Origin of the sequence: Deinococcus soli (ex Cha et al. 2016), from assembly GCF_001007995.1 — a bacterium.
GTDB lineage: Bacteria > Deinococcota > Deinococci > Deinococcales > Deinococcaceae > Deinococcus > Deinococcus soli.
In genome coordinates, this window is sequence record NZ_CP011389.1 from 2050197 (window position 1) to 2232500 (window position 182304).

The window sequence follows — 182304 nt, forward strand, 5'->3', positions numbered from 1 at the left end:
CCGCCGCCGCCGGGGCGCTGACCGTGTGGTTGCTGTACCCGCACGTCACGCCGTTCCAGGCTCAGTTCAGCGGCGCGGTGGTCGTCTGGGCGCTGCGCTGGCTCTCACGGCGCGGTTGGGTGCGCCTCCCGGTCCGCCGCCTCCCCGAGGACACCCCGCAGGGTTGAGCCGGGGAACGGTCAGCGATCCCACCCCCGCGCGGGCCGCGCGACTGGTACAACGGCAGGCATGATCCATGACGCCCGCGTGCAGCTCCTGCGGCCCGGCACGCCCCGCCGGGAGGGATTCGTGCTGCTGTGGGTGCAGGCCAGCGTCCGCACCCGCGACAACCACGCCCTGGAATACGCCGTGCGCGAGGCCAACCGCCTGAACCTGCCCCTTGTGGCCACATTCGGCCTGACGCCCGGTTACCCCGAGGCAAACGCCCGCCACTACGCCTACCTGCTGGAGGGCCTGCGGGACCTGCGCGCCAACCTCGCCGCGCGGGACGTGCCGCTGCGCGTGACCCTGGGCAGCCCGCCCGAGGTGGCCCTGAATGCGGCGGGGGAGGGCGCGGCCCTGGTCGTGACGGACGTCGGGTACACCCGCCTGCAACGCGAGTGGCGCGAGTGGCTGGCCGACCGGCTCGACGTGCCGCTCGTGCAGGTGGAATCCGAGGCGGTCATTCCCGTGGGTGTGGTCAGCGGCAAGCAGGAGTACGCGGCGCGCACCATCCGCCCCAAGATCCACCGGCTGTGGCACGACTACCTCGTCCCGCTGGACACCCACGACCTGAAAAAGCGTGAGCGCGACTGGGACGACGGCGTGGACGTCACCGACCCCACCCGCCTCCTGAAGACCCTCCCCATCGACCACAGCGTCCCCCCCGGCGACGAGGAAGGCGGCGAGACCGCCGCCCACGACCTCCTGGAAGACTTCATCACCCGCAAACTCGACGGGTACGCCACCCGGCGCAACGACCCCACCGTGGACGGCAGCAGCCGCCTCAGCGCGCACCTGCACTACGGGCACCTCTCCCCGCTGACCGCCGCGCTCGCCGCGCGCGAACACCCCGGCCCCGACACCGACGCCTTCCTGGAAGAACTCATCGTGCGGCGCGAACTCAGCTTCAACTACACCACGTACAACCCCCACTACGACCGCTACGCGGGCCTCCCCACCTGGGCGCGCGCCACGCTGGAAGAACACGCCGGGGACCGCCGCGAACACACCTACACCCGCGCCCAACTGGACGCCGCGCAGACGCACGACCCGTACTGGAACGCCGCACAGCGCCAGATGACCCGCACCGGCCGCATGCACAACTACATGCGCATGTACTGGGGCAAGAAAGTCCTCGAATGGACCCCCACCCCCCAGCAGGCCTTCGACACGCTGCTGTGGCTGAACAACCGCCACGAACAGGACGGCCGCGACCCGAACTCCTGGGTGGGCGTCGGCTGGGTGTTCGGCCTGCACGACCGCCCCTGGACCCGCCGCCCCATCTTCGGCACGGTGCGTTACATGAACGCCGGCGGCCTGAAACGCAAATTCGACATCGAAAAATACGCCCGGCAGTGGGCGGAATAACCCCCGCTCGGCCTCTCAGGCGAGAGGGTCAACCTCCCCCGTTCCGCAGAGGCACAGGTGACAGAGAGGACAGTGGGGGCAGGAAGTCCAGCCGATTCCCCTGGGCGTCCGGAAGATAGAGCGCACCATCGTTCCATGGCTCTGCCCTCCGGACCACGCGTAGCCCATCCAGGCGGCAGCCCCGGCGCTGATCGGGAAGATCACAGGTCACCTGCCGCAGCTGCCCATCAAGGGACCTCATCTGGCCTGTCTGGAGCGCTGCCGCCTCAAAGAGATTGGCTCGCACCAGGGCCTCCAGTTCCCCGGCGGTGGGAACCCGCCCCGTCCAGCGGGTGAGCGCCGCCAGCAGGTTATGGTCTCCGGTCACCCCGGGGTAGATCAGGACGACCGGCCCTTTGACGTCACGCACCACGCGCTGCGCGGCCTTACAGAAGACATCCTCGCGGCCACGTGCACACAGGTCAATCCACCCGCGCGTAGACGAAGGCGCGTGGAGATCCAGCCCTGCCTGCCAGACGTAACCACCGATCAACAGCAGCGGCAGGCTGACGATGGTGCCCAGCGTGAGAACAGCAGGGGGCAGGTGCATGGTCTGACCCTACCGCGCCCCACAGACCGTTCCGTGAGGGTTTAGAGGCCAGCGTGAGGAGTCTCCTGCTGCGTGCACCACACTGAGGTGGAGTTCTGAGCATGTGCAGCCGCTAGAGTCCGCTCATGACCGACGCTGCCTCTCTTCCCGCGCTGCACGTGACGAGTGGTGGCACGCGCGTGTACACGTTGCCGGTGCGGGCCTTTCCGAACTTCCGCGCGAACGTGTACCTGCTCGTGCGTGGTGACGCGCATGCCCCGGCGTACGCGGCGCTGGTGGATACGGGCGGGGCTGGCCCGGACAGCCTGGGTGACCTGCGGGCGGGTCTCGCGGCGGTGCGGGTCGGGTACGGCGAGGCGGTGACTGTGGAGAACCTGAGCCGGATCGTGATCACGCATCCGCACCCGGACCACCTGGGCGGCCTGAGTGCCCTGCGGGAGCACACGGACGCGCCCGTGGCGGCGTTCCACTCGGCGGTGCCGTTCATCGAGCAGCCCGGTTGGGTCCGCACGGCGTGGCTGACCCTGCCCGATGCGCAGGCCGTGTGGCTGGGCCTGCCGCCCGGGGGTGAACTGGACGGCCGGATCCGCCGACGGGGTGCGAACCTCAGCGTGCCGCGTGCCCTCCCGGTCGCCACGCTCCTGCGCGACGGGGACGTGCTGGACGACCTGCTGCTCGTGATCCACACGCCGGGGCACGAGGGGAACCAGATCTGCCTGCGCGTGGACGACGTGCTCCTGAGTGCCGATCACCTGTTGCCGCTGAACTCCCCGCCGCTGATGCCCGCGCGGTTCCTGCCCGGCAGCGGCGTCGCGGCGTTCCTGCACTCACTGGACCGCGTGGAGGCGCTGGACGGCGTGACCCTCGCGCTGGGCGGGCACGACGGCCCCATGCATGACCCCCGCGCCCGCATCCACGCCCTGCGGACCCGCACGCACGAGAAACTGGACGGACTGCTGGCCGCCTGCACGCACCCCATGACCGTCCACGACCTGCTGCTGGCGCTGCACCCGCGCCTGCGGCCCATTCAGGCGGTGCTGCTGCTCGACCAGACCGCCGCCCTCGCGGAGCATCTGGTTGGAACAGGCGCGCTGCACGAAAGCACGCGCGAGGACGGCGCGGCGCTGTTCACCCGCGCGTGACCCCGCCCCCCGACCTGCTGCTGGACTGAGGCCTGCGCGACCCGCAGCCGCTGGGGGGCCGCCTGAACCGCCACTGGCAGGTGCGCGCTGGAACGGAGGTCGCCGCGCTGCGCCGCTGGCACGACCCACACGCGGTTCCGTACGAACTGGACCTGCTGACCCGCCTGACCGGCGGCGGACTGGACCTCCCCTGGCGGCTGCGCGGTCCCGCTGAACGGGAGGGGGCAGTGTGGACGCTGCACGACTGGGTGCCCGGTGACTCCGCCCCCCGCGAGGACGCCCGTGCGCGGGGCCGCTGGCTGGCAGACCTGCACGGGCGATGGGCGGCAGTGCTCCTGCCGGAGGATCGCCCCGGTTTCCCCGACGGGCTGGCGGTGCTGCACGACCCGTCCAGTGACGCGCTGCTGGACGCTCACGAGGCCGCGCGGCCGGGCTGGGTGGGTCTGCTGCGGGCGCACCTGCATGCCGCCCGCGCCGCCACCGCGCACGTCCGAGCACGGCCCCGGAGGCTGATCCACGGGGATTTCACGCCCTGGAACCTGCGCGTGCAGAACGGGCAGTGGACGGGCCTGCTCGACCTGGAATTCACGCGACCCGCCGATCCGCTGGCGGACTTCGCGCTGGTATGGCGCGGCGCGCACGACGACGTCATCCACGGGTACGCCGACGTGCGCCCCCTGAGTGTTGAGGACCGGGCGCTGATCCCGGCACTGTGGTGGGCGCACCTGCTGACTGGCGCGCTGCACGATCTGCGCGCCGGGACGCGGGATGACGGCTGGACGGCGCGGATGCTCGCGCGGCGCTCCCCGCTGATGGGGGCGCTCGGGGCGGCGCTGCCGGGCGTGCGGTACTCTGGAGCGTTATGACCCCGGAGCGTTACGCCAAGATCCTGCGCGTGCTGAGTAAGCGGCAGCCCACCCTGACCGTCCTGATGGACGAGGTGAACAAACCCCACAACCTCTCCGCGATCGTGCGGACCTGCGACGCCGTGGGCGTGCTGCAGGCGCACGCGGTGCCGCCGCGCGGTGGGCGACTCGTGGATTTCGACGGGCACACCTTCGAGGCCACCAGTGGCAGCGCGCACAAGTGGGTGCCGGTGCAGAAACACGCGGATGCCGTGGGGGCCGTGCGGGACCTGCAGGCGCAGGGCTTCCAGGTGCTCGCCACGCACCTCTCGCAGCGCAGCGTGGACTACCGCGAGATGGACTACACCCGCCCCACCTGCGTGCTGCTGGGCGCCGAGAAGTGGGGCGTGGGCGACGAGGCTGCCGAGGCCGCCGACCACAACATCATCATCCCGATGTTCGGCATGGTGCAGAGCCTGAACGTGTCCGTCGCTGCCGCGACCATCCTGTTCGAGGCGCAGCGCCAGCGGCTCGCCGCCGGAATGTACGACGCCCCGCAGCTGGGTGACGAGGACCTGCGCCGCTGGGCGTTCGAGTGGGCGTACCCCGACCTCGCCCCTGGCTACCGCGAGCGGGGCGAAAGCTACCCCGCGCTGGACGAGCACGGGCAGATCCTCGCCTGACCGGCCCCCGCTGCACCCGTCCGGGTGTCCCCCGGCGCGTGCTCACCTTGCGTGCAAAACGTTCACCGCTCAGCAGGGACAGAGGCGGGCCGCACCCGCTAGACTGACCTGCACACCGCGCCTCTTGAGCCGCCCCCGAGGCGGCTGTGGGGCCAGAGGAACGCCACACATGACCAACACCATTCCACAGGCGGCCCGCGCCGCCACCGGAGCCCGCTGATGTTCGGCCTGGAAATGCCGCCCCTGACGCCCGAATTCTGGGCGATTCTGGGTACCCTGATCCTCCTCGAAGGCCTGCTCTCGGCCGACAACGCCCTGGTGCTGGCCGTGATGGTCCGCCACCTCAAGGGTGACCTGCAACGCAAGGCGCTCGCCTACGGCATCGGCGGGGCGGTCGTCCTGCGCATCCTGGGCGTGCTGCTCGCCAGCTACATCCTCGAATACTGGTGGCTGCGTGCCTTCGGCGCGGCGTACCTCGCGTACCTGGCCATCTCGCACTTCCTGAAACACCGCAGCACCGAGGACGAGGCCGACGAGAAGAGCAAGGGCCGGGGCTTCTGGGCGACCGTCGTGCTGCTGAACCTCACCGACCTCGCGTTCAGCGTCGACTCGATCCTCGCGGGCGTCGCGCTGATCCCCCGCGGGATGCCGCGCGAGCAGGGCCTGACCATCGTCGTGATCGGCGGCATCATCGGCCTGATCCTCATGCGGATCGCGGCAACCGTGTTCCTGAAACTGCTGAACAAGTACCCCGCGTTCGACCACGTCGCCTACGCCCTGGTCGGCTGGATCGCCGTGAAACTCGGCCTGGAGACCCTGGAAGCCGCGCACGAGATCTTCCCCGCCGTGCCCTACTGGCACATGCCCACCCCGATCTTCTGGGGTGTCATGGCCGCCATCGGCATCATCGGCTCGTTCCTCGCCACCCGCACACCCGCCATGAGCGACGAGGCCGCCGAGGCGAAAGCCGAAGCCGTCGTCCACGAGATCGACGAGACGGTCGCCGACGCCAGCGACGGCCGCATCGACGGCCGCTGAACCCGAACGCCCTGCGCGGGCCGCTCCCCTCATCGGGACGCGGCCCGCGCCTTTCTGATCCCACCGGGGCGAGGTTGCACCCGGTTCAAGCCCGGCGGTGCCCGCCGCACTGCGCGCTGCCCAGCACGCCCAATCCAGCCTCAATCACAGGCCGTCACTGCCCGCACCTGCCCATATGCCCTGACGTGCCGCAGTTCGTGTCCAGCGTACACTGAACCCCATGAGCGACCTTCTGGACACCATCCGCGACCTGGCCAAACCGACCGACAGCAAGATCCTGATGGTCGTCCTCGACGGCGTGGGCGGCCTGCCCCTCGACACCAACGGCGACACCGAACTCGCCGCTGCGAAGACCCCCAACCTCGACGCGCTGGCCGCGCAGAGCCAGCTCGGGCAGATCGAACTCGTCGGGGCGGGCATCACCCCCGGCAGCGGCCCCGGCCACCTCAGCCTCTTCGGGTACGACCCCCTGAAGTACGTCGTGGGTCGCGGCGCCCTCAGTGCTGTGGGGATTGGCGTGAAACTCGGCGCCGGTGACGTCGCCGTGCGCGGCAACTTCGCCACCCTCGGCGAAGGCCGCGTCGTGCAGGACCGCCGCGCGGGCCGCCCCAGCGACGAGAAGAACGCCGAGATCGTGGGCAAACTCAAGGCCGCCATCCCCGACGTCGACGGCACCCCCGTCGAGATCTACACCGAGTCGGAGCACCGCTTCGTGGTCGTCTTCCGCGCGAACGGCGGCAGCCCCCTCGGCGCGAACCTCAGCGACGTGGACCCCCAGGCGACCGGCGTGCCCCCCATGACCGCCCAGGCCCACGACGACGCCAGCCAGAAAACCGCCGACCTCGTCAACGCCTTCGTGCAACGCGCCGAAACCGCCCTGAAGGACGAAACGCAGGTCAACGGCGTCCTCTTCCGCGGGTACAGCGACGTCCCCCACTTCCCCAGCTTCGACGATGCCTATCAGCTCAGGGCCGCCTGCATCGCCAGCTACCCCATGTACAAGGGCCTCGCCAGCCTCGTCGGCATGGACGTCCTCACCGTTCAGGGGGAAGAAGACGCCCTCGACGGCAAGGTCCAGGCCCTCAAGGACAACTGGAGCAAGTACGACTTCTTCTACTTCCACGTCAAGAAAACCGACAGCACCGGCGAGGACGGCGACTTCAAAGCCAAAGTCAAGAAGATCGAACTCTTCGACGCCCTGCTGCCCCAGCTCCTGGCGCTGAACCCCGACGTCATCGCCATCGTCGGCGACCACAGCACCCCCAGCAAACTCGCCACGCACTCCTGGCACCCCGTGCCGCTCCTCATCCGCAGCGACTACGGCCGCCGCGACCTCGCCCAGCGCTACACCGAGGATGAAGCCCTGAAAGGCAGCCTCGGCCTGCGCAAAGGCACCGACCTCATGCCGCTCCTCATGGCCAACGCCCTGAAACTCAACAAGTACGGCGCGTAACCAGAACCTTCCCCACGCGGCCCCCTCGCCCACCCGGCGCGGGGCCGTTTCCACAATCCCGGCTCAACCCCCCGTTCAGCCCAGGGTCAGATTCACACGGCAAGGTGAACACATTACGTTCCCACGCGGAACACGGAGGACCACCATGCACAAAACCATCCTGACCACCGCCCTCGCGGTCACCCTCGGCGCCGCCACCCTCTCCAGCAGCGCCGGCGCCCAGACGCTCAGCGTCAACATCAGCGCCAGCCTCCAGTACCCCAGCGTCATCCAGACCACCGCCAACCTCCTGAACCTCCTCAGCCAAGGCGTCAAGGTCACCCTCCTCACCCCCACCAACCAACCCGCCGCCACCGTCAGCAGCGGCGGCGGCATCGTCGTCAACCCCGCCTACCCCACCACCCGCCTCACCCAGGTGCAAGTCATGACCCAGGTCCCCGGCACCACCACCTACGCCAAAGAGATCTACCCCCTCGCGCAACCCATCACCACCGCCCAACCCCTCAGCGCACAGAGCATCGTCGTCAAAGCCAAAGACGGCACCCGCCAACCCCTCATGAACGTCATGGCCCGCCAGGCCGCCTGGGCCAAAGCGCCCGGCCTGCAGAAAAAACCTGGCGGCATGCCCCCCGGCCAGTACAAGAAAACACAGGGCAACAAGTAACCCCACCAACCCAGACCCCTCCCACGCGGAGGGGTTTCTCCTATCCTGACCCATGCCGCCCCGGCCCCTCCTGATCCTCGACCTGGACGAAACCCTCTGGCACGGCACCCCCGACCCCACCCACACCACCGCTTTCCTCTGGCACCGCGACCGCTGCTCCTGGCACCGCGACGAACACGGCGACCTCCAACCCCGCAAACCCGCCCGGAAACTCCGCGCCACCTGGATACGATCCCGCTACCCCCGCGAACGCATCCTCGCCATCGACGACCGACCACAAAACTGGGCATCCGGCTACGGCCACCTCGTCCGCGTCACCCCCTGGACCGGCGACCCCACCGACGACGAACTCCCCCGCCTCGCCCGGTACCTGCTGAGCATCGCGGACACGCCGGATCTTCGGCGGGTGGAGAAGCGGGGATGGCGGGGGCGGGTTCTGGACTGATTGTTTGATTGGTTGCGCCTGCGGCGGGCCTCCCCACCCCCCAGCCCCCTACCCCAGAGGGGCAGGGGGAGCTTACGTTGCACTGGGCAAGAGTTTTGACTCGTGCGGCGTGTTTGTGTTGGGCGGTGGGGTGTCCGGCTTCGACGCCATCCTGCCGCCCCCCGCAAGGCCCGCGCGCTGCGCGCACGACGGCCGGCGGCAGTCTGCGGTCAGGTGATCGGTGGGACGCTTCGCGCCGCTGATCGACTTTCAAAAGACCGCTTTGGCAGAAGCCCAAAAAGTAGAACCTTCCGGCACGCACCACGTCGACTTGCCCCGCAACCGTCGTGGCAGACGAGCCCGTCGTGCGCGCAGCGCGCGGGGCGCCCGCAGCGAATTCGGAGGTCTGCAGCCCCATACGTGGCCGAACCCGCCAGTCACCCACCGACCACCTCAGAGAAAGACCTGCCGAGCGCAGCGACCGCTCCCCCTGCCCCCCTGGGGTAGGGGGCTGGGGGGTGGGGAGGCCCGCCGCAGGCGCCCACCTTCGACTCCGCAGGAAACCCGCCTTCCAACTCAGGTCAAACCAGCCGCTCACTCCCCCGGCTCGTGAACTCCGCCCACGCCCGCGCGAGCCGGTTGACTGCTTCGGGGATGTGGTCGGGGTGCAGGGTGAAGGGGATGCGCAGGTACTGGTCGGGGAGAGGGGTGACGCCCATGCTGGCGCCGGGGTAGAGGCGCAGGCCGTGGCGGGCGGCGTGGTGGGTGTAGGCGCTGGCGGTGGGGCCAGGGAGGGTGATCCAGAGGAATTGTCCGCCGGGTGGGGTGGTGAACGTCCAGTCGGGGAGGTGGGTGCGCAGGAGGTGGGCGAGGTGGTCGCGGGCGGGGGTGATGGCGGCGCGGCGTTCGCTGATGAGGGTGGGGAGGTCGGTGAGGAGGTGGAGGGCGAGGTGCTGGGCGGGTTGGCTGCTGCCGAAGTCGGTGAGGGTCTTGGCCTGTTTGAGGGTGGGGGCGAGGGTGGGGGGGAGGCGGAGCCAGCCGATGCGCAGGCCCGCCCAGTAGAGCTTGCTGAGGGAGCCGACGTTGAGGATGGGGGCGCGTGGGGCGAGGGTGCTGAGGCGGGGGGGTGGGGGGGTGTCGGTGAAGGGGAGGTCGAGGAGGGTGTCGTCTTCGAGGGTGGGGAGGTGGGTGTCGTGGAGGTGCGCGGCGAGGTGCTGGCGGGCGGGGTGGGTGATGGTGGTGCCGGTGGGGTTGTGGTGGGTGGGGGTGAGGAACGCGAGGCGGGGGTGGTGGGTGCGGGTCTGGTGCGCGAAGTGGTGGGGGTCGAGGTGCTGGGCGGTGACGGGGGTGCCGGTGAGGTGGGCGCCGGCGGCGCGCATGACGTCGATCGCGCCGAAGTAGGTGGGGGTCTCGAGGAGGGCGGTGTCGCCGCGCCTGAGGAGGGTGTGGGCGGTGAGGGCGATGGCCTGCTGGGCGCCGCTGGTGATGAGGATCTGTTCGGGGGTGGTGGGGAGTCCGGCGTGGGTGTAGTGCTGGGCGATGAGGTCGCGCAGGTCGGGGAGGCCGTGGGGGTGGTAGGGGCTGTCGTAGTGGGCGTGCTGCGCGGCGTCGCGCAGGCGGGCGCGCTGGGCGTCGGTGAGGAGGGGCACGGCGATGGTGAGGTCGATCTCGCTGGGGTGGGCCGCGCCGACGGGGGTGCGCAGGGTGAGGAGGGGCTGGGCGCGGGGGGCGGTGGGGGCGACGTGCGTGCCGCGTCCGACGTGCCGGGTGAGGTAGCCGCTGGCGGTGAGGTCGTCGAGGGCGGTGACGGCGGTGGCGCGGCTGACGCCGAGCAGCGCGGCGAGGGTGCGTTCGGCGGGGAGGCGCTGTCCGGGACTGAGTTCCCCGCGGTCGATGGCGTGCTGGAGGTGGGTGTGCAGGCGGGCGTGGAGGGGGCCGGGGTGGTCGCGCCAGCCGCGCAGCAGGGCGGCCCAGTGGGGCGCGTCGGTGGGGCTGTGCGGCGTGGGCATGCGCTTCAGCGTACAGGCCAATCTGTCTGGATGAGCAGGCCAATGCACGGGCCATTGCCCCTGCCCGGAGGGGGCCATTCGGGTGCACACTCGGGAGCATGACCACGCTCCCTGCCGCCAGTCCTGCGCCCTCGTTCTGGCGGGATTCGCACCCCAGCGCGGTGCTGGCCGGGCTGATCACCATGCTGATCGGCTGGGCGGGCCCGAACGTCCTGATCTACTCGGTGGCGCAGGCCGCGCACCTCAGCGACGGTCAGGCGATGTCGTGGCTGTGGGCGCACGCGCTGCTGGCGGGCCTGACCGGCATCATCCTGAGCCTGCGCACCCGCATCCCCATCCTGGTCACCTGGAGTACGCCGGGCATCGCGCTGCTCGTGACGGCCCTGCCGGGCATCCCCTTCCCGGAGGCAGTGGGGGCGTTCCTCACGTCGGGCCTGCTGGTGCTGGGCCTGGGGCTGTTCCCGCCGCTCACGCGGGCGCTCCAGAGCATCCCCGCGCCGCTGGCGGCCGCGCTGAACGCCGCGATTCTCCTGCCGTTCGGCTTCCGGGCACTTCAGGCATTCGGGACCGCCCCCACGCTGGTGGGCGTGATGATCGCCGCGTACTTCGCGCTGCGGCTCGTCGCGCCGCGCTGGGCGGTGGCGGGCGTGCTGCTGACCGGCGTGGTCGCCAGTGGCGTCCTGAACCTGTGGCATCCGCAGCCCATCGCGCTGGCCCTCACCCGCCCGGAGTTCGTGCTCCCGCAGTTCAGCCTGCATGCCACCCTGAACCTCGCGCTGCCGCTGACGCTCCTGGCGTTCACCGGGCAGTTCGTGCCCGGCTTCGGCGTCCTCAAGACCAGCGGCTACGAACCCGCGCCCGGCCCGATCCTGCGCGCCTGCGGCATCGCCAGCAGCGCCGCCGCGTTCGCCGGGTGCCACAACCTCACCCTGGGGGCGCTGCTGGCGAACATCGTCACCGGCCCCGAAGCGCACCCCGACGCGCGCAAACGCTACACCGCCGCCGTCTGGGCGGGCGTGTTCAACATGATCGTGGCGCTGTTCGCGGGCACCGTCCTGCACCTCCTCGGCATCCTCCCCACCCAGGCCATCGCCGCACTCGCCGGACTGGCCCTGCTGGCCGCCATGGGCAGCAGCCTCCAGGCCGCCTTCCAGGGCGCAGCGGCAGGCAGCCTCGCCGCGCCCGTCGTCCTGCTCGTCGCCCTCAGCGGCATCACCCCGCTCGGAATCGGCGCGCCCTTCTGGGGCATCCTCGCCGGGTTGATCGTGTACGCCATCGAGCGGCGGCCGCTCAGACCGGCGGCCCGCTGACGGCCCTGGCCTTGACCTGCGCGGCGATGAGGCGTGCGCAGGCCAGCGCGCCTGCGAGGCCGCGCCACCCAGGAACACCTCGTCCACGATCACGGGTGCGCCCGCCCGGGCGACCTGCGCCACCCCAGACTTCACGCGGTGGCCACGCGCCGGAACACCTCCCCAGTGGCGACGGTGCCGTCCGCCGCGAACGTGATCCTGTCCCCGGATTCCCGCAGGGACGCGGGCAGCGCCGCGACCAGCGTGTCGGTGCCCAGCGTGAGCCACACGCCGGGCAGCAGCGCCTGAAGGTGGCGGGCTATGCTGGACTTCCCGGCGCTGGACCCGCCACTCAGGACGATCACCTGAACGCTCATGACCCCACCCTACCCGTCCCCTGACAGCCGACTACAGCGGCGGCGCGCCGCGTGGCAGGCCCTCTCGGCGCTGTTCCTGGACACCGAGGTCGACCCGGCGGACGTGGCGGTGCAGCTGCGCGCCACGGGCTTCAGCCTGCCGGAACTGCGGCAGATCCTCCGCGCCGAGGTGGCGCCAGTGCTGGGCGGCAATCTGCTGAGTGTGGCGGGCGTGTGGGACGCCTTCGACCTGTCCGGCCTGGAGGACCGCTTCCGGGCGGGCCGGGCGCGGCCCACGCTGACCGGCGCGCTGGCCCTGCGGGTGATCCGCGCCGACTGGCAGGCGGTGGAGGCTCGGTTCAGGGCAGAACAACCACAGGGGAGTTGACAGATGGCGAAACGCCTGTCATACTTGCATTTCTGACCTGACGAGGTCGTGCCGTGCCTATCCCGCTGGTTCTCACGAGCGAACGTCCACTTCGGACTCTGCGCGAGTTTTCGCGCCCCGGCACTGGAAAGGCATCACTGCACTTGAGGGAGGCGTCCACCTCTGGGATTGACAAAAAACGGACGCGCGAGCAGGACACGCTGGTCAACCCAGTCCGTCTGCACCATCAGAGCAGCCCCTCAGCGGGCTGCTTTCTCTTTGGGCGTGCAGCCACGTCAGGATGCCGGGCAGCACGTCCTCCCGGGTGGTGTCCACCGTCAGGCAGGGGGCGTCGCCCAGGTCGAGTGGCGTCCAGCAGCAGTGGGCGGGCAGGGTCGCGTACTCCATCGCAAGGTCGATCCCGGGTCGGCGCCCCGACGCCACCCGCGCGTCGTGCCGTGCCTGGAGGACGTCCAGGGGCGCGTGGCAGAACACCTGCGCGACCCTCGCCCCGTGCGCCTGGGCCAGCTTCAGGATGTGCGCCTCGCTGACCCCATGGTAGAAGTGCGATTCCAGCAGGGTGTCCACGCCAGCGGCAAGGGTGACGCCCGCGACGTGCCACATCACGTCGAAGCTCAGGGGGCCGGAGACGTCCCGCGTCAGTTCCGGGATGCGGGCCAGGAGGAGGGCCTTGTACTCGTCCTTCGTCACGAACGGCAGGTTCAGGGTGCGGGCCAGCCGCGCACCCAGCGTGGATTTTCCGGAGGCGGGCAGGCCCGACACGATCAGCAGAAGAGGCATGCGGGCCACGCTACCGCCCGCGCTGGGCCGCCGCGTCACACCTTGTGGGGATTTACAGCGGTGTCCAGTTCCATTGAAGGGCCAGCACCACGCCCTTCAATTCCACTTCCAACCGCTGGTGTGACGGCATCTCGCTCCGCTCGGTTCAGATGTGCTGAGACGACCCATCAGCACACCTGAACACCGCTGTCAGCGCCAGCCCAGGCCCGGTGCGACGTGCGTGAGGATACTCTCGATCAGGTGCGCGTTGTAGTCCACGCCCAGCTGATTCGGGACGGTCAGCAGGAGGGTGTCGGCTTCCGCGATGGCCTCGTCCTGCCGCAGCTGCTCGATCAGGCGGTCCGGTTCGTCGGCGTAACTGCGGCCGAACACCGCGCGGTACTGGTCGATCACCCCGAACTGATCCTGCCCACCCTGCCGTCCGAAGTACACGCGGTCCTGGTCATTCACCAGCGCGAAGATGCTGCGGCTGACCGACACGCGCCCCTCACGAGCGTGCCCGGCGTCCTTCCACGCAGCGCGGTACGCGCGGATCTGCTCGGCCTGCTGCACGTGGAAGGGTTTGCCGTTCTCGTCCACCTTCAAGGTAGAACTCTGGAGATTCATGCCCATCTTCGCAGCCCATTCGGCCGTGGCGTTCGATGCGGCGCCCCACCAGATGCGGTCGCGCAGGCCCGCCGAGTACGGCTCCAGCCGCAGCAGACCCGGCGGGTTCGGGAACATCGGGCGGGGGTTGGGTTGCGCGAAGCCTTTGCCCTCGATCACGTCGAGGAACACCTCGGCGTGCCGCCGCGCCATGTCCGCTTCCGTCTCGCCGGGGGCGGGCGCGTACCCGAAGTGCCGCCACCCGTCGATCACCTGCTCCGGCGAGCCCCGGCTGATGCCCAGCTGCAAGCGCCCACCGGAGATCAGGTCGGCGGAACCGGCGTCCTCGGCCATGTACAGCGGGTTCTCGTAGCGCATGTCGATCACGCCCGTGCCCAGCTCGATGCGGTTGGTCTTCGCGCCCATCGCGGCCAACAGTGGGAACGGCGAGCCCAGCTGCTGCGCGAAGTGATGCACGCGCACGTACGCGCCGTCCGCGCCCAGTTCCTCGGCGGCGACGGCCAGTTCGATGGTCTGGTGCAGCACGTCCGCCGCCGAGCGCGTGCCGGACTGCGGGGACGGATTCCAGTGCCCGAACGAGAGAAACCCGATCTTCTTCATACCTACAGGCTAGCGCGATTAGTTGAAAAAGTAAATCGGTTTGATTAGTAAATCTGAATATGCGTCACGATGTGGATACCAGCATCCAGCCCGGCAGCTACCCTGAGCACGTGGCCCGCAAACCCCGTTCCAGACTCGTTGACCGCAGCGAGTACTACGAGATCACCGGGCGCCTGCAACACTACGCCTGTTTCCACTGCCGCAAGGCCTTCACACACGGTTTCCCCCGCTCTGGGGAAGCGACCCTCTGCCCGCAGTGCCGTCAGCCCATGACCAACATGGGCACCGACTTCAAGGCCCCCGCCCAGCGCGAGCACCGGCAGTGGCAGAAAGTCCAGCAGCTCGCCCAGGCAGGCGTCCGGTTCTTCCCCGTCGGCAGCACGGGCATGCCCGGTGACCGTCCCGCCACCCTGGCGGAAGTCCCTGCCTTCCTTAGGCGCATTCACCCGCCCAGCGCCGGGCAGAGGGACCTGGAACGTCCATCCAGCACGACCTCCCCGGCACCCCGAGAGGGGAGAGTGATCACGCAGGGGCAGGCGCCACATCAGCAGTTCTGGTTCCTGGGACGCCTTCTCACGCCCGGTATGATGCTGGAAGTCTGGCATCAGGGCGCCTGGTGCAGGGGCACACTGGCACGGAGGCAGGGCAACATCATCAGGACAGCGCTGGGGCCAGTGCCACTGACACCCACCACGCGTCTGCGCTGGCCGACAATGTAGAAGAAAGCCGGAGCATCACGCCCCGGCTTCCCCCGTTCAGCTTCCGGCCATCAGCCGTCAGCCGTCTGCGTTTCTGGTGGCCTCAGACTCGGGGGCGGCCCCTCGTCTTTCTTGACCAGTCAGCGCAGGGGTTACTGCGCTTAGAAGTCCATGCCGCCCATGTCAGGGCCGCCGGCGGGCGCGGCGGGCGCGGCCTTCTCGGGCTTGTCGCTGACGATGGCTTCGGTGGTGAGGATCAGCGCGCCGATGCTGGCGGCGTTCTGCAGCGCGGTGCGGGTGACCTTGGCGGGGTCGACGATGCCGGCGGCGACCATGTCTTCGACGTACTCGCCGGTGGCGGCGTTGAAGCCGAAGCGGGGCTTGTCGCTGTTGATGACGGCGTTCACGATGACGCTGCCTTCTTCACCGGCGTTCGCGGCGATCTGACGGGCGGGCTCTTCGAGCGCGCGGATCAGGATGCGGGCACCGGTGGCTTCGTCGCCGACGAGGCTCTCGGCGGCCTTACGCACGGCGGGGATGACGCGCAGCAGGGTGGTGCCGCCGCCCGCGACGATGCCTTCTTCCACGGCGCTGCGCGCGGTGCTCAGGGCGTCCTCGTAGCGGTGCTTCTTCTCTTTCAGTTCGGTTTCGGTGGCGGCACCGACGCGGATGACGGCGACGCCGCCGGCCAGCTTGGCGAGGCGCTCCTGGAGTTTCTCGCGGGCGTAGTCGCTGTCGGTGGTGTCGAGTTCGCCCTTGATGGCGTTGACGCGGGCGTCGATGGCGCTCTGCTCACCGCGGCCGTCCACGATGGTGGTTTCGTCCTTGGTGATGCGGATGCGGGCGGCGCGGCCGAGCATCTCCATGGTGACGTTCTCGAGCTTGTGGCCGAGGTCTTCGCTGACGACTTCCCCGCCGGTGACGGCGGCGATGTCGCGCAGCATTTCCTTGCGGCGATCACCGAAGCCGGGGGCCTTGACGGCGGCGATGTTCAGGGTGCCGCGCAGCTTGTTGACGACCAGGGTGGCCAGCGCTTCGCCTTCGACGTCCTCGGCGATGATCAGCAAGGGACGGCCGGTCTGGGCGACTTTTTCGAGGATGGGCAGCATGTCCTTGAGGTTGCTGACCTTCTTCTCGTTGATGAGGATGTAGGCGTCTTCGAGGACGGCTTCCATCTTCTCGGGGTTGGTGATGAAGTAGGGGTTGATGAAGCCCTTGTCGAACTGCATGCCTTCGACGACGTCCACTTCGGTGTCGAAGCCCTTGCTCTCTTCGATGGTGATGACGCCTTCCTTGCCGACCTTGTCCATCGCGCTGGCGATTTCCTGACCGACCTGCTCGTCGTTGGCGCTGATGCCCGCGACTTTCTTGATGGCTTCGCTGTCCTCGACGGGCACGGCGAGCTTCTTGATTTCCTCGATGGCGACGGCGACGGCCTTGTCGATGCCGCGCTTCAGGGCGAGGGGGTTGGCGCCGGCGGCGACGTTGCGCAGGCCTTCTTTCACGACGGCCTGGCCGAGGACGGTGGCGGTGGTGGTGCCGTCACCGGTGATGTCGTTGGTCTTGCTGGCGACTTCTTTCAGCAGCTGGGCGCCGATGTTCTCGAGTTTGTCCTCGAGTTCGACTTCCTTGGCGACGGTGACGCCGTCCTTGGTGATGGTGGGGCTGCCGAACTTCTTCTCGATGACGACGTTGCGGCCGCGGGGCCCGAGGGTGACTTTGACGGCGTTGGCGACGGCGTTGACGCCACGCTCGAGGGCGCGGCGGGCCTGTTCATCGAACACGAGCTGTTTAGCCATGGTGGTGCTCCTTTGGGGCTATGAGTGCAGAGCGGTGGGCTCTGCGGTCACGCCTGTTGAGTGGGGTGAGGTTGGGGTTGGCTCCCCTTAGAGGGGAGCTGTCCGCGCAGCTGGCTGAGGGGTTGTTTACTCGACGATCGCGAGGATGTCGCGTTCGCTGAGGAGGCTGTAGTTCTTGCCTTCGAGGCTGACTTCGGTGCCGCCGTACTTGGCGAAGTACACGGTGTCGCCTTCCTTGACGTCAAGGGCGACGCGGGTGCCGTTGTCGAGCATCTTGCCGTTGCCGACGGCGATGACCTTGCCGCGCTGGCTCTTCTCTTTGGCGCTGTCGGGGACGTACAGGCCGCCGGCGGTCTTCTGCTCGGCTTCCTCGATGATTTCAACCAGAACGCGGTCACCTAGTGGTTTCAGCATGTTGTGTCCTCCTTGAATGGGGTGGGCCTCGGCGCTTACCGGGGTTCCCGGCTTTTTGCCGTTCCGCACGCAAGAATAGGGCTGTACTGGAAGAAATGTCAAACTTCAGAATCCGACAATCTGAGCGTGATGCGCTCAAGGTGCGCCAGCACGCGGATTCCACATATCCGCTTGCCACGTATATCCCTGAACGTATATATGTGTGGTGAACATACGCCCTGCTTTTCGCCTCTCTGCCATGCCCGAGGATCCCTGCCCATGCCGCGCCCCACCATCCTGACCCGCGCTGACTTCGAGACCGCTTTCGACGCCCTCCAGGGGGCTCCACTGACCCTGGCCGTGCTGGACCTCGACCACTTCAAGACCCTCAACGACACCGTCGGTCACGCCGAGGGGGACCGCGTGCTGCGCGGCGTGGAACGCCTGCTGTCCGGCAGCCTCCCCACCGGTAGCGTCATCGGGCGCATCGGCGGGGACGAGTACGCCGCCATCCTCCCCGAGACGGCCGCCGAGACCGCCCTGATCCTCCTGGACGAGGTCATCAAGCACTTCCACATTCACCGCGACCCGCAGTGGCCGCGCGGCCTGGGCCTCAGCGTCGGGCTGGCCGCGCGGCCCGCGCACGCCAGCACCTACGATGACCTCAAGCGCGCCGCCGACGAGGCCATGATCCGCGCCAAACGCGAGGGCCGCGGCCGCGCGTGCATCTACGTGGAAAGCAAGATGGTCCTGAAAAGCAACTACTACCCCAAGAGCCAGCTCGAACGCCTCGCCAAACTGTCCGGCGCGCTGGGCCGCACCGAGGCGTCCCTGCTGCGCGAGGCGCTGGACGACCTGATCGAGAAGAACCGGGAGGCGCTGTGAAGAGCCGCTGGGACCACCTGTTTTACGGGGAGTTCGCGGACCGGCGCGCCCTGCTGTCAGGCCTGACGCTGGAACAGGTCACCGCGCGGCCCTCCGGGCAGACGCACTCCATCTTCGACGAGCTGTGGCACGCGGCGCTGTGGCAGACCATCATGGTGGACCGCGACGAGGCCCTTTACGACCGGCTGTGGCAGAGCGGCCCGCGCTACCCGCAGCAGCCGCCCGCCAACCTGAGCGAGTGGACGGCGCTGGTCGAGGACTTCCTGGGCGGACTGGAGCGGGCGCTGACCTGCACCCGCTCGCCGGAGACGCTCGGCCGTGAGGTCAATCCCGGCGAGACCATGGCCGACATCCTGAGCGGGCTGGCCGTCCATAACGCGTACCACCTGGGCAAGATCGTGGCGCTGCGGCAGGTGCTGGGCGCGTGGCCGCAATGACCGGGGTCACAGCGACCGGCGGATCCTCGCCGGGCTGGCGCGCGGCGCTGTCGGAGGCGTGGGACGCGTACGTGGCGGGGTCGCTGCCCATCGGCGCGTGCGTGATCGACGAGGGTGGGGTGGTGATCGCGCGGGGCCGCAACCGCCTGGGTGATCCGCGCGGCGTGGCGGGCGTGATCAGCGGCTCAGACCTGGCGCACGCGGAGATCAACGCGCTGCTGGCCCTGCAAGGCACGCCCCGCCCGGACTGCTACGGGTGGACGGTCCTGACGACGGTGCAGCCCTGCCCGCAGTGCGCCGGGGCGATCGCCATGAGTGGCCTGCGGGGCGTGGCGTACGCGGCGGCGGACCCGTGGGCGGGCTGCACGCACCTGCTGACGGACGACCCGTACGTGTCCCGTAAGCGCATCCGTGTGGAGCGCGCCCCGGCGGACGTGCAGCGCGCGGCGTTGCGGTTGATGCTGCACGCCCTGCTGGACGAACTGCAGGCGGGCGGCAACCGGGCGGTGCTGGACAGTTTCGACGCGGTGCACCGGCAGGACGTGGCCTTCGCGGAGGCGCTGCACGCGGCGGGCACCCTGTCGGCCCTGCGCGACCAGCGCGCCCCACTGGCCGGGGCGCTGGCGGTGCTGGCATGACCCGCCCGGCCTTCGTGGACCTGTCCCCTGGCCTGGACCGGGTGGGCCGCGCCTGCGCGTGGATCGAGCGGGAGGACGGCCTCGTCCTCATGACTGGCCTGGAGTGGGGTGGCTGGACGCTGCCGGGCGGCGGCATCCACCCCGGCGAGACCCCCGAGGTGGCCGCCGCCCGCGAGGCGTGGGAGGAGGCGGGCGCGCACGCCGAGGTGGCGGGCGACCCGTTCCCGATCGTGGGCGTCAGTGGCGTCGAGAGCGTCTGCGTGCCCCTGCACCTGACCCGCCTGGAGCCCAGCCCGGAGGGCCGCCCCGTGACCTGGGTGAATCCCCGCTCGCTGCCGTGGGCGCAGGATCACCAGCTGCGGCAGGGCCTCGCGGCGCGCGGGCAGACGCCAGCGCACCTCGAAGTTCCGCCACTCGTGCGCTCGGCGCTCGACGCGGCGCACGCGACAAGGTTCCCGCACAGCTGCTCGCCGGAGGTCGGAGCGCTGCTGCGCACCCTGGCGGCGGCGCGGCCCGGCGGGCGCGTCCTGGAACTCGGCACGGGACTGGGCGTGAGTGCGGCGTGGCTGCTCTCGGGCCTGCCGGACTCGGGGCGACTGCTGAGCATCGAGCAGGACGGCGAGCGCGCGGGCCGTGCCTGGAGCGTGCTGCGCGCCGACCCGCGCGCCCGCGTGCAACTGGGCGACTGGCCGGACGCGCTGCTGGAGGCCCCCTTCGACCTGATCTTCGCGGATTGCGCGCCCGCGAAGACCCCGGACGCGCTGCCCACCCTGGCGCGCGCCCTGCGACCCGGCGGGACGCTGATGCTGGACAAGCTCACGCCCCGCGCCCGGCTGGACGGAGCGTGGCACGCGGGCGACCCGCTGCGCGACGCGGCGTTCGCCCACCCGCACCTGCACACCTGCGAGGTGCAGGTCACCCGCCACGAGTGCGTGCTGCTCGCCACGAGGACCGCGTGACCGGCGAGCTGCACCTGACGATCCTGCGGCACGGCCGCAGCCGCGCCGACGACGAGAACGTCCACGAGGGCACCTACGACAGCCCCCTGACCCCGGCCGGAGAGGCGCAGGCGGCGGCGCTGGCCGCGTACTGGCAGGCGCACCCGCCGGGCTTCGACCGGGCCTACACCTCCACGTTGCAGCGGGCGCACGGCACCGCCCGCATCGTCACCGACGCACTGGGCGTCCCGCTGACCCCCAGCGACCTCCTGCGGGAATGGGACAACGGCCCCCTGGCGGGGATGGACCGCGAGGAGGCGCTGGCACGCTACCCGATTCCCGCGTTCCGGCACGACCTCGCCCCGTTCACCCCTGACGGTGGCGAGTCGCAGGCGGCCATCCGCGCCCGCGCCCTGCACGCGCTGGAACTCGTGTGGAACGGGGGCGGGCAGCGCGTGCTGCTCGTCACGCACGGCGGCTTCGGGAACAGCCTGCTGCGGGAACTGCTCGGCGCCTCGCGCGGATGGTTCGCGTTCGGCGACACCGCCTTCGCCACCGTACGCCTGAACCGGGGCAGCCACACGGCGGTGCTGACCGGCGTGAATCTCACCCCGCACCGGCCCTGACCCACCCCGTACAGTGACGCCATGCGCCACGACCTCACCCTTGCGGACGGCCCGTACACCCTGCGCCCCCTGATCGACGCGGACACCGGGCCGCTGCTGGCGCTGGCCGCCGCGCACGAGGCCGAATACGCCCGCATGGGGACGTTTCCCACCCAGGAGCGCTACTACACCGGCGCGCTGGACGCGGACGACCAGATGCCCTTCGTAAAACTCGTGCGCGGCGAGCTGGCGGGCGCGACCCGCTTCATGGAGATGCGCCCGAAGCAGCGCCGTCTGGAGATCGGCAGCACCTGGCTGGCCCCGGCGTTCATGCGCACGCCCGCGAACCGCACCTTCAAACGCCTGCTCCTCGACCACGCCTTCGGCGAGATGGGCGTGCTGCGCGTGGAGATCAAGACCGACATCCTGAACACCCGCAGCCAGCGCGCCATCGAGGGGCTGGGCGCCACCCGCGAGGGCGTGCTGCGCCAGCACATGCCGCGCCCGGACGGCACCCAGCGCGACACGGTCATGTACTCCATCATCGCCCCCGAGTGGCCGCAGGTGCGCGCCGCGCTGCTGAACTGGTAGGCGGCGGCGACCCCCAGGTGATCCGGGGACCGCCTCCGTCGCCGCTCACGGCAGGCTGAGGGTGGCCTTTCCGTCCCCGGCGCTCAGGGTGTACTGCCCGGGCAGGAGCTGCCACGTGCCGGGGCCGTAGGCGTCGCCGACCCAGCTGCTCAGGCGGTCGCGGGGAACGGTGATCTGCACGGCGCGGCTCTCGCCGGGCTTCAGGACCGCGCGCAGCACGCCGACCAGGCGTGAGGTGGCCTGCAGGGCGCCGCTGGCGGGCAGGCTGGCGCGCAGCAGCACCGTCACGGTGCCCGCCTTCTCACCCGTATTCGTCAGGGTGGCCTGCGCGGTCACGCCGTCCGGGGCGGGGGTGACGGTCAGGTCGCGGGCGACGCTGGTCGTGTAGTCCAGGCCGTAGCCCAGCGGGTACAGCGGCAGGGGCGTCTCGCCGGCGCCCTCGGCGGGGCGGTCGCTCCAGAGGCCCACCTGGGTCAGGCTGTCCGGCCAGGTGAACGGCAGGCGGCCGGGGAAGCCCGCGCGGCCGTACAGCGCGTCGGCCAGGGCGGCGCCGCCCTGCGTGCCGGGCAGGTACGCCATGACCAGTCCCGACAGGCGCGACTGGATGTCCGTGGGGAGGATCAGGGGTCGCCCGGCCATCAGGACCGCCACGACGGGTGTCCCGGTGGCGAGCAGGTCGCGCAGCAGCGTGATCTGCCCGTCCGGCAGGCTCAGCGCGGGGTTGTTCGCCTGCCACTCCGCGCCGGGCGCCTCGCCGACCGCGACGACGATCACGTCCGCGCCCTTCGCGGCGGTCAGGAGTTGCGGGCGTTTGGTCTCGGGCAGGGCGCTGACGGTCACACCCGCCGGGGCGGTGGCCTTCAGCGCGGGCGCCAGGGTGGCGACCTTCGGCACGTCCGGCACGTTCCCCTTGCCGACGCCCTGCCAGTTCACGCTCCAGCCGCCGAGCTGAATGGCGGCGCTGTCCATCGCGGGCCCGGTGACCAGCACGCGGCCCCTGCGGATTGGCAGCGTGTCCGCCGGGTTCTCCAGCAGCGTCAGCGTGGCGGCTGCCGCTCGCCGGGCCAGGTCGCGGTGGTCGTTCAGCACGCCGCTGCCCGCCAGCGGGGCGTCGAGCAGGCCCAGCCGCGCCTTGAAGGTCAGGACGCGCAGGGTCGCCTCGTCCAGGCGGGCCTCGCTGACCAGTCCAGTCTGCACGGCCTCCCGCAGGGCGTTCTGGTACGCCTCAACGCTGTTCGGGACCATGTACACGTCGATGCCCGCGTTCACGCTGGCCGCCGCCGCCCGCACCAGATCAGTGTGGGTGCGGTAGGTCGTGATCAGCCGCTCGATATCGTTCCAGTCGCTGACGAGCAGCCCCTGGAATCCCAGCTCGCCGCGCAGCAGGTCCGTCAGCAGCGTGCGTGAGGCGTGCACGGGCACGCCGTTCACGCTGCCGCTGTTCGCCATGACGCTCAGCGCCCCGGCGCGGATGCCTGCCCGGAAGGGCGGCAGGAACACCTCGTGCAGGGCGCGCGCGCTGATCTCCGCGTTCGCGCGGTCCAGGCCCAGGCTGGGCAGGCCGTACCCCGTGAAGTGCTTCAGGGTGGCCGCCACCCCGCCCGACTGCAGGCCGTCCACGGCGGCCGCCACCTGATCCGCCACCAGCCACGGGGACTCCCCGAAGGTCTCGTAGTAGCGGCCCCAGCGGGGGTCACGGCCCACGTCCGCGACGGGCGCGAACGTCCAGCCCATGTTCATGGCGCGCATGTCCGCGGCGGTCGCCACGGCCACCTCGCGCGTCAGGGCCGGGTCGAACGCGGCCCCCAGGCCCAGGTTGTGCGGGTAGAGGGTCGCGGCGGGGACGTTGTTCACGCCGTGCACCGCGTCCGTGCCGAACACCGCCGGAAGATTCGCGGGGTTATTCGCGCGGCCCAGCGCGTCCAGGCGGGCCAGGAAGTCCGCCCAGCCGCGCGGCGTGTTCGGCTGCGGCGCGTCCCCCCCGCCGTTCAGCAGCGTGCCGGGCCGCAGGGTGCGGAAGGTGGCGTCCGCGTCCGCGCGGATGGGTGCGCTGCGGCCCCCCTCGGTGAAGCGGAACACGTGCGCCATGCTGACCTGCCCGATCTTGTCGTCCAGGGTCAGGCGGGGTAGGATCGCGCGGGCCTGCGCCTCGGCCGCCGCCTGATCCGTCAGGGCACCGGCGTGCGCGGCCAGCGTGGCGGTCAGCAGGGCCGGCAGGGTGCGCTTCACGCGTCTCCCTCGGTGTACTCGGCCCAGTGGAAGGTCGCCTCGCGCCGCTCGCCGCTCAGGTCCTGGCAGGTCAGCGCCAGGAACGTCCCGGTGAAGCTCAGGCCGCCGCAGTGCTCGTCGCTCAGCAGGCCCGCGCTGAATTCCGGGCCGACCGGCGTCCACCCGCCCCCCGCCACCTGATACGCGAAGCCGAAGGTGTCGCCGCTGTAGCGGACCTCCAGCCCCACGCGACCTGATTCCCCCACGGGGACGTCATGGCTCAGGTGCTCGCGGTACACGCCGTTCTCGCAGCTCGTGACGTTCAGCGCGCGGCCCGCCGCCTCGTCCCGGCTGACCCGCGCGTACACCCAGTTGCGGCTGTCGTAGTACGCGCACACGCCCGCCATCTGCTGGAAGTCACGCGGATCGAAACTCAGCTCGGTCCGCAGCCGCCCGTGCAGGGATTGCAGGCGGCGGCCCACCAGCGCCACGTGATGACGGCTCATCAGCGCCTCGCGGCCCGGCAGGACCAGCCCGTCCTCCAGGCGCACGCCCAGTTCGGCGGCGGGCGCCCGCAGCGTCAGCCACTCGGGGCGCAGCGCCTCGCCCCGGAAGTCGTCGCGGGCGGGCACCTCCGGCCAGGGGTGCGGCGGCAACGCGGGCAGCGTGGCGTGCAGCGCCGGGTGGTGCCCGCCCCCCGTCAGGCGCGGCCACTCGCCCTCGGGCCAGTCCAGGCCCTGCACTGCCGTCTCGCGGCCCAGCGGGCACTCGCCGCGCGGCGTCAGGGGGCGGCCGCACAGGTGCGCCATCACCCATCGCCCGTCCGGGGTGTCGGTCAGGCTGGCATGCCCGGATTTCTGGATGGGCAGGCCCGGGTCGTCCACCGCCGTGAGCAGCGGGTTGTGCGGGTGCACCTCGTACGGCCCGAGCAGGTCGCGCGAGCGGGCCAGGGTCACGGCGTGCTCCCAGCTCGTGCCGCCCTCGGCGGTCAGCAGGTAGTACCAGCCGTCCTTCCGGTACACGTGCGGGCCTTCCGTGACCTTCAGGTGGGTGCCGGTGAAGATGGTCGTGCGCGGCCCCACCAGCCGCCCCTCGGCCGGGCTGTACTCCTGCGCCACGATCCCCGCGAAGGGGTTGCGGCCCGCGCGGTGGTCCCACAGCATGTTCAGCAGCCACTTGCGCCCGTCCCCACCCTCCGCGACGTCGTGGAAGAGGCTGGGGTCGAAGCCGCTGGAGTTCAGGTACACCGGCTCGCTCCAGGGCCCCTCGATCTCAGGCGCCGTGACCAGGTAGTTGTGGCTGTCCTTGAACGGCTCGTTGATGCCCCAGCTCTTCACGTCGGTGTAGATCAGGTGGAACTGCTCCCCGTCGTGCGACAGGCACGGCGCCCAGATGCCGCCCGAATCGGCGTTCCCGCGCATGTCCAGCTGCGACAGCCGGCTCAATGGCCGCGCCGCCAGTCGCCAGTGCACCAGATCCCGCGAGTGGTAGATCGCCACGCCCGGATACCACTGGAAGGTGCTCGTCGCCAGGTAGTAGTCCTGCCCGACCCGCAGGAGGCTGGGGTCCGGGTGGAACCCCGGCAGGACCGGGTTCGTGACCGTCACCGTGGCAGGCACCGTGGCAGGCACCGTGGCGGGCGCCGGGGGGGTTCCCGCAGTGGACTGGGTCGCCGCGAGGGTGTCCGTCACGCGCCGACCGCCTGCCCCGCGCGCGCCAGGAAGTCCCGGTACGTGCGCCCCGACAGTTTCGGCGTGCGCACCTGCGTGCCGAAGTCCACGTGCACGATCCCGAAGCGCTTGTCGTACCCCTCGGCCCACTCGAAGTTGTCCATCAGCGACCACGCGAAGTACCCGGCGACCTTCGCGCCGCGCGCCAGGGCCTCCTGCGTCGCCGCGAGGTGCTCGGTGAGGTACTGGGTGCGTTCCAGGTCGTTCACGTTCCCGTCCTCGTCCGCCACGTCCGGGTAGGTGCTGCCGTTCTCGGTGATGTAGATCGCGTCCGGCGCGTAGTCCTCCTGCAGGCGCACGAGCAGGTCGGTCAGGCTGTCCGGCGCGACCTCCCAGTCGAAGCCGGTGTATGCGCTGCCCTCGGGGCGGATCTGCCGGGCGTGCAGGAACCCCTCGCCGGGCGCGTCCTGCCCCACCGCGCGCGAGTACATGTTCACGCCCAGGAAGTCGGTGGGCTGCCCCATCAGTTCCGTGTCGCCGGGCAGCACGAGGCCCTGCGCCTGCGGGCTCAGGTCGCCCAGCAGGTCCACCATGTCCTGCGGGTAGCCGCGCCCGTACACCGGGTCCAGGTACCAGCGGTTCTGGAAGCCGTCCATGCGGTACGCGGCGGCGCGGTCCGCGGGCGTGTCCGTCGCGGGGTACGTGTGGTGGAGGTTCAGCGTGATGCCCGCCTGCGCGCCCGGCGCCTGACCGCGGATGGCCTGCATGGCCCGCCCATGCCCGACGAGCAGGTGGTGCGTGGCGGCGAAACTGGCCCGCAGGTCGTGCCGGCCCGGCGCGTGAATGCCGATGCCGTAGCCCAGGTACGCCGAGCACCACGGCTCGTTCAGCGTGATGAAGTGCTTCACGCGGTCCCCGAGCGCCGCCGCGACGACCGCCGAGTACGTCCCGAAAGCCTCGGCGGTGCCGCGCACCGTCCAGCCGCCCTCGTCCTCCAGGGTTTGCGGGAGGTCCCAGTGGTACAGCGTCGCCCAGGGCGTGATGCCGCGCGTGAGCAGTCCGTCCACGAGCCGCTGGTAGAAGTCCAGGCCCGCCTGGTTCACCGCGCCGCGCCCGTGCGGCAGGATGCGCGGCCAGGAAATGCTGAAGCGGTACGCGTTCACGCCCAGGTCGCGGATCATGTCCAGGTCGCTGTCCAGGCGGTGGTAGTGGTCGCAGGCGACGTCGCCGGTGTCCCCGCCGCGCACCTTGCCGGGCGTGCGGCAGAAGGTGTCCCAGATGCTGGGGCCCTTGCCGTCCTCGCGGGGGGCACCCTCGATCTGGTAGGAACTCGTGGCGACCCCCCAGGTGAAACGGGCGGGGAAACGGGCGGGATCAGGAATGCGGTTGGTCATGGCAGAACTCCAGTGCAGGTGGGGGAGGGGAGATGTGGGGTCAGGGCGCGCGCCGGAACACGACGCGCGTGACGCTCTGGGGCGCCAGCTTCAGCGGCAGGGTGAGGTTCAGCGCGGTGGGGAAGCGGTCTGCGTCCACGCCCGCCGGGGTGACGGTCTTCGCGCCGATGAGCTGCCAGCCGTCCAGCTGCGGGGTCAGGGGCAGGGTCGCGGCGCTGGTGTTCAGGGCCAGCAGGGTCAGGCGGTCGCCGTCGGTGGCGGCGTGCAGCCACACGCGCGGGTCGTCGCCGGTCACGGGGAAGCTCTGGCCGCGCAGCTGGGCGGCCTCGCGCAGCGCGCCGTACCCGAAGCGCGGGAAGGCCGCGTCGTCCAGCAGCCCGTGATTCCCGACGCCCATCAGCGCGAAGTACGCGGGGCGGACCCCGGCCTCCAGGAAACGCAGCGTGGCCTCGGTCGCCCACAGGCCGCCCAGCGCGTCGCTGAGGTGCCGGGCGCGGTCGGTGCGCCACGACAGCGCGAACTCGGTCACGGCCAGCTTCAGCTCGCGGCCCTGCGCGGTCGGGTTGGTGGCCGGGTCGGCCCACAGGTCCCGCAGGTGCGCCACACTGCCGGTCACGCGCTCGATGCTCGCCAGCGCGGCCTCGTCGGTCGCGCCGCCGTCCGTGGGGTACAGGTGGTACGTGACCAGATCGAAGGTGTCCGCGCACCCGCGCAGCACCTCGTCCAGGAACGCGCCGGGGTTGCTCGTGGCGGGCCCGGCAATGCGCGCCTGCGGGTCTGCGGCCAGGATCGCCGCGCGCTGGGCGCGGGCGGTGGCGCAGTATTTCGCGGGCGTCCAGCTGGGGTCGCTGCGGTTCGTGGCGTACAGGTCGGGTTCGTTCCCGATCTCCCAGTACGCCACGTGCAGGCCCAGCTCGCTGGCGTCCCGCACGGCCTGCGCGGCGTCCCCGGGCGCGGCGCGGCCCACGCCGCCGCGCGTGAACACGCGGGTCTGCACGATCAGGTCCGGCTGGCCCAGCAGCGTCCAGTTGGTCTTCAGGGTCTGCAGCGCGGCGCGGGTCAGGTCGTTCTCGTCCCCGATGTTGCCGCCGGGCCAGCGCAGCAGCGCGGGTCGCAGGGCACGCAGCTCGGGGAGCGCTTCCACGACCGGCATCCAGTTCCCCAGGTTGAAGCCCGGCCCACCCAGGGGGCGGGACTCGCCGGGGGCGGGCGTGACGGTCACGGTGACCGCCCCGCCCGTGAGGGCCAGCGTGAGCAGCGGGAGGGTCCAGCGCACCTGAACCCTCAGTCCTTGACCGCGCCGCTCGTCAGGCCGCTGATCACCTGACGGCTGGCCAGCAGGAACACGATCAGCAGCGGAATGACCGTGATGACGACCAGCATCATGATCGCGCCCCAGTCGACGTTCACGTTCGTGGCCCCGCCGCCCAGGCGGCGCAGGCTCAGCGGCAGCGTCATGGTGTCGGGCTCGCTGAGTTTCATGATCAGCGCGCCCTTGAAGTTGTTCCACGCGCCCACGAACGTCACGACGCCCAGCGTCGCCAGGATCGGGCGGATCAGCGGCAGGACCACCTGACGGTAGATGCCGAACTCGGTCGCGCCGTCCATGCGCGCCGCCTCGATCAGTTCGCGCGGCAGGGCCGACATGATGTACTGCCGCATCAGGAAGATCCCGAAGGCGTTCGCCATGCCCGGCACCCACAGCGCGCGCGGCTCACCCACCCAGCCCAGGACGTTGTTCATGACCAGGAAGCTGGGAATGTCCATCACCAGCGGCGGGATGAGCATGGTGCCCAGGATGAACGCGAACAGCGCCGCCTTGCCCCGGAAGTCGTACATGGCAAAGGCGTACCCGGCCAGCGAGCAGAAGAACAGCGTGGTCAGCGTGGACACCAGCGCGATGTACAGCGAGTTCCAGAACTGCCGGGGCGCCTGCCCGTCGGTGACCTGCATCAGGCCCTGCCAGTTGCTGGCGAAGGCGTCCCCGAACCACAGGTGCGGCGGGAAGGTGAACACCTCCGCGCTGGGGTGCGAGGCCCACACGAACATCAGGTAGAACGGCACGACCGACAGGACGCACGCCAGGAGCATCAGCGCCCAGATCGGCACGCGCTGCCAGGGCAGCCGGGCGCGGCGGGTGCGGGTGCCGGGCGCGGCGCGCTGCGCGGGGGTGGTGGTCATCGTCTGCCTCCGTCGCGGGAGAAGAGGTAGTTGTTCAGCATGCTCAGCGCGAAGATCGCCAGGAACAGCAGCCAGCTCATGGCGCTGGCATAGCCCATGTCCAGGTCGCGGAAGGCGGTGTTGAAGATGTGCATGGCGCTCGTCAGGCCCGCGCCGCCGCTGCCGCCGCCGTCGTTCAGCAGCATGAACGGTTCCTCGAACAGCTGCATGCTGCCCACGATGGTCAGGGTGAAGGCGTAGAACATCATGGGCCGCAGCAGCGGCAGCGTGATGTACCAGAATTTCTGCCAGCCGTTCGCGCCGTCCACGGTGGCGGCCTCGTACACGTCCTCGCTGATGGCCTGCAGGCCCGAGAGGTACAGCACGGTGTTCCAGCCCACGTAGCGCCAGAACACCACGGCCGCGACCGAGTACGGCACGAGGTTCGGGTCGCCCAGCCAGCGCACGGGGTCCAGGCCCAGCTGCCCGCCCAGGTAGTTCAGGATGCCCAGCCGTTCGGAGTACAGCGTGGCGAACACGATGGCGATCGCCACGGCGTTCGTGATGTACGGCAGGAACAGGATGGTGCTGAACGTGCCCTGGAAGCGGCGCAGGCTGTGGTGGATGATGAAGGCCAGCGGCAGCGCCACGAGGTGCTGCGGAATGCCGGACAGCAGGCCGATCCAGACGGTGTTCTTCAGGGATTTCCAGAACATGTCCGTGGGCCCCAGGGCCAGCTGGAAGTTCTCGAAGCCCACGAATTTCCAGTTGCCGACGCCGTCGAGGGGACTCCACAGGTGGAAGGCCAGGAACAGGCTGAAGATCAGCGGGAACAGGCCGAAGATGGCGAACAGGATGAAAAAGGGGCTGACGAACAGGTACGGCGCGAAGCGCTGCTGAAAACGCGTGTAGCTCCAGGTGCGGGGAGCGGTTCGCTGTGACATGGCGGGTCCTTGCGTGAATGTGGGGGGCGCGCCGACCGGCGGTGGCCGGCGCGCGTCCCCCCGGGGCGTGGGGTCTCAGCGGGCGCGGCGCGCGATCTGGGCGCGGGCGTCGGCGAGCGCCTGCTTGACGTCCTTGCCCTGTTCGAGCACGTTGGTCAGTTCGGTCTGGAGGATCTGGTCGGCGATCGAGTCGTACTTGTTCACGTCGATGGGTCGGGTCTTGGCGGCGGCGTCACGCCACAGCACGCGGGCCTTCTGGCCGCCCAGGAACTCGACGGGTTCGCTGAAAGCCTTGTCCTTCTGCGCGGCGATCAGCGCGGGGAAGGCGCCGTTGTCCTTGAAGGCGGTGATCTGTGAGCCCTGGTTCAGGGTCATGAACTTGATGAATTCCCAGGCCCACTGCTTGTTCTTGGCCTTGCTGGGCACGGCGTAGAAGCTGCCGCCCCAGGAGGCGAAGCCCTTCTCGGGGAGGTTCTGCACGCGCCACAGGCCCTTGGTGTCGGGCGCCATCCAGTTCTGCAGGGCGCCCTGCAGCCACGCGCCGCTGAACTGCGTGGCGACGGTGCCTTTCTTGAAGGCGTCGTACCACTCGTTGCTCCACTCGCCGATCTTGGCGTCCAGGCCGGCGTCGCGGACCTGCTTGGCGAGGGTCATGGCGCGCACGAAGCGGGCGTTGTCGGGTCCGACGAGGAGGTTGTTCTGCTTGTCGAAGTAGATGCCTTCGCCGGTCTTGAGGTTGGTGCGGATGATCAGGTTGTACACGGACGCGGCGGTGTTCACGAGGTACGCGCCGGTCTTCTGCTTGATCTTCTTGCCGCTGGCGATGTAGTTTTCCCAGCTGCTCTGCATGGTCAGGGGGTTCACGCCGGCCTTGTCGAGCACGTCCTTGCGGTAGAAGAAGGTGCCGGGGCCGATGTCGGTGGGCATGGCGATGAAGCGGCCGTCGGCGCTGGTGGCCTGCGCGATGGTGAAGGGCGTGAAGAGCTTCTTGTACTGCGCGGCGCTGTAGGGGGCGCTGTTCAGGTTCTCCAGGCCCTGGCCTTCGGCGAACTTGCCGACGTAACCGATCTCGATGGCCATGACGTCGGGGAGACCCTGGCCGGTGGCGAGCGCGGTGGTCATGGCGTTGTGGTGGTCGGCGAACTGCTGGGCCTGGAGGTTGATGGTGACGTTGGGGTGCAGTTTGGTCCAGGCGGGCAGGATGGCCTTGATGGCGCTGTCCAGGCTGGGGAAGGCCGCGACGGTCAGGGTGACTTTCTCCTGGGCGTGGGCAGTGCCGAGCAGCAGGGCGGTGGCGAGGGCGAACGCGGCGGATTTCTTCATGGTGACCTCCAGGTCGGATTGAAAGCGCTTTCAAAAGGGATATGGACAGATGGGGGGCGGCACTCAGCCATCCGGGGTGCTCATCGCCGTCACCCCCCGTCTGGCGCGGGCCGCCGGACGCGGGCGCGCCGGAGCAGCCGTGGACTCACGGATGATCAGATCAGGTTCGAACACCTGCCGGACGACCGGCTGACCGTCCAGCAGGTTCAGCGCCTCGCGGGCCGCCGTCAGGCCGATGTCGTAGATCGCCTGCCGCACGGTCGTCAGCGGCGGCGTCATCAGGGACGAGGTGAACACGTCGTCGAAGCCCGTCAGGGACACGTCCCCGGGGACGCTCACGCCCCGGCGGTACAGGGCCAGCCGCGCGCCCAGCGCCATCTGGTCGTTGGCGCACACCAGCGCCGTGAACGGCCGCCCGGCATTCAGGATCGCCTCGGCGGCCTCCAGGCCGCCTTCCTCGGTGTAGCGGCCCACCTGGATCAGTTCGGGCGGCACAGTCACGCCGTGGGCTTCCAGGTAACCCAGGAAGGCCGTCCGGCGCTCCATGGCGTCCTGCTGCCGCTCGGCGCCGCTGATGTACGCGAACTGCCGGTGCCCGAGGTCCAGCAGGTGCCGCGCGACCTGCTGCATGGCCTTGGTGTTGTCCAGCACGATGCAGCTGTGATCCAGCCCGCGCACGTCGCGGCCCACCGCGATCAGCGGGACCCGCCGCGCCACATGCGTCAGGATCTGGTCGTCGAGGATGCCGCCCATCATGATCACGGCGTCCACCCGGCGGGCCAGCAGCAGGTCCAGGGCCTCCTGCTCGCGTTCGGTGCGCCACTGGCCGCTGATCACGATCGGGTGGTACGGCGTGTCGTTCAGGGCCGCCTCGATCCCGGCCAGCGCCTCGCCGTAGAAGGTGGAGTTCAGGGTGGGGGTGATCACGCCGATGGTCAGGCTGCGCCCGCCGGCCAGGGCCTGCGCCTGCGGGTTGGGGCGGTAGTTCAGGCGGGTGATGACGGATTCGACACGGGCGCGTTTTTCTGGCGTCACGTTGGCCGTGCCGTTCAGAATGCGTGACACGGTGCTGGGCGACACGCCCGCCTCCCGCGCCACCTGCGCCAGGGTGACTGCTTCCATCATGGGTGCTCCTGCAAGTCAGGCCGGTTGCCTGCTCGGTGAAGAGAAGATTGAGATGCCTGGAGCGTACTCCTGTCTGAAAGCGCTGTCAACAGGTGGTCGGGACGACATTGCGGTGCTGCGCGGGCCAAATTGCGCCTGCCCAGCCTCCTTTCACCGCTGGGCGTGCCAGAGCGCCCCATGGAAATGCTTCCGCGACTGCTGATAATTGGTTAGAAGAACTAAATATGGCTGGGTGGCAAACAATCCGTGCCCCGGGGGCTGAATCGGTTCAGATCGCGGAAAACTGCGTTATGTAGCGTGGCAATGCCGAGAACTTGACACCCTGCGGGCAATCCGGCTACGCTGCACTTCGTTAAACCAACTAACTAAAGCGAGGACCCATGCCCCCCATCCCCGGCGGCGACCAGCCGTACCTGAAACACCTCAACCGCGCCCGCATGCTGCACCTGCTGCGCACCCACCCCGGCCTCAGCCGCGCCGAACTCGCCGCCCACAGCGGCCTGACCAAGGTCACTGTCGGCAGCCTGGTCACCGCCCTGCTGGACAGCGGCTGGCTCACCGAGGGCCACGTCCGCCCCGGCGCCACCGGACGCCCGGGCCGCGAACTGCACCTCGGCGAGGCCCGCCACGTCATCCTGGGCGCAGAGATCGGCGTGCTCGGCGCGCGCGCCGTCGCCACCACCCTGCGCGGCACCGTCCTCGCCCGCGCCGAGACCCGCACCCCCACCACCACCCCGCACGCCGCCACGCAGACCGTCACGCAGTTGTGCGGGCAGCTGCTGCAAGACCCCGCCACCCAGGGCCGCGAACTGCTGGGCCTGGGCGTGGCCCTGCCCGGCCCGGTCAGCCCGGACGGCACGCGCGTGCTGTACGCCCCGAACCTCGGCTGGGACGACGTGCCCTTCCTGGACCTGCTGCGCGCCGCGCCCGACCTGCCCGATACCCTGCCCGCAGGCGCCATCACGCTGGACAACGAGGCCAACGCCGCCGCGTTCGGCGAGAGCTTCCTGCGCCCCGGCGAGCCGCCGCAGCTGCTCGCGTACGTCAGCCTGGGCAGCGGCGTCGGCGCCGGATTCACGGCCCTGAGCGGCACCCCGCACGTCCTGCGCGGCGCGCGCGGCCTCGCCGGGGAGATCGGACACGCGATCATCCAGCCCGGCGGGCTGTACTGCCACTGCGGGAACCGCGGCTGCGTCGAGACCCTGCTGGGCGGCTGGGCGATCCGCGCCGCGCTGAACCTGAACGTCCTCGACCCGCTGGACGAGGCCCTCGCCCCGCGCCTGCGCGAGGCCGCCGTGCAGGTCATCCTCGGCCGCGCCGGAGAGGCGCTGGGGCAGCTGCTCGTGAACCTGCACCAGACCCTCGGCCCGGACGAGATCGTCATCGGCGGCGCCCTGACCCGCCTGGACGGCGCCGTGCTGGGCGCCGCGCTGGACGTGTACCACGCCCGTCAGTGGCGGCCGGCCGCGCCGCCCGCGCGCGTCACGGTCCGCCAGGACAGCCTGTACCTGCCCGCGCTGGGCGCCGCCGCGCAGCTGCTCGCGCGCGTGATCGACACCCCACAGGAGACCGCATGACCCCCACGCCCGTCACGCTGGGCCTGGACGTCGGCACCAGCGGCGTCAAGGCCGTCGTCGTCACCGCCAGCGGGCAGACCCTGGCCGAGAGCACCCACGCCTACCCCCTCCTGACCCCCCGCCCCGGCTGGACCGAGCAGCGCCCCGCCGACTGGCTAGACGGCGTGCGCGCCGCGCTGCGCGACCTGAGCGCCGCACTGGAGGGGAAGGCGCAGCCCCTGGCGCTGGGTCTCAGCGGACAGATGCACGGCCTCGTCCCGCTGGATGCCCACGGCGAGGTGCTGCGGCCCGCGCTGCTGTGGAACGACCAGCGGACCGGCGCGCAGGTCGGGCAGATCGAGGCCCGCGTCCCCCGCGCCGACCTGGTCGCGCGGACCGGGAACCGCGCCGTGACCGGCTTCCAGCTGCCCAAGATCCTCTGGCTACGCGACGAGGAACCCGACACCTTCGCCCGGCTGCGCCACGCACTGATCCCCAAGGATTACGTCGGGTACGCCCTGACCGGCGTGCTGGCCGCCGAACCCAGCGACGCCAGCGGGGTGGGTGCACTGAACCTCGCGCGCGGCGCGTGGGACGCGGACGTGCTGGGCGCGCTCGACCTGACCGCCGACCTGTTCCCGCCCCTTGTGAAGTCCACCGACGTCGTCGGCACCCTGACCCGCGAGTGGGCCGCCGCAACCGGCCTCCCCGAGGGCCTCCCGGTCGTCGCGGGCGGCGGGGACAACGCCGCCGCCGGAATCGCCCTGGGCCTGTCGAGCGCCCAGCCCGACGTGGGCAGCGTCAGCCTGGGCACCAGCGGCGTGATCTTCAGCCCCCTGCGCGACCCCACCCCCGACCCGGAGGGCCGCGTGCACCTGTTCGCGCACGCCGACGGCGGGTACCACCTGCTCGGCGTGACCCTCTCGGCCGCCGGGTCCCTGGAGTGGCTGCACGCGAAACTCGCGCCCGACACGCCCATCTCCGTGCTGCTGGAGGAGGCCGCGCAGGTCCCCCCAGGCGCGGGCGGCGTGACGTTCCTGCCGTACCTGTCGGGCGAACGCAGTCCCCTGATGAACCCCCACGCCCGCGCAGCCTTCACCGGCCTGAGCCTCGCGCACGGCCGCGCCCACCTGACCCGCGCCGTGCTGGAAGGCAGCGTCGCCGCGCTCGCCGACGCGTACGGCGTCATGCAGGCCATCGCCCCGCTGAACACCCTGATCTCCACCGGGGGCGGCGCCCGCAGCGACCTGTGGCTGGGCCTCGCCGGCAGCGCCCTGAACCTCCCGGTTCACCCCACCAGCGCCCGCCCCGGCGCGGCCCACGGCGCCGCCATCCTCGCCATGCCCGCCGCCGGACTCCACCCGAGCCTGACGGCCGCCATGGACGCCACCCGCCCCGACCTCCACCCGCCCGTCCCGCCCGTGGACATGGCCGACGCCCTGAACGCCTATGCCGCTGCCCGCACCGCCCTGTACGGAGGCTGAGCGTCCAGAACGCCGCTCCGCCCCTTCTTCTTGGCCCCTTTCCCCCTGGCCCCTCAGACCTTTCGACTCTCGACCCCCAGTAAGGAGCCCCGCATGGCTGACTTCACCCCCACCCCCGCAGACCGGTTCACGTTCGGCCTCTGGACCGTCGGCAACACCGGCCGCGACCCGTTCGGCGAGGCGACCCGCCCGGTCAGGAAGGCTCCGTACCTTGTCGAGAAACTGGCCGCGCTGGGCGCGTACGGCGTGAACCTGCACGACAACGACCTCGTGCCGATCGACGCGACCGCCGCGCAGCGGGACGCCCTCGTGCGCGAGTTCCAGCAGGCGCTCTCGGATCATGGGCTGGTCGTGCCGATGGCGACCACGAACCTGTTCAGCGACCCGGCGTTCAAGGACGGCGCGTTCACGAGCGCCGACGCCCGCGTGCGCGCCTACGCCCTGCAGAAAACCATGCACGCCATGGACCTGGGCGCGGAACTCGGCGCCGATACGTACGTGCTGTGGGGCGGCCGCGAGGGGACCGAGGTGGACGCCGGGGGCAAACTGCTCGACGCGCTGGGCTGGTTCCGGGACAGCCTGAATTACCTCGCGGCGTACAGCGAGTCGCAGGGGTACGGGTACCGCTTCGCGCTGGAACCCAAACCGAACGAGCCGCGCGCCGACATCTTCCTGCCCACCGTCGGCAGCGCCCTGGGCTTCATCGCGACGCTGGACCGCCCGGAGCTGTTCGGCCTGAACCCGGAGTTCGCGCACGAGACCATGGCGGGCCTGAGCTTCCCGCACGCCGTCGCGCAGGCCATCGACGCCGGGAAGCTGTTCCACATTGACCTGAACGACCAGAAGATGGGCCGCTTCGACCAGGACCTGCGCTTCGGCGCGGAGAACCCCAAGGGCGCGTTCTTCCTCGTCAAGCTGCTGGAAGAGTCCGGGTACGCCGGGCCGAAACACTTCGACGCGCACGCGCTGCGCACCGAGGACGAGGCGGGCGTGTGGGCGTTCGCGCGCGGCTGCATGCGCACCTACCTGATCCTGCGGGACAAGGTGCAGCGCTTCGGGCAGGACGCCGAGATCCAGGCCGCCCTCGCCGCGTACCGCGTGCAGGACGCGGAACTGGAGGCCCTGACCGGCACCTTCACCCCCGCGAACGCCGGGGCGCTGAAAGCCCACGCCTTCGACCGCGCCGCACTGGGCACGCGCGGCCCCGGCCTGGAGGCGCTGGACCAGTTGACCATGGAACTCCTGCTCGGCGTGCGCTGAGCGGCGCTACCCTCGGCCCATGACCACGCCCGACGTCCACACCCGCACCTGGGGCTCTGCGCCCGCCGGGCAGCCCATCACGCAATTCACCCTCACACTGCCCGGCGGCGTGCAGGCCCAGCTGACCGACCTGGGCGCCACCCTCACCAGCCTGCACGTCCCTGACCGCAGCGGCATGCCGGGCGAGGTCGTGCTGGGCTTCGACCGGCCGGGGCCGTACCTGAGCCGCGAGACCGCCCCGTTCCTGGGCAGCACCGTGGGCCGCTTCGCCAACCGGATCGCGCAGGCCCGCTACACGCTGGACGGACAGGCGGTCCACCTGACCCCCAGTGACGGCCCGCACGCCCTGCACGGCGGCCCGCGCGGCTTCGACCTGCACCTCTGGCACGGACACGCGGAGGTGGTGGGCGAGGGCGCGCAGGTGACGTTCACCCGTACCAGCCCCCACGGCGAGGAGGGCCACCCCGGCACCCTGCATGTGCAGGTCACGTACCACCTGACCGCCGACCCCGACCCCACCCTGAGCATCGAGTACCGCGCCACCACCGACGCGCCCACCCACGTGAACCTGACCAACCACACCTACTGGAACCTCAGCCCCGACCCGCACGAGGGCGTCCACGCGCACCACCTCACCCTGCACGCCGACACGTTCACGCCCACCCACGCGGGCATCCCCACCGGCGCCGTGCAGGACGTCACCGGCACCCCGCTGGACTTCCGCACGCCCCGCCCCCTGGGCGACGCGCTGACCGATCAGCCCGGCGGCTTCGACCATAACCTGATGTTGCGCGGCCAGCCCGGCACACTGCGCCCCGCCGCCACCCTGTACCACCCTGCCAGCGGCCGCAGCCTGGAGATCCGCACCACCGAACCTGCCGTGCAGCTGTACACCGCGAACTTCCTGGACGGCCAGTACACCGGGCACGCGGGCCGCGTCCACGCCCCACAGGCCGCCGTGTGCCTGGAGACGCAGCACGTCCCGGACTCGCCCAACCAGCCCCAGTTCCCCACCACCCGCCTCGACCCCGGGCGGACCTTCACGTCCCGCACGGTGCACACCTTCCGCACTCAGTGAGCGGCCCTCCCTGAGCAGTCGCACGCGGCCGGAGAGGTCCTTCCTCCGGCCGCATTCCAGGCATCCAGATTGTCAGGGGGCGCAGCGCACCGACTCGACGCCCGGCGTGAGCGTCACCCGGCAGGCCGGGGCCGCCGCGCCGTCGAGCGTCACCGGGGCCACCAGCGGCGCCCCGAAGGCGGGTAGGAGCGCCCAGCCCTCGTCGTCCGTGCGGCGGGTGCCCTGCACGTCCAGGGTCGCGTACGGGAGCGGCGCGCCGTCCGCACCCAGCAGGCGCACCCACACGAACGCCTCGAAATTTCCCGTCCAGTCGATCACCGCCGCGCCCTGACCCGCGAGCGTCACGTCCCGCCGCTCCTCGCGCACGCTCACCGTGACCGGCAGCGCGTCGAAATCCGGCGTGACACTCACCGCCTGCGTGCCCGGCGAGAGCAGCACCAGCGCCTCCCCGCGCGCGTCCGACACCACCCGCACGCCATTGACCCGCAGCGGCACGCCCGGCAGGCCCACCCGCACCAGCACGCCAGGGCCCGGATCGTCCGGCGTGAGGTACGCCCGCCCCGCCACCCAGGCCACCCCGGCCCGGCCCGAGGCGCTCCAGCCGCCATCCGTACTCAGCGAGGCAGTCAGGGCCACCGGACCCGCGTACGCGTACCCCAGGCGCGCCGAGCGCTGCGGCAGCGTGCTGAACTGCGCGGCGGCCGTCACGGTGTGGCCCGGCGCGGGTTGCCAGCGGGCCTCCGTGACCGCAGAGAACGTGCCTGCAGAGAGCGGCTCGTTCCGCTGCGCCAGCGCGGCGCCCGTGACCGACAGGGTGTCCCGGGGCGTCCAGGTGACGCTGAGCCCGGCCTGCCAGCCCAGCTGCCCCGCCTCAGCCGCCACCTGTGCGCGCGCGGCGGCCGTCAGCTGCGGCGTGACCTGACGGCTGACCGAGGCACCCGCCGCGTACTGGGCCTCACCGGGCGTGGCCTGCGCCGTCACGCTGACGGTCGTGCCGCTCCCGCTCCCGGCCCACCCGGCCGAGGCCGAGACGCTGCTGGCCCGCAGGTTCAGCGGCACCAGGCGCGCCGCGCCGCTCAGGCGCCACTCGTCGCGCAGCAGCGTCACGTCGCCGGTCAGGGCCGTGTCCTGCGGCCGGGCGGACCGGTACGCCAGATTCACGCCCGCGCTGTAGGACAGGTCCGCGTACCGCGCCCCCAACTGCCCCTGCCAGTCGCCGGGCTGCCACTGGGCCTCGCCCGAGAGACTCCAGTGGTCCGTCACCCCGTACACGCCGTTCAGGGTCGCGGCGCCCGCCCGGCCCTTCACGCCCGCCTCGGCCTGCACGGCCAGCGCGTGCGCGGTCACGAGCACGTCGCCCGGGCCATACACCCGCGACTCCGTCCGCTCGCCCGTGGCGTCCACGATGACCGCCTGAAGCGTGCCCGCCGGGGCGTTCACGCCCACGTTCCGCAGGACCAGCTGCCCGGCCCGCACGCGCACGGGCGGCAGGTCATCCCCGTTCACCCGCAGGCGCACCTCGGCGTCCAGCGGCAGGGCCAGCGACCACAGTGGAAGCCGGTAGGCCCGCGCGTCCCCCCAGGTGACCCGCACCCCGCTGATCCGCTGATCGTTCAGGCGGGTGTCGCCGTTCACGCGCTGCGCGTACGCCTGCGCCGTCACCGTCAGGTGCGGCGAGACCCGGTACGCCGCGCCGAGCTGCGCCTCGACCTGGGGGTCGGCCGCGCCCTGCGCGCGCACGCTGAGCCCCACCGCGCCGGTCAGCGGGCCGGACTGCGCGCCGGCCTGCACGCCCAGCTCGCGCGAGAGGCCCTCGGTGCCGGGCGTGCGCTCCAGGCGGCCCTGCACGCCCAGCGTGACCAGCGGCAGCGTGGCGTCCGGCCCGGGTGCACTGGCGTGCCAGTCCGCCAGGTCCAGGGTGTTGCCGGGCAGCAGCGCCAGCTGCGGGCGCACGGTCAGCGTGAGTTCCGACGGGTCGAAGCTGAGGTCCAGCGTGCCGCTCAGCTGCACGAACGCGCCCAGGTCGCAGGAAGCCTGCGCCACCGCATACGCGGACTCGGACGGCCGCAGCAGCCGGGATTCGACCCACACCGCGCCCGGCGGCAGGAGGGCCAGGCCGCCCCCGCGCGCCTCGCCGTTGATCGTGGTCTCCACGAACACCGGGTCCGCAGCGCACGGCGACGCGCTGGCCGCACTCTCCTGCGCCGCCGCGTGACCGGCCAGCAGGCCTGCCAGCAGCCACGCCGCGCGCAGATCAGGGCAGCGTGACCGTCTCACGTCCGACCTTGCCGCTCGCGTCCGTGAACGCCACCGTCACGGTGCGCGCCCCGCCCAGCTCGCCCAGCGGCAGACTCAGGGTGCTGCGGCCCAGCACGGCCGTGCTGCCCAGGTTCACGCTGCGGTCCCCCACCAGGGCACTCAGCACCCGGTAGGTCTGGTGGGCGTTGCCGCTGTTCACGAGGTCCAGCGTGCCCTGCGACCCCGACTGGCGCACCTGCAACGCCACGCGGGGCGCGCTGCCCGGCGGGGTGACGTACACCGGCAGGGACAGCTGCACCAGCTGACGCACGTTCATCTGGGCGTCCGGCGTGCCGCTGGACTCCGACGGCGTATCGCTGTTCGGCACCTGCTGCACGAACACCCGGTAGGTCAGTTCGTCCGCGCCGGCCTTCTTCAGCAGCCCCAGCCGGATCACCTGCCCCTCGCCACGCTTCAGCGTGAAGCTCGCGGGATTCACGATCACGTCCCGGGTCGGTTCGTAGACGTGCTCCCCGCCCTGTGTCCCCCAGCGGCGCACCTCCACCTGAAAGCTCATGGTGCCCCCAGAGGGATTCTCGAAACGCACCTGCGCCGTGTTCGTCCGTTCCGGGTTCAGGTTGAACGCGGTGGGACTCACGCTGAACCCCTGGGCGGCGGCCGCACCCAGCGCCAGCAGCAGACCCGCGAGGCGCCTCACGGGCGGCCCCCGTCCACGGCCTCGGTGGTCACGGCGAACAGCACCTGATACGTGCCGCCCGGCACGGTCCACTGCCCGGCGGGCACCACCAGCGGCAGGTCGAACGCCCGTGACCCCTGCACCCGCAGGTCGAGCGGGACGCCCTGAACCTCACCGCGTACCTCGCCGCGCTCGCCACGCAGCACCACCGGTCCGCCCGGCGCCAGCAGCGGGCCGGCCGGGGTGCTGAACTGCACGCGGTACCAGCCGGTGCCGGGGCAGGAGACGCGCACGCTGATCTGCCCCCGCGCGCTGTCCGGCGCGGCATAGGTCACGGGCGCACTGAGAAGCTGCGTCACCTGGCAGGGCGCAGGCGCGGCCTGGGCCGCACAGAGCAGGGACAGAAGGGCAAGTACACGCACGGGCTGACTCCTGAAAGGGGTTCCCGCCAGAGTGGCAGGCTGAAGGGGACGGGGGACGGACCGGTGAAGCAGGCAGGGCAGCCGGGTGTCCGCTGGGACGCCCGCACTGCCCCTGTCCGTGCCTTACTCGTTGTACTCGAACTTGACGACCATGTCGCCGGTGTACGTGCCGCCGGGGATCGTCCAGGCGACGTTCGGGTTCTGACCGGCGCCGCCCATCTTGAAGCTGGCCTTGACCTCGTAGTACTCGTACTTGCCGCCCAGCATGCCCGCCTCGTACGACCCGGCGGTGCTGAAGCTCATGCTCATGGGGTTCGTGGCGCTCCAGGGATTGGTGGTGATATTGAAGGTGTACTTCTTGTCCGCACGGGTCATGGTGACGCTGGTCGGCGTGATGATCTTCAGCGCGGTGTCGTAGTTGCAGTCCACGGCCATGACCAGCTTGTCGGCGGTGACCGTGTTGCTGATGGCGCTGATGGTGCCCAGATCAATCTTGTCCCAGGTGCGGCCCAGGCCGGCCGCGCCGTTCCAGCCGGGGGTGGTGTAGGCCGTGATGCACACGTTCTTGACGTTCACGGTCAGTGGGGTGGTCTGGCTGCCACTCACGGTGGCGGCGGCGGCGGTGCTCAGGGTGGTGGACAGGGCCAGCAGGGCGATGTTCCTCATCTTCTTCTCCGTAGGCCAGGGTGACGCTGGCCGGCGTGCGTGACCATGCGGTGGTCAGACCGTGAACGCCCCTCACCGGCAGGCAGGCGATCAGCAGAAGTGGAAAGCCGGTGCAGTGCGGCGGGCAGTGTCGGGGCCTCCCCGCCCTGTCACGCCCCCGCGGCTGTGACCACACCGTAAAAAAAGTCACGTTAACATGGCGTTAACGCGAAAAAAATCACGGCTGACAGCTCCCAGATGGACCCGGGCTGAATGTTCCGCGAAAACCGGATCAGTCGTTCTGCAGCAGCGGGTACGGATTGATCGCCCCGCCCCCCGCATAGATCCCGTAGTGCAGGTGCGGCGGCGTGCCCTTCGCGTTTCCGCTGTCCCCCACGAAGCCCACCACGTCGCCCGCCTGCACCCAGTCCCCGCGCTTCAGGTCCGGATACCGCTCCAGGTGAGCGTAGTAGTGCCGCTGTCCCGCCGGACCCAGGATCATCACCGTGCGGCCCCCCAGGTTGTTCGGCCCGACGTTCACGACCATGCCGCGCGTCGTGGCGCGGATGGGCGTGCCGCGCGGCGCGAAGATGTCCACGCCCTCGTGCCGCCGCCCCTGACTGCGCGCCCCACCCCAGGTGTCCACGAAGCGCTGTCCCGGCAGGGGATTGGGCAGACTGCCCGCCACCGGAGCGGGTTCGGCCATCAGCGCTGCCATCCGCTGAGCCCCCTGAATCAGCGGCCACAGCAGGTACGCCACGCCCGCCAGGACCAGCACCGTCACGATCACCCCGACCATCCTGCGCATATGCAGGGCAGCATGCCGCCTGCACCCGCGCCATGAACCGGGCAAAAGTTGCAGAGCCGACAACCATGAACGCGACCACAAGGCGCGTGCCCACGCGCGCTAGACTCACCGGATGCCTGTCCGCCCCCCGCCCAGTTCCCCCGCCCACCTGTGGACCCTGCCCGGCGGCCTGACCGTCGTGTTCGAACGCCGCCACACGCCCGGTTTCGCGTTCGACCTGCGGGTCCCGGTCGGCAGCGCCCACGACCCCGCCGGGGCGGAGGGGACGGGCGGCGTACTGGAAGAATGGCTGTTCAAGGGCGCCGCCGGAATGGACGCCCGCGCCCTGCAGGACGCCTTCGACGACCTCGGCGTGCGCCGGGGCGGCGGCGTGGGTCCCGAGGCGACCCGCATCGGCGTGAGTGGCCTGCGCGCCGACCTGCGCGCCGCGCTGGCCCTCACCGCCGACGTCCTCAGCCGCCCCGAACTGCCCGGGGACGAATTCGAGATCCTCACCGACCTCGCCCGGCAGGACCTCGAAGGTCTGGAGGACAGCCCCGCCGACCGGCTCGCCACCCGCGCCCGGCAGGTCGCCTTTCCCCGCCCGGCGGCCTCCCCGTACGCCGGGTACGCGCACCCCGCCAGCGGCACCCCCGAGGGCCTTGACGCCCTCACCCCGCAGGGCGTGCGCGAGCACCTCACCCGCTACGGGCAGGCGGGCAGCGTGCTGGGTCTCGTTGCCGACCTAGACCCCGAAGGCGCCCTCACGCTGATTCAGGAGACCCTCGGCGGCCTGCGGCCCGGGCTCGACGAACCCGTCCCCGCGCCCTTCCAGCCCCACGCGCAGGCGCACGAACCCCACCCGGACGGCGAGCAGACGCACCTCAGCCTCACCGCGCCCGGCGTCGGCCCCCGCGACACGCACTGGCTGGCGTGGCAGGTCGCCCTGACCGCCCTCAGCGGCGGCAGCGCCAGCCGTCTGTTCCACGCCGTCCGCGAGGAACGCGGCCTCGCGTACGCCGTCAGCGCCAGCCCCATCCTCCTCGGCGGGCACGGCTACCTCAGCGCGTACGCCGCCAGTACCCCGGAGCGCGCCCCCGAAACCCTCCAGGTCCTCCGCGCGGAACTCGCCCGCCTCCCGCAGGGCCTGACCCCCGCCGAGTTCGAACGGGCCCGCACCGGACTCGCCACCAGCGTCATCTTCGGCGCCGAGAGCCTGCGCGGCCGCGCCCACGCCCTCACCCGCGACGTCGCCCTGTTCGGCCACCCCCGCTCCGTCCAGACCCTGCGCGAGAGCATCCAGGCCCTCACCCTGACGCAGGTCAACGACTTCCTGAGCACCTACGACCCCACCCGGGACGCCACCATCGTCACCCTCGGCCCCAGCGACCCCACCCAGACCCCAATGGACCCAGCCCATGCCTGACCTGCACCAGCACACGCTCCCCAACGGCCTCACCCTCCTCCTCGAACCGGACCCGGACGCCCAGACCATCGCCGCCGGGTACTTCGTCAACACCGGCAGCCGCGAAGAAACCCCCCAGGACATGGGTGCGAGCCACTTCATCGAACACCTGCTGTTCAAAGGCAGCGACGAACTCAGCGCCCGCGAACTCAACGAACGCCTCGACGACCTCGGCGGTCACGCCAACGCCTTCACCAGCGAAGAAGCCACCGTCTACCACGCCGCCACCCTCCCCGAACACACCCCGGAACTCCTGCACACCCTCACCGAACTGATGCGCCCCGCCCTGCGCGACACCGACATCCACACCGAACGCGGCGTCATCCTCGAAGAAATCGCCATGTACGCCGACCAGCCCAGCGTCCGTGTCACCGACCAGCTCCGCGCTGACTACTGGGGCGACCACCCCCTCGGCCAGCCCATCCTCGGCACCACCGACACCGTCACCACCCTCAGCCCCGACACCCTGCGCGCCCACCATCAGGCCCGCTACGGCGCCCAGCGCGTCACCCTTGCCGTCACCGGCCAGTTCGACCCGCACCAGCTCACCACCTGGGCCCAGCAGCACCTCAAAGACTGGCCCGGCGGCACCCCCACCCCCCACCCCGACACCCGACCCCCCGCCTGGCCCGACCACACCCACACCCTCACCGACCCCGACCTCACCCGCGTCCACCTCGCCGCCACCAGCCCCGGCCTGAGCGCCCACCACCCCCTGCGCGAAGCCGCACACATCCTCGCCGACCTCATCGGCGGCGAAAACGGCGCCCTCTACTGGACCCTCATCGACACCGGCACCTGCGACAGCGCCGACCTCGCCCACCTCGAATACCACGCGTGCGGCACCTTCGAAGGCGGCTTCACCAGCGACCCCGACCGCGCCCCCCACGCACTCGCCACCTACCGCCAAGTCCTCCGGGACGCCCACACCCTCATCACCCCGCAGTCCGTGCGCCGCGCCGCCCGCAAACTCGCCGTCAGCACGCTCCTGCGCGCCGAAACACCCCAGGGCCGCCTCTTCACCCTCGGCATGGAATACCTCGCCACCGGCCGCACCCTCAGCACCGACGACCTCGTCAAACGCTACGAGAACGTCACCGTCGAGCAGGTGCAGGAAGTGCTGCGGCTGTGCCCCATGGACCGGCTGACAGTCGTGGCGCTCGGGCCTATCTCGGCACTCTGATTTCGTTTGGGAGTGCTTCCCCGTTGGAAGGGCTGCGCCTGGCGGCGGGCCTCCCCACCCCCCAGCCCCCTCCCCCAGAGGGGCAGGGGGGGCTTACGTTGGCACTGGGCAAGAGTTGTTCCTGATGCGGCGGTCTTGTATTGGGCGTTGACGTGTCCGGCCTTGACGCCATCCTCCTCGCCCCTCGTAGGCCCGCGCGCTGCGCGCACGACGGCCGGTGGGGGTCTGCGGTTGCTGGCAAGGTGCCTTGAAGCGATCTGCTGATCGACTTTCAAAACCACGCTTTTGCCCAAGCGAGAAAAAGTAGAACCTTCCGGCACGCACCAAGCCGACTGGCCCCGCAACCGTCGTGGCAGCCGAGCCCGTCGTGCGCGCAGCGCGCGGGGCGCACGCGGCGAGTTCGGAGGCATGCAGCCCCATAAGTGGCCGAACCCGCCAGTTGCCCATCAGAAACGCCAGAGGAATACCTGCCGAGCGCAGCGACCGCTCCCCCTGCCCCTCTGGGGGAGGGGGCTGGGGGGTGGGGAGGCCCGCCGCCAGGCGCACCCCCACGACGCAACCGGTCACTGGTCAGCGAGTCGTCGCCGCGTACAGCGCGAGCACCTCACGCGCCTCGTCCACGTGCATCTGCTCCACGAGTGCGCCCTGGTGTGCGGCGATGCTTTTCCCTTCAGCGCGTGCGGCGTCCCACGCGTCGATGAGGGCCTGTGCGTGTTCCGCTTCGGTTTCGGTGACGCCGAACGCCTGGTTGGCGGCGTCGATCTGCCCTGGGTGGATGAGGGTTTTGCCGCTGAAGCCGAGGGCGCGGCCCTGCTGGCATTGCCGCGTGAAGCCGTCGGAATTGCGGATGTCGTTGTACACGGCGTCGAGGGGTGTTTTGCCGTGGGCGCGGGCGGCGAGGACGACGCTGCTCAGCGCGTGGAGGAGCGGGGTGCGGTCGGGGTGGGGTTGGGTGCGCAGGGCGCGGGCGAGGTCGTTCGCACCGACGATGAGGGTGGTGACGCCGGGCACGGCGGCGATCTGGGGTGCGTTCAGGACGCCGTGTGGGGTTTCGATCATGGCCCAGAGGGGCAGGCCGAGGCTGAGGGCGTGGGCGTCTGCGGCGCGCTCGACTTTGGGCAGGACGATGCCGCTGGCGCCGGCGGTCAGCGCCAGTTCGCGGTCGTCGTGTTCCCAGGGGGTGTTCAGGCCGTTGACGCGGATGAGGACGGGGACGGGCCAGGGGGTGCGCAGGGCTTCGCGGACGTGTTCTCTGGCGGCGTGTTTGTATTCGGGGGCGACGGCGTCTTCGAGGTCGAGGATGATGGCGTCGGCGCCCAGGGTGCGGGCTTTCTCGATGGCGCGGGGTTTGTCGCCGGGGACGTACAGGACGGAGCGTGTGGGGGGCATGGGTTCAGTATCGGGGGTGGGGGTCAGGGGAGGCCCCAGATGCGGGGTGGGGCGAGTTCCAGCACGTTTCCGGCCGGGTCATGGAAATACAGGCTCTCGCCCCGGTCCCCCCAGGCGTACCGGGTGACGGTCAGTCCGGCGGCGCGCAGCCTCGCTTCCCACTCGTCGGTTTGGGCGGGGTCCAGGGTCAGGCAGGTGTGCCCGCCGGGCGTTCCGGCGTGTGGGGGAACGTCGCCGGGCTGGGCGCTGGCGCGCGGGTCGAAGATCAGCAGCATGCTGCCGTCCAGCCGGTAGAACAGGTGCCGCCCGGCGACCTTTCCGTGCAGGGTCAGGCCCAACGTTCCGCTGTAGAACGCCTCGGCGCGGTCCAGATCGTCGACGTACAGGCAGGTTTCCAGGACGCGCATGTCGCCAGGGTACGGCAGCGCGCCCCGGCCGGAGCGGGAGCGCGCGTCGAGTGGGGTTATTTCAGGCGGCAGAGTTCGCCGGGGTTGCAGGTCTGGATGACGGACGCTCCGGCTCCGCTGGCGGCAGCGAGGGTCAGGAGGGTGGCGGCGGTCACGAGCAGTCGTTTCATGGGAACTCCTTCCAGCGGGGTGCTGGGCCCGGTGCTCCGGGTGTTCCCCAGTTGTACGGCGGGGCCTGCGCGGGTGCCCCTCTTGCGTTCGCGGGGCGGTCATGTTTACGGCAGCAGCAGGCGGGGTTCGGGCGCGGGGCCCAGCGCGCGGCGCTGCACGTCCCGCAGGACGTTCTGTCCGTCGGCGTGAATGCCGTGCTTGCGGAAGCTGGTGGCGAGGCTCTGGGCGTCCCGGGCGAGCAGGTCGCGGAAGTGCGGGTTCTGACGGGTCGACAGTTGCGGGAAGTCAATGATGGTCACGGTGTCCTCCTGCCAGAGCAGGTTGTAGGTGCTGTAGTCGCCGTGCGCGTACCCGAGCCGCAGCAGGTGGGCCATGCCCTGCAAGCTCTGGTCCCAGGCGCTGCGGGCCTGTTCGGGGTTCAGTGAGGCGTCGCTGAGGCGTGGGGCGACGTGGTCCTCGGTGCCGATCAATCGCATCAGGACGGCGGGGTACGTGGCGGTGTAGTCGTAGGGGTGGGGGCCAACCAGGGGTTCGGGCACGGGGAGGCCGGCCTGCCAGAGTTCCCAGAGGTGCGCGTATTCGGCGGCCACCCAGCCGTGCTGGAGCATCTCCAGGCCCGCGCGGGTGCGGCCCTCGATGGCGCGGCGGTCGCGGTCCTTGATGATGACCTGCCCGGCGCGGTACACGCTGTCGTCCTTGAAGGACCGGGCCTGCAGGTCGCGGTAGAGCTTCACGAGGACGCTGCCGCGCGGGCCGCGGGCGACGTACGCGGTGGCTTCCTTGCCGCTCTTGAGTTCCGCGATGATCTCGGTAACGTGTCCGAGGTCACGCAGGCGGCGGATCACGTCGTCCTGGTCGCTGTCCTCATCGGCGGTCATCTGGGCGAGCTGGCGTCGTCCGACGGGTTTCTTCTTGCCGCGCCTGCGGGGTTCGGCGGCGTCGGTCCAGGGGTCATCCAGCCAGTCCTGATCGGATGGGTCGTGGGTGCGGGCGCTCATGGGCGCCTCCGGGGGTCAGTGCAGGGTGTGGAGCCCGAAGGCAGAGGCGGCCAGTGGGGTTGCGTCAAAATCACTCCAGGGTGCGGAAACGAGAACTCCGTGCGCGGCGGTCTGGATTTCAGTGATGTTGGTCATAGCTGGCACCTCCTTTCGGTGATGAGCGCAGCGTAGCAGGGCAAGGTGGCGACTGTCACGAAAGAAGCGGGCGCTAGGCCATCACGCCTACGGTGCCTCCGGGCTGCCCGGCGCCGGGGCGGCACCCTTGCACGACGTGAGAGTCGGTGCTACTCTGCACAGGCCCGCGTGGAAGCGCGCGAGAACGGGTCCTTAGCTCAGTTGGTAGAGCGGCGGTCTCCAAAACCGTAGGTCGTGGGTTCAAGTCCTACAGGGCCCGCCACGAACCGCCCCCCAGTCCACTCCGGGTTGGGGGGCGGATCCTTTGCCGAGTCCTCCGGTCGGCGGCAGTCCGTATCACAGGACTCCGCGGGGTGCAGAGATGAAGGGAGGCTGTGAAGTTTCCCCGGCAGTCTGGGGTGGGGTATTCATAGACTGCGGGTCATTCCCTCATTGGTGGGCAAGGAGTCTCATGAAGAAAAGTGCTGTTCTGTCGGTTGTGGTGCTCGGTCTGTCACTGGCCAGCTGTAGCAGGATCGTGGGCGCGGCCATTCCGCCGCAGACGATCAGTAATCCGGCGGGGCTGGAGGGCAAGCAGCTGGTGGCGTCGTCGCCGCTGGTCATCGAATCGGTGCGGGGCACCGTGAGTTACAGCACGGCTGGTGCGCCGTTCGGGGACATTCAGATTCAGGAGCTGCCGTTCGGGATCAAGCCCGGCGGGCTGGAGTTCCGGACGGGGTTCAGTCAGATTGACGTGACGGGCGCGTGCGTGAAGCCGCAGGCGTTCACCGTGACGGTCCGGGACGTGAAGGTGGACGCCAGTGACCCGGTGGCCAGCGCGACCTTCACGGAGAATGCGGCGGCGCAGTTCACGCTGACGCGCACGTCCGAGAGTGCCGGGAAGGCCACGTACGGCGTATCGGACACGAAGCTGAGCGTCTCGGCGGATGTGGCGACGGCCATGAAGTTCTTCTCGATCCTCACCACGGGCGGCCAGAACACGGTCAGTGTCACGGCGACGATCAGCGCCAGTGACAACGGCCTGGCGGGCTGCACGATGGGTTTCACCCTGAAGGACGTGAGCGTCACGCTGAGCAAGTTCCAGTAACCCCTGGTCTGCACTGACTTCGGGTGGCGTCTGGTTCGCGGCTCGTGTCATCGCCACTGCATTCCGCTGTTCGGGACCGTGCTCAGACGCCCCCACTGCGCTCTGCGGGTGGGGGCGGTCTGCTGGGTTGCCGGGTGCGGCGTTCAGCGTTGGGGTGGGGTGAGGGCGTCGCGCAGCCACGCCTGGAATTCCGGCAGGGCGCGGTCGTACTGCAGGGCGATGATCTCGGGCACCTCGTAGGGATGCACGGCCTTGATGCGCGCCTCGAGGTCCGGATACTGTTCACCGCTGGTCTTGATGAGCAGCAGGCTCTCGGGGTCCTCGGCGACCTCGCCCTGCCAGCGGTACACGCTCTGGAGGCCGGGGACGATGTTCACGCAGCCGGCGAGGTGCTCGGCGACGAGGATGCGGGCCAGGTCAAGGGCCCGCTCGGGGGGGAGGGTGACCATGACGACAAGTGACACGCGTCCAGCATACGACCTGGGCGGGTGGGGTCGGCAAGGGAACCCCCCCGGTGTGTGACGGGGGGCAAGCGGCTGCGCGCCGGTCTGGCGCGCGGCGCGGGCGTTACTGGAGGGTGCGTTTCAGGAGGGTGACCCTGACCTGCACGCGTTTCTTGTTGCGCCACACGTCCAGCGTGACGGTCTGACCGGGGCGTTTGGCGGCGACCAGTCGGGTCACGTCGAAGGAGTCGCGCACGCCCTGGCCGTCCACGGCGACGATGATGTCGCCGAGCGGTGCCAGGAGCTGGTCCTTGCTGTTGCGCAGGCTGCCGCGCAGGCCAGCGCGGGCGGCGGCGCTGCCGGCGGGTACCTGATCGACCAGGGCGCCCTGGTTGCTGCTCAGGCCCGCCAGCTGGCGCAGGGCCGGGTCAAGGCTGTCGAGGTCCACGAGGGTCGCGCCGAGCGTGCCGCGCTGGGGCACGCCGATCTTCTCAAGGTCGTCGAGGCTCTGCTTGACGACGTCGCTGGGGATGGCGATGCCGATCGTGCCGGGCACCAGGGCGTTCGGGGCGGCGTTCAGGTCGGCCACGCCGACGACGAGTCCGCGGGAGTCCAGGACGGGGCCGCCGCTGTTGCCCTGTTGGATGCTGGCGGTGGTGGTGATGTACTGGCTGATCTCCGAGCCGAGCTGGTCGGTGCGGGGGACGTCGCGGGCGCTGGCGGTGACGCTGTACACGCCGCTGCCGACGAAGTTCTGGATGCGGAAGGGCGTGCCGAGCGTCATGAGTTTCTGCCCCGGGATGAGGCGGGCGCTGGACCCGAACGCGAGCGTGGCGGGCGCGGTGACGCCGGTGACGCGCAGGATCGCGATGTCGATGCCGGGGTCGACGCCCTCGAGGCGCGCGGTGACGCGGCGGCCGTTGTACAGCGTGACGGTGATGGATTCCTGGAACTGCACGACGTGGTAGTTCGTGACGATCAGGTCCTTCTTGTAGAAAAAACCGGTGCCGGTCTCGATGGGGTCGTCGCCGGGTTGCAGCTGTTCGCGTTGCAGCCGGGTGTCGACACGCACGACGGCCTGCAGGGCTTTCTGGGTGATCTCGACGGTGTTGATCTCGTCGGGGGTGACCAGGGTGCGCTGCGCGGTGACGCGGCCGGTCAGGTACGCGCCGCCGAGTCCGCCGCACAGCAGCAGCGTGAGTCCCAGCGCGCGTGGGAACTTCACTCGCTGCTCTTGGGGCGGGAGTCGGTGACGTAGAAGCCGCTGCCCTTGAACGCGATGCCCGGGCGGGCCAGGACGCGTTTGACGGGCGCGCCGGTGTCGGGGTGCGTGGTGTAGGGCTCGTCGCGCATGCTCTGCTGCAACTCGTAGATTTCGCCGTTTTCCAGGTTCTTGTACAGGTAGGTGGGCATGGATCGACCTCGCGTGATGTGTCCGCGCGCGTACGCTCGCGCCGAATATCCTAGCAACTGTGGTCAGGCGCGGATGTAAGGTCGCTCAGGCGTTCCCTTGAGGGTTGCGGCGGTGGCCTGCCCAGCCCCGGATGGGTGCGTGAGTGGCGTACTCATGTGAGGTGGGGGGTGGATGCTATGCTGCGCGGGTGGACCGACTTGGTGTCCGGTTCACACGAAACAGGGCAGCGCAAGGCCCCTGCCCGCCCACGCGGGACTGGGGAGACGAGGTGGAAGTCAGCGAGTTTCTGCGGATGCTTCCAGGCCAGCATGCACGGCCTACCCGGCGCCCGGCGGTTCCAGCACGGAATCCAGGGCGTGAATCCCGACCATAACCCCCGTGGCAACACGGACATAAAGCCGGGAACCATGCATCAAATCCACAGACACCAGCGTGGGCTGCGAGCAGTGTGGCGGGAGGTCCTGACCCCCGGACCGCGCCGCTGACGCGCCCCAGCAAGGAGCATTATGTGCGGCATCGTTGGATACATCGGCCCCCGGCAGGCGCAGGACGTTCTCATCTCCGGTCTCTCGAAACTGGAGTACCGCGGCTACGACAGCGCGGGCATCGCCGTGCATGACGGCGCGCAGATCGAGGTGAAGAAGAAGGCCGGGAAACTCGAGAACCTCAGCACGCTGCTGGAGGGTCAGCCCATGGGCGGCTCGCTGGGCATCGGGCACACCCGCTGGGCCACGCACGGCCTGCCGAACGACACGAACGCGCACCCGCACGCCACCGAGGACGGCCGCATCGTGATCATCCACAACGGCATCATCGAGAACTACCTGCCCCTCAAAGAGGGCCTGATGAGCCGTGGGCACGAGTTCAAGAGCGAGACCGACAGCGAGGTCCTCGCCCACCTGATCGAGGAAGCCTACGCGGGCAACCTCGAGGAGGCCGTCCGCGCGGCATTGAGCCAGGTGCGCGGCGCGTACGGGATCGTCGTCACGCACGTCGACCACCGCGAGATCGTCGCGGCCCGCACCGTCAGCCCGCTCGTGATGGGCGTCGGCGAGGGCGAGATGTTCCTGGCCAGTGACGTGCCCGCCCTGCTGGCCTACACCCGCAACATGGTGTTCCTGCACGACGGCGACATGGTCGTCCTGAACGACGACGGCTTCCGCGTCATGGACCTGGCGGGCAACCCCCAGGAGCGCCCCGTGGAGCACATCGAGTGGGATGCCGAGGCCGCCGAGAAGGGCGGGTACGACACGTACATGCTCAAGGAGATCTACGAGCAGCCCCAGGCCCTCACCAACACCCTGATCGGCCGCCTGCACGACGAGACCGGTGAGGTGAACCTCGACATCGACCTCGACCCCGGCAGCTTCAAGCGCATCTCCATCATCGCGTGCGGCACCGCCTACTACGCCGGTCTGGTCGGCGAGTACCTGATCGAGCAGCTCGCCCGCATTCCTGTGGAAGTCGACGTGGCCAGCGAGTACCGCTACCGCGATCCCCTGGTCAGCGAGAACACCCTGGCCATCGTCGTGTCCCAGAGCGGCGAGACCATCGACACCCTGGAGGCGCTGCGCGAGGCGAAGAAGTTCGGCGCGAAGACCCTCGGCGTGATCAACGCCAAGGGCTCCTCCATGACCCGCGAACTGGACGACACGCTGTACATCCACGCCGGACCCGAGATCGGCGTCGCCAGCACCAAGGCGTATACGTCAATGGTCAGCGCGTTCCTGATGCTGGCCCTGTGGCTGGGCCGCGCCCGTGGAACGCTCAGCGAGGAGCAGGGCGCCGAACTCCTGAAGGCCGCCCGCGAACTGCCCCGCCTGGTCGAGGAAGCCCTGGCCCCCGAGCGCGTGGCGCGCATCAAGGAAGTCGCCGAGAAGTACGCCATGGCCCGCGACTACCTGTTCCTGGGGCGCGGCGTGAACAGCCCCACCGCCTACGAGGGCGCGCTGAAACTCAAGGAGATCAGCTACATCCACGCCGAAGCGTACGCGGCGGGCGAGATGAAGCACGGTCCCATCGCCCTGATCGACGAGAAGTTGCCGGTCGCCGTGATCGCCACCGAGAGCCGCCTGCTGGAAAAGACCATCAGCAACGTGCAGGAAGTCCGCGCCCGCGCCGGGAAGGTCATTCTGTTCCTGTCGGACGGCGACACCGAGAACGCCCGCCACGGCGACGACGTCATCTACGTCCCGCGCGCCCACGAGATGGTCAGCCCCGTCGTGAACGCCGTCGCCATGCAGCTCCTGGCGTACTTCACGGCCACCGCGCTGGGCAAGGACGTGGACAAACCCCGTAACCTCGCCAAGAGCGTCACCGTCGAGTAACAGCGTCCAGCAGGAGGGGGCCGCAGCCAATCGCGCTGCGGCCCCCCTCGCTTGTTCGGTCAGAAGTTGGCCATGTCGCTGGCGACGGCGTTCGCGGGGATGTTGTACACGCCGTACACTTCCTTGTCCATGAAGCTGTCGGGCAGGTAGGCGTAGCCGCCGTCGCCGAAGCCGCAGCTCCAGGAGTTCTTGATCACGAAGTACCCGGTGGGCAGGGACAGCTTGACGTTCACCAGCCCGGCGATCTTCACGTCGTAGGTCTGCATGCCGCTGTTGACGTAGCCGACGACGTGCACGGCGTGACCGCCGCGGACCTTGCCGCCCATCAGGCTCAGGTTCGGCAGGCCGGTGGCGCCGATGGCGTCGAAGGCGGGGTCCACGTTGAAGCCCAGGATCAGCTGGTCGCCCCGGTCGATCATCTGGCGCAGCAGGGCGCGGCGGTAGGCGCGGGCGGCGTCGCCGCTGCCCAGGGCGTTGTTGGCGAGTGCCACCCAGACTTCGGTGCCCTGCGTGGCGCGGAAGTTGAACGCGGCGTTCGGGGCGATGTCCCACTCGGGTTTCCACGCGCAGTTGTTCGTGCCGCCCTGGCAGACGAGCTGGGCCTGGGCGGTGGTGTCGCTGCACGCCTGGTTGGCGTAGTTCAGGCAGGAGTTCCGGAATTCCGTGACGGCCTTGGTGGTGTCGGCGGGGATGCGGACGCGGCTCCGGGACGCGTTGTACTTCCAGCGGACCTCGGTGGGGATCATGCGCTGCTTGCCGATGATGTCGTTGAAGTCGCCCCACCCGGCGCCGTCGCCGAGGACGCCGTCGTCGCCGCGCAGCCAGTAGTACGCGTACTGCTCGGAGAGGTTGAATGGAGTCTTGATGCGGCGCGCGATCTGGGTTTCCAGCGCCGAGACGTACGCGAAGGCCATGCAGGTGCCGCGGCCGCCCTGGTCCTTGATGGTGGTGATCTGGTCGATGCGGTTGCCGCGCATCTGCCCGAACAGGGCGTTGGTGGGCGTGAAGCGGCACGCGCCGTCGGTGGGGTTGCTCACGAAGCCGCCGCCGAGTTCCTCCTGCGGCTGCGAGGGTTTGGGGGGCGTGACCTTGTTCAGGATCGTGGTGGGCACCGTGAAGCGGACATTCGGGGCGATGTTGACGGTGCGGGCCGAGTCGGGCGTCAGGAATTCGCGCGGGATGGGGTTCTGGTCGCTGAGGCCGAACGACTGCAGGATGGCGGCGCGGTTGGCGGGTGCGGCGGCCTCGGCCTGGGCGACGCTCAGGGCGACGGTGTCCTGGCCGTACAGCAGGACTTCCTTGTTCTCGCCGGTGCGGAGCTTGATGGTGGTGGGCACCGTCAGGCCGCGCGGGAGGGCCAGGGTGGCGCGGGCGATGTCGGCGCGCAGGTCCGCGCGGCCCTGGAGGCCCTGCACGAGGCTCAGGCTGCGGCTGATCTCGGCGTCGCGGGCCTGGAGGCGCGCGGGCAGCTCCTGCAGGTTCAGTTGCAGGGCGTTCGGGCTCTGGAGGACCTGCTGGAACTGGGCCTGGGGGACGCGCAGGACGTTCAGGTTCAGGGTGGAGATCTGGATGGGTTGCAGCTGGAGGTTCTGGAGGTTCACGCTGTTCTGCGCGTGCGCGGCGGACAGGGCGGCCGACAGGGTGGTGAGGAGGGCGGTGCCGATCAGGGTGCGTGCGTTCATGGTGGACCTCCGGTGGGGTGTGGGCACAGTGAAGCGGATGGGGCGTTGCGGCGGCGTTGCGCGGAGAGGTGCGGTCGGTGCTGGGTGCAGTTCAGCAGACCGGCCATGATCGGGCCGTGATCGGATGGCGGGGGCGGGGTGTGCGGGCCTGGAGCGGACTGTGCCCGTCGACCGGTGCGGCACTGGGCTGGGGGTGGGGGCGACCTGCCAGGAATGTTGAACCGGGTCAAGTGTTGCGTGGGGGTGGGGCGTGGGGATTGACAGGGGCGGGCGGGGCGCGCACACTGACTGCACCTCAATGTAATCGTTTGCAACCGGGTTTCCTCGTCTGGGAAACCAGCCGCTCCACTCATCACCCGCAGCCGTGCCGGGGAGGTGTAATCGATTTCAATGGCCAGTATCCAGGACGTCGCCCAGCTCGCCCAGGTCAGTACCGCCACCGCCTCCCGCGCCCTGTCCCGACCCGACATGGTTGCCGCCACCACCCGTGAACGCGTCCTGAGCGCCGCGCGCGAACTCGGCTACCAGCCCAACGTCATCGCCCGCAGCCTCCGCCAGGGCGAGACCCGGACCATCGGCGTGATCGTCACCGACATCCTCAACCCCTTCCACGCGCAGCTCGCCAAGGGCATCCAGGACGCCGCCGACCGGCACGGCTACACTGCCTTCCTGTTCAACAGCGACGAGGACCCCGCCAAGGAACGCCGCGCCATCGACACCCTGCGCGGCCACCTGCCCCAGGGCCTGATCATCGTCCCCACCAGCGGCGCCCGCGAGAACCTCGCCGCTCTGAACGGCGTGCCCATCGTCGAACTCGACCGCATGAGCGGCACCCCCGACGTCACCACCGTCACCGCCGACAACTCGGGCGGCGCCACCGCCGCCACCCGCCACCTCATCAGCCTGGGGCATGCGCGCATCGGCATGATCGTCGGGCAGCAGGACATCAGCACCGCCACGCAGCGCCACGACGCCTACCGCGCCGCCCTGGAAGCCGCCGGACTGACCTACGACCCGGCCCTGGTCCTGCCCGGCAACCACCGCGAGGACGACGGCCACCGCGCCGCGCTGCGCCTCCTGACCCTCCCCGAGCACCGCCGCCCCACCGCGCTGTTCGTCGGCAACAACGAGATGACCGTCGGCGCCGTCCTGGCCGCCCGCGCCCTGAACCTGCGCATCCCCGATGACCTCAGCATCGTCGGCTTCGACGACAGCCGCTGGGCCCAGACCATGAACCCCCCCCTGACGGTCGTCGCGCAGCCCACCTACGACCTGGGTACCTGCGCCGCCGAGCAGCTCATCGCGCAGCTGCGCCACCCGCGCGACGGCCCCCCGCAGCACCACCAGCTGTCCACCACGCTGATCGTCCGGCACTCCACCAGCCCGCCCCACACGCCCGCCCCCGCCCACAGCCACTGAACCCAGCCACCGACCCTACCCCGGCCCATGCGGCCACCCCCGGAGGAACCACCATGCGCAAAGTCATCGCCACCGCCGCCCTGACCACCCTCGCCGCCAGCCTGACCCTGGGCGCCGTGCAGGCCCAGAGCAGCGCCCAGCCCATCATCGGCCTGATCACCAAGACCGAGACCAACCCCTTCTTCGTGAAGATGAAAGAAGGCGCGCAGAAGGAAGCCACCCGCCTGGGCGCCAAACTCCTGACCGCCGCCGGGAAGGCCGACGGCGACAACGCCGGGCAGGTCGCCGCCATCGAGAATATGGTCGCCGCCGGAGCCAAGACCATCCTGATCACCCCCAGCGACTCCAAGGCCATCGTGCCCGCCATCGCCAAGGCCCGCGCGCAGGGCGTCATGGTCATCGCGCTGGACAGCCCCACCGAACCCGCCAGCGCCGTCGACGCGCTGTTCGCCACGAACAACTACCAGGCGGGCATCCTGATCGGCCAGTGGGCCAAGAAGGCCATGGGCACCAAAAAGGCCGTCATCGCCACCCTGGACCTGTTCCCCGGCCACCCGGTCGGCATCGCGCGGCACAACGGCTTCCTGGCGGGCTTTGGCATCAAGGGCATCACCGCCAGCACGACCGCCCTCGTGAACACCAGCGTCGCCTGCGCGCAGGACTCCTTCGGGGACCAGACCAAGGGCCAGACCGCCATGGAGAACTGCCTCCAGAAGAACCCGGACATCAATGTCGTGTACACCATCAACGAACCCGCCGCCGCCGGGGCGTACCAGGCGCTGAAGGCCGCCGGGAAGGAAAAGAGCGTCCTGATTGTCTCCGTGGACGGCGGCTGCGCGGGCGTGCGCAACGTCGAGGGCGGCGTGATCGGCGCGACCAGCCAGCAGTACCCCCTGAAGATGGCCAGCATGGGCGTCGCGGCAGGCGTGAACTACGCCAAGACCGGCAAGAAGGTCAGCGGCTACACCGACACCGGCGTCACCCTGATCACCAACAAGGCCATGAGCGGCGTGAAGAGCCAGAACGGCAAGTTCGGCCTCGCCAACTGCTGGGGCCAGTAAGTCTGAACTGAGGTCCTGACCGGCGCGGCTGTCCGGCCCCGCCCCCGACCCTCACCTTCAAGTCGCCACGGCCCGCGCCCCCCTGAGCCGCGGGCCGTGGCGAACTTCATTGACCGGGGAGACCCATGAGCATGACGCAACCCACCACCACGCCCGCGCGGCGCTTCCAGCTGCCGAACCTCAGCACCCTGGGCCCCCTGATCGCCCTGCTGATCGCCTGCCTGTTCTTCACCTTCCAGTCCGACCGGTTCCTGACGCTGGGCACCTTCAGCCTGATCCTGCAGCAGGCGTCGTTCGTGGGCGTGATCGCCATCGCGCAGACGCTGATCGTCCTGACCGCCGGGATCGACCTGAGCTGCGGGATGATCATGGCCCTGAGCAGCATGGTGATCGGCAAACTGGCCGTCGAGCAGGGCGTGCCCATTCCACTGGCGATCCTGGCGGGCTTTGCGGTCGGCGCGTTCGTCGGCTGGCTGAACGGCCTGCTCATCACGAAGTGGAAACTGCCGCCGTTCATCGTGACGCTCGGCATGTACTCCATCGTGTTCGCCGCGGTGAAGATCTACTCCAAGGCGACCAGCGTGCCCATGCCCGCCGACGGCCTGACGTTCCTCGCGCAGCGCTTCACGGTGTTCGGCACGCCGTTCACGTACGGCAGCCTGCTGATGGTCGCGCTGTTCATCCTGACGTGGCTCTTCCTGAACTACACCGCGCCCGGGCGGCACATCTACGCGCTGGGCAACAACCCGGAAGCGGTGCGCCTGAGCGGCATCAACACCAGTCGCCTGCTGCTCAGCGTGTACACCTTCGCGGGCGTGCTGTACGGCGTGGCGGCCCTGCTGCTGCTGGAACGCATCGGCGGCGCGTCCCCCGAGGCGGGCACCACCGAGAACCTCGAGAGCATCACCGCCGTCGTGATCGGCGGCACCAGTCTCTTCGGCGGGCGCGGCAACGTCCTGGGCACCCTGGTCGGCGTGCTGATCGTCGGCGTGTTCCGCTCGGGCCTGACGTTCATGGGCCTGGACAGCGTGTACCAGAACCTCATCACCGGCATCCTGATCATCCTGGCGGTCGCCACCGACCAGTTCTCCCGGAGGAAAGCATGACCGCCGCCGCCCACCTGCCCGTCACCCCGCCCGCCCCGCACCTCGCCCGGCCTCTGGTCATGCAAGCGCGCGGCCTCGTCAAGCGCTACGGGCACGTCACTGCCATCGGCGGCGCGGACTTCGAACTGCGCCCCGGCGAGATCATGGCCGTCATCGGCGACAACGGCGCGGGCAAGAGCAGCCTCATCAAGGCGCTGTCCGGCGCGCTCATCCCCGACGAGGGCGAGATCCTCCTGGACGGGCAGCCCGTGCACTTCCGCACGCCCAGCGACGCCCGCCGCGCCGGGATCGAGACGGTGTACCAGGACCTTGCCGTCGCCCCGGCCATGACCATCGCGGAGAACCTCTTCCTGGGCCGCGAACTGTACCGCGGCGGCGCGCTGGGCCGCGCGCTGAAACTCATCGACCGCCGCCGCATGCTCACCGAGGCTACCGAGCACATGAAAGGCCTGCAGTTCGCGATCAAGAGCATGAGCCAGCCCGTCGAGACGCTGAGCGGCGGGCAGCGCCAGGGGGTCGCCGTGGCCCGCGCCGCCGCGTTCGCGCAGCACGTGGTCATCATGGACGAACCCACCGCCGCGCTCGGCGTGCGCGAGGGGAACATGGTGCTCGACCTGATCCGCAAGGTCCGCGACCGGGGCCTGCCGGTCATCCTGATCAGCCACAACATGCCCCACGTGTTCGAGATCGCCGACCGCATCCACGTGCACCGCATGGGCCGGCGCGCCGCGCTGCTGAACCCCCAGAAGATCAGCATGGCCGACACCGTGTCCGTCATGACCGGCGCGATCAGACCCGAGGACCTCAGCGCGGACGTCCTGGCGCACTGACCGGACGGGCGGACAGGACCGCAGAGGAGGCGGGGCACGACAGCCACCCGCCTCCTCTCGTCTGGTCCCTTACCGGCTGGGGGTCAGGGCGCGGCCCTGCGTGAGCCAGAGGTTCAGCGCGCACACGAGCAGAAGCGCTCCCAACGGGAACGGCACGGCCCCCAGGTCCAGCTGGACGTTCACGCCACGCGTGAAGCTGCCCAGCCGACCCCGCACCTCGCCCGCGTAGTGGCGCAGGGAGACGTCCAGGCCGTCCGTGAAGCGGCCGTAGCGGCCCGTCACCTGATCCGGCGTGAACTCCAGCCGCGCGTCCACGCCCTGCGTGAAGCCGCCCAGGCGGACCGTCATGACGCCCGCCGCGATGCCCGCCCGGACGTCATGCCCGCTCGTGATGCCCCCCACGCGGCCCACGAGTTCGCTGCCCTCCAGCCATACGCGCACGTCGGTGCCGTCCGTGAAGCCCCCCACGCGGGCGCTCAGGCGCTCCCCGTCCCAGGTGGCGTGCAGGTTCACGCCGTCTGACACGCCACCGAACCGGCCCGTCAGGGCCTCCTGCTGAGCTACGCCCGTCATGCCGCCCAGGGTAGCGGACGCACTCTGGCAGAAGCCTCACTGGGGGGAGGCGTGAACAGTGAACAGTTGATGGTTGATGGAAGGGACACCCCCTCTATCAACCATCAACGGTCAACCATGGACGCTGCTTACAGTTCCAGCAGCATCCGCGCTGGGTCTTCCAGCAGGTTCTTGATCATGACGAGGAACTGCACGGCTTCCTTGCCGTCGATGATGCGGTGGTCGTAGCTTAGGGCGATGTACATCATGGGGGCGATCACGACCTGCCCGTTCTGCGCGATGGGCCGCTCGATGATGTTGTGCATGCCCAGGATGGCGCTCTGCGGGGCGTTGATGATCGGGGTGCTCATCATGCTGCCGAACGTGCCGCCGTTCGTGATGCTGAACGTACCGCCGCTCATGTCCTCCAGCGTCAGCTTGCCGGACTTGGCCTTCTGGGCGTACCCGCCGATGGCCTTCTCGATCCCGGCGAGGCTCATCTGGTCGGTGTCGCGCAGGATCGGCACGACCAGACCACGGTCACTGGCCACCGCGATACCGATGTCGTAGAAGCCGTGGTAGATGATGTCCTTGCCCTCGACGCTGGCGTTCACGACCGGGAAGGCCTTCAGCGCCTCGGTCGCGGCGCGCACGAACAGGCTCATGAAGCCCAGTTTCACGCCGTGTTTCGCCACGAACTGATCCTGGTACTTCTTGCGCAGGTCCATGGCGGGCTGCATGTTCACCTCGTTGAAGGTGGTCAGCAGGGCCGCGGTGTTCTGTACGTCCTTCAGGCGCTCGCTGATGCGCTGACGGATGCGGGTCATGGGTACGCGCTGCTCGGGACGCGCCCCGGCGGGGATCACGGCGGCGGGCGTCACGGCCTGCGCCGGAGCCTGAGCCGTCTGGGTGGGCGCGGCCTGCTGGCCCACCGAGCCCAGCGCGTCGGCCTTCGTGATGTTGCCCTTCGGGCCGGTGGCGGGAATCTGCGCGGGGTTCAGGCCGTTCTCCACGACCACCTTGCGCACGGCAGGGGAGAGGTCGTCGCGGCGCGTCGCCTCGTTGCCCAGTGCAGCGCTGTCGGGCTGCGTGGCGGTGCCACCCGCGCTGACCTCGTTCGCGATCGGACCGCTGACGGTCTCCTGGGGGGCGGCCGGAGCAGGCGCGCTGCCCGCGTCACCCACGACGCCCAGCACCTCCTCGCTGAGCACCGTGTCCCCCTCGTTCTTCGCGGTGCTGACCAGCACGCCGTCCTGCAGGGCCGTGACTTCCAGTACCACCTTGTCCGTCTCGATCTCGGCCAGGACCTCGCCGCGCTTCACGGCGTCGCCGGGTTTCTTATGCCACGCCAGCAGCGTACCTTCGCTCACCGACTCGGAAAAAACAGGAACTTTGATGTCCGCCATAACGCCCTCAGTTATACCCCCCCGGCGCTGTGACTGCGCCGGGGACGCCCGAACACAACACACGAAAAGCTGGACGCTCACCCAGGCGGGGCTGATCCCGCGCAGGCCGGGTGACCTACGCCGCCGTGCGCCAGACGGCGCATCCTGGCCCGCTGTCCCCTGGATAGGCTTGAGGGGTCGCATTCACGCGCGTCCCACACCCTGCAAGGAGGGTCCCCGCATGCCCAGACTGAACCAGATCATCGCCGTGGAGAAGGGCGTCAAGAGCCGCTCCCTGGCGGAAATCACCGAGGCGCACCACCAGCTTCAGAAACCCACCCTGCTGGGCGGCATCGCCCGCACGTACCGCCCACGCGACGAGGAGGGTGAGACGCTGCCCCCCGAATCGACCCGCGTGCAGGTCCGCGCCGAGGACATCCTGCGGCAGACCGCGGCCATCCTGACCGAGCTGTTCGACGTGACCGCCACGAAGGACTGGGCGAACTGCGAGGCGAAGGCGGACGTCGTGATCGGCGAGCGCGTCCTGCTGCGGGAGGTGCCGGTCAGTTACCTGCTGTTCCTAGAAAAGCAGCTGAACGACCTGAACACCTTCGTGCGCAAACTGCCCGTCCTGGACGCCAGCGAGAGCTGGACCTTCGACCCCGGCGCGGACGCGTACGCCACCGAACCCGTGCAGACCCTGCGGACCCGCAAGGTGCCCCGCAACCACGTCAAGGCCGAGGCGACCGACAAGCACCCCCCGCAGGTCGAGGTGTACTACGAGGACGTCACCGTGGGCTACTGGCGGACCGTGAAGTTCAGCGGCGCGCTGCCCGCCCAGCGCATCCACGAGTTGCAGACCCGCGTGCAAAAACTCCAGCAGGCCGTGAAGTTCGCCCGCGAGGAAGCGAACGCCCACGAGGTCACCCCGCAGACGCCCGGCGAGAAGGTCTTCGCGTACCTGCTCGACAGCTGAATGTGCGCTGATCCAGCCGCGCCCCAGATGGTCAGGGGCGCGGCTTCGCGTGGTCTGGACGGTCTGGCCCGGCGTACGCCGAAGCGCGCATGACGCGCGTCCCGCGCGGCGGGTACAGTGACAGATGGAGGACCAAGTTGAGGTTCACACTCAACCTGAACCGGGAAGTCACCGTCAGTGCAGGTTCGACTCCTGCGCCCGCCACCACGCGGCGGGGTAGCCCAACTGGCAGAGGCAGGTGCGACCCACTTCAAGCTCAGCGTTCCACTCCAGACTGAGCATTCGCGGCCGAACGTCCAATCAAGCACCTTTCCTCCCCCAAACCGAGGCCACAGGTTCGAAACCTGTCCGCCCCTCCACACGGGGCGGTAGCTCAGCCGGGAGAGCGCGGTTTCTTCAAGCTGAAGGGAAGGTTTAAACGTCGTGGACGTGCGCAACTGGGCCGCACACCTGAAGCGGGGGACCGGACATGTCCCTCGCTTCCTTCATGCAGAAAGCCGCGCCCCTGCACTGGGCGGGGGCGCGGCCTTCATGGGCAGGGTCAGCCCTGCTGTTTGGCGGTCTCGGCGAGTTCCTTCTGCTCGGCGACGACCTCGCCGCTGAGTTTCTCGCCCAGCGCGTCGGCGATGACCTTGGCCTGCTCCTTGGCGTGCACGCTGGCATACCCGGCCGCGGTGCTGGCGCTGCGCGGGCGGGTGGCGCCCTTGAGGGTCTGCCCGGGAGCCAGGACCTTCTCCAGGTCCTCCCAGATCATCAGCCACGCGCCCTGGTTCTCGGGTTCTTCCTGCGCCCACACGACCTGCGCGCCGGGGTGCCTGGCGAGTTCGGCGGCCAGGGCCTCGGCGGGGAAGGGGTACAGCTGCTCCAGGCGGATCAGGGCCGTCCCGGCGTAACCTTCACGGTCGGCGTCGCGGGCGTCCACGAGCTCCCAGTGCAGCTTGCCGCTGCTGATGACGACGCGCCGGGCACCCGTGACCTCGGGGTCACCGATGACCTCGCAGAAGCGGCCATCCGTCAGGTCGGACAGGGGGCTCATGGCGGCCTTGTTGCGCAGCAGGCTCTTGGGCGTCATGACGATCAGCGGCTTGCGGTAGGGGCGCAGCACCTGACGGCGCAGCAGATGGAAGATCTGCGCGGCGCTACTGGGCACCACGACCTGCATGTTCTTCTGCGCGCACAGCTGCAGGTAGCGTTCCAGGCGCGCGCTGGAGTGCTCGGGGCCCGCGCCCTCGTACCCGTGGGGGAGCAGCAAGGTCAGGCCCGACAGGCGCTGCCACTTGCTCTCACCGGCGGACAGGAACTGGTCGATGACGGCCTGCGCGCCGTTGGCGAAGTCGCCGAACTGCGCTTCCCAGGCGATCAGGGCCTTGGGCTCACTCGTGGAGTACCCGTACTCGAAGGCCATGACGGCCTCCTCCGAGAGCGTGGAGTCGATGACCTCCACGCGGCCCTGATCTCCGCTCAGGTGCGCCAGAGCCATGTACTCCTCGTTCATGGGATCCTGCGCGTTCTGATCGTGCAGCACGGCGTGGCGGTGCACGAAGGTGCCGCGCCCGGAGTCCTGGCCGACCAGTCGCACGCCGAAGCCCTCTTCGAGCAGCGTGGCGTACGCGAGCATCTCACCCATGCCCCAGTCGAGAGGCTGCTCGCCGCGGGCCATGGCCTGACGGGGCTTGATGACGGTACGCTCGATGGTGCGGTGCACCTTGAAGCCCTCGGGCACCTCGGTGAGTTGCAGGCCCAGCGCGGTGAGTTTCTCCTGCGGGACGGCGGTGCTGACCTCGTCACGCCAGTGCGTGCCGGTGTACCCGCTCCAGTCCACGGCCAGTTTGCTCTGCGCGGCGTTCTCCATCTCCTCGACCACGGCCTCACCCGCGTCGAGCTGATCCCGGAAGCGGTTGACGAGCGCCTCGCCCTCACCGGCGGCCAGAACCCCCTCGGCCTCCAGCTTCTTCGCGTACAGCGCGCGGGTGCCCGGGTGCTGGTCGATCTCGCGGTACATGATCGGCTGGGTCATGCGCGGCTCGTCGCCCTCGTTGTGCCCGTTGCGGCGGAAGCAGATCAGGTCGATGAACACGTCCTTGCCGAACTCCTGCCGGTACGCCAGCGCCAGATCCCCGCAGAACGCCACGGCCTCGGGATCGTCACCGTTCACGTGCAGCACGGGCGCGTTCGCGATCTTCGCCACGTCCGTGCAGTAGCGGCTGCTGCGGGTGTCGCGCGGGTCGCTGATCGTGAAGCCCACCTGGTTGTTGATCACGATACGCACGGCCCCGCCGGTCGCGAAGCCACGCAGGCGCGACAGGTTCAGGGTCTCCATGACCACGCCCTGCCCGCTCACGGCGGCGTCGCCGTGCACGGTGATGGGCAGCACGCTGCGCCGAGCCTCGTCCCCGCGGCGGTCCTGACGGGCGCGGACACTGCCGTGCACGACGGGCGACACGATCTCCAGGTGGCTGGGGTTGAACGCCAGCGCCAGGTGCATCGGCCCGCCGGGCGTGCGCACATCACTGGAGTACCCCATGTGGTACTTCACGTCGCCGGCCACGTCCGGGTTGTCGCTGAGTTTCTTCTTCCCGTCGAACTCGTCGAACAGCACGCTGCTGGGCTTCCCGAAGATGTTCACCAGGGTGTTCAGGCGGCCGCGGTGGGCCATGCCCAGCACGACCTCCTTCACGCCGACCGCCCCGGCCTGCTGGATGATCCGGTCGAGCAGCGGAATGAAGGACTCGCCGCCCTCCAGACCGAAGCGCTTCACGCCCGGGTACTTGTTCTTCAGGTACAGTTCCAGGCCCTCGGCGGCGTTCAGCTTGCTCATCAGGCGGCGGCGCTCGTCGCGGCTGAACACGCCCCGGCCGCGGTTGGCCTCCACGCGCTCCTGGAACCACGCGCGCTCATTGGCGGGCAGATAGTTGAACTCGAAGCCGATGGGACCGCAGTACGTCTCCTGAAGCTGCGCGATCACGTCCCGCAGCGGCCCGCTGAACGGCCCGTCCTGCACCTGCTCGTTCAGGTCCGCAGCGGACAGGCCGTAGTACTCGGGCGTCAGCTCGGGCACCACCGGCAGGCCGCGCATCTTCAGGGGGTTGGTGTGCGCGCTGATGTGCCCGTACACCCGGAACGCCGTGATCAGCGCGCCCGCCGCCTGCTGCGCGCCGCTCACGCCCTGCGGCGCAGGCACCACGGCCCCGCCACGGCGCTGCGTGCCCAGCTGGTAGAACGCCTCCTGAATGGCCGAGTGCGGCGTCTCGTGCGCGCCGCCGCGCAACTCGTCGAAGTAGGCCCGCCACTGCGGATCGACACTCTGGGGGTCCGCCAGGTACGCCTCGTACAAGCCCTCGATGAAGGCCGCGTTCCCGCCGGACATGATCGTCTGCGACTGCGTCATAACGCCTCAGCATACCGCCCCCCGCGCAGCGCATTGGCACCCGCACCCCCCGGAATTTGTTCCCGCGTGCGTAACCATCCCCCCACCCCGGACAGCTCCCGCCCCGGGGGGGCCGGGGCACCCGCTTACACCACCCCCACCCCGCCCGGCCCGTGACCCGTCACCATGAGGGCATGACGCACCCCGCCTTTCAGGTCACGCACGCGGACTTCCCCGCCCTCCTGCCGCCCGGCGCGGCGCCCGAGCAGCTGGGCAGCGGCTATTCCTGGACGGAAGGCCCCACGTACGTGCCCGACCGGCAGCGCGTGATCTTCAGCGACGTGCGCCAGAACCGCACCTGGGCGTACACCGACGCCGGGCAGCTGCTGGAGGAACTGCACCCCAGCGACTACCAGAACGGCCACACCGTGGACGCGCAGGGCCGCCTGATCGCCTGCTCACACGGGGCGCGCGCCCTGCTGCGCCAGGAGCCGGACGGCACTTGGACCACCCTGGCGGACCGGTTCGAGGGCGGCCGCCTGAACTCCCCAAACGACGTGACCCTGCACCCCGACGGCAGCCTGTGGTTCACCGACCCCTCCTACGGCCTCGACAAGCCCGAGGAGGGCGGGCGCGGCGAACCGATGGAGGTGCCGGGCCGCTGGGTGTACCGCCTCGCGCCGGACGGCACCCTGAGCGCGCCCATTCGCGACCGTCACAAACCCAACGGCCTGATCTTTGCGGGCGCGGACACGCTGCTGCTGGCCGACACGGGCGAGCACCCCGGCACGTACCGCTACCACGTGACCCCCCAGGGCGAGGCCACGCTGGAGGGCCTGCACTTCACCGTGACGCCCGGCAAGACCGACGGCCTGCGCCTGGACGAGGCGGGCCGCATCTGGAGCAGCGCCGCCGACGGCGTGCACGTCCTGACCCCGGACGGACAGGAGCTGGGCCGCATCCTGTTCCCGCAGACGGTCAGCAACCTCTGCTTCGGCGGGCCCGACGGCACCACCCTGTTCGTGACCGCCACCAGCGGCTTCTGGCGCGTCCCGACGACCACCCGCGCCCTGCGCCTGTAAAGTCCTGTGCCTGTAAAAGCACACGTTTCGCCAAGAACGTCATAAGGGCCGCCCGCCCGAACGCCGGGGCGGCCCTCCGTACACTGGGGTCATGCAGATCCTGTCACGCGTGACCCTGACCTTCGGCGTGATTATCCTGATCGCCGCCGCGCTGCTGCTCGGGAAGGACGTCATCGACATCAACCAGCTGCACGCCGTGGCGAACGCCAACCGCAGCACGAACTTCCCCAGCCCGCTGAACACCGTGCTGATCACCGCCGTGCTCGCCGTGATCGGCGGATTCCTGACTGGCCTTGGCCTGGGCATGCCCAAACGCCTGCCCCGCACCCCCCAACCCCACTGAATCTGCCGTTTTCCAGGTGATCCCCGGTGCTGTTCAGGCCGGGGATTTCTGATGGGTGCGCCGCATCAGCTTTAAATGACCTTGATAATGTAGAAAACCGCATTTATGAAAGTCCATTTGAGTGAATACTGAAGAACCGCGTTTTACATGAAAAATGACCATTGTTTAAAGGACTGTCTTTGGGCCATGGCGTAGGCTCGTGGAACTTCAAAAAGAGTGTCACCCCAATCAAGGAGTTCCCCATGAAAAACCCTGTCGCCTGCACCCTTGCCCTCCTGATCGCCTCCGCCGCCCTCGCCGGTGGTGGCCCCAGCGTCGCCCGCCCCGCCGGTACCACGGTCAATCCCTTCGGCGCCACCGCCGCCGCCCCCATGACCATGCCTGCCGTGCTGTCCGACCTGCAACGCGCCGGCACCACCCTGACGCTCGTCACCGGCCGCAACGTCATCGCCGGCACCGTCAGCGGCCCGACCGTGACCGCCATCGGCAGCGAACCCGCCACCTCCGTCGTCGCCACCACCGGCGGCACCCAGCGCCGCTACACGCTGCTGAACCCCGTCCGCCCCGGCGTCGTGACCCCCGTGCGCGACATCCGCCTGCTGCCGGTCGCGCCGGTCGTGCTGCTGCCCATCCAGGCGCCGCAGCCCGCCCCCCGGCCCATCGCTGCCCCCGTCACCCCAGCACCTGCGCCCGTGACCCCCGCCCCGATCGTGCAGCCCACGCCCATCGTGCAGCCGGCCCCCGCGCCGGTCCAGCCGGCGCCCATCCAGCCGACTCCGGTGCAGCCCACCCCAGCCCCTGTGCAGCCTGAACCCACCCCGCCCGCTCCCGAGGACCCCATCAGCATCTGCCACCGGACTGGCAGCGACACCAACCCGTACAACCTGATCACGGTCAGCCGTAGCGCCCTGGACGCGCACTCCGGGCACGGCGACATCATTCCCGCTCCGGAAGGCGGCTGCCCCACCACCGCCGGGGACGCCACGCAACCCAGCCCCGCCCCGGTGCAGCCCGCCCCGGCCCCCGGCCAGCCGGAACCCACCCCCCCAGGTGACGGCAACGACAAGGTCAGCATCTGCCACAAGACCGGCAGTGACAACAACCCCTACAACCTGATCACGGTCAGCCGTAGCGCCCTGGACGCCCACTCCGGCCACGGGGACATCATCCCCGCGCCCGCCGAAGGCTGCCCCACCGGCACCAAGACCGGCAACGGGAACGGCAACGGCAAGTAACGCCTGACGCACCACTTTGGCGGCGCCCCCTGAATTCCAGAGGGGCGCCGCCTCTGCCGTACCCAGAAGGGGCCCCGCGTGCCATCATGCGCGCGCACCCATGAACCTGCGACTCCTGATTGCCGCGCTGCTCGTCACGACCGCCCAGGCCGCCCCCACCGTGCAGGGCGCGTGGCACGGCCCGTACTACCGCCTGACCCTGACCGGCCTGAGCGCCCGCGACGGCACGATCCGCTGGACGCCCGGCGGGACCGGCGCGGACCTGAAGTTCAGCGCGGCGCTGCCCACCCTGACCCGCACGGTGCCCACCGCGCAGGACCAGATCCGGATCCGCGTGCAGGGCAGGGACATCGAGATCCGCAGCGCGCAGGGCCGCCCGCTGCGCGTGAACCTCATGCCCGTCCGCGCGGGCGTCGAGGGACCTACGCGCTTCACGGCCATCGACGTGTACCCCGAGGAAGCCTGGACCGACTACGACCCTGTGCCCGTCACGCCCTGCCGCGCACCCGCACCTGTGCCGGAACTGCCGTACCAGTCGCCCCGCTTCGCCACCGGCCCCGTCGGGTTCTACCTGGCGCAGATCGACCCGCGCACCGGCACCCCCCTGCGCGTCATCGCCAACGACCCGGACCGTCTCTACCCCCTGGCGAGCACCTTCAAGCAGATCGTCCTGTGGGGAACGCTGCGCGACGTGCAGGCCGGACGCCTGAGTCTGAACACCCGCCTGAGCATCACGGAAGCCAACCGCAGCATCGAGTTCTACCAGCCGGGCGCGCGCACCGTGCAGAACCTCGCCACGCAGGCGACCGTGGCCAGCGAGAACACCGCCAGCGACGTGCTTCACCTGCGTTACGGTCCGGAACGCCTTCAGACACTCGTGACTGCGCAGGGCGCGTGCCACACCCGCGTGAACACCACCACCAAGGCGTGGTGGGCCGCGCAGGCCGGCCTCCTGCCGGACGTGTACGGCCCCGACCTGACCGCCGGAGCGGTGCAGGCCTTCGCCCTGCCCCCGGCGCAGGAGGCCGCGCTGCGCGCCCGCGCCGTCACGCAGGCGCAGACCCTGAATGCCGACCGCGTGCTGGACAATCTCGACCGCTACTTCTTCAGCCCCACGTACCACCCGCAGACCGAGGTGCAGCTGCAAAACCGCAGCACGCCGCGCGAGTGGGCCACGCTGATCACCCGCCTGTACCTGGACCCCAGCCTGAGCCCCAGCAACCGCGCGTTCCTGCGCGACACCCTGGCCAGAGGCTGCTGCCGCGTCAGGGACCCCGCCGTCGCGTACTGGGGCTCGAAGGCCGGCAGCGGGTGGCGGAACGTCACCATGAGCGGCCTGCTCACCCTGACCACCGGGCAGAGCTTCGTGTACGCCTACTTCAACCCCGGCTCGGACACCATGGAAAGCGTGTTGATCGAGAAGCAGTTGCCCGACATCGCCCGCTACGTCCTCGAGAACGCCAGGCGGCTTGCCAGCAGCGCCCCGTAAGCCCGCCTACCCGCCCAGCACCCGCACCAGTTCAGCCTTGCTCATACCGCTGCGGCCCGCAATGTCCTTCTCGCGGGCGCGGTTGTACAGTTCATCCCGCGTCAGGTCCACCAGCGCGGCGTCCGGATTCCCGGTGCCCTGCGTGCGCCGGCTCGGGGTGCGGCCCTCCTCGCGGCGGTGCTTGTTCACCGTGCGGGCCGCGATCTCCTCGGCGCGGTCCGGGGACTCACCACGCGCCAGCTCACTGTCCCTGACATGCCGGTACTGCCGTTCATCCTTGCCACTCCAAGCTCTGGGCATACGCACCTCCTGAGACGCCGAGCCTAAGCCGGGCCGGGCTGCGCGCCGATGAAAAGCCCCTCAAGCTCGCGTCATGAGGGGCAGAGGCTACGCGGGGTCAGTCGGTCAGTGGTTCAGCAGGTACTGCCGCCACTCCTGGGCCTGCGCCTCGATGGGCCGCACGAACGGCGTCAACTCCAGCCGGATCCACTCCGCCGTTTTCGGCGCGAGGTGCACCGTGCCGGGCTGCGGGTGCGACAGGACCACCTGCAGGCGATCTGACGTCGCGGGATGCGAGTCATCCAGGCTGGTGCGCCCCAGCGCCGCCCGCTGCGCCGCCCACTGCTCCTGCGGCAGGTGGTCGAGCATGAACGCGTACTCCGCGAACGCGTGCGGACGTTCCGGCATGTACCGCTGCTTGTGCAGCGCGCTGTCCAGCAGGTGCGCCATGTGCAGGCGGTCCAGCAGGACCACCATGGCCTCCGACCCGGCCACGCGCGTCGCCATCAGATCCGCGCGGAACTCCGCGGCCTGACGGTCCGCGCCGACCAGCCACGCCAGCAGCCGCGCCGCGCCCAGCGGTACCAGGGCCAGGAGGGTCATCAGGGCGTTCGTGACCATCGGGATCAGGCCCTCCTTCGAGCGGCTGATCCCATCGGGCAGCAGGGCGTGAGCCATTCGCTCCAGCACGGAGAACGCCAGCGCCACCACCCCACCCCGCGCCGGGTCACCGTTGCGCAGGTGCGCCAGTTCGTGCGCGATCAGCCCAACCTGACCCTGCGGGGACAGCGCCCACCACAGTGGCAACCCCAGCGCCAGCACCGGCTCGCGCCGCCAGCCCGCCAGGCCCATGGACGCATTCGCCTGCCCGTCCAGCACCACCCGCACCGGGCGCGCCACGCCCAGTTCCGCTGCCACGCGCCCCACCAGCGCGTGCAGTTCCGGCGCGTCCTGCGCGGAGACCTCCTGCCCCTCCGGCTGGTACGGTCGGGGAACGGCCAGCCACGCGAACAGCAGGATCAACACGCCCAGGAATCCCACCACGCCACGCGTGACGCCCGGGTACCCACCCACGCCCAGCGCGACCAGCAGCCACCACGCCCCCAGCAGCACCGACGCGCCGAACGACAGGACGACCAGCCACGCCCCCACCAGCCCCCACACGGCCCGGCCCGACGTGCGCGGCGATTCCGACGTCAGGAACGCGTCCCGCACCCGCGCGGACTCGCGTGCCACCACACCCTGCCACACGCGCCCCAGCGCCCCCGGCTCACCCTGAACGGTCATAGACCAGCCCACCATAGCCCGCCCCGTCCGCGCGCAGGACTGCACCCTGGGCACTCCCCGGCAGGGGCACGGGCACGCGGGCAAACAGGGCACACCCGCGGACCGCCCGCACCATCACAGGTAGCCCCGGACACCGCGCCTGGTCAGCGGCACGCACGTCCGGGGAAGTCAGAACCCCGCAGCTGGACAGGGGCAGTTACTCGGTCAGGCTGCGGTTCAGGCGAGCCTTGTCCTCGGCGATCTTGCCCAGGATGAAGAACGTGGGCGCCCAGTGCCCCACGAACAGCCCGTCCCGTTCCTTGTCAGAGGACTCGTTCTGGAAGTACTGCGTGGCGCTGATCAGAATGGACGCGAACCCGGCCAGATACAGGATGTTGTGCAGTTTCATAGGGACCTCCGGAAGAACAGTCAGAACAGAGAACACGCGCCGCGCGGGCGGCGTACCACCCGGAACGCACCCGTCCCGGTCACCGACCTCCACACTTCACCGCAGACCACCGCGCAAGATCGTAGGGGTTCGGACCCTCTGAGATGAACCTCAAGTGCCCCTGAACTCAGCCTCAACCGTGCCCTCACGCCCAGCCCATCGTGGGACGGTGAAGTGCGGTCCAGTCGGCCTCGCGGACCGTTCACGTCAGGCGGCAGCGAACCAGGGGCGACGACGCACGGAGGTTCAGATGGGCATGTTGACAGGCAAGGTCGCATTCATCACCGGAGGCGCCAGCGGCATCGGCGCGAGCACCGCGCGGCGGTTCGCGCAGGAAGGCGCGTGGGTCGCGCTGGCCGACGTGCAACCCGACGAGGGCGAGAAGGTCCGCGACGAGATCACCCAGGCGGGCGGGGAAGCCCTGTACGTGCCCTGCGACGTGAGTGACGAGCAGTCCGTCCGGGACGCCATCGAGGCGACCGTCGCCGCGTACGGGCGCCTGGATATCGTGTTCGCGAACGCCGGGATCAACGGCGTGTGGGCCCCCATCGACGAACTGCACCCGGACGAGTGGGACAAGACCCTGAACATCAACCTGCGCGGCACGTACCTCACCGTGCACTACGCCGTGCCGCACCTGAAACGCGCGGGTGGCGGCAGCATCCTGATCACCAGCAGCGTCAACGGCAACCGCACCTTCTCCAGCCCGGGCGCCAGCGCCTACAGCGCCTCCAAGGCCGGGCAGGTAGCGTTCACGAAGATGATCGCGCTGGAACTCGGCCGGCACAACATCCGCTGCAACGCCATCTGCCCCGGCCTGATCCACACGAACATCCAGGAACGCACCGACCAGCGCCACACCGACCAGATCGGCATCAAGGTCGAACTGCCCGGCGGCAGCCCCGCCCTGCACGGCGGGGAAGGCGAACCGGTGGACGTCGCCGACGCCTGCCTGTTCCTCGCGTCCGACCTGGGCCGCCACGTGTCCGGCATCGAACTGTACGTGGACGGCGGCGCGTCCCTGCTGCGCTAGGCGGTCGCTACGCGTTTGGCTGCGCAGAGATGACCGCCTGCACCCGCCCCACCTCCCCACTGGTCAGGCGCACCTTGATCCCATGCGGATGCGAGGGGGAGCGGGTCAGGAGCGCCGCCACCACGCCCCGCGTCAACCGCCCGGTCGGCTGATCCTGCTTCTGAACGATATCCACGGTCACGCCGGGCTGAATCTGCGAACGGAGAGGAGGCATGGACTCAGGGTACGGGACGCTGCCGCGTAGGTCGTCTGGCGGATGGGGCTGGCCGCAAGGGTGGGTATGCTGGGTGGGTCTGGGGGAGTGGTCTCAAGAGGAAGGGCACCGGTAAAAACGTTCAGTGACCGGAAAGGCGGAAGTCTTGGGCGCAGGCTGAAAGGCCGGGACGGGTTGCGGATGCACCTATAGCGGCCCCGCGAGGGGTGGGTTGAAAGCAGCAAGGGAAGCGCGTTTCCTGGAAAGTTCCAGCGTCATTCATGCGGGTTCGACTCCCGTCTCCTCCACCAAAAAAGCATCGGCCTCCGCGCGGGGCCGATGCTTCGTTCCGGCTGGGTTCAGACTTCCAGTGCCAGCTTGTCCACGTCGTTCAGTAGGGGCGTTCCGGCGGGGTACTCGCCGTTGAAGCACGCGAGGCATAGGCCGGGGCCGCCGACGGCTTCGCGGATGCCCTGCTCACTGATGAACGTCAGGGTGTCCGCCCCGATCAGGTCGCGGATCTCCTCGATGCTGTGCGTACTGGCGACGAGTTCCTTGCGGGCGGCAGTGTCGATGCCGTAGAAGCACGGGTGCTTGATGGGCGGGCTGCTCACGCGGAAGTGGACCTCGGTCGCGCCTGCTTCGCGCAGGAGGTTCACGATCTGGCGGCTGGTGGTGCCGCGCACGATGCTGTCGTCCACCAGCACGACGCGTTTGCCGCGCACGGCGCTGGTGGGGCTGAGCTTCATCTTGACCTTCAACTCGCGCGCTTCCTGCGTGGGCGCGATGAACGTGCGGCCCGCGTACGGGTTCTTGTACAGGCCGTAGTCGAAGGGAATGCCGCTCTCGCGGGCGTACCCGATGGCCGCGCCGATGCCGCTGTCCGGGACGGGCACGACGATGTCGGCGTCCACGGGGTGTTCCCTGGCGAGCTGGTGGCCCATGCGGATGCGGCTCTCGTGGGCGTCCGCGCCGTCCAGCTGGCTGTCGCTGCGTGCGAAGTAGATCCACTCGAACGCGCAGGGGGTGGGTTTCTTCGGGGCGACCATCAGGGAGTGCAGGCCGGTGCGGTCGATCCACACGAGTTCGCCGGGCTGCACGTCACGGATCAGGCGCGCGCCGACGGCGTACAGCGCGCACGGCTCGGACGCAATCACGTACGCGTGGTCGTCCCGCTGCCCGATCACCAGGGGCCGCACGCCGTTCGGGTCGCGGAAGCCCAGCAGTTGCGTGCGGCTCATCAGTACGCACGCGAAGCCGCCCTTCAGGCGCTTCATGGCGGCCGCGGTGGCCTCCACGAGGTCCATGTGACTCTCGCGGGCGATGAGGTTCAGCATGACCTCGCTGTCGTTCGTCGTCTGGAACAGCGCCCCCTGCATCAGCATGTCGTTGCGGACCTCGCGGGCGTTCACGAAGTTCCCGTTGTGCGCCAGGCCCAGGATGCCCTTGTTCGTCCGCGTCGTCAGCGGCTGCGCGTTGAAGCGCAGGTTGCTGCCGGTGGTGCTGTACCGCACGTGCCCGATACTCACCCGCGCGTTCGCCAGCCGCACGCTGTCCAGGCGCCGCTCGTCGAACACCTGCGTCACCAGCCCCAGATCCTTCTCCACGTGGAACTTCTCCCCGTCCGACACGCACATCCCCGCCGCCTCCTGCCCACGGTGCTGCAAGGCGAACAGGCCCAGGTACGTGAACCACGCCAGATCCAGCGGCTCCGGCGAGAACATGCCAAACACACCGCATTCATCCTGCGGCTTATCAAGAATCGGATCAAAGATCATGCAAGGCTCCAGAGGTGGGGCTGGGGGCGCGCGTGGCCCCCCCTCCCAGCCTCCCCCACGAGGGGGGAGGGGTGAAAAGATGGGCGGGATGCAGCGCAGGCGACAGAGGGGAAGCCTCAGTACCGAGGTGGCGCGGCGGTTGCGGCGTGACATGACGCCGGAGGAACGGCTGCTGTGGTCGCGGCTGCGCGGGGCAGGGCTGGGCGTGAGTTTCCGGCGGCAGGAGGTGATCGGGCCGTTCGTGGTGGATTTCGTGTGCTATCAGGCGCGGCTGGTGGTGGAACTGGACGGGAGCCAGCACGCGGGCAGCGAGTCGGACCGGCTGCGGGACGCGAAGCTCACGGCGGACGGGTTCACGGTGCTGCGCTTCTGGAACCATGAGGTGCGGAGCAACCTGGACGGTGTGCTGGCGCGCGTCGCGGAGCATCTGGCCGGCGTGACGTGACTCCTCCCCCCTTGTGGGGGAGGTTGGGAGGGGGGTGGCCGTGTGACCACCGCTCCCGCCGCGGTTCATCCCAGGATCTCCGCGAGGGGGGTCGTAAAGGCGTGGGTGAGGGCGCTGAGGGTCACGCTCAAGTGTATGTGGTGCCCTGGGAGGGCAATGGTGACGGTATCGCCGCCGGTGGTGCCGAGGCGGGTGAAGGGGACGCCCTGGGTGTTCAGGGCCGCTTCGGTGGCGGCTGCGTCGGGGGTGGCGATGAGGATGCGGGCGTGCGCCTCGCCGTACAGCAGGGCGTCGGCGCGGGTGGTGGTGGGGGCGTTCAGGGTGACGGTCAGGCCGGTGTTCCCGGCGATGGCCATTTCACTCAGGGCGACGGCGAGGCCGCCTTCGGCGCAGTCGTGCGCGGTGTCGGTCAGGCCCGCGCGGATCAGGTGCAGCGTGGCGTCGATGACGGCCTGCTCGCGGGTCAGGTCAAGGGTAGGGACGCGCCCGGCTTCGAGGCCGTGGACGGTTTCAAGGTACTGGCTCGCGCCGATGCTGTCGGCATGCTCGCCGATCAGGTACAGGGTCTGGCCGGTGCCCTTGAGGTCCATGGTGGCGCGCTTGGTGACGTCGGGGAGCACGCCGACCATGCCGATGGTGGGGGTGGGGTGGATGGCGACGCGTTCGTCGCCTTCGGTGTACTGGTTGTAGAGGCTGACGTTCCCGCCAGTGACGGGGGTGTTCAGGGCGCGGCAGGCGTCGGCGATGCCGTGCACGGCGCGTTCCAGCTGGTAGTACACCTCGGGCCGGTGGGGGTTCCCGAAGTTGAGGTTGTCCGTGATGGCCAGCGGCGTGGCGCCCACGCAGGCGAGGTTCCGGGCGGCCTCGGCGACGGCGGCGGCAGCGCCCGCGTACGGGTCGAGGTACACGAAGCGCGGGTTGCAGTCGCTGGTCGCGGCGACGCCCATGGGGCTGCCCTTGACGCGCATGACGGCGGCGTCGGCCGCGCCGGGCACGACGACGGTGTTCGTCATGACCTGATGGTCGAAGCGCTGGTAGATGGGGCGCTTGCTGGCAATCGTCGGATGAGCAAGCAGGTCGGTGAGGACCGCGCCCAGGTCGCCGGGGACGGGCACGCCGCTCAGGTCACGCTCGCGTTTGGCTTTGATCTCGTCGGATTCGATGCCCTCGCGGGTGTACTTCGGGGCCTCGTTCAGCAGGTCCACCGGCAGGTCGCAGACGACCTCGCCGCGCCACGTCAGGCGGTAGTTCGTGTGCCCCTCCACCTGCCCGATGGTCACCACGTCCAGTTCCCACTTGGCGAGCAGGTCCAGCAGCTCCTGCTCCTTGCCGGGAACGGGTACCAGGATCATGCGCTCCTGCGACTCGCTCAGGCACAGTTCCATGGGCACCATGCTGTCCTCGCGGGTGGGCACCAGATCCAGGTCCATGGTGATGCCCAGCCCGGCGCGGTACGCCATCTCGCAGGTGCTGCTCACCAGTCCGGCGGCTCCCATGTCCTGCACGCCCGCCACGACGCCCGCCTGGATGGCCTCCAGCGTCGCCTCCAGCAGCAGCTTCTCCATGAACGGGTCGCCCACCTGCACGGCGGGGCGGTCCGCCTGACTGGCGTTGCTGAGGTCGGCGGACGCGAACACCGCGCCGCCCAGCCCGTCCCGCCCGGTCTTGCTGCCCACGTACACGATGGTGTTCCCGACCTCACCCATCGTCCCCTTCGCCAGATCCTCGTGGCGCAGCAGGCCCAGCGCCATCACGTTCACGAGCGGGTTCTCCTGGTAGCTGGGGTGGAAGGTCACCTCGCCGCCCACCGTGGGCACGCCGATCGCGTTGCCGTAGTGCGCGATGCCCTCGACCACGCCGTTCAGCAGGAAGCGGGTGCGGGGGCTGTCCGGGTTCCCGAAGCGCAGGGAGTCCAGCACCGCGAACGGCCGCGCGCCCATCGCGAAGATGTCGCGCAGGATGCCACCCACGCCCGTCGCCGCGCCCTGCACCGGCTCCACGGCACTGGGGTGGTTGTGGCTTTCCATCTTGAACGCCACGCCCCACCCGTCCCCGATATCCACCACGCCCGCGTTCTCACCGGGACCCTGGAGCACCTGCGGGCCGGTCGTGGGGAAGTGACGGAACAGCGGGCGCGAGTTCTTGTACCCGCAGTGCTCGCTCCACATGGCGCCCACGATGGCGGCCTCCAGCGCGTTCGGCTCCCGGCCAATGCGCTCCACGAGCAGGTCGAATTCTTCGGTGGACAGGCCAAACGTGCCCGCACGGTCGCGGAGGGTGGCGGCTTGCGTCATTGAAGCTCCTTGGTGACCAGGGCGATCTGGCCCCGGTGGTAGGCGGTGTGGCGAAGGTGGTACGTGACACTGCCGGTCACATCCCGCCGTTTGTGAAACATCTGGAACGTCGCGTCCGGATCGAACCTCCCAGCGGGCGCGTTTTTCAAGTCCCGCCGCGCCGCGTTGAACACGTCACTCACGGCGGCGCGGATCAGGGCGGGCGCGTCGGTCTCCTCGGCCAGGGTCGGGCCGTGCGCGGCGCGTGCCCAGTCGGTGTCCTCGAAACCCAGGTACCCGAAGGTATGGGCGGGGTCAGGGCCGGTCAGGCCGGGCTGGATGGTGGCCCGCGTCCAGTCCATGACGTGCAGCGCGTGCCACGCGACCCGGTGCCCGACGCGCGGCACGCGCCCGAACAGGGCGTCCGGGCAGGCGTGCAGCGCCGCCTCGAACGCCGTGAACTCGGCGTCGAGCAGCTGCACGATCAGGGACTGCGTGGACAGGGGCTGTGTCATCAGGGGCTGGCGCGGATCGGTCATGTCAGGCCTTCAGCAGGAGGTTCAGCTGTCCGCGGTGGTAGCCGATGTGGCGCAGCTGCATCCCGAGGGCGAGGCGGCGGGGGCGGGTGCCGCTGGGGGTGGCGGCGCTGAAGACCTCGCCGTCCAGGGCGCTGTCGCTCGCCTGTTCCAGCCACGCAACGACCTGCGCGCCAGTGTCGTCCAGTGCCGCCAGGATGCGCTCTCGGGGGTCGCTCTCGCTGACGGGCGCGGGCTGGGTGCCCAGCGCCTGCACGCGGGTGTTGTCCTCCCACCCGAGGTGGTGGTAGTTCGGCGTGCGGTCGTCCAGCACCATCAGACGCAGCCACTCGGCGATGTGTAGGGCGTGCCACGCGGGGCTGTGGCACATCCGGGGCGTGTGGAAGGCGTCGCCCGGCGCCTGCTCCAGCGCGGCGCGGAACAGCTCCAGTTCGCTGCGGAACTGCTCGGCCAGGTAGGCCGTCACGGCGCCGGGCGACGGGGGGGTCACCGGGACACCAGCGCGCCCTTCAGGTTCAGGCTGTCGAACAGGCCGCGGCCGTCCTCGCTGCCCAGCAGGGCCTCCACGGCCCGTTCGGGGTGGGGCATCATGCCGAGCACGTTCCCGCGTTCGCTGACGATCCCGGCGATATCGTTCAGGCTGCCGTTGGGGTTGTCCACGTAGCGGAACACGACCTGCCCCTCGCCCTCCAGCCGCGCGATCGTCTCGGGGTCGGCGTAGTAGTTGCCCTCACCGTGCGCGATGGGCACCTCGATGACCTGCCCCTTCGTGTACGCGCCGGTGAAGGCCGTACCGGTGTTCTCCACGCGCAGGTGCACGGGACGGCACAGGAAGTGCAGGTCCCGGTTGCGACTCAGCGCGCCGGGCAGCAGGCCGGACTCGGTCAGCACCTGGAAGCCGTTGCAGACGCCCAGCACGTATCCGCCGCGCTCGGCGTGCGCCTTGACGGCCTGCATGATCGGGCTGCGCGCGGCAATCGCGCCAGAGCGCAGGTGATCGCCGTAACTGAACCCGCCGGGCAGGAACACCAGCTCGGTGCCCTGTGGCAGGCCGGCCTCGGTGTGCCACACGAACTGCGCGCCCTCGTCGAGCAGCAGCTGCGCGGCGTGCAGCGCGTCGCCGTCGCAGTTGCTGCCGGGAAACTGGATGACGGCCGTCTTCACGCCCCGACCAGCTCCTCGCTCAGCTCCCAGCGGGCGTCCTCCATCACCGGGTTCGAGAGGACGTTCTCGGTGATGTCCTTCAGCTGCGCCTCCACTTCCGCGCGGCTGCCCGAGAGGGTCAGTTCGATGTACTTTCCGACGCGCACGCCACTCACGTTCCCGTGATCCAGGTGAGACAGCGCCCGCTCCACGGTGCGGCCCTGCGGGTCGAGAATGCTGGGCTTCAGGGTCACGAACACTTTCGCTTTAAAGGTGGACATGGTGGGGCTCCTTCGGAGGGCAGGTGGTTAATGGGTGATGGTTGATGGGAAAGGGCAGACGGGGCGCTCGGGCTGGGCGTTCTGTCAACTTTCAACCATCAACGGGCAGGCGCGGTCACGCGCCGGAGCATTTCCGCGTAGGCGTCTTCCACGCCGCCGAGGTCGCGGCGGAAGCGGTCCTTGTCCATCTTCTCGTTCGTTTCGGCGTCCCAGAAGCGGCAGGTGTCGGGGCTGATCTCGTCGGCCAGGACGACCGTGCCGTCCGCGAGGGTGCCGAATTCCAGCTTGAAATCGATGAGTTTCACGCCGCGCGCCGCGAAGTAAGGCACCAGGAACGCCTGCACGTTCAGCGCCAGTTCACGGATGCGGCTCAGCTGCTCGGGGGTGGCCCAGCCGAGCGCGACGGCGGTGTCCGTGTTGATCAGGGGGTCACCCAGCGCGTCGCTCTTGTAGCAGTACTCCACGACTGGTCGGGACAGTTCGGTGCCTTCCTCGACGCCCAGGCGTTTGCTGAACGACCCGGCGGCCACGTTGCGCACGATGACCTCCACGGGGATGATCGTCACGGCCCGCACGAGCTGCTCGGTCTCTGACAGCTGCCGGATGAAGTGGGTGGGCACGCCCGCCGTTTCCAGCTGCGGGAAGAGGTGCGCGGTGATCGCGTTGTTGATGGCGCCCTTCCCCATGATCTGGGCTTTCTTGACGCCGTTGAAGGCGGTCGCGTCGTCCTTGTACTCCACCACGTACTCGTTCGCGTCGGGGGTGGCGTAGACGCGCTTGGCTTTCCCCTCGTACTTCAGTTCGCCTCTACCGGTCATACGCCCTCCGTGGGGAGCACGCGCTCCCCGGAATGTAGGAAACGCGTCCCCCGAAGCAGAGCGGGGCGACGCTGAAATGTCGCAGAACTGAGCATGTGCAGGCCTCCATCGCCGTCTCTCGGACGGGCTTACCGCTCCCGGTGCGTGGGGTGCGGGGCGTCTCACGGGACGCGGGTGGAAGAGAAGATGTATGCCCGCCCCGGTTGCGGGGCGGTCACCGCTGCGCAGCGTAACACCCCCACGTGAGGCGCACGCGGATGTGTTCAGAGGACTTGGACAACACCCACCCGCAGCCCGGGCGGGGCCGTGGATTCAGTCGTCGCTGGCTGACGCGGCTTTCTTCCGCGCGACTTCCGCGCGGACCTCGGCGACGAGGAACGTGCAGGCTTCCGCGCAGGGCATCCCGCCGGGCACGCCGTCCAGGAACGAGTGCGTCAGGCGCTCCCCGGCCCACAGGCGCGTGCGCAGGCAGGCGGCGCACACGCGCTCGGCGACCCGCTCGACCTGTTCGGGCACGGCGCGCTGCACCTTCGCGTAGATGCCCGTCTGCCGCCGCGCGGTGGTCGCCCAGGGCGTGGGGCGCAGCGCGTGGCAGCCGTGCGCGTACGTTTCCTCCACGACCGCCGGGTAGGTGTAGTGCACGGCGCGGCGCAGGTCGGCCTCGTTCAGCACGGCCCGCCAGCCGCGCGGCAGGCTGCGCAGCGTGTGCACGGGGCGGTGCTCGCCGCCGTCCGTGAAGCGCACCCGGTCGCGCACGCCCTCGGGCGTGACGAGCGTCATCAGGTCGCCGCCCGGGCGGCCCTCGTCCAGCGCGTTGCGGATCTCGAACACGCCCAGTTCCGGCGTGACGAGCAGTTCCCCGACCCGCGCGCCCCGCCGGGCGAGGGTCAGGAACGCCTGCCACGCGGCCTCGTGCCCGCGTTCGGTGTCCCCGCCCGGGCCGCCCGCGCCGCGCGCCTCCTCCGCGAGGTGCAGGATGACCTCCGCGACCGCCGCGTGTGTGCCCACGGGCCGCGCGTAGTGCACCTGCTGCGGGCCGTGCGGGGTGTCCGCGAAGGGCGTGACCACGCCGCTCAGGCCCAGTTCCTCGGGGATGGTCTCCAGGGTGTGCCAGCCCTCGGACGCGAAGAACGGCACGATCACCACGCGTGGGGCCCGCACGAGGTCGGCCCAGCCGGTCACGCGCGGCTCCTCGTCGAGGAACAGGGCGTGCACCTCGCTGAACAGCTCCCGCTCCCGCAGGCGGGCGGCGTTCTCGTAGATCACGCGGCTGCTGTTCTCGTTGCGGGTCGTGCCGTGCCCCAGCACGATCAGTGCCGTCTCGATCCCGTCGGCCGGGCCGTCCGGGCCGAGTTCGGGCAGCACCTCGCGGGCGCGCGCGACGATCACGTCTGCCATGCCCGGGTGCACCCCGTACGGCAGGGTGTAGCGCACGGTGCGGCCCCCGATCACGCGCGCGATCCCCTCGGGCGGCACGGGGCCCTGGTGGCCCAGGCCCAGTTCACGCGGGATGACGGTCTCGGTGAAGTACCCCTCGCTGATGAACATGGGAATCACGGTTACGTCGGTGCTGGCGGTCGTCCGGAGGACCTGCCGCAGCGACGGTTCCTCCTTCCAGTAGCCCTCGATCACCTCGTCGAACAGGCCGCGCGTGCGGATCAGTTCCGCGTAGCGGTACGCGGCGACCGCCGATTCCCCGTTCAGGTGGGACCCGTGACCAATCAGCACCAGTGAGCGCATACAGACCGGACTGTAGCGCCCCGCGCGCCCCGCGAGTGTTCCCCGGATCGCGCCGCCCGGCAGGGGCGGCGCGGGCGAGCAGTGCGGGGCGAGCGTGAACGCCACTGAAGGTCCCCCTCACGCCCACCCGGGCCGGGGGCGGGTAGCGTGAACGGCGTTGCCCCTGAACCCCACGCCCCGCGCGGCGAGCCGCTGCCTGCGCCCCCACCACCCCGGAGGTACCCGCATGTTCTTCCAGCAGAAAGACCGTCACGAGCAGATGGCTCGACTCGACCCCCGCGACACGAACGGCGACGGGCAGGTCAGCCCCCAGGAAGCCGCCGCGTACATCCAGGACTACCTCCAGCAGGCCAGCCCCGAGGAACGCAACCAGATCCTGCGCGACTACGTGGGCGGCATGAGCCCCGAGCAGCGCCGCGAGATGGGCGACGCCATCGTGCGCAGCCCCGCCAACCCCGTCACCCAGGTCCGCCACGACGACGACAACGACCTCGTGGACGCCTATACCCGCACCGCGCAGGCCCCCGCGCAGGACGGCAAGAGCCCCCTCGAGGCCGCGTTCGCGCCCGGCGGGATGCTCAGCAGCCCCCTGGTGAAGGCCGGACTGGTCGGGCTGGCCGGCATGATCGGCAGCCGCATGCTGCGCCGCTGAGCCCCACCGCACCCCCCGGGCCCGCGCGCCCTGGCTGCCTTCCGGCGGCCGGGACGCGCGGGCCGCCTCGCTGGGACAGGGGCGCTGATCTGGGCATCCGCCCGGGCAGGCGCACGTACAATGGCGCGCAATGCCCCTGACGTACCTCAAGCGCATCGCCCAGACGCCCGCCCCGACCTTCCACGAGGAGCGGCGCGCGGACCTGATCGCGGGCCTGTGGACGGACCTGGGCTACGCGGTCGAGCGCGACGAGGCCGGCAACGTCCTGACCCGCCTCACGCCCCCCGGCACCGAGGGCCTCCCGGCTCTGCTGCTCGCCTCGCACCTCGACACCGTGTTCGACGCGGACACCGACGTGACCGTCCGCGAGGAGGGCGGGCGGCTGGTGGGACCCGGCGTGGGCGACAACAGCGCCAGCCTGGCCGTCATGACCGCGCTGCTGCGCGACCTGCGGGAGCGGCCCGCCCCGCTGCGCCGCCCGCTGTGGATCGCCGCGAACGTCGGCGAGGAAGGCCTGGGCGACCTGCGCGGCGCCAAGCACCTGCTGCGCGCCCATCGCCCGCAGCTGGGCGCGTTTCTGGCCGTGGACGGCTACCTGGGTATCGCCGTGACCCGCGCCGTGGGCGTGCGCCGCTACCGCGCCACGTTCATCGGGCCCGGCGGGCACTCCTGGGGCGATCAGGCGCCCAGCGCCCTGCACGCCCTGGGCCGCGCGATCAGCGCCCTGTACGCCCTGCACCTGCCCGTCAACCCGCGCACCACCCTGAACGTGGGCGTCGCGACCGGGGGGACCAGCGTGAACTCCATCGCGGGCACCGCCGAACTGCTGCTGGATCTGCGCTCCCTGGACGGCGAGGTGCTGGGCGATCTGGACCGCCGGGCCGTGGCGGCCCTGCACGCCGCGGCGCGCGAGGCAGGCGTGAAACTGCACCTGGAACGCGTCGGGGACCGCCCGGGCGGTGACCTGCGCGGCGAGGCGCTGCTGGACCTGGTGCGCGAGGCCAGCCGTGACGGCCGCATCGACCTGCGCGTGGCGAGCAGCAGCACCGACGCGAACGCCGCCGTCCCGCACGACCTGCCGGCCCTGGCCGCCGGGGTGTACCGCGGCGGGAACGCGCACCGCACCGACGAGTGGGTGCAGGTCAGCAGCCTCACGCCGGGTCTGAAGTTCCTGCGGCGTGTGGTCGAGCTGTACCAGCGCCGCCCGGTCCGCTGACGTCCGGGCACTGGGGCGGGACACTCGGGGTGAGACGCTGACCCGCCGCGCAGCACGCCCCCGGTCGGGGGGGGATTTGGGCGTCCTGGCGGGCGAATCCTGTGACTTCTGTCGCAATCGCCGCCCACCAAATTCCCATGCGTGCGGCGCACAATACGGGGACCGATGAACGCCCCGTACACCCTGACCGCCCGGCCCTTCCTCCGCGTCGCGCGAGCGGCAGGCCTCACGGCGCTGCTGCTGGGCGGCAGCCTCGCGCCCGCCCGGGCGCAGGGCGTGGTGTCCCCCGCTCAGGACCTTTTCAACCGCGTCAACCAGCTCATCCAGAACGAATACGGCGGGCTGTCTGGCGTGGACCGCGCCGCGCTGACCCGCGAGTACCAGACCCGGCTCGACAACGTCTGCGCGCCTGCGCCCGACACCTGCGCCGAGGCGAAGGCCTACCCGGTCGTGGAGGCCGAACTGACCGCGCTGGGCGACGAGCATTCCTTCTTCCAGACGCCCGAGGACTACCGCGACTTCCGCGCCAGCGTCACGGGCGGCAACCGGTTGCAGTTCGGCGTGAAGCTGGGCGCGCTGGACGGCCAGAACCGCGTCGTGACCGAGGTCGTGCCCGGCAGCGCCGCCGAGGAGGCCGGGCTGCGGCGCGGGGACGTGCTGCTCACCATCGACGGGAAGGCGTACACCTACGAGAACCTCCGCGCGGCGCGCGAGAAGGGCCAGACCATCACCCTGGGCGCCGAGCGGCTGGGGCAACCCCTGGCGCTGACCATCACGGCGCGTGAGAGCAGCACCGTGGACCTGCCGCGCCTGAGCTTCGTGCCCGCCAGTACCGGTCAGGCCGCCGTGATCCGCATTCCGACCTTCCTGTCGGGCGGCGGGGTCGCGCAGCGCGTGCACGATCTGGTCGGGCAGGCGCAGGCGCGCGGCGCGAGCGGCGTGATCGTGGACCTGCGCGGCAACACCGGCGGCAGCCTCGCCGAGTGCGACAGCTCGGTCAGTGCGTTCGTGCCGAACCTGACCCGGCTGGCCCGCAGCGCCGATGGCAACGCCCGCACGGTCGTGAGCCGCGGCACCCGACTGGAAGACGGGCGACTGGCGGGCAGCGTCCGCAACCCGAACCTCTGGAGCGGGCCGATGGCTGTGCTTGTGGACGAGGGGAGCGCCTCGTGCAGCGAGTTCTTCGCGTTCGAGATCCAGTACGCCCGGCGCGGCCCGGTCCTGGGCGAGCAGACCGCCGGGGTGGGCAACACCGCCACCCGCGTCTTCCCGGTGGGCGAGGGCGCGCTGCAACTGACCATCCTGAACTACGCCAAACCCGACGGCACCCCCTACCCCGTCAGTGTCACCCCGGACGTGGTGCGCGAGCAGAACGAGGCCACCACCCGCGAACTCACGCGTGGCGTGGACAGCCTCCTGAGCGCCGGGGTGGACGCCCTGAGCGGCGCGCCCACCCTGGGCCTGAACCCCTTCGGGCGGCCCTGACCCCCGCTCCTCAGCGCGGCCCACCGGATGCGGCGGGGCCGCGTTGCCGCTGCTGCGCAGCCTGCTGCCCCGCGATGCCGGACGCGCCGCGCGCCCCGGGCCCCGCGCAGGGCCTATCCTCCGGGGCATGAGCGACATCGCAGAACGCTACGTGCGGCTGGCCCACGCCATCGACGCGCACTCCGAGGGCTTCATCGACGGGTACGGCGGCCCGCAGGACTGGGCCGTTCGGGAGACACGCGACCCGCAGGCGCTGCGGGACGAGGCGCAGGCCCTCCTGGCGGACGTGGCGGGCGTGCCCGAACCCGAGCGGCGCGCGTGGCTGGAGGTGCAGGTGCGCGCCATGCACACCATGACCCGCCTGCTGTCCGGCGAGGCGATCCCCTACGCCGACGAGGTGCGCGGCCTGTACGACATCGAACCTCGCCGCGCCGACCTGGGCACGCTGGACGCCGCACTGGCCGAACTGGACGCCGTGCTGCCCGGCAGCGGCCCCCTGCCCGCGCGCGAGGAGGCCCTGCGGGCCCGGCTGGCCGTGCCGCGCGGCGAGATCCTGCGGGTGGCGCAGCCGATCCTGGCCGAACTGCGCGCCCGCGTCACCGAGCGTTTCGGTCTGCCCCAGGGCGAGGACTTCAGCATCGAACTCGTCACCGACAAGCCCTGGAGCGGGTACAACTGGCCGCTGGGGAACCTGAAGAGCCGCATCGACATCAACACCGACCTCCCGGTGCTGCTGCCCGCCCTGCCCGACCTGATGGCGCACGAGGGCTACCCCGGCCACCACACCGAGCACGCCACCAAGGAAGCGCTGCTCGTGCGGGAACGTGGCTGGCACGAGCACGGCATCCAGCTCATCAACGCGCCGGAATGCGTCGTGTCCGAGGGCATCGCCGTGAACGCCCTGCGCGCCGTGATGACCCGCGAGGAACTGGAGGCGTGGCTGACCGGCGACCTCGCCGCGCTGGCCGGCGTGGACCCCGAGGACATCCGCACGTTCCTGGCCGCCAGCCACGTCAAGAAGGCGCTGGGGGGCGTGAGCGGCGAGGCCGCCATGCGCCTGCACGCCGACGGCGCCCCCGAGGCCGAGGTGCTGGACTTCCTGCGCACCTACGCCCTGGCCAGCGACGCCCGCGCCGCGCAGTCCCTGCGGTTCATCCAGAACCCGAACTTCCGCGCGTACATCTTCACGTACTCGGTCGGCGGGGACCTCGTGGGTGCCGAACTCGACCGGGGCGGCGCAGGCGCCTACGCGCGGCTGCTGCGCGAACCCGTCACGCCCGGCCAGCTGCGCAGCTGAACGCCAGCAGCGGGGGGAGGGGAGACCGGCGCCTCACCCTCCCCCGCCCCGTGCAGATCAGCGCTTGAGGATGCGCTCGATCTGCTCCACGGCGTCGCTGCTCAGGCGCACGCCCGCCGCCTTGACGGTGTCCTCAATCTGCTGAACCTTTGTGGCGCCCGTGATGACGCTGCTCACGCCCTTCTGGCGCAGGATCCAGGCCAGGGCCAGCTGCGCGCGGGTGATGCCCAAGTCGTCCGCAACCTGTTTCAGGTCGCGCACCTTCTGGATGTTCTCCTCCGTCAGGAAGTTCTTGCCCCAGTTCTCCTTCTCGGTCAGGCGCGCGCCCTCGGGCTTGCCCGCGTCGTACTTGCCGGTCAGCAGGCCCATCGCCAGGGGGCTCCAGACGACCAGGCCCACGCCCGCCTCCTCGGTGTAGGGGAGGATCTCGCCCTCGACGCGGTCGCGGCGGATCATGGAGTACTCGGGCTGCTCGGTGACGGGCGCGTGCAGGCCGTTGGCCCGCGCGAACTCGACCGCCTGCGCGATACGCGCCGCGGGCCACATGCTCGTGCCCCAGTACAGCGCCTTGCCGTCACGGATGACCTGATCGAAGGCCATGACGATCTCCTCCATGGGCACGTCCGGGTCGTAGCGGTGCGCGAAGTAGATGTCGAGGTGATCGGTGCCCAGTCGCTTCAGGCTCCCGTCGATGCTGTGCAGGATGTGCTTGCGGCTCAGGCCACGGTCGTTCACGTCGTCACTCATGGGCCAGTAGACCTTCGAGCTGATGACCAGCGTGTGACGGGGGAACTCCTTGAGGGCGGCGCCCATGAGTTCCTCGCTGCGGCCCTTGGCGTAGATGTCGGCCTGATCGAAGAAGTTCACGCCGCCCTCGTACGCGGCGGTGACGATCTCGCGCACCATCGCCGAGGCGTCCTGGTTGATGCCGTAGGTTTCCCAGCCGCCCAGGGCGACTTCACTGACCTTCAGACCACTCCTGCCGAGGTTCCGGTATTCCATGCGCGACACTTTATCTCTTAAAGCATTCGCAGCACGTCAGATGGAGACTGGATAAAGAAAGCCTCATCACCATCCCCCGCACCTGTGGATCAGCGCCGCACCCGGTAAGAGTCCTGCACCAGCCCAGACCCGAACGCCTGCGTGCCCTGGTGGACCCACCACACGTCCCCGCCCAGCGGACCGAACAGAGGGATCCCCTCGCCCAGCAGCACCGGCACGCGCGTCACGGTCAGCTCATCCAGCAGTCCCGCCCGCAGGAACGCCTGCACGGTCCGCCCGCCGTCCACGTACACGCCCCCCACGCCCTGCTCGCGCAGGTCCGCCGCCAGGACCTCCACCGGCCCCGGGTGGACCTCGACCCCCTCGCGCCGCAGGTCCTCCGGGATGTCCGCCGCCGTCAGGGTGCGGCTCAACACCACCAGCCGCTTACCCGCGTACGGCCACGGCCGGAACGCCCGCACCGCCCCGAAGGTCGCGCGGCCCATCACGACCACCTCCACGCCCGCCATGAACGCCCCGAAGCCGTGATCCTCACCCGACGGGGCGGGCACCCCGTCCGGCGTGGCGCCCGGCAGCCAGTCCAGCCGCCCGTCGGGCCGCGCGATGAACCCGTCCAGACTGGTCGCGATGAACACCCGGAAGGTCGTCATGCCCCCAGCCTACCCGGCCCCCGCCCGGTTGCCCATCCGCTAGGTTGCCCATCCGTCATGCGGCTCAGACGGCGGTCAGATCTGCCCGTCCAGCCGGTCGCGGTACACCACGTACGCCACGCCCAGCGTCGTCAGGGTGGCGACCAGACTGCTCAGGCCGTAGCTGATCAGCGGCAGCGTGATGCCCGTCAGCGGCAGCACGCTCAGGGCCGCGCCGATGTTCTCGATCACCTGAAAGCCGATCTGCCCCAGGATCCCCGCGAACAGCACCTGATCCTGCAACCTCGGCGACTGCGCCGCCATGCCCGCCAGCCCCCAGAACAGCGCCCCGTACAGCGCCAGCACCCCCAGCGCCCCGACCAGTCCCTGCTCCTCCGCCCAGGTGCTGAACGCGAAATCCGTGTGCGCCTCGGGCAGGAACCCGTTGTGCGACTGACTGCCCTGCTTGTACCCCTTGCCCTCCACGCCGCCCGACCCGACCGCGATGATGCTCTGGATCACCTGATACCCCGCCCCGCGCGGATCCTGGTACGGATTCACGAAGATCGTCAGGCGCTTCTGCTGGTACGGTTCCAGGTGCGGGAACAGCACGGTCGGGACCGTCACGCCGACCGCCAGGACCGCCAGCGCCGCGTGCCACCACGGGATGCGCGCCGCGAGCAGCATCACGCCGAACATGACGCTCAGGACCATCGCGCCGCCGAAGTCGTTCACGACGACCAGTCCCACCGCCGGGAGGAACACCGCCAGCGCCCGCGCGTACGTCGGCAGTCCCTTGAAACCGCCGCGCAGCACGAGGGCCAGCATCAGGATCAACGCCAGTTTCGTGATCTCCAGCGGCTGGAACTGCAGCGGCCCCAGCATGATCCAGTTCTTCTGCCCGTTCACTTCCTTGCCGATCACCAAGGTACTCGCCTGCAGCAGCAGCGCCAGCCCGAACAGATGCGGCGCGAAGCGGTAGATCCGGTCGCGGCCCGCCCACCACAGCACGCCCAGCGGCACGGCCGCCAGCAGCACGCCCAGCACCTGCTTCACGAAGATGCCCTCCGAGGCGCGCGGCGACAGCGCCGCCGTGCTGACCGTCAGCAGGCCCGCTGCCAGCAGCAGGGCGATGATCACGGGAAAACGCAGGTCGTACTTCACGGGGCACTCCGGGCGGGGCAGGTCACGCCCCCAGCGTAGGGCCCGGCGACCAGAAAATCCTAAGAGCCGCTGGCCCGACTCTCATCCAGTGATCCCCGGCGGCAGCGCGGGCTGCTTCCCGTCCCCCCGGAACCCGGCAGAAGAGGGAGCGCCAGGCTCAGCCCCCGGCGCCCCTCCGAACCTGCAGGTCCGCGGTCAGCGGGTGCGGCCACCCGTCGGCGGCTCGTCCAGCGGGATGTTCGCCATCAGCACGACCATGTCGCCGCGCTGCTCGATCTCCACGCTGCTGTTCCCCGCCGGGAAGTAGCGCCGCACGACCTCCAGCAGGTCGTTGCGCAGCGCGTCCACCTTGCCGGGCGGAATCTGCGCCCGGTCGTACGCCAGCACCAGCTCCAGGCGGTCCTTGAGCGTCTCCTTGCTGCGGCCCCGCTTCATCCAGGAAAACACGTCACGCCCCCCCGAACAGGCGGCGCAGCGCCGCCAGGAAACCCCGGTCCTCCTCGAACTTCGGGTACGGCACGTCCTCGCCCTTCAGGCGCCGCGCGGTCGCCATGAACGCCTCCCCGGCCTTCGTCTTGCCCAGCACCGCCGGTTCGCCAACGTTCGTGCTCACGATGATCCCCTCGTCCTCCGGGATGATCCCGATCGGTTTCACGCCCAGGATGTCGAGGATGTCCGCCTCGGAGAGCATGTTGCCGCTCGCGACCATCTTCGGGCGCAGGCGGTTGATCACCAGCCGGATCTCATTGACCTGCTGCGCCTCCAGCAGCCCGATGATGCGGTCGGCGTCACGCACGCTGGACACCTCGGGGTTCACCACGACCAGCGCGCCCTCAGCCGGCGCGGCGGCCGTGCGGAACCCCGACTCGATTCCCGCCGGGGAGTCGATCAGGATGCGCGTGAAGCCCTCCTGCTCCACCAGATCCCGCACGACGCCCCGGAACACCTCGGGGTCCAGCGCGTCCTTGTCGCGCGTCTGCGAGGCGGGCAGCAGGTACAGGTTCTCCACGCGCTTGTCGCGGATCAGCGCCTGACTCATGCGGCACTTGCCTTCCAGAACGTCCACGAGGTCGAACACCACGCGGGACTCCAGGCCCATCACCACGTCGAGGTTGCGCAGACCCACGTCCACGTCGATGACGGCGACCTTCTCGCCGAGTTTCGCGAGGGCCGCACCGATATTCGCGGTGGTCGTGGTTTTGCCCACGCCCCCCTTCCCGGACGTGACGACAATCACCTTGGCATTCATGTCCCGGCAGTGTAGCGCGAGTGCATGAGGGGGTGTGGGATGACCTGCGCAGACGCGCCGGGCGGGTGGTGGCGCCACGGAAAGGTGCAGCCGCCTGATGGGGTCATGGCCCACCACGATCTGAATTGAATGTCAAGTCAGTTCGGGATGCACCCGGATGGGGGAGGGCGCTACGATCCGGCCAGGTCACCGCGTGAGCGTGCCATGCACGTTCCATGAAGACCCAGACCTGCACGCACCGGAGGCACCATCATGAAACGAGCGGCCCTCGCCCTGCTGACCCTGACGACCACCCTCGTCGCCTGCAAACCCCCCCAGACGCCCGAAGCGGACGCCCTGAAGCCCTTCACCGGCCAGAAGCTGAACTGGACCACCTGCGACCCCACCATCCTGGGCAGCGACGACACGGATCTGTTCGGGGCGCTCGGCACCCGCCTGAGCTGCGCCGACCTGAGCGTCCCCCTGGACTGGAGCAACCCCGGCGCCGGGAAGGCCAGCGTGTCCCTGATCCGCTACGCCGCCGCCGACAGCAAGAAACGCCAGGGCTCGATCTTCTTCAATCCCGGCGGCCCCGGCGGCGACGGCCTGCCCTTCGCGCCCCTGTTCGGTTTCTACTGGGAAAACGGCGTCATCGACACGCCCGCCGCCGAGAACCTGAACGCCATGACCCAGCAGTTCGACCTGATCGGCTTCTCCCCGCGCGGCGTGGGCGCCAGCACCCGCCTGAACTGCGGCACGAACGAACTGAGCGCCCCCATCCGCCCGCCCGCCACGGACCGCAGCGAGGCGAACATCCAGGCCATGATCCGTGAGGGGAAACTGACCGCCCTGGCCTGCCAGAAAAACCCCATCACGCCCTTCGTGAACACCGACGCGACCGCCCGCGACCTGAACCTCGCGCGGCAGCTCATGGGCGACCAGAAACTGAACTACATCGGGTACTCGTACGGCACGTGGCTGGGCTCCTGGTACGCCAAGCTGTTCCCCGAACACACCGGCCGCATGCTGCTCGACGGGAACACGTCCTTCAACGCGCCCTTCGAGGAAACCTTCGGCTTCCAGCCCATGGCCTTCGAACGGGACTTCCGTGACGCGGTCGCCCCGTACCTGGCGCGGCAGAACGCGTACTTCGGGCTGGGCGCGACCGGCAGTGACGTGTACGCCACGCAGAACGGCCTGGAAGAGAACCTGCGCTTCATCACCAGCCGCTACATCGCGCAGTTCATGTACGGCCGCGACAACCTGCCCCTGATCGGCGTCGTCCTGAAACCCGCCGCCGTGCTCAGCGGCCTGATCAGGACCAACCCCGCCGCCACGACCGACGAACTGGGCGCCCTGGCCCTGAAGCAGACGTACTTCCCGGACGCCGAGACCAACGACCTGGCCCGGCAGCTGGCGCTGATGTTCCTCCAGATCCGCGAGGACGTGCGTAACCCCGCGCCGAGCCCCATTGAGCTGGACGCGTCCTCCTCGGTGTTCACGGCCGTGACCTGCAACGACACCGCCTGGACCACCGACCTGACCGCCGCCCGCGCCCGCGACGAGCAGGACGCCAGGTCGTACCCGCTGCTCGGCGGGGCCTCGGTCGCCAACGCCTGCCACCAGTGGAAGGGCGGCCCCAGCGTCAAGCAGCCCGCCATTCCCGCGAACATGCCGCCCGTCCTGATGCTCCAGAACGAACTCGATCCCGCCACCGCGCAGGAAGGCGCCCTGAAGGCCCTGAACAGCACGCCGGGCGCGAAGATGATCTTCATTGACGACGAGCCGCAGCACGCCGCGTTCCCGTACGGCACCGCCTGCGTGGACACGCCCATCACCGAGTACTTCCTGACCGGCAAGATGCCCACCGACAAGCTGAGCACCTGCGCGGCCCTGCCGCTGCCCGGCGAGAAGACCGTCGTGCCCGTCAAGACGCTGAACGTGCAGAGCGGCGCGCTGTGCTTCGCGCAGCCCATCCTGCGCAGCCTCTCGCTGCGTGAGCAGCGGCTGAGCTACGCCAAGCTGGAGATGCGCCGCATCATCGACCGCACCGCCCAGGGCCTGCTGGCGGGCCGCACGCTCCGCCCGGACCTGAACGGTCAGCTGACCGTCCGCGACTGCCAGTAAGCGCCCACCTGTAATCCAGTTCCGACCCCCTGCGGCCCGTCACGGTAGAGTGGCGGGCTGAATGCCGTGCCCCCGCCCGAGCGGGTGTGGCGTGGCGAGGAGTGAGCATGACGGAAGCAGTGAAGCCCGCCACCGCGGGCGCGAGGAAGGTGGGGTTCATCAGCCTGGGGTGCCCGAAGGCGCTGGTGGACAGCGAGCGGATCCTGACGCAGCTGCGCGTCGAGGGGTACGAGGTCGCGCCCAGTTACGAGGACGCGGACGCGGTGATCGTGAACACGTGCGGGTTCATCACGCCCGCCGTGGAGGAGTCCCTGAACGCGATCGGCGAGGCGCTGGACGCGACGGGGAAGGTCATCGTGACCGGCTGCCTGGGCGAACGCCCGGAGAAGATCATGGAGCGCCACCCGAAGGTCGCGGCCATCACCGGGAGTGAAGCCGTGGATGACGTGATGGGGCACGTGCGCACCCTGCTGCCCATCGAGACGGACGCCTTCACGGGCCTGCTGCCGGTCGCGGCGCCCGGCACGCGCGCTGGGGCGGAGCAGCCCGCGCGCGAGGACACCCGGCACGGGGATGTGTTCGCGCCCAGCGTGAAGCTCACGCCGCGCCACTACGCGTACGTGAAGATCGCCGAGGGCTGCAACCACACCTGCTCGTTCTGCATCATCCCGAAACTGCGCGGCCTTCAGGTGTCGCGCGATGCCGGCGCGGTGCTGTACGAGGCGTTCCGCCTGATCGCGGGTGGCACGAAGGAACTCATGATCATCAGCCAGGACACCAGCGCGTACGGCGTGGACGTCCGCTACCGCGAGTCCGAATTCCAGGGCGAGCAGGTCCGCGCGCACCTGACCGACCTCGCCGTGAAGCTCGGGGAGATGGGCGCGTGGGTGCGCATGCACTACGTGTACCCGTACCCGCACGTCGAGAAGATCGTGGAACTCATGGCTGCGGGCAAGATCCTCCCGTACCTGGACGTGCCGCTGCAGCACGCCAGTCCGAAGGTGCTGCGCGCCATGCGCCGCCCCGGTGCGGGCAAGCAGCTGGACACCATCCGCCGCTGGCGCGAGATCTGCCCGGAACTGGTCATCCGCTCGACGTTCATCGTGGGCTTCCCCGGTGAGACCGAGGAGGACTTCCAGGAGCTGCTGACGTTCCTGGAGGACGCCCGCCTGGACCGCGTGGGGGCCTTCGCGTACAGCGACGTCGAGGAAGCGGACGCGAACGCGCTGCCCGGCGCGGTGCCGCAGGAGGTCAAGGAGGAGCGCCTGGCGCGGTTCATGGAGGTCGCCCAGCGCATCAGCGCCGAGAAGCTGGTCGAGAAGGTCGGGACCGTGATGGACGTGATCATCGATGAGTTCAACGACGACGAGGACGACCAGCCCGGCACGAAACTGATCGGCCGCACGAAGGGCGACGCGCCCGGCATCGACGGGCAGGTGTACGTGTACGCCGCCGACTTCGCCGGGGCCGTGAAGATCGGGGACATCGTGCGCGTGCGCATCGAGGACAGCGACGAGTACGACCTGTACGGCGAGGTCGTCGAGACGCCCGAGTGGCGCCCCAACGTGCCGCAGCTGGGTCACTTCGGCAAGCACTGAACTCCGGTGGCCGGGCTGTCCTGTGGCCGGCCACCCGAGCAGCGCGAGAAGGAGTCTGACGGAGGCCGGGCGTGGAGTGGGCCGGTGGGTGATGTTCCGACCGGTTCACGGAACAGACGGTCTCCGGACGGATTGGGGGTGGGCTGCCTGGGCGGCCTACCCCTTCACCGTTTCCGGGCGGCAGCTCACGTCGGGATGGGGGAGACTGCGGGGGTGATCCGACTGCACTTCAATCGCACGGGGCGGCAGCCGACGACGTGGCTGCTGGACGTGCCGATCTTCACGGTCTGCCCGAACTGCGCCTTCACGCCACCCGAGGCGCGGCGGTACGTGGGCAGTCGCTACGGTCTGGTCGGCAGTTTCACCTGCGCGGCGTGCGGGGCGAAGGTGACGATCACCGACGGCGACTGCTACCCCCCAGTCCGCTTCACGGCGGACGTGCCGGGCAAGCCGCAGGTGTCGTTCATCTACGAGGATGTGTACCGCCTGAACTGGGCGGATCTGGAACGGGCCGGGGCCGCGCTCTGCACCTCCCTGATTCCAGCGGGCGAGAAGGGGTATGTGGACGTCGAGGCGGCCCTGCGCGCCCTGGAGGTCGAGATCGCCCGCCTGAACCTCCCGCACGCCCCGGCCCCCCTGCCGGACGGCGTGACGTGGGTGCCGCTGCCGCTGCGCGCGTGGCTGGACGCGCTGCACACGCTGGGGGTGTGACCGGGGTGGGTGGCTGGGAGGGTCTGCAAGACACCCGTGATGAATGTTCCCTACACTGCCGGGGTGACCCCTGACGTCCTTCTCGTGATCTTCGCCGGGCTGCTGGGCCTGCTGGTGGGCTCGTTCTCGAATGTGCTCATCTGGCGGCTGCCGCGCGGGGAGAGTGTCGCGTTCCCGCCCAGCCACTGCCCGAACTGCGACCACCGCCTTGGCGTCGCCGATCTGGTGCCCGTGTTCTCCTGGCTGAGCCTGGGTGGGAAGTGCCGCTACTGCAAATCTCCCATCAAGGCGCGCTACCCGGTCGTGGAACTCCTGACCGGGATCGGGTACGCGGCCATCGCGGCGCTGTTCCCGCCGCTGACGGTCGGCTGGGGCGCGCTGGGCCTGATGGTGCTGTTCACCCTGCTGCTGGTGGGCAGCGCCATCGACCTGGACACGTACACCATTCCCGACGAGCTGACCCTGCCCGGCGTGGCGCTGGGCGTCCTGTTCGGCTTCCTGAACGGACAGGCGGGCGTGGAGGGCCTCCCGGACCTTGCGGGCGCGGTGCAGGGCGCGCTGCTGGGCGCCGGGGTGGTCGTGGCGATCAACCAGTTCGGGTCGTGGGTGCTGCGCCGCTTCCGCGAGCGCTCCTTCCCGGAATTCCCCATCGGGTACCAGCAGATCAGCCTCGGCCTTCTGGCGGGCGCGTGGCTCGGGCCGTGGTGGGGGGCGGGCGTGGGCCTGCTGTCTACCCTGGTGAACGTCGCGGCGCGCCGCGTGATCCGCATCCCGGAACTGCTCACGCTGGGCGGGCTGCTCGTCAGCGTGATGCTGGGCAGCGCCGGGTACGGCCCGGGCATGATCCTGATGGTGCAGGGCGCTCTGGCGGCCGCTGGGGCGGTGTCGCTCGCCTGCGGCGTGTACTGGTGGCTCCACTGGCGCCGCCACCGCGAGGACGACGGCGCCGCCGACGACACGCAGGTGGACGCCAGCGCCATGGGCTTCGGGGACGTGAAACTCGCCGCCGTGATCGGCGCGTTCCTGGGCTGGGAGCGGCTGCTGCTGGCGCTGGTCGTCGCGGTGTTCGCCGGGGCGATCTTCGGCGTGGTGCAGCTCGCCACGCGCAGCGAAAACCGCGTGAAGTTCGGGCCGTTCCTCGCGCTGGGCGCCGTGGTGGCCCTGCTGTGGGGCGGCGCGCTGATCGGCGGTTACCGCGAGATGCTGGGCCTGTGAACGGGTGAGGGCTGATGGACGGAAGCGTGGGAGCCAGAGGTTCGAGTCCTCCGGCCCCCACGCTGTTTGATGCCGGGGTTTACATCTTGACGCTGGTGCAGGTCACGCCGGCGTCGGCGGGCGCGCCGGTGGCGTCCTTGGCGGTGTGGATGTTGAAGTACGTCGCGTTCATGACGTCGGCGGCCGCCACGCTGCCGGACAGTTTCAGCATGCCCATCGCGTCACTCTGGCCGACGATGGCGCTGCTCATGATGGGCGCGCCGCCGCTGCTGCACGGGTCGGTGCTGGCGGTGCCCTGCACGTGGTAGTGCGCGACGTAGTAGGTGTTCGGGGCGAGGCCGCTGACCATGGCGCTGGTCATGACGGTCATCCCGTCGCGGGTGGTGGTCACGGTGCCGCTGGAGCTCAGGGCGCCGCCCGCCGGCTGCTTGGCCAGCGTGTAGGTCATGGGGGCGTACATCATGGCGCAGGAACCGAGGGCCAGGGCCAGGGCGGGCATGAACAGAATCTTTTTCATGATGGTGCCTCCGTTGAACTGGTTTGAACGGGGCAGTCTGTGCCTGATCACGTGGCGCAGAGTGTCAGGACGCTCCCTTTGTGACGGGTCGCTGAAGGGCGGCTGAAGGCGCGGTGCAGACTTATACTGGGTTCAATCCCTCCCGGTTTCCGGCCCGTTCCCAGTTCACGAGGTGCGACCATGACGCAGACCCAGCCGCTCCCCACCGACCTCCAGGCGCTGTTCGAGCGTCAGCGTGCGCACCGCTGGACGGCCGCGCAGAGCACCCCGGCCCAGCGGCAGGCGATCCTGCGCCGCCTGCACGACGCGGTCAGGGGCCGCCGCGTGCCCCTGGCCGACGCCCTGCGCGCCGACCTGGGTAAGAGCCGCGCCGAGGCCGAGGTCACCGAACTGCACCCCGTCCTGGAGGAGATCCAGCACGCCATCCGCCGCCTGCCGCGCTGGATGGCCGCCCGGCGCGTGGACACCCCGGTCGTGCTGGCGGGCGCACGCAGCGAGATCCAGCCGCAGGCGCGCGGCGTCACGCTGGTCCTCAGCCCCTGGAACTACCCCGTGAACCTCGCCCTGGCGCCGCTGATCGCGAGCCTCGCGGCGGGGAACACCGTCATCCTGAAACCCAGCGAGAAGGCCCCCAACGTGGCCCGCGCGCTGCGCGAGCTGCTGGAGGCCACCTTCGACCCGGCGCTCGTGGCCGTCGTGGAGGGCGACGCGGACGCCGCCCGCTTCCTGACCGAACTGCCCTTCGACCACATCTTCTTCACGGGCAGCACCGCCGTCGGCAAGCACGTCATGCGCGCCGCGAGCGCCAACCTGACCAGCGTCACGCTGGAACTGGGCGGCAAGAGCCCCGCCCTGATCGACCGCAGCGCCGACCTGAACCTGACCGCCGAACGGCTCGCGTGGGGCAAACTGCTCAACGCCGGGCAGACCTGCGTCGCCCCCGACTACGCCCTGGTGCCCGAGGCGCAGCGCGACGCGCTGATCCTGCGCCTGGACGAGGTCATCGCCCGTCGCTACGGCGACCGCGCGTGGCTGCGCGCCGGACCCGACTACGGCCGCATGGTGGACGCCACCAGCGTCGAGCGGCTGCACAACCTGACCCGCCAGAGCGTGCAGATGGGCGCCCGGATCGTGCTGGGCGGCGAGTTCAGCCCCGCCGAGCGCTTCATCTCACCGACCGTCGTGGCGGACGTCACGCCCGACATGCCCCTGATGCAGGAGGAACTGTTCGGCCCGGTCCTCCCGGTCGTCACGTACCGCTCGCTGGACGACGCGCTGAACCTCATCCGCCGCCTGGACGCTCCCCTTGCGCTGTACCTGTTCAGCGGTGACGACGCCGTGACCCGCCGCGTGCAGCGCGAGACGACCAGCGGCGGCATGGTCGTGAACGGCACCGTCGTGCACCTCAGCAACCCGCACCTGCCCTTCGGCGGCGTCGGCCCCAGCGGCATGGGCAGCTACCACGGCGAGCACGGCTTCCGCGCCTTCAGCCACGAACGCGCCGTCCTGACCGAACCTGCCCGCAGCCCCGTGCGCTTCTTGTACCCCCCCTACGGCCGCCCCGGCCCACGGCTGGTCGCGTGGGCGCTGCGCCTCCTCGAACGCCAGAGCGGTCCGCGCGAATGACCCGGGAGCCCTGGGCCGACGTGACCGGCGTCGTCACCGCCGGGGGCCGCTCCAGCCGCTTCGGGAGCGACAAGGCCCTCGTGACCTGGCAGGGCCGCACGCTGCTGGACCGCGCCTGCACGCCGCTGGACCACGCCGCCACGCGCCTGATCATCGCGCCCGAGGGCCGGTACCAGATGCCCGGCTGGCGCGTCACGCCCGACACCCGCCCCGGCGAGGGCCCCCTGGCCGCCCTGGAGGCCGCGCTGCACGCTGCGCCGGACGGCTGGGTGGCCTTCACCGGCGTGGACCTGCCCTGCCTGACCCGCGACTACTGGGATACGCTGCTCGCTGCCCGCGCGCCCGGCGTGCTCGGCGTGCAGGCCCTCGACGGGTTGAGGCGCCCCCAGCCGCTCGCCGCGCTGTACCACACCAGCCTGCGCGCCCACGTCACCGACCTGCTCGACATGGGCGAACGCCGCCTGCGCTTCGCCGTTCTGGCCGGGCAGGTCCGCCACGTGCCCGGCCTGGACCCGGCCCTGCTGCGCAACGTGAACACGCCTGCCGACCTGCCCGGCACCCGCTGAACGCTGCCGCTGGACTGTGCGACCGGACGCGCGCTACCCGAAGCGCGCCTTGTGCGCCCGCTTCAGGCGGGCGTACTCCACGTTCGCCTCCGCCGCCTCCCACTTCGCCTTGAAGATCCGGGCGGACTCGGCCTTCACCGGGTCCTCCGGATCACGGGGCCGCTCGGCGCGGCCATGCGCGCCACTCTGGCCCTTCTTGCCCTCCGGGACCGGCCCCTCGTACTTCTTCCCGCCCCGGTGATTCGCGTACCGCCGCGCGCGCGTGAACCCCATCTGCAGGAACTTCCGGGCCATGTCCGCCCCCACGAAATCCCCCGCCCCCAGATAGGCCAGGAACATCCCGTAGATCGCTTCGCTGCTCTCGCGGGCCACCTCCGGCGTCGCAAACCGCCAGTGCGGCAGGATTTCGGACTTGTACGGCTGCACCAGCAGCACGCCCTGCTCCCCCACGCCCACCCGGTACAGCTCCGGATGCGCCCGCAGGTCCAGTTCCGCGTAATTCAGGGAGTAATCGAACTTTGGCACCGGTCCTCCTGAGGACGAAAAGGCCACCGGGACGGCCCGGCGGCCTCGCGCCTCTCTCGCTTCGCTCGGCCCTGACGGGCAGGCGTCAGTTCATCCGGTCGTCGTCCATGATCGCCTGGAGCATCCAGCGGATCTTGTCGATGGTCGCCGCGTACCCGTTGTACATGTCGGCGGTCGCGGGGTCGTTCGCGTCGTCCACCGTCTGACTGTCGTCCCGGAAGCCCTTGCCGACGCGGGTCAGGTCTGCCACCAGATCCGCCACCTGCGTGCGCGCGTCACGGACGGTCTCGGTGGGGACCTTCACGGTGCTGAAGCGTTCGATGTCGCTGGGCGCGGCGATGGGGCTGCCGCCCAGCGCGACCAGACGCTCGGCCTGCTCGTCGATGCCGGGGAAGATCTCCTCGATGAACTCGTCGTACGCGAGGTGCAGGTCGCGGAAGAAGCGGCCACGGATGTCCCAGTGGTACTTCTTGAACTTCAGGTACAGGCTGATCGTCGTGGCGAGGTTGCGCTGCAGCGTCTCCGCGACCGTCCCGAACTCGGCTTCGGAGAGGTAGGCGTGGTCCACGAGCGCGTTGTTCGTGGTGCTCAGGTGCGCCGCGTCGGCCTTCGCCGCGCCGCTGGCCTTGCCGGTCGGGGCCTTGCCGTCACTCGTGGCCTTGGTGTCGGCTTTCTTCGGGGCGGCCTTGCTCTTCTTGGTCATGCGGTCACCGTACCCCCGCGCCCCCACGCCCGCCCATACGGGAAACCTTTACGCTTCCGGGAAGAACACCAGCCGGTTCCCTGTCACCCGCAGCCCGACCTCGCCCCGTTCGAGCAGTTCGGTCAGGTGGGCGCTCACCACCGCGCGGTTCAGCACCACCGCGCCCGCGTTCGACATGGTCACGCCCAGCCCGTCGCACACGCGGGCCAGCAGGTCATCCACGCCTGCCTCGCCCAAGTGCACCGCCGCGCGCACCGCGTCCGTCACGCGCTCCAGCGCCGACAGGTTCGCGGCAACCAGCCCCGGCAGATCCTTCGCCGGGTCACCGTGCCCCGGCAGGGTCACCTCCACGCCCTCCAGCGCACTCAGCCGAGCCGCCGCCTCCTTCTGAAGCGCCGAATCCTGGCAGAACACCAGCGGATGCTTCGCCAGTGCCTCCGGCCCGAACAGCGCGTCTGCCGCGTACAGCACGCCGCCCACCCGCACCGCGTACATCAGGCTCGCGTGCCCCGCCACCTCGATCAACTCCAGGCTCACCCCGCCGATCCGCGCTACACCCGGCTCCGGCGCCAGCCGCGCCGGACTGGGCGGCGCCAGCAGGAACTTCGACTGCAACTCCCGCGGCGGGCGCGCCCCGAACAGCCCGATGGGTTCGAGGATCGGGTGCGTGATGATCGCGTCCTCCAGCGGCGGCGCGAACACCTTCAGCTCCGGGAACCGTTTCAGAATGAACGCGTTCCCCCCGTGATGGTCCGCGTGACTGTGCGTGTTCAGGATCCCAGTCGGCGTCAGGTTCAGCTCGGTCAGGCCGCGCAGCAGTTTCCGGGCGTGCCCGTCGTCCAGCCCGGTATCCACCAGCAGCGCCCCGCCCCGCCCGTCCTCCAGCACCAGCGAATTCACCGCACCCGGCAGAAAATGCACACCGGGGCCCAGAGGAGAGAGGCTGCTCATGCGGGACAGCGTACCCCCGGTGCGCGCAGGGCGGGTGTAGCCTGCGCGGCGTGAGTGCGCCCGTGTCCGTGATCCCGTCTGCGCCGCCGCCCGCGCCGGAGCCCGCGCCGTTCCGGGTGTCGGCGGCGCAGGCGGGATTGATCGCGTCGAACTTCCTGATGTGGGGCGGGTTCTTCGCGGTGATCCCGCTGGTCACCGTGCACTTCAGCGGGCCTACGGCGGGCGGCGGGCTGGGCTGGAGCGCCGCGAGCGTGGGGCTGGTGCTGGGCCTGCGGCAGCTGACGCAGCAGGGCCTGACGGTGTTCGGCGGGGCGTGGTCGGACCGGCTGGGGCCGAAACCGCTGATCCTGGCGGGGTGCCTGCTGCGCACGGCGGGCTTCGCGTGGATGGGCTTCGCGGACTCGCTGGGCGTGCTGCTCGCGGCGGCGGTGCTGGCCGGGGTGGGCGGCGGGCTGTTCGATGCGCCCAAGAGTGCGGCCATCACGCAGGTCACGCGTGAGGAGCACCGTACGCGGATGTTCAGCCTGACCAGCCTGTCCGGGAACGCGGGAATGGTGACCGGCCCGCTGATCGGCGCGGCGCTGCTGGGCCTGGGGTTCCGGTCGGCGGCGCTGGCGGCGGCCAGCGTGTACCTCTTAGCGGCGCTGGTGCTGGCGGTGACGCTCCCGCACCTGCGCCCCCAGCGAGGCGCGGGCCGCAGCCTGGACGGGCTGCGGGTGGCGGCGCTCGATACGCGCTTCCGGCGCTTCACGCTGGTCCTGATCGGGTACTTCATCCTGAGCACGCAGATCAACGTGGCGGTCACCCTGAAGGCCATCGCGCTGGCCGGGACCGGCGCGACCGGCCCGCTGTACGGCCTGTCCGCCGGGATGGCCGTGGTGCTCCAGTACCCGCTGCTGCGCGCCGTGGAACGCTACCTGCCGACCCGCACGGCGCTGGTGGTGGCGGTGGCTCTGGTGGGCCTGAGCCTGGGCCTGATGAGCGTCGCGACCACCTTCCCGGCGCTGCTGGCGTGCGTGGCGCTGTACTCGCTGGGCACCATGACCGTGTACCCCACCCAGCAGACCCTGACCGCCCGCTTCGCGCCGCCCGCCCTGATCGGCAGTTACTTCGGCTTTTCCGCCATCAGCCTGGGCGTGGGCGGCGCGGTGGGCAGCGTCCTGGGCGGCGCGCTGGTGGACACGGGCGCGCAGCTGGGCTTCCCGGCGCTGCCGTGGGTCACCCTGGCAGCCATCGGCGTCTTCACGGCCCTGGGCCTACGCTGGGCGTTGCGCGGCCTGGACGAGGCTCCCACTGACGCAGCCTGATCCCTGGCTCCCCTCGAGGGGAGCTGTCGGCGCCGCCGACTGAGGGGTGTGCGCGGCGCCGGAGTCCTCAGTCCCCGATGAACACCAGCCGCTCGAAGCTGCCGTCCGGGTGCGCTTCGGGGAGGCCCTGCGCGGCGGCCTGTTTCAGCTGGGCGAGGGCGGCGGACAGGGCGGGACCCTCGCCGTAGATACGCTGGGCGTCGGGTGTCACCTGAAGTTCCAGGCCGCGCCCTCCCTGCGTGGCGCGCAGCACGACGCCGGGACCGGGAACGTGCGTGACCTGCACGTCGGCGGGGAAGGCGGCGAGGTCGATCTGGTGGCGCAGCGTGTCGTCCATGCGGTCATTGTGCCTCCCCGGCACCGCGCCCTGCCTCCCATTCACCCCGGCGCCCCGCCCTTATCCTGCGCGCGTGACGCTGTTCGACCCGCCCGCTCCCCTCGCCGAACGCCTGCGGCCCCGCACGGTCGCGGAGGTCGTGGGGCAGACGCACCTGCTCGGCCCCGGCAGACCGCTCACGCGCGTGTTGCAGTCCGGGCGGCTGGGCAGCCTGATCCTGTGGGGACCGCCCGGCGTAGGCAAGACCACCCTGGCGCGGCTGCTGGCCGGGGAGGTCGGCGCGCACTTCATCCCGCTCTCGGCGGTCACGGCGGGCGTGAAGGACGTCCGGGAGGCCGTCACGGAAGCCGAGCGCCTGCGCGGGCGCGGGCAGAAGACCATCCTCTTCCTCGACGAGATCCACCGTTTCAACAAGGCGCAGCAGGACGCGCTGCTCCCGCACGTCGAGAGCGGCCTGCTCACCCTGATCGGCGCGACCACCGAGAACCCCAGCTTCGAGGTGAACCCCGCCCTGCGCTCCCGCGCCCGCACGCTGGTGCTGGAGGCCCTCACGCCTGAGGATGTGCGCGGCCTGCTAGAACGTGCCCTCACCGACCCGCGCGGCCTGAGCGGCGTGACCGCCGAGCCGGAAGCGCTGGACCTCCTGGCCCGGCTCGCCGAAGGGGACGCCCGCCGCGCCCTGAGCACCCTGGAAGTCGCCAGCACCCTGAGTAACCCCGTCACGCCAGACGCGATCACCGAGGCGTTCGGGCGGCACCTGCCGCAGATGGACAAGAACGGCGAGGACTTCTACAACCTCATCAGCGCGCTGCACAAGAGCGTGCGCGGCAGCCACGTGGACGGCGCGCTGTACTGGCTGGCCCGCATGGTCGAGGGCGGCGCCGACCCCCTGTACGTCGCGCGGCGCGTGGTCCGCATGGCCGCCGAGGACATCGGCCTCGCCGACCCACAGGCCCTCCGGCTGGCCGTAGCCGCGCGCGACACCGTCGAATTCCTCGGCAGTCCCGAAGGCGACCTCGCCCTGGCGCAGGCGGTCGTGTACCTCGCGCTGGCCCCCAAGAGCAACAGCGTGTACGTCGCCTGGAAGAACGCCCTGAACGCCGTCCGCGAGGGTGAGAGCCTGCCCATCCCGCTGCACCTGCGCAACGCCCCCACCGCCCTCATGCGCCAGCAGGGCTACGGCAAGGGCTACGCGTACTACTTCGACGATCCCGAAGGCTCATTCGCCCAGAACTACATCCCCAACGGCGTGCAGCTCGAACTCTACGCCCCCACCGGCGAAGGCTGGGAAGCCCGCGTCGCCGACCGCTGGCGCAAACTCCGGGACGCACACGGTGAGGGGGAGAGCGCCGGGACCTGAACCGGCCGCCCCTCAGGCCAGTCCCAGACCCCGCGTGACGCTGGCCTGCGCGTCCTGTTCGGGCACGCTGGTCACGACCGCCTCGATGTGTCCGTCCGGGCCGGTCAGGATCAGGGTGGGGAAGGCGTGCACGCGGTACGGGCGGCGCAGGCTGCCGTCGGCGTCGAGGTGCAGCGCGTCCCCGTAGGCGTGGGGGGGCAGGTCGCCGCGCCGCGCGTCGATCACGCGCAGGTCCAGCCCGTGCGCGTGCGCCAGCTGACCCAGAAATACGTCCAGCGTGTCGCACGCCACGCAGGCCTCGGTCTTGAAGGACAGCAGCGTGCGGCGCGTGACGTTCAGCGCGGCGGGCGGCGGCACGACCGCACCCGGCTGGACGGTGCGCGCGGCGATCAGGCGGCCCAGCAGCGCCCCGAGCGGGCGGGGCAGGCGGATGCGGACGGGCGTGGGCGCGGGTCGCTGGGGCATGGATACCTCCTGGTGAATGCCCCCAGGTACGCGCCCGGCGCGGCCGGGTTCCCGTGCGGGCGTGCCGGCAGCAGAAGGCCCCCGCCGCTCCGGGGTGCGGAGGGCGGGGGTGGGGGCGGACCGGCGTCGAGGCCGTGGTCGTGAGGGGTGCGCGGTGCCGGGTGAGGGGTGCAGGGTGCTGGGCGTGCGTGGTGCGGCCCGGGTGGATCCGGGGACGCCGCCCCGGCGTCTTCAGGGGTGCAGCGTGTTCCCCGCTGCAGGGTAGGTCTCCGCCCGCGCGGCCGTCCCCGAGCGGCAGTGTGGGCCTACCCGGGCAGGTCCGTCAACCAGTTGGCCTGTTGTAGCTGCGTGTCCAGTTCGCGCCGCGCCTTGGCCAGGGTATCCACCTGCGCCTGCAGGTCGCGGGCGGGCAGCGCGGAGAGGATGCGGACCTCGCTGTTGCTGTAGCGGGTGGGGCGTTCGCTCGCGGTGGCGGCGGCACGGCGCAGGACCTTCAGGCGAAGGTCGAGCAGGTCGCGGCGGGTCAGGGCGTCCGTGATGGTCTCCCCGCCGGGCAGCGTGGCGCCGAGGTTCGCGCGGTGGATGCGTGGCAGGAGGGCCTCCAGCTGCGCGGTGACCTCCATGAACTCGCGCAGCAGCGCCTGGGGGTCCTCGGCGGGCGCCTCGCCCTCCTGCACGAGGAGGTTCTTCACGAGGCGTTCCTCGAGCTGCGCGGCGCGTTTCTGGAGGTCGGCGCGGGTGATCAGGGCCTCGGCGAGTTTCATGTGTGCAGGGTAGGGGACGGACATGGGGCACAGGTGCGGCGGGAATTGGGATAAGGCTTTCTAAGCCACTCGGCGCACGGTCATTCCATGCGGGGGCCGCTATGCTCCGTATGAGATGTCCTTCGATGCCCGCGCCCTGTCCGCCCTTGATTTTCCCCGCGTCCTGTCTGCCCTGGCGGAGCGGAGTGCCACGACGCTGGGCGCCGAGCGTGCGCGGGCCCTGCGCCCGTCGGATGACGCGAGGCGGATCGCGCGGGAACTGGACGAGGTCGAGGACGCGCTGTTCGGCGTGAGCCTCAGCCTGGGCGGCATTCAGGACATCCGTGACCTGCATGCCCGCGCGGGCGAGGGCCGCGTGCTGGCCGGGCAGGAACTGCTGAACGCGGCGTACTCGCTGGACGGCGCGATGACCGTGAAGCGCGCCATCAACGCGAATTCACGCGGACCGCTGCGGGAACTCGCGGTGGACCTGGGGGATCACAGTGAACTGGTGCGGCGGGTCCTGTCCGCCCTGGACCGTGACGGGGGCGTGCGCGACGACGCCAGTCCGCGCCTGCGGGATCTGCGCAAGCGCATCGAGCCGCTGCGGGGGCGCATCCGTGAGCGGCTGGCGGCGACGCTGGACAAGTGGGCGGACGTGCTGCAGGAGCACATCGTCACGATCCGCCGCGACCGCTACGTGCTGCCGGTGCAGGCCAGCCGGGTGGGGCAGGTGCAGGGCATCATCGTGGACGCGTCCGCGACCGGGCAGACGTACTTCGTGGAACCGGCGGCGGTCACGCAGCTGAACAACGAACTGACCCGCCTGATCCTCGACGAGGAGGCCGAGGTCCGGCGCATCCTGACGGAACTGTCGGGCCTGCTCGCCTCCGACGCGGCGGTGCCCATGACGCTGGCCGTGATCGGCGAGCTGGACCTGATCGCCGCGAAGGCGCGGCTGGCCCGCGACTGGCGCCTGAACCGCCCCGAGCAGGTGGAAGGCGGCTCGTACGACCTGCGTGAGGTGCGCCACCCGCTGATCGAGAACCCGGTCGCGAACGACCTCGCGCTGGGTGAGACGAAACTGCTGCTGATCACCGGTCCGAACATGGGCGGCAAGACCGCCACCATCAAGACGCTGGGCCTCGCAGTGCTGATGCACCAGTGCGGGATGTACGTCGCGGCGGCCAGTGCGCGGCTGCCGGTCGTGCGCGACGTGCTGGTGGACATCGGGGACGAGCAGAGCATTGAGGCGAGCCTGTCCACCTTCGCGTCTCACCTCAAGCACCTGCGCTACGTGCTGCGCCACGCCGCGCCGGACACGCTGGTCCTCGTGGACGAGCTGGGCAGCGGCACCGACCCGAACGAGGGCGCCGCGCTCGCCCAGGCGCTGATCGAGTGCCTCCTCACGCAGGACGCCCGGGGCGTGATCACCTCGCACCTCTCGCCCCTGAAGCTGTTCGCGCTGGAAACGCCGGGGCTGAAGAACGCCAGCATGGGCTTCGACGTGGACACCCTGGCCCCCACGTACGCCCTGCAGGTGGGGCAGCCGGGGCGGTCGTTCGCGCTGGCCATCGCGCAGCGCATGGGCCTCCCGGCGGACGTGCTGGGCCGCGCCGAGGACCTCCTGGGTCCCGACGCGGGCCTGATGGAACGCATGCTGGAGGGCCTGGAACGCGAACGGGCCGACCTGCGCGCCCAGCTGGACGCCACGGCGGCCGCCCGGCGCGACGCCGAGGCCGAACTGGGCCGCGTCCGCGCCGAGCGCGAAACCCTGGAGGCCCGCCGCAACGAGATGCTCGCCGAGGCCAGCCAGAAGGCCGAGTCGCTGTACGCCGACGCCGTCGAGCGCGTCCGCACGCTGCGGGCCCGCGCGCAGGAGGACAGCGCCCGTCCGCGCGTCATGCAGGAACTGCGCGAGCTGCGCGTCGCCGCGCAGAAGACCCGCCCCGCCCCCGCCCCGCGCGAGGACCGTGGCGACCCCATCCGGGTGGGCAGCAGCGTGGACGTCCCCGCGTACAACGCCAGCGGGCAGGTCCTGGAACTGCGTGGCGACGATCTGGTCGTGCAGCTGGGCGTCATGAAGGTCGGCGTGAAGCGCCGCGACGTGCGCCTCAAGCAGGAACCCAAGCCGCAGGCGCCCAAGACGCGCGGCCCGCGCTTCACCGGCACGGCCCCCACCGCGTCCCTCAAGGAACTCCAGCTGCGCGGCATGGGCGTCGAGGAGGCCGTCGAGGAACTCCGCACCGCCATCCTCGAAGCGCACGCGCTGAAGGAGACCCCGCTGCGCGTCGTGCACGGCAAGGGCCAGGGCGTCCTGCGGCGCCTGCTGCGCGAGTACCTGAAGAACGACAAGAAGGTCGAGTCCTTCCACGACGCCGAGCCCAACCAGGGCGGGCACGGCGTGACCATCGTGAACATCCGCCGCTGACCCGGCGCCCTCATGAGGCGGCCTTTGACGACCCTCAGGGTTCACCGTCAGGATGGGCAGGTGCGATTTCCTGCTCCTGCCCTTCTGACGGCCACGCTCACCGCGGCTGGCCTCGCCCTGACTGGCCTCGCTTCCGCCCAGAACGCTCCCGCTGGCGGCGTCCAGCTGCCCGCCGATTACTTCGGCCGCTTCGGCAGTACGCAGCTGGTGGCCAGCAACACCGAGGGCTTTGGCGTGCGCTTCCTGCCCCTGCCCCTCAAGGCCGATCTGCGCCTCACGCTCGTGAAGGCCCCCACGTACACCGATTACGGCCTCAGCGCGCAGCTGGGCAGCCTGTACGCCGCCGCGGGGGTGTTCTACAACGTGCCCAGGGCCGAACTGACCAGCGCCCCCGCCAGTGGCCTGCAGTGGAGCGGCGTGGTGCAGGGCGGCGCCTCGCACAGCCGATTCAGCGTCGGGTACGCCACGCAGGTGGACGGCGGCAAGGTGCGCTTCCTGAACAACGTCGGCGTGGCCCAGCAGGGCGGCGTCACCGCGCCCTACACCCAGTCCGAGGTCAGCGCCGCGTACGGCAGGACGTTCGACAGGGTCAACACCGCCGTGTACTCCACCGCCCGCATGTACGCCTTCCCGGTGCAGGGCAAGGCGCAGGGCAGCCTGGACGTGACCCTGGCCCTGAACGCCCCGCTCGCGCAGGGCCTCACGCTGGACGCCTCGCACTTCGAGCGGTTCACGGTCGGCGAGGTCGCCATCCCGGACTTCGGTCTGGGCCGTTACGAGTCCAGCGCCGCGACCCTCACCTACCGCGTGCCGGGACAGGAGGGGTTCGGGGTGGGCGCGCTGCGCAGCCGCACCTCCCGCGACTGGACGAACCGCGTGACGACCACGGACGGCGACCTGCTGCTGAACGTGGGCCTGCCGGTGCTGCTGGGCGGCAGCGTGGGCTACGAGTGGCACGACGCGGCGCCCACCGCCAACCGCTGGCGGTTCGGCGTGTCCACGATGCCCCGCTGATCGTCCCGCCTGCCGGGTCTGGTCTGTGTGGCCAGGGACGCGGGTGGACAGGGGCGGCCCCCGGTGGCCCGGCGGGGTGATAGCGTCCCGGCGTGACGACTGCCCGCCCCGCCGCTCCGCCGCCGCTCTCGTGGACGCTGCTGGCGGTGGGTGTGGCGGCGTTCTTCACGCTGGGCCTGATCCAGGCGATGTACGGCCCGGCGTTCGGGCTGTTCCAGGCGCGCTTCGGCGTGAGTACCGCGTCGGTGGGCGTGATCGCCAGCGCGCACTTCCTGGGGTCGGCGGTCGCGCCGCCGCTGATGGGGCTGCTGCTGCGCCGCGTGAGCGTGCGGGCCGGGGTGTCCTGGAGTCTGCTGCTGCTGGCGCTGGGCGTGACGGGCGTGGTGTTCGCGCCCGCGTGGCCGCTGGCGGTCGCGTCGGCGTTCCTGGGCGGCTTCGGGCTGGGCGGCGTGAGCGCCTGCCTGAACGCCGCGTACGCGAGCGTGGGAGCGCGCGCCGTGAACCTCGTGAACGCGGTGTTCGGGGTGGGCAGCATGCTCGCCCCGCTGCTGGTGGTGGGCCTGGGCCGCGCGGACGGCACGCCGGGCGGACTGGCCGGGCCGTTCCTGACGGTCGCGGCCCTGTGCGCGGTGACGTTCGCGGTGGGGCGCGTGTGGGGCGTGCCGGGCATCCACGCGCCGGCGCGCGCGGCGGACGCCCCCGCCCCGGCGCGGCCGGTGGTGCAGGCGGCGCTGTTCGCGGCGCTGATCGTGTGTTACGTGGGCCTGGAGGCCGGGTACGGCGCGTGGGCGTCACGGTACCTGACGGAACTGGGACTGCCCGGCGCGGCCCTGACCCTGAGTGCCTTCTGGGCGGCGCTGACGGTGGGGCGCGTCCTGACCGGCGTGTTCGCGGGCCGGGTGGGCGCGCCGCGCGTGGTGCTGAGCTGCGGCGCGGCGCTGGTGGCGCTGGCGCTGGCCATGCGGGTGCCTGCGCTGGCGCCGCTGGCCGTGATCCTGTCCGGGCTGGCCCTGGCCCCGGTGTTCGGCACGACCCTAGCGTGGCTGTCGCAGGTGCTCAGCGCGCGGCTGGTGCCGCTGCTGCTGGTGGCCGGCTCGCTGGGCGGGGTGCTCTCGCCGTGGCTGCTGGGGCAGGCGTTCGCGCGCTTCGGGGCGGGGGCGGTGCCCGTGACGCTCGCGGTCCTCGCGGCGCTGATGCTGCTGTTTACGGCGCTGGCACGGCGTGGCGCGCGCGCGGCGGCCTGAAGATTACCCGGCTGCCGGGGGCGTGTGAGGGGGGGTTCTAGCAAACCTCGTTGTCAGGGTGGGGGGCGTGTGGCAGAATGCGCGGCGAATTCTCAGCAACCCACGATTCAAGTCCTCGCCGGGTTCGGCCCGGCGGCGCAACGGAGGCTCTAGAGTGGCACAGGCGACCAGACAGGTGAAGCTCACGCGGGACGGGTTCGAACGGCTCCAGAAGACGCTGGATCAGGAGATGAACCGCCTCGCGGAAGCGACCCGCATCCTGCAGGAGCAGATGGAAACCAACTCGGACACCGAGGACACCGGGCTGGAAGATGCCAAGCGCGAGAAGATGAACATCGAGGCGCGCATCGAGGAACTCGAGGACACCCTGGCCCGCGCGACCGTCATCGAGGATCACGAGAACGAGGGCCGCGTGGAACTCGGCGCGATCGTCGTGCTCGCCAACGAGACCACCAAGAAGGACATGAAGGTGCAGGTCGTCAGCGCCGCCGAGGCGACCGTCACCGGCGGCAGCCTGCCCCGCGTCAGCGAGGACAGCCCGGTCGGCAAGGAACTGATGGGCCGCAAAAAAGGGGAGACCTTCGTGGTGAACCTCGACAACGGCAAGCAGATGAAGTACAAGGTCAAGAGCATCGAGTACTGACCGTGGTGTTCAGGTATGTTGAGGGCCGCCATCAGCCCACCTGAAACGAGCGGAGCGAGCAGGAGAGAGGCGGGTTCCGGGCTGACCACTTCGCTTCCGGAATCTTGAACAGGGGAGGCAGGTCGCAGTGTGCGGTCTGCCTCCCGACCTGTTTTGGAGCGGGCCGTGAACTGGACGTGCGGTCTGCCCGGCGTGTGGGGCGCGGCCTATACTGGCGGTTATGTCTGATGGTTCCCCCAACCGCCGCGAAGGTCTGCACGAGCAGACCGTCAGCCGCCTGAACAACCTGGACGCGCAGGTGGCCGCAGGTTTCGAGGCCCACCCCTACACGTACCCGCGCACGCATCACGCCCGTGACGTCCTGGCCGCCTACCCCGCAGGCGCCGTGGGCGAGGACGGCGTGCCGAAATGGGAGGCCGGGCAGGAGTGGCCCGAGGCCTCGTTCGCGCTGGCCGGGCGCGTGACCCTGATGCGCCACATGGGCAAGGCAGCCTTCGCGGACCTGAGTGACGAGCACGGCAAGATCCAGCTGCACTTCTCCAAGCAGGACACCGAGCACTTCGACCCCACGAAGAAGATCGACCTGGGCGACATCATCGGCGTGCGGGGCTTCCCGTTCGTCACGAAGACCGGGCAGCTGACGCTGCGCGTGACGTCCTGGCAGCCGCTGGTCAAGAGCCTGCACCCGCTGCCCAGCAAGTTCCACGGCCTGCAGGACGAGGAACTCCGCGCGCGGCGCCGCTACGTGGACCTGATGATCAACCCCGAGAGCCGCGAGGTGTACCGCACGCGCTCGCGGATGCTGCGCTTCATCCGGAACTTCCTCGACAGCCGTGACTTCATGGAGGTCGAGGGCCCCACGTTGCAGGTCGTCCCTGGCGGCACCGAGGCCAAGCCGTTCAAGACGTTCCACAACGCGCTGGGGCACGAGTTCAGCATGCGCATCAGCCTGGAGCTGTACCTCAAGCGGCTGCTGGTGGGCGGCTTCGAGCGGGTGTACGAGATCGGCCGCAACTACCGCAACGAGGGCATTGACCGGACGCACAACCCGGAATTCACGATGCTGGAAGCGTACTTCGCGTACGGCGACTACAACGACATGATGGTGCTCGTGGAGACGCTGCTGCACGATCTGGTCGTGGAACTCAAGGGCGAGCCGAAACTGACGTACCAGGGCCGCGAACTGGACTTCTCGCTGCCGTTCCGGCGACTCGATTTCGTGACGGCCCTGAAGGAGCAGGCGGGCCTGGACTTCGACCCACTGGATCTCGTGAAGTTGCGCGAGTGGAGTGACGTGCACCACCCCGAACACCGCAAGACCCCGGACTACAAGCTGCTGGACAAGCTGGGTGGCGAGTACGTCGAGCCGCTGCTGCAGAACCCGACCTTCCTGACGGATATGCCGCTGGCGATCAGTCCGCTGGTGAAGGTGCACCGTGACCGCGAAGGGCTGGCCGAGCGCGCCGACCTGTACGTGGCGGGTTTCGAGCTGGCGCCGATCTACTCGGAGTTGAACGACGCGCTGGATCAGCGGGAGCGCTTCGAGGCGCAGACGGCCCGCCGGGACGCCGGGGATGACGAGGCGCACGAGCAGGACGAGGACTTCCTGCTGGCGCTGGAGTACGGCATGCCGCCCACCGCCGGGATGGGCATGGGCATGGACCGTCTGGCGATGCTGATGACCGACCGGGATTCTATCCGGGACGTGCTGCTGTTCCCGCTGCTGCGTCCGGAGGGCGCGGGGGCCGGGGCAGAGGACGCGGTGGAAGCGACCGCCGGCTGAACGAATGGGTGCGGGTGAACCGGCCGGGGCTGCTGCTCCGGCCGGTTCGTTTGACGTCAATCTAGATCGGTTGTCCAGAAAAGGGCGTCGGGAAGCGCTTCCATTAATTCGTTCGTTTGACAAACAAAATTATCCAGGCGCAGCATACCCGTACACAAGCCCCACCAAGCCCAGCAGCCGGACCCGCCGGCTGACGCTCCCCTGCGCCCCGACCCATGCTGACCCACCCCGGTCACAGAGGACCCCCATGCTGCACGCCGACACCCACAGCCCGGACACCCTGGACCTCGCGGCCATCCGCGCGCGGCACACCCTGCTGCTGCTCGGTCTGCTGTGGGACCGGGACCTGGCCCGCGTGGACATCGCCCGTGAACTGGGCCTGTCACGCAGCGCGATCAGCTCCATCGTCACGGAACTGATCAGCGTCGGGCTGGTGCAGGAGGTCGGCACGCGCGGCACCGGCGGAGTGGGGCGGCGCGCCACCATGCTGAACCTCAACACCCGCGCCGCCGCCCTGCTCGCTATCGACCTGGGCGCCAGCCACGCCCGCGTAGACGCCCTGGACCTCCAGTGCCGCCCCCTGGCCAGCCGCACCGTGCCGCACGACATCTCACGCGGCCCGCAGCCCACCTACGCCCTGCTGAAAGACCTGACCCGGCAGGTGCTCGCCGACGCGCAGCTGAACGCCGCGCAGGTCGCGCTGGTCGGCGTGGGCGTCCCCGGACCCGTCGACCACGACACGGGCCGCGTCGTGCAGCCCCCCAACATGCCCGGCTGGGACGGCGAGAACGTCCGCGCGGCCCTGCAGGACGCCCTGAACCTTGAAGTGCTCGTGGACAATGACGCCAACCTGGGCGCCCTGGCCGAGGCCCGCTTCGGCGCGCACCGCGGCATCCAGGACCTCATCTACGTGAAAGTCGCCACCGGCATCGGCGCGGGCGTGCTGCTCGGCGGGCGCCTGCACCGCGGCACGCGCGGCGGGGCCGGCGAGATCGGGCACATCAGCATCAACGAGCAGGGCCCGGTGGGCCGCAGCGGGAACCCCGGCAGTCTGGAAAGCTACGCCGCCGCGCAGGTCATCGAGAACCACGCCCGCAGCCTGCGCCTCCAGGGCCACCCCTCGGACCTGCCCGACCCCATCACCATCGAGGACCTGCTCACGCACGCCGCGCACGACCCCCTGGCCCGCGCCGTGTGGGAGGAAGCCGGGCACCATCTGGGCGTGGCGATCAGCACCACCCTGAACCTCTTCAACCCGGCCGCCGTGATCATCGGCGGGCGGCTGGCGCAGGCGGGGGACGTGCTGCTGCGCGCCATCCGCGTCAGCGCGCAGAGCCGCACCATGCGCATCAACGCCGACCGCACCCGCATCGACCTGGGCACCCTGGGTCAGGACGCCGGCGTGATGGGCGCCGGAGCCATGATGCTCGATTCGCTGTTCACCCCACGGGGCCTGCCGCACCTGTACGGCATCGCCCGCATGAACCAGAACGCCCGTGACCTCGCGGGCAGCCGCGCCCCACCCCCGGCCCCCCGGCCGACCCCCACCCTGAACGCACCCGTTTCTCACGGAGGAACACCATGAAAAAAGCACTGCTGCTCGCCGCCGCCCTCGCCGTCACCACCAGCGCCTCTGCCGCTGGCAAACTGGAGATCTTCTCCTGGTGGTCCGGTGACGAGGGTCCCGCCCTGGAAGCCCTGATCAAGCTGTACAAGCAGAAGTACCCTGCCGTGACCGTGGACAACGCCACCGTCTCCGGCGGCGCCGGCACGAACGCCAAGGCTGTCCTGAAGACCCGCATGCTGGGCGGCACGCCCCCCGACTCCTTCCAGGCGCACGCCGGTCAGGAACTCATCGGCACCTGGGTCGTCGCCGGGCGCATGGAGGACCTCAGCAGCCTCTTCAAGAGCGAGGGCTGGGACAAGGTCTTCCCCAAGGACCTCGTCAAGCTGATCAGCACGAACGGCAAGCCCTGGAGCGTGCCCGTGAACGTGCACCGCAGCAACGTCATGTGGTACAACCCCGCCAAACTCAAGGCCTGGGGCGTCACCGCGCCCAAGACCTGGCCCGAGTTCCTCAAGACCTGCTCCACCCTGAAAGCCAAGGGCGTCGCCGCGCCGCTGGTCGTCGGTGAGAACTGGACCCAGCAGCACCTCTGGGAGAGCGTCATGATCGGCACCCTGGGCGCTGCCAACTGGGAGAACCTGTGGGCCGGGAAACTGAAGTTCACGGACCCCAAGGTCGTCGCGGGCTTCACCACCTTCGGCAAGGTCATGGACTGCGCCAACAAGGACGCCAGCGGCCTCAGCTGGCAGCAGGCCAGCGACCGCATCATCGACGGGACCAGCGCGTTCAACGTCATGGGTGACTGGGCCGCCGGGTACTTCACCACCACCAAGAAACTCGCCCCGAACACCGGCTTCGGCTGGGCGCCCGCCCCCGGCACCACCAAGACCTTCGTGATGCTCGCCGACTCCTTCGGTCTGCCCAAGGGCGCCAAGGACCGCACCGAGGCCCTGAACTGGCTGAAAGTCCTGGGCAGCAAGGCCGGTCAGGACGCCTTCAACCCCCTCAAGGGCTCCATCGCCGCGCGTACCGACAGCGACCTGAGCAAGTACAACACCTACAGCAGGAGTGCCGCCGCCGACTGGAAGAGCAACAAGATCGTCGGCAGCCTCGTGCACGGCGCCGTCGCCCCCGAAAGCTTCATGAGCGCCTTCGGCGCAATCATCGACCAGTACGTCGCCAGCCGCAACAGCGCCGGGGCCGCCGCCGCCGCGCAGCAGCTGGCCGTGCGCGCCGGCATCAGCAAGTAAAGCACCAGCCAGCGGTGCGCGGAATACGGATGCGTGGTGACCCGCGCGCCGCTTCCCGCGCACCGCACCCTGTGAAAGGAGGCCCGCATGAAAGGCCTGAGTAAAGACCGCCTGTGGTCCATCGCCGTTCTGACGCCCAGCATCATCCTGATCGCGGTGTTCGTGTACGGTTTCATCGCGCGCAGCGTGTACGTCAGCATGACCGACTGGGGCAACGACCCCGCCCAGGCCCTGGCGCTTGACCCCATCATCCGCTGGGTGGGTCTGGCCAACTACCAGGAACTGTTCACCGGCTTCCTCCAGGGACGCTTCCGGCAGGAACTCGTCAGTACCATCTTCTTCACGCTGTTCTTCATCCTGGGCTGCCTGGGCTTGGGCCTGGGGCTCGCGCTGATCCTGGACCGTAACCCGAAAGGGGAGGGGCTGTGGCGCACCATCTTCCTGTTCCCCATGAGCCTGTCGTTCATCGTGACCGGCACCATCTGGCGCTGGATGCTGCAACCCGGCGGCGGCGTCAACCAGGCCCCGACCCTGCTGGGCGGGCAACCCAGCACCTTCGGCTGGCTGAGCAGCACCGACGCCCTGTGGAAGTTCGACTGGAACAAACTCCCGCTGCTGACCGCCAGCGTCGTGGGCCTCGTGCTGGTCATCATGGCCGTGCGCGCCGCGCGGAGCGGGGACCGCACCCGCACCCTGGTCGCCGCCGCGTGCGCCGCGCTGCTGTTCCTGTGGGCGCTGTTCATCGGGCCGAACATCAAGATGCTGCCCGCCCCTGAACTGCACGGCTTCAACCTCGCCCTCATCGGCATCATCATCGCCGCCGTGTGGCAGATGAGCGGCTACACCATGGCCCTGTACCTCGCCGGTCTGCGCGGCATTCCCGAGGAGCTGCGCGAGGCGGCCCGCGTGGACGGCGCGAACGACATCGGCATGTACCAGCACGTCATCTTCCCGCTGCTCGCCCCGATCACCCTGAGCGCCATGATCGTCCTGGGCCACATCAGCCTGAAGATCTTCGACCTCGTGTACGCCATGGCGGGCCCGGACAACATCAACACCAGCGTGCCCGCGCTGAACATGTACCTCACCAGCTTCCGGCAGAACCAGTTCGCGCTGGGCGCCGCGATCGGCACCATCCTGCTGATCCTCGTGGCGTTCGTGATCGTTCCGTACCTCAGCTCTCAGTTCCGCACCGAGGAGGGCCACGCATGACCACCACCGCGCCCGCCAACGCCACCCCCAGCGCCGCGCCCCGCCGCGCCATCAAACCCGGCCGCGTCGTCATGTACGCCCTGCTGATCCTGGCCGCGCTGTTCTTCCTGGTGCCGGTCTACCTGCTGTTCGCCACCGCCCTGAAAAGTCCCGACGCGATCAACCTCGCCACCACCTGGCACTGGCCCGCCGCGCTGAACTGGGCGAGCTTCAGCGACGCCTGGGCGAAGATCGGCGGCAACGTCCTGAACAGCCTGTTCCTGGCCGTCACCGCCACCATCCTCAGCGCCCTGCTGGGCAGCCTGAACGGCTACGCCCTGAGCAAATGGAAGTTCCGCGGCGCCAACACCCTGTTCGCGCTGATGCTCTTCGGGATGTTCATCCCGTACCAGGCCGTGCTGATCCCGCTGTTCCAGTTCATCAAGAGCCTCGGCCTGTACGGCAGCATCTGGGGCCTGATCCTGGCGCACGTCGTGTACGGCATTCCCATCACCACGCTGATCTTCCGCAACTTCTACGCCGACGTGCCCGACGCCCTGATCGAGGCCGCCACCATCGACGGCGCGGGCTTCTGGCAGATCTACGGCCGGGTCATCTTCCCGATCAGCATCCCCGGCTTCGTCGTCGTGATCATCTGGCAGTTCACGCAGGTCTGGAACGAATTCCTGTTCGCCGCCACCCTGACCAACACCACCAGCCAGCCCGTCACGTACGCCCTGTCGCAGCTCGCGGGCGGACAGGCCGTCAGCTGGAACCTGCCCATGGCCGGCGCGATCCTCGCCGCACTCCCCACCCTGCTCGTGTACATCCTGCTGGGCCGTTACTTCGTGCGCGGCCTGCTCGCCGGGTCCGTCAAGGGCTGAACCCCAATCCACTCCGCGCGCCCCACACCGGAGTGCGGGGCGCGCTCATTTCACCTGTGCCACGTGCCGTCCCTTGCCGCTGCGTCCGATCCTGCCCTCGCGCATCAACAGCCCCAGCAGGCTGTACGACAGGTAGTCCTTCGAGCCGCCCCCGTAGTCGCTGCGCAGGCCCAGCAGGCTGGCCACCTCGGCGTTTTTCACGCCGCCCGGGTTGGCCTGCGCGAACTCCAGCACGGCGTCCTTGAGCAGCGTCAGGCCCACCTGCGCCTTCTCCGGCACGCCGGCGGGCACGGTCAGGCCGGGCCGCTCCTTGCCCCCCAGACCCGAGGGCAGCACGGTATTCGTCAGGAGGCCGCCGCTGGCCTGCGTGCCGAACGCCGCGATCAGTTCCGCTTCCAGCTGCAGCGCCTCGGGTTCAGTCAGGTGCTCCACCAGATAGCTCACGAGGACCTGCGCGCCCGCCCCTTCGATCTCGCGGATGCGGTCGCCCTTGGGGGTGTGGTCTGGGCGGATCAGGTGATCGTGGGCGCGCGTGCCGGTGCCCTTGCCGATGTAGAAGGGCCGCGCCGGGTGCTGGCGCGGGTCCTTGAGGGCGTACACGTAGTACGGCTTGTCCGGCGTCACCTGGGCGTCCCGATCATCCGCTCCAGCATGCCAGGTCTGCGCCGTGTGCCGCGCCGCAGGTTCGCCTACCCGCGCATGACGAAGTGTTCGATGATGGCGTGGTGGTCCTCGAAGAACAGTTCGGGGCTCGCCAGGATGTCACTCAGGGGCATCCAGAGGGCGTCGCTGGCGTCGCTGCCGCCGCTGAGGCGTGGGAGCTGCCCGATGCCGAGGTCGAAGTGGAAGGCGTGGGTGATGGTGCGGCCGCGCAGGCTGCGGTCGGGGTAGTCGAAGACCGCCTGGGCGCGCAGCGCGGCTTTCAGGTCGAGGCCGCTGCCCAGGCCGGTTTCTTCCTGTACCTCGCGGACGCAGCAGTCGAGGAGGGTTTCTTTCTGTTCGAGGAACCCGCCGGGCATGGCGAGGCGCCCCCGGCCGGGCAGGCCGCCACGCCGGACGAGGAGGACGTGGCCGCTGCGGGTGATGACGGCGTCGGTCGTGACGAAGATGGGGGGGTAGGGGGCGTCCTTCCAGGCGGCGCGGTAGCGGGCGAGGTACTCGTACTCGTCGCGCAGGTCGCGGTAGTCGGGGGTGGTCTGGAAGGTGGTCAGGAAGGCGTGGACAGCGGGGGGGACCATGCCGTGCACAGTGTCCAGGTGGCCTTCGAAGTAGGCGCGGCGGACGTCGGTGGCGCTGAGGTCGCTGACGACGTGGGTGGGGATGAATTCCCAGGCGGGGAAGGAGCGCAGGTAGTAGCTGCTCTCGTCCTTGATGTGGCCGATGAGGGCGACGTCGCTGCTGCCGCGTGTGTGGGCGGTCACCCCGGCCTGGACCTCACTGAGCCACAGGGCCTCGTTGTAGTGGTAGTCGCGGACGTGCACGAACAGCACGCGGGTTTTTGGGATGCCGGCGTCCTGAAGCATGCGGCTGATGAGGTCCTGGCGTTCCTCGGCGGTGAAGGGGTTCTTGATGTTGCGCGCGGCGCGGGCGCTGCCGATGACCACGATGAGTTTCTGCACGCTCTGGAGCGCTTCGAGCATCACGGCGAGGTGCGCGGCGTGGGGGGGTTCAAAGCGGCCGATGTACACCCCGAAGGTGCGGCGGCGGCGCGGGGTGGGGGAGGGGGTGCGGGGCGCGGTCATGCTCCTCACGTTGACATGCGGTAAGCATGAAAAACATGAGTTATTCGGAAGAGAGACTTGAACCGGGTGCAGTTACCGCATCTGCCCCGACGCTGCCGGGTGCGGGGGCGTACGCTGAGGCATGACCCGCACCCTGCTGGCCGCCACCCTCCTCTCGCTCGCTGCACCCGCCGTCGCCGGGGGCGCCGCCGCGCCCGTCACGCAGGTGCAGCCCGGCACACCCGCCGCCGTCATGGCCGCCCTGAAGGCCGCCGGGTACAAGGTCACCATGGACCCCGCCCAGGCCGACCGCGACCCCACCATGACCTTCACCAGCGGCGGGCACGAGGTGCAGGTGTGGCTCAGCGGATGCAAGAGCGGCGTGTGCAGCCGCGCCACCGCCAGCACCTCCTGGGATTACAGCGACGCCGAGGACCTCGACCTGGACCTCGTGAACGAGTGGAACAGCAACTACTACACCCAGGCGTACGCCTACGAGGGCAGCTACTACCTCGACAGCACCCTGGCCATCCGAGGTGGGTTCACGCAGGCCACCGTGAAGGCCTGGATCGCCGAGTACCTGGAGGACGTCAACGCCTTCGAGGAAGAACTGCCGGGCGAGTAAGACGACCTCGGGTGGAAAGGTTTTGTACACCTTTCCACCCGAGCAGAGCGAGCAGGAACCAAGCGGGTTCCGGGTTGTCAACGAAACAAACGGAATCCGTACAGGACGGGCTCCGTGCAGCGCGTGCGGACGTAAAGAAAACCCACAGGCCAGTTCAAGGCGCCTGAACGGCCGCCGCACCCGCGCCGCGCCTCCCCGGCACACACTGAAGGTCTCATGGCAGACCTCAAACACCTGGGCCAGCAGACGGCCAGCACCCTCAAAGGCGGCGTGGAAGGCGCGCAGCAGGCCGCCGCGCACGCCACCCGCCACGCCGCGCCCTGGCTGGAGGCCCTGGCCCGCTTCGGGTACGCCAGCAAGGGCGTCGTGTACGGCACGGTCGGCCTGCTGGCCCTGAGTGTGGCCCTGGGACGCGGCGGCGCCACCACCGACACCAAGGGCGCCCTGCTGCGGTTGCAGGACCTCCCGGCGGGCACGCTGCTGATCTGGCTGCTCACGCTGGGCCTGATCGGCTACGCGCTGTGGCAGCTGATCCGCGCTGCGCTGGACCCCGAGGATCAGGGGCACGAGGCCAAGGGGATCGTCAAGCGCGCCGGGTACGCCTTCAGCGGCGTGGCAAACCTCGCCCTGGCGTTCTTCACCGCGCGGCTGGCCCTGGCCGGGAACGCCGCCCGCTCGCAGAACAGCGAGGATCAGGTGGCAGGCACCGTCCTGAACCTCCCCGGCGGGCAGCTGTGGCTGGCCGTGGGCGGCCTGATCCTGCTGGCCGTCGCCGCAAACCAGCTGTACGTCGCCTACGGCGCAAAATTCATGAAACGCGTGACCTTCACCGACCTGCCCGCCCGCACCTGCGACGTCCTGAAACGTATCGGGCAGGTCGGCATTGCCTCACGCGGCGTACTGATGATCATCATCGGCGTGTTCGCCCTGCTGGCCGCGTGGCACCGCAAGGCCAGCGAAACCGTCGGCATCAGCGAGGCCCTGACCTGGCTGCGCACCCAGCCCAGCGGGAACCTGCTGCTGGGCGCCGTGGCGCTGGGCACCCTGTGCTACGGCGTGTGGTGCGTCGTGCAGGCCCGCTACCGCCGCATCCGGATCGAGGGCGCTGCCTGACCCACCCCGGTCCGGCCGGTCCGGCGCGCGTGAGACAATGCACCGCATGGCCCCCAACCCCAGCCGTCAGGTGGCACTGATCGCCCACGACAAGAAGAAACTCGAACTGGCCCTGTTCGCGCTGAACCACCGCGCCGTACTGGGCCAGTTTCATCTGGTCGCCACCGGCACGACGGGCGGCATCCTGGAAAAACAGACCGGCCTCCAGGTCGAGCGGGTGCTGTCCGGCCCGCTGGGCGGCGACCAGCAGATCGGCGCCCGGCTGGCCGAGGAACGCGTGCTGGCCGTGTTTTTCTTCCGCGACCCCCTGACCGCCCAGCCGCACGAGCCCGACGTGAGCGCCCTGGTGCGCCTGTGCGACGTGCACGACATCCCGCTGGCCACCAATCCCGCCAGTGCCGAGGCGCTGATGCTGTGGCTGCGTGAACAGCTCACGTGACCGGGACGCCCACCCGGCGGGGGACTACCTGTCAGGTGAATGCGTTTTCATCCCGCGGGTGATGTGATGACGCAGGCATGACCTGGACCAGCCTTCCCTGCGGAACTCCGGACGCCCTGAACCGCCCGGACCGCCAGCGCTGGGAGACCGCGCTGCACGACGCGCACGGCCGCGCCGAGCAGGCCCGCCGCCAGGGGAACGACCATCAGCTCGCCGCGGCCCTGCACGACCAGGGCACCGCCCTGAATCGCCTGGGTCGCCCCCGCGACGCGCTCGGCGTGCTCCTCGAGAGCGTCGCGTACCTGGGGCACGACCCGCACGGGCAGGCCCGCGCGTGGCGCGAGGCCGCCTTCGCGCACCTGAACCTCGCCAACGACACCGAGGCGCAGGAGTACCTCGCCCTCGCGCTGCGCCTCGCCCGTGACGCGGGTGACCTGACGCTGCAACTCGACCTGCTGGACGACCTCGCGACGCTGCACGCCACGCAGGGCGAAGCGCACGCCGCGTGCGACACGCTGCGCGCCAGCCTGCACCTGCGTCGCGCCCACCGACACCCCGACCTGACCCGCACCCTGGTCCGCCTGACCCTGAGCGAACTGGACCTCCCACCGCACGAGCAGCCCGCCAGCCTGACCCGCCGCGCCCAGGAACTCGCCGTGCTGGCGCCCCTCGAACCGCTCGGCGGGGAGAGCTGGGTGGCTCTCGCGCAACTGTACCTGCACCAGCAGCAGCCCGGGGCGGCCCTGCACGCCGCGCGCGAGGCCGAACCGCTACTGCGGGCCAGCGGCCAGACCCGCGCCGCGCTGCGCGCCCAGGCCACGCAGGCCCGCGCCGCGCTGGACCTCGGCCGCGCCGCGCAGGCGCAGGCCACCGTGCAGACCGCGCTGCGCGACCCCGCCGCGCCCGCCCACCCGCACGAGCACGCCGCGCTGCACCTGGTCGCCAGTGACGTCTGCGCGCACCTGGGCGACTACCCGCGCGCCCTGACCCACCACCGCGCCTACCACCAGCTGGACGCCCACACCCGCCACGCCCACCAGCAGGAACGCGCCCGCGCCGCGCAGGCCCGCGTGGCCCTGGACGCCACCCGCCACGAGGCCCGGCTGCACCGCCAGCGCAACGATGAACTCGAGGCGCTTGTGCAGGTCCGCACGCAGGAACTGCGCCGCAGCCAGCGGGCGGTCATCGACCTGCTCGCCAGCGCCGCCGAGTTCCGCGACGCGCCTCTGGGCCCCCACACCCGCTGGGTGGGGGACGCCACGACCGCCGTGGCCCGCCACCTGGGTCTGCCCGCCGCGCACGCCGAGGAACTCGGACTGGCCGCCCGGCTGCACGACGTCGGCAAGATCGGCATTCCCGACGCGATCCTCCTGAAGGAGGGCCCCCTGACGCCCGACGAGCGCGACATCATCGCCACGCACACCGGGCTGGGCGCGCAGCTGCTCACGCAGCCCGGCGCGGCCGACGGCGGCCCGCTGCTGCACCTCGCCGCGCAGATCGCCCTGTCCCACCACGAATGCTGGAACGGCAGCGGCTACCCCCGCGCGCTGCGCGGCGCGGATATCCCGCTGGGCGGACGGATCGTGCGGGTCGTGGACACCTTCGACGCACTCATCAGCGCCCGCCCGTACAAACCCGCCTGGACGGACGCGGACGCCCTGACGTATCTGCGCCGGCACGCCGGGACGCTCTTCGATCCGGCCTGCGTGCAGGCCATCACGGACCTGCATGCCGCCGCGCAGCTCCCCCCCCGCGACGCCAGCTGACGGGTCTACACCCGAACCCGCAGTCAGGTGGCTTATATTGAACTCATGCGCGCCCCCGCGACGCCCTCCCTGACGTCCGGTCTGTTGACCGACGTCGGTCGGCAGCGGCAGGGTGGCGTGAACCAGGACGCCGCCCTGGCACTTGACCTGCCGCAGGGTGGCCTGTACGCCGTGGCCGACGGCATGGGCGGCCACGCCGCCGGGGAACTCGCCGCAAACCTCGCGCTGGACGCCCTGAGCCAGCACTACCTCGACGGACGCGGCGCGCCGCCCGCCCGGCTGGCGCAGGCCGTGCAGGCCGCGAACATCGCCGTGCTGCGCCACGCGGTAGGCGAGTACGTCGGCATGGGCACCACCCTGCTCGCCGCGCTGGTCGACCGTGGGGCGGTGCTCATCGCGCACGTCGGGGACTCCCGCGCGTACCTGCTGCGCGGTTCGGAACTGCACCGCCTGACGGAGGACCACTCCTGGGTGGCCGAACAGGTCCGCCTGGGTCACATGACCGAGGCCGAGGCGCGCGACCACCAGTGGCGCAGCGTCGTCAGCAACGCCCTGGGCGGCGAGGAACGCGTCCGGCTGGAACTGCACGGCCTGCCCACCCAGGCCGGGGACCGCCTGCTGCTGTGCAGCGACGGCCTGAGCAGCGTCGTCACCGACGACGAACTGTGCGCCCTGCTCGCCCGGCCCCTGCCGCCCGAGACGACTGCCCGGCTGCTCGTAAACGCAGCCAACGACGGCGGCGGCCCCGACAACATCACCGCGCTGATCGTGGACGTGCAGCGCGACGCGGCCCTGCCCTCCTACGCGCTGCCCGCCCGGCGCGACGACGGCCCCATGTACATCGACGTGCTGCTCAGCACCCAGCGCGGCAACAGCCTGATGACGTACCTGCTGCTGATGATCGCGTACTTCACGCTGCTGGGCATCATGCTGCTGCCTGAGCGCCGCACTGTGCTCGGCGCGCTCGGGACCGCCATCCTGCTCGCGCTGCTGATCGGGCAGCGCGTCACGCAGCGCCGCCGCGCCCACACGCCACTCGGTACGCCCAGCGCGAGCCTGCACCCCGCCGCGCCCGCCCCTGCACGCGAACACGGCGTCACGCAGCCACGCTGAGACCCCACGCGCCGCCGGGTATGCTGCCGGTCATGAAAGACATCATCCAGACGCCCGACGCGCCCGCCGCCATCGGTCCGTACAGCCAGGCCACCGTCTTCGGGAACCTGGTGGTCACCAGCGGCCAGATTCCCCTGACGCCCGACGGCACCCTGGTGGAGGGCGGCATCACCGAGCAGACCGAGCAGGTCATCGCGAACCTCAAGGCGGTGCTGGCCGCCGCCGGGACCGATCTGGCGCGGGTCGTGAAGACCACGGTGTTCCTGGCCGACATGAACGAGTTCGCCGCCATGAACGCCGTGTACGAGACGCACTTCCCCGCCCCTTACCCGGCGCGCAGCACCGTGCAGGTCGCCCGGCTGCCACGCGACGTCCGCGTGGAGATCGAGGTGCTCGCCGAGCGCCACTGACCGCCACCGGGTGAGGCGCGAGGGGGTGGCCCTCGCCCCTTGCCGCGCCCCATACGGCGGGGCTAGCATGGGTCCCGCCGCGCCCCGCAGAGGCGCGCGACCCCCGAGGAGGTGATGACGTGACCCCAGACCCCCACACCCTGGACGGCGAACCGCCCAGTCGACCTCTGACCACGCCCCACCCATCCCCGGAGGTCGCCCCATGCTCCACCCTGAAGGCCGCGCATGCTGACGTACTACCGCAGCGTCGGCGGCAAACTGAACACCATTGACGGCTACATCGACGGCTGCTGGATCAACGCCGCCGACCCCAGCCCCGAAGAACTCGCCCGCGTCGCCCGTGAAACCGGCCTGGACCTGGATTACCTGTCCTACCCGCTCGACCCGGACGAACGCTCCCGCTTCGAGCGGGAAGACGGGCAGCTGCTGATCATCATGCAGACCAGCTACCGGCTGGCCGAGGACAGCGACATCCCCTACGACACCGTCCCGCTGGGCATCCTGCACACCGACCACTGCCTCGTGACGGTGTGCGCCCTGCCGGAGAACCCGGTCATCAAGGACGTGCTGGGCGGCCTGGTGCGCCGCGTGAGCACCGTCAAGAAGAACCGCCTGACGCTGCAGCTGTTCCTGCGCAACGCCCAGCGGTTCCTGATCGACGTGCGGCAGATCAACAAGCGCGTGGACGCCATCGAGGACAAGCTGGAAAACAGCCAGCAGAACCGCGAGCTGCTGAACCTCCTGAAACTCGAGAAGAGCCTCGTGTACTTCCTGACCGGCCTGAAGGCGAACGAGGCCATGATGGAACGCGTCAAACGCGACCGCATCTTCGAGATGTACGAGGAGGACAGCGACCTGCTCGACGACGTCCTGATCGAGAACCTCCAGGCCATTGAGATGGCGTCCATCGCCAGCAACATCCTGACCAGCATGGCAGGTGCTTTTGCCAGCGTGATCAGCAACAACGTCAATCAGGTCGTGAAGGTCCTGACCGTGACGACCATCCTCGTGGCCATCCCGACGCTGGTCACCAGCGTGTTCGGCATGAACGTCCCCATTCCCTTCCACGACAGCCCGGAAGGCATCTGGATCGTGCTGGGTCTGGCCGTGGCCCTCGCCGTGGCCGTGGCCGGGATCTTCTACCGCCTGCGCGTGCTGTAGAAGGTTGATGGTGAACAGGTGATGGTTGATAGAGGGTCACCCCACCTATCAACCATCACCTTTCAACCGTTTACTCCTTGCTGACGATCAGGAGCGCGCCGAACAGCGCGAGGTTCTTCAGGAACTGCGTCTGCTGCTGCTGCCGCTCCTTGCCCTGCTTGTCCCAGAAGGGATGGCCGATCACGGTGGTGGGAATGAGGCTGGCGGCCAGGGCCACGCTGGCCGGGCGGGACAGCAGGCCCGCCGCCATCAGCGCGCCCGCGCCTACCATCACGCCGCTGTTGACCTTCACGGCCAGTTCGGGTTCCGGCACTTCCGCGCCGCGCGCCGCGCGCACGATGGGTTCGGGGTTCTGCAGGTGATCCAGGCCGCTCTTGATGAAGATGCTCGCGAGCAGCGCCCGCCCGATGAATCTCGTCACACTCATGCCTTGCCCTCCTTGAACTGTCCCGGAGTCTAGCGCAGGCACGCCCTGCCCTCGTGCGCCCCCACGCTTGGGCAACCCTTCAGTGAAGCGGAGCGGGGCTCATACGGGTTCCGTCTGTTTCGTTAACAACCCGCAACCGCACCGGGTTGCCAACTCCACGCCCGGAACCCGTTTCTCTCCTTCTCGCATCGGCTCGGGTTGAAAGATTTTGCAAACCTTTTAACCGGAGTTCTTGTTACATGCCCTGGATGACGGACAGCTGCCGGGTCAGGTCCGCCATGATGTCCTGCACGGCGCGCGTGCCGGTGGCGAGCATGCCCACGTACTCGTCGTGCGTCAGCACGCCTTCCTCCGCGCCGCCCTGCACCTCGACGATCAGGCCGTCACTCGTGGCGACCACGTTCAGGTCCGCGCGGGCCACCTTGTCCTCGGCGTAATCGAGGTCCACGCGGATCTCCGAGCCGACCAGCCCGACGCTGACCGCCCCGATGTTCCGCGAGATGGGCCAGTCGGTGAGGCGGCCCTTCTGGATCAGGCGGTCGCAGAAGTCATGCAGCGCCGCGTGGCCCGCCAGGATGCTCGCCACGCGCGTCCCGCCGTCCGCGACCAGCACGTCGCAGTCCACGTACAGTGTCTGGTTGCGGAAGTAACGCAGGTCCATCCCGGCGCGCAGCGCGCGGCCCAGCAGCCGCTGGATCTCGTGACGACGGCCGTTCTGGAGGTTCCGTTCGCGGGCCTGCCGGTCGTTCGTGGCGCGCGGCAGCATGGAGTACTCGGCGGTCAGCCAGCCTTCCTTGCTGCCGCGCATATGCGGCGCGGCCTTCTCTTCCAGCGTGACGGTCGCGAGGATCTCGGTGCGGCCCATGATCAGGTGCGCGCTGCCGGGCGCGTGCGGGTTCACGCCCCGCTTGACGGTGACGGGACGGGGCGTGAGGAGGTCGCGGCCTTCGCGGATGGGCTGGGTCATGTCTGTATGCGCTCGATTCTGGGCAGAGCCCGGTGAACTTCCCCCTCATTCTGCACGTTCGCGGGCCCCAGCGCACGGGACAGCAGCTCGGTGATGACCGGTGCGGCCCGCGCAGGGTCGCCCGTCACGAGGAACCCCTCGGTCCCGCCCGAGGTCCGCGCGCTCAGCAGGCCGCGCTCCTCCAACACCCGCCGCGTGTGCCGCGCGACCGCTGCGCCGCTGTCCAGCAGCGTGAACGTGTCCCCGAACTCCGCGCGGATGCTGCCCGCCAGGAACGGGTAGTGCGTGCAGCCCAGCACCAGCCCGTCCGCCCCGGCCTGGGCGACCGGGGTCAGGATCTCGCGCAGCACCTCACGCGCCCGCGCGGAGTCCGCCTGCCCCGCCTCCACCAGCGGGACCAGTTCGGTACTCACGGCCTTCAGCACCTGCACACCCGCCGGGTCCGCGAACTCGCGGATCACGTCCGCCAGCAGCGTCCCGCGCATCGTGCCCGGCGTCGCCAGCACCCCCACCACCCCCGACCGGGTCGAGAGCACCGCCGGTTTCACCGCCGGGACCAGCCCGATCACCGGCATGTCGAAGCGCGAACGCAGGTCGCCCAGGCTGAACGCCGACGCCGTGTTACACGCCACCACCACGCCCTTCACGCCCCGCGCGTGCAGCGCCGACACCGCCCGCGCCGTCAGGTCACGGATCTCCCCGTCGGGCCGCGCGCCGTACGGGACGTGCGCCGTGTCCGCCAGGTACAGCAGGTCCTCGCCCGGCAGTGCCCGCCGCAGGTCCCCCAGGACACTCAGGCCGCCCACGCCACTGTCGAACACGCCAAGCGGTGCGTCACTCATCGCGCCTGATGATACGGGGACGGGCAGACACGGACGCAGGGCTGTGGGCTCTGAGCTTTGAGGGCGAGGCGGGTGTGTCGGGTGTGTTCAGGACGACTGGCGGTCCAGGGCCTCGATCGCGGCGACCGCCACGGCCGCCACCTGGATCAGCTCGTCGCGGTATTCGCTCAGCGGGCGGCGGCCCCGCGTGACGGCCCGCTTGTCGAAAGTGGGATGCAGATGCTCGAACGCCGCCTGATTCGCCTCGCCGACCTCCTCCGCGAGGATCATCAGCCAGGTGGCCGGGTCGTGCGCCTGAGGGCCCCACTTCGCGTCCTGACGTTCCCGTTCGCCGCGCACCTCGTGCAGAACGGCGTCCAGGCTCACAGCCCCAGCGCCTCGCGCAGCGTGTCGCCCAGCGCGTGGATGCCCCGCGTGATCTGTTCGGGCGTGGCGTTGCTGTAGCTGAGGCGCATGGTGTTCTCGCCGCCGCCCAGGGCGTAGAAGGGACTGCCGGGCACGTACGCGACCTTGCGCTGTACGGCGCGGGGCAGCAGCGCCTGGGTGTCCACGCCCTGCGGGAGGGTCAGCCACAGGAACATGCCGCCCTCGGGCGTGGTGGTCTGCACCCCGGCGGGGAAGTCCGCGTGGATGCGCTCCAGCATCAGGCGGGCGCGTTCGCCGTACGCCTGCCGGACCCGTTCGATCTGGCGGGGCAGGACGCTGTCCACGAGTTCCGCGATGATCATCTGGTTGAAGGTCGGCGTGTGCAGGTCCGCGCCCTGCTTCGCCTGGATGAGTTTATTGATGATCGGCGCGGCGGCCTGCACCCACGCGTCGCGCAGGCCCGGCACCAGGGTCTTGCTGAAGGAACTGGAGTAGATGACGTGGTTGCGGTCCGCGTCGCCGTGCAGGTCCAGGCCCAGGCTGTAGAGGCTGGGTGCGGCCTCACCGGTGAAGCGCAGCTGCCCGTACGGGTCGTCCTCGATCAGCAGGACGCCGTGCTGCGCCGTGAGTTCCACGAGGCGGCGACGACGCTCGGCGCTCAGGGTGCGGCCGGTGGGGTTCTGGAAGTTCGGCACGGCGTACAGCAGCTTCGCGCGCGTGGTCTTCAGCACTTCTTCCAGGGCGTCCACGTCGATGCCACCCTCGTCGGTGGGCACCTGCACGTACCTGGGCAGGTACGGCTGGAAGGACTGCAGCGCGCCCAGGTACGTGGGGGCCTCCACGAGCACCACGTCCCCCTCGTCGATCAGGACCTTGCCGAGCAGGTCCAGGCCCTGCTGGCTGCCGGTCACGATCTGCACGTTCCGCGCTGGTATGCCCGCCTGCGCGCCGATCCACTCGCGCAGCGGCGCGTGGCCCTCGGTCGTCGAGTACTGCAGCGCCGCCGGGCCGTACACGTCCAGTACGCGGTTGCTCGCGGCGCGGACCTCGTCCAGCGGGAACAGTTCCGGCGCGGGCAGCCCTCCGGCGAAACTGATCACGTCCGGCTGCTGCGTGACCTTCAGGATCTCGCGGATGGCGCTGGCCGTCATGCTCCGCGCACGGCGCGACAGCGTGCCGTCCAGATCGAAGGCCAGCGGGGCGGGGGAAGGGGTGGTCATGCCCGCATGGTAGTCCCCTGTCTACCCCGCGCGGCCCAGTCATGTGGACGGCCCCCGAGTGTGACCAGCGTCACTCCGGGTAGAGTGGGGACGCTCAAGGAGGTATTCACATGCTCGTCACCGGTAACGACATCCTGATTCCCGCCCGCGCTGGCCAGTACGGCGTCGGTTCGTTCAACACCAACAACATGGAGATCACCCAGGCGATCATCCACACCGCCGAGCGGCTGCGCAGCCCCGTCATGGTGCAGATGAGCGAGGGCGCCATCAAGTACGGCGGCCAGGACCTCGCCAACATCGTCATCGACCTCGCCAAGAGGGCCACCGTGCCCGTCGCGCTGCACCTCGACCACGGCAGCTCCTACGAGAGCGCGCTGAAGGCCATCAAGATGGGCTTCACCAGCGTCATGATCGACGCCTCCCACCACGGCTTCGAGGACAACGTCAAGGAAACGAAACGTGTCGTGGAAGCCGCGCACGCCATGGGCATCAGCGTGGAAAGCGAACTCGGTCGCCTGGGCGGCATCGAGGAGCACATCGTCGTGGATGAGAAGGACGCCTTCCTGACCGACCCCGAGGAAGCCGTGCAGTTCATCGAGCAGACCGGCACCGACTACCTCGCCATCGCCATCGGCACCAGCCACGGCGCGTTCAAGGGCAAGGGCCGCCCCTACATCGACCACGCGCGCATCGAGAAGATCGCCAGCCTCACCGGCATTCCCCTCGTCGCGCACGGCAGCAGCGGCGTGCCGCAGGAGATCGTCGAGCGCTTCCGCGCCGCCGGCGGGCAGATCGGCGAGGCCGCCGGCATCGCCGACGAGGACCTGCAGCGCGCCACGCAGTTCGGGATCGCCAAGGTGAACGTGGACACCGACCTGCGTCTGGCCAGTACCGTCGGCATCCGCGAGGCCCTGACCGCCAACCCGAAGGAATTCGACCCCCGCAAGATCTTCGGCCCGGCCCGCGACGTCATGAGCCAGGTCATCGAGCACAAGATGCGCGTGCTCGGCAGCGTCGGCAAGGCCTGAGCCTTCCCGGCAGGCGGTCGGTCCCGGGTCAGCTGATCCGGGACTGACCGCCGTATTCATCTTCGGGCCGCCTGACAGCGGGAAACTCTCACCCGGCGGCTCTATTCTCACCTTGAATGAGAGCGGCGCGGTTCACAACCTGGAGTGCGGTGACCCTGGGCGCGCTCGGCGCCGCCCTGGCCGTCTCGACCAGTGTCCCGCCCCCGCTGCCCTCCGGGTGGCAGGCGAAGATCGGCACCCTGCTCCCCCAGGCCGGGCAGACCGTCACGCTGCTCGAACGGCGCCCCAGCATCTCCACGGTCGCGCTTGAACTCGTCGTGGCCGGGGCCGGCGGGGACCGCGAGGTGCTGCGGCAGGTCACCGCGACCGCCGCGCGCGGCGTGGCCCCCACCTACGACAAGCGGCTGAACATCAGCGCCGAGGACTTCAAGCGCTACATCGTCTTCCAGAACACCCTGGCGTCCACCGGGAAGACCTTCCGCCTGAGCGTCAGCCGCGACGCGACCCGCGTCAGTTTCGGGGACGGCCCGTACATGAACGGGGTCCTGAAAGGCGTCAGTATCGACCTGAAGACCGGCGAGATGCGCGGCCCGGAGGGCTTCAGCGCCCGCCCGGTCGCCGTGCCCGCCAACGACGACCCCGAACGGGGTCTGCTGATCCGCAGCGGCTTCCAGTGGCGTATGAACGGCAACAACGCCCAGATCGGCAACGGCGTGCGCGGCACGCTGAACCTGCTTCAGCTCGGCAGTGGCCGCGTCCTGCTGAGTTACACCCGCAAGAGCATGATCGACCGCAAGGTCGACGACTTCGACCGGGAACTGATCGTCGAGTACACCCGCTGACCCGCCCCGCCCGCGGCTGATGCGCGCCTGACCGGACGTCAAGGTCTCCTCACGTTCCGTTCAGAGGCCGTCACGCGCCACCCCCTAGGCTGGGCCTCATGATGAAGCGAAACCTCCTGATGCTCGGCGCGGCCCTGACCCTGGGCGGCCTGAGCGAAGCCAACGCCGGGCGCCTGTCCCCGACGTTGCTGCAACGCGCCCAGAAGGGCGACCAGACCCAGGTGGGCGTGATCGTCCGCTTCCAGTTCGCCAACGACGCCCGCGGCCGGGCGCAGTTCAAGAACCTGCGCGGGCAGCTCGCCAGCCGCCTCGCCGCGCTCGGCCCCGCCGCCGGGTTCATCGGGCAGGCGCTCAACTCCGGCAAGGCCACCCAGCTGTGGCTGGACCAGAGCATCTACCTGCCCATGACGCCCGTGCAGGCCCGCGCCGTGGCGATGCTCCCGATCGTCAGTGACGTGTTCGAGAACTTCAAGGTACAGATCCCCAAACCGCAGCGTGCCGTCGCCCTGAGCGCCGCCGCCGCCGCGCCCGGCGAGGCCTGGCACCTCGCCAAGATCGGCGCGCCACAGGCCTGGACCGCCGGATTCAAGGGCCAGGGCATCAAGATCGGCCACCTGGACAGCGGCATCGACGCCAATCACCCGCAGCTGAACGGGAAGGTCGCCGCGTTCGCAGAGTTCAACGCGGACGGGGACCGCGTCCCGAATGCCGCCGCGCGCGACACCACCAACCACGGCACGCACACCGCGGGCCTGCTGGTCGGTGACACGGTCGGCGTGGCGCCCAGCGCGAAGGTCATCAGCGCGCTGGTCCTCCCGAACAACGAGGGCACCTTCGCGCAGGTCATCGCGGGCATGCAGTACGTCCTCGACCCGGACAACAACGCCGACACCGACGACGGCGCCGACGTCGTGAATATGAGCCTTGGCATTCCCGGCACGTACGACGAGTTCATCGTGCCTGTGCAGAACATGCTCAAGGCGGGCGTGGTGCCGGTGTTCGCCATCGGGAACTTCGGGCCGACCTCGGCCAGCACCGGTAGCCCCGGCAACCTGCCCGACGCGATCGGCGTGGGCGCCGTGGGCCAGGACGGCCAGGTGGCCAGCTTCAGCAGCCGCGGGCCCGTGAACTGGAACAGCACCATCAAGGGCGTGTTCACCAAGCCCGACATCGCCGCGCCCGGCGTGGAGATCACCAGCGCCTTCCCGAACGGACAGTACGGCGCGCTCAGCGGGTCCTCGCAGGCCAGCCCCATCGCGGCGGGCGCCGTGGCCCTGCTGCTGTCCGCCAAGCCCGGTACCAGTGTGGACGGCATCAAGAACGCGCTGTACACCAGCGCCAGCAACGCGGGCAGCAAGAACAACAACGTGGGCTTCGGTCAGATCAGTGTGCCCGGCGCGATGGGCAAACTGGGCGTGAACCTGGGCGGCACCCCTGCGCCCGCCCCGACACCTGCACCGGCCCCCACGCCTGCGCCGACCCCCGCCCCGACGCCTGCGCCGACGCCGGCCCCCACCCCCGCGCCTGCTCCCACCGGCCCCAGTGGCTACACGCTGTGCGCCCTGGAAGGCAGCAAGTGCGACTTCAGCGGGCAGAAGGACGCCGCGTTCGGCACCGCCGGGAAGTACCTGACGGGCGTCGGCACCGACGGCTTCAACTGCACGGTCGCCGAGTGGGGCCGCGACCCCGCCCCGGGCCTGAGGAAGGGCTGCTTCATCAAGGACCGCCCCGGCACGCCTGCGCCCACCCCGGCACCCGCCCCGACCCCCGCGCCCAGCACCGGCAAGAAACCCACCGTCATGCTCGTCGATGACGACATGGGCCAGGGTGCCGACGTGACGGCCGCGCTGCGTGACGCCATCAAGGCCAACGCCGCGACTGGTGGGGCCTTCGTGTGGAACACCCAGAGCCAGGGCGCCGTGCCCCTGAGCGAACTCAAGCGCGCGGACATCGTCGTCTGGGCGACCGGCGAGCAGTACCAGAACACCATCACCCCCGCCGACCAGAACACCTTGCAGCAGTACGTGGCGGGCGGCGGGAACCTCCTGATCACCGGGCAGGACATCGGCTACGACATCGGCACCAGCGCCTTCTACACCGGCACCCTGAAGACCCGCTTCGTGGCGGACAGCAGCGGTCAGGCGAAATTCGTGACGCGCGGCGCGTTCGGCAGCACCGCCTTCACCCTGAACGCCCAGGGCAGCGCCGCCAACCAGTACTACCCCGACGTGATCGCCGACCAGGGCGGCAGCAGCGTAGTCGCCTCGTGGGGCACCGCGAACGCCACCGCCGGAACGATCACCGCGCAGAGCATCCGCGTGGACCCCAACCGCACCCGCGCCGCGCAGAAGGTGCAGGACCCGCGCGGTCTGGTCGAGCGGCTGGCCGCGAACATCCTGGGTGGCGTGCTGAACCAGATCCTGGGCGGCAACACCCAGGCGCAGGGCCAGAACCGCCCCCGCGTCAGCGCCCAGTCCGCCGGCGAGAACGCCGGGGCGATCGTCGCCAACGACGCCGGGAAGTACCGCACCGTCACCATGGGCTTCGGCATGGAGGGCCTGACCCCCAACAGCCGCAACATCCTGATGAAGACCGCCTTCGACTGGCTGATGAAGTAACCGCACCCCTCAGGGCCGCCCGCGCACCCGCGTGGGCGGCTTTCCGTTGCCTCAAGACTTTCCCCACCCGGCTTGGGCAAGCTCCCACGCAGCCCGGACGGGCGGGGGGTACGGTCAGGGCATGACCACCCTGCGCGACATCATGACCACCGACCTGACCACCACCGATCCCCGCGCCACCCTGAAGGAGGTGGCCACGCTGATGCGCGAGCAGGACATCGGCAACGTGCTCATCATGGACGGCGATACGCTGAGCGGCATCATCACCGACCGGGACATCGTGATCCGCGCCGTGGCGTACGGGCACGACCTGGGCAGCGCCGCGACCGACTACGCCACCGGCAGCGTGTTCACGATGGACGCGGACACCAGCGTGCAGGACGCCGCGAAAGCCATGGCGGACCGCCAGCTGCGCCGCCTGCCCGTCACGGACGGCGCGAAGGTCGTCGGGATCGTGAGCCTCGCGGACCTCGCCACGCGCGCCAGCGGCGGCGCAGACGAACAGGCGCTGCAAGGCATCAGCCAGCCCACGATCTGAACCGGGGCACAGGGGCGGCCAGGGGGACACCCTGGCCGCCCCCTCTTGAGCATTCCTCCATCCTGTGAGCCACGCGTTGACTTCGAGCGCACGCGAAGGACTACGGTGTCCCCATGACCCCGATCAAGAGCCCACTGGCCCCCCGCGCCGCCGCCGCCGACCTCCTGAAAGGCACCGACCTGACCGGCCAGACCGCCGTCGTGACTGGCGCGGCCTCCGGGCTGGGCGTCGAGACGGTCCGCGCCCTGCTGGGCGCCGGGGCGCGCGTGATCATGCCTGTCCGCGACACTGCGCGCGGCGAGGAGGTCGCCCGTGACCTCGCCCAGGCCACCGGGAACAGCGACGTGCACGTCCTGCACCTCGATCTCGGCTCCCTCGCGTCGGTGCGGCAGGCCGCCGGGGAGCTCCTCGCGCTCGCCCCGCAGATCAGGATGCTCATCAACAACGCGGGCGTCATGGCCACCCCGCAGGGCCAGACCGCCGACGGCTTCGAGACGCAGTTCGGCACGAACCACCTGGGGCACTTCCAGCTGACCCGGCTGCTGATGCCCGCGCTGCTGGCCGCCGCGCCCGCCCGGGTCGTGGCCCTGAGCAGCAGCGGTCACCGCATCAGCGACATCCGCTGGGACGACCCGAACTTCCGGGCGACCCCCTACGATCCCTGGCAGGCGTACGGCCAGAGCAAGACCGCCAACGCCCTGTTCGCCGCCGAACTCAATCGCCGCTACGCCAACCAGGGCGTCACCGCGAACGCCGTGCATCCCGGCGGGATCATGACCGGCCTGCAGAAGCACATGCCCGCAGGTGAGGCGCAGCGGCGCGGCTGGATCGACGAGAACGGCGTGCCCAACCCCGCCTTCAAGACTCCCGCGCAGGGTGCCAGCACCAGCGTCTGGGCCGCCACCGCGCCCGAACTGGACGGCGTGGGCGGCCTGTTCCTTGAGGACCTCCAGCAGAGCACCCCGCTGGACGAGGACAGCCCCAACCCGATGTTCGGCTACAAGCTCCACGCGCTCGACGCGGACAGCGCCCGCCGCCTGTGGACCCTCAGTGAGGAACTGATCGACCAGACCGGGAAGTGATACGGGATTCAAGTGATTCCACGCCATTCGGACTCGCCCGGTAGCCCCCTCACCCTTCCGTCGCTTCGCTCCTCCCGCCCTCTCCCACATGGGGAGAGGGGACCACGGAACGTGACCACATTGGAAGCAAGTCAATTTAATTCCGTATAAAGCCGCAACAGAAACGCCTCCGACCAGACGGGTGGAGGCGTTTCTGTTGCGGCTTTACCCGAGGTCGCGCAGTCGGCGGTACAGCTCCTTCTGCTCGTCGCTTAGGGTGGTGGGCACCGTGACGTTCAGGCGGACGTACAGGTCGCCGCGCGTCCCGTCCTTCTTCGGCCAGCCCTGCCCGCGCAGGCGCATGCGCCGCCCGCCGCTGCTGCCGGGGGGCACGCTCAGGTTCCCCTTGCCGCTCAGGGTCTGCACGGTCACGTCCCCGCCCAGCGCGGCAACCGGGGCGGGCACGTCCACGCTGGTGGTCAGGTGGTTGCCGTCCAGGTCGAATCGGGCGTCCTCCAGTACGCGGATGGTCAGCAGCACGTCCCCGCCGCCCGGGCCCTGCCCGGCCAGCCGCAGGCGTGCGCCGTCGCGCGTGCCCGCCGGGACGCGCAGGCTCAGGCGTTTGCCGTCCACGTTGATGACCTCATCAGAGCCGCTGAAGGCTTCCTCCAGCGTGACCTGCAACTCGCCTTCCACGTTCTGCACGAAGCGGCGGCTCTGCCCCGCGCCGCCCAGGCCGCCGCCGAGCAGGTCCTCGAGGTTCACCTGCGCGCCGCCCTGGAAGCCCGCGCCGCCCCGGCGCCCGGCCCCGCCGAACAGCCCCTGGAAGAAGTCGCTGAACTGCGAGCCGTCGAAGCCGCCGAAGTCGCCACCCTGGAAGCCGCCGCCCTGGTAGCCGGGGGGCACCTGCCCGGTGTGCCCGAACTGGTCGAACACCTTGCGTTTCTCCGGGTCGCTGAGGACCGCGTAGGCCTCGCCGATCTCCTTGAACTTCTCGGCGGCCTTCTCGTCCCCGGCGTTCTTGTCCGGGTGGTACTGCTTGGCCAGTTTGCGGTACGCGCTCTTGATGTCCGCGTCGGACGCGCCGCGGGACACGCCCAGCACGTCGTAGTAATCCTTGTACGCCATGACTCCCTCCTCTCCTGTGCCCCGTTACGGCCTTACGCGCCCAGCTGTTCCAGGCGGTTGAGGACCACCCGCAGGCCGTACGCCGTGGCAATCTCGCGGGCGGTCACGCCGCGCCGGTCCGCCTGCCCCGGCTTCGCGCCGCGCGCCACGAGCAGGTCCAGCACGTCCGTGCGCGGCGCCCGGCGGCCGTCCCGGTACGCCTGCCCTTCCACGTCCACGCTGTGCAGCAGCGGCAGCCAGTAGCGCGGGTCGTCCGGCAGTGCCCCCGCCTGCAGCAGCGCCCGGACGAACGTGGGCGGCGCGTCCCGGTCGATGGCGAGGTTCAGCAGTGGCAGCGTCGAGGTGCCCGGCCAGAAGTTCACGTCCTGCACGCGACCCAGCAGGGCCAGCAATTCTGCCTCGGCCACGCCGTGCCGCAGCGCCCAGCCCAGCGCCTCGTGCGTCTTCGTCTGGCTGGGTGCCTGCACCTCGTCCGTCAGGGTACCGGCCTTGAGCGCCTCGATCAGCGGGTTGGCGTTCTCGCGCTGCACGAGCCGCACGTACTCGCCTTCCACCTGCTCGCGCGCCCAGCCTTCCTTGCGCAGCAGCTTCAGACTGCTCGTCACACTGGGGTTGCTCTGAAAGCACTTCACCGGAATGCGCCGCGCGAGCTCGTCCCAGCCGTACTCGGCCTGGAGGTGCGTCACGACGCGCTCCAACGTCACGCCATGCAGCGGATCGCGCGGCGCAGCGGATGGTGAGCGGTTGATGGTTGATGGAGCCGCAGGGGCCTCAGCCGACGCCGTCTTGTCCTCTCTGTCAACCATCAACGGTCACCTCTCAACCCTTCCTGCTCACGACGACGCGCGCGGGGCGCACGAGGCGATCGCCCATGCGGAAGCCCAGCTGGTACACCTGCACGATCACGTCGTCCTCGTCGCCGGGCACGACCTGAAGCGCCTCGTGCCACTGCGGGTCGAAAGCCTCGCCTTCCTTGCCGGTCGCTTCCAGGCCCAGGCCCGCGAACACGCCCAGGATCTTGCCCTGCACGGCCTGCATGCCGGGAATCAACTTGGCGGGGTCGGCGGCGCCCATGGTCACGGCGCGATCCATGTCGTCGTACACGGGCATCAGCGCCTCGGCGGCCTTGCTCACGCCCTGGCCCTGCGCGGCGTTCACGTCCTCCTGGGTGCGGCGGCGGTAGCTGTCGAAGTCGGTCGCCAGGCGGGCCAGACGGCCCCTGAGGTCGGCGTTCTCCTTCTCCAGTTCGTCGGCGCGTTCCAGTTTCGCCATCATCTCCTGCACCTGCCCGAGCATGCCCTCGTCCAGGCCGTCCATGCCGGGGAAGGCGGTCTCGGCGTCCTCGGCCATGTTGTCGGCCTCGGTGTCGGGGATGTCCAGGCCGTCCTCGCTGACGGTCTTCGGGGTGCTGTCGGGGGCGGGTTTGTGCTGGTCGTCGGTCATCTTGGGGCCTCTCTTGCGGAACATTCGTTCCAGCTTAGTCGCACGGCGGGTGAAGGTTCGGAGAACCGCTCAGCCCGGGCGGAATCTGCTGTGTCTGTGGGGCAGGGGAGAGGCGGCGCGCTGGCCGTCCTCTCCCCTGGATGTTGGTGCTGGTGGGCGGCAGCCTCGCCCGACCCTCGCCTCCCCCTGGGGGGAGGTGCCCCGCAGGGGCGGAGGGGTTATTCGGCGGGTTTGAAGTCCGCGTCGATCACGTCGTCGTCGGCTTTCGCCTGGGGCTGGCCCTGCGCGGCGCCGGCGTCCTGACCCTGCGCCTGGGCGGCGGTCATGAAGGAGCGGAGTTCCTCTTCCAGCTTCTTCTGGGCGGCGTCAATGCGGGCGTCGTCGTCGCTGCGGACGGCTTCCTCGGCCTCGTCGGCGGCGGCCTTGAGCTTGTCCTTGGCGTCCTGGGTGGCAGCGCCGTTTTCCTCGATCTGGCCGAGGGCCTGGACGCGCAGGCTGTCGAGGTTGTTGCGCTTCTCGACCTTCTCGCGGCGCTGCTTGTCGGCGGCGGCGTTCTGCTCGGCTTCCTGCACCATGCGTTCCACGTCGCTCTTGTCGAGGGTGGTGGTGTTCTCGATGCGGATGCTGGCTTCCTTGCCGCTGGTCTTTTCCTTGGCGGTGACGTGCAGGATGCCGTTGGCGTCGATGTCGAAGGTCACCTCGATCTGGGGCTGACCGGCGCGCATGGGTGGGATGCCTTCCAGCTTGAAGCGGCCCAGGCTCTTGTTGTCGTTCGCCATGGGGCGTTCGCCCTGCAGGACGTTGATCTCCACGCCGGGCTGGTTGTTCTCGGCGGTGGTGTAGATCTCGGTCTTCTTGGCGGGGACGGTGGTGTTGCGGGTGATCATGGGGGCGATCATGCCGCCCTTGACCTCCACGCCCAGCGTCAGCGGGGTCACGTCGACCAGCACGATGTCGCCCAGGCTGGAGTCACCCTGGATGATCCCGGCCTGTACGGCGGCGCCGAGCGCGACGGCCTCGTCGGGGTTCACGGACTCGTTGGGGGTCTTGCCGATGATGTCCTGCACGATGCGCTTCACGGCGGGGATGCGGGTGCTGCCGCCCACCAGGATCACTTCGTCGATCTTGCTGGCGTCCAGCTTGGCGTCGGCGAGGGCCTGCTCGACGGGCTTGCGCACGCGGCGCAGCAGGTCGGCGGTGAGTTCCTCGAACTTGGCGCGGCTCAGGGTGCGCTCGAGGTGCATGGGGGTGCGGGTCTCGGGGTCAAAGGTGATGAACGGCAGGCTGACCGTGGTTTCGGAGGCGTTGCTCAGTTCGATCTTGGCCTTCTCGGCCGCTTCGATCAGGCGCTGCAGGGCCTGCTTGTCCTTGCGCAGGTCGAAGCTGTTGTCCTTCTGGAACTCGGTGGCGAGCCAGTCGACGATGCGCTGGTCGAAGTCCGCGCCGCCCAGGTGGGTGTCGCCGCTGGTGGATTTCACTTCGAACACGCCGTCGCCCAGTTCGAGGATGGTCACGTCGAAGGTGCCGCCCCCCAGGTCGAAGACCAGCACGGTCTCGTTGCCCTTGCGTTCCAGGCCGTAGGCGAGCGCGGCGGCGGTGGGTTCGTTGATGACGCGCAGGACGTTCAGGCCCGCGATCTCACCGGCCTGCTTGGTGGCCTCGCGCTGGCTGTTGTCGAAGTACGCGGGGACGGTGACGACCACGTCCTTGATCTTCTCGCCCAGCTTGGCGCTGGCGTCGTTCACGAGCTTGCGCAGCACCTCGGCGCTGACCTGCTCGGGGGCGAGGTCCTGGCCGTTCACTTCGATGCGCACGCTGCCGCCGGGGCCTTCTTTCACGGTGAAAGGGCTGCGGGCGGCTTCTTCCTTCACTTCGTCCCAGCGGCGACCGATGAAGCGCTTGACTTCAAACAGCGTGGCGGCAGGGTTCAGGGCGGCCTGACGGCGGGCGATTTGCCCGACGAGACGCTCGTCGCCCTTGTACGCAACGACGCTGGGGGTGGTGCGGGCGCCTTCGGCGTTCACGATCACTTCGGGGCGGCCGCCCTCCATGACGGAGATCACAGAGTTGGTGGTACCGAGGTCAATTCCGACTGCTTTGGGCATGTTGACTCCTGTGGGGATGGGGATTTGCTGCCGCGCGGGCAGCAGTTCTGATCGCCATACAGCATAGGCCCACAGTTTCCGGGTGTCAATAGACTTGAGTGCTATACGCTCAAGTCTAAGATTGCCTCAAGGTCATACGGACTCCGGTTGAAAGGTGTGCAAAAACCTTCAACCCGAGCGGATGCGAGTGGGAGCAAAGCGGGTTCCGGGCGTGGAGTTGACAACCCGGCGTCCTTGCGGGTTGTCAACGAAACAGACGGAGCCCGTATCGGCCTTATCCCCCCACGTGCACGATGGGCCGCCGGTCGCGGTCCGGTTCGGCGCGGCGCAGGATCTCGCGCGTCAGCGGCGGCACGTCCCCGCGCCCCCCGATCACGAAATCCAGCGCCAGCTGCAGGGGGCTGTCCTCGGTCCAGCGCATGTACACCTGCGGCGGCGCGCCCTTCTTGCGCAGCGTCAGCATCACGGCCGCGATCGTGTTCGGGATGCTCGACCCGCGCGCCTTCAGGACCGAGTACGGCCCCACGCGCAGCCCCGTGACCTCCACCACGTCCGTGAACTCGCTCGCGTCGTCCACCTCCACCTCCAGGAACAGGAACGGCTCGTCCTCCGGGAGGTGCACCATCTGCCGCACGCGCAGCTCCTGCTTGCTGTACTCGGCCTCGGACGCCCGGCCCGGATGGTGCGACACGAAACGCAGCGGCCGGATCGGGTGAGTCTTCAGGACCTCGATGGCCGCGTCGTCGAACTGCACCTGACTGACCCGCAGCTCGAACGACCGCGACACGCGCGAACTGACGCCCACCGCGAGGATCAGCACGATGAACAGCAGCGCGATCAGCAGGCCCTGCGGGTTGCTGAAGATCGTCACGGCGCTCGTGTACACGAAGATGGTGCTGATCACCCCGAACGCCCAGGCCACGCGCGGCTGGCGGCGCCGCACGGCCGTCAGGCACACCGCCACCGCCGCCGAGGTCATCATCGCCAGCACCCCGGTCGCGTACGCCGCCGCCTGCGCGTCCACGTTCGCGCGGAACGCCGCCGTCACCACGAACGCGATCAGCAGGTAGATCAGCACCAGCGGGCGGTGCAGCCGCGTCCACTCGGGCGCCATGCCGTAGCGCGGCAGATAGCGGGGCACGATGTTCAGCAGGCCCGCCATGGCGCTGGCGCCCGCGAACCACAGGATCAGGATGGTGCTCACGTCGTACGCGGTGCCGAACCACTCGCCCAGGTACTCGTGCGCCAGGAACGCCAGCGCGCGCCCGTTCGCCTCGCCGCCCGGCTGGAACGCCGCCGCCGGGATCAGCAGGGTGGTCACCAGACTGCTCGTGATCAGGAACGCACTCATCAGCAGGGCCGCTGTGGTCAGCAGCCGCTTGCCGTTGCGGATGCGCCCGGTGGGTTTGTCCTCGGTGTCGCCCCTGTCCCCCTCGATCAGCGGCATGACGACCACGCCCGTCTCGAAGCCCGACAGGCCCAGCGCCAGCTTCGGGAACACCAGCAGCGCCGCGCCGATCAGCGCCAGCGGCGAGCCGAAGCCCACGTTCAGCGTGCCCAGCCACGCCTGCACCAGCTCCGGCTGGCTCAGGATCACCTGCGCGCCCTTGCCGATCACCACGGCGCTCAGGCACAGGTACGCCACGACGAGCACCACCGCGATCCCGATGGCCTCCTTGAAGCCCTTGAGGAACACTGCGCCCAGCAGCAGCAGCAGCACGAACGTCACGCCCACCTGATGCCCCTCCAGCGCCGACTTCAGGAACGGGTTCTCGATCATGTGCGCCGAGGCGTCCGCCGCCGACAGCGTGATCGTGATGATGAAGCCGGTCGCCACGAACCCGATCAGCGACAGCACCAGGAACTTGCTGGGCCAGTACGACAGCAGCCGCTCGAGCATGCTGATCGACCCGTCCCCGTGCGGGCTGTCCTCCGCCACCCGGCGGTACATGGGCAGCGCCCCGAACAGCGTCACCAGCACGAGTACCAGCGTCGCGAAGGGTGACACCGCCCCAGCCGCCAGCGCCGCGATGCCCGGCTGGTAGCCCAGCGTGCTGAAGTAGTCCACCCCGGTCAGGCACATGACCTTCCACCAGGGGTGCTTGCGCTCGTGGGCCCTGACCTCCCCCTCGGCCTCGTAGAAGCCCTCCTGCTGCGGGTGATCCTCCTGCTGGAGCACCCAGCGGGAGACTTTCTGTGACAGGGGCCTCAGGGGCGAGGAGGGCATGACTCGCGGAGTATCCGCCTTTCAGCGCCAGAAAGAAAGGCGCCCCGCCTCACGCTTCAGGGGCACCTTCTGCAAGAGAGGATGGGGGTGGAGGTCGCCCCCCAGCACCCATCCTCTATCACCTATCGACCTTCACCCATCGACTGCTTACGGGTACAGGCCACGCAGGGCGCGCGCTTCGAGCACGCGGGTGCAGGCCACGATGTACACGGCGGTACGCAGCGTCACGCCGTGGCGTTCCTTCACGTCCCACAGGCTGCCGAAGGCCTCGCTCATGATGCGGTCCAGGCGCTTGTTGATCTCGTCTTCCGTCCAGAAGAACGAGCTGAAGTCCTGCACCCACTCGAAGTACGACACGGTCACGCCGCCCGCGTTCGCCAGCACGTCCGGCACGACCGTCACGCCGCGCTCGGCAAGCAGGTCGTCCGCGGCGGGAATGGTGGGGCCGTTGGCGCCCTCGACGATCAGTTTCGCCTTGATCTGCCCGGCGTTCGCCAGGGTGATCTGCTTTTCCAGCGCGGCGGGGATCATCACGTCGCAGTCCACGCTCCAGAACTCGTCGCGCTTGATTTCCTCGGTACCGGGCAGCTCGGTGATCTTGCCGGTGCGGCGCAGGTGCTCCAGCGCGGCCTTCGGGTCGATCCCGGCGGCGCTGTGGATGGTGCCGGTCACGTCCTGAATGGCGACGATCTTCGCGCCGTGCTCATGGAAGATGCGCGCGGCGGCCTCGCCCACGTTCCCGAAGCCCTGCACCGCCACCCGCGCGCCCTGCATGGGCATCCCGAGTTTCTTCATGGCCTCCGCGCCGGTCACGAACACGCCGCGCCCGGTGGCGTCGCCGCGGCCCAGGCTGCCGCCCAGGGACACGGGTTTGCCGGTCACGACGCCGGTCGCGGTGCGGCCCACGTTCATGGAGTACGTGTCCATCATCCACGCCATCGTCTGCGGGTTGGTGTTCACGTCCGGCGCGGGAATGTCCTTCTCCGGCCCGATGATCAGGCCGATCTCCGTGGTGTAGCGGCGCGTCAGGCGCTCGAGTTCCCCCGTGGAGTACTTGCGCGGGTCGATGCGGATGCCGCCCTTGCCGCCCCCGTACGGGAGGTTCACGGCGGCGTTCTTCACGGTCATCCACGCCGACAGGGCCATGACCTCGCTGAGGGTCACGTCCTGGTGGTAGCGCACACCGCCCTTGGCGGGGCCGCGCGACGTGTTGTGCTGCACGCGGTAGCCTTCGAAGTGCGCGACGGTGCCGTCATCGAGGTGGATGGGCACGTCCACGACCAGGATGCGCTTGGGCCGCTTGAGGGTCTCGGCCCAGTAGGCGAGCTTGCCGAGGTACGGCGTGACGCGCTCGACCTGCTCGAGGTAGATCTCGTACGGCCCGATGTTGTTCGGGTCGAGGTAGCTGGGAATGGCGTGCGCGCCGGATTTGGGCCCAGTGCTGTTGGTCGGATCTTGCGTGGCGGTCATGGCAGTGCCTCCAGGGAAGGAGAGGGGGGTGTGGTTGGTCGGTGCCGCAGGGCTGCTGGTGACTTCAGCGGGCCGGGAAGGCGGTTATGGGTACACGCCACGCATCACGGTGGCGCTATGCAGGCGGTTCAGGGCCAGGGCGTACGCGGCGGTGCGCAGGTCGGTCTGGCGCGTGCGGGCCACACTCATGACGTCACTGACGGCCACGTTCACGCGCTGGTCAATCGCGGCCTCGATCTCCTCTTCCGTCCAGAAGAAGTTGCTGGCGTCCTGCACCCATTCCAGGTAGTTCACGACCACGCCGCCGATGCTGGCGATCAGGTCGGGGATGACCTGCACGCCCGCCCCGGCCAGGAAGCGCTCGGCCTCGGGCAGCACGGCGCGGTTGGTGGCCTCCACGACGTAGCGGGCGCGCACGGCGTGGGCGTTTCCGGCATTCACGGTGCCGTAGTCGTACGCGAGCAGCAGCACGTCCACGTCGAGCTCGGTGACCTCGGCGGGGGTGATGTCGGTTGCGAAGCCCGCCACGCTGCCGTGCTGCTCGCGGTAGGCGGACAGCGCGTCCAGGTCCAGGCCGGAGCTGGCGAAGGTCGCGCCGTCCTGGTCGGACACGGCGATGACCAGCGCGCCCTGCGCGGCGAGGGTCTGCGCGGCGCGGCGGCCCACGTCCCCGAAGCCGTACACGGCGACCTTGGCGCGGCTGAGGCTCTCGCCGCGCTCCTCCAGCACGCGCGCGGCGACCAGCGCGGCGCTGCGGCCCCGGGCGTCCTTGCTGCCGTAGCTGCCGCCCAGCGGGATGGGCTTGCCGACCACGACGCCGTTACTGGTCGTGCCGGTGTTCTCGTTGTACGTGTCGAGCATCCAGGCCATCGCCTGCGCGTCGCTGCCCACGTCGGGCGCGAGGATGTCCTCGTTGTGGCCGATCAGTTCGACCAGTTCGCTGGTGTAGCGGCGCACCACGCCCTCCAGCTCGTGAGGGCTGAGGGTGCCGGGGTCGACGTCCACGCCGCCCTTCGCGCCGCCGAGGGGCAGGTCGGCCACGGCGGCCTTGAGGGTCATGATCGCGGCGAGCACCTCGCACTCGTGGGCGTTGACGCCTTCACGCAGGCGCACGCCGCCCATGCTGGGGCCGCGTGAGGTGCTGTGCACGGTGCGGTAGCCGCGGAAGACGCGGATGCTGCCGTCGTCCATGCGCACCGGGAGGTTCACGCTGACGGTGCGTTTGGGGTACTTGAAGTACGCGAGGGACTGGTCGGTGACCTCGCAGTGGGGCAGTGCCTGCCGGAGTTGCTCCATGAGGCCCTGCCAGTTGAGTCCTGATGCCCGCATTTGACGGTCTCCTTCCCTTCGGTGGGAACTGGGGTGGGTGGTGTGGTTTGGCTCAGGCGCAGCATACACGCGCCCGGTGAGACGCATAGACAGGTGCGGGGCGGGGCGCGTCCCACGATGACGACCGTGGACTGAGGCGTGAACCTCCGAAGTTGTATCCAGTATCCACAGAGGCGTCAACCCCGCTTTCTCACGCTGAACACGCGCAAAACCTGAACCGCTTCCACCTCGGCCCTGCGTGGCGCGGCTGCCCACAACCTGCCGAACGGCAATCCGGCCTCCGCGTGCCCTCGCAGACCGACGAAACGTCAGCGTCCCACGCGGCGGGACGACCCGGGCGGTCTGAACCCGGTTCAGATCGGGCCTCTATAGAAAGAAGGGGAGCCGTGCTGGCCCCCTTCCCGCACTTCGCTCCTCTTCAGCGGCTGCGTTCGATCTCACGCACCGCCAGCCGCTCCAGCGCGTCCCGCGCGTCCCCGGGGGGCAGGGCACGCAGGGCGTCCACCGCCAGCCACGCGCGGCGGCGCACCTCGGCGCGGGTCGCCTCGAAAGCCCCCTCCTGCGCCGCCAGCGCCTGCACGCGCGCCACGTCCCCCTCGTGCGAGGCGCGGCGTTCCAGCACGTCCCGCACCTCGTCGCCGTGAGGCCCCTCAAGCAGGTGAAGCAGCGGATACGTCGCCTTACCCTCACGCAGGTCACCGCCGACCGGCTTGCCCAGCGTCACCTCGTCTGCCGCGAGGTCCAGCAGGTCGTCCTGCATCTGGAAGGCCATCCCGTACTCCAGCCCGAAGGTCGCCAGCGCCTCCCGCTGCGCCGCCGTCGCGCCCAGCAGCACCGCCGGGGCTTCCGCCGCCAGCTGCGTCAGCGCCGCCGTCTTGCCGTGAATCACGTTCAGGTAATGCTCCAGCGCGTACTCCTGGTACGCCGCCACCTGGAACTGCAGCACCTCGCCCTCGCAGATCACGCTGGCCGTCTCACCGAACATGCGGGTCAGGGCCGCGCCGCCCGGCATGCCCGAGAGCAGCCCCAGCAGCCGCGCCAGCATGAAATCGCCACTCATGACACTCACCACGTTCCCGAACCGCCGGAACGCCGCCTGCTGCCCCCGGCGCGTGTCCGCGTCGTCGATCAGGTCGTCGTGCAGCAGCGACGCCGAGTGCAGCAGTTCCACGCACACACCCAGGTCACGTACGGCGGCCCAGTCCGCGCGGGCCGGGCTGGCGCCGAGCACCTGCGCCGCAAGCAGCGCGATCATCGGGCGCACCCGCTTCCCGCCCGCCGCGACCAGATCATCCCCGATCAGCTCAATGAATTCCACCCGCGAGCGCAGCACCTCGCGCAGCCGCGCTTCGAACGCCGCATCCGGCAGGCCGAGGGTGAGAAGGCCAGTCATGCGGGCAGTATAGGAAAGCGGCGGGCAGCCAAACGTACCACCCCCCCCAGCTTCCGCCCCGGGATGAAGGCTCCCGCACCGCCGTGAGCGCTTTGTCCCTCGCAGCGCACACGCTCCTCATGCTACAAAGCAGGGTATGGAAAGTGTCGTTGCTCTCTTCCGCGAACCCCAGCAGGCGCAGGGGGCGTTGCAGACCCTGCTGCAGCGCGGCTTTGACCGTGACCACCTCGGCTTTGCGCTGACGGACGTCATCGCGCAGGAGGACATCGCCCAGCAGACCGGCGTCAGCCCCGAAGCCGGGCAGCCCGCCGGGACCGCCGCCGTCCTCAAGGGCGCGTGGCTGGGCATCCTGGGCGGCCTCGTGCTGACCGTGCCCATCTGGTTGCTGCTGCTCATCATTCCCGTCACCCGCATCTACGCCGACGGCGGCGTGCTGGGCATCCTGTTCGGCGTGATCGGGGGCGGCGCCCTGGGCGGCCTCTTCGGTGCGCTGGCGGGCAGCGACCACGGCGACTTCGTCAACCTCCTGCGGCGCATGGGCGTCCCCGCCCCCCAGGCCGAGAAGTTCTACGGCGGCATGAAGGACGGGCACGTCATGGTCATCGCCCGCGACCCCAGCGGCATGCGTGCCGACGAGGCCCTGAGCGTCATGCGTAAGCACGGCGCCGTGAAGCTGGAAGACGCCGTGGGTGCCGGGCAGCTCCAGAGCGAACGCCACTAGGACGTGTTCTCCCCGTGTGGCCCGCGATCCGGAATTCCCGGCGCGGGCCGCGCCCATGCCCCCAGCCCCACAGGGAAGGGGAGAGGCAAGAGCGCTGTCAGACGCCCGTGGCTACACTGGGCGGCATGTTCGGTCGCCGCGTCCCCCCCCACATCGTGTTCGCCTTCAGCCTGCTCCTGGCCGCGCTGTGCGCCTGGGCAGCCTTCGCCGCCCTGACGAGCGACCGGATCATCTGGGGCGTGCTGGCCGCCGTGTTCGCCGTGTGGTTCACCGTGGACGCCTTCCGCTCCTACGGCTGGGCACAGGCGAAGAAGCGCGCAGAGGCCGAGACGCACGCCCGGAACCACCCGAACCTCAAATAAGACGGAATCCGTTCCTCTCCTGCTCGCTGTGCTGCGCAGCTCTACGAATCCCCTTCGGGTGAGAGATTACGCAAACCTTTCCACCGGAGGCCGGGTAGGGTCCCGGCGCACCCAGAACCGCATCGGTTTGGGCGTCTCCCGCGCCTCTTCCAGATCAGGCCAGGACAGCGCCACATGCAGGTCCGGGCGTTCCACGTACCCACGCGCCGCCCAGAAGGCGTTCAGGGGCCGGTACGGCTGCGGCCGCAGCGGGTGATCCCCGGGGCGCTGCACCGCGCAGAACGCTGTCACTGTCAGCCCCAGCGTGCGGGCGTGTGCCTCGCGCCCGTCGAAGAACGCGTGGCCCAGCCCACGCCCCCGGTACTCGGGCAGCAGGACGCTCTCGCCGAGGTACAGCACCTCCCGCTCGTCGAACTCGGACTGCTGGAAGGGCGCGCGGATCTCGTCCGTCTCCTGGGTCAGTGGCAGGGCGCTGCTGGCGCCCACCACCCGCCCGCCGTCGCGCGCGAGGAGCACCACGGCGTCCGGCGCGTCCAGGTACGTGCGCAGGTAGGCCTCCTCGTACGCGGCCGTCCCGTCGTACAGGTACGGGAACTCACGGAACACCGTGATCCGCAGCCGCGCCAGGTCCGCGATGAACGGCGCCAGGTCCGCATCGCCCACCGCGTCGATCCTCAGAGTCAAGCCCCCACCTGACGGGACCAGTCCGCGAGATTGTAGTAGTTCGTGACCCGCGCGATCTTCCCCCCGTGCACCTCGAAGAACGCCCCGACCGGCAGGACGTACCGCTGCCCGCGCGCCTCGGGCAGACCCGGATCGGTGCGCAGGTACTCGCCGTGAATCACGAACTCCGCGCTCGCCCGCGCGCCGTCCGGGGTACTCATGACGACCAGCTCACGCGCCTGCTCGCGGTAGTGGAGGTCCATCTTCGCCAGGAACGCCCGGAAGGCGTCCAGGCCGACCTGAGTTTCACCCTCGTTGATGTCGTGCCGCACGTCGTCGGTCAGCAGGGCCAGCATGCCCCCGAACTCGGCGGCGTTGAACGCAGCGTAATACTGCTCGATCAGCTTCACAGTGGACTCCATGCGTGCAGCATAGAGTCCCCACTCAACCCCTGAAACGCGCACCTTCCCACAGTGCGGCCCGCCTCATTCCCCCGGCAGTTCACAGGTCCTTCAGCCTTTGCAGGCCCACAGTTCATGAACTTGAGGCACCGTACAGGGAGTCGCCGCGCCATTTCAGGCTCCGGCACGGATTCCTGCGCTTGACAGGCCGGAATCTGCTACTTTAGGAACACTTTATTCAGCAGTGAATCGTTTCACCCTGCCCGGAAACGGCCCAACTGGAGGAACCCACGCGTGAAAGCCCAGCGCTACATCATCACCCGCCCCTGCCTGCAGGACGGCAGCCTGCGCCTTCTCAAGTACCTCGAGGGCACGTTCCCCAGCGCCGGACCCATCACGCTGGTCGACGATCAGGGCCATGAACACGCCGCGCAGGTGGACCTGACGGGCCGGCGCGTCACCGGCCTGGGCAGCGTGTACCACGCGCAGAACCTCGGCGTGAACGATGTGCTGATGATCACGCCCATCCAGCCGGGCCGGTTCCAGGTCGAATCGATCGTCAAACCGCACGCGCCGCCTCCTGCCCCGCGCCGCGACGCGCCCAAGAAACCCGAGACGCGCCGCGTGGTCGTCGCGTCCACTCCCCACGTCCGCGAGGTGCGCCTCCAGGAGGTCCGGCCCGCGCTGAACACCGCGCCCGTCGGCGAGCCCCCCCGCACCCCCGACGCCCGGCCCGAGGCGCCCCGCCCCGCCGAGACCCAGCGGACCCCGGAAGCCCACCGGACATCAGAGGCGGCGCGCGTCCCCGAAGCGCCGCGCCGATCCGATCCGGTCCGTGACCCCGCTGCCGCTGGGAAGGCGCAGCCTGACCGGGTGGAGCCCAGCCGTGCAGAGCCTGCCCGCGCTGACACTGGCCGCGTCACGGCGCGTCCTGCCGCGGCGGCCAGCAGCCCCACCGCGGGCGTGACGGTCCGCCCCCTGGACGTCCGCTTCGACGCCCCGGCCCGCAGCGTGCCGGCCACTGGGGTCACGGCTTCCGGCGCCGCAACGGCCGCCCTGGCGCGGACCGTGACCGCAGCGGCGCCCGCGCCCGCGCCGCTGAACCTGCGGGACGACGCGGCGAACCTCGCGGAACTCGCGCGCCTGACCGGCTACCGCCTGGAAGACCTGGGCAGCGGCGTGCTGCGCCTGAACGCCGAACTGGGCGCCCACAGCTACGCCGTGCTGATCGCCACGAGCGAGGCCGCCGTGCGCGCCGACGCCTGGAAGGAACGCGCCGACTACTGCGTCCTGCTGACCGGCGAGACCGACCGCGCCGTGAACACCCCCCGCCTGACCCGCGAGGCCCTGGAGGCCCTGATCGACCACGCGCAGCTGGCGCCGCTGTCCACCGTGGACCTGCGCGGCTACTGGAAGGCGGGCAGCGTGGATCTGGAGGCTGCCGCGAGCGTCGCGGAACTCGTGGGCGCGCACCTGGCGCAGCGCGGCGCGTTCAGCGCGGTCCTGCTGACCCTGGCGCAGCAGCCCGCGCACTCGCTGGTCAGCGTGCAGCGCCTCGCCGAGCGGCTGGGCAGCGGCGTGAACTACGCCGAGCTGGGCGGCATCCTCGACACGCTGACCCGCGCGCCCTTCCTGGCCCTGACGCCCCTGCCCGGCGGGCAGTACCTGCTGCGCAGCGGCGTGTCCGACCTGCTGCTGGAACTGGCCGAGTACGCCGACGGCCTGCGCCGCCGCATGCGCGCCCCCGCCCGTGAGGCCGTACCCGCCTGAACGCGGCCCTCAACCCCCACGCCGGACACGGTCTGGCCCCGCACCGCGCCCCTACACTGGCGCGGTGCCTGCTTTGAGTGCCGATGTCCCCGACCTGCGCGCCGCGCTGCTGGCATGGTTCGACCGGCAGGGCCGCGACCTGCCCTGGCGGCAGGGCCCCGAGGGACAGCGCGACCCCTACCGCGCCTGGGTGGCCGAGGTGCTGCTGCAGCAGACGCAGGTGGCGCGCGGCCTCGGCTACTACCAGCGGTTCCTGACGGCCTTTCCCACCGTGCAGGCCCTGGCGGACGCCCCGCTGGACGACGTCCTGAAGGCCTGGGAGGGCTGCGGATACTACGCCCGCGCCCGCAACCTGCACCGCGCCGCACAGGTGGTCGCGCAGCAGGGATTCCCCGAGGAGTACGGCGGGTGGCTGGCCCTGCCCGGCGTGGGTCCGTACACCGCCGCCGCGCTGAGCAGCTTCACCCTGAACGAGGCGCGCGCCGTGAACGACGGCAACGTCCGCCGCGTCCTGGCCCGCCTGCACGCCGAACCCCAGCCCACGCCCCGCTGGGTGCAGGCCCAGGCAGACGCCCTGCTCGACCCGGCGCGGCCCGGCGCGTGGAACGAGGCCGTCATGGACCTGGGCGCCACCGTCTGCACCCCGAAACGTCCGCAGTGCGGCGACTGCCCCCTGTCTCCCTGGTGCGCCGCACGCGCGGGTGGTCAGCCTGCCGCGTACCCTGCCCCGAAGGCCCGCCCGGCCGTGCAGGAGGTGCATGCTGTCGCCGTCCTGATCGGCACCCCGCACCGGGCCGTGCTCGAGCAGCGGCAGGGCACGCTCCTCGGCGGCCTGTGGGGCCTCCCGGCCCAGACCTTCGACCCGGCCCGGCCCGGCGCGCAGGCGCAGGCGCTGCGGGACCTGTGTGCGCGATTGCAGGCCGCGCCCGGCGACCCGCTGGGCGAGGTCGCGCACGCCATGACGCACCGCCGCGTGATCTGGCAGGTGTACGCCGCAGCCGGTGGGCCTCCCCCTACCGACGTGCGCGGCGCCGCCCTGTCCCGCCTGGACCACAAGGCCCTGAGCCTCGCGCAGGGGCGCGCCGACTCACTGTTCACCTGACCCGCCCCCCAGCCGCCCGTCGGTAGACCGACCTGCTGTCAGAAGCTTGTGACGTCTGCCCGTCCGCGCCGCGCGCCGTCCTGCTTTCGGCCGACGCGGCGTTTCAGGCAGGCGGTACACTGTCCGGGTGAAGTCGCCTGCCCCCGCCACGATCATCCTCCGAACCGTCCAGACCATCCGGAACCGGGTTCGCGGGGCGCTGGTGTGGGGCTACGAGCAGCGGCTCGCCCACGAGGTCCGCGCGCACGGCCGCCTGCCGCAGCACCTGGGCCTGATCCTCGACGGGAACCGCCGTTTCGCGCGTGCCAGCGGCCTGCAACGCGAACTGGGCCACTCCATCGGCGCGGACAAGGCCCACGAGGTGTTGCAGTGGTGCCTGGAACTCGGCATCCCCGCCGCGACCATCTGGGTGCTGTCCACCGACAACAAGGGCCGCGACCCGCAGGAACTCGCGCACATCCTCTCGCTGCTGGAAAAGGAAGCGCGCGCCCTGGCCACCGACCCGCGCATCCATGCCAACCACGTGCGTGTGCGGGCCATCGGGCAGCACGACGGCTTCCCCGCGCACGTCCTGGCGGCCCTGAAGGACCTGGAGGACAAGACCGCGCACTACGACGGCATGCGCCTGAACATCGCCGTCGGCTACGGTGGCCGCGAGGAGATCGTCGACGCGGTCAAGGCGCACCTCCAGGCGCAGGTCGGCGCCGGGTACACCCTCACGCAGGCCGCCGAGGCCCTCACCCCCGACCACATCAGCGCGCACCTGTACGCCGCGGATACCCCCGACCCCGATTTCATCATCCGCACCAGCGGCGAGATCCGCCTGTCCGGCTTCATGCTGTGGCAGAGCGTGTACTCCGAGTACTACTTCTGCGACGTGTACTGGCCCGGGTTCCGCCGCGTGGACTTCCTGCGGGCCCTGCGCGACTACCAGGGCCGCGACCGGCGCTTCGGACGCTGAGACACGGGCGTCACCCCTGACGGCGCTGCCGGGCCCGCGACGTCGTGTCCGGTGGGCCTGAATACTCCGGTTAAGCCTGCGCGGTACGCACCCGGTCGCTGCGGTCGGGGCGACCCCAGCGCGGCGCAGCAGCGCAGGCGCAGAGCGGAGCAGTGCGGCCGGTCCGGCAGGACAGGAGCGGCCAGGGGTTGCCCCCGCCGGGGGCACTCGTGAACCTGCTTGTTCGCAGGGGAGACGTGCGGTAGGGCCGGACGCAATGTGAAATTTACCGTATACAACGAGAAAACCTGCGGGGGTGTGGGAGGTGGGACGCCCTGAGCGGTATATGGCGTCTGTCACGGTGTCCCGCGGGCCTGCGGCCTGTGTAAGCGGGACGTAAGAGCGGCATTCTTACCCTTTCCTCAGTTCTGGTGAACGGAACACGGGGCCCAGCAGTGGCCCGCCTGGAAGGAGAAGCACATGAAGCTCAAGTTCGCCCTGATGATCACGCTCGCCGGCGCCGCAGCCGCCCAGACAGCCAGTCCGGTCAGCCTGAACCTGGTCATGTCGCTGGTGAAGACCGTCAAGGTGGATGGCAAGACCACCGAGCAGTTCGCTCCCAGCCCCAAGACCGTCCTGCCCGGCGACGTGATCCGCCAGGTCGTCACGGTCCGCAACAGCGGCGGCCGGGCCATGAAGAACGTGCCCGTGACGCTGCCCGTCCCCAAGAACACCCGATACCTCGCGCCGGAGAAGGGCCTGGACGACGTCCGCACCGAATACTCCATTGACCAGGGCAAGACCTTCGCCTCCGCTCCCCTCATGAAGAAAGTGACCGTCACGGAAAACGGCCGCAGCGTCGTGAAGGAGGTGGAGGTGAAACCCAGCGAGTACACCACCGTCCGCTGGACCGTCAGTGAACTCCGCGCGGACCAGACCCTGAAACTCGGCTACCGCATCCAGGTCAAGTAACCGTTCACCCCGCCCCACCCACCTACCCTCGCCGTCCCACCCGGAGGAACCCCATGAAAAAGTCCCACCTGATCGTCCTGATGGCCGCCCTGGCCGCCGGCACCGCCGCCGCTGAAGGCACCGTCGCCGGCACCACCATCGAGAACACCGCCAGCGCCAGCTTCCAGGATCCCGCCAACGCCGGCACCACCCTGACCAGCAACTCCAACACCGTCAGCACCACCGTGCTGCCCCTGCCCGGCTTCGACATCGTGTACAACGACAGCACCGCCGACGGCAACACCATCAGCACCACCCCGATCCTGACGACCGGCGCCGTCCCCGGCCAGAAGGTCACCACCGGGTACTCCGTGCTGAACAACGGCAACGTGACCCTGACCGTGAACCTCGCCGCAGACACCACCGGCGCCGCCAGCGGGCAGACCGTGCAGTACTACCTGGACGCCAACGGTGACGGCGTGGCTGACAGCACCACCCCCATCACCAGCGTCATCGTGCCCGTGGACGACCCCAGCACCCCCGCCGACGAGGGCATCGTGAAGATCGTGCAGGTCGTGACCCTGCCCACCGACCCGGCCCTGATCACCCCCAGCAGCATCTTCGGGGCGTCCCCCGAGGGCAGCGTCACCGGCACTGCCGGCGCCGACCCGCTCGTCACCCCCGGCAACGGCTACGCCACTGGCACCACGGTCTACGAGGACGGCAAGGCTGTGAACACTGACCTGCAGTTCGTGCGCATCACGGTGTTCGCCCCCGCGCTGGACAACAACCCCAACACCAACCCCAGCACGCCCGTCGACAGCGCCGGTAACCCCATCACCGACCCGGCGCTCGTGCCCCCCAGCCAGACCGTGCAGATCCCCACGGAAACCACAGGCAAGACCGGCGACGCCACCCCCGTGGTGCCCACCACCGGCTACATCACCCCCGGCGCGCCCGCGAGCGACCCCACCCCCGGCGGCACGCCCATCGTGCCGAACGTGGCGGGCGACATCCAGATCGCCTACCCCAAGGCCGATACCAACACCAACCCCGACACCGTGGTGTTCTCGAACAACCTGACCAACACCAGCGGCGCGACCGACAAGGTGCAGCTGTTCCCCGCCCTGGCCGACGGCACCCCCGACCCTGCCTACACCTACAACGCCGCGACCGGCACCTTCACGAACACCACCACCGGCGTGGTCATCCGTTTCCTGGACCCCGTGACCGGCGCCGTCATCCTGGCCTCCACCGACCCGAACAACCCCACGACCGCGCTGTACCCCACCGTGACCGTGCCCACGGGCAGCACCGTCGTGTACCGCACGGAAGTCACCTACCCCGACCCCAACGACAGCGCCGTGATCGCCCCCGTGACCGTCCTGATCGGCGCGGACTCCCTGAAGGACGCCGCGATCGTGTCCGACAGCACCACCACCAACACCATCCTGCCCCCCTCGGCGCAGTTCGGTGACGCCACCGGCACCCTGGGCGCCGTCAGTACCCCGGCCCCGATCCAGACCATCAATCCCAACGGCACCCAGAGCGGCGTCGCCAGCCCCGACCTGACCGATGCGACCGCCGTCTTCCCGATGGACGTCGTGAACAACGGCCAGTACAACGACAGCTACACCCTGAGCGGCAGCGTCACCCTGAACCTGGTCGGCGGCGGCACCGTCACCGTGCCGGTCCTGTACTACGCGCCGGACGGCTCGCTGCTGCCCCGCCTGAGCACCGACCCCGCCAGCCCCGACTACACCAAGTTCATCACGCCCGTCATCGCCCCCGGCACCGAGTACAAGCCCTACGCGGTCGTGCAGGTCCCGGCCGGTACGCTCACCGGTGACTACACCGTCACGCAGAACGCCGTCGGGAACTACAGCACCATCCCGATGACCGATGCCAACAATGTCATCCGCGTCGCGCCGGACGGCAACGTCGCGGTCGCCAAGTTCGTCGCCAAGAGCGGCGTGACCGCCGCCAGCAACCCCGTCAACGGCATCAACAACCCTGCCAACTTCACCGCGACCGGCGCGACCGGCGCCAAGCCCGGCGACGACATCACCTACCGCATCACTGCGAAGAACAACTACAACACCACCATCAGCAACTTCTTCCTGAGCGACACCGTGCCCGCGAACACCCTGTTCAAGAGCATCCAGCTGCTGGACACCAGCGGCACCGTGATCAGCACCAACGTCATCTACAAGGTCGGCAGCGGCGCCTGGGGCACCACCGCCCCCGCCGCCGGCCTGGCCAACCCCAGCGTGATCTACATCGCCCTGGACGCCAACAACGACCTGATTCCCGACGCGCTGGCCCCCGCCACCACCCTGACCGCCGAGTTCGTGGTCACCGTCAAGTAAGTCCGACCGGGCGCGCCCTGCCTGAGCGCAGGGTGCGCCCTTTGCACAACAGTAGAAACCATATTTGAACCCCGCACATTTGAGTGCGCCGCCCCACCCACCGCACTGCAGGTGCGCCCCCGAGGAGCCCACCGTGAACCGAGTCCTGACCACCATGAGCGCCCTGCTCGCCCTGAGTACCACCACCCAGGCCCTGACTCCGGCCGGGACCGAGATCATCAACCAGGCCAGCGCCGAGTACATCGCCCCGGAGTCCGGGACGCCCAGCACGGCGGTGTCGAATGTGATCCGCACCGTCGTGCAGGCCGTCTGCTCGGTCAGCGTCACCCCGGACGGCACGGTCGCGCAACCAGGCCAGAGCGCCGCGCTGCTGCCCGGCGAGGGCGCGGTCTTCACGTACACGGTCGTGAACACCGGCAACACCACCGAAGCCTTCCCCGTCACGGTCCAGCAGGAGGCCGGGACCATCACGCCCGGCACGCGCGTCGTCCACGACCGCAACGGCAACGGCCGCGCCGACGCGGACGAACCCGCCGTGACCAGCGTCACCCTCGCGCCGGAAGCGCGCGCGCAGCTGCTGCTGGTCGTGGCGGCCAGCGCCGCGCAGGGCGACGCGTACCTGAACCTCGTCAGCTCCTGCGCGGGCGGCGAGAACCGCGACGCGAACAACGTCAGCGTCGTCCGGGTCGGCCCGCCCCCCGTGCTCGGCGTCCAGAAGACCTTCAGCCCCGCCCTGGTCCGCCCCGGCACGGAAACCACCGTCACCGTCACCACCAGCAACACCGGCCAGGGCGAGAGCCGCGAGGTCATCCTGACCGACCTGCTGGCCGAGCAGATCGCGCGCGGCCTGAGCTTCGTGCCCGGCAGCGCCCGCACGAACGTCGGCACCCTGGAATACACCACCGACGGCACCACCTGGAGCGCCGCCGAGACCGCCCCGGTCCGTGGTGTGCGCGTGCGCGTGCCCAGCCTCGCACCCGGCGGAAGTGTCCAGCTGACCTTCCGCATGCTGGCCAGCGCCGCCGCCGAGGGCCAGCAGGTCGTGAACACCGCCACCGCCCAGACCGGCCAGGACCAGACCAGCGGCAGCGCCACCGCCGACGTCCGCTACCAGCCGGCCGTCGCCATCGGCCCGGTCGGCACCCCCGAGGCACCCGAAGCCACCCCCGCCGACCAGCAGAGCAAACCCTTCGCGGTCGCCGGGCAGCAGGTGTGCTTCGACCACACCGCCAAGAACACCGGCGACGTGCAGGACAACTACCGCGTGACCGTCACCTACCCGCAGGGCGGCGCGACCGCCACACTGTACGGCGAGAACGGCCAGCCGCTCGTGCAGCCCCTGACGCTCGCCCCCGGCCAGACGGCCTTCGTGCGGGTGTGCTACGACGCGCAGCCCGGCGGCCTGAACGCCCTGATCACCATCCAGGGCGACCGCGGCACCAGCAACACCACCAGTGACGTGATCGGCAGCGTGCAGGGCGGCCTGCCAGAACTCCGGAAGAGTTACGTCGCCACCGCGAAGAACGAGCAGGGGCAGACCGTCCCGGTTCCCGACGGCGGCACCGTCTCGGTCGGGGACACCATCACGTACACCCTGACGATCCGCAACCCGTACACGCTGCCCCTGACGAACGTGGTCGTCACCGACCCGATCCCCGCGCACCTCGACGCGACCGCCGTGGACCAGGGCGGCGTGCTCAGTGGGGTCAGCGGCGCGCAGACCGCCACCTGGACCCTCGGCACGCTGAACCCCGGTGAGAGCCGCAGCCTGACCATCGTCACGACCGTCAGCGCGCGCGCCGTGGACGGCGAGGCACTGAAGAACACCTTCAACCTCGTCAGCACCGAACTGCCCCGCCCCCTGCCCAGCAACGAGGTCCAGACGCCCGTCTGGAGCGCCAAACTGCTCATCGAGAAGACCGTCAGCGCCCCCGAGGCCACCTACGGGGACAAGCTGACCTACACCCTGAAGATCACCAACCAGTCCGCCACCACCGCCATCAGTGACGCCACCGTGACCGATACCCCCGCCCGCGGCCTGGAGTACGTCCCCGGCAGCAGCACCCTGGGCGGCAAGCCCCTGGCCGACCCGGCCATCACCGCCGGCGTCCTGACCTGGCAGGCCGGACAGATCCCTGCCGGGCAGAGCATCACCATCACCTACCAGACCCGCGTGACCCCCGAGGCGACCGGACAACTGGTCAACACCGTCATCGTCAGTGGCAGGGGCGCCGGGGGCGTGGCGCGCGCCATCGCCAGCAACCGCGCCACCGCCACCACCAAACTCAACCCCCTGAAGTTCTCCCCGCTGGCCGACATCGTCGGTACGGTCTTCGTGGACCGCAACCGCAACGGCCTGTTCGACCCGCTGCTTGACCTGGCGGTCCCGCGCGCCCGCGTGCTCCTCGCCGGGGGCCGCGAGGTCCTCACCGACGCCCGGGGGCGCTACTCCTTCCCGCACGTCCCCACCGGCACGCACGCCCTGCGCCTGGACCCCAACACCACCCCCTACCCGCCCCTGCACGTCCCGCAGGACCGCGGCCTGAGCGGCACCCAGAGCGTGTTCGTGCGCGGCCTGACGAGCGTGGACTTCCCGCTCGCCCCGCTGGGCGGCCAGATCGACGCGCTGCGCCGCACCACCCTGACCGTCGGCGACGTCCGCCTGGACAAGGCCGTGTACGCCGTGGACGGCGGCTACGTCGTCACGCTGCGCCTGACCACCCCGCGCCGCCTGGAGGGCCTGACCCTGACAGATCCCTTACCGCAGGGCGCCGTCCTGAAAGAAGGCAGAAATATTCACACGGGTACCGTGGAAGCAGGTGAACTGAACCTCACCTACCGCTTCGACTGGACGGGCGAGCCACGGGCCGCCACCACCGATCCAGATCTGAGCTGGAGGTACTGAACGTGCAACCGGACTTCAAGCGCATCGCCACGACCCTCTCGGCCCTGCTGGCCGTGAGCGTCCCGGCCGGCGCACAGGACATCAGCACCAGCCTGCCCCTCACCACCGTCGGCGACCGCCTGATGTGGACCGTGGGCGACCAGGACCTGAACCTGGAAGTCCCGCTGGACGGCCCCGTACGGCTCGAGCTGTACAGCCCGCGCCTGGACCAGAGCGACTACCGCGCCGACACCTACTACGGTGACGAGCAGTACGACGCCAACCGCAGCCAGGTCGCCACCACCTTCACCGTGCTGCGCGAGGACGGCAGCACCCTGCTGGAGCGGACCTTCACGCCCGGCCAGCACAGCTGGGAAACCCTGCTCGACCAGGACCTCCCCGCCGGGCGCTACCGCATCCGCGCCGCGACCGGCGGCAACGGCAAGAACACCTTCGCGATCCGCCTCGCGGGCGTCAGTGCCGAGGTGAACGCCGACCAGATCAGCGTCAACGTCCACTCCCGCGAGTGGGTCCCGGCCGTGAACGTCACCAGCGACGGCCGCACCCACACCCTGCGCATGTACGACGGCGACGGGCCCCAGGAACTCCAGGCCCGCCTGCGAGACACCGAAGGCAACCTGTACCCCCTGCCGGTCAGCGCCGACCTGACCTACACCGACCTGCTCCTGCCCGCCCGGGCCGGAACCTACACCGTCGAACTGCGCCAGCCGGCCACCGCCCGCCAGTTCAGCAACACCGTCGGCTTCGGCCTGATCCGCGCCGGGAGCCCCGCGCCCATCTCCGTCGCCCGCGTCGACCAGACCGGCATGCTGGGTGTCACCGCCGAACTGATTCTCCCCGGCGAGACCCGCCCGACCACCGCGCAGGTCACCGTGGGTAAGACCCCTGTGACAGTTAGTGGCAGTTTCGAGCGCCGCGTCGCCCCCGGAACGTACCCCATCACCGCCGCGCCCGTCCCCGGCGCGCAGGTCAGCGTCAGCGGCGACGTCACCGTCCCCCGCGACGGCCGGGGCGACGCCCGCGTGCAGATCCGCCCCGACGTGAGCCTCGACCTGCAGACCGACAAGCTCGAGGTCTGCCAGGGCGACACCGTCACCCTGCGCGCCCGCGCAGCCACCGACTTCCAGGGCGACCTGCCCCTGAACCTCAGCCTGGACGTTCCCGGACTCGGCGACCGCCAGGAGAAGACCGGCACCCTGAACGCTGCCGCGCCCGGCGAACTGAGCTTCACGGCCGCCGCCACCCGGCCCGGCCCGCTGACCGTCACCGCCCGCCTGGCCCCCTGGAACCTGGAACGCCAGGTGCAGATCACCGTCCTGGCCGACAGCACCGCCCTGCAACTGGAACGGACAGCCCCCGACACCGCCAGCGTCGGCGACCAGATCACCCTGGGCCTCACGCTGCGCAACACCAGTAGCCAGACCGTCACGTACCGCGTCCGCGACGACCTGCCCGCCGGACTCGAGGCGACCAGCAGCACCGAATTCACCGGTGTCCTCGCCCCGGGCGAGACCCGCACCCTGACCCACACCGCCCGCGTCACGCAGCCCGGCACGCACACCCTGACCGCCCGCGTCGGCACCGACCGCTGCGCCGCCACCCAGACGACCTCCGCGCAGATCCAGGTCCAGGCGCCCCAGCCTGAACCGGACCCCACGCCCGCCCCGCAGGCCCAGCGCAGCAGCAGCGTCACCCTGCCCTTCGACGCGCCCGCCCAGGCCAGCGAACTCGTGATCGCGCACGCCATTCCCACCGGCGCGCAGTACGTGCCCGGCAGTGCCCGCCTGAACGGCCAGCCGCTCGCCGACCCGCTGCGCGGTCCCAGCGGCACCCTGTACTGGACCCTGCCCGGCGCCGCCCAGCGCGCAGGCACCGCCGTGCCCGGCACCATCACCTACGACCTGAGTCACACCGGCACCCTGGGCGAACTGCCCGCCCCCGCCCTGCTCGCCCGCTACAAGGGCGAACGCAGCGAAGTCCTCCAGGGCCGCGTGGACGAGGGCGACCTGCGCGCCGCCCGCCCCCTCGGCAGCGCCCAGGCCACCCTGAGCGAGAACCCGGGCGCCATCAAGTTCCCCCTGCAGGGCAGCCTGATCCGCATCCGCGACCGCATCAACATCACCGTCGAAGTGCCCCAGGACGCCGCGCAGCCCCTGACCGTCAACGGCCAGGTCATCAGTGAGGACCGCATCGGCGAGACCACCACCGACCCCACCCGCGGCGTGCGCCGCCTCACCTACGTCGGCGTTCCCCTCCGGGCGGGCCTGAACACCCTGCAACTCGGCGCGGACACCGTCACCGTGCAGCTGGTCGGCACCACCGCCCGCACTGAGATCACCCCCGTCAGCCTGATCGCCGACGGCGCCACCCCCATCCGCCTGAAGATCCGCACCCTGGACGCCAGCGGCAACCCCACCGGACAGGCCAGCGTCACCCTGACCAGCACCCTCGAACCCCTCGCACCCGACGCCAACCCCGGCGAGAGCGGCTACCAGGTGCACCTGGAGGACGGTGAAGGCGAACTGGTCCTGCAACCCCAGTCCGCCCCCACCACCCTGAAACTCCGGGTGCAGCAGGGCCAGGACATCCTGACCCGCAGCTTCGACATCCGCCCCGACGACAGCCGCGTCGGCGTCGGCATGATCAGCGCCACCCTGGGCCTCGACGGGAACCTGAACCTGAGTGACGACCTGACCTGGCAGGCCCGCGCCAGCCTGGAAACGCCCCTCGCCGGCGGCAAATTGTACGTCGCCGCCGACAAGGACGGCCTGCCCACCGAACAGGACACCCTCAAACGCTTCGCGGCCTTCGGGGACGCCAGCATCCAGAGCACCCCGCTACAGGGCATCGACCCGGTCGCCGCCCGCTACGACCACCCCACCCTGCGCGCCGAGTACCGCCGCAGCAGCCTGCCCATCGACGTGCTGCCGGTCGGCGAACAGCTGACCGCCCTGACCGTCACCAGCAAGAGCAACCCCCAGCTCAGCGGCTTCGTCGCCCTGGTCCCCGAAGACCGCGCGCAGGACACCCTGACCCCCGAAGGCACCCGCCTGCTGCGCCTGAGCCGCGGCAACGTCGCCGAGGGCAGCGACACCCTGGTCGTCCAGACCCTGGAACGCGGCACCGGCAAACTGCTCGCCCAGCAGACCCTGGCCCGCAACGTCGACTACATCCTCGACACCCGCACCGGCATCATCACCCTGGCCCGCGCCCTGGACGACACCGACGCCAGCCTGAACGACATCCGCGTGCAGGCCACCTACCGCCTGAACAACCCCGCCGACCAGCGCCAGCTCGCCTACGGCGCCCAGATCAAATACCAGGCCGGACAGGCCACCATCGGCGCCGCCGCCATCAGCCTCGACGGGACCGTCACCGCCGGCGCCCGCGCCACCTACGACAACGGCACCACCCGCACCGACGGCCTGCTCGCGTACTCCGGCGGTTTCCAGGCCAGCGCCGACCTCAGCACCACCCTGGGCCGCAGCACCGTCCAGGCCCGCATCCGCTACCAGGACGGGCAGTACCGCGGCCTCGCGCCCCTCACCCCCGGACTGAACGCCAACGCCAGCGTCACCACCCAGCACACCACCAGCCTCAGCAGCAGCGTTCAGACCGAATACCACAACACCCTCGGCACCGCCGCAAAAGACATACAGGGCGGCAGCGTCACCGCCCGCGCCGACTACCGCCTCGCGCCCTTCAGCGTCGGCGCCGGCGTCAAGTACGCCTACGGCGACCAGTACGGCCTCGGCGCCGTCCTCAGCGCCGGGTACCACAGAGCCCCCGTCGACGTGGACATCACCCACACCCAGCCCCTCGCCGGCGCGGCCGGCGGCAACCTCGACCCCATCACCACCGTCGCCACCCGCTACGCCATCACCGACACCATCACCCTCGGCGTCACCGACGAGATCAACTGGAAGACCGGCCAGCGCGCCATCCTCACCCTCGATAGCCGCCTGGGCAGCACCAACTACCAGGTCGCCTACGACCTCCCCACCGCAGGCGGCCAGGGCAACCGCGCCCGCTTCGGCGTCACCACCACCGTCGCCCTGAGCGACCAGCTCACCGCGGGCCTGCGCGGCAGCGCCACCTACGCCCTCAACACCCGCGAACCCCAGCTCGGCGCCGGGCTCGACCTGAACTACAAGACCCAGACCCTCAGCGCCACCACCGGCACCGACCTCACCTACAGCAACAAGGGCTTCGGCGTCGTCCTGCGCGGCGGCGTCAGCGGCAGCCTCAGCGACCACCTGACCCTCACCGCCGACGGCCTCGCCGAATTCGGCGCCGGAAAAAACGGCCAGCGCGCCGCCATCGGCTTCGCGTACCGCAACCGCACCTTCAACGCCCTCGGCAGCGCCCGCTACGTCAACGGCACCCTCGCCGGGAATCAGCCCGAACTCAGCAGCAACCTCGCCGCCGAATACCGCCAGCCCACCTGGGCCGCGCGTGCCGGACTCGACACCCGCACCCTCCTGAACGACTCCGGCAGCTTCACCGCGCAACTCGGCCTGAGCGGCACCTACTACCTCACCGACCGCATCGGCATCGGCGCCTGGGGCCGCGCCCTCACCCAGCCCGGCAGCGGCACCACCCAGTACGGCTACGGCCTCGAAGCGTCCTACCGCGCCCTGCCCGGCACCTGGATCACCGCCGGGTACAACCCCCAGGGCTTCACCGGCCTGGGCAACACCTACACCCGCCAGGGCGCCTACCTGCGCCTCGACCTGACCCTCGACGACACCCTGGGCAAATAACCCCACCCGACAGGGGAGAGGCGGCCCACCCACGGCCGCACTCTCCCCTTTTTTTCCTCATGAGAACGCACTTTCTGCCGCTTCCTGTAAGGCCCCCGCAAGACCCCGCACGCCACCATGAACCCCAGACCCCCGCCCCCACCCCACCCGAAAGCGAGGCCCCGCATGAGCTCACCCCCCAGACGGACATACCTGAAGTTCCTGACCGCACTTGGACTGACCCTGGCCACACTGGCCGGGGCGTACCAGATTGTCGGCGACCTGAGCGGCACCGCCACCACCTGGAGCGGGACCATTGGTACCTATCAGACGAACAGCACCAACTACGTCGGTGGCACGGCGTCCGCCACATTCAGGTCGGCACTGACCACCACTGTGACGGCAAGCCGTGATGCCACCAACAATCAGAACTCCATCTATGTAGGTGACGCTTCCGGAGCAACGACGACCCTGAAAGATCTCATGTCGACCCGTGCAGGAACTGGGTTCACGACGTTCTCGCCGACATTCACGCCCGCCAATGTCGAGGGTCTGTACATTATCACCAACGCCCTCAAGCAGGACGGCAGCTTCACCACGAAGACCGTGACCAGCGGGACCAACACGCAGACCGTACGTGAGAAGGACGATCCGGCCTGTTACGGTGCCACGGGGGCAGCGGGCAGTATCGGCAGTTGCCTGCGCGGGTTCCTCACGGTCAACTTCAGCCGACCTGTAACCAATCCAGTCCTGCATATCACCGGTTTGGGCGGAAATTCCCGGCGAACCAACGATGTTTGGGGCGTTGCAACCCGCCTGCGATTACTGACAAGCGGCGTCTCCATCAGTGCGCTCGGCACGCCGTCCAACCTTGCCGTCACGACGGTTTCCGGCACACCTTCAATCGGGGTCTCGTCCCTGGGATCTGGAACACTGGTTGCTACGGGCTCGCCGAACACGTATGACGTCATTCAGGCATCATGTACGCCCGCCACCGGGACCACTTCGGCCGGCTGCGGAAGTTTCAGGTTCGCTGGAACCTTCTCCCAGCTTCAGTTCGAGATGCGACTGGAAACGAAGAAGGTAGTGGCAGATACCTCGACGAACACGCCCTACCCTTATGCGGTCTATTCCGGCCCCAACGGAAGCACCGTCGACAGCGGGCCGTCAGCAGATGCCATCAACATGGCCGTCAGCGTCGACGAGGACTTCGGTGACGCGCCGGCCAGTTACGATCCCACGGCGGCTGCCAGCCACGTGGTCGGGGACCTGAAACTGGGCAGCACCATCGACGCGGACAACACCGGCACCCTGAACGGCGGCACGGCGATCACGCCCAGCCCCAACGCGGTAGCCGCGGGAGCCGACAACACCGGCACGAACGGCGACGGTGTGGACGAGGACGCCATCAGCACCTTCCCGGTCTTGACGACCGCAAGTAGCACCTACAGCCTGACCGTGCCCATCAGCGGCGCAAGTCAGCCCGGCCAGGTGTGCGGATGGGTGGATTACAACCGCAACGGGGCCTTCGAGGTCGGGGAGCGCGCCTGCGCGGCTTTTGCTGCCGGTGCGTCCAGTGTGACACTGAACTGGACGGGCCTGAGTGGCTTGACTGGCGGCACGAACTACGTTCGGCTGCGCGCCAGCTACGACACGACCGGTGTGCAGACCCCAACCGGCCGACTGGACAGCGGTGAGGTCGAGGATTACCGCCTGACGATCTCACCTGCGGCCGATCTGATCGTCACCAAGACCAACAGCGTGACCAGCGTCAACTCTGGTGAGACGACGACCTACACGGTTCGGGTCACGAACAACGGCCCGAGCACCGCCACGGGCGCACTCCTGACGGACGCGGTGGTCAGTGGGCTGAACGTCACCAGTGTGGCCTGTTCGGGCACCCCGGGGCAGTGCACGGCGGGGACCACGCCGACTGTCGCGCAGCTCCAGGCCGGGTACGCCCTGCCGACCCTGGCCAGTGGCCAGTTCTACGAAGTGACGGTGACGGGCACGGTGACCGGGACTGGCGGTTCCCTGAGCAACACCGCGATTGTCGCTGCGCCCAGTGGTATCACGGACCCAGCCACTGCCAACAACAGTGCCACTGATACGGACACCATCAACCCGCCGTTCGTCTCTACCACGCCCCCCGTGTGTTCTGCACTGCCCGGCAATACCGGCCTGGGCAGCAACCTCGTGACGGACTTTAGTGGCGGCACCTTCGGGGTGAGCAGCAGCGATCCGACCGTGGCCAGCACCGGTACGAAATCCCCGGCAGCGTGGCCGTACCTGAGTACCAACATCCCCAACTACACCTACATTCAGGTCAGCCCGAACAGCCCGAACGACGGCTTCGTCTCGCTGGTCAACCGCCTGAGCACCCCGAGAATCTTCAACGTCTGGAGTTCCACCCTGACCCCCATCACTGTCAACAGCAGCGGGGCGGCGTCTGACGACTCGGCCACCGGACGCTTCCTGCTCGTGAACGGCGCGAACCCCGGCAACGCGGTACTCGTCTCGACCATCAGTGGCCTCACACTGAACACCAACTATCAGGTCACTGGCCTGTTCGCCAACCTCTTCGACAACGGCGCGACCGGCGCACTGCTGCCCAACGTCGACATTTATGTCAACGGCGTGTCGTACTACAAGACTGGCAACATCCCGCAGGACCAGGTGGCCAAATGGCGCCGCTCGGGTTTCGTCTTCAACTCCGGCGCTTCCACCTCCGTGACCTTCAGCCTCGTGAACAACGTCTCTTCCGGCAACGGCAACGACTTCGCCTTCGACCAGCTGAACGTCAACCAGTGTCAGGGGAACTGGGTAAACACGTTCAGCGGCTACCTGTACGGCGACCTGAATACCAGCAGCACCTTCCAGAACCCCAGCGAACCCCAGCTCCCGGCCGGCGTGACCGTGGACCTCAGGTACATCGACGCGAACGGCAACACTGTTACCGTCGCCAAGACCACCACGGGCGTCGGGGCGGACACCGGGAAGTACGTCTTCACGAACGTTCCCCCACCCCCGACCGGTTTCACGTACTTCGTGCACGTCGAGAACGGCACCACAGCCGGAGAGACAAACACCGTACCTGCCGGATATACACTGACCACCCCCAACGACATCGCCCTGCCCGGTACCCCCAACTATACGAGCGGCACGAACGCTGCTCCTGACTTCGGCTTCCGCAGCACCGCCGATCTGAGCATCACCAAGACCGATGGTATGACCAGCGTGAACGCCGGCGGCACCACGACCTACACCATCCGTGTGACCAACCTGGGCCCGAACCCCACCACTGCAATCCTGACTGACGCGGCCGTCAGTGGCCTGAACGTCACGGCAGTCAGCTGCTCAGCCACCCCGGGCCGCTGCACGGCCGGCACCACGCCGACGATCAGCCAGCTGCAGGCGGGTTACGGTCTGCCCATCCTGGCCAGCGGGGAGACCTATGAGCTGACCGTCACGGCCACCGTCACGGCCACCAGTGGGAGCGTCGCCAACACTGCCACCGTCACGGCGCCGGCCGGAACGGTCGACGGCACGAACACGAACAACTCGGCCACCGATACCGACACCGTGACGCCGGTCGCGGACCTGAGCGTCACCAAGACCGACAGTGTCTCCAGCGTCAACGCCAGTGGGACGACCACGTACACCATCCGCGTCACCAACGCCGGGCCCAGCAGCGTCACCGGCGCCACCCTCACCGACGCCGCCGTTGCGGGCCTGACGGTGACCAGCGTGACCTGTTCCAACACGCCTGGTCAATGCAGCGCTGCGCCCACGGTCACGCAACTCCAGGCCGGATACGCCCTGCCTGCCTTAGCCAGCGGACAGTTCTTCGAGATTCGCGTGACGGGCACCGTCACCGCCACCGGCGGCACTCTTGCCAACACCGCTACTGTCACCGCGCCGTCTGGCACCACCGACCCCACCGCCGGCAACAACAGTGCCACCGATACCGATACTGTCACGCCCGTCACGGACGTCGCCGTGAGCAAGGCCGTGAACGTCGTGGCGGCGGGACCCGGCGGGACCGTCACGTACACCATCCGCGCGTGGAACAACGGCCCGAGCCCGGCAGGCAGCGCTACGCTGACCGACACGGTGTCCGCCAGCCTGACGGGGGTGACGTGGACGTGCGCCGGGACGGGCGGCGCGAGCTGCAGCGCGGCCAGCGGCAGCGGCAACGCCATCAGCTTGACCGTGAACCTGGGGACCGACACGGGGTCCGTCACGACGGCCGACACCCGCTACGTGACGCTGACCGTCACGGGCACCCTGGTTAGCAGCGCGACCGGGACGCTCGGGAACACCGCGAGCGTGTCGGACGCGAGCGACAGCACGCCCGCGAACAATTCGGCCAGCGTCAGCACCCGCATCGTGGACGCCGTGAACGACACGGGGTCCGTGACCTTCAACCAGGGCGCCACCTTCACCATCCTGGCCAACGACACGGTCGGCGGCGCGGCCGCCACCACCACGAACGCCACGCTCCCCACCATCGTCACCAACGGTGGCCTGACCGGCCTCAGTGTGAACGCCAGCGGGCAGCTGGTCCTCGCGGCCTCCGCCCTGAACCTGCCCGGCACGTACACCGTCACGTACCAGATCTGCGACGCGACCCTCACCAGTGCGTGCGACACCGCCACCATCGCCATCACCGTCACGCCCGCCGCGGCCGACCTGGCGATCACGAAAGCGCAGCGTGCCGGCACGGGGGGCACCTTCCAGACCACCGCACTGAGCGTGGTGCAGGGCGGGGCCGTGCAGTACCAGATCGTCGTGACGAACAACGGCCCGAGCGCCGTGACGAACGCGACCTTCACGGACGCCGTCCCGGCCAACCTGACGGGCCTGAGCGTCGTGAGCGCAACCGGGACCGGCACGACCTGCACCGCTTCCTTCACGGGGGGCACTCTGAACGGGACCTTCAGCGGGGCGAGTGGGACGAGCTGCACGGTGACGATCCAGGGCACCGCGACGACGACCGGGACGTTCACGAACACCGCGACGGTGACGGCGCCCTCGGGCATCACGGACGCGACGACCGGGAACAACACCGCCAGCGTGAACACCACCGTCACCCCCGCCGCCGACCTGGCGATCGACAAGAGTGCGCCGGTCGCGGTGGGCAGCGGCCGCGCGGTCAGCTACACCATCCGCGTGTGGAACAACGGCCCCAGCAGCGTCACGGGCGCCACCGTCACGGACAGCCTGCCCAGCGGGTTCACCGTGACCGGCATCAGCTGCGCCGCGACCGGCACCGCCACCTGCGGGACCCAGACCTTCACCGCCAGCAGCGTCACGATCACGACCGGTACGCTGAGCCTGGACACGAACGCGGCGAACGCCACGCCGGACGGGAACTTCCTGACGTACACCCTGACCGGCACCGCGCCCGCCAGCGGCACGCTGAGCAACACCGCCAGCGTCGCCGCGCCCGCCGGGACGACCGACCTGCCGTCCGGGAACAACAGCAGTGCTGCCGCCGTCACCCGCGTCATCGACGCCGTGAACGACACCACCGTGAACCTCGCCTTCGGGACGGGCGGCACCGTGACCGTCCTGGGCAACGACACGGTCGGCGGCGCGGCGGCCACCACGGCGAACGTCGCCGTGACCGTGCAGAACGCCGGTGGGATCACCGGCCTGACCGTGAACGGCAGCGGGCAACTGGTCGTGCCCGCCGCGACGCCCGCCGGGTCGTACACCGTCACGTATCAGATCTGCGACGCGACCCTCACGACCGCCTGCGACGCGGCCACCGTGACGGTCGACGTGGGTGCGGCCTCTGCCGACGTGATCATCACGAAGACCGGACCGGCCTTCGCGAAGCCCGGCGAGACCATCTCGTACACCCTGACCGTCACGAACGCCGGTCCGAATGCCGCGACGGCCGTCACCGTGAGTGACACGCTGCCCACGGGCCTCACGTACGTGAGCAGCGCGCCCGCCGCGACGGTCAGCGGCCAGACGCTCAGCTGGACGCTGGGCACCCTGGCGGCCAGCGCCTCGCAGACCATCACCGTGACCGCCACCGCCCCAAGTGAGGCGACGCTGCTGAGCACGCCTGCCACGCGGACCCTGACGAACACCGCGTCCGTCAGCAGCGCCACCACCGATCCCACCCCCGCGAACAACACCGCCACTGCCGTCACGCAGATGGTCGCGGCGAAACTCACCAAGTCCGTGCGCAACGTCACGCAGAACACCACCTTCGGCACGTCCGGCGGCGGCCTCCCCGGCGAGGTCCTCGAGTACTGCATCGCCTTCGAGAACATCGGCGGCGCGCCCCTGCCGAACTTCGTGGTGACCGACCACGTGCCCGGCACCACGAACGCCCAAGCCGGCGGGTACGACGCGGAGGAAGCGAGTGCGGCGACGGGCTTCGGCGTGAAACTCACGCGCGGGACGACCACGCCGACCACCTCGTACTTCACGAGCGCGGCCGACGCGGACACCGGCGCGCTGAGCAGCAGTGGCGGGACGTTCGGGCGCGGCACGATGACCGTGAACCTGGGCGCCCTGGCCGTGGGTGATCAGGGCAGCGTGTGTTTCCGCACCGCCATCCGCTGATCTCATCCGACTGAACGCGCGGCCCACCCGGTCACCGGGGCGGGCCGCGCCTGCTGGACAGTCCACGCCGGGATGCGGGCGTCGCCGCATAGAATCCCCGTCATGTCGGCCCGTGCGCGTGGCGCCCTCCTGTTGATCGCGGTGACCTGCCTGTGGGGCAGCACCTTCGCGGTGGTCAAGACGCTGGGACAGCTGCTCCCGGCGGCGGACCTAATCTTCTGGCGGTTCCTGATCGCCTCTGTCGCCCTGCTGCCGCTGGTCGCCTGGACGCGCCGGAACGCGGCCCGTGCCCCCCGCACCCCGGACGGCTGGCGCAGCCGCAGCCTGTGGCGGGACGGGTTTCTCCTGGGCGCGTGGCTGATCGCCGGGTACGGCACGCAGACGATCGCGCTGCAGACCACGAGCGCGAACCGCGCGGCGTTCTTCACGGCCCTGAGCGTGGTGCTCGTGCCGCTGTGGCTGGTCGTCGCGCAGCGGCGGCGCATGCCGGGCGCGCTGTGGCTGGCGCTGCCGCTGGCCGTGGCGGGCCTGGCGCTGCTGTCCTGGGAGGGCGGCGCGCTCGTCACCGGGGACGCGTGGGCGCTGGCGTGCGCCGTGACGTACGCGGGATTCATCGTCACCCTGGAGCGCATGGCCGGGCGTCACGCGGCGCTGCCGTTCACGGTCACGCAGGTCCTGAGCGTCACGGCGCTGGCACTCGTGTGGCTGCTCCTGGGCGGCGCGCCGTCACTCCCCCCGGCGGCGGCGTGGGGACCACTGCTGTACCTCGGCGTGGCGGCCACGGCCCTCACCACGCTGCTGCAGACCATCGGGCAGCGCAGCGTGAGCGCCGCCGAGGCCAGCCTGATCTACGCGCTGGAACCCGTGACGGCCACGGCCTTTAGCTTCGTGCTGATCGGCGAGCAGGTCGGCCTGCGCGGCGCGCTGGGGGGCGCGCTGGTGGTCGTGGCGACCGTGCTCAGCCAGCGGGCGGACGCCCCGCACGCCGAGACGCCGTCCGTGCAGGTGGAGTGACCCGGACCCCGGTGGACAGGTGTGCAGACGCGTTCAGCCCGGGCAGGCTCGGAGAGCGGCGTAGCAGGGTGGGGAGAAGCACACCGCAGTCCTCAGGACGGCGCTGGCTGTGGCAGGACCCCCGGGGCGTTCAGCCTGCCCCGGGGGTCCTCTGCCGTTCGGTTCAGCGGCGGGTCTGGTCGGGGATCAGCAGGGTCTTCACGGCGGCGTTGCCGGACCACACGCCCCGCAGGCCGTTCTGGAGGGCGCTGCCGCGCACGGCGGTGTACAGCGCGGGCGGCAGGCTGACCGAGGGGTACACGCCGCGCGAGCCGCGCGCGTCCACCTGCACGTCCAGGGGGAAACTCAGGGCCAGCGTGGCGATCAGGACGCCGCCGAGCGCGAAGCCGCCCAGCGCGCCCGCCCCGAGGTGCCAGGGCTGGTCCAGCGGGTTCTGGATGCGGTGGGTGACGGCAGTGCCGACGCCCACGGCGATCGCCGCGCCGATGATCAGGGCGACCGGGGCGTTGCCGCTCAGGGAATTGGCCAGGAAGCAGGCGGCGACGCCGCCCAGCCCCCACGCGAGCCCACCCAGGCCGCGCCTGGCGCCGAGGGCGGTCACGGCCGCCCAGAGGGTCACGAGCAGCGCATCGAACCAGGTGATCACGCCTCGCAGTGTACAGGGACCCGCCTGACAAATCTCTGCGGTTTTGCCGTGTGGGGGCTGGGTGGGGGGCGTTGGGGGCTTTCCTCCCGGTGTGGGGCGCGCCGCTGCCCTAGACTGGGCACATGATTCGCGTCTTGCTCGTGGATGATCACGCGCTGTTCCGTCAGGGACTGCGCAGCCTGCTGGAGTCCGAGGGAATGCGCGTGATCGGCGAGGCCGCCAACGGCCGCGAGGCGATCCGGTACGCGGCGGACACGCATCCGGACGTGATCCTGATGGACATCCAGATGCCGGACCTGGACGGCGTGAAGGCCACGCAGAGCATCCTGGAGATCGACCCGAACGCCCGGGTGATCATGATCACGATGTACCGCCAGGACCGCTACGTGTTCGAGGCCGTGAAGGCCGGGGCGCGCGGCTACGTCCTGAAGGACGCGGACGCCGCGACGCTGCTGGACGTGATCCGCCGCGTGGCGGCCGGCGAGGCCCTGCTGGACCCCGAGATGGCGCAGAACGTTCTGGACGACTTCCGCGACAAGCGCGAGGAGCTGCCCAGCGAGAAGCATGCGGACCTGAACGAACGCGAGACGATGATCCTGAAGCTGCTCGCGCAGGGCTTCTCGAATCAGGACATCGCGCTGCGGCTGGACATCAGCGAGAAGACGGTCCGCAACCGCCTGTCGGAGATCTTCACGAAGTTGCAGCTGAACAACCGCACGCAGGCGGCGCTGTACGCGATCCGCGAGGGCATCGCCAACCTTGAGTAAGAACCGCCGCGTGGGACCGGGGGCGCCCGTGAAACCGGTGACGTTCCGTGCCGGGTGTGGCCGCGAGTGGAGCCTCCCCAGTGCCGAGGCGGACCTGGCGTACACCGAGCAGGCGTTCCCGGAGTGCCCCACCTGCGAGCACCGGGTGGAACCGGACGGCGCGCCGCCCTTCTGCACGCTGCGCCCGGTGGGCACCGCGCATCCGTTCGCGGCGCTGGCCGGGCTGGACCTGCCGGAGTGACCGGCGGGGCAGGGGAGAGGGGAGCCGGGGAGAGGCTGGCGGCCTTTCAGGCGCATCTGGCAGCGTCGGGCTTTGCCGGCACGGTGGGGCTGCGGGTCACGGACGTGACGGGTGCGGAGCTGATCGCCTGGAACGCGGAGCGGGTGTTCCCGGCGGCGAGTACCATCAAGGTGCCGCTGCTGGTGCTGGCCCTTCAGGAGGCGCAGGCGGGCCGCCTGGACCTGTCGGCCCGGGTGACCATGCAGCCCGGAGACCGCGTGCCGGGGGCGGGCGTCCTGCACGATCTGGATGGCGGACTGGCCCTGACGTGGCGGGACGTGCTGACCCTGATGATCGTCGTGAGCGACAACACCGCCACGAACCTCGTGATCGCGCGGCTGGGCGTGGACGCCGTGAACGCGTGGCTGGCGGCGCAGGGCCTGACGGGCACGCGGCTGGTCGGAAAGTTGCAGTTGCCCCCCGGGCAGCGCAACGAGGCGCAGCGCCGCGGTGAGCGCAACGCCACCACCGCACGCGACCAGACGGCGCTGCTGCGCGCCCTGGTGGCCGGGGATGTGCTGGACGAGGCGCATACGGCGCTGGCGCTGGACATCCTGGGACGGCAGCAGTACCGCGACCTGATCGCCCGGCATGTGCCCTGTGGCCCGGACGGGGAGCGCCTGTACCGGAGCGCCACGAAGAGCGGCGAGCTGCTGGGCGTTCACCATGACGTCGGCGTGCTGTTCACGCCCCGCCCCCTGCTCGTGGGCCTCCTCTCCGAGGGTGGGGTGGATCCGCGTGAGCACCCCGAGAACGCCGACGTGCGGACGCTGGCGGGTGCCCTGTGGCCGCTCCTGGCAGCGCTGGGCGGAGACCCGGGGGCCGGGGACATTTAACCGGTCGGTAAGGGGCACCATGAAGGGTGCCGAAGTCTGGCGGGCAGCCCCAAGAAGCGCGGCTGGGCGCATGTTCGGTGCGTGGTATGCTGACCCGTATTAGGCCACCTGAGAGCAGGGTTTCCATCCGCGACACGGCGGGAAATAACTGGCCACTTCATGCTTAGGGAGAGGGAAAGTGGAAAGAAACGACGCTGTCATGCCCTGGGTCGCCATTGTCAGTGCGGCCATCATGTGGATCATCCTGCTGTTCCTGTTCAACAAGGAAACGGCGCCAGAGCCTGTGGTGGTGGACCCGGCGGTCGTGGCGAATATCAGTAAGGAGTGGCCGACAGTCGGGAAGCAGGTCTTCACGACCGCATGCGCCGGCTGCCACGGTGCAGAAGGCCAGGGGGGCGTCGGCCCGAAACTGGCCGGCGACGAGAAACTGACCAAGGATCCCGTCTACGTGCACACCGTCATCACCAAGGGCAAGGGCGCCATGCCCGCGCAGACGCAGCTGGCCGAGAACGAAGTGTACGCCGTGGCGAACTACGTCCTGAACTCCTGGGGCAACAAGGTCGAGGAACCCCTGACCCCGGCCACCGTGGCCGCCGGTCAGACCAAGATCGACCCGGAAGTCCTGAAGAACCGCAGCCGCTTCGTGCCTGACCACATCAAGCTGCCGGAGATCTTCCTGGCGACGTTCGTGATGGTGCTGCTCACGTACGGCCTGATCGGTCTGTACAGCGTATGGGCGGAAGGCCTGGAGCTCCACCCCGGTATTCACAAGGTCCGCTCGACGCCGCTCGCGACGCTGGGCATCATCACCACGCTGGGCCTGACCGTGATGTTCGCGGTGCTGTTCGTCCGGCAGATGGTCACGGACTTCGCAGGCTGGGCCGCTGCCGAGCCTGTTACCCCCAACGTGACCGCCGAGGGCTTCTACGCCGCGATGGTGCTGCTGATGCTGGCCGCCAGCGTCGCGCTGTACAAGAAGTACTTCATGGACGGCGAGGTGCTCGTCGAGGACGCCAGTGGCGAGTTCCCCTGGTAATCAGGAGAGATTGAAATGACCCGTTACAAGAAGCAAGATCCGGAAATCACGCGCCGCAAGTTCATCAACGTGGCCATGGGCACCGGCGCCGGTGTGGGCGTCCTGAGCCTCGTGAGTGCCCTGGGCAGTGCCAAGCCCGCCTTCCGCCTGACCCCCGAGAAGGCCCCCCCCATCAAGGGTGACATCCTGGTGCATGCCTCGGCCGACAAGGAAGGCCAGCCGATCCGTGTGTCGGAACTCAGCGAGCAGGGCGTGTCCGCCTGGCCGATGGGCAAGGACAAGGAAGGCAATAACGTCATCCGCAAGGGTGAGCCGAACAACCAGCTGGCTGTCTACCGTTTCGAGCGCGACCGCTTCAAGGTGCCCGAAGAAGGCGGTCACGCACATGTGGTGCTAGAACTGAACGGCATCACTGAGCAGGGTGTCGTGGCCTACTCGAACAAGTGCACCCACGCTGGCTGCGCAGTTCCCAACGATCCCAACGACGCCACCAAGCTGTTCTGCCCCTGCCATTCCGGGCAGTATGACCTGCTGCAAGGCTGTAAGGTCGTGGGCGGTCCACCCCCCCGCTCCATGCCGCAGCTGCCCATCAAACTGGACAACGACCAGCTGGTCGTGACCGAAACGTTCGTGACGGCACCCTACGGCTTCCTGAACGAAGCTGACTGGGAAACCTACCTCGAGCAGGTCAAGGAGATCATCGGATGAACCAGTGGCTGGATGACCGTCTGCACATCTCGCGCCTGAACGACAAGTTCCTGCGCAAGGCCTTCCCGGTGCATCACTCCTTCTTCCTGGGAGAGATCACGCTGTTCAGCCTGATCGTGCTGATCATCACCGGGATCCTGCTGGCGCTCGCGTACGAGCCCAGCAACTCGCTCGTCGTCAACTCCTTCGACCCCGGCACCAAGGCCGACCCGAATCTGGTGCCCGCCGCGTACCACTCGGCCCTGAAGATCAACGCCATGCCCTTCGGGGACATGCTGCGCCGGATCCACCACTGGATGGCCAACATCATGGTCGCCGCTGCCGTCATTCACATGATGCGCATCTACTTCACGGGCGCGTTCAAGAAACCCCGCGAGATCAACTGGTGGATCGGCATGCTGCTGCTGATATTCGCATCGCTGACTGCTGTGACCGGCTACATCCTCCCCTACGACAACTACGCGTACAACACCGTCAGCGTGATCTACGCCATCACCAAGTCCGTGCCCTGGGTGGGCGACTGGCTGGCGCAGGCCGCGTTCGCGGGCCGTTTCCCTGGTGAGGGGATCATCCCCCGTATCTACGGCTATCACATCATGCTGCTGCCCGGCATCCTGCTGGCCCTGACCGGCGCGCACATGCTGATCATGATCAAGCAGAAGCACACCCAGCCGCAGTACGCCAAGCGTCTGGCCTACAAGAAGATCGTGGGCGTGCCGCTCATGACCCAGCAGACCCCCATCATGCTGATGCTGGCCCTGCTGTTCACTGGTCTGGTCGTGCTGTTCGCGGCGTTCATCCCAGTTCACCCGGTCGAGTACTACGGGCCGCCTAGCCCCGATCCGATCAGCGGGATTAAACCCGACTGGTACCTGCTGTGGGTCTTCGGGGCCCTGGCCATCATCCCCGGCTTTGAACTGGAAGTGCTGGGCGGCGTGATCAGCGCCGAGTTCGTGGGGGCCATGGTCTTCCCCGGCATCATCATGGCGGCCATGTTCGCGGTGCCCATGCTGGACCGCAGCAAGGACAACATGTACTACGCTGAGAACCCCACCAATCACCCGGTGCGGCTGGGTGCAGGCGTGGCGTTCCTGGTGATGATGATCGTGCTGTCGGTCGCGGGCTACAAGATCGAGCTGATTCAGAGTGGCATTCTGTCCTCTGCGAATGCCAATACCATCCTGTGGATCCTGACGATTGGCCTGCCGGCCATCAGCTACTTCGCGACGATCGGCATCGTACGTCTGATCCGCGCCATCCGCGAGGCGGACGAGCGCGACGCGCTGGCCCACGCCCACGCAGACGACTGAGTGCACAACTGAGCCTCACCCCTGAAGCCCCGGCCCCTGCGCCGGGGTTTTTCTGTGGTGCGCCGGGTGTGCTTCACTGCGGGGCATGGATGAACTGGCCCGGCACCTGGCACAGACTGCGTATGAACTGAAGCTGGCTGGTCATGCTCCCGCACAGGCTGACCCGGAGGCGCTCGCTGCACTGGCCCGCGCCGCGCTGGAGGAACTGATCGCGCGGGGCCTGCTGCCCGATCCGGAGCCTGATGTGGGGTGCTGGAGCGTGCCCCGTTCAGGGCTGCACTGACGATCCGCAGTGCAAACGCCGCCTCTGGGGAGAGGCAGCGGTGGGGGTGGGCTGGTTCAGGCCTGCACGCGGGGGGTGTTGGGGATGTTCGCGGCGGGCGCGTCGCCCTGGCGGCTGCCGGCGGCGTAACCCACCTGCGCGCCGAACTGCCACGCGAGCTTGATCATGAACTGGATGGCATCCTCGTCGTGCTGATTGATCAGGGTGCGCAGGTGTTCGGGGAGTCCGTCGGGCAGCGGCATGGCGCGGAGCTGCTCCCCGTATTCGCTGCGGAGCTGCTCGAACCACTCGGCGTAGGGGTTCGTCATGCCCACCATGCTAACACTGGGACGCTCAAGGAATGTAAGCGGAAGCCCCGCGTGCTCTCGGCTGGCCCGGCTGGACACTTTGCCTTCCAGGCACCTTTTTCTTTCCCGAATGGTAGTACGCTTCACGCATGACCGCGACCACCACCCCCGAAACCAGCGGCGGCGTGCCCGCCCGTGACATCACCATCAGCGAATTCGGCGCCCAGAAAGCCCTGGGTATCCTGCAGAACAGCGGCAAGGAGAACGCCGGCGTGCGCGTGTTCATCAAGAGCGGCGGCTGCAGCGGCTACCAGTACGGCATGGCCATTGACGACCGCGAACTCGAAGGCGACCTGATCGTCGTGGACCGCGGCGTGAAACTGCTCGTGGACCGCATGAGCCTGCCCCTGCTGCGCGGCAGCGAGGTGGACTTCGTCGAGAACATGATGGGCGGCGGCTTCACCGTACACAACCCCAACGCCACCTCCGCGTGCGGCTGCGGGTCCTCATTCCGGACCGATGGCGCGCAGTCCCCGGACGGCGAGGGTTCTGGCGGCTGCGGCAGCCACTGAGTTCTGCCTGTTGCTGTTTGCGCAGATGAAGATTCCGGCCACCTCACAGGTGGTCGGTTTTTTGTCGTGTCAATCCCCCATCGCCCGTGATCAGCGGGTGAAAAGAGACCTTGACGGTCTTCATCTGACCCGTATACTGCCTGCATCACCAACATCCAGGGCGGCAGGTTCAGCCCAGTCAGTACACGGAGGATCCATGAAGAAGACCCTTGCCCTCACTGCATTCCTGCTCGGCGCGGCCCTGGCCGGTCCCGCCAACAACAGTCTCGTTGTCGGCACCTCACAGGAACCGCCGAACATCTACGACCCCTGGAACACCAACAACCTCGCCATCACCAGCGAGATCAACGGCTACATGGGTGCGGGCCTGACCTACCAGGACGACAACGGTGACACCAAGGCCGATATCGCCACCCGCGTTCCCACCCTCGCCAACGGCGACTACAAGGTCGTCAAGGACAGCAAGGGCGACGTGATCCGCAACAGCGTCACGTACACCATCCGCAAGGACGCCAAGTGGAGTGACGGCGCGCCCATCAAGGTCGCCGACTTCCAGTTCTGGCTGAAGCTGGAAAACGACGACCGCGTGCCCGTGCCCAGCCGCGACCCCTGGGACCGCGCCAAGATCACCGTGAACGACACCGACACCTTCACGATCACCTTCGAGCCGCCCTACCTGTTCGCCGATCAGGTCAGCCCCGGCCTGGCGCCCAGCCACATCATGGGCAGCGCCTGGAACGCCTTTGACGCCAAGACGAAAAACGAGAAGGACGCCAAGGTCGTCAATGAGGAGTGGAAGAAGTTCATCTCGTCGTTCACCACCGCCCGGAACCTGCCCAAGGTCGTCGCCGGTCCGTTCAAACCCACCGCGTGGCGTGCCGGGAACAGCCTGACCATGACCCGCAACGCGGTCTACTGGAACCAGCCGAAGAACCCTGAGAACTACGTGCAGACCGTCACGTACCGCTTTATCCCGAACACCAACACCCTGAAGGTGAACATCCTGTCCGGGCAGCTTGACGCCGTCAGCGCCGTCGGCCTGACCTTCGACCAGGGCACGGACCTCGCCCGCAACGAACGCAGCAAGTACAAGACGTACTTCGTGCCCGGCGCCGTCTGGGAGCACATCGACATCAACGCCCGCGGCCAGCGCGCCAAGGACCTCGACCTCGACGATCCCCGCATGCGTCAGGCGCTGCTGTACGCCATCGACCGTGACGCCCTGACCAAGGCGCTGTTCCAGGGCAAGCAGGCCGTGTCCAACAGCTGGATCGGCCCGGTCAGCAAGCTGTACAAGAAAGACGTCAACGACTACAACGTGAACGTCGCCCGCGCCAAGCAGCTGTTCGCGGCGCTCGGCTGGACGCCCGGCAGTGACGGCGTGCTGCAGAAAGGCGGCAAGAAACTCACCCTGAATTTCTCCACCACCGCCGGGAACAGCACCCGCGAGCGCGTGCAGCAGATCCTCCAGGCGCAGTGGAAGGCCGTGGGCGTGCAGGTGAACATCCAGAACTACCCCGCCAGCGTCATCTTCGGACCGGACTTCCTGAGCAAGGGCGAGAGCGGCAAGTGGGACATGGCCATGTACGCCTGGTCGAACAACCCCGTCTTCGAGGAAGGCAACCTCTGGAAGAGCGAGGGCATCCCCACCGCCGCCAACGGCTACTCCGGCCAGAACAACCCTGGCTGGAGCAACGCCGAGTACGACAAGCTGTACAAGCAGGCGCGCGTGGAGTTCAACCAGGCCGACCGCATCAAGCTCTTCGACCGCATGCAGGCCATCTGGAACACTGAGGTGCCCGCCCTGCCGCTGTACTTCCGCGTGAACGTGTACACCAAGGTCCCGGGCCTCGTGAACTACACCTTCAGCGCCATCACGCAGTACCCCAGCTGGAACGCCGCGAACATCGGCTGGGCCAGCAAGGGCGCCGTCGAGGAGTACAAGCAGAAGTAACCGCCTCACCGCGCGTGTCCACCGGGCGGCGCGCGGCGGGCAGGGGGAGGGCAGGCGACGTCACGCCTCCTTCCCCCTGCCCTTTGCTTCAGGAGTTCGAACATGGGAACCTACGCATTACGCCGCGTCATCCAGATGATCCCGCTGCTGCTGGTGATCAGCCTGCTGATCTTCGGCCTGACCGCCCTGCAACCCGGCGACCCGGTGGATCAGCTGGTGTTCGGGAACAGCAACATCACCCCGGAGGACATCGCCCGCCTGAAGGCCTCCTACGGCCTGGACCAGCCGTGGTTCACGCGGTACTTCTTCTGGCTCAAGCAGGCCATTACCGGGAACTTCGGCTACTCGCAGGACTTCGGGATTCCCGCGCTGGAGTACGTCTTCCAGAACCGCCTGCCGAACACGCTGCTGCTGACCGTCCCGGCGCTGATCATCAGCACCCTGATCGCCGTGCCGCTGGGTATCTTCAGCGCCGTGCGGCAGTACTCGGCGCTGGACTATGTCCTGACCTTCCTCGCGTTCGTGGCGGTCAGCGCCCCGGTGTTCTGGGTGGGCGCGCTGGCCCTGTACTTCTTCGCGATCTACCTGCCGCAGCTCACGGGGGGGCTGCTGTCCCTGCCGCCGGGTGGGCTGGGCGGTGACGTGCCCCCCGAGGCCGGATGGTGGGCGGTGGCGCTGGACAAGCTGAAGTACCTGCTGCTGCCGCTGATGATCCTGATGCTGCGCGAGATCGCCGTGACGCTGCGCTTCATGCGCGCCAACATGCTCGAGACCCTCACGCAGGATTACGTGCGCACCGCGCGCGCCAAGGGCCTCGCCGACCGCCGGGTGCTGTACAAGCATGCGCTGCGAAACGCCGTGACGCCCATCGTGACCCTGCTGGGCCTGAGTATCCCCGGCCTGTTCGGCGGGGCCGTCATCACGGAGACCGTGTTCTCCTGGCCCGGCATGGGCAAGGCCATCCTGGACGCGCTGGTCAGCAAGGACTTCAACGTGGTCATGGTCTGCCTGATGATGCTGGCCGTCCTGACCGTGGTGTTCCAGCTGCTGACCGATCTCGCCTACGCCCTCGTTGACCCCCGGATCCGGTACGCCTGATGACCACCATGCCCGTCTCCACGTCCGCCCCCGCCAAGAGCCGCTCGACCATGCAGATCGCCATGCGCCGCCTGCGCCGCCACAAGGCCGCCATGGCCAGCCTGATCGTGATCGCGGCGCTGATCCTGATCGCGGTCTTCGCGCCCCTCATCGCGCCCTATGACCCGAACGCGCAGGACCTCGCGGGGATCTACGCGCCGCCCAGTGCGCAGCACGTCCTGGGGCAGGACAGCCTGGGGCGCGACCTGCTGTCCCGCATCATCTACGGCAGCCGCGTCAGCCTGATCGTGGGCTTCACGGTCGCGCTGTTCAGCGTCGCGCTGGGCACCCTGATGGGCCTCCTCGCGGGCTTCCTGGGCCGCTGGGTGGATACCGCCATCAGCCGCTTCATCGAGGTCATGCTGTCCATTCCCGAACTGCCCCTGCAGCTGACCATCAGCGGCCTGTTCGCCGTGAGTGACGTTCCGGCCATCGCGGCGCTGCGGCAGAACCCGAACTCCAGCGTGTTCATCATCGTCGGGATCTTCACCTTCTTCGGCTGGATGGGCACCGCCCGGCTCGTGCGTGGCGAGGTCCTGAAACTCAAGAACCTAGAGTACGTGGACGCCGCCCGCGCCCTGGGCGCGAACAGTCCCCGCATCATGTTCCGCCACCTCGTTCCGAATGTCGTCGCGGTGATCATCGTGAACGGCACACTGGCCGTCGGCGGCGCCATCCTCGGCGAGGCGGCGCTGTCCTTCCTGGGCTTCGGCATCCAGCCGCCCGTCAGCACCTGGGGCAACATGCTCTCCAACGCGAACGAGGTCGTGCTGGAACACCCGTTCATCGCGGTGTACCCGGGGCTGGCGATCCTGATCACCGTGCTGGCCTTCAACTTCCTGGGGGACGGTCTGCGCGACGCCTTCGACCCCAAGAGCCGCCTGTAATTCACGGTCCGCTGCCCTGCCCCCGCTCCGGCGGGGGTTTTTCCATTTATTGCCCGTCCGGTCGCGTATCCTACAGGTGTGATACGGCTTCCGTCTGTTCCGTC

Annotated in this window: 165 protein-coding genes and 1 tRNA gene (1 of these 166 cut by a window edge); 92 read left to right on the forward strand and 74 right to left on the reverse strand. The window is 69.8% G+C overall.

What is annotated here, in order from left to right:
- Both SY84_RS10145 and SY84_RS10150 read left to right on the forward strand, forming a co-directional pair.
- Positions 1-167, forward strand: partial view of a trimeric intracellular cation channel family protein gene (locus tag SY84_RS10145; RefSeq protein WP_046843906.1) — the 3' end only. Its footprint begins 496 nt before the window's first position; only the last 167 of its 663 coding nucleotides appear in the window; the start codon falls outside the window, past its left edge; the stop codon is at positions 165-167.
- A 61-nt stretch (positions 168-228) separates the two neighbouring features.
- The gene (locus SY84_RS10150; RefSeq protein WP_046843907.1) at positions 229-1569 is read left to right on the forward strand and encodes a deoxyribodipyrimidine photo-lyase; all 1341 of its coding nucleotides are present in this window, start codon (positions 229-231) and stop codon (positions 1567-1569) included.
- A 28-nt stretch (positions 1570-1597) separates the two neighbouring features.
- Here the strand turns inward: SY84_RS10150 and SY84_RS10155 are convergent, their stop codons facing one another.
- Positions 1598-2158, reverse strand: coding sequence for a hypothetical protein (locus tag SY84_RS10155; protein WP_046843908.1), 561 nt, complete (start codon positions 2156-2158; stop codon positions 1598-1600).
- A 125-nt stretch (positions 2159-2283) separates the two neighbouring features.
- Here SY84_RS10155 and SY84_RS10160 point away from each other — a divergent pair, with 125 nt between their 5' ends.
- The 7 genes from SY84_RS10160 to SY84_RS15930 all read left to right on the forward strand — a co-directional run bounded on the left by SY84_RS10160 (position 2284) and on the right by SY84_RS15930 (position 8428).
- Positions 2284-3300 carry an MBL fold metallo-hydrolase gene (locus tag SY84_RS10160; protein ID WP_046843909.1) on the forward strand — a complete coding sequence of 339 codons (1017 nt, stop codon included), beginning with the start codon at positions 2284-2286 and terminating at the stop codon, positions 3298-3300.
- Positions 3301-3380: 80 nt separating this feature from the next.
- On the forward strand, positions 3381-4166 hold the full coding sequence (locus SY84_RS10165) for a phosphotransferase enzyme family protein (protein WP_046843910.1): 786 nt from the start codon (positions 3381-3383) through the stop codon (positions 4164-4166).
- Positions 4163-4828 (forward strand): tRNA (guanosine(18)-2'-O)-methyltransferase TrmH, encoded by a 666-nt coding sequence (gene trmH / locus SY84_RS10170; RefSeq protein WP_046843911.1) that lies wholly within the window; start codon positions 4163-4165, stop codon positions 4826-4828. Before SY84_RS10165 ends, trmH begins: the two co-directional genes overlap by 4 nt.
- Positions 4829-5047: 219 nt before the next feature.
- Positions 5048-5866 carry a TerC family protein gene (locus SY84_RS10175; RefSeq protein WP_046843912.1) on the forward strand — a complete coding sequence of 273 codons (819 nt, stop codon included), beginning with the start codon at positions 5048-5050 and terminating at the stop codon, positions 5864-5866.
- Between the two features lie 220 nt (positions 5867-6086).
- On the forward strand, positions 6087-7319 hold the full coding sequence (locus SY84_RS10180) for a 2,3-bisphosphoglycerate-independent phosphoglycerate mutase (RefSeq protein WP_046843913.1): 1233 nt from the start codon (positions 6087-6089) through the stop codon (positions 7317-7319).
- A gap of 145 nt (positions 7320-7464) precedes the next feature.
- Positions 7465-7983, forward strand: coding sequence for a hypothetical protein (locus tag SY84_RS10185; RefSeq protein ID WP_046843914.1), 519 nt, complete (start codon positions 7465-7467; stop codon positions 7981-7983).
- A 52-nt stretch (positions 7984-8035) separates the two neighbouring features.
- A complete protein-coding gene (locus SY84_RS15930) occupies positions 8036-8428 on the forward strand; it encodes an NIF family HAD-type phosphatase (protein WP_052751109.1) in 393 nt (130 codons plus the stop codon).
- 560 nt (positions 8429-8988) lie between these two features.
- Here SY84_RS15930 and SY84_RS10195 read toward each other — a convergent pair.
- Positions 8989-10416 (reverse strand): PLP-dependent aminotransferase family protein, encoded by a 1428-nt coding sequence (locus SY84_RS10195; protein WP_052751110.1) that lies wholly within the window; start codon positions 10414-10416, stop codon positions 8989-8991.
- Between the two features lie 98 nt (positions 10417-10514).
- Here SY84_RS10195 and SY84_RS10200 point away from each other — a divergent pair, with 98 nt between their 5' ends.
- Positions 10515-11726: a benzoate/H(+) symporter BenE family transporter gene (locus tag SY84_RS10200; RefSeq protein ID WP_046843915.1), complete on the forward strand. Its 1212-nt coding sequence runs from the start codon at positions 10515-10517 to the stop codon at positions 11724-11726.
- Positions 11727-11857: 131 nt separating this feature from the next.
- On the opposite strand, the gene SY84_RS10205 is transcribed toward SY84_RS10200, so the two are convergent.
- A complete protein-coding gene (locus tag SY84_RS10205; protein ID WP_052751112.1) occupies positions 11858-12082 on the reverse strand; it encodes a phosphotransferase-like protein in 225 nt (74 codons plus the stop codon).
- On the opposite strand from SY84_RS10205, the gene SY84_RS10210 reads away from it, so the two are divergent.
- Positions 12081-12449 (forward strand): DUF7079 family protein, encoded by a 369-nt coding sequence (locus tag SY84_RS10210; RefSeq protein ID WP_052751113.1) that lies wholly within the window; start codon positions 12081-12083, stop codon positions 12447-12449. The genes SY84_RS10205 and SY84_RS10210 overlap by 2 nt on opposite strands.
- 204 nt (positions 12450-12653) lie before the next feature.
- Here the strand turns inward: SY84_RS10210 and SY84_RS10215 are convergent, their stop codons facing one another.
- The 5 genes from SY84_RS10215 to groES form a co-directional block, all read right to left on the reverse strand.
- Positions 12654-13229 carry an AAA family ATPase gene (locus tag SY84_RS10215; protein WP_046843916.1) on the reverse strand — a complete coding sequence of 192 codons (576 nt, stop codon included), beginning with the start codon at positions 13227-13229 and terminating at the stop codon, positions 12654-12656.
- A 189-nt stretch (positions 13230-13418) separates the two neighbouring features.
- Positions 13419-14435, reverse strand: coding sequence for an LLM class flavin-dependent oxidoreductase (locus SY84_RS10220; RefSeq protein WP_046843917.1), 1017 nt, complete (start codon positions 14433-14435; stop codon positions 13419-13421).
- Positions 14436-14479: 44 nt separating this feature from the next.
- Positions 14480-14881, reverse strand: coding sequence for a hypothetical protein (locus SY84_RS16535; RefSeq protein ID WP_157882957.1), 402 nt, complete (start codon positions 14879-14881; stop codon positions 14480-14482).
- A gap of 413 nt (positions 14882-15294) precedes the next feature.
- The gene (gene groL / locus SY84_RS10230) at positions 15295-16932 is read right to left on the reverse strand and encodes a chaperonin GroEL (RefSeq protein ID WP_046843918.1); all 1638 of its coding nucleotides are present in this window, start codon (positions 16930-16932) and stop codon (positions 15295-15297) included.
- Positions 16933-17058: 126 nt separating this feature from the next.
- Positions 17059-17346, reverse strand: a complete 288-nt coding sequence (gene groES / locus SY84_RS10235; RefSeq protein WP_046843919.1) for a co-chaperone GroES — start codon at positions 17344-17346, stop codon at positions 17059-17061.
- Positions 17347-17604: 258 nt separating this feature from the next.
- On the opposite strand from groES, the gene SY84_RS10240 reads away from it, so the two are divergent.
- Genes SY84_RS10240 through SY84_RS10265 form a run of 6 tightly spaced genes read left to right on the forward strand, consistent with a single transcriptional unit; the run spans position 17605 to position 21419 of the window.
- Positions 17605-18210: a GGDEF domain-containing protein gene (locus SY84_RS10240; protein WP_046843920.1), complete on the forward strand. Its 606-nt coding sequence runs from the start codon at positions 17605-17607 to the stop codon at positions 18208-18210.
- The gene (locus SY84_RS10245; RefSeq protein ID WP_046843921.1) at positions 18207-18647 is read left to right on the forward strand and encodes a DinB family protein; all 441 of its coding nucleotides are present in this window, start codon (positions 18207-18209) and stop codon (positions 18645-18647) included. Before SY84_RS10240 ends, SY84_RS10245 begins: the two co-directional genes overlap by 4 nt.
- Positions 18644-19285 (forward strand): nucleoside deaminase, encoded by a 642-nt coding sequence (locus tag SY84_RS16925; protein WP_046843922.1) that lies wholly within the window; start codon positions 18644-18646, stop codon positions 19283-19285. Before SY84_RS10245 ends, SY84_RS16925 begins: the two co-directional genes overlap by 4 nt.
- Positions 19282-20244: an NUDIX domain-containing protein gene (locus SY84_RS16930; RefSeq protein WP_052751115.1), complete on the forward strand. Its 963-nt coding sequence runs from the start codon at positions 19282-19284 to the stop codon at positions 20242-20244. Before SY84_RS16925 ends, SY84_RS16930 begins: the two co-directional genes overlap by 4 nt.
- Positions 20241-20849, forward strand: a complete 609-nt coding sequence (locus SY84_RS10260; RefSeq protein ID WP_245621319.1) for a histidine phosphatase family protein — start codon at positions 20241-20243, stop codon at positions 20847-20849. Before SY84_RS16930 ends, SY84_RS10260 begins: the two co-directional genes overlap by 4 nt.
- Before the next feature lie 21 nt (positions 20850-20870).
- Positions 20871-21419, forward strand: coding sequence for a GNAT family N-acetyltransferase (locus SY84_RS10265; RefSeq protein ID WP_046843923.1), 549 nt, complete (start codon positions 20871-20873; stop codon positions 21417-21419).
- A 45-nt stretch (positions 21420-21464) separates the two neighbouring features.
- Here the strand turns inward: SY84_RS10265 and SY84_RS10270 are convergent, their stop codons facing one another.
- From SY84_RS10270 to SY84_RS10305, 8 genes are all read right to left on the reverse strand, one after another.
- On the reverse strand, positions 21465-23648 hold the full coding sequence (locus SY84_RS10270) for a beta-glucosidase (protein WP_052751117.1): 2184 nt from the start codon (positions 23646-23648) through the stop codon (positions 21465-21467).
- Positions 23645-25318, reverse strand: a complete 1674-nt coding sequence (locus SY84_RS10275) for a glycoside hydrolase family 43 protein (protein ID WP_245621320.1) — start codon at positions 25316-25318, stop codon at positions 23645-23647. The genes SY84_RS10270 and SY84_RS10275 overlap by 4 nt, the downstream gene beginning before the upstream one ends.
- A complete protein-coding gene (locus SY84_RS10280; RefSeq protein ID WP_046843924.1) occupies positions 25315-26691 on the reverse strand; it encodes a GH1 family beta-glucosidase in 1377 nt (458 codons plus the stop codon). The genes SY84_RS10275 and SY84_RS10280 overlap by 4 nt, the downstream gene beginning before the upstream one ends.
- A 40-nt stretch (positions 26692-26731) precedes the next feature.
- Positions 26732-27967, reverse strand: coding sequence for a hypothetical protein (locus SY84_RS10285; protein WP_046843925.1), 1236 nt, complete (start codon positions 27965-27967; stop codon positions 26732-26734).
- A gap of 8 nt (positions 27968-27975) precedes the next feature.
- A complete protein-coding gene (locus SY84_RS10290; RefSeq protein WP_046843926.1) occupies positions 27976-28872 on the reverse strand; it encodes a carbohydrate ABC transporter permease in 897 nt (298 codons plus the stop codon).
- Positions 28869-29795, reverse strand: a complete 927-nt coding sequence (locus tag SY84_RS10295; protein WP_046843927.1) for a carbohydrate ABC transporter permease — start codon at positions 29793-29795, stop codon at positions 28869-28871. The genes SY84_RS10290 and SY84_RS10295 overlap by 4 nt, the downstream gene beginning before the upstream one ends.
- 75 nt (positions 29796-29870) lie before the next feature.
- On the reverse strand, positions 29871-31118 hold the full coding sequence (locus SY84_RS10300; protein ID WP_046843928.1) for an ABC transporter substrate-binding protein: 1248 nt from the start codon (positions 31116-31118) through the stop codon (positions 29871-29873).
- Between the two features lie 63 nt (positions 31119-31181).
- On the reverse strand, positions 31182-32243 hold the full coding sequence (locus SY84_RS10305; RefSeq protein ID WP_046843929.1) for a LacI family DNA-binding transcriptional regulator: 1062 nt from the start codon (positions 32241-32243) through the stop codon (positions 31182-31184).
- A 380-nt stretch (positions 32244-32623) separates the two neighbouring features.
- Here SY84_RS10305 and SY84_RS10310 point away from each other — a divergent pair, with 380 nt between their 5' ends.
- The 4 genes from SY84_RS10310 (at position 32624) to SY84_RS10325 (ending at position 37621) form a co-directional block, all read left to right on the forward strand.
- A complete protein-coding gene (locus SY84_RS10310; RefSeq protein ID WP_046843930.1) occupies positions 32624-33820 on the forward strand; it encodes an ROK family transcriptional regulator in 1197 nt (398 codons plus the stop codon).
- On the forward strand, positions 33817-35283 hold the full coding sequence (xylB, locus tag SY84_RS10315; RefSeq protein ID WP_046843931.1) for a xylulokinase: 1467 nt from the start codon (positions 33817-33819) through the stop codon (positions 35281-35283). The genes SY84_RS10310 and xylB overlap by 4 nt, the downstream gene beginning before the upstream one ends.
- A 93-nt stretch (positions 35284-35376) precedes the next feature.
- Positions 35377-36543, forward strand: a complete 1167-nt coding sequence (gene xylA / locus SY84_RS10320; RefSeq protein ID WP_046843932.1) for a xylose isomerase — start codon at positions 35377-35379, stop codon at positions 36541-36543.
- A gap of 19 nt (positions 36544-36562) precedes the next feature.
- The gene (locus SY84_RS10325; RefSeq protein ID WP_046843933.1) at positions 36563-37621 is read left to right on the forward strand and encodes an aldose epimerase family protein; all 1059 of its coding nucleotides are present in this window, start codon (positions 36563-36565) and stop codon (positions 37619-37621) included.
- 72 nt (positions 37622-37693) lie between these two features.
- On the opposite strand, the gene SY84_RS10330 is transcribed toward SY84_RS10325, so the two are convergent.
- From SY84_RS10330 to SY84_RS10350, 5 genes are all read right to left on the reverse strand, one after another.
- Complete coding sequence (locus SY84_RS10330) at positions 37694-39898, reverse strand: hypothetical protein (RefSeq protein ID WP_046843934.1); 2205 nt, start codon at positions 39896-39898, stop codon at positions 37694-37696.
- Positions 39876-40577, reverse strand: a complete 702-nt coding sequence (locus tag SY84_RS10335) for a molecular chaperone (protein ID WP_046843935.1) — start codon at positions 40575-40577, stop codon at positions 39876-39878. Before SY84_RS10335 ends, SY84_RS10330 begins: the two co-directional genes overlap by 23 nt.
- Positions 40574-40891 carry a hypothetical protein gene (locus SY84_RS10340; RefSeq protein ID WP_157882958.1) on the reverse strand — a complete coding sequence of 106 codons (318 nt, stop codon included), beginning with the start codon at positions 40889-40891 and terminating at the stop codon, positions 40574-40576. Before SY84_RS10340 ends, SY84_RS10335 begins: the two co-directional genes overlap by 4 nt.
- A 210-nt stretch (positions 40892-41101) precedes the next feature.
- Entirely contained in the window at positions 41102-41644 is a 543-nt protein-coding gene (locus tag SY84_RS10345; protein ID WP_046843937.1) for a hypothetical protein, read from the reverse strand.
- 271 nt (positions 41645-41915) lie between these two features.
- Positions 41916-42431 carry a M23 family metallopeptidase gene (locus SY84_RS10350; protein WP_046843938.1) on the reverse strand — a complete coding sequence of 172 codons (516 nt, stop codon included), beginning with the start codon at positions 42429-42431 and terminating at the stop codon, positions 41916-41918.
- A 112-nt stretch (positions 42432-42543) separates the two neighbouring features.
- On the opposite strand from SY84_RS10350, the gene SY84_RS10355 reads away from it, so the two are divergent.
- Both SY84_RS10355 and SY84_RS10360 read left to right on the forward strand, forming a co-directional pair.
- Positions 42544-43836: a M16 family metallopeptidase gene (locus tag SY84_RS10355; RefSeq protein WP_046843939.1), complete on the forward strand. Its 1293-nt coding sequence runs from the start codon at positions 42544-42546 to the stop codon at positions 43834-43836.
- Entirely contained in the window at positions 43829-45058 is a 1230-nt protein-coding gene (locus tag SY84_RS10360) for a M16 family metallopeptidase (RefSeq protein ID WP_046843940.1), read from the forward strand. The genes SY84_RS10355 and SY84_RS10360 overlap by 8 nt, the downstream gene beginning before the upstream one ends.
- A 570-nt stretch (positions 45059-45628) precedes the next feature.
- Here the strand turns inward: SY84_RS10360 and SY84_RS10365 are convergent.
- The 3 genes from SY84_RS10365 to SY84_RS10375 all read right to left on the reverse strand — a co-directional run bounded on the left by SY84_RS10365 (position 45629) and on the right by SY84_RS10375 (position 48023).
- Positions 45629-46447 carry an HpcH/HpaI aldolase/citrate lyase family protein gene (locus SY84_RS10365; RefSeq protein ID WP_046843941.1) on the reverse strand — a complete coding sequence of 273 codons (819 nt, stop codon included), beginning with the start codon at positions 46445-46447 and terminating at the stop codon, positions 45629-45631.
- A gap of 23 nt (positions 46448-46470) precedes the next feature.
- A complete protein-coding gene (locus SY84_RS10370; protein WP_046843942.1) occupies positions 46471-46854 on the reverse strand; it encodes a VOC family protein in 384 nt (127 codons plus the stop codon).
- Between the two features lie 275 nt (positions 46855-47129).
- Complete coding sequence (locus SY84_RS10375) at positions 47130-48023, reverse strand: RIO1 family regulatory kinase/ATPase (RefSeq protein WP_046843943.1); 894 nt, start codon at positions 48021-48023, stop codon at positions 47130-47132.
- Positions 48024-48344: 321 nt separating this feature from the next.
- On the opposite strand from SY84_RS10375, the gene SY84_RS10380 reads away from it, so the two are divergent.
- Both SY84_RS10380 and SY84_RS10385 read left to right on the forward strand, forming a co-directional pair.
- Positions 48345-48420, forward strand: a tRNA-Trp gene (locus SY84_RS10380).
- A 189-nt stretch (positions 48421-48609) separates the two neighbouring features.
- A complete protein-coding gene (locus SY84_RS10385) occupies positions 48610-49245 on the forward strand; it encodes a hypothetical protein (RefSeq protein ID WP_046843944.1) in 636 nt (211 codons plus the stop codon).
- Between the two features lie 143 nt (positions 49246-49388).
- Here SY84_RS10385 and cutA read toward each other — a convergent pair whose 3' ends face one another.
- The 3 genes from cutA to SY84_RS10400 form a co-directional block, all read right to left on the reverse strand.
- Entirely contained in the window at positions 49389-49709 is a 321-nt protein-coding gene (gene cutA, locus SY84_RS10390) for a divalent-cation tolerance protein CutA (RefSeq protein ID WP_119673160.1), read from the reverse strand.
- A gap of 103 nt (positions 49710-49812) precedes the next feature.
- A complete protein-coding gene (locus tag SY84_RS10395; RefSeq protein WP_046843946.1) occupies positions 49813-50913 on the reverse strand; it encodes a S1C family serine protease in 1101 nt (366 codons plus the stop codon).
- On the reverse strand, positions 50910-51101 hold the full coding sequence (locus SY84_RS10400) for an FmdB family zinc ribbon protein (protein ID WP_046843947.1): 192 nt from the start codon (positions 51099-51101) through the stop codon (positions 50910-50912). The genes SY84_RS10395 and SY84_RS10400 overlap by 4 nt, the downstream gene beginning before the upstream one ends.
- A gap of 507 nt (positions 51102-51608) precedes the next feature.
- On the opposite strand from SY84_RS10400, the gene glmS reads away from it, so the two are divergent.
- Positions 51609-53429 (forward strand): glutamine--fructose-6-phosphate transaminase (isomerizing), encoded by a 1821-nt coding sequence (gene glmS / locus SY84_RS10405; RefSeq protein ID WP_046843948.1) that lies wholly within the window; start codon positions 51609-51611, stop codon positions 53427-53429.
- Between the two features lie 59 nt (positions 53430-53488).
- Here glmS and SY84_RS16800 read toward each other — a convergent pair whose 3' ends face one another.
- On the reverse strand, positions 53489-55111 hold the full coding sequence (locus SY84_RS16800) for a C1 family peptidase (RefSeq protein ID WP_046843949.1): 1623 nt from the start codon (positions 55109-55111) through the stop codon (positions 53489-53491).
- Between the two features lie 390 nt (positions 55112-55501).
- Here SY84_RS16800 and SY84_RS10415 point away from each other — a divergent pair, with 390 nt between their 5' ends.
- The 4 genes from SY84_RS10415 to SY84_RS10430 all read left to right on the forward strand — a co-directional run bounded on the left by SY84_RS10415 (position 55502) and on the right by SY84_RS10430 (position 59527).
- Positions 55502-56530, forward strand: coding sequence for a LacI family DNA-binding transcriptional regulator (locus tag SY84_RS10415; protein ID WP_046843950.1), 1029 nt, complete (start codon positions 55502-55504; stop codon positions 56528-56530).
- Positions 56531-56583: 53 nt separating this feature from the next.
- Positions 56584-57591 carry a sugar ABC transporter substrate-binding protein gene (locus tag SY84_RS10420; protein WP_046843951.1) on the forward strand — a complete coding sequence of 336 codons (1008 nt, stop codon included), beginning with the start codon at positions 56584-56586 and terminating at the stop codon, positions 57589-57591.
- 131 nt (positions 57592-57722) lie between these two features.
- The gene (locus SY84_RS10425) at positions 57723-58697 is read left to right on the forward strand and encodes an ABC transporter permease (RefSeq protein ID WP_157883083.1); all 975 of its coding nucleotides are present in this window, start codon (positions 57723-57725) and stop codon (positions 58695-58697) included.
- Positions 58694-59527, forward strand: coding sequence for an ATP-binding cassette domain-containing protein (locus SY84_RS10430; RefSeq protein ID WP_046843953.1), 834 nt, complete (start codon positions 58694-58696; stop codon positions 59525-59527). The genes SY84_RS10425 and SY84_RS10430 overlap by 4 nt, the downstream gene beginning before the upstream one ends.
- Before the next feature lie 69 nt (positions 59528-59596).
- Here the strand turns inward: SY84_RS10430 and SY84_RS10435 are convergent, their stop codons facing one another.
- A complete protein-coding gene (locus tag SY84_RS10435) occupies positions 59597-60100 on the reverse strand; it encodes a hypothetical protein (protein WP_046843954.1) in 504 nt (167 codons plus the stop codon).
- A gap of 128 nt (positions 60101-60228) precedes the next feature.
- On the reverse strand, positions 60229-61485 hold the full coding sequence (odhB, locus tag SY84_RS10440) for a 2-oxoglutarate dehydrogenase complex dihydrolipoyllysine-residue succinyltransferase (RefSeq protein ID WP_046843955.1): 1257 nt from the start codon (positions 61483-61485) through the stop codon (positions 60229-60231).
- Positions 61486-61705: 220 nt separating this feature from the next.
- Between odhB and SY84_RS10445 the strand changes: the two genes are divergently transcribed.
- Positions 61706-62440, forward strand: coding sequence for a hypothetical protein (locus tag SY84_RS10445; RefSeq protein ID WP_046843956.1), 735 nt, complete (start codon positions 61706-61708; stop codon positions 62438-62440).
- A gap of 541 nt (positions 62441-62981) precedes the next feature.
- Here SY84_RS10445 and SY84_RS10450 read toward each other — a convergent pair.
- Entirely contained in the window at positions 62982-65828 is a 2847-nt protein-coding gene (locus SY84_RS10450; protein WP_046843957.1) for a 2-oxoglutarate dehydrogenase E1 component, read from the reverse strand.
- 173 nt (positions 65829-66001) lie between these two features.
- Here SY84_RS10450 and SY84_RS10455 point away from each other — a divergent pair, with 173 nt between their 5' ends.
- The 4 genes from SY84_RS10455 to SY84_RS10470 all read left to right on the forward strand — a co-directional run bounded on the left by SY84_RS10455 (position 66002) and on the right by SY84_RS10470 (position 69956).
- Complete coding sequence (locus SY84_RS10455; protein ID WP_046843958.1) at positions 66002-66889, forward strand: SMP-30/gluconolactonase/LRE family protein; 888 nt, start codon at positions 66002-66004, stop codon at positions 66887-66889.
- A 91-nt stretch (positions 66890-66980) separates the two neighbouring features.
- Positions 66981-67232, forward strand: a complete 252-nt coding sequence (locus SY84_RS10460; RefSeq protein ID WP_046843959.1) for a hypothetical protein — start codon at positions 66981-66983, stop codon at positions 67230-67232.
- A 242-nt stretch (positions 67233-67474) separates the two neighbouring features.
- Positions 67475-68467: a hypothetical protein gene (locus tag SY84_RS15945; RefSeq protein ID WP_052751119.1), complete on the forward strand. Its 993-nt coding sequence runs from the start codon at positions 67475-67477 to the stop codon at positions 68465-68467.
- Between the two features lie 100 nt (positions 68468-68567).
- On the forward strand, positions 68568-69956 hold the full coding sequence (locus SY84_RS10470) for a serine hydrolase (protein ID WP_052751120.1): 1389 nt from the start codon (positions 68568-68570) through the stop codon (positions 69954-69956).
- A 6-nt stretch (positions 69957-69962) separates the two neighbouring features.
- On the opposite strand, the gene SY84_RS10475 is transcribed toward SY84_RS10470, so the two are convergent.
- From SY84_RS10475 to SY84_RS10485, 3 genes are all read right to left on the reverse strand, one after another.
- Positions 69963-70256, reverse strand: coding sequence for a hypothetical protein (locus tag SY84_RS10475; protein ID WP_046843960.1), 294 nt, complete (start codon positions 70254-70256; stop codon positions 69963-69965).
- A 105-nt stretch (positions 70257-70361) separates the two neighbouring features.
- On the reverse strand, positions 70362-71522 hold the full coding sequence (locus SY84_RS10480; RefSeq protein WP_081424568.1) for a M48 family metalloprotease: 1161 nt from the start codon (positions 71520-71522) through the stop codon (positions 70362-70364).
- A gap of 196 nt (positions 71523-71718) precedes the next feature.
- Positions 71719-71910 (reverse strand): hypothetical protein, encoded by a 192-nt coding sequence (locus SY84_RS10485; RefSeq protein WP_046843961.1) that lies wholly within the window; start codon positions 71908-71910, stop codon positions 71719-71721.
- A gap of 295 nt (positions 71911-72205) precedes the next feature.
- Here SY84_RS10485 and SY84_RS10490 point away from each other — a divergent pair, with 295 nt between their 5' ends.
- On the forward strand, positions 72206-72982 hold the full coding sequence (locus SY84_RS10490; protein ID WP_245621321.1) for an SDR family oxidoreductase: 777 nt from the start codon (positions 72206-72208) through the stop codon (positions 72980-72982).
- A gap of 7 nt (positions 72983-72989) precedes the next feature.
- Here SY84_RS10490 and SY84_RS10495 read toward each other — a convergent pair whose 3' ends face one another.
- The gene (locus tag SY84_RS10495; RefSeq protein WP_046843963.1) at positions 72990-73196 is read right to left on the reverse strand and encodes a YwbE family protein; all 207 of its coding nucleotides are present in this window, start codon (positions 73194-73196) and stop codon (positions 72990-72992) included.
- A 338-nt stretch (positions 73197-73534) separates the two neighbouring features.
- Positions 73535-74953: an amidophosphoribosyltransferase gene (purF, locus tag SY84_RS10500; RefSeq protein WP_046843964.1), complete on the reverse strand. Its 1419-nt coding sequence runs from the start codon at positions 74951-74953 to the stop codon at positions 73535-73537.
- A 151-nt stretch (positions 74954-75104) separates the two neighbouring features.
- On the opposite strand from purF, the gene SY84_RS10505 reads away from it, so the two are divergent.
- Positions 75105-75398, forward strand: coding sequence for an endonuclease domain-containing protein (locus SY84_RS10505; RefSeq protein WP_245621322.1), 294 nt, complete (start codon positions 75105-75107; stop codon positions 75396-75398).
- Between the two features lie 65 nt (positions 75399-75463).
- On the opposite strand, the gene purL is transcribed toward SY84_RS10505, so the two are convergent.
- The 7 genes from purL to SY84_RS10540 all read right to left on the reverse strand — a co-directional run bounded on the left by purL (position 75464) and on the right by SY84_RS10540 (position 82189).
- Entirely contained in the window at positions 75464-77692 is a 2229-nt protein-coding gene (gene purL, locus SY84_RS10510) for a phosphoribosylformylglycinamidine synthase subunit PurL (protein WP_046843965.1), read from the reverse strand.
- Complete coding sequence (locus SY84_RS10515) at positions 77689-78210, reverse strand: DinB family protein (protein ID WP_046843966.1); 522 nt, start codon at positions 78208-78210, stop codon at positions 77689-77691. The genes purL and SY84_RS10515 overlap by 4 nt, the downstream gene beginning before the upstream one ends.
- Before the next feature lies 1 nt (position 78211).
- Positions 78212-78697, reverse strand: a complete 486-nt coding sequence (locus SY84_RS10520; RefSeq protein ID WP_046843967.1) for a DinB family protein — start codon at positions 78695-78697, stop codon at positions 78212-78214.
- Positions 78694-79371, reverse strand: coding sequence for a phosphoribosylformylglycinamidine synthase subunit PurQ (gene purQ / locus SY84_RS10525; protein ID WP_046843968.1), 678 nt, complete (start codon positions 79369-79371; stop codon positions 78694-78696). Before purQ ends, SY84_RS10520 begins: the two co-directional genes overlap by 4 nt.
- Positions 79368-79631 carry a phosphoribosylformylglycinamidine synthase subunit PurS gene (gene purS / locus SY84_RS10530; RefSeq protein ID WP_046843969.1) on the reverse strand — a complete coding sequence of 88 codons (264 nt, stop codon included), beginning with the start codon at positions 79629-79631 and terminating at the stop codon, positions 79368-79370. Before purS ends, purQ begins: the two co-directional genes overlap by 4 nt.
- A gap of 98 nt (positions 79632-79729) precedes the next feature.
- Positions 79730-80449: a phosphoribosylaminoimidazolesuccinocarboxamide synthase gene (gene purC / locus SY84_RS10535; protein WP_046843970.1), complete on the reverse strand. Its 720-nt coding sequence runs from the start codon at positions 80447-80449 to the stop codon at positions 79730-79732.
- 312 nt (positions 80450-80761) lie between these two features.
- Complete coding sequence (locus tag SY84_RS10540; protein ID WP_046843971.1) at positions 80762-82189, reverse strand: DR2241 family protein; 1428 nt, start codon at positions 82187-82189, stop codon at positions 80762-80764.
- Between the two features lie 226 nt (positions 82190-82415).
- Here SY84_RS10540 and SY84_RS10545 point away from each other — a divergent pair, with 226 nt between their 5' ends.
- The 4 genes from SY84_RS10545 to SY84_RS10560 all read left to right on the forward strand — a co-directional run bounded on the left by SY84_RS10545 (position 82416) and on the right by SY84_RS10560 (position 86839).
- Positions 82416-82841 (forward strand): hypothetical protein, encoded by a 426-nt coding sequence (locus tag SY84_RS10545; protein ID WP_046845138.1) that lies wholly within the window; start codon positions 82416-82418, stop codon positions 82839-82841.
- A 130-nt stretch (positions 82842-82971) separates the two neighbouring features.
- Complete coding sequence (locus SY84_RS10550; RefSeq protein ID WP_046843972.1) at positions 82972-84057, forward strand: M20/M25/M40 family metallo-hydrolase; 1086 nt, start codon at positions 82972-82974, stop codon at positions 84055-84057.
- Positions 84058-84222: 165 nt separating this feature from the next.
- The gene (locus SY84_RS10555) at positions 84223-85542 is read left to right on the forward strand and encodes a S41 family peptidase (protein WP_052751121.1); all 1320 of its coding nucleotides are present in this window, start codon (positions 84223-84225) and stop codon (positions 85540-85542) included.
- 127 nt (positions 85543-85669) lie between these two features.
- Complete coding sequence (locus tag SY84_RS10560; RefSeq protein ID WP_046843973.1) at positions 85670-86839, forward strand: hypothetical protein; 1170 nt, start codon at positions 85670-85672, stop codon at positions 86837-86839.
- 57 nt (positions 86840-86896) lie between these two features.
- Here SY84_RS10560 and SY84_RS10565 read toward each other — a convergent pair whose 3' ends face one another.
- The 5 genes from SY84_RS10565 to minD all read right to left on the reverse strand — a co-directional run bounded on the left by SY84_RS10565 (position 86897) and on the right by minD (position 90883).
- Positions 86897-87841: an aldo/keto reductase family protein gene (locus tag SY84_RS10565; RefSeq protein ID WP_046843974.1), complete on the reverse strand. Its 945-nt coding sequence runs from the start codon at positions 87839-87841 to the stop codon at positions 86897-86899.
- Between the two features lie 89 nt (positions 87842-87930).
- Positions 87931-88491 carry a dihydrofolate reductase family protein gene (locus tag SY84_RS10570; protein ID WP_046843975.1) on the reverse strand — a complete coding sequence of 187 codons (561 nt, stop codon included), beginning with the start codon at positions 88489-88491 and terminating at the stop codon, positions 87931-87933.
- Between the two features lie 75 nt (positions 88492-88566).
- On the reverse strand, positions 88567-89634 hold the full coding sequence (locus SY84_RS10575) for an FtsW/RodA/SpoVE family cell cycle protein (RefSeq protein ID WP_046843976.1): 1068 nt from the start codon (positions 89632-89634) through the stop codon (positions 88567-88569).
- 195 nt (positions 89635-89829) lie between these two features.
- Positions 89830-90081 carry a cell division topological specificity factor MinE gene (gene minE / locus SY84_RS10580; protein ID WP_046843977.1) on the reverse strand — a complete coding sequence of 84 codons (252 nt, stop codon included), beginning with the start codon at positions 90079-90081 and terminating at the stop codon, positions 89830-89832.
- A gap of 1 nt (position 90082) precedes the next feature.
- A complete protein-coding gene (minD, locus tag SY84_RS10585) occupies positions 90083-90883 on the reverse strand; it encodes a septum site-determining protein MinD (protein ID WP_046843978.1) in 801 nt (266 codons plus the stop codon).
- Positions 90884-91135: 252 nt separating this feature from the next.
- Between minD and SY84_RS10590 the strand changes: the two genes are divergently transcribed.
- The 4 genes from SY84_RS10590 (at position 91136) to SY84_RS10605 (ending at position 96513) form a co-directional block, all read left to right on the forward strand.
- A complete protein-coding gene (locus tag SY84_RS10590) occupies positions 91136-92989 on the forward strand; it encodes an alpha/beta fold hydrolase (RefSeq protein ID WP_081424569.1) in 1854 nt (617 codons plus the stop codon).
- 107 nt (positions 92990-93096) lie between these two features.
- Positions 93097-94587, forward strand: a complete 1491-nt coding sequence (rimO, locus tag SY84_RS10595; protein ID WP_046845141.1) for a 30S ribosomal protein S12 methylthiotransferase RimO — start codon at positions 93097-93099, stop codon at positions 94585-94587.
- 213 nt (positions 94588-94800) lie between these two features.
- The gene (locus SY84_RS10600; protein WP_046843979.1) at positions 94801-95298 is read left to right on the forward strand and encodes a hypothetical protein; all 498 of its coding nucleotides are present in this window, start codon (positions 94801-94803) and stop codon (positions 95296-95298) included.
- A 63-nt stretch (positions 95299-95361) separates the two neighbouring features.
- Positions 95362-96513 carry a prepilin peptidase gene (locus tag SY84_RS10605; RefSeq protein WP_157882960.1) on the forward strand — a complete coding sequence of 384 codons (1152 nt, stop codon included), beginning with the start codon at positions 95362-95364 and terminating at the stop codon, positions 96511-96513.
- A 79-nt stretch (positions 96514-96592) separates the two neighbouring features.
- On the opposite strand, the gene SY84_RS10610 is transcribed toward SY84_RS10605, so the two are convergent.
- Entirely contained in the window at positions 96593-97030 is a 438-nt protein-coding gene (locus tag SY84_RS10610) for a hypothetical protein (protein ID WP_046845142.1), read from the reverse strand.
- Positions 97031-97210: 180 nt separating this feature from the next.
- Here SY84_RS10610 and SY84_RS10615 point away from each other — a divergent pair, with 180 nt between their 5' ends.
- Together SY84_RS10615 and mobA are read left to right on the forward strand one after the other, a co-directional pair.
- The gene (locus SY84_RS10615) at positions 97211-98656 is read left to right on the forward strand and encodes an aldehyde dehydrogenase family protein (protein WP_046843981.1); all 1446 of its coding nucleotides are present in this window, start codon (positions 97211-97213) and stop codon (positions 98654-98656) included.
- Positions 98653-99222 carry a molybdenum cofactor guanylyltransferase gene (mobA, locus tag SY84_RS10620; RefSeq protein WP_046843982.1) on the forward strand — a complete coding sequence of 190 codons (570 nt, stop codon included), beginning with the start codon at positions 98653-98655 and terminating at the stop codon, positions 99220-99222. The genes SY84_RS10615 and mobA overlap by 4 nt, the downstream gene beginning before the upstream one ends.
- 33 nt (positions 99223-99255) lie before the next feature.
- On the opposite strand, the gene SY84_RS10625 is transcribed toward mobA, so the two are convergent.
- The 3 genes from SY84_RS10625 to SY84_RS10635 all read right to left on the reverse strand — a co-directional run bounded on the left by SY84_RS10625 (position 99256) and on the right by SY84_RS10635 (position 101401).
- Positions 99256-99747, reverse strand: a complete 492-nt coding sequence (locus SY84_RS10625) for a DUF4385 domain-containing protein (protein ID WP_046843983.1) — start codon at positions 99745-99747, stop codon at positions 99256-99258.
- Positions 99748-99832: 85 nt separating this feature from the next.
- Complete coding sequence (locus SY84_RS10630; protein WP_046843984.1) at positions 99833-100450, reverse strand: Dps family protein; 618 nt, start codon at positions 100448-100450, stop codon at positions 99833-99835.
- A gap of 48 nt (positions 100451-100498) precedes the next feature.
- Positions 100499-101401 carry an MBL fold metallo-hydrolase gene (locus SY84_RS10635; protein ID WP_046843985.1) on the reverse strand — a complete coding sequence of 301 codons (903 nt, stop codon included), beginning with the start codon at positions 101399-101401 and terminating at the stop codon, positions 100499-100501.
- A gap of 158 nt (positions 101402-101559) precedes the next feature.
- Between SY84_RS10635 and SY84_RS10640 the strand changes: the two genes are divergently transcribed.
- The gene (locus SY84_RS10640; protein ID WP_081424696.1) at positions 101560-102708 is read left to right on the forward strand and encodes an MFS transporter; all 1149 of its coding nucleotides are present in this window, start codon (positions 101560-101562) and stop codon (positions 102706-102708) included.
- A 67-nt stretch (positions 102709-102775) separates the two neighbouring features.
- Here the strand turns inward: SY84_RS10640 and SY84_RS10645 are convergent, their stop codons facing one another.
- Positions 102776-103045, reverse strand: a complete 270-nt coding sequence (locus tag SY84_RS10645) for a hypothetical protein (RefSeq protein ID WP_046843986.1) — start codon at positions 103043-103045, stop codon at positions 102776-102778.
- Positions 103046-103118: 73 nt separating this feature from the next.
- Here SY84_RS10645 and SY84_RS10650 point away from each other — a divergent pair, with 73 nt between their 5' ends.
- Positions 103119-104405: a replication-associated recombination protein A gene (locus tag SY84_RS10650; protein ID WP_046843987.1), complete on the forward strand. Its 1287-nt coding sequence runs from the start codon at positions 103119-103121 to the stop codon at positions 104403-104405.
- Between the two features lie 12 nt (positions 104406-104417).
- Here the strand turns inward: SY84_RS10650 and SY84_RS10655 are convergent, their stop codons facing one another.
- The gene (locus SY84_RS10655) at positions 104418-104870 is read right to left on the reverse strand and encodes a hypothetical protein (RefSeq protein ID WP_046843988.1); all 453 of its coding nucleotides are present in this window, start codon (positions 104868-104870) and stop codon (positions 104418-104420) included.
- A gap of 305 nt (positions 104871-105175) precedes the next feature.
- On the reverse strand, positions 105176-105634 hold the full coding sequence (locus SY84_RS10660) for a DIP1984 family protein (RefSeq protein WP_046843989.1): 459 nt from the start codon (positions 105632-105634) through the stop codon (positions 105176-105178).
- Positions 105635-105749: 115 nt separating this feature from the next.
- Here SY84_RS10660 and SY84_RS10665 point away from each other — a divergent pair, with 115 nt between their 5' ends.
- From SY84_RS10665 to SY84_RS10705, 9 genes are all read left to right on the forward strand, one after another.
- Positions 105750-108044: an endonuclease MutS2 gene (locus tag SY84_RS10665; protein WP_046843990.1), complete on the forward strand. Its 2295-nt coding sequence runs from the start codon at positions 105750-105752 to the stop codon at positions 108042-108044.
- A gap of 60 nt (positions 108045-108104) precedes the next feature.
- A complete protein-coding gene (locus tag SY84_RS10670; protein WP_052751122.1) occupies positions 108105-109058 on the forward strand; it encodes a hypothetical protein in 954 nt (317 codons plus the stop codon).
- 92 nt (positions 109059-109150) lie between these two features.
- On the forward strand, positions 109151-110302 hold the full coding sequence (locus SY84_RS10675) for an MFS transporter (RefSeq protein WP_046843991.1): 1152 nt from the start codon (positions 109151-109153) through the stop codon (positions 110300-110302).
- A gap of 154 nt (positions 110303-110456) precedes the next feature.
- Positions 110457-110945: a GreA/GreB family elongation factor gene (locus tag SY84_RS10680; RefSeq protein ID WP_046843992.1), complete on the forward strand. Its 489-nt coding sequence runs from the start codon at positions 110457-110459 to the stop codon at positions 110943-110945.
- Positions 110946-111165: 220 nt separating this feature from the next.
- On the forward strand, positions 111166-112728 hold the full coding sequence (gene lysS / locus SY84_RS10685; RefSeq protein ID WP_046843993.1) for a lysine--tRNA ligase: 1563 nt from the start codon (positions 111166-111168) through the stop codon (positions 112726-112728).
- 247 nt (positions 112729-112975) lie between these two features.
- Entirely contained in the window at positions 112976-114313 is a 1338-nt protein-coding gene (locus tag SY84_RS10690; protein WP_046843994.1) for an ROK family protein, read from the forward strand.
- Positions 114310-115545, forward strand: coding sequence for an ABC transporter substrate-binding protein (locus SY84_RS10695; RefSeq protein ID WP_046843995.1), 1236 nt, complete (start codon positions 114310-114312; stop codon positions 115543-115545). Before SY84_RS10690 ends, SY84_RS10695 begins: the two co-directional genes overlap by 4 nt.
- A gap of 87 nt (positions 115546-115632) precedes the next feature.
- The gene (locus tag SY84_RS10700) at positions 115633-116757 is read left to right on the forward strand and encodes a carbohydrate ABC transporter permease (RefSeq protein WP_046843996.1); all 1125 of its coding nucleotides are present in this window, start codon (positions 115633-115635) and stop codon (positions 116755-116757) included.
- Positions 116754-117620 (forward strand): carbohydrate ABC transporter permease, encoded by an 867-nt coding sequence (locus SY84_RS10705; RefSeq protein WP_046843997.1) that lies wholly within the window; start codon positions 116754-116756, stop codon positions 117618-117620. Before SY84_RS10700 ends, SY84_RS10705 begins: the two co-directional genes overlap by 4 nt.
- 45 nt (positions 117621-117665) lie before the next feature.
- On the opposite strand, the gene SY84_RS10710 is transcribed toward SY84_RS10705, so the two are convergent.
- Entirely contained in the window at positions 117666-118244 is a 579-nt protein-coding gene (locus SY84_RS10710) for a GIY-YIG nuclease family protein (protein WP_046843998.1), read from the reverse strand.
- Between the two features lie 65 nt (positions 118245-118309).
- Entirely contained in the window at positions 118310-119362 is a 1053-nt protein-coding gene (locus SY84_RS10715; protein ID WP_046843999.1) for a bifunctional nicotinamide-nucleotide adenylyltransferase/Nudix hydroxylase, read from the reverse strand.
- A 121-nt stretch (positions 119363-119483) separates the two neighbouring features.
- Here SY84_RS10715 and SY84_RS10720 point away from each other — a divergent pair, with 121 nt between their 5' ends.
- From SY84_RS10720 to SY84_RS10750, 7 genes are all read left to right on the forward strand, one after another.
- Positions 119484-119966: a YbjN domain-containing protein gene (locus SY84_RS10720; RefSeq protein WP_046844000.1), complete on the forward strand. Its 483-nt coding sequence runs from the start codon at positions 119484-119486 to the stop codon at positions 119964-119966.
- A gap of 216 nt (positions 119967-120182) precedes the next feature.
- A complete protein-coding gene (locus SY84_RS10725) occupies positions 120183-121079 on the forward strand; it encodes a DUF1206 domain-containing protein (protein ID WP_081424570.1) in 897 nt (298 codons plus the stop codon).
- Between the two features lie 46 nt (positions 121080-121125).
- On the forward strand, positions 121126-121518 hold the full coding sequence (locus SY84_RS10730; RefSeq protein WP_046844001.1) for a methylglyoxal synthase: 393 nt from the start codon (positions 121126-121128) through the stop codon (positions 121516-121518).
- A 77-nt stretch (positions 121519-121595) separates the two neighbouring features.
- Positions 121596-123284: an HD domain-containing phosphohydrolase gene (locus SY84_RS15950; protein WP_052751123.1), complete on the forward strand. Its 1689-nt coding sequence runs from the start codon at positions 121596-121598 to the stop codon at positions 123282-123284.
- A 45-nt stretch (positions 123285-123329) separates the two neighbouring features.
- Positions 123330-124397, forward strand: coding sequence for a PP2C family protein-serine/threonine phosphatase (locus SY84_RS10740; protein WP_046844002.1), 1068 nt, complete (start codon positions 123330-123332; stop codon positions 124395-124397).
- A 32-nt stretch (positions 124398-124429) separates the two neighbouring features.
- Positions 124430-124807 carry a RidA family protein gene (locus SY84_RS10745; RefSeq protein ID WP_046844003.1) on the forward strand — a complete coding sequence of 126 codons (378 nt, stop codon included), beginning with the start codon at positions 124430-124432 and terminating at the stop codon, positions 124805-124807.
- Between the two features lie 225 nt (positions 124808-125032).
- Complete coding sequence (locus tag SY84_RS10750; RefSeq protein ID WP_046844004.1) at positions 125033-125968, forward strand: magnesium transporter CorA family protein; 936 nt, start codon at positions 125033-125035, stop codon at positions 125966-125968.
- A gap of 70 nt (positions 125969-126038) precedes the next feature.
- Here SY84_RS10750 and SY84_RS10755 read toward each other — a convergent pair whose 3' ends face one another.
- From SY84_RS10755 to SY84_RS10775, 5 genes are all read right to left on the reverse strand, one after another.
- Positions 126039-126395 (reverse strand): DoxX family protein, encoded by a 357-nt coding sequence (locus SY84_RS10755; RefSeq protein ID WP_046844005.1) that lies wholly within the window; start codon positions 126393-126395, stop codon positions 126039-126041.
- 235 nt (positions 126396-126630) lie between these two features.
- Positions 126631-127362: a ribonuclease PH gene (rph, locus tag SY84_RS10760; protein WP_046844006.1), complete on the reverse strand. Its 732-nt coding sequence runs from the start codon at positions 127360-127362 to the stop codon at positions 126631-126633.
- Positions 127359-128204: a glutamate racemase gene (gene murI / locus SY84_RS10765; protein WP_046844007.1), complete on the reverse strand. Its 846-nt coding sequence runs from the start codon at positions 128202-128204 to the stop codon at positions 127359-127361. The genes rph and murI overlap by 4 nt, the downstream gene beginning before the upstream one ends.
- 87 nt (positions 128205-128291) lie before the next feature.
- Positions 128292-128570: a hypothetical protein gene (locus SY84_RS10770; RefSeq protein WP_046844008.1), complete on the reverse strand. Its 279-nt coding sequence runs from the start codon at positions 128568-128570 to the stop codon at positions 128292-128294.
- Positions 128567-129790, reverse strand: coding sequence for a PLP-dependent aminotransferase family protein (locus tag SY84_RS10775; protein ID WP_046844009.1), 1224 nt, complete (start codon positions 129788-129790; stop codon positions 128567-128569). Before SY84_RS10775 ends, SY84_RS10770 begins: the two co-directional genes overlap by 4 nt.
- A gap of 110 nt (positions 129791-129900) precedes the next feature.
- Here SY84_RS10775 and fba point away from each other — a divergent pair, with 110 nt between their 5' ends.
- The 5 genes from fba (at position 129901) to SY84_RS10800 (ending at position 135898) form a co-directional block, all read left to right on the forward strand.
- A complete protein-coding gene (gene fba, locus SY84_RS10780; RefSeq protein WP_046844010.1) occupies positions 129901-130818 on the forward strand; it encodes a class II fructose-1,6-bisphosphate aldolase in 918 nt (305 codons plus the stop codon).
- Positions 130819-130934: 116 nt separating this feature from the next.
- On the forward strand, positions 130935-131660 hold the full coding sequence (locus SY84_RS10785; protein WP_046844011.1) for a hypothetical protein: 726 nt from the start codon (positions 130935-130937) through the stop codon (positions 131658-131660).
- 101 nt (positions 131661-131761) lie between these two features.
- Positions 131762-134278, forward strand: a complete 2517-nt coding sequence (locus tag SY84_RS10790; RefSeq protein WP_046845147.1) for a S8 family peptidase — start codon at positions 131762-131764, stop codon at positions 134276-134278.
- A gap of 121 nt (positions 134279-134399) precedes the next feature.
- Positions 134400-134816 carry a CBS domain-containing protein gene (locus SY84_RS10795; protein WP_046844012.1) on the forward strand — a complete coding sequence of 139 codons (417 nt, stop codon included), beginning with the start codon at positions 134400-134402 and terminating at the stop codon, positions 134814-134816.
- A gap of 113 nt (positions 134817-134929) precedes the next feature.
- Positions 134930-135898 (forward strand): oxidoreductase, encoded by a 969-nt coding sequence (locus SY84_RS10800; RefSeq protein WP_046844013.1) that lies wholly within the window; start codon positions 134930-134932, stop codon positions 135896-135898.
- Positions 135899-136102: 204 nt separating this feature from the next.
- Here the strand turns inward: SY84_RS10800 and SY84_RS10805 are convergent, their stop codons facing one another.
- From SY84_RS10805 to SY84_RS10840, 8 genes are all read right to left on the reverse strand, one after another.
- Positions 136103-137005 (reverse strand): DnaJ C-terminal domain-containing protein, encoded by a 903-nt coding sequence (locus SY84_RS10805; protein ID WP_046844014.1) that lies wholly within the window; start codon positions 137003-137005, stop codon positions 136103-136105.
- Positions 137006-137037: 32 nt separating this feature from the next.
- Complete coding sequence (locus SY84_RS10810; RefSeq protein WP_245621324.1) at positions 137038-137709, reverse strand: VF530 family DNA-binding protein; 672 nt, start codon at positions 137707-137709, stop codon at positions 137038-137040.
- 115 nt (positions 137710-137824) lie between these two features.
- Positions 137825-138472: a nucleotide exchange factor GrpE gene (locus tag SY84_RS10815; RefSeq protein WP_157882961.1), complete on the reverse strand. Its 648-nt coding sequence runs from the start codon at positions 138470-138472 to the stop codon at positions 137825-137827.
- Positions 138473-138666: 194 nt separating this feature from the next.
- Complete coding sequence (dnaK, locus tag SY84_RS10820) at positions 138667-140553, reverse strand: molecular chaperone DnaK (RefSeq protein WP_046844016.1); 1887 nt, start codon at positions 140551-140553, stop codon at positions 138667-138669.
- A 274-nt stretch (positions 140554-140827) separates the two neighbouring features.
- Positions 140828-142780 carry an amino acid transporter gene (locus SY84_RS10825; RefSeq protein ID WP_046844017.1) on the reverse strand — a complete coding sequence of 651 codons (1953 nt, stop codon included), beginning with the start codon at positions 142778-142780 and terminating at the stop codon, positions 140828-140830.
- Positions 142781-142927: 147 nt separating this feature from the next.
- On the reverse strand, positions 142928-144250 hold the full coding sequence (locus tag SY84_RS10830; RefSeq protein WP_046844018.1) for a Glu/Leu/Phe/Val family dehydrogenase: 1323 nt from the start codon (positions 144248-144250) through the stop codon (positions 142928-142930).
- An 84-nt stretch (positions 144251-144334) separates the two neighbouring features.
- Complete coding sequence (locus SY84_RS10835; protein WP_046844019.1) at positions 144335-145579, reverse strand: Glu/Leu/Phe/Val family dehydrogenase; 1245 nt, start codon at positions 145577-145579, stop codon at positions 144335-144337.
- 418 nt (positions 145580-145997) lie between these two features.
- Positions 145998-146972, reverse strand: a complete 975-nt coding sequence (locus tag SY84_RS10840; protein ID WP_046844020.1) for a polyprenyl synthetase family protein — start codon at positions 146970-146972, stop codon at positions 145998-146000.
- Between the two features lie 136 nt (positions 146973-147108).
- On the opposite strand from SY84_RS10840, the gene SY84_RS10845 reads away from it, so the two are divergent.
- Positions 147109-147693, forward strand: coding sequence for a hypothetical protein (locus SY84_RS10845; protein ID WP_046844021.1), 585 nt, complete (start codon positions 147109-147111; stop codon positions 147691-147693).
- 125 nt (positions 147694-147818) lie between these two features.
- The gene (locus SY84_RS10850) at positions 147819-148055 is read left to right on the forward strand and encodes a hypothetical protein (RefSeq protein ID WP_046844022.1); all 237 of its coding nucleotides are present in this window, start codon (positions 147819-147821) and stop codon (positions 148053-148055) included.
- Between the two features lie 66 nt (positions 148056-148121).
- Here SY84_RS10850 and SY84_RS10855 read toward each other — a convergent pair whose 3' ends face one another.
- Positions 148122-148739, reverse strand: coding sequence for a GNAT family N-acetyltransferase (locus tag SY84_RS10855; RefSeq protein WP_046844023.1), 618 nt, complete (start codon positions 148737-148739; stop codon positions 148122-148124).
- Positions 148736-149140 (reverse strand): ketosteroid isomerase-related protein, encoded by a 405-nt coding sequence (locus tag SY84_RS10860; protein ID WP_046844024.1) that lies wholly within the window; start codon positions 149138-149140, stop codon positions 148736-148738. Before SY84_RS10860 ends, SY84_RS10855 begins: the two co-directional genes overlap by 4 nt.
- Before the next feature lie 273 nt (positions 149141-149413).
- Here SY84_RS10860 and SY84_RS10865 point away from each other — a divergent pair, with 273 nt between their 5' ends.
- From SY84_RS10865 to SY84_RS10905, 9 genes are all read left to right on the forward strand, one after another.
- Positions 149414-150889: a hypothetical protein gene (locus SY84_RS10865; RefSeq protein ID WP_046844025.1), complete on the forward strand. Its 1476-nt coding sequence runs from the start codon at positions 149414-149416 to the stop codon at positions 150887-150889.
- Between the two features lie 64 nt (positions 150890-150953).
- Positions 150954-151991 carry an A/G-specific adenine glycosylase gene (gene mutY / locus SY84_RS10870; RefSeq protein WP_046844026.1) on the forward strand — a complete coding sequence of 346 codons (1038 nt, stop codon included), beginning with the start codon at positions 150954-150956 and terminating at the stop codon, positions 151989-151991.
- A 127-nt stretch (positions 151992-152118) separates the two neighbouring features.
- Entirely contained in the window at positions 152119-152952 is an 834-nt protein-coding gene (locus SY84_RS10875) for an isoprenyl transferase (protein WP_380081301.1), read from the forward strand.
- Between the two features lie 459 nt (positions 152953-153411).
- Complete coding sequence (locus SY84_RS10880) at positions 153412-153903, forward strand: hypothetical protein (protein WP_046844027.1); 492 nt, start codon at positions 153412-153414, stop codon at positions 153901-153903.
- Positions 153904-153956: 53 nt separating this feature from the next.
- Complete coding sequence (locus SY84_RS10885) at positions 153957-156251, forward strand: hypothetical protein (protein ID WP_046844028.1); 2295 nt, start codon at positions 153957-153959, stop codon at positions 156249-156251.
- A gap of 133 nt (positions 156252-156384) precedes the next feature.
- Complete coding sequence (locus tag SY84_RS10890; protein WP_328512055.1) at positions 156385-159156, forward strand: isopeptide-forming domain-containing fimbrial protein; 2772 nt, start codon at positions 156385-156387, stop codon at positions 159154-159156.
- A 2-nt stretch (positions 159157-159158) separates the two neighbouring features.
- Positions 159159-163919, forward strand: a complete 4761-nt coding sequence (locus SY84_RS10895; protein ID WP_046844030.1) for a DUF11 domain-containing protein — start codon at positions 159159-159161, stop codon at positions 163917-163919.
- Positions 163920-165083: 1164 nt separating this feature from the next.
- Entirely contained in the window at positions 165084-170483 is a 5400-nt protein-coding gene (locus SY84_RS10900; protein ID WP_046844031.1) for a beta strand repeat-containing protein, read from the forward strand.
- A gap of 102 nt (positions 170484-170585) precedes the next feature.
- Positions 170586-171497: a DMT family transporter gene (locus SY84_RS10905; protein ID WP_046844032.1), complete on the forward strand. Its 912-nt coding sequence runs from the start codon at positions 170586-170588 to the stop codon at positions 171495-171497.
- Between the two features lie 163 nt (positions 171498-171660).
- On the opposite strand, the gene SY84_RS10910 is transcribed toward SY84_RS10905, so the two are convergent.
- Positions 171661-172143, reverse strand: coding sequence for a hypothetical protein (locus tag SY84_RS10910; protein WP_046844033.1), 483 nt, complete (start codon positions 172141-172143; stop codon positions 171661-171663).
- Between the two features lie 122 nt (positions 172144-172265).
- Between SY84_RS10910 and SY84_RS10915 the strand changes: the two genes are divergently transcribed.
- From SY84_RS10915 to SY84_RS10945, 7 genes are all read left to right on the forward strand, one after another.
- Positions 172266-172910, forward strand: a complete 645-nt coding sequence (locus SY84_RS10915) for a response regulator (protein WP_046844034.1) — start codon at positions 172266-172268, stop codon at positions 172908-172910.
- Positions 172911-172938: 28 nt separating this feature from the next.
- On the forward strand, positions 172939-173151 hold the full coding sequence (locus tag SY84_RS10920) for a hypothetical protein (protein WP_229755886.1): 213 nt from the start codon (positions 172939-172941) through the stop codon (positions 173149-173151).
- 35 nt (positions 173152-173186) lie between these two features.
- On the forward strand, positions 173187-174026 hold the full coding sequence (locus SY84_RS10925; protein WP_046845150.1) for a serine hydrolase: 840 nt from the start codon (positions 173187-173189) through the stop codon (positions 174024-174026).
- A gap of 199 nt (positions 174027-174225) precedes the next feature.
- On the forward strand, positions 174226-175062 hold the full coding sequence (locus SY84_RS10930; protein ID WP_081424574.1) for a c-type cytochrome: 837 nt from the start codon (positions 174226-174228) through the stop codon (positions 175060-175062).
- 15 nt (positions 175063-175077) lie between these two features.
- Entirely contained in the window at positions 175078-175770 is a 693-nt protein-coding gene (locus SY84_RS10935; RefSeq protein WP_046844037.1) for a ubiquinol-cytochrome c reductase iron-sulfur subunit, read from the forward strand.
- On the forward strand, positions 175767-177080 hold the full coding sequence (locus SY84_RS10940) for a cytochrome b (RefSeq protein ID WP_046844038.1): 1314 nt from the start codon (positions 175767-175769) through the stop codon (positions 177078-177080). The genes SY84_RS10935 and SY84_RS10940 overlap by 4 nt, the downstream gene beginning before the upstream one ends.
- Positions 177081-177165: 85 nt before the next feature.
- A complete protein-coding gene (locus SY84_RS10945) occupies positions 177166-177363 on the forward strand; it encodes a hypothetical protein (protein ID WP_046844039.1) in 198 nt (65 codons plus the stop codon).
- A 56-nt stretch (positions 177364-177419) separates the two neighbouring features.
- On the opposite strand, the gene SY84_RS10950 is transcribed toward SY84_RS10945, so the two are convergent.
- Entirely contained in the window at positions 177420-177671 is a 252-nt protein-coding gene (locus SY84_RS10950) for a hypothetical protein (protein WP_046844040.1), read from the reverse strand.
- 128 nt (positions 177672-177799) lie between these two features.
- Between SY84_RS10950 and SY84_RS10955 the strand changes: the two genes are divergently transcribed.
- From SY84_RS10955 to SY84_RS10970, 4 genes are all read left to right on the forward strand, one after another.
- The gene (locus SY84_RS10955) at positions 177800-178222 is read left to right on the forward strand and encodes a HesB/IscA family protein (protein WP_046844041.1); all 423 of its coding nucleotides are present in this window, start codon (positions 177800-177802) and stop codon (positions 178220-178222) included.
- Between the two features lie 196 nt (positions 178223-178418).
- Complete coding sequence (locus SY84_RS10960; RefSeq protein WP_046844042.1) at positions 178419-180176, forward strand: peptide ABC transporter substrate-binding protein; 1758 nt, start codon at positions 178419-178421, stop codon at positions 180174-180176.
- Between the two features lie 102 nt (positions 180177-180278).
- On the forward strand, positions 180279-181274 hold the full coding sequence (locus SY84_RS10965) for an ABC transporter permease (RefSeq protein WP_046844043.1): 996 nt from the start codon (positions 180279-180281) through the stop codon (positions 181272-181274).
- Positions 181274-182200: an ABC transporter permease gene (locus SY84_RS10970; protein ID WP_046844044.1), complete on the forward strand. Its 927-nt coding sequence runs from the start codon at positions 181274-181276 to the stop codon at positions 182198-182200. The genes SY84_RS10965 and SY84_RS10970 overlap by 1 nt, the downstream gene beginning before the upstream one ends.
- Positions 182201-182304 lie beyond the last annotated feature (104 nt).

Excerpts from the sequence above, each read along its gene's own strand:
- SY84_RS10835 (WP_046844019.1), bottom strand. The coding sequence starts at position 145,579 with ATGCGGGCATCAGGACTCAACTGGCAGGGCCTCATGGAGCAACTCCGG.
- SY84_RS10370 (WP_046843942.1), bottom strand. The coding sequence starts at position 46,854 with ATGCGCGTCCTGGAAACCTGCCTGTACGTCGACGATCTGGACCGCGCC.
- SY84_RS10445 (WP_046843956.1), top strand. The coding sequence starts at position 61,706 with ATGCCCAGACTGAACCAGATCATCGCCGTGGAGAAGGGCGTCAAGAGC.
- SY84_RS10220 (WP_046843917.1), bottom strand. The coding sequence starts at position 14,435 with ATGAAGAAGATCGGGTTTCTCTCGTTCGGGCACTGGAATCCGTCCCCG.
- SY84_RS15945 (WP_052751119.1), top strand. The coding sequence starts at position 67,475 with ATGAAAAACCCTGTCGCCTGCACCCTTGCCCTCCTGATCGCCTCCGCC.
- SY84_RS10915 (WP_046844034.1), top strand. The coding sequence starts at position 172,266 with ATGATTCGCGTCTTGCTCGTGGATGATCACGCGCTGTTCCGTCAGGGA.
- SY84_RS10560 (WP_046843973.1), top strand. The coding sequence starts at position 85,670 with ATGAGCGACATCGCAGAACGCTACGTGCGGCTGGCCCACGCCATCGAC.
- SY84_RS10150 (WP_046843907.1), top strand. The coding sequence starts at position 229 with ATGATCCATGACGCCCGCGTGCAGCTCCTGCGGCCCGGCACGCCCCGC.
- SY84_RS10310 (WP_046843930.1), top strand. The coding sequence starts at position 32,624 with ATGCCCCCCATCCCCGGCGGCGACCAGCCGTACCTGAAACACCTCAAC.
- SY84_RS10545 (WP_046845138.1), top strand. The coding sequence starts at position 82,416 with ATGTTCTTCCAGCAGAAAGACCGTCACGAGCAGATGGCTCGACTCGAC.
- SY84_RS10265 (WP_046843923.1), top strand. The coding sequence starts at position 20,871 with ATGCGCCACGACCTCACCCTTGCGGACGGCCCGTACACCCTGCGCCCC.
- SY84_RS10795 (WP_046844012.1), top strand. The coding sequence starts at position 134,400 with ATGACCACCCTGCGCGACATCATGACCACCGACCTGACCACCACCGAT.
- SY84_RS10630 (WP_046843984.1), bottom strand. The coding sequence starts at position 100,450 with ATGACCAAGAAGAGCAAGGCCGCCCCGAAGAAAGCCGACACCAAGGCC.
- dnaK (WP_046844016.1), bottom strand. The coding sequence starts at position 140,553 with ATGCCCAAAGCAGTCGGAATTGACCTCGGTACCACCAACTCTGTGATC.
- SY84_RS10885 (WP_046844028.1), top strand. The coding sequence starts at position 153,957 with ATGAAAAAGTCCCACCTGATCGTCCTGATGGCCGCCCTGGCCGCCGGC.
- SY84_RS10880 (WP_046844027.1), top strand. The coding sequence starts at position 153,412 with ATGAAGCTCAAGTTCGCCCTGATGATCACGCTCGCCGGCGCCGCAGCC.
- SY84_RS10590 (WP_081424569.1), top strand. The coding sequence starts at position 91,136 with ATGAAACGAGCGGCCCTCGCCCTGCTGACCCTGACGACCACCCTCGTC.
- SY84_RS10740 (WP_046844002.1), top strand. The coding sequence starts at position 123,330 with ATGCGCGCCCCCGCGACGCCCTCCCTGACGTCCGGTCTGTTGACCGAC.
- SY84_RS10435 (WP_046843954.1), bottom strand. The coding sequence starts at position 60,100 with ATGACGGGCGTAGCTCAGCAGGAGGCCCTGACGGGCCGGTTCGGTGGC.
- murI (WP_046844007.1), bottom strand. The coding sequence starts at position 128,204 with ATGAGTGACGCACCGCTTGGCGTGTTCGACAGTGGCGTGGGCGGCCTG.
- SY84_RS10200 (WP_046843915.1), top strand. The coding sequence starts at position 10,515 with ATGACCACGCTCCCTGCCGCCAGTCCTGCGCCCTCGTTCTGGCGGGAT.
- SY84_RS10455 (WP_046843958.1), top strand. The coding sequence starts at position 66,002 with ATGACGCACCCCGCCTTTCAGGTCACGCACGCGGACTTCCCCGCCCTC.
- SY84_RS10450 (WP_046843957.1), bottom strand. The coding sequence starts at position 65,828 with ATGACGCAGTCGCAGACGATCATGTCCGGCGGGAACGCGGCCTTCATC.
- SY84_RS10860 (WP_046844024.1), bottom strand. The coding sequence starts at position 149,140 with ATGGAGTCCACTGTGAAGCTGATCGAGCAGTATTACGCTGCGTTCAAC.
- SY84_RS10400 (WP_046843947.1), bottom strand. The coding sequence starts at position 51,101 with ATGCCCACCTACCTGTACAAGAACCTGGAAAACGGCGAAATCTACGAG.
- SY84_RS10375 (WP_046843943.1), bottom strand. The coding sequence starts at position 48,023 with ATGAGCGCCCGCACCCACGACCCATCCGATCAGGACTGGCTGGATGAC.
- xylB (WP_046843931.1), top strand. The coding sequence starts at position 33,817 with ATGACCCCCACGCCCGTCACGCTGGGCCTGGACGTCGGCACCAGCGGC.
- SY84_RS10790 (WP_046845147.1), top strand. The coding sequence starts at position 131,762 with ATGAAGCGAAACCTCCTGATGCTCGGCGCGGCCCTGACCCTGGGCGGC.
- minD (WP_046843978.1), bottom strand. The coding sequence starts at position 90,883 with ATGAATGCCAAGGTGATTGTCGTCACGTCCGGGAAGGGGGGCGTGGGC.
- SY84_RS10490 (WP_245621321.1), top strand. The coding sequence starts at position 72,206 with ATGTTGACAGGCAAGGTCGCATTCATCACCGGAGGCGCCAGCGGCATC.
- SY84_RS10825 (WP_046844017.1), bottom strand. The coding sequence starts at position 142,780 with ATGCCCTCCTCGCCCCTGAGGCCCCTGTCACAGAAAGTCTCCCGCTGG.
- rimO (WP_046845141.1), top strand. The coding sequence starts at position 93,097 with ATGACGGAAGCAGTGAAGCCCGCCACCGCGGGCGCGAGGAAGGTGGGG.
- purF (WP_046843964.1), bottom strand. The coding sequence starts at position 74,953 with ATGATCTTTGATCCGATTCTTGATAAGCCGCAGGATGAATGCGGTGTG.
- SY84_RS10305 (WP_046843929.1), bottom strand. The coding sequence starts at position 32,243 with ATGATGGAAGCAGTCACCCTGGCGCAGGTGGCGCGGGAGGCGGGCGTG.
- SY84_RS10815 (WP_157882961.1), bottom strand. The coding sequence starts at position 138,472 with ATGTTCCGCAAGAGAGGCCCCAAGATGACCGACGACCAGCACAAACCC.
- SY84_RS10745 (WP_046844003.1), top strand. The coding sequence starts at position 124,430 with ATGAAAGACATCATCCAGACGCCCGACGCGCCCGCCGCCATCGGTCCG.
- SY84_RS10175 (WP_046843912.1), top strand. The coding sequence starts at position 5,048 with ATGTTCGGCCTGGAAATGCCGCCCCTGACGCCCGAATTCTGGGCGATT.
- SY84_RS10240 (WP_046843920.1), top strand. The coding sequence starts at position 17,605 with ATGCCGCGCCCCACCATCCTGACCCGCGCTGACTTCGAGACCGCTTTC.
- SY84_RS10695 (WP_046843995.1), top strand. The coding sequence starts at position 114,310 with ATGAAAAAAGCACTGCTGCTCGCCGCCGCCCTCGCCGTCACCACCAGC.
- SY84_RS10775 (WP_046844009.1), bottom strand. The coding sequence starts at position 129,790 with ATGACCACCCCTTCCCCCGCCCCGCTGGCCTTCGATCTGGACGGCACG.
- SY84_RS10300 (WP_046843928.1), bottom strand. The coding sequence starts at position 31,118 with ATGAAGAAATCCGCCGCGTTCGCCCTCGCCACCGCCCTGCTGCTCGGC.
- SY84_RS10540 (WP_046843971.1), bottom strand. The coding sequence starts at position 82,189 with ATGCGCTCACTGGTGCTGATTGGTCACGGGTCCCACCTGAACGGGGAA.
- SY84_RS10945 (WP_046844039.1), top strand. The coding sequence starts at position 177,166 with ATGGATGAACTGGCCCGGCACCTGGCACAGACTGCGTATGAACTGAAG.
- SY84_RS10800 (WP_046844013.1), top strand. The coding sequence starts at position 134,930 with ATGACCCCGATCAAGAGCCCACTGGCCCCCCGCGCCGCCGCCGCCGAC.
- SY84_RS10365 (WP_046843941.1), bottom strand. The coding sequence starts at position 46,447 with ATGCCCCCCACACGCTCCGTCCTGTACGTCCCCGGCGACAAACCCCGC.
- SY84_RS10280 (WP_046843924.1), bottom strand. The coding sequence starts at position 26,691 with ATGACCAACCGCATTCCTGATCCCGCCCGTTTCCCCGCCCGTTTCACC.
- SY84_RS10750 (WP_046844004.1), top strand. The coding sequence starts at position 125,033 with ATGCTGACGTACTACCGCAGCGTCGGCGGCAAACTGAACACCATTGAC.
- SY84_RS10430 (WP_046843953.1), top strand. The coding sequence starts at position 58,694 with ATGACCGCCGCCGCCCACCTGCCCGTCACCCCGCCCGCCCCGCACCTC.
- SY84_RS10635 (WP_046843985.1), bottom strand. The coding sequence starts at position 101,401 with ATGAGCAGCCTCTCTCCTCTGGGCCCCGGTGTGCATTTTCTGCCGGGT.
- SY84_RS10610 (WP_046845142.1), bottom strand. The coding sequence starts at position 97,030 with ATGAAAAAGATTCTGTTCATGCCCGCCCTGGCCCTGGCCCTCGGTTCC.
- SY84_RS10475 (WP_046843960.1), bottom strand. The coding sequence starts at position 70,256 with ATGCCCAGAGCTTGGAGTGGCAAGGATGAACGGCAGTACCGGCATGTC.
- SY84_RS10645 (WP_046843986.1), bottom strand. The coding sequence starts at position 103,045 with ATGGACGACACGCTGCGCCACCAGATCGACCTCGCCGCCTTCCCCGCC.
- purS (WP_046843969.1), bottom strand. The coding sequence starts at position 79,631 with ATGTCCACCTTTAAAGCGAAAGTGTTCGTGACCCTGAAGCCCAGCATT.
- SY84_RS10485 (WP_046843961.1), bottom strand. The coding sequence starts at position 71,910 with ATGAAACTGCACAACATCCTGTATCTGGCCGGGTTCGCGTCCATTCTG.
- SY84_RS10940 (WP_046844038.1), top strand. The coding sequence starts at position 175,767 with ATGAACCAGTGGCTGGATGACCGTCTGCACATCTCGCGCCTGAACGAC.
- SY84_RS15950 (WP_052751123.1), top strand. The coding sequence starts at position 121,596 with ATGACCTGGACCAGCCTTCCCTGCGGAACTCCGGACGCCCTGAACCGC.
- SY84_RS10700 (WP_046843996.1), top strand. The coding sequence starts at position 115,633 with ATGAAAGGCCTGAGTAAAGACCGCCTGTGGTCCATCGCCGTTCTGACG.
- SY84_RS10655 (WP_046843988.1), bottom strand. The coding sequence starts at position 104,870 with ATGCCCCAGCGACCCGCGCCCACGCCCGTCCGCATCCGCCTGCCCCGC.
- SY84_RS10160 (WP_046843909.1), top strand. The coding sequence starts at position 2,284 with ATGACCGACGCTGCCTCTCTTCCCGCGCTGCACGTGACGAGTGGTGGC.
- SY84_RS10905 (WP_046844032.1), top strand. The coding sequence starts at position 170,586 with ATGTCGGCCCGTGCGCGTGGCGCCCTCCTGTTGATCGCGGTGACCTGC.
- SY84_RS10785 (WP_046844011.1), top strand. The coding sequence starts at position 130,935 with ATGAGAGCGGCGCGGTTCACAACCTGGAGTGCGGTGACCCTGGGCGCG.
- SY84_RS10355 (WP_046843939.1), top strand. The coding sequence starts at position 42,544 with ATGCCTGTCCGCCCCCCGCCCAGTTCCCCCGCCCACCTGTGGACCCTG.
- SY84_RS10420 (WP_046843951.1), top strand. The coding sequence starts at position 56,584 with ATGCGCAAAGTCATCGCCACCGCCGCCCTGACCACCCTCGCCGCCAGC.
- SY84_RS10690 (WP_046843994.1), top strand. The coding sequence starts at position 112,976 with ATGCTGCACGCCGACACCCACAGCCCGGACACCCTGGACCTCGCGGCC.
- SY84_RS10415 (WP_046843950.1), top strand. The coding sequence starts at position 55,502 with ATGGCCAGTATCCAGGACGTCGCCCAGCTCGCCCAGGTCAGTACCGCC.
- mobA (WP_046843982.1), top strand. The coding sequence starts at position 98,653 with ATGACCCGGGAGCCCTGGGCCGACGTGACCGGCGTCGTCACCGCCGGG.
- SY84_RS10930 (WP_081424574.1), top strand. The coding sequence starts at position 174,226 with ATGCCCTGGGTCGCCATTGTCAGTGCGGCCATCATGTGGATCATCCTG.
- SY84_RS10495 (WP_046843963.1), bottom strand. The coding sequence starts at position 73,196 with ATGCCTCCTCTCCGTTCGCAGATTCAGCCCGGCGTGACCGTGGATATC.
- xylA (WP_046843932.1), top strand. The coding sequence starts at position 35,377 with ATGGCTGACTTCACCCCCACCCCCGCAGACCGGTTCACGTTCGGCCTC.
- SY84_RS10960 (WP_046844042.1), top strand. The coding sequence starts at position 178,419 with ATGAAGAAGACCCTTGCCCTCACTGCATTCCTGCTCGGCGCGGCCCTG.
- SY84_RS10965 (WP_046844043.1), top strand. The coding sequence starts at position 180,279 with ATGGGAACCTACGCATTACGCCGCGTCATCCAGATGATCCCGCTGCTG.
- fba (WP_046844010.1), top strand. The coding sequence starts at position 129,901 with ATGCTCGTCACCGGTAACGACATCCTGATTCCCGCCCGCGCTGGCCAG.
- SY84_RS10565 (WP_046843974.1), bottom strand. The coding sequence starts at position 87,841 with ATGGAATACCGGAACCTCGGCAGGAGTGGTCTGAAGGTCAGTGAAGTC.
- SY84_RS10215 (WP_046843916.1), bottom strand. The coding sequence starts at position 13,229 with ATGCCTCTTCTGCTGATCGTGTCGGGCCTGCCCGCCTCCGGAAAATCC.
- SY84_RS10345 (WP_046843937.1), bottom strand. The coding sequence starts at position 41,644 with ATGAGGAACATCGCCCTGCTGGCCCTGTCCACCACCCTGAGCACCGCC.
- SY84_RS10715 (WP_046843999.1), bottom strand. The coding sequence starts at position 119,362 with ATGACCGCGCCCCGCACCCCCTCCCCCACCCCGCGCCGCCGCCGCACC.
- SY84_RS10840 (WP_046844020.1), bottom strand. The coding sequence starts at position 146,972 with ATGACTGGCCTTCTCACCCTCGGCCTGCCGGATGCGGCGTTCGAAGCG.
- SY84_RS10615 (WP_046843981.1), top strand. The coding sequence starts at position 97,211 with ATGACGCAGACCCAGCCGCTCCCCACCGACCTCCAGGCGCTGTTCGAG.
- SY84_RS10705 (WP_046843997.1), top strand. The coding sequence starts at position 116,754 with ATGACCACCACCGCGCCCGCCAACGCCACCCCCAGCGCCGCGCCCCGC.
- SY84_RS10850 (WP_046844022.1), top strand. The coding sequence starts at position 147,819 with ATGTTCGGTCGCCGCGTCCCCCCCCACATCGTGTTCGCCTTCAGCCTG.
- groL (WP_046843918.1), bottom strand. The coding sequence starts at position 16,932 with ATGGCTAAACAGCTCGTGTTCGATGAACAGGCCCGCCGCGCCCTCGAG.
- SY84_RS10830 (WP_046844018.1), bottom strand. The coding sequence starts at position 144,250 with ATGACCGCCACGCAAGATCCGACCAACAGCACTGGGCCCAAATCCGGC.
- SY84_RS10570 (WP_046843975.1), bottom strand. The coding sequence starts at position 88,491 with ATGACGACCTTCCGGGTGTTCATCGCGACCAGTCTGGACGGGTTCATC.
- SY84_RS10665 (WP_046843990.1), top strand. The coding sequence starts at position 105,750 with ATGTCCTTCGATGCCCGCGCCCTGTCCGCCCTTGATTTTCCCCGCGTC.
- SY84_RS10755 (WP_046844005.1), bottom strand. The coding sequence starts at position 126,395 with ATGAGTGTGACGAGATTCATCGGGCGGGCGCTGCTCGCGAGCATCTTC.
- SY84_RS10555 (WP_052751121.1), top strand. The coding sequence starts at position 84,223 with ATGAACGCCCCGTACACCCTGACCGCCCGGCCCTTCCTCCGCGTCGCG.
- SY84_RS10350 (WP_046843938.1), bottom strand. The coding sequence starts at position 42,431 with ATGCGCAGGATGGTCGGGGTGATCGTGACGGTGCTGGTCCTGGCGGGC.
- SY84_RS10195 (WP_052751110.1), bottom strand. The coding sequence starts at position 10,416 with ATGCCCACGCCGCACAGCCCCACCGACGCGCCCCACTGGGCCGCCCTG.
- SY84_RS10185 (WP_046843914.1), top strand. The coding sequence starts at position 7,465 with ATGCACAAAACCATCCTGACCACCGCCCTCGCGGTCACCCTCGGCGCC.
- SY84_RS10950 (WP_046844040.1), bottom strand. The coding sequence starts at position 177,671 with ATGACGAACCCCTACGCCGAGTGGTTCGAGCAGCTCCGCAGCGAATAC.
- SY84_RS10460 (WP_046843959.1), top strand. The coding sequence starts at position 66,981 with ATGCAGATCCTGTCACGCGTGACCCTGACCTTCGGCGTGATTATCCTG.
- trmH (WP_046843911.1), top strand. The coding sequence starts at position 4,163 with ATGACCCCGGAGCGTTACGCCAAGATCCTGCGCGTGCTGAGTAAGCGG.
- groES (WP_046843919.1), bottom strand. The coding sequence starts at position 17,346 with ATGCTGAAACCACTAGGTGACCGCGTTCTGGTTGAAATCATCGAGGAA.
- purC (WP_046843970.1), bottom strand. The coding sequence starts at position 80,449 with ATGACCGGTAGAGGCGAACTGAAGTACGAGGGGAAAGCCAAGCGCGTC.
- SY84_RS10210 (WP_052751113.1), top strand. The coding sequence starts at position 12,081 with ATGACCCCACCCTACCCGTCCCCTGACAGCCGACTACAGCGGCGGCGC.
- SY84_RS10955 (WP_046844041.1), top strand. The coding sequence starts at position 177,800 with ATGACCGCGACCACCACCCCCGAAACCAGCGGCGGCGTGCCCGCCCGT.
- SY84_RS10935 (WP_046844037.1), top strand. The coding sequence starts at position 175,078 with ATGACCCGTTACAAGAAGCAAGATCCGGAAATCACGCGCCGCAAGTTC.
- SY84_RS10805 (WP_046844014.1), bottom strand. The coding sequence starts at position 137,005 with ATGGCGTACAAGGATTACTACGACGTGCTGGGCGTGTCCCGCGGCGCG.
- SY84_RS15930 (WP_052751109.1), top strand. The coding sequence starts at position 8,036 with ATGCCGCCCCGGCCCCTCCTGATCCTCGACCTGGACGAAACCCTCTGG.
- SY84_RS10360 (WP_046843940.1), top strand. The coding sequence starts at position 43,829 with ATGCCTGACCTGCACCAGCACACGCTCCCCAACGGCCTCACCCTCCTC.
- SY84_RS10845 (WP_046844021.1), top strand. The coding sequence starts at position 147,109 with ATGGAAAGTGTCGTTGCTCTCTTCCGCGAACCCCAGCAGGCGCAGGGG.
- SY84_RS10325 (WP_046843933.1), top strand. The coding sequence starts at position 36,563 with ATGACCACGCCCGACGTCCACACCCGCACCTGGGGCTCTGCGCCCGCC.
- SY84_RS10290 (WP_046843926.1), bottom strand. The coding sequence starts at position 28,872 with ATGACCACCACCCCCGCGCAGCGCGCCGCGCCCGGCACCCGCACCCGC.
- SY84_RS10385 (WP_046843944.1), top strand. The coding sequence starts at position 48,610 with ATGAAGAAAAGTGCTGTTCTGTCGGTTGTGGTGCTCGGTCTGTCACTG.
- SY84_RS10660 (WP_046843989.1), bottom strand. The coding sequence starts at position 105,634 with ATGAAACTCGCCGAGGCCCTGATCACCCGCGCCGACCTCCAGAAACGC.
- SY84_RS10725 (WP_081424570.1), top strand. The coding sequence starts at position 120,183 with ATGGCAGACCTCAAACACCTGGGCCAGCAGACGGCCAGCACCCTCAAA.
- SY84_RS10970 (WP_046844044.1), top strand. The coding sequence starts at position 181,274 with ATGACCACCATGCCCGTCTCCACGTCCGCCCCCGCCAAGAGCCGCTCG.
- SY84_RS10640 (WP_081424696.1), top strand. The coding sequence starts at position 101,560 with ATGTGGGGCGGGTTCTTCGCGGTGATCCCGCTGGTCACCGTGCACTTC.
- SY84_RS16925 (WP_046843922.1), top strand. The coding sequence starts at position 18,644 with ATGACCGGGGTCACAGCGACCGGCGGATCCTCGCCGGGCTGGCGCGCG.
- SY84_RS10295 (WP_046843927.1), bottom strand. The coding sequence starts at position 29,795 with ATGTCACAGCGAACCGCTCCCCGCACCTGGAGCTACACGCGTTTTCAG.
- lysS (WP_046843993.1), top strand. The coding sequence starts at position 111,166 with ATGTCTGATGGTTCCCCCAACCGCCGCGAAGGTCTGCACGAGCAGACC.
- purL (WP_046843965.1), bottom strand. The coding sequence starts at position 77,692 with ATGACGCAAGCCGCCACCCTCCGCGACCGTGCGGGCACGTTTGGCCTG.
- SY84_RS10505 (WP_245621322.1), top strand. The coding sequence starts at position 75,105 with ATGACGCCGGAGGAACGGCTGCTGTGGTCGCGGCTGCGCGGGGCAGGG.
- SY84_RS10205 (WP_052751112.1), bottom strand. The coding sequence starts at position 12,082 with ATGAGCGTTCAGGTGATCGTCCTGAGTGGCGGGTCCAGCGCCGGGAAG.
- SY84_RS10425 (WP_157883083.1), top strand. The coding sequence starts at position 57,723 with ATGACGCAACCCACCACCACGCCCGCGCGGCGCTTCCAGCTGCCGAAC.
- SY84_RS10730 (WP_046844001.1), top strand. The coding sequence starts at position 121,126 with ATGGCCCCCAACCCCAGCCGTCAGGTGGCACTGATCGCCCACGACAAG.
- SY84_RS10900 (WP_046844031.1), top strand. The coding sequence starts at position 165,084 with ATGGCCGTCAGCGTCGACGAGGACTTCGGTGACGCGCCGGCCAGTTAC.
- SY84_RS10550 (WP_046843972.1), top strand. The coding sequence starts at position 82,972 with ATGCCCCTGACGTACCTCAAGCGCATCGCCCAGACGCCCGCCCCGACC.
- rph (WP_046844006.1), bottom strand. The coding sequence starts at position 127,362 with ATGACCCAGCCCATCCGCGAAGGCCGCGACCTCCTCACGCCCCGTCCC.
- SY84_RS16800 (WP_046843949.1), bottom strand. The coding sequence starts at position 55,111 with ATGAACGCACGCACCCTGATCGGCACCGCCCTCCTCACCACCCTGTCG.
- SY84_RS10180 (WP_046843913.1), top strand. The coding sequence starts at position 6,087 with ATGAGCGACCTTCTGGACACCATCCGCGACCTGGCCAAACCGACCGAC.
- SY84_RS10720 (WP_046844000.1), top strand. The coding sequence starts at position 119,484 with ATGACCCGCACCCTGCTGGCCGCCACCCTCCTCTCGCTCGCTGCACCC.
- SY84_RS10515 (WP_046843966.1), bottom strand. The coding sequence starts at position 78,210 with ATGACCGATCCGCGCCAGCCCCTGATGACACAGCCCCTGTCCACGCAG.
- glmS (WP_046843948.1), top strand. The coding sequence starts at position 51,609 with ATGTGCGGCATCGTTGGATACATCGGCCCCCGGCAGGCGCAGGACGTT.
- SY84_RS10480 (WP_081424568.1), bottom strand. The coding sequence starts at position 71,522 with ATGACCGTTCAGGGTGAGCCGGGGGCGCTGGGGCGCGTGTGGCAGGGT.
- odhB (WP_046843955.1), bottom strand. The coding sequence starts at position 61,485 with ATGGCGGACATCAAAGTTCCTGTTTTTTCCGAGTCGGTGAGCGAAGGT.
- SY84_RS10155 (WP_046843908.1), bottom strand. The coding sequence starts at position 2,158 with ATGCACCTGCCCCCTGCTGTTCTCACGCTGGGCACCATCGTCAGCCTG.
- SY84_RS10470 (WP_052751120.1), top strand. The coding sequence starts at position 68,568 with ATGAACCTGCGACTCCTGATTGCCGCGCTGCTCGTCACGACCGCCCAG.
- SY84_RS16930 (WP_052751115.1), top strand. The coding sequence starts at position 19,282 with ATGACCCGCCCGGCCTTCGTGGACCTGTCCCCTGGCCTGGACCGGGTG.